Below are 228,934 nucleotides of genomic sequence, written 5' to 3' on the forward strand. Positions count from 1 at the left end.
CGTTCCTGCAACCATCGCTCATTGTGACCGTCCGACGAAGAAAGAGATACTCGTTCAAATATCGTCGGGTTGCCTTCGCTGAATTCTTCTAGGTACACCGTCATGACTATGGTTATAGAGTTTCTGCTATCAAAATTGACGTCTCATGCGTCGCCAACGGCTATGCCAAGGCAGTCGGGTGCATCTGCACTTGATAGCCTGCTTGGATTGCGTTCACCACGGACGGAGGAGTCAGCAACTGCAGTCGAGGCGGCAATTCGCAAAGTTTGATGTCGGGCCCATAACCCGTCGCCGTCCACCTGCGCAGGCTTCGGCCGTTCCAGAGATGAGGTGCACCGTCGAATTCAACAATGACTCCGGGCGGCAGGGAGTCAGCTGCGCGAACCCAGTCACCGCTGCCGCCGCGGCTGTTGCGCTCGGCGTGGAGTGTTTTGTCTACGTCCGCGATTCCGAGGTCACGCTGGTAACCGTTGGCAGCAAGCCAGAGAGACTTGAAGGAAACATACTCGCGTTTGCGGCACATTCCACATGGCCGATGCCCCGCACTGAGTGCCGTCGCTTCGTCGAGGAAAAACAGCTCCGTGTAGCTGCCGGGTTGCATCAACGGCTTACGGCTCCAGCCTTTGAACGATAGCTGGCAGGTCACCCAGGCTTTGATTTTCCATCCCCGGACAATACGTCGTTCTGCGTCGTGAATCTCGCCTCGATTGCCTAGCCATGCCGCAGATGGGCACACTTTCTCTATTGCCCCGGTAGGGTCTACACCGTTTGGAAGAGGCATGTTAGATTTTTGATGAAGATACAGCGTTGGCGGTGTTGAACAGTATCGTAGCACCCAGCGGTACCGCTCCTCCCGGCCAATTTAGAAACGGCCCGCGCTCAACGCGGTGCGTATCTGATGCGGGCGAGCAATTTCTGACTCTCGGTAGCGTGGAGTTTTGGATTCAGCTTTCTACCCAGTGCGCTGACCTCCGCGGCAAGTCTACCAGCGAGCCGCCGCATCGTCACCTTGTGCTCAACGGCGCCGGCGCGATGAACGATGTGCGAGCAGAAGAGCACTTCACGTGTGGACGGTGCCGTGTGGTGTTTGCGAAGATTCTTGCAGGACCGCCGGCGCGGCACGTTTGGATGCTCTGAACGCTGGCAACATTGACGCCATGTTGGTGCGCTCGGACGCGCCGTTCGGCATGGCGTGTTCTATTGATAGATGCGCACCTGAAAACGCCGAAAACCCAGCTTGAATGAATCGTGGATATGACACGCGCGCCCGGTTGCTGCGGGTAATCGGTAAGTGCAGTATCACTTCCTCTACTGGGGCCGACCTCTATGTCATGATGTCAAGAGCGAGAATGCGAAGGCGCATACACCGCCGCAAGTCACAGGAGCTAAATATGACGGACAACAACGAGTTAGCAGGTAGCCCGGAATACGTTCCGGAGTCGCTGCGAACCCTTGCCGTATATCTGGAGAGGTCGCTCGATAATGCCATCAGCATTGTGATGATGCGGCACACCCCCGATGCTTGCACCGTGTATCTGGGCGACCCGGAAGGTTCGCGGGAAGACCTGAAGCAGATTGGCACGATTACAATCCCGGCCGCAAACGGAATCCTTGAATCAACTTCATCAGGAGCGAACACGATGCAGGTTGGCGGACAGGTCTATCGTTTCGTCCGGAGCTTCACGCAGGTTGGCGACATGGCGGCCGTTGTCTTTTCAACAACGTAGGCCACGGTTCATTCCGCAGCCAACGTTTCAGCGACTTTGCCGCGCTTAGAAAAAGACCGCGACCGAATCAAGCATCAGTAGACAGATATAAATGGATATTTTTTACTACTCGCAGAAGCTCGAGCAGAACCTCAGGAACGGCGAACTCGGCCACGTTGGCTCTAACAATGCAAAAATCGTAAAACTTGCGGAGCGGTTGCCAAAGCGTATCTGGGTATTCAAGACCCCCAAGGGCATGAAGGGGTCTATCCAGTTGGTCGGCTCATTGCTCGTCAGCGATGAGCCACGCGTTGCGGTAAATACTGAATACCCATATGTCATTTACTATGACCCGTTCTCCCCCGAATCTGTGATTTACACGGACTCCAATACCCCGGAACGCATCAGGGAAGTCTCCGGCTACTTCCAGTATCGATTCCACACCGCGTTCAGTGCCAACTTCAACGGCGATGCGGGCGTGCAGGTTATGGAATCGAATGTAGTCCGCGGGCTTGAAGCGCTGATTACCGATTGGGGCACGTGCCAGATGCTAGAGCGCGTCAAGGACCGAACGAAGGTCCAACCCATCAATCCGTTTGCGCACCGGTCAACATGACTTCAATGACATGGTCACTGCGCTGCACGCGACAAAGACCACCGCGACCTGCCTATCGGTCGGTCCGCAGGAGGTTGATGGAAAGTCGCTTTCTCTGGCGAAAGCTATGAACCTTGATGCGCGGTTCCTTGCAGTGCATGCTGGGCTCCCAGTGTGCGTGAACACCGTAATGCCAGCCCAAGGGTGTTAGGGGACGTAAACGCTGCGGTGTCGGACATCCCCAAGCTGATGGCCTGCTTTGCGTGCCGCGTTTCAGGTACGGGGTTCCCGCTTTCGGCCTTGGTAAGCGAACGCATCGGCCACGGCCTGGTCTTACCTGTCAACGGTGAAATGTTCCGCCCCAAACCAATCCGAATCAGGACCCGATGCGCTCGACTTTGACTAAATGGCTGTTTATCGTCTACCTCCTCGGTAGCGGGACGCTGTATTCGATGGCCATACTGCTTCTGTTCCCTTTTGTCGGCAGGGCGGGACGATACTGGCTCGCAAAACAATGGTGCCGCGCATTGGTGGTTGTGATGCGCAGCTTGCCGGGAGTTTCAGTTTCGATAGAAGGGCTCGAAAATATTCCCGAAGGACCCGCGATATTGCTGTGCCGTCACGAATCGACGTGGGAGACACTCGCGTTTCTGGCGCTTTTCCCGCGGCGCATCAGTTTTGTTTTCAAGGAAGAGCTTCTTCGTATTCCATTTTTTGGATGGGTGCTGCGTGGCCTCGATATGGTCAGCCTGAATCGCGGCTCTCCTCGACAGGCACATCAGGCCGTGACGCAGGAAAGCGCTGAGAGACTCGCCAAGGGAGATGTCGTTGTCATTTTTCCGGAGGGGACCCGGGTGCCACACGATGCCCCGTTGAGGATGACATCGGGAGGCGTTCGATTGGCTTGCGCGACTGGCGTGCCTGCTGTTCCTGTGGTTCTCAACGCGGGCAAAGTCTGGCCGGCGAAAGGCTGGCCCAGCGGCCGTGGACAAATTCGTGTGGTTGTCGGCCCGGCATTCTCTCCTCGGGACCTGTCACAGCAGGAACTGAGTCGAGCCGTCCACGATTGGATGAAAGATGAACTACTGCGGCTTTGATACGTTTAAAGCGGGACTAAATCCGCGCATTGCTTGGGTGACGGTGCGAACGGTTAATAAAGACATAGCTTCTGTGCTACCTGAGTTTGGTGAGAATTGAGTTCCGGTCTCTTTTGGACGTGCGTTACCCACAGCGGTTATGGCATAGTGCGGACAGTCACGTACTGACAGAACGGGAGAGTCATGGCAACACTAGAACAAATCGAAGCAAAGTTGAAAAAATTGAAAACGCAAGCGGAAGCTCTGGCGGCAAAAAAGACGCAGGCTGTCGTGGACCAAATCCGCGACATCATGTCGAAGCATGGTTTGACGACAGCGGACATTGAAGCCAAGACGTCGGCAAAGCGGGCAACGAAAGGACAGAAGGTCAGCGCCGCCGCTGGCAAAACGAAAATTGTCGATGGCACCAAGGCCAAAGCGGCGCCGAAGTATCAGCATCCCAAAACGGGAGCGACTTGGACCGGTCACGGTCGCGCCCCGGCATGGATTGCTGATGCTAAAGACCGGAATAAATTCTTGATTGCAACCGGCACTGAAGCGACTGTTGCGACGACCGCGGGTGCTGTGAGCAGGGCGAAGGCTGCGGCAAAGGAGGCATCGAAAGCTGTTCGCGCGACCGCCGGTAAGGGTCAACGCAAAGGTCCGCAACCGGCGCTTTACCGTGACCCAAAGAGTGGTGCAACGTGGAGTGGGCGCGGCCGTGCGCCGGCGTGGCTTGCTGGTGCAAAGGACCGAAGCAAGTTTCTGATTGATGGAGCCAGCACGGCGGCCGATGTGAAACCAGCAGTCACGAAGGCCGTTGCGAAGAAGGCCCCCGCGGCGAAGAAAACTGCTGCCAAGAAGGCCGAGAGCGCGAAGGTGCCGACCAAGAAAGCAGCAGCGAAGAACTCCGTACCGGCTGCCGTCAAGAATGCGCCGCACAAGACCGCAGCCGTAACTGCTCCGGTGGCCACAATCGAGTCTGGCGCCGAGTTGACGGCCTAAACGTTGTTGTCAGGTGCTCGGTGGACCAGCGATTTTTCTGGTTCCACCGAGTGCACCAACCCGACGACGTTTTATTGCGCCTGCGCTGCCTGACGTTGCGCGGCTTGCTGTTGAGCGTGCTGCTTCGCAAGGTGCCTGCCGACCATGCAGCCACCGACCGCACCAACGACGGCGTGGTGCCCCGCGTAATGCCCAGCGACCCCGCCAACCACCGCGCCCTTGAGGCAGCCTGCGGCGTTTGCCGTGCCCGCCGTTGCAAAGGCCAGCGTCGTTGCAATCAGGGCGATTCTTATCGGACTACCTTTCATTCGAAGATACTCAGAGGTTGGATTGGTCGGATGTGGCGCCTTCCGGCGTCAATTCAATACCCGCGCCAATCACGATGCTCGCGCCACTCGTGCTCACGCCATTCCTGGCGGCGCCATTCACGTTCACGCCACTCACGACGCTCGCGCCATTCCCGGGCACGCCAGTCGTCACCGCCGTACGCGACGGCCACAGGTGCGGGAGCGTATACGACGGGAGGTGGCGGTGCGTACACCGGCTCAGCCGGCGCATACACTCCGACCGGGATGCCGATACCAATGCCGACGTCGACGTGCGCCGATGCTGCCGTTGATGCCGTTGATGCCGCCAGAACCGCCAGACCAAGTGCTGCGCCAAGTATCTTCTTGTTCATCTTCGCTACTCCTCGCACATTGAGTGCAACGTCTCAGTGACTATGGCTCGGAGTGTAAGGAGCGATGTCGGACACATGTGAAACGGAGGCGCGAGATTGGTAACACTGCATTACTGGCGACTGCGCACTGCCGGGCTGCAGCCGTCGCGCCCTGCAACTGCGCCGTATGGCAGTTGAGGGGTACCGAGTCCATCACTCGCGTAGGAGCGAGCTATCCCGCCCTACTCGATGCAGCACTGACCGCGTCGTCACAGTGGATGCTCGCAAACAATCACACGAGACAAATCCAGTCCCTCGTATCGCACCATGTCGATGGCCTGAACAAGTACCGAGTCCGGCAAAAGGCGACGGTTCGGCCACTTGGCCCGACGCGGCTCGGCGCCGTCGCGACACCGTCTAAGAAAGTGGCCGAAAAAGCGCGTTGCGACGAAAAGGTGGTCGCCACCCAGAGCGCTAGAAGCCCTACGGCGACTGCCAATGAAGCGCCAGCGAAGACAGTTGCAACCGAAAAATCCGTGGCGGGGAAAACAGCGCAGAAGATTGCCGCCAAAATGTTTGCGGTGAAAGATGTGCAACCCCTTTTCCGGCAACCGAGTCAGCCATTGAATTTTGCCTCGGGCGCGCCGTCGCGCAATTACTCGATAGAAACCTCAAGTTCAAGCTGCATCTGCCGTTACCAAGATTGTGAGCTGCGCAAGCAACTTCCATTGGTTTTACGCAAATTGACAACTGGCGAGCATGACGCGAGACGTCCCCATATCAGCATCGGGCGCATGTCCCTGCGGCGCTAAAAATGAAAACAACTGAGAGATAGCGATGAAGAGAACATTCGAGGGGATGTCTCATCCCGTGTTCGCTGCGCGAAAAGGCAAGCGAGTCCTTGCGGTGGCAGTGGTAGCACTGTTCCTAACCAGCGCGCAAGCGGATGAACAGGTGGTCACAGACCCGCACCACGGGCCATACAATCAGCAAATCGCATCCATCGGTACTTGGAAGGTGGATAAGGGATATTTGTCGCTGGACCCCACGGATACGACACGCCTGATGGAAGAGATGCACAACCCGGGAGTGCAGAATACATGGCTGTATGCGCCGGAGGGGTTGAAACGTTGGTTCTCGGTCATCCGCTACGAAGACACAGGTCACGTCAAGGACGACGAGAAGATTGACCCTGCTGCAATTCTGGAACAGCTTAAAAAAGGGGGCGAGCTCTCGAACGAAGAGCGCCGCAAACGTGGTTGGCCCGAGCTTCATCTCATCGGCTGGCAAGTGGAGCCACACTACGAGCCGGACACCAAACGGCTTTCGTGGGCGACCCTCAGTGAGACCAACGGCGAGAAGGTCGTCAACTACACGACAAAGGTCCTCTCGCGGACAGGTGTGGCGACGGTCATTTTGGTAACAGACCCTGCGAGCGTGGACCAGTCAGTTGCCGAGCTGAAAACACAACTAGATAGGTTTGCCTTCAATCCCGACCAAACCTACGCGGAATTCCGAGATGGCGACAAGATTGCCGAGTACGGGCTGACCGGATTGATTGTTGGCGGTGCAGCCGCCGCTGCAGTCAAGACGGGCGCTTGGAAGTGGCTGCTTGGCATCTTGGCCGCTGGCTGGAAGGTAGTCGCCGCCGCTATGATGGCACTGCTCGCGGGTGTTAAATCTCTGTTCAAACGGCGGAGTGCGTGAGCGCGCTCCTCGGCGACTATAACCGCTTGCTTGCAATTGCCATCTGGACATTCTTTGCAAGCGGCCTGTTGATGCTTAAAGCTCCGGGGCATGGGGTGCTCTACCTATGCCCTGGGCAGATGCGGGTGCGTTTCCCGTCATGGCGTGCGGCCTTCGGCCGACACCTTGCGCTATTCGTGTATCCCATTCACTCGTTCTGGCCGATGGCCGACGTTGAGCTGCTGGCAGCAAGCCGGACAGGCGCGATGGACGAACTCGCAGGTTTCGCCCAACAGCTTGCGAGGCCGATGGGATTTGCCCGACCTTTCCTGGTCGCAGTAACCTGCTTGGTTGTTGTCATCATTCCGGTTTGGATATTGACGAGAGGCGCTGACCTCATTTTCTTGGCCATGGCGACTCTGGCTTATGTCCTGTATGCAGTCGGGTTAGCCGTGCTTCTGCGAACGGGAAGGAACCAGGGCCACCACCGACTTCACGGGCACTGGAAGACACTGCTCGAGCCATTGTTCTGTCTGCCGTACGGGGCACATCTTTGCCGCAGGCTCAGTGAGCGCTATCAATTGTCGGTGCCCCTTATCGACGTTCTCCGCTCTGATGCAGAACTGAGCGCCGCTGACCTGCAGGACCTTTCATCACATCTTGGAGAGGTCCGGGACGTGAGCGACGACCCAGCTGACCACGCTTTCCTCGCTGAACTCAAGGCGCTTATTGACGCGCGCCTCGCCGGGCATTCGGAATGAAAATCGCAATTCTAGCAATCGCCGCCCTCGTCGGCTTCTGGCTGGTAGGCGCCATCGTTGAACATTTCCAGAAGAAGGCACCGAAAGCGGCGCCATCGACAGGCGCTGGCCCCAAGTCGGCCTCTGAACCAGAGCCGGAACGTGCCGACCCTATCGAGGAAGCTTGCCGCGTGCTTCAGTTGAGTCGGCCTTTCACGACCGAACAGTTGCGCGCGGCATACCGCCAACGTATGTCGCAATACCATCCGGACAAGGTCACTAGCATCGGTCCCGAATTTCGCGAGCTCGCCGAGAGCAAGTCGAAGGAAATCAATCGCGCGTTTGACCTTCTGGCACGATTTCTCCGTTGACAGCGTCGACAGCGGTTGCCATCTGCTTGAGTTCGGGAAAAAGCAATGAAAATGTGAACGAGGAGGTGCCCGTCTCGTTCAACCATCAGGAGCGCTCTAGTCAATCAATGAATTTAAAGGGAATGGATTTGCACCAACCTGATGGCAGATGTCCCTCGATAAAAGGCTCTGTCACGAAATGCCTGCGGCACGTAGCGTCAAAAGATTTCTTGCCGAGTGGCAAAAGGCCGCGGCGACTCCGGACTTTGAAAACTGAAACAGTTCATTCAAGCCAGATGCGGATGTGAGCGAGAGTTCGTCATAGCGAACAACAGGCAATTCCCGATTGTCCTTGAATCTTCGGTCAGGGCCGCCCGACTTGTTGACGTATTTCCAGGTGCGTCCGACTACGACTGCGTCGTTGGGCACACCTTCGTCTTCGATAAATTGCGTCGAGCCATCGCGCAGATTCAGGTCTCCGTAACGGACAGCCGCGACTCTAGGTCCTGTGACAACGAAAAGGCGGTCAGGGCAGAAGTAGAGAACATTCGCCCCGGCAACGATGTAGGGAATATCCAGATTGCATCTGACCTTGGAAAACGGCCCGATGCCTAGCTGTAACGGCTTACGCTTGACGACGTTGGAGGCACCGGCGTGGTATTTGCTGTCGAGCACTCTGCCAGTGGCATCGATTCTCCATTTACGGGCTGAGGCAGCAAGCTGTGTCAGCCCATTAACCACTGACGAGAATGCCTGCTCCGATGTGACGTCGAGGTCATAGAAAAGCACTGTTGCCCGGCGGGCCGTGTCCCAGTAATAAACCCATAGTGAGGCTGCACACACCGCCATGGCAAGAGCACCGCTCGCGGTTGCAACGAACAGGCCGCCATCCGACGAAAGCACGGCCAAGGCGATGCATACAAGTGCGAGCACCGCGCACCATGGCCAAAGCGGCATCATTCCTGCCTTCCGGTTGATTTCTTCAACCAGTGAATCTAGGGAAGACGAAGTCAGTTGGTCGGCCGTTGCTGATGCGACGCTCATCATCGGACCGACTGTGGCTGTGGCGGGCGAAGTGTAGATGGGGCGTGCCGCGGGCGCCCCGGAAGAGGGTTGTGAAGAAGCGGGCGGCCGTATTCCGGAAGTCGGCAGAGTCGCGCGATAGGTGAACCCACCTTTTGATATCGAGACGTAGTTGCCGCGTGGACCGGTGCCGATGCGAAAGCCGGGTACCCCGACTGAAACGCCAATACCGCTTCCAGACAGGTTAAAGCGGAATGGACCTGCGGAAATTGACTTCCTGTAACTAATCCCCATTTGCTCCCCCGATTTATTTCTAGTGAGCGATGCACCAGTTGCCGACCATCCGATATCCGGAATCACATTCCCAGCCGTTCCACGTGTTGGCTAAGTGCGCATTGGGCGGAACGCTCACAGCAACGCATGTGTTTCCAAGCCGCCTGTACCCCGTATTGCACTCCCAGTTCGTTCCCGTTCCTGTGAGGTGAGCGTTCGAAGGCGTCGACTGGATTGCCACGCAGATTGCGCCAAATCTCATATAGCCGTCGTCACATTGCCACTGCCCGTCATCGGATACTCTGTGAGCATTTGCCGGCATTGCCATCGGAACGCAGCCTGTCGGCCCAGTGGTCATTCCAGCCGGGCAGTCGTTTCGTGGCCGTTGGGCAGTCGAGCTCGGGCATCCCAAGCGGTCAACGCCCGGAGGACAGGACGGCGGTGTGCTTACCGGCGCATTCGCCTGTGCCGCTGTGATTGGCGCCGGAGTTGCGTTGACCATCGCCGTCTGTGGTCCGCCATCGGCGGACGCGCTGGCCGACGGAGGGGCTACGGCACCAACAGGTTTGCCATGGAACGCATTTAGAAACTCACCGACCGGGTTGGGCGCCTCCTGTCCATGCCCCGCGACCGTGATGCAAGTCGCGAACATGGTGATGCACGCCCTCACGACTCTCGCTTTCTGGTACCGGGAGGTTTTCGTCACGGGGACCTCTGCATGACAGCGAGGTCAGCCTGGGCTTGTGTCAGATTGTGATGCGCTGCCTCAAGCGCTCCCTTCGCGGTGTTCTGGCGAGCCAGTACTTCGTTCCTGACGGATTGCAGGTGCGTGGCTCCGTCTCGGAGTTGCTGTTCAAGCTTCGCGCGCATCGACGCAATCTTTGCGTTGACGGAGTTCACGTCCTGTGGAGTCGGCATGACGTTATTAGACGGTACAAATTTCTGTTCGATGGACCGTCGCCATGCCATCAGATTGTTGGTCAAACCAGCGCCGAATCCGGGAATCGCACCGATGGCTGCAGAGGAGATATCTGCGGCGGTTTCAATGCCGAAAGATGCAAGCGTCTGTTTGCGTTGCTCCCCTACACCCGTAATCTTGGCGCCTCGGATAAAGTGCCTGTCGAGAAAGTCGTGTAATTGCCGTGCGACTAGAGTTGCCTGCAACTGTTTCATTTGTCGCGCAAGAATTTGCGGCAGGTCGTCCAGTTGCGCTTTGAGTTGCCCCAGATCGCGGAACGCGTCAGCAAGCCGACGGTCCCCGCGTACCCGGTCATATTCCGCAAGAGCCGCGTCGTATCCACGCTGTGCAACGGCTAACGCGCTTTTGCGAGTGTTCAGTTCGACAGGCGAGTGAGGTTTGACGCCGTGAATGGCGAGTCCACCTGCAGTCAGCCAAAGCCACCAGAGTTTCGGGGCGACGATTGAAAGCACGAAGGCAACCAAGCAGATGCCTGCATACGCCAGGCGGTTCCTGGTCACAGAGGAACCAGCGGATGCCGGAGCGGGACGGCCGGTCAGCGTTAGTGCAGGCGCGGCGAACACAGGCATCACCGGCAACGAACTGAGTCCCTGAATCTGAGACCAGAGCGCAGCCACACTGGCATTTGCAGCCTGAAAGTTGATTGTTGGCCCGGTTGCCGAAGCGGGAGTGAAATATGGCGTTCCCTGCTTGTCTCGCTCGCACCAGATGCAGGTGTTAAGCTGCCCTGGATACTTGTGCCGCGGCTCCGCGCTGCATGACCGTAACGAATGCAGCAGGCTATCAAGCGCTGCCACCCACTCTTTCGCCTTGGGGCGCCCGTGCTTGACTCCAGTCTCGGTAAAAGCACGCCAGAAAAGGTCTCCAAAGCCGGAAGGAAGATAGTCCAGTCCCAAGGCCTTTGGTGGCATGTCGTTCAATCGCGCGAGGCGGTCAGCCCCATACGCGAAACGAAATTCCTTGATAGACCGTTCCAGCGGTAGGTCACCCGGCATCTTTGGTATTCCGGAGAATGGATGCCTGGCCATGAACAGCAACTGAAATATCAGGACCGCAAGCCCGAAGTTGTCGTGATTGGCTGTCCGAGTAACGCCATGGAATGAGCCAAGGCCCTGCAACTCTGGGGGCGTGTAGTGTGGGACCCCGACTGTGCACGGGAAACTCATGGTCGGCGTATTAACGTGGAACGAGTCGCAGTCAAGAAGCTTGACCGTTCCCTGATGACTGACAATGATGTTGTTTTCATTGACGTCACCAATGGCGTGACCATGCGCGTGGATAGCGTCGAACGCCGCGGCTATGTTCCGAGCCGTTCCTACAAGAAACGAGAAATCTGCCTTCGGGAACGTTTGTCGGCGGCTTCCAACGCCATAAAGTTCATGCACGGCATGGTAGCCCGAGAACTTGGGCATCGTGAAACCGGACACGGGCCCTGGTCGCTTGGTAAGCAAGACGTTGATTGGCCAGGCGGCAATCTGCTTGAGATATGTATCGCCGACCTGCGCCATAGCTCGCAGTTTGGCCTGTCGCTCGGGCGGCAAAGCGTGCGAGTATATTTTCGCCGCAACGTTTTCGCCGTTGTGCGTCGTATCAAATACAGCGCCCTCACCACCTTCACCGAGCTTTTTTCCAAGCTGAAGCTGGTTGCCGAGTTCGTCAAACGCTACTGACACTGCCAGCTCCCGGCAGACGCGTCGCAAGAATCAGCGTCTTGTCGTCATCAGTTCGTTCGTTGATTGCGTCGCTGCTCAGAAAGTGCTCGAGTGCTGCGCACAGTGAATCCGTCTGGTCGTCCGGCGAGCCGCGTAAGGCCTTGAACATCGGCTCGAAGAACGGTTCATGGGCGGTTTCAGTCGCAAATACCAGAGCAAGTCGCTGAATTCCATCACTGAAAAGCGATAGTTCGTCTGGTGCGTTGCGCAGTTCAGACCGGAGATGCTCGGACGCGTTTGCGTCCGTGACGAAATAAGTCATATTGGCATACTCACCGGACTCAGGCCAGAATACCGGCGCAAGCGCTCCACCTTCCCGTGACACTATTGCACCATCCCCCACCTGGAAATAGAACGCGCGGGTCGGTCCAACGACTGCTCCGAGCAGCGTGCAGGCGAGGGCGCGAGGCGTCACGCCTCGTGCTTGTGCCGCCTCGTCTATTCGCGTCCTGATGACATCGAGCACTTCTGCCGCGACACTCGATTCCAGCGCGGCTTCCCCGTTCGTTTCAACGATTTCGAGCAGCCTTTTGCCTCCGGCCTCGCAAGAGATTTCGGAGCCAATTTCACCGAATTGTGCACTGCCGGCACCATCAGATACGAGGGCGACGAGAAGCTCTGCTCCCGTCGCATCGGACGCGACGTGATAGAAGCAGCTATCCTGGCAGGGTGCCGAGTTGTGAATGTGGGAACTGCCGACGACGGACGCTCCAATGACCTTCCAGCTCACACCGATGCCCAGCCGGTCGGAGCCACCAGCGGAACTTCAGTGCCTGGCGTGGACCGCGAGACGGCGGCCATCGATGCAGAGAGCCACTGGAACAGTTCACGGAACTTGAGACCCTGTAACGACAGTGGCTGTCGGGTCGAAATCTGCGCCAGCGTATCCATGTTGGCGCCCTGTACGCCGACCGCGAAGAAAGCGAATTTCTTCGAGGCTTCTCCCTCGCGCACGCGAGCGGCGGCTTGCTGCCATGCATCCGTAGGGCCGCCGTCGGTAATGAGAAACACCCAGGGCCGGTAGTAGGAAATACCATTCGCCTTGTATTCGGCCTTGCGGGCCTCAAGCGTGTCGAGCGCCAGGTTGATGGCGGAGCCCATCGGCGTATCACCCTGCGCGGTCAACGTAGGCGGGAAAAAATTTGGAGCAGTATGAAACGGCATTTCAAGTGTCGCCGGACCGAATGAAACAATAGCCGTGTCCACCCGTTTCATTGCAAGTGAGTCTGCGGAAAGCTCGTCCTTGAAAGTGACGAGACCGGCGTTAAGTTGCTCAATGGGTTGGCCGCCCATTGACCCGGAACGGTCAAGAACCAGAATGCATGGGCATCGCTGTTCGGGATTTTCGGCAAAGTTATCCGTGCCGAACGCTACTTGAGTAGCGAAATCGTTGTGTTCACTCATGGTCTTCTCGCTATGCGGTGCTGGCTAAGCTCGGAACCGCGCGTTAGTATTTAATCTTGAGATGATAATAATCCAAGAATCATGTCCGCAAGTAAAGCACCAGCGTATTTCAGTTTGGCGGTAGCTGTTGCTGCTGGCGTGCTCATATCCGGGGCTAACAGGAGTGCGCCATACGCGGCAGCTCCTTCTCTCGATACTGCAAGCGCGCCAGCCGCATCAGCGTCGCAAGATGTCGAGACCAAGCCAAACACACCGGTGATATGGAAATCGCAAACGTTAAACCTTGGTTCGCTTCGCGTTAAAGCGACCCTTCCGTGGTCAGGTGAGAATGCACGATGCATGATGCCTCGGCCAACGGACGACGAAGTTGGTCTCTGTCAGGCAGTCAGCGCAGTCGATGAGACGCCATCGTGGCAAATTCGCATCGTTACGCAGCGAGACCGGTTCGTCCCTGTTTCGTGGTTCGACAATGCCCTTCAATCCCTGCGCACATTGCAGCCTGACGCCGTAACCCGTCAGCTAGGGGAAGAGGCTAACGCGGTTACCAAGGCAGGGTTTACCAACGCTGGCCTTCTTACGCCGATTCAGTTTCCGGGCGGTCTGGCGATTCGAGGCTCGGCCTCAGGGTTGTCGGCATCGGCGTCGAGCGCAATTCAATCGTGCGTGTATGCGTTTTTCCTCACCGCTAACCGTCCAACCACTTTGCTTTATTGCGCTACCACCGACGAGGAGTCGCTCTCGGGCGCGCAGAAAATCGCGTCGTCACTGTCGAAGCTTAATCCGTCCAACGAGTACAAGCGAAGCAGTGCGCAAGCGGCGGAGCACGCGACATATCTCAAGCGTTTGAAAGCAGCAGGAGGGCCTGTAGCTGCCCCTGACCTAACTGCATCAGAACAGGCGTTTGAGCAAGCCGTCGCCGATGCATGTGGAAAGTACCCGATGATTTCTCAAGAACGCTTCCAATGCTTTGAGGGTTACGCTGCGAACCGTTTGTCGTCACTTTGATGGCAATTCAAGACATAAAATATTTGGGCAGACGCCTAAAGTTTTAAGTGTCAGTGTCGTCAAGCTGAGTTTCAACACGACGGAAATCTATGGCATTCGAATACAAGATGGTGCAGGTGCCGCCTAACATTGCAGTACGTGCGCGTGAGCACCGAGGTAATGAGGCCGCAGCCTACCTGGAAGGCGTCGTCAACGAGCATGCCCGTGATGGGTGGGAGTTCTATCGGGTAGACAGTATCGGTGTGAATGTGCAGCCGGGTTGCTTCGACGCCCTGTTCGGCCGTAAAGCTCAATCGGCGACCTACTTTGTTGTCACGTTCCGACGCCCTGATTAGCGCGAGTGAGCAGCTTATCGGGGTTTATAGACGCTATGCACCTGTACGACTTCGCGAAGCATGCGTCTACGAGCCGTCCTGCTCGGAATACGGGTTGCGGGCGATTCGAAAGCACGGAGCCGTGAGAGGTTGGTCCATGGCACTCAGGCGCATTATCCGTTGCAGGCAGCCCAACGGTGGAATCGACGAGCCATGAAGTTGCCAGGCAACGCATGCTTTTTTCCCGGGTCGGAATAGTTCAAAAAAGCAGAACAATCAACTTAATATTTACGGCACGCGAGGATAATTGCCTGCGTGAGCTAAAAATGGCGAATTTCGGGGTTGGTTTAGTCTTGTTGGGAATATTGACCGCGCTGGTCGGAGTTGGTGGCTTCTTCGATACACGCAAGGTCGACCGGCGGTTCAAGACTGGATATAAAAACAACGAACCTGATAACCGTAATTTCGGCCGTTCAGCGAAGCGCGTTCTGTATGGCATCGGGATTTGTATTATCGGCGCGGCGATTACGAGTCTGTCGTCGCCCTCCGGACAGGGCGCACCCTCTGCAAGCGCCGTCGATGTCGCCGCTTCCGCGCCGAAGGTTGTAAGCGAATCAGCTCCTGCTTCCAGCAATGTCGTACAGCTGGACCCAACGCCAGCGGAACAAAAAGCCGATAGTGGTGTGACGCTTGGGTCGAACGAGCGAGTTGTCATTCCGGAGACGGGTGCGGACCCGAACACTCCGAAATCCATTACTTCTGTCGGAAGCAAAGGCATATCGCCGCAGGTCAGCACGGCTAGCGTGAGTTGCATCGAAGATGGAACATTCTTCGGCACTAACGTTTGCAAGAGTGGAACACTTGCAGCAGCGTATGACCGTGAAGTCAAGGAATATGAAGAGGCGCAAGCACGAATCGGGGGTAAAGACGTTGGCGTGCGGATTGAACAGGAAAACTGGCTGGACAAAGTGACGAGGGGCTGTTCGGATATGACATGCCTGACGGATGCATTCGATGCTCGAATCGCTGACCTGCACGGCCGTTACAGAAAAGACAGCTAGAAGCCGAAGTTGGCGTTGCAGTGTGCCGCGTTGCTTCGGTCAATAACTACTCTGAACATCCTCTTCATCGAAATTCTTGGGAAGTAGGATGTGCTAAGACTGCCGCGGTCCGCTGCGTCCCCGATGCCGACACCAGCGAGACGACCTCGAGTGGCATGGCACACCACTGAATGAGTTTCGCCTCGTCGCGACCATGTGTTTAAAAATTCATGTTGGAGGTGCGCGACGCGCCTTCATAGCGAGAAACGTTGCTCTATGGCTTCTCCCTCCCCGAAAAAGATAAATTTTGCAAAGAGCATAGCGAGACGTCGCAATGAACCATTGCCTCCAGAGGTCGAGGTCGACTTGGCCGCATGCGATGCATATATCGACAAGTTTAAGGAGTCGGTGCCGCAGAAAGCAGCACAGCCTCCTGGCGAATCTCAGAAGAAGCTCGCGGCTTGGATTTTCAAAACACTCCCGGATTCCATAAGTGAGCAGGAATTCGAGCGAGCAATGACCGAGTCGAGGCTTTGCCATGCATTCATTGACCGCTACAAGAGTGCATTCGAAGAACACAGAACCAAGGAAGAGCAAGGGAAGCAGCATCACAAATGCCGGATGCTGCTGAACAAGCTGGAATTCATTCCGAAGTCGTTGCGAAGGGCCTTCGAGGACACAGCGTCAATTGAAGACAGGAACGCGTTGCTGGACGCTCACCTTAAAGGTCCAGGCGGCTTCTCTGGACTAAATCCGGCCGAACTGCACTCAGTTCATGAAAGGCTGATTGGGTATTGGCTCGAAGGGATGCAGAGCAGCGCGTTTGAAGGCCTGGCCAAGCTGGAGAACATCCTTGGGAAGGACCGTAAAGCGCAGTTTGACCTGATTGGCCTGCAGCGAGCGCTGGCCGAGGCTGCGACCGAGGGAGTGCAGGACGCCGGAGGCCAAACTCCGGTGAGGCACATTGTCCTGAAGCTCATCGAGGAAGGCGATACCCAGCAGAAGAAGACGACCGTAGTCTCTGTTCTGCCTATCAGCCCAGCAGAGGACGCAGACAACCCGCGTGGTTATCGGTGGGTGCTTGCAGAGGAACGACTACCGAAGTTCAACCGCAACCTGCTTGGTGAATCAGCAAAGCTTCCTGGCCTTGGTTTTGACAATGTCGGGCCGTTCGATGTGTGGGCGCTACAGCAGGTAGAAAACGAGAGCGCGGATGTTGAAGAACCGGTGACCGAGCTGCCCGAAGCATTCGCATTGTGGGACGAGGCGTTTGACGTCCTTTCAACGCTTGGCGCTATTGACGACGAGATGGGGCAAGGTCTGGAAGGCTGGATTGCCCGCTTCATGAATTCTCGCGCAAAGCAGTGGCTGACGAAACGACGCCGTCCGGTATTTACCGTCGTCGACGGTTCTGCTGCCAGCGGTACGACGCGCAACGTCGTGAATGCGTTTCGCCAGGTGCTGGCGGACCCGGGATATCTGGAGGGGCCAAAGCTCGGCCTTTTTCGTCAAATCGCTGGTACGAAAGAGACATCGCGGATTTCGTACGAGCCGACGGAAGAGGCCGCAAATATTGGGCACATTTTGCGCTATGCCGGCCACATGGACACCTTCAAGGACGGAAAACGGAAGGCGTTTCCTCTGGACCCGGCGCAGCGCGACGCACTCATCGCCCTCACGACGACCAAATATGGCGACCTGCTCGCGGTGAACGGACCACCCGGCACCGGGAAGACGAGTCTTCTGCGTGCGGTCATCGCCAGTATGTGGCTTGAGCCGTTGCTCGGTGAGGAAGCCTGGCCCGAATCCCCTTTGATTCTGGCGTGCGCTGCGACCAATCAGGCCGTCACGAACATTATCTCCAGCTTTGACGAAACGCCAGGGCCCAGTCTATTCAACGAGGACGGCACGATGGCCGATGGCGTTGACGTTTGGGAGAATAGTCGCTGGCTTCCCAATCTCACGTCGTACGGCTGGTATGCGCCAGCGAGTCCAGAGACGGACACCGACTACCAAGACTACCAGTTGATTGGGCGCAAGCGGCCAGACCTTCCTTGGAACTTCTACGGTACCAGCAGTGGCCTGAATAACCTCGAACCGCAGCAGGCAGAAGCGGCTTACGTGGAGTGCGCCTCTCGTTACTTCGAGAGACCGATGACGCTCACGAAAGCCCTGGCATGGCTCCGCGAACTGGTCAAGGTTGATGTTGAGCGTCTTGGTGCGACCAAGGATGCCGCTAACGTCTGGATGCAGCGACTTGCTGCGTGGTGCGCTTTGCCAGCGTGGACCAAGGCCCATCAGGCACGACGCGATAGCCTACGGGGCGAGCTCACCGCGCTCGGAGGACAGGGAGGGCGTATCGTTGCCTGCCAACTGCAGACGGACCGGTGGGACAAGGCGTTGACTACGTTACTGTCGCTGCAGACCTATACGGGGCCCGTCGAGCGTCAGGTCGATGCACTGCTCGCTGGGAACGAAGACAGTCATCAAGTGGAGGTCCAGCAGTACCGCCTGCTTAAGCAGCTTGATGAGGACTTAGCTGCACTCGCCGCGGAGGTCGAGAGGCATCGTCACGCCACGTTGCTGCAGCGTATCAAGCGAACGGTGGCCAACCTACTTACGCCTGAAGAGTTGGAACGAACATGGTCAGAACTCCGTGAGGCAATGCGCGCGTGCGGATTAGCGGCAACGGGCGGCGGCCTGCCTGACTTTATCGTCATGGCGCAGACCATCGAGTTTCGCCGCAGGAAGCTTCAATCGGAATTGACTGCGGCTGCTGCTCTGGTACTTCGCATGCGCGCTCAAGAGGTCGTTGAGTTGCCGGCAAACGGGACCTCAGACGCCACACAACCACAGGCCGACGTCGCACGTCGGATTGAGCACGCTCGTGAGCGACTTGCCGGGTTGTCCAACGACATGGTTGTCTTTAAAGAGCGATACGACATCGTTCAAGCCGAGCTGCGCGAACTAGATGCCGCCTACGCGCGGTATTCCGCTGCGCGGACGGCGGTCCATGGGGCACGCGAGGCGCTCATCGCGGCGCTCTGCGGTGAGGGAAAGGGATTACCTGATGAGCATCCGATTCTCACCTCTCTCGATTCGGCAATAGCGGACCGTGACAACATGTCTGCGAGTGCGCTCCCCATACATCAGCGCGAACTCGTGAAGCTTTTGCAAGACTGGCTGGACCAGAACGTAAGACCCCAGCTTTTCCATTTTTGTGCGCGATATTGGGAAGGCCGATTCGCGCAGTCCCGGCTGGAGACCCAGAAGCGGCTTCGCGTTGATACCACTTACAACCCGTCGAGTGAAGTGCGATTGAGAGAACTAGCGATGCTCGCGCCAGTCTTCGTCGTGACTGCATATTCGGCGCCGAAGCTTATGCGACGCCAACTCGACGACCTTGAGGGTGATGTTCCACCTTACCTGTTCGGCGAGGCAGACCTTCTAATTGTGGACGAAGCTGGCCAAGGCACGCCAGAGGTGGGGGCAAGCGCTTTTCTGTTCGCAAAGCGCGCGATTGTTGTTGGTGACATTGAGCAGCTTGAGCCCGTCTGGAACCTCGACGCTGCTACGGACCGATTGCTCGCGCAACGCTTCGGCGTTAGCGCAATTCAGACCGAGACGGAAGGCGACGCATATGAGGCGCTACTTCCAGCAGGCGTCTTGATGGCGCGCGGGAGCGTGATGCGTATGGCGCAGCGCGCGACGAGACGCTCTGTTCCCGACGCCGCAGCTGCAGGACTCACTCTGACCAATCATTACCGGTGTCTCAAGCCAATCATCGAGATATGCAATCAGATGGTGTACGGGGACGCTCTGAAGGTAGCCACTCCGACACCTGAAAAGCTTTGGCGGCCAGAGTTCGAACGCCTCGGTTATCTCGTGGTCGATTCTGCGGTTGATACCAAAAACCCCGGCGGCTCTCGACGCAATCTCGACGAGGCCACGTGCATAGCGCGCTGGGTTAAAGAGAACGAATCGAGCTTGAGACGTCACTTTGACCCGAAGGGAGAGAAGGACCTTACTGACATTGTCGCAATCGTGACTCCCTTCAAGGGACAAAAGGACCATTTGGTTAGTGCCGTCGCGAAAGCATACGGTGTAACTCGACTCGACCACAATGACAAAACGGCCCTTTACAACCGGATGGTGATTGATACTGTGCACTCGCTTCAAGGCGCAGAGCGCCCTGTGGTCATCTTCTCCATGGTCGAATCAACTCAGCCATCCGAAAAGCAGTTCTACGACGATGGCACCAACCTAATTAACGTTGCCGTGTCCCGTGCGAAGGAGATGTTCATCGTCGCCATGACGCAGACGGCGGTGGACTACGCGCGCGGCTTGACCGACAAGAAACTGCGCAAGCCAAGTGACTTCCTGTGGCGCGCTGTGGTCCAGCAAGGTACCAGACTGAACTCACGGCACGTCGTCGTCGTCGAGTCTCCTAACAAACGCGAAACAATTCACGCCGCGCTGGGTGGTTCACTGGAGTGGGAAGTCGTTGATACCGCTGGACACATTACCCAACTCGCCAACCCCGGTCAGTGGGACATCGCGAAGGCTACCGAGCCAGTTTGGGCGCCGCTGCAGCCGAACGGCGAGAAGGCACTCAGTCGTCTGCAGCAGCTTTGGCCCGGCATGGCGACGCTCTATCTCGCCACTGACCCGGACCCGGAAGGTGAAGCTATCGCCTGGCACATTCTGCGTGTTCTCAGTGAACGCCAGACTCGTGGGCAGATTAGCACGGGTGCCGGCGCGGCGCCCGTCGTAAAACGCATGCGATTCCATCGCCTCGAGCGAGACGAAATTCAACGGGCGCAGCGAGAGGCATCGGACGGTTTGGATGCTGGACTAGTCAAGAGCGCACTTGCACGCAGCTTCCTCGACCAACTGATATCGACGCTTTACCCGAAGAGACTGGGGCTATCCGACGGTACGGGCTTCTCCGCCGGCGTTGGTCGCGTCCAGTTGGGTATTCTCGACCTCGTTAACGAGGCCGAGCAGCGTCCGTCGTGCCAACGTATTCGCGTTTCGATTCCCGTCTCCGACGGCAGCGCCCTTACCGCATGGCTTGCCAACCGTGGCTCGATGGGCACGGGAACTGTGACAGAGAGGCCGTTGAGCGAAGACATGTCTCCCACGCTTGAAAAGTTGAAAGTCCTATTACGTCATCCACAGACAACAGTGAGCGCTTCGTGGTCCGGTCGACTTGACCAGCGTCCTCCGTATCCTGCCATCAACACCGCACGCTTCACGGCACTTGCCTATCGTGCGCTGGGCTTGCCGCCAGAGGAAACCGCGAAGGAACTGCAGGCGCTTTACGAGGGCACTGCCCAGCCTGCGATAGTGAAGCGTGTTCGCGGTCTACCTGATGGCGCCCAAGCCGGCATGCGATATGAGGAGATGGTAGATGAGTGATTCACGCTCGCTGGCGCATCCGATGATTGAGCCGCTCGACTATTCTCTGACACCGGAGAAGGCACGCTCAGTTCTCTCGGGAAACGCACTCGCAGTGTACAGCCTTCTCTGGAAGGCCGCGTTGGCGACCATGGCCGAGGGGCCGGCCATCCGTGAACAAAAGCTTGTACTGACAGCGAGCAATCCTGACGCAGATTCCATCACTGCGTTTCTGCAATCCCGCAGTCAGCATCTCGAAGAGCCGGGATGGCTGGAAATCCTGCCCTCAGAAGACAAGCCGGCCGACCCAATTACCGTTCCACTGCCTGAGCTGTTCCAGAAGACGCTCAACGCTGCACCGACGCAATTGGAAAAAGATGGTTCCCGTTCTCGTGGCCCTGACGCCTGCGCGCCCTCTGTCGCGCTTCTTGGCGCGACGAGTACGTGGGCCTGCGAAATCGTTGCGGCTGTACCAGAGTCATTGCGCTACGACTCCATGATTGAGCAGATGGCTGCCAACGGTGTTGGCAGGCCCTCGACGTTTGCCGGGCGGCTGCAGAGCGCCATCAAGAATGACGTCGTTACAGACAGTGAAGGTGGCCTGACAGTCGGGGCGCTTGGACGAACAATTTTGGGAGCGCTGTCGTTGTTGCCAGAGGCGGCTATCGTCAATGCGAAATACTGTTCGGACCTGGAGGCGAAGCTCGAAGAAGTTGAAAGCGACTCGTCCAAGGCGGGCTCCGTGCTGTCAGAGTTTTGTGAGCGAGCTGTTGGCTGCGGCACCGGCCTCGCGGTGTGGCTCGATGAGCTTCTCATCGAAGGTGAAAGTCTGAACGAAGCGATGCGCCGCGCAGCCAACACGCTGCCGCCGGCGGATAGCTGGGGTGATGCGATGCTGCCGTTGGGTATCGACCCGCTGCGCCTCGTTGCCCGTCCAGAACTGGCGGAAGCCGCACGCGCCGAGCTCGATACGATGCTTGCCGCAGCAGACGTCGCGCAGTGGAAAGCACTCTCGCCGCGGGCCCGTTCGATTCACAGGCTGGCGACAATTACATCTGCTTGTCCAGACGCGGACACCGCCGAGTGGGCAGCGCGATGCAGCCGTGACGTCGTCTGGCGCTGGTGGATTGACCTTGGCCCGAACGATTTGCCGTTGAAACTCCACGAACTTCGAGCGGCTGAGGGCGACGTGAGTTTAGTGACAGAGCAACGAGCTGGTGAGTTGGCTGCGCTTTACAAGCGAGTCATTGAGGCGATTGCCTAAGGCTACACAATGCATTTCATTTCCTACCCGCGTACTGCGGCCGAACTTGCTGACTTGCTGAAGCTCGGGATGTCAGAGGTGCTCCGGCTGCTTCGTGAAAACAAGCTGCGCGTCAACCTCAAAGGTTTCCTGAGTTACTTCTTCAAAACGAAGAATGATGACCCAGTGTTTATCTCGAACGCAAATGAAAAGTTGTTGAACTGGTATGCGCAACGTCTGGAGGGTGGTATGCCTCCCGCGGCACTCGTTTACCACCGGACCGGCGTGCGAGCTCTTCATGGATTCAAAATCGAGCGCGTCAGCTACGTGCGCAAGCTGGACAGGCGACAATACGAACACGAGCGCAAGAGAGAATTCGAGACGATTCGGCCAGCGTGGATTCGAGAGATTGGTGCCAAGCATGCATCGGAACTCGAGGGTGCCGGCATCTCTCGAGCGGATATCGCGCGGATGGTCGAGACGGGGAAAGCTCCACTTGGCTATCAAGTGCATCATCGCATGCCGTTGGATGATGGCGGAACCAACGCGTATGACAATCTCATTCTAATGCGCGACGATGTCGAACATCGCGCAGTCCATGGCTATTACAACCCCGGAGAGCAACGCATCGACAGAATGAACTACGGTGAAAGCGGTCACGTGGCTCTGCCAATGCCTCCTGCAGACACGATTGTTTACCCGAACATAGCGATGGGGTACGTGTCCGAGCCTGTGCCGAATGTTGAATTTCTGGAGATTTTCGAATGAGCATCGTCGAACTCGTCGAAAAGATGACGTTGGAGCTCAACGAGACTAACCGACCAGCAGCGCGCAAGGAGGCTGAAATTTTTGCCGCGAGCGATAGGTTCGCTAGCGAGTTCGGGGTCGTTCTGCCTGATGCATACAAGGAGGTGCTTCGCCATGCGGACGGCGTGCTTCACAACGGTTTGGCTATCTGGCCGATAGCGGAACACGCGATTTTCCGCCAGACGATTTTTGAAGCTAATGCGGACCTTCGGGACTCGTTCGACAGCCGCTTCGTTTACTTCGGTCAGCGCGACGAAGAATTGTATGTCTTCGAGCCTGCCAAGCAGCGCTACAGTGCCATCGAGTTTGTGGGCAAGCCTGTCTGGGCGGAATTTCACGACGATGCGGAAATGTTCGAGTTCATGCTCGGAAGAGCGTGGAAGTAGTGCTTTAGACGATTGTGGAAATAGTGGAGCAGGACCAACGTCGCGTGCAGTGGTGTCGGAGGACATCTCGACGACGCGCGGACTAGCAATGAACGAGCGGAAATACACGGCCATCAGCGATTGGGGGTCGATTGTACGCGTAGCGGGACCGGGGATACCCGCTTGTGCGTGTCAGTGTCGTCCTGTGTCCAACTATGCCCTCTTTTGCCTCGTGGTCGGAACTACGACGCCGCCTGAGTATAGATTTCGGGCCAAGACGCTGGCCCGTTTCTCCATTTTCCAGCCTCAGAAAAAAGCCCGAGATGAGCGGCTGCAACTCCCGCCGGGATACCAGCGGGCACGGCATGGGCCACGAGGTTGGTCGCATTCTGGAGCCAGGATTCTCGAAGCTCGTAGTCCCTTCGAGAGCCGGCTGACAGAAAAATACCATTCAAAACTGCGACCACCCTTTCTGGAGTATTCGATTGCGCTGCCGCATCGACCAGGATATCGCGCACAATATCAGCGAGATTATGGTCTTCCGACGTGGTGGCCAGATTTGCCACCTGGTGCAGCATGAGAGCCTTCTCAATCCATTCGGGGTCGTCGGTTTGTAGCCGTGCTTCGCGCAGTGCATCAGCGCCTACCCGATAGCAATCCGCGGAAACACGCACCAGGTGGTTTGTGCTCGCCAATGCCGCCCACGCCTTGGAGAAGGCATTTTCCTCGAAACGCTTTGCGACGAACAACCGGTCTGACTCAGACAGTTCGGCGTCCTCCCGGTCATCGAGGGTGGTGCAGGGCCCTGACGTCAGGAACGTCACGCGTCTGGTTTGATGCAACTCATCGATGAGTGACTGGAGACGTTCGGCTTCCGGCACAACGACGCCTGTCACTGTCACAGCATTGACGACTTCGTGCACGAGGCGAAGGACATTGCATCGACATGCCTCCCCCGTCATCCAGGCACCTGTGACGCTCGGCTCGAGATACATGTCCTGAATTTCGGTTATATCCGAAGTTGCGTTCATCTGCTCGTGAGCCCACGACCGTAAGCTCTGGACGTTGATGCGACTGGTTTTATGGTGCTCGACAACGACCCCACCCTGAATCCAGGCGGCTATACGCTTCCAGTACGGTTGCACCGCAGCGGCGCCTTCCGCCGTTTGCATTTCGGAGAGCGCCAGCCGCGCAAATACTGATATCGGCTCGTACAGTTGTTCCTGCGAGTCGCCATCCACACAAAGCAGGGACAGGGTGGTTCCCGCCAGCTTGAGAAACCGCTCGTCCCCACTTCGGCTCAGAGTTATATCGACAAGCGCAGCCAATGAATACGGGTCAGCGATTTGCCCCATCGAATTCAACGCGTTCCATAGCGTGTCGTTATCAACGCTGGACACAAGAATCGAGGGAGAAAGACGAGAATCAACGTAACCGAACATCGTGATGCGAAGCCCCATCGTCAAGTCACGCTGAACAAGGTGAGTTCTGTACGGACCCGCAACCTCACTCAAATATGTTGAAACAGTCCGTTGCGTCTCGAGCGGACCCATCAGACGAACGTAGTACTTGAGGTCAGATGGTGCGAGGGTGGAGACGTGGGGAGGGGTTGAACCTCTTCTGGCGATTCGCGCCCAACTCGCCATCACTCCGCCAGCGCGCTCCATCATAAGACTTAAAAACTCGCTCTCGGAGAGCGGACGTCGAGTAACCACTGCTTTGATTGACGAGGCTTCCGGAAACGTCGGACCATACGCTCGAAGTACTTCGGCTATGCGTTGTACACGTGCTGAATCCGAGAGTAGCAACCCGTTGAGTTCAATGACATCTGCGTTCTCCCATCCGTTGTCTGTCCGGAATTGAAGCGACATCGAATCAGTGTTCCTCGTGATTCTGAATCCTCCGGCTCCAGCGCTTTCAAAGGACCCGTTCCGGGCGGCGGATTGTGCAGCCTCAAAAAGCGAAGACACCGATATCGGTTCTGCGCTTCCAAACTGGATGGTTTCTGCCAAGCTCAGCTTGGCAAGAGGACCCAGCTTTTCGTGCGTGATAAGGCGTTCATGCATCCAGATAGGCAGTTCCGAGATTGTCATTGCGACGACTCTCTCGCCACCGGCTGGGTGCGTCTTCAAATCGAGAAGAGCAAGCAGATGGTGTGTAATATGGCTCACGATGGAATCGATGAAATCCATATTCGCACGACGAGCGGGGCGCAGTAGGCGTTCTTCAACGAAAGTATGGAAAGTCCTCCGTTTTTCAGCTTCCCAAGCCACTGCCTGAAACAGAAGGGTTCCTGTCGTGAGTGCGACTATCTTGATGCCGACATCGTGATTAGGCTTGCCATCAACGGTGGCAGCGGCGGTCCAGATAGGCCTGGCGAGATTGTCAAGAACCCAACTCGAACCAGCAATTGCCCTTTCAATGGAGCAGTTGTCCGACGTCCAGAGAGCCGAGAGGGCGGTGGTCAGGACTCGATGTGTCGAATCGAGGTACTGCCGGTCAAGAACGTTAGACGCGTCGACGGTACATGACAAAGCTATGCTCTGGCGGATGGTTTTTAGTTCATGGGTTTCGACTATGCTTACATCATTTTCGAGTGAGCAAGCCAGAAGTGAGCCGAGAACTTCGTCGAGCATGACTGCGACGTAAGCCGCACCCATTGAACGGAGGCGATTTCGCTGATACAGTCCGTCCGTAACCGACATCGCATCACAGGCGGATAACGCGTCGATTACGTCCAACGATGAATAACTGGCGATGGGCCGGTTGTCATCACTTACGACGTGGTTCAGGCGCGTGAAGTATCGGTCATCGACCACTAGGCGAGAGATTTCGCTATCCGACTGTAGAAATCCAATCGCGGTGAACGATTCGCCCATGCCCTTTGAGGTCAATTCGCTAAGCTGCTCGCTCGGACGGCGGTCAGGAAGCAGGCGAACACGGTCAGTTTCCATCGCGCGTCGTAGTGCAATCCGGGCGCCATCCAGTATTGCTACCGTTCGCTCGCGCTCCTTGGCTTCAGCAACGGTTTGCTCGAGCTCGTCTTTCAGGTCAGCCGGCGCATATAGTTGAAACCTGACCGGGCGCAGCGCATCAAGAACGCCGGATTGCTGTAGATGTCGAATCGCTACTGTATCGGCGTAAATGAACTTCCCCAGAAAGCTCGACGGCGCCTCAAGTTTTTCGCCCCGGTCGAACTGGGCGAGTTTGGCGTCGGCTTGCTCTGCAAGGACCTTTGGAATTTTTCCTGCTGCCAGAAGACCGTGTACAAATGTGCGGACCGTGATGGCGCGGTCTGCATATTCGCCGAGGTCCGCGCGTTCTTCTGCAAGCGTACCCGCTTTCAGGATGGGATATGACGCAACAATGAGGCCGTTTTCGGCTTGTGCGCGCGCGAGGGCAGTAGCGAGTTCTTCCCCTACTTCTTCGATAAGCCAGTCCGGCGCAGTGCCGGGGATTGAGTTTGACACCAGGACTGCAGAATCCAATGCCTCAAGAATCGTTTCTGCGAGTCGGATTTGCGAAGGTTGGTGAAAGCGAATCCGCCTGCTTTCCTTAAGTAACAACGGCATCGTGTCGGCCGCTATGTAGACATGACTGAAAACGCTCAACGTTTTGTCGAGTAGGTCCAGCCGCGCGAGCGTCAGGACGGCCGTAACATCTAATCCGATGTCGCCAGAAGCAGTCAATGGCGGGTAGTCAATGCGACTGCCAAAAAGAGGAAGAACAAAGCGCTTACGCGGGTCGTGCTGGTTTTCATTGGCGGCAGGGATAGCACAAAAGAGTCGACCAAGGGGCAGGTTGAGGACTGAAGCGAGAAGCTGTATGGGTGCCGCGCTTTTGCCGAATGAATCGACAACGGACTGGCTTCGACGCTGATTTGAAGGAATGACCTCTTCGACAATCTGCCGCAGAGTTATGTGCTGAATAATACCTTCGTTGTCGGTGCTGGCCGCCAGTGCCAGCCATGAGGCGGTGAGCTCGTCTTCCATCCCGAGATTTACCGCAGCGTTATACGCCGACACCAGAACGCGAGCCGAACCATTCCCGCGGTCGACTGCAAGCTTAAGGAGCTCGAAGGCTTTTATACGAGACGCCTGGCTGTCGCCGGCAAGTTGAGCGAGTAGCAGAAGAGTACTCGAATCGTACTTTTCGCGAACGGGCCATTCACGCTCGAAAATGACGTGGAAGTGGTCCCAATCCCCGGATTTGACAGCGATATTGAAGTCAAGGCCGACATGATTTTCGATGTGGGGATATTCTGCCAGTAGAGAGTCGTTCAGAGACTTCGCGCCACGCCAGTCGCCAACCTCCAGGCGAGCCCATGCTAATGCGGACCGCAACGCTTCCGACTCCCGGACAATGTCGCCCTCCGGCGCAAGAAATGCGACGATTTCTGGGGCCCTTCCGCTTAGATGCTGCAAGGCTGAGACAACATTAAGCGCATGAGCCGCAGTACGGTCAAGGCGATATACCTCTTGCGCTACTGGCAGCAGCGCAGCGAAGTCTTTCACACCCGCAAGATATGAGACGAGCGCGCTTGCATTGCTCAACGAGGGCGACTGCTCATATAGCGCCACGAGCTGGAGTCGGATATCTGTACCCTCTGCCGCGGATATCTGCGCCTCAATTAGCTCTGCTTCTCCTTGACTAAATGCCGACCGGTTGACATTTAGTAACGTACGCGCTCGCATCGCCTGTCCACCATCCTGCATCAGGGCGGCAATTCGCGCCGTCGTTAGTATTCTGGCGTCGACGAGACTGGAAAGTTTCGCGTCGTGCTCGTCCAAAAATTTCAGAAGCTGTGTAGGTAAAAGCGTGTCAACGGCAAGGAAGTAGAAGTTAATCCATTCGTCATCGGACAAGCCTCCAAGCCCTAGTCGAGACGACAGATACGTCCAGAGTTTGGGCCCGTCTATTTGGAACGCGGAAAACTGTCGAGCGATATGATAAATGTTGACGGCGCGAGCTTGGTCGCTCAGAGCTTCCTGGGTCTCTTTTGTTGCGAAATCGCGCGTCGCGTCGTCTCTGCTGCGTAACGATAACCACAGCTTGACCTCACGGGCTTGACCTGCACGTAGCGCACTATATGAAACCATCCGCGTCTCTGCTTGAGACAGAAGGTCAATGGCGTTTCTACGATGTTCTTCTGCAACGTCACCTTCCAGCAGTGGCACGACTCCATATACGAGATTGTGGTTCAACACCCGGAGACGGAAGTCTGGGGGGACAACCATGACCGCGCGATACATGCCCTCGATGAAATATAAATCCGGAAAGCTTTCATAAAGGGGCCGCGCAATTTGGAATTTTTCAATGGCGTCTTCCCAACGTCCTGCTTCAGCGAATGCGCCGGCAAGATTGGTCCACCCCGTGGGAGTGAGGAATTTTGCTGAAATACTCGTGCTAGCCTGCTCGTACCACGCGATTACTACCTCCCAACCATCGCGCCGACGAAGTATGTTCAACACGGCGGACCTTGCTTCATCCGTTGAAACATCCCGAATCAAGCGCAATGCTTCGTCTGCATGTCCCGTGCATTCAAGCACCATCGCCTTGGTCACAAGGTACCGCGAACTGGTTTCGTCACCTTCAACCAATGAGAAATATTTCCTGACATCGTCGGTCGACGCCCGGTCGGCGGCTAGCAATCGCGTAGCCCACAGAAAAACTGCCTGCTTTTGCTCACTGGATGCCTCGCGAAGATTCCCTCCGAGCACGGCTTCAGCGAGCGCCCGAATTCGTGTGACGGCCTGTTCGTCAAACGTGCGGGTCTTCAGTATCGCATCGAGCTGGCGTTCCACCTCACGGGTGGCAAGCGGTTCTGCGGTTGTCGTCGGCAACGCCTCGACCGTTTGCGCAATCTCTTGAAGCTGAACTTTAACGCTGGAAAGGTCGCCGCGGACCGCTTTGCTTTCGACCCTCAGTTGCCCCGTTACAGCGCCTATGACCAGGGCGCTCTGGTCCTCCAAACCGGAGTTGTACGATTGCACGAGTGCATCGATGACGCTGTTGATGGCTCCATCGGCAAGGTTTGCAGCTTCGCCTGTCTCTCGGGCGTAGGCGTCGGCCAGGCCGGCACGAATGGATGCGCCGTCCGGGGCTTGAGAATAAATCCGAAACTCAGCTAGTGTGAAAATCGACGCCTTGGTTTCGGAGAGTGCCAGCCATCTCTGGACCGATGGGCTGCGAAGGTGTATGGCCACGACCGCGAGAGACTCAACGCGTGTCAGAAAGCTAGGTGAGTCGTGCTGACTCGTGCTGTCGGTGGCCAGAAGGCGCTCGTATGTCCGGTTGAATGACTCATACATGCCGATGCTGTCGGCAGGCTTCCCACTCCTGTACGCGGTGTGTTCTGCGCGAAGAGCCTTCGCTCTTGCGATGACCTTGGGCTTTAGCCACGAGGCGGCCTGCGTTACTAGCGCTTTTATAGCGGCGGGAACACCTATCATCTTATGCCCAATATGTGGTGGCGTCGCCGCATATTATAGTTTGGGCTTTTGGCGATTCCGCCGCGAGGTAGCCGGCGCGCGCAGAAATCTGAATGCTGCATCGGGTTCGTACGGTTTTGTCAGGCGCGATTGGTAGGCTGATGGACGACGGAAGAAATGCCGACGCAAGGTCGTCGACGTCTTGGAGCAGGTAAAGGCTGAGTTGGCCGCAACGAATGCTCAAGGATTCTTCAAAAGATTTAATGTAGCAAGTCCCGAAACGATTGAATCGTGCGTTCGGGACGTGCAGGGCGCAGTGGTGGAAGGCGGAGCGGTTCTGATAAACGTCATGCAGTCGATAGTGATTGAGCTTGGCGCTTCAGGCCCATTCGACCGGTACAGGCCGCGGCGTGAAGAGCAAATGGCCAACGTAGCCCGAACATTATGGTTTGCCCGGCGTATGCATGGATGACACAGTACTCGCGAACCGGATACGCTGGCGACCACCCAAATCAAATGGTCGAGCTGGAGTTTGAAAGAGGGAGCGAGACTGGCTGGATGCCGTCAGGGAACAACGGGTCCGGAGGAGGATTCAATGTGTGCCATTTTTCATTGAATAGAGCGTCCGCATTCTGAGGCACCATAGTGCTATCAAGCGCCCGTCCAAGGTCCTCGGCGCTAACAACGAGAATTCTCGCCTTGACAGCCTCCTCCATGTTGGTAATCGCGGGTTCGGCAAGCGACGTGACGGTGACCGGAAGACAACGGATGTGGGAATTCCCTGTTTCGGCAAGTTTTTCGCGCAATGCCGCCGTTCTCGCCAATAACTTGGATAGTTTACCTTCGATATCGATGGCAGCTGTGGTGCATTCCACGACGAGGACGTCACCCGATGGCGTGGTTGCGATTAGGTCGGGATTGTTCGACTGCGGTTTTCCAAAAAGTGGGTCGACTGCGAAACCGAGCATGTACAGCAGGTTTGCGACGCCGGCCTCGAGATTGCGAGCATCCTGCTTTTGGGTCTTAGCGTCGAACAAACATTTCTTGGTATTTTCGAGAGCCGGGTCAAACACCTCATGCGTCATCCGACGAACGTTAGGGAGAATCCCAGGTTGCACCACGAAGCCCTGCTGCAACAGCAAGCCGTCGTATGAGGCAAAACATTGCACAATCGCACCGTCCGGGACGCAAACATCGATTTCGCCGACCTGAATTCGTTCGCCTGCGCCTGCGCTCCATGCAAGCTCTGTTGCAGCGAGGGTGCGGCGTTGGACCACGCTGCCGGTCGCAACGACGCGATAACCGAACCGTGCAGGCGTCACGTCGATGCCACGAAGTGCAAGCAGCGCCAGTCTCACCTTGCCGCCAATGATTTCTCTGGTTAGGTCAATGGCTACCGGGCTGTGCGCGGAAATATCCAGAGTGCAGGTATCCCACCGAAGGGGTTTAAGCCAGAGTTCATTGGCGAGTTCAACAATCGAATCGTACGGCTGCTGGGCAGTGCGCAGGTCGTTTCGGAACTCTGCCTGCCGACTCCCGAACGGCATTCGTCCGCATGAGAGCGTCAGACTCAAAGCATGCTCCCGGGACGAGTTGAAATCGTCAGGGTATCTGGGAAAGTAGACAGATATGTCCTGAGGTCCGACGCCTTCCTGCTCTATGAGAGACAGCGTGCCGATAGGTGTTTCTAACTCGTCACGTAGCAGCGCGTGAATGAGTGCCTCGCAATCGAGCCCCAACGTTGACAAACTGACGGCACAGGCGCAAACCGATGGCGTTTGAAGTTGAAGTGCTTGAGGTACCGCATTCGATGGGAGAATCACATGCCCTTGTACGAGCCGCAATCGGCCGCCATCCTTGACCGCGATGAAGCTAAAGGTGGCGTCAGTATAGGCGCCTTGCCATGGCTTTGTCAGTGACAGGAATTCCGCGAACTTTGGGCTTTCATGCTCGGCCAGTGTGTACATAGTCATATTCTTTGAAATTGTCCGGTTTTCTTCGCATCCCCGTAGCCCCGCGGAAGAATCCGGAAGTATCACATTTTCCTCTCGTTCAGGCAGCGACATGCCGCGCGAGCAACTCTTCGAGGAATGACCCGAGGGCGGTGTTTCTCAGTCCCGCGCGGGGGAGCGACTCGACAGCATGCCGGGCTGCTTCCTCGTCGCCTACAAGAATTACCTGACGTTGAGCGCGTGTCAACGCTGTGTAAATGAGAGTCCGGTCGAGAAGCCTGTGTCGCGTTATCGGGATGATGACACGCTCCCACTGCGAACCTTGCGCCTTGTGAATCGTCAGCGCATACGCAAGGTCGAGATGGTCGAGCAACGATTCGAAAACAGGGCGGCACTCGCCGTCGTCCCAATCAATCCAGGCGATGGCGTTACCAAGCATGTCGCCCCTGTCGGCAATCACAGGTTTGGGCTCCGGCTCAATTTTGCACAGCGTTCCCAGTGAGCCGTTTTGCAGACCGGCAGAGTAGAGGTTTCGCGTGCAAACCACAGGGTCGCCAAGCCGGAAGCCGGTGTTGCACAATGCGTCCAGTTCGCTATTCCATATGGTCAAGCACGGGGCGCTCCCCGTCAGCACGTTCTGACAGGCCTCATTCAGAGCAAGCACACCCTCTTTGCCTCTCTTGCGCGCACAAAGTATCTGACTCGCTTTCGGCTCGAGCTGAAACAGGCTTAGCACGGTCTGCGCAATTGACCACGCCGAATCCACCCGTCCGGTAGCAAGGGCAGGCTTGCGCCTCAGGAACACTACCGGTGCGTCCAAATCTGATGGAATCTCAGGCCATGTGCCGGTTCGCACGGAAGTGGCAGCCCGCGCAATCTCGCCGGCGAATCGCTGTGGAACCTCCAGATGCACTTGCGGGATTCGTGAGTTGCTGGTCAATGCATGTAGCACCAGCCCCGGACCGACGGGCATCAACTGCAATGCATCGCCGACCAGCAGCAGGCGGACGTGGGGCGGCAGGAGCGAGCAGAGTCTGTACATGGTGATGATATCCACCATGCTCGCTTCATCAACGACTATCACGCAGTGTTCCGACAGTTGCTCGGGCGTGACCTTTCGCTGTAGCGCCGCGAGGGTGCGGGCAGGCAGCCCGGTGACTGACTCCATCCGCTTTGCCGCCCGACCAGCGAGTGCAGCCTGGATGACAAGAATAGAAGCCTCACGATAAACCCGATAGATGCACCTCAGAATCGTTGTCTTGCCCACTCCGGCGCCCCCGGATATGACACAGAGCCTGTTCTCCGCGGCCAGATGAACGGCAATACGCTGTTCGGCGCTAAACGAAATCTGTTCATCGCTCTCGAATTCCGCGATGAGTTCTTCGACCCTAACGCGGCTCAACAAGCGGGAATTGGCGGGTGCGATGGTCCGAAGACGAATCGCCAACGCTGACGCGACGGTTGTTTCCATCACGTATGCGCCAAGAGGATGGAGCATGCCGTCGTCCGCGACAACGAAGCATCCATGTTGCCGTCCTGTTTCCAATGCTGACCGCACAAGACTTCGCGGCGCGCGTGTGGCATCATCACCAAGCACAGATGCCAATCGCGTCATCACCATCGCATCGGTCGCGGCTGTATGGCCGTCCCCGAAGAGGCGATAAAGGGTCTCTTCGATGGCGCCGCGCAGGCGGCGGGGGTCATCTTGACCAACCCCGAAGTGTTCTCGCGCGAGCCGGTCCGTGACATGCCAGCTCGCGCAAAAGCTTAGCAAGCGATATGGGTCTTCTGATATGGCTTCCGGTGCCTCCGCGCCGAAGTAGTCGACGACTTTTTTCCCTAGTTCGACCTCAAAACCGTGCTGGGACAACCAGGATATAGTGCGAGCGTTGCCAAAGAACTTCCAACCATCCACTAACACTTGAGCGGTCTCCGGGGAAACGCTCGTGGATAACGTCGACTCGTCGCCCTCATCCAGGATGCTATAAAGCCGGTCGCCAAAGGTCTCCCAAAGCTTTCGAGCTTTGACCATGCCTACGCCGGGGAATGCATCGCTCTCTGCGATAAATGTTACGAGGTGCTCTCCAGAGGGAAGCGCAAGCTCAGCGCTCTCGGCATGCACCTGCTGCTCGACGATGAGAAAACCGTTAATGGTGCGTTCGCGACGAGTCGCCTTGCCGGTCACACGCCACCATTGGCCTACCTGAAGACCGACGATACCAAGGTCGCGCGACAAGAAGACGACCACATGCTCCTTGGCATCCAGCACAGTGCCGCACGAATCGATTGTCGGACCATAAAAGATGTACCCGCCGAAACCTTTCGGATTGTCACTGCGTATAGTTGACACCCTGACAAGGCGGACTTCGCTCATCGCGGCACCCGCCCGGTCAGCGCAAGCGCAGTATGCAGGCTCTCGTATTTTGAGAGACGTTGCTTGAGTTCATCGAGCTCGGCCTTCAGAGATGCATTTTCGACTTCGAGCTGACGCTCGCGGTCGGATTTGTCAACGGCCTTCCGCGACGGACGATGAGTCAGCGCTGGCTCGGCTTCAGTTCGCTGGGGGGCCGGTATGGCTAGAGGCGGTAGAACTCCGCGGCTCCGCAGGCCATCTTCGAGCCTTCTCAGGGCGGCCTTTACCCTTGGATTTTGGTCAAGAACCGACTTGGCAAACTGGCACTCGCGAGCAATTTCCGTCCGCGATAGAACGCCACGTCCGGCAAGCTGGCGAAAGTCCGCGTCTGTCTTTGAGGCCGACCAGTTTGAGAAAATCGAGAAATTACGGTCAGAGGGGCTCTCAGTGTTCGGCATGCTCGTCGCTCAGCTAGGTTTCACGTGACGAAAGTTCAAGAGCTCGTCTCACTTTTTTCTACTTCATCGAGGAACTCTCGGATGGCTTCAACTTGGGCTTTCTCTAACAACACACTCTTACTGGTAATGGCGCGCACCCGGTCACGATAGAGTTGTAGCCCGCAACTCGCCAGATGTGCCTCATCTAATAGGTTCGACAGGGCGAACCTTAAATCGTTACTCGGATGACGAGGGGTCTTGACTTGCTTGTTCGGCGTAGCGGTGAAGCCAATACGGATAATCTCGTCGAGGCTGACCCCAGGAATTGTTCGCAGCGCGGCTTCGATGCGTTGACGTGCTGCGACAGCCACGTCGCGTTCCTGCTCGATGAGCGCTACATACGCTCGCAGTGTTTCATCGGCGATGGCAGGCTTGTATTCCTTACAAGGAGATGCGCGTTCTACGGTTTGGCTTGCCTGCCGCCGTAGGAGGTATCTATACAGGACATCCCGTGAGTTGCGGATGGATTGGCCCTTTGGACCTCCCCATTGATGGTCGAGACAATATCGTTCAACTGTCGTCGGCGAAATCTTCAGGCCGTTCTGTTCAAGATAGTCACACGCTCGCTTTAAGCGAGTGAGTGATTCTCTTTCGCGAGAGTTCTCAGACGCCTCATAGAGGCGGTCGAACTCATCATCGGTCAATGGCAGGACTGTACTCATGCGAAAGTCTCTACGTCTTCAGGCGAAGCGCCATTCGGCGATTGGATTTGATTCAGTAGCTTCGAAAGTTTGGGGGACAAGAGTGGTGCGTTAACGGAGCCGGATTCCACATGATTTGCCATGATGTTGATGGCTCTGGAAAGTGCCGGGTAGTCAGAGAGGGGGCGATGTCCTGTCATAACTTCATCGAGGTCTTGCCCTTCAACTTGGTGCAAAATCATAGAGGACAGAAGATTTCCTGCTTCGCGAGCTTGCTGTTCTGTTAGTTCAAGCAAGAATGGGCGGACCCCGTTCTCCATCATCAGTGTACTGAGCACCGACCTTTTTTCCAGTTCAGCTTCATTGTTGCGAAAGCCTGTGGTGAAGTCAGTCATCTGCGTAATGTGGTCGAGAAGAGCAAACTCGTGGGCTGACTCAAGTGTGACTTTGAGTTCCGTAGGCGTGGCCGATGTTAGGGCGATTAACTTCCTTCCCTTGCCAGTAATTCTCCTCTTGCTAGCGAGATAGTCGTTCATGAGCTCCATCGACCTTTCGGCATACCTATATCGGGAAAACCATTCGTTGACGTCGATGGCGAGTTCGCGGCTTAGCAATTCGACCTTGTCATTCAAGGAACGAGCTTCGCGCTGATTCCCGCGGTCTTCGGCATCAAGGCGCTTATCGTTCAACTCTGCAATCTCCAAACCTTTCTTGCGGATTTTGTAGGCGAGGTTATTTACGGCGGCAACTTGGCCGTGGAGATGGGCGGGGCCTGTAATCCAGAAGCGGCAAAGACCGCAACGTTGACCACCGGGGACTGGCCCGTGGCTGTCCTGCGACTTCGCAATCAGAGGACCTCCGTTGTCGCACGACGTTCCGGGACAGATGCCTTCTGCATTGATTGTGAGGAGCCCGCTGGCGCACTGGAGCGCGATGAACCCAGCGCCCACGCCTGCACCTTCCTGCCCCAGCAGATACGGTGCGAAGTCATCCAGGTTATGCTGGAAGTCTGGGGAATTAACAAAGTCCACGTCGGCTTCCAACTGCTCGTATGCTGCTTTGAGGCGGGCGCGAAGCTTGGACGGTGCGTACTTGAGATAGTGAAGCGTCATCACCAATGTACGATGGCCTGCTACGAATCGCGAGACAATTTCGAGCGGTACGCCCGCCTCTATCAAGGCGGTAATGCCACTGACGCGGAGTGTGTGTAAGTCGACAGACCATTCCACCGCTTTACCGTTCATGCGAACCAGCTGCACCTTTCGCCCGTACTTTTCTTCAATTCTCTTTTGTGTCTCAACAAGCAGTTGCCTGTAGAAAGCCTTAAGTTTGTCGTACGAAATAGGTTTTTCTTGGGACGGGCTCCTCGCGTCGCGAAAGAGGGGACTTATATCGGGAAGGTAGGCCGCAGTGCGAGGCCGTTCCCTTACGTCACGTTGATAGTCGGCATACGGAATTGGTCGTAGTATTGGAGGCAAGTAGCGGCGTTGCCAACTTCTCTGCGTAACAAGGAGCTCTTGGAGCTTCGAGGACATGTACGGAATGGGGTAACCAATATCTTTACTATTGTATTGAGCGGACTTGTTCGTATTCACCCACAGGGACATCCACGTTTCGCTATTTACAGAGTCGGATGTGAGTTGTAAAGCGCTCTCCTTGCGCCCCTTAATGGCAAGCTTGGATGGGTTGGGAATCAAGGTGTTGGTGGCTTCATCATAGACCTTCTGGTCAAGCTCTCCAGAGTCAAGCCATCGGGCCTGATGACTCCGAATGGGCGTCTCAAGAAGCACGTACAGGCACACGGTCATGCTCGGGTCCCAAACGTTTGCCGTTGTGTTTGTTAAACTATCTAAAACTTGCGCATATTGGTGAGGCAAACCCTTAGCGAAGCGAAAGTCATCTTCGGTGAGGATTTCCTTCATTGTGCTTAGGATGTAGTTATCGAGGCGAGGCCTGTGCGTTGAACTTGGGGTGCCGCGCGTTCCGAAATTGTCGTTAGCATGTATGGGATTGGCAAAGTGCTCAGCTGCTTTGTGTCCTTGAGCGATAAGTTGGTCTTTAAGCCAATCGAAGAACTGGCGCGCCTTGCTTATGATGTCATTTTTGCGCTTTGGGTTTTCGTTCGGGAACCTTTCGCCTAAGTATTTGAGAAAGGTCAAGCGGTCAGGGTCTGTTGGGCAAAGTACATGCTCTCGCATCAGTTCCCATGGAGAAAGAGGGGCGTCTTCGAGCAGACAGAGAAAGTCGCCAAGAACATTGAGCTTTCCGGTTGGTGAATATAACCGCATGTCGGTAGACTGCGCGATGTACAGTCGAAAGTTATTAGCCCACGCCGCCAAATCAGGCCTGACCTCGCGGAGCCATGCAAAGGTTCCGTCAAGTCGCTGTTCGGACGTGCTATCCGTATACTGAGGTCGAGATATAACAATTGGGTGTTGCGGATTTCCTTTGTTATAGGCTTGCTTAAGCCATATGATGCCCTTTCGTGCGGATGCGCGGGATGACCGCCACTTTTCGACATCCCGCTCCTTCGGAAATCTTTCTTCAGTCTGGCGCACAAAAGTTGACTCATAAGCACTTATCAGCTCAGGTGAAAGGTCTTGAGAAGTCGCGACGTTCGACGATGCCAGAGCATTGCAAACAGTGATGTAGTTTGGGGCAGAACGGCGAGCCATCTTTTTCGTTACAAGAGTTAGCAGCAGAGTTGCTTTTGACGAGTAGATGGGGTTGAAGAGCGTCTGATACTTGACAGACTTCCAGCACCTCATGCCAGTCGGGTAAAGCATAAGGCTCTTTGAGAGAAGCATCGTAAGGAATTCCCCGTAGCGCAATGGATGATAAAGGGGTTCGCCACCATCGCGCAGATGCGAACAAAGCTTCTTGACGAACGCGACCGAGGACCCAGCGTCCGAGAGCATGCTATGGAAATCCGGAGCCACGGCATAATAGGGGGTGTTCGAAATTTGCTTTAGCTCATCGACTCTGCTCGGCTTGATAGATTCCAGCAATGCTTTTTGCTTGTACAGTGGAAGACTCCGCAGGCGGCCCCAGAGTGTTTTTCCTTGTAGACTACTTGCTGCGAGACGCTGCATCGTGGCACTCTTGAAATACAGAAGGGTTGGCCCATTGGAGTCGAACCCACCAAGCCACTTCCCTTGCTTCGAGCGCGCGAGAATTACAGTGTCCCAGAACTCGTTAAGGCGGAGCCGCTCGTACTCGAAAATCAAACTGTGCATGTCCCGCATCGACAGCCTTTGCAGAAGCGCTGGCTCGGTACTGCTGGTATTAAAAGTGATTGTGCGTCCCGATGTGGTTGCGATGAAAAGTCGGGAGATTCATACCATCTCCGGATGGAATAGTGAATCGAGACGCAAGGAGGAGGGGAAGTCATTTGAAATTCTTTCCCAGCCCTTCTTAAGCTCGTCGCGCGCGGTCGATTTGGTAACGTTGTAGTAGACCTTGGTCGACTCAATCGAGACGTGATGCATATATAGTTGGAGGAGTTCAAGCTGTGTCTTGAAGATGTTCGCGTGGAAGAATCCGTAGTAGTGCCGTCCGCCATGTGGATTCACGCCCTCATCAGATGAACTTAGTCCAACCCTGGCGGCAGCTCGGTAGAATGCTTTGCTCATGTTCGAAAGCGTTACCGGGTAGCCAAAGTCAGAACTTAGTCGAGTGTTCACAAAGTAGAAGGGATGGTTGTCCGGAACGCGAGAACGAATCGTCTTCATGTACTGGACATGTAGTTTGGCGAACAGGCGGCCAGCGTCCGGCCTCAACCAAAAAACTTCAGATTCCCACTTACCATCGTCATAGCGCATGCCCTTCCATCCAGCATGAAGCGGATGCTTTTCTCCAAGGCGATTGCGAGGGCCGATTCCATAGCGCTCTGCAAGAAAAGTGGCACGGTTGCCGAAGTGTGCCTTTCCATGTGCATCGAACCATCGGTAGGGCCCAAGCTCGGGATGACTCAGGACAACCTTGGCTATGCCATCGGGCTGGATTGTTACGTCATAGACGTATAGATGAAGTGGCTCTGAAGCGCGTAGTCCGCCGAAGAAGAGCAATAGAAAATATAGCGCGTCTCGTATGCTCAAGCTTTTGATGAATACACCAACACGGTCGGGCGGGAAGTATTTCTTGATGTAGCTCAATGCCCCTGTGTTATTTTCTTTGGGGTTGAACTCCCGCTCGTCGTTGTAGCCTTTGCCCGATAGAGTCGAAGGTTCGAGGTGGCTCAGTTTGTCATAGGTGCGCTTGTGTTGTTGCTTCCGCCGAAAAGTCTGCTGGGCGCGAAAATTTAAGCTTGTGACCAGTTTTCGTTCAACGGCGTTAAGTGTGGGGAGCCCCAGATTAGCGGCACACCACTCGCTAAACTGTGTGACAGCCTCTTCGTCAGCCTTCGCGGTCTTGGGGGCGACAGGTTTCCAGTTCAAAGTGGTCGACCCGAATCGCCGCGCTTGGTAGAACTCTTCCAAGATAATCAGCATGGCGTTATTGGGTATCCTCTTCCCACCTTTTACAAGAATGAGGAAATCATAGAAACGGCCAACTCCACATACCTTCGTCCAAAGATTTTTCGCGCTGGTTAGCTCATGGAGCATCAAATGTTGCGCCCACAATAACACTAGGAAACTGATGCTCCCATCTTGAAGAATCAGCAGCGGAATGCTGTTGCCGATTGCGCCTTCCGAGATGTTCAGTTCAATTATTGAGTGAGCGGTCACTTGCATCTTGGCAATCTCTCAGCGAGCGGGCGCGGTACGCGTAGAACCTCCTACGCGTAGAGCTTTAAATAGGAATCTTAATTAAATCGACCGAACTACGTTGAGGCGGTTTTGTCCACTGATTGAGCCGAACGGCGCCCGAATGGGTTCCGAAAGGTTAAATAGTTAGGGGTGTCTACAAACTAGCCGAGACGGATGCGGAATTCAAGGACAGAATTTCCTGCGCTAAGAGCAGTAATTCGTCTGATAAATGAATTAAATGCAAAAAAAGAAGGTTGAATCGCTCCAATAGTTGGTCGAGTATAGGGGGGATTTCGACCGCGAACATGAAGCCGCGCGCCGCGTTGACCCAGTCGGCACCGATCGCGAGCGTCTTCGCGATATCGAACGCGGTGATCATCTTGCCGCTCGCGCCGATGCGGATGCGCTGCCGCAGACCGATGCCGACCAGCGTGTTGTGCACGAGCAGCAGCCCTTCCTGCAACGGCACGCCGACGTGATCGGTGAATTCGAGCGGCGCCGCGCCGGTGCCGCCTTCGGCGCCGTCCACGACGATGAAGTCCGGCAGGATGCCCGTTTCCAGCATCGCCTTCGCGATCCCGAAGAATTCCCACGGATGCCCGATGCAAAGCTTGAAGCCGGTCGGCTTGCCGCCCGACAGCGTGCGCAGCCGCTCGACGAATTCGAGCAGTTCGCGCGGCGTCGAGAACTCCGAGTGCGTCGCCGGCGAGATGCAGTCGCGGCCCATCGGCACGCCGCGCGTCTCGGCGATTTCGGGCGTGATCTTGGCGGCCGGGAGCACGCCGCCGTGACCCGGCTTCGCGCCTTGCGACAGCTTCACCTCGATCATCTTCACCTGCGGTTCGGCGGCCTGCTTCGCGAACTTTTCGGCGTTGAAGGTGCCGTCGTCGTTACGACATCCAAAATAGCCGGAAGCGATTTCCCAGATGATGTCCCCGCCATGTTCACGGTGATATTTCGACATCGAGCCTTCGCCGGTGTCGTGCGCGAAGTTGCCTTTCTTCGCGCCGAGGTTCAGCGCCATGATCGCGTTGGCCGACAACGAGCCGAAGCTCATCGCCGACACGTTGAAGATCGACATCGAATACGGCTGCGCGCGATCGGGGCCGACGACGATGCGAAAGTCGTGACCGTCGAGCGTGGTCGGCGCGAGCGAGTGGCTGATCCATTCGTGCGCGATCGCCTTCACGTCGAGCTCGGTGCCGTACGGGCGGCTATCCACATCGTTCTTCGCGCGCTGGTAGACGATGCTGCGTTGCGCGCGCGAGAACGGCTTTTCGTCGGTATCGTCTTCGACGAAATACTGACGGATCTCCGGCCGGATGAATTCGAAAATGAAGCGCAGGTGGCCCCACAGCGGGTAGTTGCGCAGGATCGCGTGGCGCTGTTGGGTCAGGTCGAACACGCCGAGCGCGACGAGCGCGACCGGCACGAGGATCCAGAACCACGACAGGCGATGCGTCGCGGCCAGCGCGGCACATACGGCGGCGAGCGCGATTGCGCACCACATGGCCAGATAGCGTCGAGAAAACATGGGGACTCCAGTGCAGTGAAGATCATTGCGGCGGGATCGTCCGCGCGAGGGGCACGGGCGGTATCCGTCGCGAAGGAAACTGGCGGCTGCGGGTCACGGCGCGGCGTCGACGGGGAAAACCCGAAGATGATGCCTGGGAATGGAAGCCAAGCGTCGCACGCGAAGGTGAAGCGTGTGTGACTGCGCCAGGCGGGGAAACAAGGTGAGCGGGGCGCGCGGGTCGCATCGGTGTGACCCGCCGCGCGCGCCGTTATGCATCGCTCAACGCGCGCCGAGCAGCGCCGCTTTTTGCCGCGGGGTTTGCGGCTCGTCCTGCGATGCGCGCTGCGGCTGCTTCGGCTTATGCGCCTGCTTGCGACGCTGCGCGCGAGTTTGCTTCGGCGCCTGATCCGGCGGCAGCTCGGCCGGTTGGCCGGTCATCGCGCGTTCGATGATGCCGCCGCCGAGACACACATCGCCGTCGTACAGCACCGCCGATTGTCCCGGCGTGACGGCCCATTGCGCGGCGTCGAAGGTCAGCTCGAACAGGCCATCGCCCGAACCGCCTGCCGCCGCGGCGTTGAACGTGCACGCCGCGTCGGCCTGCCGGTAGCGCGTCTTCGCGCCGCACGCGAAGCCGTCGGCCGGCGGCTCGCCCGCGACCCAGCTCGTATTGCCCGCCGACAGCGTATGGCACAGCAGCCACGGATGATCGTGCCCCTGCGCGACGTACAGCGTATTGGTCGGAATATCCTTGCCCGCGGCGAACCACGGCTCGCCGCTACCGTCCTTGCTGCCGCCGAGACCGATGCCCTTGCGCTGGCCGAACGTGTAGAACGCGAGGCCGATGTGCTCGCCGACGATCTTGCCGTCGGTAGTCTTCATCGGCCCCGGCCTGGTCGGCAGATAGCGGTTCAGGAAGTCGCGGAACGGCCGCTCGCCGATGAAGCAGATGCCGGTCGAATCCTTCTTCTTCGCGTTCGGCAGGCCGATCTGCGCGGCGATCTCGCGCACTTTGGTCTTGGGAATTTCGCCGAGCGGGAACAGCGTCTTCGACAACTGCGCCTGGTTCAGCCGATGCAGGAAGTACGACTGGTCCTTCGTATGATCGAGCGCCTTCAGCAGTTCGAAGCGGCCGTCGCGCTCGTGGTTCTGGCGCACGCGCGCATAGTGGCCGGTCGCGATCGTTTCCGCGCCGAGCGACATCGCGTGATCGAGAAAGGCCTTGAACTTGATTTCGGCGTTGCACAGCACGTCCGGGTTCGGCGTGCGGCCGGCCGAATATTCGCGCAGAAACTCGGCGAATACGCGGTCTTTATATTCGGCCGCGAAGTTGACCGCCTCGACGTCGATGCCTATCAGGTCCGCGACCGACACCACGTCGATCCAGTCCTGGCGCGTCGAGCAGTATTCGCTGTCGTCGTCGTCTTCCCAGTTCTTCATGAACAGGCCGACCACGTCGTAGCCCTGTTCCTTCAGCAGCCACGCGGTAACCGACGAATCGACGCCGCCCGACATGCCTACTACGACTTTACGCTTGCTCATAAGGTACTCACTGGGTGCTGCATGACTGCATGGATCTTGTAGGGGCCGCTCGTGACGGCTTTATCGCTTCGGCCCGACCGAATGGGTATGGACGAAGTCGAGCGGGAAACGCCGGCCGGCGAGGTAATCGTCGATGCACTGCATCACGAGCGGCGTGCGATGCCGCTCGGGGCACCCGCGCAACTCATCGGCGCTCATCCACAGCGTGCGGACGATGTCGGGATCGAGCGAACTCGCCGGGTCCGGCTCGCCGCCCGCACCGCAATAGGTGAAGCGCAGGTACGTGGTGCCCGCGCGGTCCGGCCGCTCGAAGTGGGTCATGTACATGCCGACCAGCGCCTCGGGCGCGAACGGATGGGCGGTTTCCTCGAGCGTTTCGCGGACCACCGCTTCCAGCAGCGTTTCGCCCGCCTCGAGATGGCCGGCGGGCTGGTTCAGGCGCAGGCCGGCGGCGGTATGTTCCTCGACCAGCAGGAAGCGCCCGTCACGCTCGACGATCGCCGCGACGGTCACGTGCGGCAGCCAGGTTTCCGGTTTCATGGGTGCGCATTTTACCGGTTATGCGCGCCGGCTGCCGGGCGCCGCACCGACCCGGTGCCGGGGCAATGGCGGGGGAGCTGGCGGCCGGTTCGCGGCGGGTTGGCAGCACGTTCGCGGCCGATTCGCAATAGTTTGGCGGTCTGCCGCGCATTCGCAGCGACCCCGATTTTGGCCGCGTGACGGTTTCGGTTAAAGTGGGGCCTGCGTTAGCCGTTGCATGTGCAAGCCGGCGAGCCTCGTCGGCAGATCTGTCGTCAAACAGGAAGTCGAGGAGGAACAACGATGCACATCGGAGTGCCAGCCGAAACGCGCGCGCATGAAACCCGCGTTGCCGCGACGCCCGAAACGGTCAAGAAATACGTGGCGCAAGGCCACCGGGTCACGCTCCAGAGCGGCGCCGGCGCCGGCGCGAGCTTTCCCGATGATGCCTATACGGCCGTGGGCGCCGAAATCGTCGATGCCGCCACCGCGTTCGGCGCAGATCTCGTCCTCAAAGTCCAATCCCCCACAGATTCCGAACTGCCGCTCCTGAAGCGCGGCGCGACGCTCGTCGGCATGCTCGACCCGTTCAACGCCGAGAATGCGGGCAAACTCGCCGCGGCCGGCGTCACCGCGTTCGCGCTCGAAGCGGCGCCGCGCACCACGCGCGCGCAGAGCCTCGACGTGCTGTCGTCGCAGGCGAACATTGCCGGCTACAAGGCGGTGCTGCTCGCGGCGACGCTCTATCCGCGCTTCATGCCGATGCTGATGACCGCGGCCGGCACCGTGAAGGCCGCGCGCGTGCTGATTCTCGGCGCGGGCGTGGCTGGCCTGCAGGCGATCGCCACCGCGAAGCGCCTCGGCGCGGTGCTGGAGGCGTCCGACGTGCGCCCGGCCGTCAAGGAGCAGATCGAATCGCTCGGCGCGAAATTTCTCGACGTGCCCTACGAAACCGACGAGGAGCGCGACGCCGCGCAGGGCGTCGGCGGCTATGCTCGGCCGATGCCGCCGTCGTGGCTCGCGCGCCAGTCGGCGCTCGTGCACGAGCGCGCGAAGCAGGCCGACGTGGTGATCTCGACCGCGCTGATTCCGGGCCGCCCGGCGCCGACGCTGCTGTCGGTCGAAACCGTGCAGGCGATGAAACCGGGCTCGGTGCTCGTCGACCTCGCGGCTGGCCGCGGCCCCGAAGTCGACGGCCGACGCGGCGGCAATTGTCCGCTGACCGAGACGGACCAGGTGGTGGTGCGCTATGGCGTGCAGATCGTCGGCTATACGAATCTCGCCGCGATGGTGCCCGCCGACGCGTCGTCGCTATACGCGCGCAACCTGCTCGACTTCCTGAAGCTGATCGTCACGAAGGAAGGCACGCTGAATATCGATCTCGCGGACGACATCGTCGCGGCCACGCTGCTGGCTCGCGACGGCCAGGTCACGCGCAACGCATAAGGGGGCGAAGATGGACGTCATCAATCACACGGTCATCAACCTGATTATCTTCGTGCTGGCGATCTACGTCGGCTATCACGTGGTCTGGAACGTCACACCCGCGTTGCATACGCCGCTGATGGCGGTGACCAATGCGATCTCGGCGATCGTGATCGTCGGCGCGATGCTGGCGGCGGGGCTGACGGTGGGCAGTGCGGGCAAGTTCTTCGGCACGATCGCGGTGGCGCTCGCGGCCGTCAACGTGTTCGGCGGATTCCTCGTCACCCGGCGAATGCTGGAGATGTTCAAGAAGAAAGAGCCCAAGAAACTCCCGGCTGGCGGCAAGGAGGGTGCGTAAATGAGCCTGAACGTCGTTACGCTGCTGTATCTGGTCGCGTCGGTCTGCTTCATCCAGGCGCTCAAAGGGCTGTCGAATCCGAAGACCGCCCGCGTTGGCAACACCTTCGGCATGGTCGGCATGGCGATCGCGATTCTGACCACCATCGCGCTGATCTCGCGGCAGGCCGAGGTACTCGGCTCCAACCTCGGTCTCGGGCTCGGCCTGCTGCTGTTCGGGCTCGTGATCGGCGGCGCGATCGGCGCGTTCGTCGCCGCGCGCGTCGAGATGACCAAGATGCCCGAACTGGTCGCGGCGATGCACTCGCTGATCGGTCTCGCGGCCGTGTGCATCGCGTACGGGGTCGTGTCGGAGCCGGCCGCGTTCGGGCTCGTCGATCCCGAGGTGCCGATCGAGGGCTTCCTGCCGTACGGCAACCGCATCGAGCTGTTCATCGGTACCTTCGTCGGCGCGATCACTTTTAGCGGCTCGGTGATCGCGTTCGGCAAGCTGTCTGGCAAGTACAAGTTCCGGTTGTTTCAGGGCGCGCCGGTCGTCTACGGCGGCCAGCATCTGATCAATCTGATGCTCGCAATCGCGATGCTCGGCTTCGGCGTGCTGTTCTTCCTCACGCAGTCGTGGCTGCCGTTCATCATCATGACGATCATCGCGTTCGTGCTCGGCGTGCTGATCATCATTCCGATCGGCGGCGCGGACATGCCGGTGGTCGTGTCGATGCTGAACTCGTACTCGGGCTGGGCGGCGGCGGGCATCGGCTTTTCGCTGAACAATCCGATGCTGATCATCGCCGGGTCGCTGGTCGGGTCGTCGGGTGCGATCCTGTCGTACATCATGTGCCGCGCGATGAACCGCTCGTTCTTCAACGTGATCCTCGGCGGCTTCGGCAACGAGCCGGGCGCGGCCGCGGGTGGAGCGGCGGAGCAGCGTCCGGTGAAATCGGGCTCGGCCGATGACGCGTCATTCATGATGGGCAACGCCGAGACCGTCGTGATCGTGCCGGGCTACGGGCTCGCCGTGGCGCGCGCGCAGCACGCGCTGAAGGAATTGACCGACAAGCTGGTCGAGAAAGGCATCGAGGTGAAGTACGCGATTCACCCGGTGGCCGGCCGCATGCCGGGTCACATGAACGTGCTGCTCGCCGAAGCCGAAGTGCCGTACGACATGGTCTACGAGATGGAGGACATCAACGGCGAGTTCGGCCAGGTCGACGTGGTGCTCGTGCTCGGCGCGAATGACGTGGTGAATCCGGCCGCGAAGAACGATCCGAAGTCGCCGATCGCGGGCATGCCGATCATCGAGGCGTACAAGGCGCGCACTGTGATCGTCAACAAGCGCTCGATGGCGGCGGGCTACGCCGGGCTCGACAACGATCTGTTCTACATGGACAAGACGATGATGGTGTTCGGCGACGCGAAGAAGGTGATCGAGGATATGGTGAAGGCGGTCGATTAGATCGTTAGCGGTAAGCTGGCCTTGCGGGATCGCGGTGTGTCACCGCGATCCCTTTCATTTTTTCGGCCTCGCGTTCAGATGCCGCAGCAGATCCGCGAGCCGCCTGCCTGCCTGATCCGGATACGTCTCGAGCACGGTGAGATCGCGCATCTTCTCCAGCCCGAAGTTGCGGAAATCACCGCGCAGCTCGCACCATGCGCCGAGCGTCCAGCGCGCGCCCCAGTACGCGAGCGCGAGCGGCCAGACGCGGCGCTCGGTGTCGGCGCCGTTCGCGTCCGTGTACGCGAAGCGCACCACCTGGCGCATATCGATCGCGCGATGCAGCGTGTCGAGTTGCGTCGAAAACTCCGCCTTGATGTGAAACGACGGCGCGAAGATCGCGAGCCGTTCGAGCGCCGCGCGCTTGTCCGCGGGCATCGCCGATGCGATTTTGGCCAGCGCGCCGCGCGCGCCGCTCGCGAAGCCCGCGCCGCCCCACGATTCGAGCATCCGCGCGCCGGCGGCGAGCGCGGCGAGTTCGTCGGCGGTGAAGGTGAGCGGCGGCAGACTCGCGGAGCGCGACAGCCGATAACCGATGCCCGCTTCGCCTTCGATCGGCACCCCCGACAACTGCAGATCGCGCACGTCGCGATAGACGGTGCGCAGCGAGATGTTCAGCCAGTCGGCCAGTTGCTGCGCGGTGGTCAGGCGCCGGCCGCGCAGCAGCTCGGCGATCTGGAACAGGCGGTCGGCGCGGCGCGTCATCGTTTGCGTCGGGTAGAGGAGGAGGGGGACGGTCCCGCGATGATAGCGCCGCATGGCGGCCTTCGGTTGGAGCGCGGTGGCTGCGGACCCGCTTAGCCGTTGGTGCGCGAATGCAGCCCGAGGCGGTTGCCTTCGGTATCGGTGAAGAACGCGATATAGCCGATGTCCTGCGGCAGCTTGATCACCGGACCGTCGGTCTTGCCGCCCGCCCGTTCGATGCGCTCAAGCGCGGCGTCCACGGTGGGCTGCGCGTTCAGGTAGACGGTGACGCCGTCGGCGGCGGGCGTGATCGACGGACTATGGACGATCGCGCCGCCGGTCGCGGGCTCCTCGTAGCTGAACACGGCGATCGGCTGGCCGCCGATCTCCTGGCGATTCAGCGGGGCGTCGAGCGCAGCTTCGTAAAAGCGCACCGCGCGATCGAAATCGACGGACGGGATTTCGAACCAGGCAACGACTTTGGGCAATGCGGACATGACACTCTCCTTCGGTTGGCAGTAGGCCGTTCAAGCGCCGGATGGCGTGAGAAGGAGTGTGCGGGGGTGCTGCTGACAGCGTGGTGGCAGTAGGGTGTGAAAAGGCTACCGCCTCACTCCGCCGGCAACTGAAACACGCCGACCACATCGCTCATGCGCGTGGCCTGCTCTTCGAGCGACGCCGCCGCGGCCGCGGCCTGCTCGACGAGCGCCGCGTTGCGCTGCGTGACCTCGTCCATCTGCGAGACGGTGCGGTTGACCTGCTCGATGCCGTCGCTCTGTTCTTCGGATGCTGCGGCGATCTCGGCCATGATTTCGGTCACGCGGCGCACCGCGTCGTTGATCTCCGTCATGGTTTTGCCGGCCCGGCCGACCAGTTCGGTGCCGTTGCCGACACGCTCCACCGATTCGCTGATCAGCGTCTTGATTTCCTTTGCCGCCGACGCGCTGCGTTGCGCCAGCGTTCGCACTTCGCCCGCCACGACCGCGAAGCCGCGACCCTGTTCGCCGGCGCGCGCTGCTTCGACGGCGGCGTTCAGCGCGAGGATGTTGGTCTGGAACGCGATGCCCTCGATCACGCCGATGATCTCGGCGATCTGCTTCGAGCTTGCGTCGATCTCGCCCATCGTCATCACGACTCGCGAGACGACGTCGCTGCCTTCGGTGGTCACGCTGACCGCGGCCCGCGCTAGCTCGCTCGCCTGACGCGCGTTGTCGGCGTTCTGGCGCACCGTCGAGGTCAGTTCGGCCATGCTCGATGCGGTTTCCTCGAGCGACGCGGCCTGCTCTTCGGTGCGTTGCGACAGATCGATGTTGCCGGCAGAAATCTGCGCGGTCGCGGTGGAAATGGACTGCGTGCCGTCGCGCACCGACAGCAGCGCCTGCCTGAGGCGCGTCTGCATCATGCGCAGGTCGTCCATCATGCGGCCCATCTCGTCGCGCGAACGCACGTCGATACGCCGGCTCAGATCGCCATTGGCAATCGCGCGGAAGTGGCCGGTGGCTTCTTCGAGCGGACCCGCGATCGACTTGCGCAGCGCATGCCATGCGAACGCGGCCATCGACAGTCCAATCAGAAGGCCGACGCCGGCGATCGCGAGAATCGCGTGGAAGCGCTCCTGCGCCGCTTCGTAGCGGCTGCGCGCGTCGTCACCCTGCATCTTCTCGAGCTTCGCGGAGAGGTCCGTGATTTCGTTGAACGGGTCCGTCATCTTGTTCGAGATCAGGTCGGCGAGCTGCGTGGTGTCGCGCCGCTCGATCGCGGCGAACACCTGCGCGACCGGGCCGTTGATCGCCTGCGCGCGTTTGGCCTCGAGCGCATCGGCGAGTTGCCGCTCCTGCGCATCGGAGGGCAGCGCGCGATAAGCCTGCCACGCCTTGTCGCCGATCGCGAACTGCTCGCGCGCATGCTGTTGGAGACTCGCAATGTCCGCGCGATCAGGCTGCGCCGCGATGCGATCGAGCCCGAGCCGGCCGCGCGCATAGAAGAAGTTGAACTTGCCGAGCGCGCTCGCCGCCGCGAGTTCGTTGGTGTACAGCGCCTTCTGGTCGGCGTTGCTCAACGCGATGCCGGTGACGCCGAGCGCCGCGCCGATCGCCATCAGCAAGCCGAGAAAGCCCATCGCAAGAGCCAGACGGGTGCGAATCGTGAGGTTCGAAAACATGGATGCCTCGAAACAACGGAACGGGAATGCGGCGCACCGGGAAAGCACGCGGGGTCGTTAGGGTTTACGGCAAACGTTTGCAAAGATGAAGGGGCGGGATCGAATGCGGGCGCTTTCGAAGGAAGGGAAACAGTGTGACGTGGCGCAATAAAAAACCGCGGCACGAGGTCCGCGGTTTTCATTTCAACTTGCCCGACCGACGCAGCTTCAACCCGCCTGCGTATCGCCCTGCGGACGCTGCCGCACGCTGCCCGCGATCAGGTCGAAGCGGAACAGCCGGCATTCGAGCGCGCCGTTGAAGAGCGGCGTCTTCGTCGATTCGCGCAGCCGCAGTTGCCCCGGCAGCTTGCGATCCGACGTCAGGATGAACGCGTGCCATCCGGCAAAGCGCTGCTTCAGCGCATTACCGAGCAACTGGAAAAACTCGCTGTCCGGCGCCTCTTCCTGAATGCGGCGGAAGCCGTCATCGTCGCGATTGCCGCGGCCTTCGCGAAGCTCGCCGCGCGCATTGCGGCCGCGCACTTCGATCCGCTCGCCATACGGCGGATTCGCGACGAGGATGCCCGGCGACGACGCAGGCGGCGTCATGTCGCGCGCGTCGAGCTGCTTGAGCGCAATGGCCGGCAGACCGGCGCGCTCGAAGTTCGCGCGTGCCTTTTCGAGCATGTCGCCGGAGATGTCGCTGCCGAATATCTGCAGATCCGCGCCGCGCGAGCCGCGCGCCGCGTTCTTCGCTTCGAGCGCGGCGCCCCGCAGCGTTTGCCAGGTCCGCGTATCGAACTGGATGAGCTTTTCGAAGCCGAAGCGCCGCTGCACGCCCGGCGCGATGTCCAGCGCGACCTGCGCCGCTTCAGCGAGGAACGTGCCGCTGCCGCACATCGGATCGTAGAGCGGCGTGCCCGCTTGCCAGCCGGTCAGACGCAGAATGCCTGCCGCAAGGTTCTCGCGCAGCGGCGCCGCGCCCTTGTCGAGACGCCAGCCGCGCTTGAACAGCGGATCGCCGGACGTGTCGAGGTACAGCGTGCAGTCGGTCGCGGTCAGGAACGCGAACACGCGCACGTCGGGCATCGCGGTATCGATGCTTGGCCGCGCGCCGCTTTTTTCGCGCAGACGATCGCAGATCGCGTCCTTCACGCGCAGCGTCGTGAACTCGAGACTGCGCAGCGGCGACTTGATCGCGGTGACGTCGACGCGCAGCGTCTCGTGCGCGGAGAACCACTGCTCCCAGCGCTGTTCGAGCGTGAGCGCGTAAATGTCCTGCTCGCTGCGATAGGGCCGCTGCGCGATTTTCAGCAGCACGCGGCTCGCCAGACGCGAGTGCAGATTGGCGGCCATGCCGGCGGCCCAGCCGCCGCGGAAATGCACGCCGCCCGGCACTTGGGCGCCGGCCGTGAAGGCGGCGCCGTTCAGATGTTTGGCGGCAATTTCGGCGAGTTCGGCCGCGAGCGGAGCTTCGAGGCCGCGCGGGCAAGGGAGGAAGAAATCGAAGGACATTGAGGTTGCCGCAAGGCGTTGGATAAGGCGCTATTGTACGCGGTCGGGGTCGGCGGGCCGGCGCGATTGGCGCGCCGGGCCGTCGTTTGAGTCGTTTGTCGTTGCGTGATCTCGCCTCGCGTGCCGCCTGGGGCCGGCGACGCCCGCAGGTGTGCGGACGCCGTCTCGTCGCGCCGCCGGGCCCGTCAGGCGCCGGCCTCCGCGGCCGTTCCCGCCGAAGGGCAGGGCGGCACGACCGGCGCCGCGGCCGGCCTCGACGAAGACGAAGTCCGGCCGGTCCCGTTCGTGGTAGCGGCGGCCGCTGCCGCCATCGCGCGCACGCCCGTCGCGATCTGCGTCGACACTTCCGCGAGCGCGCGCCGATGTCCGTCGACGAGCGCGTCGTACCCGCCGCCGACCGTTTCGCTGACCACGCTGCGACACGTCATCACCGCATTGCTGCGCACGGCGCGCACGCTCCACACCGCATCGATCAACGCATGCGAGCCGGGCCACGACTCGAAGCGCTGCACGTTCATCGCGATCCGGTAGACGGCCGCGTCGTCGGGATGCGCGGTGCCGAACGTATCGATGGTGCCGAGCTGCTGCGTCAGATTCGTCGACAGCGCGCGGCGGATTTCATCGCCGGGCAGCGAGGCCCAGCGCTCCTGTTCGAGCAGCTGCACCTGAGTCGGCCCGGTCTGCACGACCAGCTGGTTTCGCGCCACCTGCGGCGGCACGTTGACCGGCGCGATTTCGATCAGCCACGCGGGCGCGGCGCCCGTGCGCGCGGCGGCGGCTGCGCTGTCCGCGCCACCCAGCGTATAGAAACGGCTCGACGGCGACGAGCACGCCGCGATCGCGAGCGCCGCAGCCAGTGCGGTGCCATACACGACGCCGCGTGCGGCGCCGCGCACGAGCGCGCGCGGCGGACGGGGGAGCCGGGCAAACATCATGGTTTATCTCCTGATTTACCGCGCAACAACGATTCGGGATGACGCTCGAGGTAATCCGACAGCGCATTCAGCGACTGCAACGTGCGCGTCAGTTCCTGCAACGCCTGATGAACGTCGGACTGCATCGGCGAATCCTGCTGCAAGGTTGCCTGGGCCGAATTGAAGGTCTGCTTCGCGGCGCTCAGCGTGTCGCGCGCCTGCGGCACGACTTCCTTGTCGAGACGCGAGAACAGCTGATCGGCGTTTTTCAGCGCAGTGTTCAGGTTCGCGCCGATCTGGTCGAACGGCACCTTGTCGAGCTTTTTGGCGATGTCGGCGACCTGCAGCTGCAATTCGTCGAGTGTGTTCGGAATGGTCGGCAGCTCGAGCGGGTCCTTCGTGACGTCGACCTTGGCCGGCGCCGCTTTCGGGAAGATATCGAGCGCCACGTACAGCTGGCTCGTGATCAGGTTGCCAGTGCGCAACTGGCCGCGCAGGCCGTGCTTGACGAGCTCCTGCAGCAGGTTCTCGCCGGCGAGCGAGCCCGGCTGCGGCGCGCTCTCGCGGAAGCGCTTGCCGAGGCGATCGGGGTACACGTTCATCGTGACCGGCATCGTGAAGCTCCGCGTCGTCGGATCGTAGTCGATACCGATATCGGTCACCTGGCCGAGCACGATGCCGCGGAAGTCGACCGGAGCGCCGATCGACAGCCCGCGCAGCGACTGGTTGAAGTTCATCACGACACGCAACGGCACGCCGTCCGGTTCGCGCATGGCGTCGGCCTGGTCCGAGCCGAGACGGAACGTCTGGTTGTTCGGCGCCTGCGGGCCCATGTTCTGGCCGGGCGGCGACTGGAACGACAGACCGCCGACGATCACCGTCGCGAGCGACTGCGTGTTCAGCTTGAAGCCGCTCGAATCGAGCCGCAGATCGACGCCGCTCGCATGCCACCAGCGCGTGTTGGTGCCGACGTACTGGTCGAACGGCGCCGACACGAACACCTGCATCGTCACGCCGGTGCCGCTCTTGTCGAGCGAGAAGCCGACCACCTGGCCGACCTGCACGCGCCGGTAGAAGATCGGCGAGCCGATGTCGATCGAGCCGAGCGACTCGCCGTGCAGCGTGTACTGGCGGCCTTTCTGGTCGCCGGTGATGGGCGGCGGCGTTTCGAGGCCGACGAAGTTGCTTTCGCTGTCGCTCGAGCGGCCCGCGTCTGCGCCGATATATGCGCCCGACAGCAGCGTGGTCAGGCCCGACACGCCGCTCGCGCCGACGCGCGGACGCACCACCCAGAAGCGCGAGTCCTTGACCGCGAACTTGCCGCCTTCCTTGGTCAGCTGCACCTGCACGAGCACGTGCGACAGATCCGGCGCCAGCGTGATCGTCTTCACTGAACCGATGGCGACGTCCTTGTACTTGACCTGGGTCTTGCCCGGCTCGAGCCCTTCCGCGCTGATGAAGCTGATCGTGATCACGGGCCCGCGCTCGGTCACCGACCTGACCACGAGCGCGATGCCGATCAGCGCGGCGATCAGCGGAATCACCCAGACCAGCGACGGCAGCCAGCGGCTGCGGGGTTCGATGTCGGGGTCGGGCAGTTGGGGCGGCAGTCTGGGTCCGTTCGAATCGTTGCGCGGCGCGTCACCTGAAGCGGGCGTCGGTCCTTGCGGGCTAGTCATGGGCGAGATCCTGAGGTTTTGGGGTACTGCTTTCCACGGGGTCCCAGATAAGGCGTGGATCGAATTGCATGGAGGCCAGCATCGTCAGGATCACGACCGAGCCGAACGCGATCGCGCCGGGCCCGGCCGTGATCACGGCCAGCGATTTGAAACGCACGAGCGCCACGGTCAGTGTGACGACGAACACGTCGAGCATCGACCAGCGGCCGATGCGCTCGACCATCCGGTACAGCGTCGTGCGCTGTTGCGGACGCCAGCGCGAGCGGCGCTGTGCGGTGATGGTCAGCAACACGAGCACCGAGAGCTTCAGCATCGGCACCATGATGCTGGCGATGAACACGATCACCGCGAGCGGCCAGTCGCCCGAGGTCCAGAAATAGACGACGCCGCTCATGATGGTGTCGTCCTCGGTGCCGAGCAGCGATGACGTGTGCATCACCGGCAGCAGGTTCGCCGGAATATACAGCAGCGCCGCGGCGATCAGCAGTGCCCACGTGCGCATCAGACTGTCGGGGTTGCGCGAGTGCAGATGCGCGCCGCAGCGGCTGCAGTGCTGCGGGGTGACCGAGCGGATGCGTGGCTCGACGCGCCCGCACGAGTGACAGGACACGAGGCCCGCGCGTTTCGCGGTGACGTATTTCATCGCGGACTCATCCTTCGCGCGGCGCGGGCGGCAAGCCGGGCGGAGCGCCGCCAGCGGCACCGTCAGCGCTGCCAGCCGTCGAGCCAGCGACGCGCGTGGACGGCGCCGGCGGACCGGCGAGCGAACCAAGCGCGAGCGCCGCGCTGTCGGCCGACGTGCGCGGCAACGGCCGATCGCCGCTCGCGTCGATCTCGTCGGCGACATCCCACAGCACACGCGGATCGAACGTGACGACGACCGCGAACATCAGCGTCAGCGCGCCGAACGCGAACAGCGCCGCCTCGGGGATCACGCGGGCGAGACTCACCATCTTCACGATCGTGATCAGCACGCCGAGCATGAACACTTCGATCATGCCCCACGGCCGCACGAACTGGATCGCGCGCAGCACGCGATGGAAATGCGGAGGCACATAGCCGGAGCGCAGCGGCACCAGCACGTAGAGCAGGGCGACGAGTTCGGTGAGCGGAAAGAGGATCGTCGAGCAGAACACCATCACGGCGACGATCTGCATGTCCTCGCTCCACAGCGCGACGAGCGCGCCGAACAGCGTAGTCTGCGAGGTGATGCCGTTGGTTTCGAGTTCGACGATCGGAAAGCCCTGCGCGATCACGAAGGTGATCAGCGCGGCGAGCGTCAGTGCGCAAATCGCGTCGAGCTTGCGCGATACGCCGCGATAGAGCGTCGCGCGGCAGCGCGGACAACGCGCGGCGACGCGCCCGACAAGCCGTGGCTTGCGGAACAGCGTATCGCATTCATGGCACGCGATCAGGTTGTCATGTTCCATGCGGCAGATGGGCTAACGACGTAGAGGCGGCGTGCAAGGCCTGTTCTTTACGAGGGATGGGGCGGCAGTGAGCAGCAATAGTACCAAACGCGGCCGCGCGACCGACGCGAAGCGCGCGCGGCGCTCAGCGGGCTGCTGCGCTGCAAAATTCGGGCCCGTTCCGCCGACGCGCTACAGCCAGCTTTGCCCGCTTGGGGTAGCATGGCGCCCGTGGCATCCCCAGCGGCCCTCTTCTGGCGATGATGCCGGCCGCATCGGCCGCCCGCCGTGCCGGTGCGCGGCAGTGATCGCGGAATAGCCGGCCGCGGCGCGCCGTTAACTTCTAACAGCCTGCGTTGATCTGTCATGACACTCAATCCATCGTTCGGTACCCGGGAGTCGTACACGCGGACCGCCATCGCGTTTCACTGGCTGATCGCATTGCTGATCGTCTGCGGCTTTGCGCTCGGCTGGGTGATGACGGATATCCCCGGCTTCACGCCCACCAAGCTGCGCTATTTCTCGTGGCACAAATGGATCGGCGTGACCGTGTTCGCGCTCGCGATCGTGCGCATCCTGTGGCGCGCGACCCATGCCGGACCGCCGATGCCGCGCCGCATGCCGACCTGGCAGCGCGCCGCCGCGCATCTAACGCATCTGCTGCTGTACGCGCTGATGATCGTGATTCCCGTGTCCGGCTATCTGTATAGCTCGGCCGCGAACGTGCCGGTCGTCTACCTCGGGCTGATTCCGCTGCCGCGAATCATCGCGCCCGATCCGCACCTGAAGGAAGTGCTGAAGGACCTGCACATCGCATTGAATTACACGTTGCTCGTGCTGGTCGCGCTGCACGTCGCGGCGGCGCTCAAGCATCAATGGCTCGACCGCGACGGTCTGCTGTCGCGCATGATCCCCTTCCTCAAATAAGGACAACCATGAAGGTTTCGTTTTATCGCTACATGCTGGCCGCATTCGCAGCGGCATCGCTGAGCGCCGCGGGCGCCGCGCTCGCGCAGGTCGACGTCGCGAAGAGTTCGGTGACGGCTACCTCGAAGCAGATGAACGTGCCGGTCGAAGGCAAGTTCAACAAGTTCAGCGCGCAGGTCAGCTTCGATCCCACCAAGCCGACGGCCGGCAGCGCGCAGATCGACATCGACGTCGCCAGCTACGATCTCGGCGACGAGAGCTACGACGAGCAGGTGCGCGGCAAGGAATGGTTCGACGCGAAGGCTTTTCCGCGCGCGACGTTCGTGTCGAGCGAGATCGCGCCGGCCGGTGCCAATCAGTTCAAGGTGACCGGCAAGCTGACCATCAAGGGCAAGTCGCAGACGGTCGTGGTGCCGGTCACGGTGAGCCAGCAGGGCGCGACGCAGACCTTCGACGGCGCGTTGCCGATCAAGCGCTCGCAGTTCGACGTCGGCACTGGCGAATGGAAGGACACGTCGGTCGTCGCCGACGAGGTCGTGATCAAGTTTCATATCGTCGCCGCGCACAAGTAACCCGCGCGGCGTTTGCGATGACAGCCGCGCCACGTGGGGCGCGGCCGTTTTCCCACCGCAGGTTGCACCGCGATTTTCAACGCAAAACAGGAGCACGAATTGAAAACGTCCATGTTGATCGCTGTTGGCGCGCTGGCTTCGTCGCTATCGCTCGGCGCCTTCGCCGATACCTATACGCTTGATCCTATGCATACGTTTCCGAGCTTCGAGGCCGACCACTTTGGCGGTCTGTCGATCTGGCGCGGCAAATTCACGAAGACCACGGGCACGGTGACGCTCGATCGCGCGGGCAAAACCGGCACCCTCGACGTGACCGTCGACCCCGCTTCGGTGCAGACCGGCAACCCGAAGCTCGACGATCATCTGAAATCAGGCGAGTTCTTCGACGTCGCGAAGTATCCGACCGTGACCTACAAGGGCACCGAGATCAGGTTCGACGGCGACAAGCCGGTCGAGGTGATCGGCAATCTGACGATTCGCGGCATTACGAAGCCGGTGAATCTGAAGGTCGATTCGTTCAAGTGCATGCAGCATCCGGTGCTCAAGCGCGAAGTGTGCGGCGTCGAGGCGAGCACCGAATTCAATCGTGCCGACTACGGCATGGACTTCGGCGCGAAGTACGGCTTCAGCATGCAGACGCGCCTGCATATCCAGTCGGAAGGCATCAAGCAGCAGTAAGCGCGACGGTATCTTCGCAGCCGGCGGCGCGCGCGAGCCGCTGTCACGATTCGATTCACGCTGCGCCGCAACACGAAAACCGCTTTGGCCGTTCACCGACGAAGCGGTTTTTTATCGCCCGTAGCGAACGACGCGGCCATCCGTGGCGCATATCGACCCGCATCGGCCCGCATCGGGCATTTGTCGCTCGCTTCACTTTTATTTTTTCAGTTAAATAGAGCGCACGCAGCCATGCCGGTGGTGCGCGTTGCCGGGATGGCCAGCGCGGACGTCACGCGTTGTTTCGAATAAATATTTCGCGCAGCACAGGAGATCTGGATGAATGCAACGACAGCAGCAAGCATCGCGGGAAGCCGGCAGAATTCGTGGCGCGCGGTGGTCGCCGCCTCGATCGGCAACGCGCTCGAATGGTTCGACCTCGTGGTCTACGGCTTTTTCGCCGTGACCATCTCCAAACTGTTTTTTCCGGCCGGCAACGACACCGTGTCGCTGCTGCTGACGCTCGGCACCTTCGGCGTGTCGTTTTTCATGCGGCCGCTCGGCGCAATCGTGATCGGCGCGTACTCGGACCGCGCCGGGCGCAAGGCGGCGCTCACGCTTTCCATCATGCTGATGATGGGCGGCACGCTGATCATCGCGATTCTGCCGACCTATCAGAGCATCGGTCTCGCCGCGCCGCTGATCCTCGTGCTCGCGCGGCTGATGCAAGGCTTCTCGGCCGGCGGCGAGTTCGGCAGCGCGACCGCGTTTCTCGCCGAGCACGAGCCGGGGCGGCGCGGCTTCTACGCGAGCTGGCAGATGGCGAGCCAAGGGTTGACGACGCTGCTTGCGGCCGGCTTCGGCGCGTTGCTGACCGGCGGGTTGTCACCGGAGCAGATGACGTCGTGGGGCTGGCGCGTGCCGTTCTTCTTCGGTTTGCTGATCGGGCCGGTCGCGTTCTACATCCGCACGAAGCTCGACGAGACGCCCGAATTCCTTGCCGCCGAAACAACACAGACGCCGCTGCGCGACACGTTCGCAACGCAGAAGCTGCGGCTCGTGATCGCGATGGGCGTGGTGATCCTCGGCACCGTGTCCTCGTATCTGATGCTGTTCATGCCGACCTATGGCGTGCGGCAACTGGGGCTCGCGCCGTCGGTCGCGTTCTCGGCGATCGCGGTCACGGGACTGATCCAGATGGTGTTCTCGCCGGTGGCCGGGCATTGGTCGGATCTGCATGGACGCACGCGCATCATGCTGGGAGCGGCCGTGCTGCTGTTCGTGCTCGTCTATCCGGCATTCGCGTTCCTGATCGCGCATCCGAGCTTCGGCACGCTGATCGTGTGGCAGATCGTGTTCGGCTTTCTCGTCAGCGGCTACTTCGGCGCGACGCCGGGCCTGCTGTCGGAGATCTTCCCGGTGCAGACGCGTACTACCGGCATGTCGCTCGCGTATAACATCGCGGTGACGATTTTCGGCGGCTTCGGGCCGTTCATCATCGCGTGGCTGATCAGTGTGACCGGATCGAAGGCAGCGCCGAGCTACTACGTGATGTTCGCCGCGCTGCTGAGCATCGCGGCGCTGATTGGCGCGCGGCGCAAGCTGGGGTTCCGCTAAGTTCGAGGCGGTGGCGACCGCGCACGGCGTAAACGCAAAAGGCCGGTTCGATCGAACCGGCCTTTTTTATTCCGCGCAATCCTCAGCGGTTACGCGCGCATCAAACCTGCGCGCCCGCGTTCGGATCGTCCGGATTGTGGCTTTCTTTCTTTTCCTTGATCAGGTCTTCGCGCTTGACGCCGAACCACATCGCGAGCGCCGCGGCGACGAACACCGACGAGTAGATACCGAACAGAATACCGACCGTCAGCGCGAGCGCGAAGTAGTGCAGCGTCGGCCCGCCGAACAGGAACATCGACAGCACCATCATCTGCGTACAGCCGTGCGTGATGATGGTACGCGACATCGTGCTGGTGATTGCGTGGTTGATCACCTCGATCACGCTCATCTTGCGTTCGCGGCGGAAGGTTTCGCGAATCCGGTCGAAGATAACCACCGATTCGTTGACCGAATAGCCGAGCACCGCGAGCACCGCGGCGAGCACCGACAGCGAGAATTCCCACTGGAAGAATGCGAAGAAGCCGAGAATGATCACGACGTCGTGCAAGTTCGCGATCACGCCGGCGACCGCGTACTTCCATTCGAAGCGGAACGACAGGTAGATGACGATACCGATCACCACGCACGCGAGCGCGAGCAGACCATCGGTGGCGAGTTCCTTGCCGACCTGCGGACCGACGAACTCGACGCGCTGCAACTGCACCTCGGGCGTATCGGCCTTCAGCGCGCTCATCACCTGCTCGCTCTGTTGCGCGGACGTGAAGCCCGACTTCAGCGGCAGACGGATCAGGACGTCGCGCGCGGTGCCGAAGTTCTGCACCTGCGCGTCGGCATAGCCGAGCTTGCCGAGCGTGGCACGCACCGGGTCGAGCGGCGCCGCGCTCGGATACTGAACCTCGATTACGGTACCGCCGGTGAATTCCACCGACAGATGCAGCCCGCGATGCACGAGGAAGAACACGGCGGCGAGGAAGGTGATCAGCGAGATCGCGTTGAAGATCAACGCGCGCTGCATGAACGGAATGTCTTTGCGGAAACGGAAAAATTCCATGGTCTTGTTCTCCGGGACTCAGCGGGATGAACCCGGTTTCTGCGGCGTCGAGCCATTCGACGTCGGCGTGCCCGGCGCATTGCGGCGGCGCACGGTCGGCTTCGCGCGACCCTGCGCGCCGGCTGCGGCCGGTGCCTTCGAGCTTGCCTTCGCGCTCGCCTTCGCCGTGGCGATGGCCTGCGCGGTATCGGTCGCGGCGTCGCTGCTGCCGAGGCCGCCGGCGTAAGCAGCCGAGCCGGCGGCCGCTTGCGGACGCCACACCTGGCCGATCGACAGCGACTTCAGCTTCTTCTTGCCGCCGTACCAAAAGTTGACGAGGCCGCGCGAGAAGAACACCGCCGAGAACATCGACGTCAGAATGCCGATACAGTGGACGATCGCGAAACCGCGTACCGGACCCGAGCCGAATGCGAGCAGCGCGAGGCCGGCGATCAGCGTGGTCACGTTCGAGTCGAGAATCGTCGCCCACGCGTGCGCGTAGCCGTTCTGGATGGCCAGTTGCGGCGGCGCGCCGTGGCGCAACTCTTCACGCACGCGCTCGTTGATCAGCACGTTCGCGTCGATCGCCATACCGAGCGCGAGCGCAATAGCGGCGATACCCGGCAGCGTGAGCGTGGCCTGCAGCATCGACAGCACCGCGACCAGCAGCAGCAGGTTCACGGACAGGCCGATCATCGAGATCACGCCGAACAGCATGTAATACGCGATCATGAACACGGCGATCGCCGCAAAGCCCCACACGACCGAGTGGAAGCCCTTCTTGATGTTGTCGGCACCGAGGCTCGGACCGATCGTGCGTTCCTCGATGATTTCCATCGGCGCGGCGAGCGAACCGGCGCGCAGCAGCAGCGCGAGATCGGCGGCCGCTTGCGGGGTCGGCTGACCGGTGATCTGGAAGCGGTCGCCCAGTTCCGACTGAATGGTCGCGACCGTCAGCACTTCACCCTTGCCGCGTTCGAACAGCACCATCGCCATCGGCTTGCCGATGTTGTCGCGCGACACCGCCCGCACCGCGCGGCCGCCGGCCGAGTCGAGACGGATGTTGACCGACGGACGCTGATGCTCGTCGAAGCCCGCCGATGCGTCGATGATGCGGTCGCCGGTGAAGATCACCTGCTTGCGCAGCAGCACCGGCGCCTGATTGCCTTGCGTGAAGAGTTCGTCGCCCGGCGGCACCGGGTCGTTCGGGTTCGGATGCGTGTTGACCGGGTCGGCGAGGCGCGCTTCGAGCGTCGCCGTGCGGCCGATGATGTCCTTCGCCTTCGCGGTGTCCTGCACGCCCGGCAGTTCGACCACGATGCGGTCGGCGCCCTGTTGCTGGATCACCGGCTCGGCCACGCCGAGTTCGTTCACGCGGTTATGCAGCGTCGTGATGTTCTGCTTCAGCGCGGCGTCCTGCACCGCGCGCTGCACGGCCGGCGTGAAAGTGCCGACCAGCTGCACACCGCCGTCCGCGCCGGGGCTCGGCTGCGAGGTCCACTGGAGTTCGCTGACGCCGCGGCCGAGCAGCTTGAGTGCCGCGTCCGCCGTGGCCTGATCGGCCAGATTCACCACCACCGACTGGTTCACGCGATTCACGCCGCCGTCGCGCACGTTGTTGTCGCGCAGCAGCGTGCGCACGTCCGAGGCGTCCGAATCGAGCTTCTTGTTCAGTGCGCCGGCCATGTCGACCTGCAGCAGGAAGTGCACGCCGCCGCGCAGGTCGAGACCGAGGTACATCGGCAGTGCGCGCAGCGCGGTCATCCAGGTCGGCGACGCGCTTTGCAGGTTCAGTGCGACGATGTATTGCGGATCGTTCGGGTCGCTATTGAGCGACTTCTGCAGCAGGTCTTTGACGCGCAGTTGCGTGTCCGTGTCCGTCAGGCGCACGCGGATGTTCGCGTTGTTCTGCGAATTATCGAACGTGACCGCGGTCGGCTTGATCTGATTGCCTGCGAGCGCGGCTTCGACCGACGCCAGCGTGGTGGCGTCGAGCCTGACCGTGGCCTTGCCGCTCGACACCTGCACCGCCGGCGCTTCGCCGTACAGATTGGGCAGCGTGTACACGAGGCCGATGACCAGGGCCACCAGCATCACGGCGTATTTCCAGAGGGGGTAGCGATTCATGAGTGGTCCAACGGGAAGGTTGGCTTGGATGCGATGCGTCCGGCGATGAGCGCGGGCCGTTCAGCGAAGTGCCTGAACCGCCGGCGAGGCCGCGCCGGACGCGAGGAGTGCAGGCCTTACAGCGACTTGATCGTGCCCTTCGGGAGAATTGTCGTGACCGACGCCTTCTGCACGGTGATTTCCGTGCCTTCCGAGATTTCGATGCCGACGTAGGCTTCGCCCACCTTCGTCACCTTGCCGACGATACCGCCGTTCGTCACGACTTCATCGCCCTTGGCCATCGCTGCGAGCATGTTGCGATGTTCCTTCTGACGCTTCATTTGCGGGCGAATCATGATGAAGTACAGCACGCCGAACATCAGGATCAGCGGCAGGAAGCTCATCAGGTTCGATTCGATACCGCCTGCTGCAGCGCCTTGCGCGAAGGCATTGGAAATGAACGACACGTTGGTCTCTCCGTTATTGGTCAAACAAACGAACAAAAAATCAGCCGATTATTCTACCACCGGCCACACGAGCGCCGGCACGGCGAATCGGCTTTGCGATCAACCGTTTAAAGGTCAGATTGGGGCAAATTCAGCGGCCGGCGAAAGCAAATTGTAAGTTGTCCGCGTGCCGCATGGGGCAATCCTCAGCGGCATTCACGTACCGTGCCGTCAGGACGACGGTTCGACGCCGCGCGCGCGGTCTTCGTGGAAGCGCTTGCGGAACGCGTCGAACAGCTTCGCCTCGATCGCATCGCGCATTTCCTGCATCAGTTCGAGGTAGTAGTGCAGGTTGTGGATCGTGTTCAGCTGCGCGCCGAGGATTTCGCCGACGCGATGCAGGTGGTGTAGATAGCCGCGTGTGAAGTTGCGGCAGGTGTAGCAGCCGCATTGCTCGTCGAGCGGGCGCAGCGAGTTCTTGTGCGTCGCGTTGCGGATCTTGATGTCGCCGAAGCGCGTGAACAGCCAGCCGTTGCGCGCGTTGCGCGTCGGCATCACGCAGTCGAACATGTCGACGCCGGCGGCGACGCCGGCCACCAGGTCTTCCGGCGTGCCGACGCCCATCAGGTAGTGCGGCTTGTTGGCCGGCAGCTTCGGGCCGATGTGGTTCAGGATCCGCATCATGTCTTCCTTCGGCTCGCCGACCGACAGACCGCCGATCGCGAGGCCGTGGAAGTTCTTCTCGGCGAGACCGGCGAGCGACTCGTCGCGCAGATCCTCGAACATGCCGCCCTGCACGATGCCGAAGAGGGCATTCGGATTGCCGAGGCTCTGGAATTCGTCGATCGAGCGTTGCGCCCAGCGCATCGACATGCGCATCGATTCGGCCGCTTCCTTGTGCGAGGTCGGGACGTTGTTGGTCGCATACGGCGTGCATTCGTCGAACTGCATCACGATGTCGGAGTTCAGCACCTTCTGGATCTGCATCGACACTTCCGGCGACAGGAACAGCCGGTCGCCATTGATCGGCGACGCGAACGTGACGCCGTCCTCGGTGATCTTGCGCAGATCGCCGAGCGAGAACACCTGGAAGCCGCCCGAGTCGGTCAGGATCGGCTTCTTCCAGCCCATGAAGCCGTGCAGGCCGCCGTGCGCCTCGATGGTTTCGAGGCCGGGGCGCAGCCACAGGTGAAACGTATTGCCGAGGATGATCTGCGCGTGCATTTCGTCCAGCTCGCGCGGCTGGACCGCCTTTACGGTGCCGTAGGTGCCGACCGGCATGAAGATCGGCGTCTCCACCACGCCGTGGTTCAACGTGACGCGGCCGCGGCGCGCGAGGCCGTCGGTGCCGAGCAGTTCGAATTTGAGGCCATTCTCCGGGCGCTCGTGGGCAGGATGCTGCGAGGGATGACCAAAGGTCATGGGGATCACTCCTGTGCTACCGGAAAACAGTCCGGCGCAATCAATGAAAACCGCCACGACGGATCGCGGCGGTTGGGAAAACAGCCAATACGCTGAAGCAGTGCTCGAACCGGCTTAGGCATCGCGCCGCGTCAGCAGCATCGCGTCACCGTAGCTGAAAAAGCGATAGCGCTCGTCGATCGCATGTCGGTACGCGGCGCGAATCGTCTCGACACCGGCGAACGCCGACACCAGCATCAGCAGCGTCGATTTCGGCAAGTGGAAGTTCGTGACCAGCCGGTCGACCACGCGGAAGCGGTATCCCGGCGTGATGAAGATGTCGGTTTCCGCGCTCGCCGCGGCGAGCGGATGGCCGGCGGCTTCGGCGTCGCGCGCGGCGGCTTCGAGCGCGCGCATCGAGGTCGTGCCGACCGCGATCACGCGGTTGCCGCGCGCTTTGGTCGCAGCGATCTTGTCGGCCAGCGCTTGCGGCAGGTGATACCACTCGCTGTGCATCTTGTGCTCGGCGATGTTCTCGACCCGCACCGGCTGGAACGTGCCCGCGCCGACGTGCAGCGTCAGCGTCGCGCGTTCGATGCCGAGCGCGTCGAGCCTCGCGAGCAGCGCGTCGTCGAAGTGCAGGCCGGCGGTCGGCGCGGCGACCGCGCCCGGGTTCTGCGCGTACACCGTTTGATAGCGGGTTTCGTCGGTCGCGTCGGGATCGTGCTCGATGTACGGCGGCAGCGGCAGACGGCCGTATTGCTCGATCAGCGTCAGGCAGTCGTCGGGGAAGTGCAGCGTGTAGAACTGATCGACGCGCTCGCCGACGGTGACGTCGAACGCATCCGCGAGCCGGATCGTCGTGCCCGCCTGCGGGCTCTTGCTCGCGCGGATCTGCGCGAGCGCGCTGCGCTCGCCGGTCAGGCGCTCGACCAGCACTTCGATCTTGCCGCCGCTCGCCTTCTGGCCGAAGAAACGCGCCTTCAGCACTTTGGTATCGTTGAAGACCAGCAGGTCGCCCGGCGCGAGGCGCTCGGGCAATTCGGTAAAGCGGCGGTCGATCAGGCGCGCGGCGCCGTCGGCGGTGCCCGCGGCGTCCACGTCGAGCAAACGGCTGGCGCTGCGCTCCGGCAGCGCGACTTGCGCGATCAGCTCGGGCGGCAGATCGAAATCGAAATCGGAAAGCGTAAACATGCGAACGACTGGAAGCGGATTGGTACTGATTTGGGACTGAATTGAGCCGAAGCCGGAGCCGGGCGGCTATGATGGCGGGACGCCGAAGCGGCCCGCGTGCGCGTTCGAGCCGCATCTTGCCCGCGCTGGATGCGCGCAGGGCGGCACGATTTTATTTCGACAGCAGCCGATATTGTACTTGCGAAGCAGCCCATGCCTTTGTCCGACCGCCGATCGTCCGTTGCCACCGTCGAAGCGGGTGCCGAGCCGCGGCGCCGCAGTGCGCGAGCGGAGGCGGGGGAACCGGAGGCGGCAGATGACGGCGCGCAAGGCGGCATGATCGCCGCAGGCCATGATGCCGGGCGCGACGGCGACCCCGCGAGCGGCGACAAACCCGCCGCCAAAACCAAAGCCACGGCGAAGCCCGCCGCCAAACCCGCAGCCAAAACCGCCGACAAGCTCGCCAAACTCGGCCTCACACGCGACATCGACCTCGTGCTGCATCTGCCGATGCGCTACGAAGACGAAACCTCGCTGACGCCGATCGGTCACCTGCTGCCCGGCGGCGTCGCGCAAACCGAAGGCGTCGTGTTCGACAACGAGATCGCCTATCGCCCGCGCCGGCAATTGCTCGTGAAGCTGCGCGACGCCGAGGGCGACGAGCTGGTGCTCCGTTTTCTGAATTTTTACGGCTCGCAGGTCAAGCAGATGGCGCCCGGTGCGCGCCTGCGCGTGCGTGGCGACGTGCGCGGCGGCTTCTTCGGCATGGAGATGGTGCATCCGACCGTGCGCGTCGTCGATGAAGACACCCCGCTGCCGCAGGCGCTGACACCGGTCTATCCGAGCACCGCGGGCGTGTCGCAGGCGTATCTGCGCAAGGCGATCGACAACGCGCTGGCGCGCACGTCGCTGCCGGAGCTGCTGCCTGCGCCGGTCGCGCGCGCGTTTCTCGAACCGCTCGGCGTGCCGGCGCTGATGGACGCGGTGCGCACGCTGCATCATCCGGGCGCGCAGTCGGACGAAACGGCGTTGATCGACGGCACGCATCCGGCCTGGGTGCGCATCAAGTTCGAAGAACTGCTCGCGCAGCAGATGTCGCTGAAGCGTGCGCACGACGAGCGGCGCAACCGCGCCGCACCGGCGATGCCGCGCCGCAAGCTCGGCGACGAGTCGGCGCTGGTCGCGCGTCTGTTGAAGGCGCTGCCGTTTTCGCTGACGGCCGCGCAGCAGCGCGTCGGCGGCGAGATCGCGCTCGATCTGACGCAGCCGCATCCGATGCAGCGGCTGTTGCAGGGGGACGTCGGCAGCGGCAAGACGATCGTCGCGGCGCTTGCCGCCGCGCAGGCGATCGACGCCGGCTACCAGGCCGCGCTGATGGCGCCGACCGAAATCCTCGCCGAGCAGCACGCGCGCAAGTTGCGCGGCTGGCTCGAGCCGCTCGGCGTGAACGTCGCGTGGCTCGCGGGCAGTCTGAAGACGAAGGAGAAGCGCGCCGCGATCGAAGCGGCCGCGCTCGGCACCGCGCAGCTGGTGATCGGCACCCACGCGATCATCCAGGACGCGGTCGAGTTCGCGCGCCTCGGGCTCGTGATCGTCGATGAACAGCATCGCTTCGGCGTCGCGCAACGGCTCGCGCTGCGCGCGAAGGCGCAGGGCGCCGCCGACGGCGCGTCCGACTTCCAGCCGCATCAGCTGATGATGTCCGCGACGCCGATTCCGCGCACGCTCGCGATGACCTACTACGCGGACCTCGACGTTTCCACGATCGACGAACTGCCGCCGGGCCGCACCCCGATCCTCACGAAGCTCGTGTCCGACGCGCGCCGCGAAGAGGTGATCGGCCGGGTGCGCGAGGCGGCGCTGACGGGGCGCCAGGTGTACTGGGTGTGTCCGCTGATCGAGGAAAGCGAGACGCTGCAGCTGCAAACCGCGGTCGAGACCTACGAGACGCTCGTGGCCGCGCTGCCGGAGCTGAAGGTCGGCCTCGTGCACGGGCGCCTCGCACCCGCCGAAAAGGCCACGGTGATGGACGCGTTCTCGCGCAACGAGATCCAGCTGCTGGTCGCGACCACGGTGATCGAAGTGGGCGTCGACGTGCCGAACGCGTCGTTGATGGTGATCGAGCACGCCGAGCGCTTCGGTCTCGCGCAGTTGCATCAGCTGCGCGGTCGGGTGGGACGCGGCAGCGCCGCGTCGGTCTGCGTGCTGCTGTACACCGGACCGCTGTCGATGACCGCCCGCGCACGCCTGCAAACGATGCGCGAAACCACCGACGGCTTCGAGATCGCCCGCCGCGACCTCGAAATCCGCGGGCCCGGCGAGTTCCTCGGCGCGCGGCAGTCGGGCGCGGCGATGCTGCGTTTCGCCGACCTGCAGAACGATCAGCACCTGATCGAGCCCGCGCGCGAAGCCGCCGCGACGCTGCTCGACCAGTATCCGGACGTGGTCCTCCAGCATCTGGCGCGCTGGCTCGGCGCACGCGAGCAATATCTGAAAGCCTGAGCGCGAGACCTCCGCCACGAACGGAACGGCTAAAAGGTTGGCGAACCGACCCTATAGGTGTATAACTAGAACCTATCGAATCTATCGTACTGATTGATCCCCGAATGACGCTCACCGAATTGAAATACATCGTGGCGGTGGCCCGCGAGCGGCACTTCGGCCGGGCCGCCGAAGCGTGTTTCGTCAGCCAGCCCACGCTGTCCGTCGCCATCAAGAAGCTCGAAGACGAGCTGAACGTGCAGATTTTCGAGCGCGGCACCAGCGAGGTCAGCGTCACGCCGATCGGCGAACAGATCGTCACGCAGGCGCAACGCGTGCTCGAGCAGACGCTCGCGATCAAGGAAATCGCCAAGCAGGGCAAGGACCCGCTGGTCGGTCCGCTGCGCCTCGGCGTGATCTACACGATCGGGCCGTACCTGCTGCCCACCCTCGTCAAGCAGATGATCCAGCGTGTGCCGCAGATGCCGCTGATGCTGCAGGAAAACTACACGCTGAAGCTGATCGAACTGCTCAAGCAGGGCGAAATCGACGTCGCGATCATGGCGCTGCCATTTCCGGAAACCGGTTTGATGCTGCGCCCGCTGTACGACGAGCCGTTCGTCGTCGCGCTGCCGTCCGGTCACGCGTGGGAAGGCCGCTCGAAGATCGACCCTGACGATCTGAAGCAGGAAACCATGCTGCTGCTCGGCAGCGGCCACTGCTTCCGCGATCACGTGCTCGGCGTATGTCCCGAGTTGATGCGCTTTTCGCAGAACGCGGACGGCATTCAGAAGACTTTCGAGGGTTCGTCGCTCGAAACGATTCGTCATATGGTCGCGAGCGGCGTCGGCATTACCGTGCTGCCGCGCATGTCGGTGCACGAGGTCAAGCCGCATGCGGGTGGTATCGACGCCGGCCTGCTCAGCTATGTCGCGTTCGACGAACCGGTGCCCGATCGCCGCGTCGTGCTGGCATGGCGCAAGAGCTTCACGCGCATGCCCGCGATCGATGCGATCTGCGAAGCAATCGCCGCCTGCGAGCTGCCGGGCGTCAAAAAACTCGATCTGCCCGCTGCCGTCAACTGACGCGCCGCCATCCCGCAGCCACGCCGGATATCGGCGCGGTCTGCCGCGAAAAAGGGCGCGAGCTCTATCGAATAGATTAAATTAATCAAATACGAATATTCGATAGCTATTGTTATAGTTTCCTCCATGGATCGCCCGATCCCCTGATTCGATAAGGCTCAGCCTCCGACTCCCCAGTCGGGGCGTCACACAAGCCAGGAGGAAAACATCATGCAAGCAGTTTCACAGCGCATCCACGCTTTTCCCACCCAACCGACCATGACGGCCGCCGCGCCGAGTATCCGCGCGGTCGCGATGTCGTTGCTGGTCGACCGGGTGCTGGCCGCCTGACGCGCCTACCCATGACGGCGTCCGTAGCGCACGGATACCGCGCGATTTCCTCTGATCCAATAAAACCACGCAGGAGTGCTCATGTCCGAACGTAAGCTCACCAATGCCGCCGGCGCGCCCATCGCCGATAACCAGAACTCGATGACCGCCGGCCCGCGCGGCCCGGTCGTGCTGCAAGACGTCTGGCTGCTCGAAAAGCTCGCGCACTTCGATCGCGAAGTGATTCCCGAGCGTCGCGTTCACGCGAAGGGTTCGGGTGCGTTCGGCACGCTGACGGTCACGCACGACATCTCGCGCTACACGAAGGCGAAGGTATTCGCGCAGGTCGGTAAGGAAACGCCGCTTTTCATGCGCTTTTCGACCGTGGCCGGCGAGCGTGGCGCGGCCGATGCCGAGCGCGACGTGCGCGGCTTCTCGATCAAGTTCTACACCGAAGAAGGCAACTGGGACGTGGTCGGCAACAACACGCCGGTGTTCTTCATCCGCGATCCGCTGAAGTTTCCGGACTTCATTCATACGCAGAAGCGTGACCCGTACACGAACCTGCGCAACAACGTCGCGGCGTGGGATTTCTGGGCGCGTCATCCGGAGTCGCTGCATCAGGTGACGATTCTGATGAGCGATCGCGGCATCCCGAAGAACTACCGGCAGATGCACGGCTTCGGCTCGCACACGTACTCGTTCACCAACGCGAACAACGAGCGCTTCTGGGTCAAGTTTCACTTCAAGTCGCAGCAGGGTATCGAGAACTTCACCGACGCCGAAGCCGCGCAGGTAGTCGCCCATGATCGTGAAAGCGCGCAGCGCGATCTGGTGACCAGCATCGACGCGGGCAACTTCCCGAAGTGGCGCTTCGCGATTCAGGTGATGCCCGAAGCGGATGCGGCGAACTACCGCTTCAACCCGTTCGACATCACGAAGGTGTGGTCGCAGAAGGACTATCCGTTGATCGACGTCGGCACGATCGAGTTGAACCGCAACGCGGCGAACTATTTCGCGGACGTCGAGCAGGCGGCGTTCACGCCGGCGAACGTGGTGCCGGGCATCGGCTTTTCGCCGGACCGTCTGTTGCAGGGGCGTCTGTTCTCGTACGGCGATACGCAGCGTTACCGGCTCGGCATCAATCATCACCAGATTCCGGTGAATGCGCCGCGCGTGCCGAACCCGCATTCGTTCCATCGCGACGGCGCGATGCGTACCGACGGCAATCTCGGCGGCAATGTGAATTACGAGCCGAATCGCTTCGGCGACTTCGCGCAGGACGCGAACGCATCGGAGCCGCCTCTTGCGGCGGGCGCGGTCGCGCGTTACGAGCATCGCGAGGACGACGACTACTACACGCAGCCGCGCATGTTGTTCGCGCTGTTCGACGACGCGCAGCGTCAGCGTCTGTTCGGCAATATCGCGCGACATATCGACGGCGTGCCGCAGGACATCGTCGCGCGTCAGATCGAGCATTTCCGCCGCGCCGATCCGGCTTACGCGGAAGGTGTGATCGCGGCGCTCGCCGCATTGCAGGAAGGCAGAAACCGTTAGGCGTCCCGTACGCGGCGCATGGCAAGGCAGTAGCAGAGTATTCGACGGCGCAGCGCGTTGCTGCGGCCGTCACGAGACGAACCGGGAGTACGATCATGATTCAGATGATGACGGCAAGCATCGGCGGTCCGGCCGCCACGCCGAGCATGCAGGCGCAACGGCAGGCGTTGATGTTGCGCAAGGCGATGGGCGTTGCGATCGTCGCGAGCGGCTTTGCGGTAATCGCCGCGCAGGCGTTGCAGCACGCGCTGGGCGGCTGAGCGCAGTACCGCCAGGATGGCGGCTCAGCAAGGCCCCCGAGCACGTCTTGAGCGAAGCTTGCGGCAATTCACGCTACACTGTCGAACAGTTTTATTCGTGTTTCCGCAGACCGTCATCTGCCGACCGGTTCGTATCACTCTTCGAAGGAGTCGTCATGGCCAAGAAAGAAGCCGCAGCAGCCGTACAGCACGTCAACATCGGGATCAGCGACAAGGATCGCAAGAAGATCGCCGAAGGATTGTCGCGTTTGCTCGCCGATACCTACACGCTGTACCTGAAGACCCACAACTTCCACTGGAACGTCACGGGTCCGATGTTCAACACGCTGCATCTGATGTTCGAAACGCAGTACAGTGAACTCGCGCTCGCAGTCGACTCGATCGCCGAACGTATCCGCGCATTGGGCGTGCATGCGCCGGGCTCCTACAAGGATTTCGCGAAGCTGTCGTCGATTCCCGAAGCGGATGGGGTGCCGACCGCGGAAGACATGATCCGCCAGCTGGTCGAAGGTCAGGAAGCCGTGGTGCGCACCGCGCGCGCGATCTTCCCGGCGACGGAAGCCGCCAACGACGAGCCGACCGCCGACCTGCTCACGCAACGCATGCAGACGCACGAAAAAACCGCATGGATGCTGCGCTCGCTGCTCGCGTGATTTGGCGCGGTTGAGCCGGCCGACTCACGTTCGAATGCAGGTGCGGGCAGCACCCGCGCCGTGCCAGAAACGCACAAGCCTCCCTGTACGGGAGGCTTTGTTTTTTCGCCGCCGCCGCGTGATGCACGGGTGCGAGCGCGCGGCACCTCGATACGCGGGCAGGCGAATTCAGAGGCGCCGTGCGCTTCCCGTAAAATAGGCGCACCGTGTTCGCACTTCACCGAATTCGTCCCATGTTCGCCCGACTTCCCCTGTATCTGCGCCTCGTGCGCATGGACAAACCGATCGGCAGCCTGCTGCTGCTGTGGCCGACGCTCAACGCACTGTGGATCGCTTCCGGCGGTCATCCGTCGTGGCAATTGCTGGTGATCTTCACGCTCGGCACGGTGCTGATGCGCTCGGCCGGCTGCGCGATCAACGACTATGCGGACCGCGATTTCGACCGTCACGTGAAGCGCACCGAGAACCGGCCGATCACGTCGGGCAAGATCAATGCGTGGGAAGCGGTCGTGCTGGCTACCGTGCTGTCGCTGATCGCGTTTCTGCTGATTCAGCCGCTCAATGCGTTGACCAAGGAGTTGTCGGTGGTCGCGCTGTTCGTCGCTGGCACGTATCCGTTCATGAAGCGCTTCTTCGCGATTCCGCAGGCGTATCTGGGCATCGCGTTCGGCTTCGGCATTCCGATGGCGTTCGCAGCGGTGCAGGATCACGTGCCGCTGCTCGCATGGGTGATGCTGGTCGCGAACATCTTCTGGGCCGTTGCGTACGACACCGAGTATGCGATGGTCGATCGCGACGACGACATCAAGATCGGCATCCGCACATCGGCGCTGACCTTCGGCCGCTTCGACGTGGCCGCGGTCATGCTGTGTTATGCGGTGACGCTGGGGATTTACGTCGGCATCGGCCTGACGCTCGGGTTTGGCCCGTTGTACTGGCTCGGCTGGGCGGCCGCGGTGGGTTGCGCGATTTATCACTACACGCTGATCCGCAATCGCGAGCGGATGCCGTGCTTTGCCGCGTTCCGTCACAACAACTGGCTCGGCGGCGCGTTGTTCGCGGGGATCGCCGCGCATTACGCGGTGACTTCGTTTTAATTCGCGTTAGCGATTTTTTGCCTTCACAACGCTGCTGGATCTGTACGCCGTAGGCACCTGCCCTGATTGGAAAAAGGCAGGCGCGCTACGGTGTTTTTGTTTCCGGTATTTCCTGGCGACGCCGGTTCGCGTTAGTGCTTGCCGAACTCGTCGCCCATCTCGCGCGCCCGCGCATCGGCGGCCAGTGCGCCGCGCACGATCGCGTCCTTGATGCCGCTCGCGTCGAACGAGGCGAGCGCTGCCGCGGTCGTGCCGCCTTTCGAGGTCACGCGTTCGCGCAGCACGCTCGGCGGCTCCTCGGAATTGGCCGCGAGTTGCGCGGCGCCCGTGAAGGTTGCGACCGCGAGCGCGCGGCCCTGCGCTTCGTCCATACCGAGCTGGCGCGCGGCTTCCTGCAGCGCTTCGATGAAATAGAACACGTAGGCCGGTCCGCTGCCCGAGATCGCGGTGACCGCGTCGATCTTCGCTTCGGCGTCGAACCAGACGGTTTCGCCGACCGCGCCGAGCACTTGCGACGCGAGCGCGCGGCCCGCTTCGTCGACGCTGCCGCTGGCGACGAGACCCGTCACGCCCATACCGATCAGCGCCGGCGTATTCGGCATCACGCGCACGATGCGGCCGTGGCCATTCAGCCAGCGCGACATGTCGCCGATGCGAATGCCCGCGACGATGCTGACGATCAGTTGCGACGCGCGCAGATGCGGTGCCAGCGTCTCGGCGACGCTCTTCAGGATCTGCGGCTTCACCGCAAGCACGACCGCGTCGTAGTCGGCGAGCGTGCCGTCGGCGGCCGCGCCGGTGCGGATGCCGAATTGCTGCTCGTTGCGCTTGCGCGCGTCTTCGTTCGGATCGATCGCGTACAGGTCCGCGGGCGCGACGCCCCGCTTGATGAGGCCGCCGATCAACGCCGCGGCCATGTTGCCGCCGCCGATAAACGCAATTTTCATGATGGTCCGGATAGGTTCAGATGAGATGCGGTGAGGGCTTCGCGCAGCCAGGTTCGCGCAAGGCCCGTGGAAAAGCTCAGCGCGAGTAGTCGCGCGCGCCGAAGATCGCGGTGCCGACGCGTACGATCGTCGCGCCTTCGAGCACGGCTGCTTCGAGATCGGCCGACATGCCCATCGACAGCGTATCGAGCGCGAGCCCGTCGTTACGCAAGCGCTCGAACAGCTCGCGCAATTGGCGATGCGGCGCGCGTTGGGCGTCCAGATCGCCGGCCGGTTCCGGAATCGACATCAGCCCGCGCAGTTTCAGCTTCGGCAGTGCGGTGATCTGGTGCGCGATGGCGGCCGCCTCGTCGGGCGCAACGCCGCTCTTCGACGCCTCGCCGCTGACGTTGACCTGCAGGCAAACGTTGAGCGGCGGCAGATTATCGGGGCGCTGCTCCGACAGCCGCTGCGCGATCTTCAGCCGATCGACCGAATGCACCCAGTCGAAATGCTCGGCAACGGGGCGTGTCTTGTTCGATTGCAGGGGCCCGATGAAATGCCATTCGAGCGATGCGCGCAGATCGGCGAGCGTCTGAATCTTGTCGAGCGCTTCCTGCACGTAGTTCTCGCCGAATGCGCGCTGACCGGCCGCATGAGCGTCGCGCACGGCATCGGCAGGAAAGGTCTTGGAGACCGCGAGCAGCATCACGGACTGCGCATCGCGGCCGGCCGCTTGCGCGGCCTTGGCGATGCGCTCGTGCACGTCGGCGAGATTGTGAGCGAAGTGATCGGCGAAACGGCGAGGCAGGTCGGACATGGAACGAACCGGTGTTCAGCGAAGACGATGCCCCGATTATACGGACAGCATGTGCTCGACCAATTCGATCCAGTGAGCGACCGGCGTCGACGTGCCGCTTTGCAGATGCGCGATGCAACCGACGTTCGCCGACACGATCACCTGCGGTTCCTGCGCCTGCAAACGCTCGAGCTTCTGATCGCGCAGCGCGTACGACAGGCGCGGCTGCAGCAGCGAGTAGGTGCCGGCCGAGCCGCAGCACAGATGGCTGTCTGCGGGCAGGCGCACTTCGAGGCCGAGCGCGCCGAGCAGTTGCTCGACCTTGCCGCGGATCTGCTGGCCATGCTGCAGCGTGCAGGGCGGATGGAACGCGACCGTGTGCACCGAACGGCGGCGCGTGATCGCGACGAGCTGCTCTTCGAACTCAGGCAGGATTTCGGAGACGTCGCGCGTCAACTCGACGATGCGGCGCGCCTTCTCCGCATACTCGGGATCGAGACGCAGCAGGTGCGCGTATTCCTTGACCGTCGCGCCGCAGCCCGACGCGTTCATCACGATCGCTTCAACGCCCTGTTCGACGTAGGGCCACCATGCGTCGATGTTCGCGCGCACGTCGTCGAGCGCTTCTTCGTTGTAGCCGAGGTGCAGGCGGATCGCGCCGCAGCAGCCGGCTTCGGGCGCGATCAGCGTTTCGATGCCGAGCGCGTCGAACACGCGCGCGGTCGCGATGTTGACGTTCGGCATCATCGACGGTTGCACGCAGCCGGCGAGCATTAGCACCTTGCGGTCGTGTTTCGCGCTCGGCCATTCGAGCGGGCGTTGACGCGCGGGCACCTTGTCGCGCAGCTTCTTCGGCAGCAGGCCGCGCACGTGCTGGCCCAGCCGCATTGCGGGGGTGAAGATCGCGCTGTTCGGCAGCACGCTCGCGAGCAGCCGCCGCATCAGCCGCTGATTGAGCGGACGCGTGACCTTCTCTTCGGTGAGCTTGCGACCGATTTCGACGAGCCGGCCGTACTGCACGCCGGACGGGCAGGTCGTTTCGCAGTTGCGGCAGGTGAGGCAGCGGTCTAGGTGTACCTGGGTGCTGCGCGTGACCGGCGCGCCTTCGACCATCTGCTTGATCAGGTAGATCCGGCCGCGCGGGCCGTCGAGCTCGTCGCCGAGCAGTTGATAGGTCGGGCAGGTAGCCGTGCAGAAACCGCAATGCACGCATTTGCGCAGGATGGCGTCCGCTTCGTTGCCATCGGGCGTATTGCGAATGAAGTCCGCGAGGTTGGTTTGCATCGCGTCGCTCAGAAGTCGGGGTAGAGACGGCCGCGGTTGAAGATGCGGGCCGGGTCGAATGCTTGTTTGAGGCCGCGATGGATTTTCATCAGCGGCGCGGGTAGCGGTGTGAATACACCGGCGCTGCGGTCGTAGCCGTGGCCGCTGCGGAAAATGGTTGCATGGCCGCCGGCCTGCTTCGCGCTGATGCGCACGGTTTGCGCGTCGGTGTCGGTGATCCACCAGCGCTGGCCGCCGCCCCATTCCATCAGTTGCGCGCCGGGCAGCTGCAGCGGCTCGGTGATCGACGGCAACGCGAGACGCCACAGCGCGGCCTTCGGCGGAATGCTCGCAAAGAACGAGTCGGTCTGTTCGCGCAGGCCGCCCCAGAAGCGTTCGGCTTCGACCGCATCGACGACTTCGCCGCCGAGCCCTGTGCGCGCGGCCTTGACCGCGGCCTCCGCGCCGCCCAGGCGCACCGCGAGCGTGCCGTTGCGCCATGCGCTCGCGGTGATCGGCAGCGGCCGGCCGCCCCATTCGTTGAGCTTGCGTACCGCGTCGGTGCCATTCATGTCGAACTTCAGCGTGGCTTCGGCCTGCGGGCGCGGCAGCACTTTGACCGACAGCTCGAGGATCAGCCCGAGGGTGCCGAGCGAGCCCGCGAGCAGCCGCGACACGTCATAACCCGCGACGTTCTTGACGACCTGGCCGCCGAAATGCAGCACCTGGCCCTGGCCGTTCATCACGACGGCGCCGAGCACGAAGTCGCGCGCGGCGCCCACGGCCGGCCGGCGCGGCCCCGAAATGCCCGCGGCGATGCAGCCGCCGAAGGTGGCCTGCGGACCGAAGTGCGGCGGCTCGAAGGGCAGCATCTGGTCGTGCTCGGCGAGCGCGGCTTCGATTTCCAGCAGCGGCGTTCCCGCGCGCGCGGTGATCACGAGCTCGGCCGGATCGTACGCGATGATGCCGCGATAAGCGCGCGTGTCGAGGATCTCACCTTCCAGCGTCTGGCCATACCAGTCCTTGGTGCCCCCGCCACGGATGCGCACCGCGCGCCCCTCGGCGCTGGCCGAGCGAACGCGTTCGGACCATACGGCGACGATGTCGTCCTCTTCCATGGTGTCCTGCTCGTTGTGTTTCGTTTGATTGTACCGGGCGGCGGCTCGCTGGCAAGCCGGAGCACACCCGCATGTGACGGGGCGTGGCATCGGTCTGAAGGGGGCGGCGCAAAACGCCGCGCACGCCGCGCCCGCACCGGCGCGGGCGCGGCGAACGGTGGATGCGCAATGCAAACGCGAGCCGTTAGAAGCGCGGCAGCTCGGGATGGGGCAGCAGACCTCCGCGCACGTGCATCTTGCCGTATTCGGCACAGCGCGCCCGCGTCGGAATGCCCTTGTCGGGGTTCAACAAACCGGGCGCGTCGAATGCTCGCTTGACCGCGTGGAACGTGTCGCGCTCCTCCGGCGAGAACTGCACGCACATCGAATTGATCTTCTCGATGCCGACGCCATGCTCGCCCGTCACCGTGCCGCCCAGTTCGACGCAAGCTTCGAGGATGTCGCTACCGAACAACTCTGCGCGATGCCACTCGTCCTGGTCGTTGCCATTGAACAGGATCAGCGGATGCATATTGCCGTCGCCGGCATGAAACACGTTGATGCAACGCAGCTGGTAGGTCTTCTCCATCTCCTCGATTCGCGCGAGCAGCGGCCCGATACTGCGGCGCGGCACGGTGCCGTCCATGCAGTAGTAGTCCGGCGAGATGCGGCCGGCCGCCGGAAACGCGTTCTTGCGCCCGGACCAGAAGCGCAGGCGCTCGGCTTCCGTGCGCGAAATCTGGATACGGGTCGCGCCGTGCTCGCGCAGCACCGCGGTCATGCGCACGATCTCGGCCGCGACTTCCTCGGGCGTGCCGTCCGATTCGCACAGCAGGATCGCCGCCGCGTCGAGGTCGTAGCCCGCGTTGACGAACTCCTCGACCGCGCGCGTGGCGGGCTTGTCCATCATCTCGAGGCCGGCCGGGATGATGCCCGCCGCGATGATGCCGGCAACGGCGTCGCCGCCTTTGACGACGTCGTCGAAGCTGGCCATGATGACCTGCGCCGTTTGCGGCTTCGGGATCAGCTTGACGGTGACCTCGGTGACGATCGCGAACATGCCCTCGCTGCCGATCAGCACCGCGAGCAAATCGAGCCCCGGCGCGTCAGGCGCGAGCGAGCCGAATTCGACGATCTCGCCGTCCATCGTCACTGCGCGCACCCGCAGCACGTTGTGCACGGTGAGGCCGTACTTCAGGCAATGCACGCCGCCCGAATTCTCGGACACGTTGCCGCCGATCGTGCAGGCAATCTGCGACGACGGGTCCGGCGCGTAATAGAGGCCATACGGTGCGGCGGCCTCGGAGATCGCGAGGTTGCGCACGCCCGGCTGCACGGTCGCGATGCGCGCATACGGGTCGACCTCGACGATCTTGCGAAAGCGCGCGAGCGACACCACGACGCCGTGCCGAATCGGCATTGCGCCGCCGGACAGCCCGGTGCCCGCGCCGCGCGGCACAATGGGCACTTCGAGGCGATGGCAGATCTGCACGATACGCTGCACCTGCGATTCGGTTTCCGGCAACGCGACCGCGAGCGGCAGACGACGGTACGCGGCGAGGCCGTCGCATTCGTACGCGACGGTATCTTCCTCGCGATACAGCAGACAGTGGGTCGGCAACACAGCCATCAGCGCCTGAACGACTTCGCGCTGACGCTGCGCGAGGACTTCGGCCGACAGTTCAGCGGGTGCGTTCATGTAAGTTGTCTCCTCGTGGCTTGCGCCGGTCCGGCTTCCAGGTTCGAGCCGGCTGTTTCGTGCGGCCTGCTTCGCGTCACTTGCGTGTTCAGGCCGGCGGCTTGCCGCGGCCGGCCTTCGCAATGTCGATCAGGCCGCCGTCCAGGCGAAGATCTTGCCCGGGTTCATCAGATTGCGCGGATCGAGCGCGTGCTTGATGGAGCGCATCGTGTCGACCGCGACGTCGCCGTGCTCCTCGAGCAGAAAGCCCATCTTGTGCAGGCCGACGCCATGCTCGCCGGTGCAGGTGCCGTCCATGCGCAGCGCGCGCTGCACGATGCGATGGTTCAGGCGCTCGGCTTCTTCGAGCTCTTCGGGCTTGTCCGGATCGATCAGGATTGCGACGTGGAAGTTGCCGTCGCCGACATGACCGACGATCGGGCAGGGCAGCGGCGACGCCAACAGATCCTGCTCCGTTTCGACCACGCACTCCGCCAGACGCGAGATCGGCACGCAGACGTCGGTGGTCACCGCGCGCGAGCCGGGCTTCAGCTGCAGCATCGCGAAATAGGCGCTGTGACGCGCGTTCCACAGGCGGCTGCGGTCTTCGGGGCGCGTCGCCCATTCGAAGCCTTCGCCGGCATTCTGCGCGGCGATTTCCTGCACGAGTTCGGCCTGTTCCTTGACGCCGGCCTCGGTGCCGTGAAATTCGAAGAACAGCGTGGGGGCCTCGCGCAGCGTCAGATTCGAATGGCGATTGATCGAGCGGATCGCCAGCGAATCGACGAACTCGACACGCGCGATCGGCACGCCGATCTGGATCGTCTCGATGACCGCGCGCACCGCATCGCCCATCGACGGGAACGTGCACACCGCGGCCGACACCGCCTCCGGCTGCGGATAGAGGCGCAGCGTGATTTCGGTGATCACGCCGAGCGTGCCTTCAGAGCCGACGAACAGGCGCGTGAGGTCGTACCCCGCCGACGATTTGCGCGCGCGCGAGCCGGTCTTGATCACACGGCCATCGGCGAGCACGACCGTCAGGCCGAGCACGTTCTCGCGCATCGTGCCGTAGCGCACGGCGTTGGTACCCGACGCGCGGGTCGCCGACATGCCGCCGATGCTCGCGTCCGCGCCCGGGTCGATCGGGAAGAACAGGCCGGTGTCGCGCAGCGCTTCGTTCAGTTGCTTGCGCGAGATGCCGGGCTCGACGGTGACGGTCAGGTCTTCGGCGTTGATCGACAACACCCGGTTCATCTCCGACAGATCGATCGACACGCCGCCTTGCACGGCGAGCAGATGTCCTTCGAGCGACGAACCATTGCCGTACGGAATGATCGGCACGTCGTACCGGCCGCACAGCCTGACGGCGGTTTGCACGTCTTCGGCCGTGCGTGCGAAGACGACGGCGTCAGGCAGTTGCGGATCGAACGGCGATTCGTCGCGGCCGTGGTGCGCACGCACGGCTTCGGCAACGGAGACCCGATCGCCGAAAGCGGCTTTGAGCTGGTTCAGCAATTCGGCGGGAAACGGCCGGCGTAGCGGCGCCGGCGGTACGGGATGGTTCACGCATGTCTCCTGTCGAGCGGAGTTGGCGCTTCAACGCCTCTCCGGTTCCATGAAAGTTTCTTTAGGTAACAGCCTGTTTGCAGCAGCTGTTTCATTTTACGCCGTTCGCCCGCCCGCCTGGCGGCGCTGGGCGGGCTTCCGCTCATATAATGGCGGCGATTTCGCGATGCGCGCAATATGGACAAACGTGGCCGCCGCATCGCCACTGAATGCAAGGGAGACATCATGGGCAATCGCCTCAGCAAGATCGCCACTCGCACCGGCGACGACGGCACCACCGGTCTCGGCGACGGCCGCCGCGTGCGCAAGGACAGCGTGCGTATCGCCGCGATCGGCGACGTCGACGAACTCAATTCGAATCTCGGCGTGCTGTTGTGCGAAAACCTGCCCGAAAACGTACGCGCAGCGTTGGTCGCAATCCAGCACGACCTGTTCGATCTGGGAGGCGAACTGTGCATTCCCGGTCACACGATGATCACCGAGCGGCATCTCGCTCAGCTCGACGGCTGGCTCGCCGACTACAACGCCACGCTGCCGCCGCTGAAGGAATTCATTCTGCCGGGCGGTTCGCGCGCGGCGGCGCTCGCGCATGTATGCCGTACCGTTTGCCGCCGCGCGGAGCGCGCGATCGTCGCGCTTGGCGAACACGAGGCGCTGAACGCGGCGCCGCGTCAGTACGTGAACCGGCTGTCCGATCTGCTGTTCGTGCTGGCGCGCGTGCTCAATCGCGCGGACGGTGGCACCGACGTGCTGTGGCAGCACGATCGCGGCGCGCCTTGAGTGGCGACGCGCATGCGCGTATAGACAGTCACTGAGCTTCGCACGAGCCGACGCTCAACCCACGGCGAGCGTGACCGGCTTGCCGATGCGGCTCAGCATTTCAACGAGCGTGTCGATCGTGAACTTGGTGGTTTTCTTGTTGACGACGTCGGACACGCGGGGGCGCGACACCATCAGAATTTCGGCCGCCTCGGCCTGCTTCAGATGATGCTGTTCGATCCACGTGGACAGCTCCGTCATCAATTGTTCCTTGAGCAGCCGCGTGTCGTTGATCTGCTTTTGCGACGCCGCGTGAAGGCGCTTCGCTTCCTCGGCGGAAAAACCGAGTTCGAGGAACACGTTCGCGCCGGCTCGCGTTACGTGACGAATGTTGGTGTCGATCGTCATGGCTGGGTGGTCCTGTAATGGGTGATGGCGCGATAGCGCGTTTCGGCAATTTTTCTGTCGCGCGGCCCGAGCTTCTGCGTTTTCTTCTGAAAGCAATGCAGCACGTACAGCGCTTCGGCGTATTTGGTTACGTACATCACGCGAAAAATGCCGTCCTCGTCTCTGATGCGAATTTCGCGCGTTCCCGCGCCGATAGACTCGAACGGTTTCCAGTCGTCAGGGTCGAGTCCTGACTGAATCTTGTGAAGCTGAAACCCGGCGAGACGACGCGCTTCATTGGGAAAAGCAAGCAAATCACGGTAGCTGGAGCCTAACCAGCGAATTTCTTTTCCCTGCTCCATCGCCACCTCATGTATAAAATCTTATACGCACTCTCCAGCCCGGTCAAGTCATGCAAGCGACCTGGCAACGAGCTATGACGATAGCGAGGCGTCCGGCTTCGCACCATTCGTCCGAATGGCCAATAAAAAACCCGGTTCGAAATCGAACCGGGTTTTCTACGGACTACCGACAAGCCCCCGCTGCGGCGGCGGGGCAGGCGTTCAGTTGCCGCTGCCGCGCGCAACGCGGCGTTGCTTGACCGCTTCGGCAAGGCCTTCGAGCACGGCGACGCTTTCATCCCAGCCGATGCATGCATCGGTAATGCTCTGGCCGTACGTGAGCTGGCAGCCTTCCTGTAGGTCCTGGCGACCCGCGACGAGGTGCGACTCCACCATCACACCAACGATCCGCTCATCGCCCGCGGCGATCTGGCGGCCGATGTCCGCGCATACCGGAATCTGGTTTTCGTGCTTCTTCGAGCTGTTCGCATGGCTCGCGTCGATCATCAGACGCGCGGCGAGACCCGCCTTGCCGATGTCCGCGCAGGCTGCATTGACGCTGTCGGCGTCGTAGTTCGGCGTTTTGCCGCCGCGCAGGATCACGTGGCAGTCCTCATTCCCCGCGGTCGATACGATCGCCGAGTGCCCGCCCTTGGTGACCGACAGGAAGTGATGCGGCTGCGAGGCGGCCTTGATCGCGTCGACGGCGATCTTCACGTTGCCGTCCGTGCCGTTCTTGAAGCCGACCGGGCACGACAGTCCCGACGCCAGCTCGCGGTGCACCTGCGATTCGGTCGTGCGCGCGCCGATCGCCCCCCACGAGATCAGATCCGCGATGTACTGCGGGCTGATCATGTCGAGGTACTCGGTGCCGGCCGGCAGACCCAGTTCGTTGATGCGCAGCAGCAGCTCGCGCGCGGTGCGCAGGCCTTCGTTGATCTTGAAGCTGTTGTCCATATGCGGGTCGTTGATGAGACCCTTCCAGCCCACCGTCGTGCGCGGCTTTTCGAAGTACACGCGCATCACGACTTCGAGCTCCCCGGCGAAGCGCTTGCGCTGCTCGATCAGACGCCCCGCATATTCGATCGCGGCCTTTGGATCGTGAATCGAACACGGGCCGATCACGACGATCAGACGGTCGTCCATGCCGTGCAGAATGCGATGCATCGCGGTGCGCGATTCGTAGATCACGTTGGACACCGTCTCGTCGCAGGGAAATTCGCGGATCAGGTGAGCGGGCGGCGTGAGTTCCTTCAATTCGCGGATGCGGACATCATCGGTATTGTGCGGGGGCATGCGGTTCTCCTGAATCGGTTTGTAGCGTGTTCGCGTGGGTCAGATAGGTATGGAAAAGCTTGAGGCGAAAAAAAACCGCCAGGCTAGCTGGCGGTTTTTCGGGAATTCTCGGTGTCCTGCGTGCACTAACACCCCTCTCGATCCGCCAGCGGTCTGAGATACCAAAAAAAGTAAAAATAAAACTTGGCGGACATGGCGAAGTGAATGCGTCGCTGGTCAAAAAAGGGTGAGTGACTTTATAACCCGGTACAGGCTCGGCTGACAAGCCGGGACGTCGAAAAATGCGGAAAATCCGCACGCTTCGCACTTTCGGTGCGCAAAGCGTGCATTCTTCATGAGATCAGGCCGTGCCGCCGACTGTCATCTTCTCGATGCGCAGCGTCGGCTGACCGACACCCACCGGCACGCTCTGGCCTTCCTTGCCGCACACGCCGACGCCCGAATCGAGCTTCATGTCGTTGCCGATCATCGTGATGTACTTCAGCGATTCCGGGCCGCTGCCGATCAGCGTCGCACCCTTGACCGGATACGTGATCTTGCCGTTCTCGATCATGTACGCCTCCGAGGCCGAGAACACGAACTTGCCGTTTGTGATGTCGACCTGACCGCCGCCGAAGTTCACCGCATACAGGCCGTTCTTCACGGACGCGAGGATTTCCTGCGGGTCCTTGTCGCCGTTCAGCATGTATGTGTTGGTCATGCGCGGCATCGGCAGCGCCGCGTACGATTCGCGCCGCGCGTTGCCGGTGACCGGCATCTTCATCAGGCGCGCGTTCAGCGTGTCCTGGATGTAGCCCTTCAGGATGCCGTCCTCGATCAGCGTCGTGCACTGGGTCGGATTGCCTTCGTCGTCGATATTGAGCGAGCCGCGGCGGTTCGGCAGCGTGCCGTCGTCGACCACGGTGACGCCCTTCGCGGCGACCTGCTCGCCGATGCGTCCCGCGAATGCCGACGAGCCCTTGCGGTTGAAGTCGCCCTCGAGCCCGTGACCGATCGCCTCGTGCAGCAGCACGCCCGGCCAGCCCGGTCCGAGCACGACGGTCATCGCGCCGGCCGGCGCCGGACGCGCTTCGAGATTGACGAGGGCCGCGTGCACCGCGTCGTCGACGTAGCGCGACAGCACTTCATCGGTGAAATAGCCGTAGTCGAAACGCCCGCCGCCACCGCCGCTGCCGATTTCGCGGCGGCCGTTCTGCTCGGCGATCACGGTGACCGACACGCGCACGAGCGGCCGGATGTCGGCCGCGAAGCCGCCGTCGCTGCGCGCGACCAGCACCACGTCGTATTCGCCGGCCAAGCCCGCCATCACCTGCTGGATGCGCGGGTCGCGGCCGCGCGCCATCTGTTCGATGCGCTCGAGCAGCTTGACCTTCGCGGTGGCGTCGAGCGAATGCAGCGGGTCGGACGGCAGGTACAGATCGCGCCCGGCGATGCCGGTCAGCGACGACGCCACCTTGATCTTCTGCTTGCCGCCGCCCGCCTTGGCGATGGCGCGCGTGGCGATGGCCGCCTGGCGGATCGCTTCGGGCGACAGGTCGTCCGAGTAGGCGAACGCGGTACGGTCACCCGACACGGCGCGCACGCCGACGCCCTGGTCGATGCTGAAGCTGCCCGATTTCACGATGCCTTCTTCGAGACTCCACGCCTCGCTGCGGGTGGTCTGGAAGTACAGGTCCGCGTAGTCGACGCGGTGCGTGAAGATTTCGGCGAGCGTGCGCGTGAGCAGCGACTCGTCGAGACCATAGGGCGTGAGGAGGATGTCCTTGGCGGCGGCGAGATTTCGGATACCGGGTTCGATGATGTTCATGCGAAGTATGTTCTGCTCGATACGAAGGGGTCGGGGAGCGCCTGCATCTCTATATGCGTGGCAGGCGCCGCAGTTTCAATGTCGGTTTCAGGTCAGCACGCGATGACGCCATGCCGGCAGGCTCTGCCGCACTTCGTCGATGCGCGCGCGTTCGAGGTTGCCCGCGACCACGCCGGCGCCCTCGTCGCGCACCGCGACGATCTCGCCCCACGGGTCGATCAGCATGCTGTGGCCCCAGGTGCGGCGGCCGTTTTCATGTTTGCCGCCTTGCGCCGCGGCGAGCACGTAGCACTGGTTTTCGATCGCGCGGGTGCGCAGCAGCAGCTCCCAATGCGCGCGGCCGGTCGTGTAGGTAAACGCGGACGGCACCACGATCAGCGCGCAGTCGCCCAGGCGCCGGTACAGCTCGGGAAAGCGCAGATCGTAGCAGACCGACAGGCCGACCCGGCCGAATGGCGCCTCGAAGCTTTGTACCGAGGTGCCGGGCCGAATCGTGCGCGCTTCGTCGAACGATTCTTCGCCTTTTTCGAAGTTGAACAGGTGGATCTTGTCGTAGCGCGCGGCTTCGTTGCCGAGCGGGTCGAACACCAGCGTCGTGTTTAGCACGCGCGACGCCTCCGGCGCGTTCAGCGGCAGCGTGCCGCCGATCACCCAGAGCTGGTGGCGGCGCGCGGCGTCGGCGAGAAAGCGCTGGATCGGGCCATCCTGATGCGGCTCGCGCACGGCGAGCTTGTCGGTGTCCTTGAAGCCCATGAAACAGAAATACTCGGGGAGCAGCACGAGCTGCGCGCCGTCGGCCGCGGCTTCGGCGATCAGGCGCTCTGCGTCGGCGAGATTGCGATCCCGATCCGGCGTGCTGACCATCTGCAGCGCGGCGACCCGGAAGGCGCTGGCGACAGGACCGCTGGACGTTGCGGCGGATGCGGATGAAGTGACGTGTGTTTCGCTCATGAGCGTGTCGAAAGACTCCCGGCGGGCGGCGGTATGAAGCGCGGGCGCCGCATGGTTCTGGGCTGGCTCGGTCCCGTTCGCGCATCAGTCGGCAGACCGGCACGAGCGGCCGCGTGGAACGGGACAGCGGCGCCGGGAAAACCGAAGCTCAGTGCGCTTCCACGGTCGAAGCCGGAGCGTCAATCTTACCCCGTTCGCCCGTCAGCCGCTGAACCTGCGGTTTCGACCACGAACCGGTAATCGCGTAGTCGCGCGCGAACACATGCTGTATCCCCTGCGAGAACGCGACATCGGCGATTAGCGCGCCGAGGCCGATCAGCGGATTGATGATCGTCGCGGCGATCACCGCGGAGCCGGCGCTGACGGTCGGTATCACGTGCAGGTGCAGGTCCTGGGTTCTCTGCGCGATGTCGACCGAGCCCACCATCTCGGCGCGGGCCGGCGCGGTCACCATCCTGAAGTTTTCGGTGCGGGCGATGCCGTCATGAATCTGCGCGGTGCCGGTCACGCTCGAAAACGGCAGGCCCTCGCCGATCACGTCGCGGAAATTGAGCGTGGCGATGCGCGCGAGGCTTTGCAGGCTCAGCACGCCGAGCAGCGTCGCGACGCCCGGATCGACCTTCAGGATCTGGCCGTGGCGCAGATCGAGCGCGAGATTGCCGTTCAGCGTCGAATAGTCGATCGTGGTCGGGCCGCCCTGCCACACGGCCTTGCCCTGGATCGAACCGATGCCGCCCTTGAGCGTCCTCGGCAGACCGAAGCGCTCGAGCATCGCGCCGGCGTCCTTGATGTCGAGCTTGAAATCGAACACGGTGCGACGCGGCGTGGCTTCGTCGGCCGAGATGGGCAGCTCGGTCGAGGTGCGCCAGTTCGCGGTCGCGGTCAGCGTCGCGGTGGGGTTCGTCACGTCGAGCTTGTCGAGCTGCCAGACCGGCACGCCGTTCTCGTCGTAGTTGTGCGCGTCGACCTCGAGCCGGCCGACGTTGCGATCGTGCACGATCAGCTCGTTCACGACCAGATCGATCGACGGCATGTTCAGCGCAGGCGCCGACATCGCCGGGCCGAGCAGGTCCTTGTCCTCGACCGACGGAATCACGACGCGCGCGAAGCGCGCCTGCAGTTCGCCCGGTGATTCGCGGGTCGCGCCCGGCAGCCACGACACATGGCCGGACACCTGGTTCGACGCGATGTTCGCCTGCCACGTGCGGTCCATATGGGACGCGCCGACGATCACGTTGTCCCAGTGGCGCTTGAGCAGCGTCAGCGTGTCGATGTGCAGCGCGAAGCGGTTCGGCAGGAACTGCGTGAGCATCGGATTCGGCGCGGCGGCGGGGGTGACTGCTCTATTCGCGTTGGTGGCGCTGCTGGCGCTATTGCCGCCGTTCGCACCGTCGTTCACGCCATTCGCCCCGGCCGCGCCCGCGCGCAGCTGCGCGGCGAGCGCGCGCCAGGCATCCGCATTGAACTCCTTGATGTCGACGGCGGCGACCACGCCCTCGGACGGCAGCTCGACCGGACGGTTCACGCCGATCGCGCCACGCACGACGGTCGGCGGCGTACGCGGCTGCGCATTCGGCCGATACCGCAGCAGATACGCGGCGGCGACCGGCCCCAACGTCAGGTCGGCGCGTTCGAGGCCGGCTTCGCCCTGCACCGTCGACGGATTGACCGAGAAGTGCAGCGGCATCGGAGTGCCGGCCTGCTTCTTGAACGGCGCTGGGAAATCGAGCGCGAGGCCGCTCAGATCCGAGTTGGCGCTGACCTGCGGCAGGCGGCCCTTTGCGCCGGCGACGCGCAACGCATAAGGCGCGCTGCCGCTCATATGCGTGAGCACCTGCGCGGCCGCGCCAGGCGGATGCAGCTCGCGCGCGGCATCGACGGCGATGTGGCCGTTGAGCGCGAGCGCGTACGTGCCGTCTTGCCGCAAGCCGCCGTTCGCGTGCACGTCGCCGCCGAGGAACTGTCCGGAGAGCCGCTCGACCTCGGCCGTGCGTTCGGTGAAGCGCACCCGGCCGTTCAGCCGCGACAGCGGCGGCGCATTGCTCACGCTCAGGCGATTGTTCAGGAAGCCGAGCGCGCCTTCGACGCCGACATGCGGCTTCGGTGTCCGCGGAATCGTCAGCTTCAGCGCCAGCGACGCGGGCCCGTCCGCGCGAATCTTTTCGGTCTGATGCCGCGCCATGATGCCGAGCGAACTGCGGTTTACGTAGTCGAGCATGTCGGCGAGCGGACCGCGGCCGTTGCCCTGGATGGTGAGGTTCGAGCCTTTGGTGCCGAGGTCGTCGATGCGGCCGTTGACGCCGGTCAGCGCGACGCGCTTGTAACGGCCGCGGTCGATGTCGAAGCGCAGCACGTTCTGCTTGAGTTCGAACACGCCGTCGATGCCGTCGAGCGGCGGCCAAACGTTCGGCGTGCCATTGCGCATGTTGCGCGGCGGGAATGGCGTCGGATCGAACTTGCCGCCGGTGAACGGCGCGACGATGTGGAAGATGCCGGCGTCGGGGTCGCGCGCGTAGGGGAACTTGGTCAGGTCGCCGTGCACTTCGATCGTGCCGCCACGCGACGCCCCGGCCTGCAAGCCGTGGCCCAGGTAAATGCGCAGCTTTTCGCTGACCGCGGTCGGCAGATAGCGGGCGATGCGCGTCACCTGCGCGCGCTGGAAGTCGGCTTTCAGGTCGAGCGAGCCGCGGCCGTGGCCGGGATTGCTGTAGCTCGCGGTCGCGCTCGCGTCGACGTCGGGGTTCGATACGCTGAAATCGTTGAGCTTGACCGCGAACGCGGGACGCGTGTCGCCCGGTGCCTTCGCGCCCATCGTCCACTCGGCGCGGCCGCGCAGACGCGCGAGCGTCAATCGCGGATCGTCGAACACGCCCGGCAGCGTGAGCGCCACGTTGGACGTATCGAGGTTCGCGTGGCCGCCTTTTTCGTTGGCGTCGACGGTGCCCCACAGGTTCTCGATGCCGGGAACGCCGGCGCGCGGATGGCCGCGCGGCGTCAGGCCAGGTCCCGGCTCCTGGGCGGCGAAGCTGATGCCCTGCAGATCGCCCTTGAAGCGATAACGCTCGATCGGCTCGGCGCCCGTCGGCCGATGGTCGCTGCCCACTTCTCCGGATTCCGGCTTGCCGCGCTCGACCTCGATCACGTAGTTCGCGACCAGCCCGCGCGGATTGATGCGCACGAGCTCATTGAGAAATTGTCGCGGCAACGGCAGCGCGCGGCTGAATTCGGCGAGGATGCCGAGGTCGACGCGATCGCCGCTGATGCTCAGAAGCTGCCCGTGCTGCTGAGACGCGGTGCGATAGCGGCTGTCGAGGGTCCGGAAGCGCAGGATGCGCGTGAGCGGCGTGCCGTCTTCGAGCGGCGGCTGGCCGAGCTCGGCGCGCAGGTCCGACAACTGCAGCCGGTACTCGCCTGCGTCTGACTCGACGCGCCACAGAAAGTGCGCGATCGGCACCAGCAGCTTTGGCTGGGTCGGACGCACCCGCATCGCGACGTCGTTGCCGCTCAACTGGCCGGTCGCCTGATTCATGCGGCCTTCGCTGAAGTCGATCCAGATTGCATTGTCGATGCGGCCGGCGAACGTCTCGATCGGGAATTCGACGTAGCGCGCGAGCGTCGGCAGATCGACCGGCCCGGTCGACATATACACCTGGCCGGTCCAGTTGATCGGCTTGCCGATCGCGGAGAGCGGCGCGTGGCGAAAGTGCGTGCGGAAGTCGAGCGGGCCCTTCAGCACCTGGCCGTCGGGCGGCGCCTGCAGCGCCATGCGGTGGTCGTGGCCGTCGTTGAGGATCGCGATGCGGATGTCGCGCAGCGCCAGTTCGGGTTCGTGGCGCGTCGCGTCGCGCCAGCGCAGCACGCCGCCGCGCACGACGATCGCCTGCTGACGCAACAACCAGGTGGACAGCGCGTCGTTGCCGCTGTGCCGCGTCGGCACCGGCACGCCCGCGACCGATAGCACGCCGTCGTCGCTGCGCGACACCAGCACGTCCGGCTGATCGACGATCAGGCTCGACAGCGCCGGATGAAACTCCCACAGCGAGCGCCAGGATACCGTCGCGGTGGCGTGCGGAATCGTCAGCGCGGGTTGGCCGTCGTGATCGCGAATGACGAGGTTGGTGACGTCGAGCCCTGGCTGGAAGCCGCTCCAGTGCGGCGCGAGCCGGCCGATCGTGAATTGGGTGCGCAGCTTGTCGGAGACCGCGGCTTCGATGCGCGGCCGGAACGTGTCGATGCGCGGCAGCACGACGTAGCGCAAGCCCAGAAACACTCCGCCCGCGATGAAATAGAGGACGAGTGCGAGCGTGGCGAGCACGCGCAACGTCCGACGCAGCACGATGTGGTCGCTTCCGCTCCCATGCCGGACCTGCGATGGGGCTTGCGGGTCGGCGGATTCGTTTCGCTCGGACATGCTGCGGCGGCTGGGCGTATGGTAGTTTTGCGTGTTAACGACGAAATGTAACACACGGGAAAGCGTCGGGCGGACTTCCTGCAACCCCTGTCCGAAAGCCCGTGACGGGCATTCGCGAGGCCGTCTGGCACGGGGTTCGGCATGCTTGCCGCCGCGTGCCGATCGCACAATAGAACGACACGACAGCGACCCCGGAACGACACCCGGACACCGTCAGAATACCGCCGGACAAATTCGATCAAGCAACGAGCGAGCCAGATTTTTGATGACTGACGCCACCCTCCTGAGTTCCAGCTATTCGCACTATGCCGCGCGCGCCGCCGCGGCCCGCCCGCAACTGGTCGCGCATGTCGGCGCGCTGGCCGATGAACCGCTGACGCGCGAGCGCATCGACGCGCGCCTCGACGCACTGTGCGCCGAGGCGGCGGGCCCGGCCGGTGCGCCGGTCAACGAAGATGCGCTGAAGCGCGCGCTGCGCCAGTTGCGCACCGAAGTATTCTGCGCGGTGATGGAGCGCGACCTGGCCGGCGAGGCCGATATCGCCGAAGTCACCGGCGCGATGACCGATCTCGCGGAAGCGACGATCCAGCGAGCGCTAACGGTGCTGAGCGCCGAGCTCGAAGCGCTGTATGGCGAACCGCGCGACCAGCAGGGCGAGCGGCTCACGCTGGGCGTGGTCGGCATGGGCAAGCTCGGCGGGCGTGAGCTGAACGTGTCGTCGGATATCGACTTGATCTTCGTCTACGAGGACGACGGCGAGACCACCGGCGGCCAGCGCTCGCCGCTCGCGACCCAGGAATTCTTCACGCGGCTCGGCAAGCGGCTGATCGGCGCGCTCGCCGAAGTCACCGCCGACGGCTACGTGTTTCGCGTCGATATGCGTCTGCGGCCGAACGGCGATTCGGGCCCGCTGGTGTGCAGCCTCGGCATGCTCGAAGAGTATTTCTACGTGCAGGGCCGCGAGTGGGAGCGTTACGCGTGGATCAAGGGCCGGCTCGTATCCGAAGGAGCGAGCGCCTCGGCGCAGCGGCTGCAGAAGCAGCTCGACGCGATCGTCACGCCGTTCGTCTATCGACGCTATCTGGATTTCGGCGTGATCAGCGCGATCCGCGCGTTGCATCTGCAGATCCGCCAGGAGGCGCAGCGCCGTGCGTCGATGCGCCCCGACAAGGCCGACGACATCAAGCTCGGCCGCGGCGGCATCCGTGAAATCGAATTCAGCGCGCAGGTGTTCCAGCTGATCCGCGGCGGCCAGGACGCCGGCTTTCGCGTGCGGCCGACGCTCGCGGTGCTACGCCACGCGGCCACGCATGGGTTGATGGACACGTCGGTGTGCCTGAAGCTGTCGCAGGCGTATCGCTTTCTGCGCGAGCTCGAGCATCGTTTGCAATATCGCAACGACGCGCAGACTCACGCGATGCCCGTCGATGCCGAAGACCGCGCGGCGCTCGCGCGCGCGATGGGCTGCGACGACTATCCGGAATTGATGACGAAGCTCGACGCGCATCGCGAGTTCGTCGAACAGCAGTTCGACCAGATTTTCGCCGACAAGGTGGGCGGCCGCGACGGCTGCGGCGCGCCCGAGGACGGCGCGGCCGCGTGGGTGTGGAGCAGCGCGCTCGCCGACGATAGCGCCGACGACGCGCTGCGCGCGCGCCTCGTCGAACTCGGTGTGGCGGAACCCGGCGAGTTGCTCGCGCGACTGCAGGCGGTGTGGCGCTCGTCGCGCTACGCGGGGCTGAACGAGCGCAGCCGGCAGCGTTTCGACATCGTCGCGCAGCGCGCGCTCGAAGCCGCGCGCACGCTGGAGCCGGCCGGGCGGCGCGGCGACACGGTCGCGCGCCTGTTCGATCTGCTGGAAGCGGTGAGCCGGCGCGGCGCGTATCTGGCGCTCTTGACCGAGTATCCGCAGGCGCTGCACCAGGTGCTGTCGGTGCTGGGCGGCTCGCGCTGGGCGGCCGGCTATCTGATCCGCCATCCGCAGCTGCTCGACGAACTGCTCGACGGCGAGGCGATCAACAGTCCGTTCGACTGGCCCGAATTCAAGCGTACGTTGCGTTTGCGGCTCGCCGCCGCCGACGGCGTGGAGCAGCAGATGGATCTGCTGCGCCACGCGCATCAGGCCGAGGTGTTCCGCATTCTGCTGATCGATCTTGCCGGCAAGCTGTCCGTCGAGCACGTCAGCGACCGGCTGTCCGAGCTCGCCGACGCGGTGCTCGACGTGACGATCGAAGCCGTGTGGAATCAGTTGGCCAAACGTCACCGCGACGTGCCGCGTTTCGCGGTGATCGCCTACGGCAAGCTCGGCGGCAAGGAGCTCGGCTATGCGTCGGACCTCGACCTGATCTTCCTGTACGACGACCCCGACGATGCCGCGGCCGACGTCTATGCCACCTTCACGCGGCGCCTGATCACATGGCTGACCAGCGCGACCGGCGCCGGCACCTTGTTCGACATCGATCTGCGGCTGCGGCCCAACGGCGAGTCGGGTCTGCTCGTCACCGATCTCGACGCGTTCCGCCGCTACCAGCTGCGCGAGGGCGACGCGGCGAACACCGCATGGGTGTGGGAGCATCAGGCGCTGACACGAGCGCGCTACTGCGCGGGCGATCCGGAGATCGGCGCGAAATTCGAGGCGATCCGCGAACAGGTGCTGACGACGCCGCGCGAAGCGCCGCCGCTCGCGAAGGAAATCGTCGAGATGCGCGCGCGCGTCGAGGCGGGTCACCCGAACCAGACGCCGGCGCTGTTCGACCTGAAGCACGACCGCGGCGGCATGGTCGATATCGAGTTCACCGTGCAGTACTGGGTGCTGCTGCATGCGGCGCGCGATCCCGAGCTGATCCGCAATACCGGCAATATCGCGCTGCTGCGTGAAGTGTCGCGTTTCGGGCTGATGAGCGAGGCGGAAGCGGAGACGGTCGGTGCCGCCTATCGGCGCTATCGCAAGCTGCAGCACACGCTGCGGCTCGATGGGATGGAGAAGGCGCGGGTCGATCCGGCGCTGGTCGCGGCCGAGCGCGAGGCGGTGCTGGCGTTGTGGAAGAGGGTGTTTGGGTGAGGGCGCTTGCGCACTTCGCGTAGCGCTAGCGCGTCATGCGCGGCCGGGATCGGTGTGACGTCCCGGCCAATCCGACTCAGGCCGTGTGCGGTGACCTGCGCACGGCGCAAGCTCAGGCGGCCAGCATTTCCTTCGCGTGCTTGCGCGTGGTCGCGGTGATTTCGAGGCCGCCGAGCATGCGCGCGACTTCCTCGATGCGGCTCGCCTTGTCGAGCGAGGTCACGCTGCTGAGCGTGCCGCCGCTGCCGTTGCTCATCTTTGCGACCTGGAAATGATGATCGCCGCGCGCGGCAACCTGCGGCAGATGGGTCACGCACAGCACCTGACGCGCCTCGCCGAGCTGATGCAATAGCCGCCCGACCACTTCGGCCACGCCGCCGCCGATGCCGGTATCCACTTCGTCGAAGATCAGCGTCGGTGTCGGGCTGGCTGCGCTCGCGATCACTGCGAGCGCCAGACTGATTCGCGCGAGTTCGCCGCCCGACGCGACCTTCGCGAGCGGCCGCAACGGCACGCCGGCATGACCGGCGACGCGAAACTCGATCTGCTCGAGCCCATGCGCGCCGCCTTCGGGCAACGGCACCAGCGCGACTTCGAAGCTGCCGCCTTTCATGGATAGTTCCTGCATGCCGGTCGTGACTGCCTCGCCGAGCGCCTTGCCTGCTTTCGCGCGTGCCTTCGACAGCTTCTTCGCCTCGCCGATGAACACTTCCTTCGCTTGTGCCTCGGCGGCGCGCAGGCCGTCGAGGTCCGCGGCGGCGTCGAGCGCGGCCAATTGCTTGCGGCGCGCTTCGTGTTCTTCCGGCAGCGTCTCGGGCTGCAGGCGGAATTTGCGCGCGGCCGAGTGCAGCGCGTCGAGGCGCTTTTCGACCTGAGCGAGCCGCTCCGGATCGAGCTCGAGCTTCTGCGCATAGTGGCTCAGCGAATACGCGGCTTCCTGCAACTGGATTTCGGCGGGTTCGAGCGCGGCGAGCACGTCGTTCAGCGCCGGGTCGATCTCAGCGAGGTCGCGCACCTTCGACACGATCGAGCCGAGATGCGTGATCATCGCGTCGTCCGATTCGGACAGTGCACCGAGCGCACCCTGCACGCCGTCGATCAGATTCGCGGAATGCGATAGCCGCCGATGCTCGGTGTTGACCTCTTCCCATTCGCCCGGCTGCGGCGCGAGCTTGTCGAGCTCGGTGAGTTGCCACGCGAGTCGCTCGCGTTCGAGTTGCAGCTCGCGATCGCGCGTTTGCGCATGCTCGACCGCCTGGGCCTTGTCGCGCCACGTGCGCCACGCGCGCGTGACCGCGGCGGCCAGGTCGGACAGGCCCGCGTGCGTGTCGAACAGCTCGCGCTGCGCGTCCGGGCGCATCAGCAGCTGGTGCGCGTGCTGGCCGTGAATATCGACGAGCATTTCGCCGACCTCGCGCAGCTGCGCGAGCGTGGCCGCCGTGCCGTTGATGAACGCGCGCGAGCGGCCGTTCGCGTCGACCACGCGCCGCAGCATTACGGTGCCGCCGTGCTGGCCGTCGTCGGCCGCGCCGAGCGCCTGCTCGTCGAGCCATTGATCGACCTGCGCGTGGGTTTCGAACTCCGCGGTGATGTCGGCGCGGCTCTCGCCGGTGCGCACGACGCTCGCCTCGGCGCGCGCACCTAGTGCCAGCGCGAGCGCGTCGATCAGGATCGATTTGCCGGCGCCGGTTTCGCCCGAGAAAACGGTAAAGCCGCTGTCGAATTCGAGGTCGAGCGCGGCGACGATGACGAAGTCGCGTATCGAGAGGTGGCGAAGCATGGAGGTCGTCGGGTAGCGTGGGATTCGGGTGGCGGCCGCGGCGGCGTGTGCGCTTCAAGGCGCCGCTTGCGGCCTCTGGTCTTCTTCGTGCGACGGATACTCGTGCCAGTGCAGCTTCTTGCGCAGCGTCGCGTAATAGCTGTAGCCGACCGGATGCAGCATTGGCACCGTGTGGCGCGAACGGCGCACCTCGATCGTGTCGCCGAGCTCCAGCGACGTGAACGACTGCATGTCGAAATTGACGTTCACTTCGCGCCCGGAAACGATCTGAATGCTGACCTTCGAGTCGTCCGGCAGCACGATCGGCCGGTTCGACAGCGCGTGCGGCGCGATCGGCACGAGCACGAAGCCCTGCAATTGCGGATGCAGGATCGGCCCCTGCGACGACAGCGCGTACGCGGTCGAGCCGGTCGGCGTCGCGACGATCAGGCCGTCCGAGCGCTGGTTGTACATGAAGCGGCCGTCGACCGACACGCGCAGCTCCGCCATGCCCGAAAAGCCGCTACGGTTGACCACCACGTCGTTGAACGCGAGCGCATGGTAGATCGGCGTGCCGTCGCGCACGATGCGCGCTTCGAGCAGCACGCGCTCCTCGCGCTCGAAGGTGCCGGACAGCATTTGCGGCACGGTTTCGAGCATGTCGGAGATCGGGATGTCGGTGATGAAGCCGAGCCGCCCGTGGTTGATGCCGATCAAGGGGGTGCGGTATGGCGCGAGCTGGCGACCGATGCCGAGCATCGTGCCGTCGCCGCCGAGCACCACGGCAACGTCGGCGCGCGCGCCGATCTCAGCGGGACGCAGCGCCGGGTAGTCGGTTACGCCGATTTCGGCGGCGGTGTCGGCTTCGAACACGACTTCGAGGCCGAGCTTGGCGAGGCACGCGGCGAGCGCGGTCAGCGGCTCGCCGATGCCTGGCGTATTGCTGCGCCCGACGAGCGCGACGGTCTTGAACTGGCTGGTCACTTGCATGCCGGCATTACACCATAGGTAGGGCCTGAAAAGAACCGCAGGCCAAGCCGGTAGCGGGCCGGCGCACGCGGGGCGTCTGCGTATGTCGCGATTATCGTTAGAATGGTGAAGACCCGATGACATGCGAGCCCGCTGACGGTGGCGCATTCGCTGGGAGCGGGCGCCGCGGGCGCTCGCGGCTGCGATGCCATTGAGCTAAAATTTTTCGTCATGCTAGATCCTCGCGCACAAACCCTCCTCAAAACGCTGATTGAGCGCTACATCGCCGAAGGTCAGCCGGTCGGCTCGCGCACGCTGTCACGTTACTCGGGCCTCGAGCTGAGTCCGGCCACGATCCGCAACGTGATGTCGGACCTCGAGGATCTGGGGCTCGTGATCAGTCCGCATACGTCGGCAGGGCGCATTCCGACGCCACGCGGCTACCGTCTGTTCGTCGACACGATGTTGACGGTCGAGTCCGCCGCCGACGAAGAAGCGGTGATGCGCGCCGTCAAGACCACGCTGCAGGTGGGCGAGCCGCAGAAAATCGTCGCCGCGGCGGCGAGCGTGCTGTCCAACCTGTCGCAGTTCGCCGGTGTGGTGCTCACACCGCGCCGCAGCCACGTATTCAAGCAGATCGAATTCATGCGCCTGTCCGACAAGCGCATTCTGCTGATCATCGTGACGCCGGAAGGCGACGTGCAGAACCGCATTCTCGCCACCCAGCGCGACTTTTCGCCTTCGCAGCTGGTGGAAGCCTCCAATTACATCAACGCGCATTTCGCGGGCCTCTCGTTCGACGAAGTGCGCCGCCGCCTGCGCGAGGAAATCGACGAGCTGCGTGGCGACATGACCTCGCTGATGCACGCGGCCGTCACCGCGAGCACCGACGAATCCGACACCGGCGAGACCGTGCTGATCTCGGGCGAGCGCAATCTGCTCGAAGTCGCCGATCTTTCGTCGGACATGGCGCGGCTGCGCAAGCTTTTCGATGTGTTCGACCAGAAGACCAGCCTCCTTCAGTTGCTCGACGTGTCGAGTCACGCGGCGGGCGTGCAAATTTTCATCGGCGGCGAATCGACTCTGGTGCCAATCGAGGAAATGAGCGTCGTCACCGCGCCGTACGAGGTCAACGGCAAGATCGTCGGCACGCTCGGTGTGATCGGACCGACCCGCATGGCCTACAACCGCGTGATTCCGATCGTGGACATCACCGCGCGGCTGTTGTCCATGACACTCAGCCAGCAGTAGTCCCTCGCGTTGCGCGGCGCTGCCGTCATCGCAGCCGTGCCGGCCATGATGCGCGAACGGGTGGCGTCTGCCAATCGTCCGAATGGCCAGGGTCCGGCGGCGCCGGGCCGAACCCGCGCCGCTATAATGAATCTCCATTGAATCGACTCGCCGCTTGAAGCGGTGATCTCTGCTGCCTATGCGCTTCGACCTCGAGCGGCCATCACAGAACGCCACGTCGCATCGCGTCGCCGTGTTGCTGATCAATCTCGGCACGCCCGACGCGCCGACGCCGCGCGCGGTGCGCCGCTACTTAGCGCAGTTCCTGTCCGATCCTCGCGTCGTCGAGATTCCGACGCTGCTGTGGCAGCTGATTCTGCGTCTGCTGATTCTGCCGTTTCGCGGCCGCAGCTCCGCAAAGAAGTACGCGGCGGTGTGGATGCCCGAGGGCTCGCCGCTGCGCGTCCATACCGAAAAGCAGGTCGAGGGCTTGCGCCATCTGCTGCAAGTCAACGACTACACGGTGCTGGTCGACTACGCGATGCGCTACGGCACGCCCGGGATTCCGGCGATGCTGAACCAGCTGAAGCTCGCGGGCGCCGAGCGCGTGCTGCTGATGCCGATGTATCCGCAGTATTCGGCGTCGACCACCGCGACCGCGTTCGACGAAGCGTTTTCTGCGCTCAAGCGCATGCGCAACCAGCCGGAAATCCGCACGGTGCGCCAGTACGCCGATCACCCGGCGTATATCGCGGCGCTCGCCGCTCAGGTGCGTCACCACTGGCATCTGCACGGCCGCCCCGATTTCGCGGCGGGCGACAAGCTCGTGCTGAGTTTCCACGGCGTGCCCAAGCGCACGCTTGACCTCGGCGACCCGTATCACGAGCAATGCCAGCAGACCGGCGCGCTGCTGATGCAGGCGCTCGAATTGACGCCGGTCGAGTGCCGCATCACGTTCCAGTCGCGCTTTGGCAAGGCCGAATGGCTGCAGCCCTACACGGCGCCGACGTTGAAGGAACTCGGCGCGGCAGGCGTGCGGCGTGCTGACGTGTTTTGTCCGGGTTTCACCGCCGACTGCCTTGAAACGATCGAGGAAATCGGCATGGAAGTGCGCGACGAATTTCTGCAGGCGGGTGGCAAGGAGTTTCACCGGATCGCCTGTCTGAACGCGTCGCAGCCGTGGGTTGCAGCGCTCGGCGAAATCGTCGCGCAGCATCTGCAGGGCTGGCCGGTGCAGGCGGTGCCGGTGCCGCACACGACAGGAGCTTGAATACGCAGATGAACTACCGTATTTCAACCGAACCGGGCGCGAAACTGCGCATCGACAAATGGCTGTGGGCCGCGCGCTTCTTCAAGACGCGTTCGCTGGCCGCGGATGCGGTCGACAAGGGGCGGGTGCGGATCGGCGGCGCGGTAGTGAAGCCTGCCAAGGACGTGCGTGTCGGCGATCTGGTCGAAATCGAGATCGAGCGTTACGTGTGGCAGGTGGAAGTGCTGGGCGTGTGCGACGTGCGCGGCCCGGCGAGCGTGGCGCAGACGCTTTACGTGGAAACCGCGCAGAGCAAGGAGAAGCGGCAGGTCGAGCAGGAACGGCGCAAGGTGTATCACGAGCCGGCCGCCGCGCTGCACGGGCGACCGACCAAACGCGACCGGCGCACTATCGACAGATTTTCGGGTGGGAACTAAAAAACTGCTCGACCGTGGCATGTGCGCCACCGTACTCGGTGGTGTGGTCGTTGACCGCGCCGGACATGCAGATTGTCGTGGTGCCCGCGATCAGTACCAGTGCGACCACCCCGATTGCAACGGTCAGTTTCACGGTACTCCCCTCGATGGGCTGAAACGGGCTATCGGAACGACTGTCAGGTGTCGGTAAGGCTTACGTCAAATTAGGGTTAACGTGCGTTGCCGCTCCATGACTGGAGAATAGGTCAGTTGCGGGCTGCACTCAATCCCTATCTGATTGCGCCACCTGAATGCTTGTTACGGCGCATTTCGCCTGCACGACGCTGGTGCGAAAAAACCTCGGAGCCGCTTGAAACGGCTATTTCAGACCCCATCTGGGGTCCGGTCTGGCGGATCGGCGCGAAGACACGTGTCGCGATTTTGCAAAGCACGAATCGTACGGTGTCGGAACGGCTTTTCCGTCTTTGCTTTTACTATTTAACGACTTTCAGCGAAATGGAAAACACGCAAGAGAACCCGACGAGCCAGAATCCCACGCCCGCCGACGAAGCCGCGCGCCAGGCCGCCGAGGCGGCTGAGGCCGCCACTCAACAGCAGGGCACCGGCGCCACCACTGAATCCGCCCAGGCAGCCGCCGAGCAGGCGCTCGCCGACGCTCAGGCGAAGATCGCCGAGTTGCAGGAAGACTTCCTGCGCGCGAAGGCCGAAACCGAAAACGTGCGCCGTCGCGCTCAGGAAGACGTCGCCAAGGCGCACAAGTTTGCGATCGAGAACTTCGCCGAGCATCTGCTGCCGGTGGTCGACAGTCTCGAGGCGGCCGTCGCACATTCGTCGGACGACCTGCAGAAGGTCCGCGAAGGCGTCGAACTCACGCTGCGCCAGTTGAGCGGCGCGCTCGAGAAGGGCCGCGTCGTGGCCATTAATCCGGTCGGCGAGAAGTTCGACCCGCATCGCCATCAGGCCATTTCGATGGTGCCGGCCGACCAGGAGCCGAACACCGTCGTCGCGGTGCTGCAAAAGGGCTTCGTGATCGCGGATCGCGTACTGCGTCCGGCGCTCGTGACCGTCGCGGCGCCGAAGTAAGCACGTCGACGCGCACCGCGAACGTTTGCGCCGGAGGCGTATGGCTCGTCGCTTCGCCGCGCCCCGCGGCGCAAAACATTCAGTCGATTCAGGCACTTCCGGCGAACCACGCCGGGGGGGCGTGCAAGTTGACGGAGCGGGCTCCAAGCAAGGATTCGCGAGCCCGCCCCGTGATTGAAAAAAATTAAAGACCGCATCGCAATAGAGGTCTTGAAAACGATGTGGCCGCACTTATTTTGAGTGCAGGTAGGAATTGAGAGCGGATCGTCCCGCCGCCAGATGGGCCAACCGGGCGCTTTCCGCAGCGATCAAAGTCAGGAGATTCGTAAAAATGGGCAAAATCATCGGCATCGACCTCGGCACGACCAACTCGTGCGTGGCGATCATGGAAGGCAACTCGGTCAAGGTCATCGAGAACTCGGAAGGCGCGCGCACCACGCCGTCGATCATCGCTTACATGGAAGACAGCGAGATCCTGGTCGGCGCGCCGGCCAAGCGTCAGTCGGTCACGAACCCGAAGAACACGCTGTTCGCGGTCAAGCGCCTGATCGGCCGCCGCTTCGAAGAGAAGGAAGTGCAGAAGGACATCGGCCTGATGCCCTACAAGATCATCAAGGCCGACAACGGCGACGCATGGATCGAAGTGCGCGACCAGAAGCTCGCGCCGCCGCAAATTTCCGCCGAAGTGCTGCGCAAGATGAAGAAGACCGCTGAGGACTACCTCGGCGAGACCGTCACGGAAGCCGTGATCACGGTGCCGGCGTACTTCAACGACAGCCAGCGTCAGGCCACCAAAGATGCAGGCCGCATCGCCGGTCTGGAAGTGAAGCGGATCATCAACGAACCGACCGCAGCCGCATTGGCATTCGGCCTGGACAAGGCTGAAAAGGGCGACCGCAAGATCGCCGTGTTCGACCTCGGCGGCGGCACGTTCGACATCTCGATCATCGAAATCGCGGACGTCGACGGTGAAATGCAGTTCGAAGTGCTGTCCACGAACGGCGATACGTTCCTCGGCGGTGAAGACTTCGACCAGCGCATCATCGACTACATCATCGGCGAGTTCAAGAAGGAACAGGGCGTCGATCTGTCGAAAGACGTGCTCGCGCTGCAACGCCTGAAGGAATCGGCTGAAAAGGCCAAGATCGAGCTGTCGTCGAGCCAGCAGACCGAAATCAACCTGCCGTACATCACGGCCGACGCGTCGGGTCCGAAGCACTTGAACCTGAAGATTACGCGTGCGAAGTTGGAAGCGCTGGTTGAAGAACTGATCGAACGCACCATCGAGCCGTGCCGCGTGGCCATCAAGGACGCAGGCGTGAAGGTCGGCGAGATCGACGACGTGATCCTGGTCGGCGGTATGACCCGTATGCCGAAGGTGCAGGAAAAGGTGAAGGAGTTCTTCGGCAAGGACCCGCGCCGTGACGTGAACCCGGACGAAGCCGTGGCCGTTGGTGCCGCGATCCAGGGCCAGGTTCTGTCGGGCGACCGCAAGGACGTGCTGCTGCTCGACGTGACCCCGCTGTCGCTCGGCATCGAAACGCTCGGCGGCGTGATGACGAAGATGATCAACAAGAACACCACGATCCCGACCAAGCACGCACAGGTCTACTCGACGGCTGACGACAACCAGAGCGCCGTGACGATCAAGGTGTTCCAGGGCGAACGCGAAATGGCAGCGGGCAACAAGCTGCTCGGCGAGTTCAACCTCGAAGGCATTCCGCCGGCACCGCGCGGCGTGCCGCAGATCGAAGTGAGCTTCGACATCGACGCGAACGGCATTCTGCACGTCGGCGCGAAGGACAAGGCGACCGGCAAGGAAAACCGCATCACGATCAAGGCGAACTCGGGTCTGTCCGAAGCCGAAATCGAGAAGATGGTGAAGGACGCCGAAGCGAACGCGGAAGAAGATCACAAGCTGCGTGAGCTGGCCGACGCCCGCAACCAGGGTGACGCACTGGTCCACAGCACGAAGAAGGCGCTCACCGAGTACGGCGACAAGCTCGAAGCGGGCGAGAAGGACAAGATCGAAGCCGCGTTGAAGGAACTCGAGGACACGCTGAAGAGCGGCTCGAGCGACAAGGCTGCGATCGAAGCGAAGATCGAAGCAGTGGCCACGGCCTCGCAGAAGATGGGCGAGAAGATGTACGCGGACATGCAGGCTGCGCAAGGTGCCGAAGCGGCAGCGGGCGCGGCGGGCGGTGCCGGTGCATCGGCGGGCGCGAGCCAGCAGGCCGACGACGTCGTCGACGCTGAGTTCAAAGAAGTGAAGAAGGACTAAAGCCAGGTCGGCATCCGACCGTAAAGCCGTGCACAGCGATGTGCGCGGCCCGGCTGCACGAGATCGGCGTCCTTGGGGCGCCTTGAGTGCAAGAGCGGTTTTTCGCGCCTGGCGAGCCTTTTGGGCTCTCCGGGCACGTTCGTTTTATGGAGGGCGTTGTTTTGAACCGTGCCCTGGCGCGGCGCAGACAGCGGCCGGACGAGTCGTAAGACTCCACAGCATTCACAAGGAGCTACCGCGTCGCTTTGCGCGGCGGCGTTGAACCGATATGGCGAAACGGGATTACTACGAGGTTCTGGGCGTCGCAAAGAACGCGAGCGACGACGAAATCAAGAAGGCTTATCGCAAGCTCGCGATGAAGCACCACCCCGACCGCAATCCGGGCAACAAGGATGCGGAAGAGCATTTCAAGGAGGTGAAGGAAGCCTATGAAATGCTGTCGGATTCGCAAAAGCGCGCCGCGTACGATCAGTACGGTCACGCGGGCGTCGATCCGAACATGGGTGGGGCCGGTGCGCAAGGTTTCGGCGGCTTTGCCGACGCATTCGGCGACATCTTCGGCGACATCTTCGGCCAGGCGGCCGGCGCCGGCGCACGCGGAGGCGGCCGCGCGGGCCCTCAGGTGTATCGCGGCGCCGATCTGCGCTACAGCATGGAAATCACGCTCGAGCAGGCCGCGCACGGCTATGACACGCAGATCCGCGTGCCGAGCTGGGTTTCGTGCGAAGTCTGTCATGGCTCGGGCGCGAAGCCGGGCACCAAGCCGGAAACCTGCCCGACCTGTAGCGGCTCGGGGGCGGTGCGCATGTCGCAGGGCTTCTTCAGCATCCAGCAGACTTGCCCGAAGTGCCACGGCAGCGGCACCTACATCCCCGATCCGTGCAATCACTGCCACGGCGCGGGCAAGGTGAAGGAAACCAAGACGCTCGAAGTGAAGATCCCGGCCGGTATCGACGACGGCATGCGTATCCGCTCGGCCGGCAACGGCGAGCCGGGCATCAACGGCGGTCCGTCGGGCGATCTGTACGTCGAGATTCATATCAAGCAGCACTCGGTGTTCGAGCGTGACGGCGACGATCTGCATTGCCAGATGCCGATCCCGTTCACCACGGCGGCGCTTGGCGGCGATATCGAAGTGCCGACGCTCGCCGGTCGCGCGACCTTCACGGTGCCGGAAGGCACACAGTCGGGCAAGACGTTCCGCTTGCGCGGCAAGGGCATCAAGGGACTGCGTTCGAGCATCGCCGGTGATCTGTACGTGCATGTGCAGGTCGAAACGCCGGTCAAGCTCACCGAAGCGCAGCGCGATCTGCTCAAGCAGTTCGAAAAGGCGCTCGTGGAAGGCGGTGCGCGGCATAGTCCGCAAAGCAAGAGCTGGTTCGATCGGGTGAAGAGCTTTTTCGATTGATCTGATTTGGCGGTCAGCATGACGGTGGACAGGCGCGGCGCGGTGTTCGCGCTGCTTGACGATTGCGGTGCAACGGCGGCGCGTCCGTCGAGCCGCTTGTACACGGGTTTCGTGCTCGAGCGGGTCTGCACCGAGGCGGCGCAGCTCGAAGCCGTGTGCGACAGCGTCGCAGCCGATACCCGCAACGGTCTGCACGCCGTCGTGCTGGCCGACTATGAATTTGGCCGTGCGCTCGTCGGTAACGACAAGCTCCGGTCCACTGAAACGCAGCGTGGCAATGCCATGCTGCGTTTTTTGTTGTTCGAGCGCTGTGCGAAGCTTTCGCGCGACGAGGTCGACGCGTGGCTGATGACGCGGGACAACGGCGCCTTGGAGCCGTCGGTCGCGGGCACGGCGAACGTGCGCGAGAGCGTCGATCGCGCCGAGTTCGACGCGGCAATCGACGCGATTCACGCTGCGCTGCGCGCGGGCGATTCCTACCAGGTCAACTACACGTACCGCCTCGGCTTCGACGTGTTCGGCTCGCCGCTCGCGTTCTATCGGCGTTTGCGCGCGCGCCAGCCGGTGTCGTTCGGCGCGCTGATCGCGTTGCCCGACGATGCGTGGGTGCTGTCGTGTTCGCCCGAACTGTTCGTCGAGAAGCACGGCCCGACGTTGCGCGCGCGGCCGATGAAGGGCACGGCGCCGCGCTCGCAAGATCCCTCCATCGACCGGGGCAACGCCGAGTTCCTCGCCACCGATCTGAAGAACCGCGCCGAGAACGTGATGATCGTCGATCTGTTGCGCAACGATCTGTCGCGGGTCGCGCGGATCGGCTCGGTCAACGTGCCGGCGCTTTTTACGGTCGAACCGTATGCGTCGGTGTGGCAGATGACGTCGACAGTGGAGGCGACGTTGCTGGACCGCACCTCGTTCGCGGCGATCCTGCGAGCGCTGTTTCCCTGCGGATCGATTACCGGTGCGCCGAAGCATCGCACGATGCAGTTGATCGACGAACTGGAAAGTACGCCGCGCGGGCTTTATACCGGCGCGATCGGCTGGCTCGATGCGCCGGACGGTGATCACGATTGCGGCGACTTCTGCATGTCGGTCGCGATCCGCACGCTGACATTGACTTCGTCGACGGCGAAAGTGGGCGGCACGGACGGTCTGCGCGGCAGCATGGGCATCGGCGCTGGCATCGTGCTCGACAGTGTGGCCGCCGATGAGCACGAGGAGTGTCGATTGAAAGCACGCTTTCTGACCGGCGCCGAGCCGGGCTTCGAACTGTTTGAAACGATGTACGCGACGCGGGAAGACGGCGTGCGGCATGTCGAGCGGCATTTGCGGCGCTTGTCGTCGAGCGCCGCGACGCTTGGCTTCGAGTTCGATGAAGCGCGCGTTCGCGCGGAGATCTCAGCGCGGTGCGCCACGCTGCCGGCACAGACGCCGCATCGTATGCGGCTTGCTTTGAGCAAAAGCGGTGTGACCCAGATCACCGCTGCGATGCTTACGCCTTTGGCGGATGCGATCGTTGGGGTTCTGCTCGGCCCCGAAGCGCAGTTCGCGCCGACCCGAGCCGCCGATCCGCTGCTGCGCCACAAGACCACGCGCCGCGCCGACTACGACCGCGGCTGGCGCGAAGCCGAGGCGAACGGCGCCTTCGATACGCTGTTCTTCAACGAACGGGGCGAACTGACCGAAGGCGGCAGATCGAACGTGTTCGTGAAGCTCGCGGGGCGATGGTGGACCCCGCCGCTCGCGTCGGGCGTGCTGCCTGGCGTGATGCGAAGCGTGTTGCTCGAAGGGGCGTCGGGTCTGCAGGCAGGTGAGAAAGTGCTGACGCAGGAGGATGTGCTGAACGCCGAAGCGCTGCTCGTGTGCAACGCATTGCGCGGCGCGATACCCGCACGGGTTGTTGCTTAGAGCGCTGACAGAAACCGGAATGCCGCGCGCCCGCGCGGCAAACATACATCAGAACGTGTGCTCGGCGCCCGGAAACGTGCCGTCTTTCACCGCCCGCACATAGGCCTCGACGGCCGCCTGAATGTTCGGCTGTCCCTGCATGAAATCTTTCACGAAGCGCGGCCGCTTGCCGGGGAAAATACCGAGCATGTCGTGCAGCACGAGCACCTGACCCGAGCAGTCGAGGCCCGCGCCGATGCCGATCGTCGGAATGCGTAGTTGCCCTGTGACCTCGCCTGCGAGTTGAGCCGGGATCGCTTCCATCAACAGCGCTTGGGCGCCGGCGGACTGCATCGCAAGCGAATCGCGCAGCAGCTGGCTCGCGCCCGCTTCGGTCTTGCCCTGCACCTTGAAGCCGCCGAATGCATGTACCGACTGCGGCGTCAGACCCACGTGCGCGCACACTGGAATCGAGCGTTCGACCAGAAACCGCACCGTGTCCGCGAGCCATTCGCCGCCTTCGAGCTTGACCATCTGCGCGCCCGCGCGCATCAGTTCGACCGAACTCCTGAACGCATCTTCCCGCGTGCCGTAGGTGCCGAACGGCAGGTCCGCCATGATCAGCGCCGACGGCCGAGCACGCGCGACGCTCGCCGTGTGATATGCGATGTCCGCAAGCGTCACCGGCAGCGTGGTCGCCTGGCCTTGCAGCACGTTGCCGAGCGAGTCGCCGATCAGCAGCACGTCGACGCCCGCGCGATCGAGCAGCGCGGCGAAGCTCGCGTCGTAGCAGGTGAGCATCGCGATCTTTTCGCCGGCGTCGCGCATTGCCTGCAGTTTCGGCACGGTGATCGCGCTCCGGCTCGCTTCCTGCAAATAAGTCATGGTCAATCCAGTGAGAAAAATGAACTAGCCGCGTCGCTTACAGCGACGTGGCTTTGACAAAGAATTCCTTGCGTCCGCGCATCGTCTCGATGCGTTCGGCGAGCAGCGCAAGGTCCGCGTCGGAGTCGAGCGGATTCAGGTGTTCGGCGTTGACCGTCAGCACGGGCGTGCGGTCGTAGTGGTAGAAGAAGTCGTTGTACGCGTCGCACAGCGCGCGCAGATACGCATCGGAAATCTGCAGCTCCATCGGCACCGCGCGCTTCTGGATGCGCGCGAACAGCACCTCGGGGCTCGCCTGCAGATAGACGACGAAGTCCGGCTCCGGCGCACTGACGTCGAGCCGCGCGGCAAGCGCGCGGTACAGCAGCCACTCGTCTTCCTGCAAGGTCAGACGCGCGAAGATGTCGTTTCGCTGCGTGATGAAGTCGGCAATCAGCGGCGTGCCGCTCGCCTGCGCGGCGCTCACTTCCTGCGCCTGCTGCGCGCGTTGCAGCGCGAAGTGCAGCTGCACCGGCAGCGCATAGCGCGCGGTGTCGCGATAGAAGCGTTCAAGAAACGGATTGTCTTGCCAGCGCTCGAACAGTTCGTGCATCGACCAGCGTTGCGCGAGGCGCCGCGCAAGTGACGTTTTGCCGACGCCGATCGGCCCCTCGATCGCGATATAGCCGAAGGGCGGGCGCAGCTGCGGCGCGGTGACCGTGAGCGGCGGCGAACTCATTCGCAACGGCCTTTCTCGGCGGAATTACCGGCGAGTGCATTGAGCATCGGACACTGGCAGGGCCCCTTCACCTTCTCGATGCGCTGATCGCTGACGCTGTCGAGCAGAGCCGCGGCCCGGCCATGTTGCGGAATCACGATCGCCGCGTCGATCTCGACCAGCGGCACCAGCGCAAACGCGCGCTCGACGAGGCGTGGATGCGGCACGATCAGATCGGCTTCGTCGATCGATTGATCGCCGTACAGCAGGATGTCGAGATCGAGCGTGCGCGGCGCATTTCGGAACGGCCGTTCACGGCCGAACTGATGCTCGATCTTGTGACATAGCGCGAGCAGATGCCGCACGGGGAGCGTCGTTTCCAGCTTCACGACGCAATTGAAATAGTCGTCGCCGCCCGCGTCGATCGGGGCAGTGCGATATAGGCTCGATTTGGCGAGCACGGTGATGGTGTGCTGTTGTGCGAGGCACACCACCGCGTCTTTCAGGGTCTGGCGCGCGTCCCCGAGATTCGCGCCGAGGCCAAGATAAGCAACCGTCATGGCACAACTTCCTGCAACTATCGTTTCGACGGCTCTTCCGCGAACGCCGCGTCAGTCTTCGTGCGAGCCTTCGCGGCCTGCGTCGTTGTCCGTGCGTTCGGCGGACGAGCCGCCCTCCACCCCGTCACCCGATTTGCGGTTTCTGGCGCCACCGCGCCGCCGTCGTTTTCTGGGGCTCCGGTCCTTCCCGCCTTGCGTGAGCAATGCCTCGCGCGCGGCGGCGTCTCCTTCGATGAACTCCGTCCACCACGCACCGACCGACTCGTCGAGTTCGCCCGATGCGCAGCGCAACAGGAGGAAATCATACCCCGCTCTAAATCTTTGGTGTTCCAGCAGCTTCAGCGCGCTGCGGCCCGAGCGCTTTTCGAGGCGCAACTGCAAACCCCAGATCTCGCGCATGTCGGCCGAGAAGCGCTTGTGGATCGCGAGCTTTTCGGTCTGCATGTCGAGCACTTCGTCCATCGCGCGATGCAGCGCGGGCACCGGATACTCGCCTTCGGCCTCGAACTTCTGCCAGCGCTGCTGCACGTCGTGCCACAACAGTGTCGCGAACAGGAAGCCCGGCGACACCGGCTTGCCGGCCAGCACGCGTGCATCTGTATTAGAGAGTGCCAGAGAAATGAATTTTTCGCCGGTCGGCTGTTCGAGCACCACGTCGAGCAGCGGCAGCAGCCCGTGATGCAGGCCTTCCTGGCGCAGCCGCTTCAGGCACGCGAGCGCGTGACCCGACAGCATCAGCTTCAGCATTTCGTCGAACAGACGCGCGGCGGGCACGTTGTTGATCAGATCGGCCATCTTCTCGATCGGCGCGCGCGTGGCGTCGTCGATGTCGAAGTCGAGCTTGGCGGCGAAGCGGACGACGCGCAGCATGCGCACCGGGTCCTCGCGATAGCGCGTGGCCGGGTCGCCGATCATGCGCAACAGGCGCGTGCGCATGTCGGCCATGCCGTTGTGGTAATCCAGCACGGTTTGCGTGGCCGGATCGTAGTACATCGCGTTGATCGTGAAGTCGCGGCGGGTGGCGTCCTCGTGCTGTTCGCCCCACACGTTGTCGCGCAGCACGCGGCCGCTCGCGTCGACCGCGTGGGTGCGGCGGTCGAGCTCGTCGCGCTTCAAACGCTTCGGCGGCGCCGCGTCGGCCGCGGGCGGATCGACCAGCGCGCGGAACGTCGAGGTTTCGATGATTTCCTGGCCGAACTGGACGTGCACGATCTGGAAGCGCCGGCCGATGATGCGCGCGCGGCGGAACAGCTTCTGCACCTGTTCGGGCGTCGCGTCGGTCGCGACGTCGAAGTCTTTCGGCTTCACGCCGAGCAGCAGGTCGCGCACCGCTCCGCCAACGATGAACGCGCGAAAGCCCGCCTGTTGCAAGCCCTCGGTCACGCGGATCGCATTGCGCGAGATCAGCGTGGGGTCGATGCCATGCACGTCGTGCGGAATGATGACGGGTACGTCCGGTTCGCGCGGCGCTTGTGCGGCGGCAGCGGCGGTGGATTTGCGACGCGGCCGCGCGGCCGTGCCGGAAGCGGTCGTGCCGCGCGCCGGCGGCTTGTCATTGGCGTTGCCGCCGACGCTGGCAGCGGAGAGTGTGTCGTCAGCGCTCGCCGTGTCCTGGCCGAAGAGCTTGCGGATGAGTTTCTTGATCACGAGGGTTGGAAGAGTTCGAGGATGCGCCAGCCTTTGGCCTGCGCATGGGCGCGCAACGTGTCGTCCGGATTGGTCGCGATGGGATCGGTGACTTTTTCGAGCAGCGGGATGTCGTTGTGCGAGTCGCTATAGAAATAGCTGTGCTCGAAGTCGCTCCACGTCTTGCCGAGCGACGCGAGCCACATTTCGGTGCGCACGATCTTGCCTTCCTTGTAGCTCGGCGTGCCGGTCGGGCGGCCGGTGTACGCGCCGTGCGGATCGCCGCCGACGGTCTCCGCCTCGCACGCGATCAGCGTATCGACGCCGAACGCCTGGGCGATGGGACGCGTGATGAATTCGTTGGTTGCCGTGACGACGCAGCACAGGTCGCCCGCTTCGCGATGCTGCTTCACGAGCTCGATCGCCACCGGCTGAATGGCCGGCGTGATGACTTCGTGCATGTACTGCGCGTGAAAGTCGGCGAGCTGCGCGCGCGTGTACTTCGCGAGCGGCGTCAGCATGGCGATCAGATAAGCGTGAATGTCGAGCTTGCCGGCCTTGTAGTCGGCGTAGAAGCGGTCGTTTTCACGGGCGAAGTTTTCGGCGTCGACCATACCTTTTTTCACCATGAAGCGGCCCCATTCGTGGTCACTGTCGGTGGGAATGAGCGTGTGGTCGAGATCGAAGAGTGCAAGATTAGCCATGGGGGCCTATTTTACTTGAAGCCGGAAAAGCGGCGAGTGAACCCGGCGTGGTGGCGGGGTCGGGCGACGCGAGCATCGTGCGCAACAGCGGCAGCGTGACCGCGCGTTTCTGTTCGAGCGAGAAGCGGTCGAGCGCGTCGAGCAGCGCCATCAGGCTCGGCATGTCGCGGCGAAAGTGCGTGAGCAGGTAGGCCGGCACGTCGTCGGCGAGCATGATGCCGCGCTCGCGCGCCGCGCGTTTCAGTACCGCGGCCTTCGCGTCGTCGGGCAACGGCGCGAGGTGAAACACGAGACCCCAGCCGAGGCGCGTGCGCAAATCCTCGCGCACCGTCATGCCGATCGGTGCCGCGTTGCCCGCGGCGACGAGCGCGCTGGTCGGATGCGCGCGCACTTCGTTGAACAGGTTGAACACGGCGATCTGCTGCGCGGCCGACAGCGCGTCGCAGTCGTCGATCGCGTAGAGCGCGACGCGCGGATCGAAGCTGAAGGCGGCGAGGCTGCTTTGTGGACCGGCGAAACGCGCATGTCCCGGCGGCGCTTCGTGCACGAGCGCTTGCAGCAGGTGCGTGCGGCCGCTGCCGGCTTCCCCCCAGATGTAGAAGGTGCGATCGGCGACCGGTCCGGAGGCGAGCGCGTCGTCGAGCTCACGCAGACGCGTGACCAGCTCGGCGTTCGCGCCGGCGAAGAAATTGTCGAATGTCGATGGCGGCGGGGTGCCGAGATCGAGCGTCAGTTGACGAAGCACAGTAGGTTAATGCCGAAAATGAGGCTCGAGCCGCGAGTGGCCCGGACCTCGGGGCCTGGAACGTTGCCAGGCGCTTAGTTGTCGTGAAGCGTGCTCGCCGGGTCGTGAGGCCGAGCGTCGCGAAGCGCGGCGGACTGAATTGCGCGGGGCGGCGGCGCTGGAATCGGGTTGCCGTGTGGCAAAGTCGTTTCCAGGATTTCGTCGGAACGCGCGAATTCCAGCCAGGCGGCCAGCATCGGGTAAAATCGCATTTTACCGACCTTCGAGCTTTTCCCCATGAATCAACCGAAATCCGCCCAGCCTTCAACCGATTCGGCCCAAGGTTTGTCGTATCGCGACGCCGGCGTGGACATCGATGCGGGCGACGCCCTCGTCGACGCCATCAAGCCCTTTGCCAAGAAGACCCTGCGCGACGGCGTGCTGGGCGGCATCGGTGGATTCGGCGCGCTGTTCGAAGTGCCGAAGAAGTACAAGGAACCGGTGCTCGTGTCCGGCACCGACGGCGTCGGCACCAAGCTGCGTCTCGCGTTCCAGCTGAACAAGCACGACACGGTAGGCCAGGATCTGGTCGCGATGAGCGTCAACGACATCCTCGTGCAAGGCGCCGAGCCGCTGTTCTTCCTCGACTATTTCGCGTGCGGCAAGCTCGATGTCGGCACGGCGGCGACCGTCGTGAAGGGCATCGCGCAGGGCTGCGAGCTGTCGGGCTGCGCGCTGATCGGCGGCGAAACCGCGGAAATGCCGGGCATGTATCCGGACGGCGAATACGATCTGGCTGGTTTCGCGGTCGGCGCGGTGGAAAAGAGCAAGATCATCGACGGCAGCAAGATCGCCCCGGGCGACGTGGTGCTCGGGCTCGCGTCGAGCGGCATCCATTCGAACGGCTTTTCGCTGGTGCGCAAGATCATCGAGCGCGCCAACCCCGATCTGAACGCGGACTTCGACGGCCGCTCGCTCGCCGACGCGCTGATGGCACCGACGCGCATCTACGTGAAGCCGCTGCTTGCGCTGATGCAGCAGCTCGAGGTGAAGGGCATGGCGCACATCACGGGCGGCGGCTTGGTCGAGAACATTCCGCGCGTGCTGCGCGAGGGTCTGACGGCCGAGCTCGATCATCGCGCGTGGCCGCTGCCGCCGCTGTTCTCGTGGCTGCAGAAGCACGGCGGTGTCGCCGATGCGGAAATGCACCGCGTGTTCAACTGCGGTATCGGGATGGCGGTGATCGTGCCGGCGGCGGATGCCCAAGCGGCGATCGGTCTGCTGTCCGCGGCGGGCGAGCAGGTCTGGAAGATCGGCACGGTCCGTGAAAGCGCGGCAGGTGAAGCGCAGACGGTCGTGGTCTAACGATTGACGCGGATTCGCGTGGCGTGCCGCAACGGCGCGCCGCGCGGGCTTCGAATCCTTTGCTTCACAACTTCCACTTCAAATCCCCGCTTTACATCCCTCCGCTTCCCTCACGCTGATCGTCGCCTCAAACGAGCGTCTCGATCAACTCCACCACCCGCGCCGTCGCGTGCGGATCGCAGCAATCCACCACCTGTCTCTCCGGCATGCTGCGCAGCCACGTGAGTTGCCGCTTGCAGAGTTGCCGCGTTGCGAAGATGCCCTTGTCGCGCATGGTCCGATAATCGACCGCGCCATCGAGGTATTCCCACACCTGCCGATAGCCGACGCAGCGCATCGACGACATCTCGGGCAGCAGGTCGCCGCGCGCGCGCAGCTTCACCACTTCATCGATGAACCCGTGCGCGAGCATCGCATCGAAGCGCTGCTCGATGCGCGCGTGCAGCACGCCACGCTCGGACGGCTCCAGCGCGACCGGCACGAAGCGCCATGCCGACGCGGCGTCGTCGGTGCGCGCAGGCGCGGCGAGCAGCGCCGACATTGGCTGGCCGGTCAGCATGAACACCTCCAGCGCGCGTTGGATGCGCTGCGAATCGTTCGGCGCGAGGCGCGCGGCCGTGACCGGATCGAGCGCGGCGAGCCGCGCGTGAAGCGCGGGCCAGCCGTCACGGGCGGCGTCGGCGTCGAGCGTCGCGCGTACTTCGGCATCGGCTCCGGGCAGATCGTTGAGCCCCTGCGTGAGCGCCTTGTAGTACAGCATCGTGCCGCCGACCAGCAGCGGCAGCCGCCCGCGCGCGTGAATTTCACCGACGAGCCGCAGCGTATCGGCGCGAAACTGCGCGGCCGAGTACGAGTCGGCCGGATCGATGATATCGATAAGATGATGCGGCGCGACCGCGAGTTCTTCCGCGGTCGGTTTCGCGGTGCCGATGTCCATCTCGCGATAGACGAGCGCCGAATCCACGCTGATGATTTCGACCGGCCGCCGCGCGGCGAGGGCGAGCGCCGCGGCGGTCTTGCCGGACGCGGTCGGGCCGAGCAGGCACGGGATAAGGGTAGGGCGTGACGTCATGGGCAAGCGGGCGCGCGGCGCAACGGTGTGATCGAACGCGGCGCGTTACTGGCCGCGCATGAACAGCCGATCGAGATCGGCCAGCGTCAGCTGATACCAGGTCGGACGCCCGTGGTTGCACTGGTCGGCGCGCTCGGTCGCTTCCATCTGGCGCAACAGCGCGTTCATTTCGTCGAGCGTCAGACGCCGGTTCGCGCGCACCGCGTGATGGCACGCGAGCGTGCCGAGTAGTTCGTGCTGACGCTCGGTCAGCACCCGCGAGCCGCCGAACGCGTGCAGGTCGGACAGCACCGCGCGCGCGAGCGCTTGCAGGTCGGCGTCCTTCAGCAACGCGGGGACCGCGCGGATCGCGAGCGTGGTCGGCGACAGCACCGCGAGGTCGAAGCCGAGCGCACCGAGCGTGTCGCGCTCTTCCTCGACCGTGCCGATTTCGACCGGATCGGCCTGCATCGTCTGCGGAATCAGCAGCGGCTGCACGGCGATCGCGTGGTCGGCGAGCGCGTTCTTGAACTGCTCGTACAGGATGCGCTCGTGCGCGGCATGCATGTCGACGATCACGAGCCCGTGGCGGTTCTGCGCCAGCACGTAGATGCCGTGGATCTGGCCGAGCGCGAAGCCGAGCGGCTGGTCGTCGGTGGCGTCGAATGCGGGGGAAGCCGGACGCGATGCGAACGATGCCGCGTCGTACGGCGACGTCGTTTCGCTCGCCGAGTCGCGCGCTTCGAGCAGCGACGCGCCTTCGACCCGGCCCGCGAGCGGATCCTTGCGACCGAACAGCGCGTCGTAACCGGCGAGCGGTTGCGCGACCGGCAGCGTACCTTGCGTCATGCGCGCCTGGCGCATCCACGTGTTGCCGGGCTGCGAGGCGCCGAAGCTGCTGAAGCCGCTGCCGCCGCCAAAGTTGCCACGGCTTCCGGCGCCGAAGCCCGCGCCACTGGAAACACCGGCGCCCGCGCCAATGCCGTCGCCTACGCCGCTTGTGCGACCCAGCGGCGTCGAACCAAATGAAGCCGGTCCACCGGCCGACGGCTCCAGATGCGCCGCATGCCCGCCCGCCGTCGTTTCCGGCGACGCGCCCGCGTGCCGCGCGAGCGCGCGCTGCACCGCATGGAACACGAACTGATGGATCGAGCGCGAATCACGGAAACGCACCTCGATTTTCGACGGATGCACGTTCACGTCGACGCCCTCGGGCGGCAGATCGAGGAACAGCACGTACGACGGATAACGCTCACCGTGCAGCACGTCTTCATACGCGGCGCGTACCGCGTGCGTGAGCAGCTTGTCCCGCACGAAGCGGCCGTTGACGAAGAAATACTGTTGATCGGCGCGGCCGCGGCTCGCGGTCGGCAGACCGGCGCAGCCGTAGATCGCGAGCGGACCAGCGGATTCGTCGAGCGGCAGATGGGCGGTCGCGAACGTGTCGCCGAGAATCTTCGCGACGCGTGCGGGCGGCTCGCTCGCGTTCCAGTGTTCGACGGCCTTGCCGTTGTGCAGCACCGAGATCGCGACGTCCGGCCGCGCGAGAGCGGCGCGGCGGATCTGTTCGAGACAGTGGCCGAGTTCGGTCTGTTCGCTTTTCAGGAATTTGCGGCGCGCGGGCGTGTTGAAGTACAGCTCGCGGACTTCGATCGTCGTGCCTTGTGTGCCGGCGGCGGGACTCAGCACGCCGGTTTCCGCATCGATGCGCACCGCGTGCGGCACGTCAGCGGTGCGGCTCGTGATGCTCATCTGCGCGACCGACGCAATCGACGCCAGCGCCTCACCTCGGAATCCGAGCGTCGCGACCGCTTCGAGCTCGGCAAGCGAGCGGATCTTGCTGGTCGCGTGGCGCGTCAGTGCGAGCACGAGTTCGTTCTCGGGGATGCCGCAGCCGTCGTCGGTGATCGAGATGCGTTTGACTCCGCCTTCGTCGAGCAGGATGCGCAGCGTTTGCGCGCCCGCGTCGAGCGCATTCTCGAGCAGCTCCTTGACCACCGACGCCGGCCGCTCGACCACTTCGCCGGCGGCGATCTGGCTGATCAGTTGATCGGGGAGCGGCTGGATCGCGCGCAACGGACGCGGCGCGGGCGCCGCGCGGGAGCCGTCGGAGGGTGCGGCCGCGGCCGCGGTGCCCGCAGGCGTTTCGGAGAATTCGGACATGGCGAAATTATAGCGACTCGGCGCATGCCGCCCGCGCCTGTGCCCAATCCGCAGTTTTTTAATCGACCCGAGGCACTTTCTGTATCATGTCGCGGTCAATTCGCAGCGGTCGGCCCGCCGCTTGCTGACCTGTTATTGGGTCGCGCGATGGCTGTTTCCCTCTACGCAAACACTGGCTTATAAGGACACTCCTTGGATACGTTGCTACATTTCGCCAACCTTGTCCTACACATCGACAAGTTCCTCGGGGACTTCATCCAGGTGTATGGCACCTGGGTGTACGCGGTGCTATTCGCAATCGTGTTCGCAGAAACCGGGCTCGTGGTTCTGCCGTTTCTGCCGGGCGACTCGCTGCTGTTCATCGGCGGCGCGTTCTGCGCGGCCGGGCAGATGCATCTCGGGCTGCTGATCCTGTTGCTGCTGGTGGCCGCGATCGGCGGCAATACGGTCAACTATCTGATCGGCCGTGCGATCGGACCGCGCGTGTTCAATTCCCACATTCCGGTGCTCGAGCGCTTTCTCGATCGTGCCGCGCTGCAGAAGACTCACGATTTCTATGAGAAACACGGCGGCAAGACGATCGTGCTCGCGCGTTTCATCCCGGTCGTGCGGACCTTTGCGCCGTTCGTCGCCGGTGCGTCGTCGATGACCTGGAGCCGCTTCCAGATGTTCAACGTCGTCGGCGCGCTGTCATGGGTGCTGCTGCTCGTGCTGCTCGGCTATTTCTTCGGCAACATCCCGTTCATCCGTCAGTATCTGAATGTGATCGTGCTGGTCGGTATCGGCGCGGCAATCGTGCCGGTCGTGCTCGCCGCGTTGTGGAAGATGCTGCGCAAGAATGACGCGAACGCGAGTACGCGTTGACGAACTGTTGCCGGCTGTAGTTCGGGCCTTGAAAACCAGAAGGCGTCGCGAATCTCGCGACGCCTTTTTTCATCCGCGGTGCCGACGACGCGTGCGGGCTTCGCGCGCACGTTAGATCACATCAATCGCGCATGATCGCGCGGGGCGCGAGCGGCGTCTCCGGCGTCGGATAGCCGGCTTCCTTGAAGGTCTGCACGATCGCGCGATTGGTGTCGAAGTAGACCTGCCAGTAGTTCTGGTTGGACGAGTAAGGGCGCACGCACAGCAACGGTCCTTCCGGCGTGAAGCTCAAGACCTCTATGTCCGGCGCGGGGTTTTCGAACACGTTCGGAATCTTCGCGACGGCGGCTTTCAGACGCGCGATCGCATCGGTCGGATCGACGCCGTTGGCGATCTTCGCGGTCAGCTCGACGCGCCGGAACGGCAGCACACTGTAGTTCGAGATCGTGTCGGAAAAAATCTTGTTGTTGCCGACGATGGTCATCACGTTGTCCGGCGTGACGATCGTCGTGCCGAACAGGCCCAACTCGGTGACGGTGCCTGTGACCCCCCCGGCCGTGACGAAATCGCCGACCTTGAACGGTCGCAGCACCTGCATGAACACGCCGGCCGCGAAGTGCGCGAGCAAGCCGCCCCACGCAGTACCGATCGCGAGGCCGAGACCGGCGAGCAACGCGGCGAACGACGTTGTCTGCACACCGAAGATTTGCAGGATCGCAAGGACCAGCAGCAGGTTCAGCAACGCGCCGAGAATCGACGCGAGGTAGTGCGCGAGCGTCGGATCGACCTTGCCGTTGCGTGCGAGCACCTTGCGCAACAGGTTGGAGATCAGCCCGATGACCCAGCGGCCGACGACCCACAGCACGATTGCGCCGATCACCTTGGTGCCGATGTCGATGCCCCGGGTCATGATGAATGCACGTGCGGTTTCGATATCCAAGATGTTTCCTCGTTATAAGTTGTCATCAACGGATTGAACGGCGGTGGTGCCATGACCCACAACGCGCGGTCTTCGGGAGTTATAGCCGACGGCGCCCGCAGGCGCAAGGACCGTTCCTGCACTGTTCGCGGGCAGCAATTGAGAGACGAAAAATGGGCGGTCGTATGGGAAAAGGCGGGGGAGTGGACCGGGACTACATGCGCAGCCGCGATTCGGAATACGGTGACGTTCGGATGACAACCGCATCGTCCAGGTTGCTTTTTACGGCTCGCCTGCGCTTTGACATGCGATGCCACGAGAACGCGATCACGATTGCGAGCGCATATGCACCAGCACGCCGAAGAAATAACGTCGGCCGGACGAATTGTCCATAGCGACTCTGCGCGTCGGCGAATACGACAAACGTCAACAAGCCGTCGAGCACGCACGCGACCAGCGCGAGCACGATGAAAATAACCGGACCGCTCATCGTGGCGCCCGACCCGAACCGGTTATACAGTCGACAGGTCATCGATACGATGGCGAGCAAGGCGAGGTTCGATAGCAGATCGAACAGAAAGTCGGTCATTATCGGTTCAATGAAAAGCGATGCGCCGTGGGTTGCCGGAACGTATGCTCACGCAGGGTTCACACATGCTCCGCTGATTCGGCGGCGATCATTGCATATCTTTTCATCTCGATAAATAACCAGAAAGAGCGATAGTCATGTCGCTCTTTCTTCCAAGCGCTTTTATTGGCAATTGGAATGTGAAAAGTTCTTTGACTCCGAGCGCCGCGCGTCAGAAGCGATAAGAAATGCCGATCTGCAACGTCGGATACCATCGATAAGGCGAGACCTTATCGCGTAGTTGCTGCAATCCAGTATTGATGATCCGCTGACTCATCTCCGGTCCGGCCACCTGCGATAGTGCCGGCGACAGCGTGTACGAGGTCTTCGGAATGCCATAGGCGACACCGAGATCGACCACGAGCCCCCAGCCTTTTCCTCGGGTGTAAGCCGTAGCCAATGCCGAGATAGGGCATCGTAGTCGGGTATCGGGCGGTCGCCGTCGCGTATTCGCCGGGAAAGGCCGGCGAGGCTTTGCCCTCGAATACGTACATGCCGTTGGTCGGAACCGAGTTGCCGCTGACTTCGTTGTCGGTCAGACGCAGGCCCGCGGTCACGCGAAAGCCGGTGCCGGCCCACGGAAAGAAATCGCCGTAGAGACCGCCCTGTCGTAGCCGTATGTCATCTTCGTAGCGATTGCCGCCGACCTCGAAGTTGTGCGACAGATTGATCGCGTTGAAGTCCGCACGCACGCCGAACCACGACGTGACGCTCCACGCCGCACCGACCCCGATGCCCAGCGTGCCGCCTTGCAGATAGACCTCCTGCGCATCCGACGTTTCGCTCAGACACGGCAAAGCCACTACCCAGATCACCTTTCCAGCTTTCATGGGTACCCCCTGAGCGGCGGGGCAGCCCGATCGTTGCAGGACACGCGCGCCGTTTCGTCGTCTCTTCTTTGTTGCTATCTTCGTTGTCGAACGCTCGAAGGCGTCGTGAAGCGATCATGCGAGCGGAAGGCGTAGACGGTCTGTGAGGTGCCGAACCATGCGATCCAATGAATAGGGTCGGAGGGGTGATGAAGCCGAAGAAGTCTTTAAGCTCGGGGAGCGTAACGATTCGCTCCAGATCGGTGCATCTGCAATCAATGATGCGTTGCAACTCGGGACCGGCACTGTGGCGAAAACGCCAAATCAACGCTGTTTAAATTTTGACAAGTCGCGCCGCGCGTTTTTCCGTGCGAGGATCAAATGTCAATGTTCCTGACGTGAAGATCCAGTTACGGGGGCTCCATGAGCAGCATTCCGCTTATCTGGGCAGCGGTGCCGCATAACAGCGACGGTGTTGTCTTTCAGATCCAACTTGGCCGCGGACTTCAGCGTTTTCACGTGTCGCGGCGCGTGCTCGAGGATGTGTTCGAACTCGAGCGAAAAGCGTCCGACGCACGCCAACTCGAATTCTTCTACGTGCACGAGCAGCGCATTCTCGCGCGCGCCAGCGCAAAGCGTGCGACAGCTAGCTCGACAACCGTTTCATTACGGCCCGCCGATTTCGGCGTGTCGAACGACAGCGAGCGTTGGGCGAGGCCGAGCGGCATCGCGCATGGGCTCGTCTAGGCGAGGATTTGCGGCGGTGACTGCTTCGTCCGTGCCGAACTTCGATGACATCAGATAGATCCGATGCTGCTGCGCGCCGAGCACCATCGCTTTCGTCGATGGCTCGCACGGGCAGAAAAAGAAAAGGGCCGACATGCATTCGCATGTCAGCCCTCGAATCTTTTGGTAGGCCGTACGGGATTCGAACCTGTGACCAACGGATTAAAAGTCCGCTGCTCTACCAGCTGAGCTAACGACCCAAAAGAGAAGCGAAATTATATCGGCGAGCCGATGGCCTGTCAACACTGCAATGCCATCGGACCAAGATGAAAAGCCCGGGCATCACTACCCGGGCTTTCCAGCGAGAGGCGCGCGTGGCTATGCCTTCGGACACTGCGCGTTACTGCCGACAACTCCATCAAAACGTGATCAATCCGTCACCACGAACTACTTGATCTGCGACAGCTTGCTCTGTGCCGACTGCGCGACGTCCGAGCCGGCGTATTGCGCGACGATCTGCTCGAGCGTCTTTTTCGCCGCGGCCTTCTGGCCTTGTTCGAGCTGATTGTTCGCGATTGCGAGCAGCGCTTCGGGCGCGCGCGGATGCTGCGGGTACTTGGCCACGATACCTTGCCAGACCGCCGTCGAACCCTTGTAGTCGCGCAGTGCATACAGCGCGTTGCCGAGCCAGTATTGCGCGGTCGGCTGATAGGGGCTGCTCGGATATTTCGAGATGAAGCTGCGGAACGATGCCGCCGCGCTCTTGAAATCTCCGCTGCGGAACTGCTGTGAAGCCGCGTTGAACGCCTCGGTTTCACCCGGCTGCACCTCGCCCTGGACGCCATCCACCGTCTGCTGCTGCGGCTCGAATTTCTTCAGGCGCGTGTCGAGATCGGTGTAGTAGTCCTTCTGCTGCTTTTGCAGCGTCGTGAGCTGGTTCGCCATGTCCTCGTTCTGTCCGCGCAGCGTCGCGACCTGCTGGTTCAGCTGGTCGAGACGGTTGGACTGATCGAGGATCGTGCGTTGCGCCGCCGACAGCTGGCTCGACAGACTATCGGTCTTCGAGCGAAGGTCGAGAATGGCCTGGCGGGCCTGATCGTCGTCGAACATGCCCGCATGGGCGGGCACGGCCGCGAGGGCCGTGCCTGCGACGCAGGCCGCTGCGGCAACCCGCAGCCAGGAGAAACGATGCGTCATTCGGCTTATCACCCGTTGACTTACTGTTGATACGCGAGGTCGGCGCGGCGGTTCTGTGCCCACGACGCTTCGTCATGACCCGTTGCCAGCGGCTTTTCCTTGCCGAGGCTCACGGCTTCCATTTGCGAATCCGACACGCCCATCAGCGACAGCGAACGACGCACCGCTTCAGCACGCTTCTGGCCGAGTGCGAGGTTGTATTCGCTGGTGCCGCGCTCGTCGGTGTTGCCCTGGATCAGCACGTGACGCTGCGGGTGACCCTTCAGATATTGCGCGTGTTGTTGCAGCAGCGGTTGATAGTCGTCCTTCACCGAATAGCTGTCGAAGTCGAAGTAGATGCTGCGCTTTGCGAGCGGGCTGTTCGGATCGTTCAGCGGGTCGACGTTGACCGTCGCGACGTCGTTCGGATTCGGTTGACCCGAGCCTGCGCCCTTGCCGGCGTTTTCGTCGAGCTTGACGCCAGAGTGACATGCGGCCAATGCACCGACCATCACGACGGCGAATGCGAAACGAAGTTTGGACATCATTTGATTACTCTCCTTGTGTTATTGCATCAACGTTATTGCATAAACGGGCCCCAGGATGGCTCGCGTACGCTGCCCCCCTGAACGGACAGGACCTGCCGAGTGCGACCATCGGTCGATACTGCGGCCAACACGCCACGGCCGTTCACCTGAGTGGCGTAAAGAATGTACTGACCGTTCGCCGCGAAGCTCGGCGATTCGTCATGTGAGGTGTCCGTCAGGCCCGTGGCGGTTCCGCCTTGCAGGTCCTGGATGTACAGCTTGAATCCACCACCGACGCGCGAGATGTAGGCAAGCTCCTTGCCGTCAGGACTCACACGCGGGCTGGTGTTGTAGCTGCCCGTAAACGTGACGCGTTGCGCGTTGCCCGCGCTTTCACCTTGCGCCGGCATCTTGTAGATCTGCGGAGCGCCGCCGCGGTCGCTCGTGAAATAGATCCACTGACCGTCAGGAGAGTAGGTCGGCTCGGTGTCGATCGAGCTGCCCTGCGTCAGACGACGCAGACCGCTGCCGTCCGCATTGACCGCGAAAATCTGCGTATTGCCGGTACGCGACAGCGCGACGGCGAGCGTGCGGCCATCCGGCGACCACGCCGGCGCGCTGTTGTTGCCCTTCTGGTCCGATACGACGATGCGCCGGCCCGTGGGCAGATCGTGAATATAGACGATCGGCTTCTTCTTCTCGAACGACACGTACGCGACCTTGGTGCCGTCCGGCGACCAGGCCGGCGAGATGATCGGCTCGGGGCTCGACAGCGCGATATGCGCGTCCTGGCCGTCCGAATCCGAGATCTGCAGCTGGTAGCGGTTGCCCGACTTGATCACGTACGACAGGCGCGTCGCGAACACGCCGCGGTTGCCCATCAGCTTGGCGTAAATGTAGTCCGCGACCTTGTGCGCGCTCATGCGCAGACCGCTTTCCGGGCTCACCAGCACGAGGCCCCCGAGGCTTTCGCCCTTGACCGTGTCGTACAGCTTGAAACGCACTTCGTACTGGCCGTTCGGCAGGCGGTTCACGCTGCCCGCGACGAACGCGTTGGCGCCCTTCGCCTTCCATGCGCCGAGGTCGACGGAATCGGTCTCGGACACTGGCGTCGAGCCTGCGTCGACATTCGTGAATTTGCCGCTGCGTTGCAGATCCTGACGCACGATCGTGCTGACCTGCTGCGGGGAGTTCGCTTCATTGGCGAAATTCGCCGTTGCGATCGGAAACTGGGTGGATCCGACGCCCGTCACGAGGACGTTGAGTTGTGCGTTGGCGGCGCCGCCGACGGCGATCAGGCACGTTGCCACGAGTGTTCGCAGGCCTAGCTTGGTCATCAAACTCATGCTGTATGGGTTCCTCAAAACGGTTTTACTTAATACTCGAAGACAGCAGACAGACCGGTAAACGGCTATTTCGTTCCCGCGCAACGCCGGCCTGGTGGGGCGCGGCGTTGGATGTCAGTCGGCTGTCAGCCTGCACATCAAGCCGCCGGCCGCAGCGTGATAGTGAAGTAGTCCGGCGTCTTGCCATTCACGTCTCGCGGCATCGGATCCGAGGCTTTCACCGCCCGCAACGCGGCGGCGTCCCACGCGGCGTTGCCGCTGCTGCGGGTAATGTTTGCGCTCAGCTGATTGCCGTCCGGCGAACAGCGCACGGCGATCACGGTTTCGAGACCTTCCGTTTCGCCGCCCCAGTTCACATGCTGAAGCACCAGCCGTCGCACCTTGTCCGCGTAGCCCGGCGACGCGGCCGTGCCTCCGGAGCCGCTACCCGTTCCGCTCTTGCCCAGTCCGTTGCTGCTCGAACTGCTGCCGCCCACGCCGCCAGCAAGACCCTGCATCTGCGCGAGCCGCGCGCGACGTTCGTTGTCGAGCTGCTTCTTCGCCTGCGCGGCCGCTTCGGCTTGCGCCTTCGCCTTCGCCGCTTTCTCGGCATCAGCCTTCTTTTGCGCTTCCGCCTGTGCCTGTTTTTGCTGCTGCTCCTGCTGTTCTTTCAGTTGCTGCTGCTTCTGCTGCTCGGCGAGTTGCTGTTGCTTGAGCTTCTCGGCCTGCTGCTGTTGCTGTTGTTGCTGCTGCGCCTGTTGCTGCTTGAGCTTCGCGGCCTTCTGCGCCGCGAGCTGGGCCGCCTGCTCGGCCGCCAGTTGCTGCTGACGTTTTGCTTCCGCTTCCTGCTGCTCTTTTAGCTTCTGCTGGCGCTGTTGCTCGGCCAGTTGCGCGGCGCGAGCCGCTTCCTGCTGCTGACGCTTCTTTTCCTGCAGCGCGATGTCGGCCTGCTCGTCGCGCACGGGAGGAGCAGGGGCAACCGGCGCGGGCGGCGGCGTGACGACGGGGTGCGGGATCGCCGAATCCGGCACCTCGGTCCATAGTTCCGCCTGCTCGCCCTCGGGCGTGCTGTTTTGCCACTGGATGCCGTGATAAAGAAAGAATCCGAGCAGCGCATGCATCACCAGCGCGAACAGAAAAGCTCGCCCGGTGCCGCGTTCTCGCGGTGGCTGAAGCGGATATTCGGTGTTCTTGCGGATCATTGCGATTTGACAAGCAATCCAACGCGCTTGACGCCCTGAGCCTTCAACTCGGACATCACATTCATCACGACTTCGTACTTCACGGTTTTGTCGGCGGCGATCACGACGGGCTGATCCGGGTGCGATTGTGCCCGATCGGCGATGAAACCTTTGAGGCCGGCTTTCGTCATGTCTTCCTGCTGCTGCGTGCCGGAGTCGTCCTTGTACTTGACGCTCATGTTGCCGTCAGCGCGGATATTGACGATCACGGGCGGCGTCTGCTGCTGCGGGGCGGCGCCGCCGACGGTCGGCAGATTGACGATCGACGGTGCGACGAGCGGCGCCGTGACCATGAAGATCACGAGCAGCACGAGCATCACGTCGATGTACGGCACGACGTTGATGTCGGCCATCGCGCGACGCGAGCGCGAGCCGCGCATGCTGGAGGAGCGGGAGCCTGCCATCGGGGCCTCCTTAGTGTGCCTGGCGCTGCAGGATGTTCGAGAACTCTTCGATGAAGGTTTCGAAGCGGATCGCCAGACGGTCGATGTCGTGCGCGTAGCGGTTGTAGGCGACCACGGCCGGAATCGCGGCGAACAGGCCGATCGCGGTGGCGGTCAGCGCCTCCGCGATGCCCGGCGCGACGTTCGCGAGCGTGGCCTGCTGCACGTTGGCGAGGCCACGGAACGCATTCATGATCCCCCACACCGTGCCGAACAGACCGATATACGGGCTGACCGAGCCGACCGACGCGAGAAACGCGAGGTTCGCTTCGAGCACGTCCATTTCACGCTGGAATGCCGCGCGCATCGCGCGCCGGGCGCCGTCGAGAATCGCGCCGGGATCGTTCAGGCGTTTCTCTTTGCCTTTCAGGAATTCACGCATGCCGGACTCGAAAATCCGCTCGAGCGCGCCGATCGTGTGGCGGTTGTTCGCGGCGCTCTGATACAGCGCCTGCAGGTCGCCGCCCGACCAGAAATCGCGCTCGAAGCGTTCAGTTTGCGCGCGCGCCCGGCGAATCGCAAACCACTTGCGGAAGATGAAAGTCCAGGAGAGTAGCGACAGCAACAGCAGCAGAGCCATGACGGCCTGGGCCAGCAGGCTCGCGTTGAGTACGAGTGAAACGATCGACAGATCTTGTGTAGTGTTCATAAAGGTTCGTTTTAACGTCCCGGGAAGGGGGCGTCCGGCTGCAAAGCCGCTTCAAGCTTGCCGTGGACGAAACGGAAGCATCGGCGATATCGAAGCCGAACCATGCTTTGTGCTACCTGACCGGTATGAGTTCACTGGCCTCGTAACAACGAGGCTCAGGTATCGTCCGTTGACATGCCGCCGTTGTTCAGTCCGCGCTGTCGCCGACGCCGGGCCCCTGCCGCAGCGCGGCGAGAACCGAAGGCGGGATCGCGGCTGGCCGCAGCGTCGCGCGGTCCACACAGCCAACCCGGACCGACCCGCTAGCAAGCAACGTGCCTTCGCGCCAGGCTTCCTGCACGAAGTCTACCGAAGCTCGGCCAACACGCTCGATCCGGCTGATAATTTTCACGAGATCGTCGAGCCGGGCCGGAGCCCGGTAATCGACCGCGGTACTGCGCACGATGAAAATCGCGTCGTTTTCTTCCGCAAGCCGATGCTGGTCGACGCCGCACGCGCGTAGCCATTCGGTGCGAGCCCGTTCGAAAAACTTCAGGTAATTGGCGTAAAACACGATGCCGCCGGCATCGGTATCTTCGTAATACACGCGGATGGACCACGTATAGCCGATTTCCGTGCCTGGCTGGCTGGTCGACATATTCATGCGGCGCATTCTACCGGAACGCAAACTTCGGGGTCTGTTTCGAAGTGTGAGTGGCGTGGGGCGGGTGTCGGCGGCGATGAAGGCCGGCTTTGTCGGCCGCGCCGGGACCGGGGAAGCGGGTTATCGGCGCGCCGCGAGAAAAAGCCGGCATGATGGTGGGCGGCGGCGCGACCAATGGTAGCAGTGGCCGTCGCCGGCCGCCTTCAAATTCAGCCGCGATGCACGGACAGACCGGCGAACGACTGCGCGACCGGCATCAGCTCGATCGTGTTGATGTTGACATGGGCCGGGCGCGTGGCGATCCAATAGATGGAATCGGCAATGTCTTCGGCCGTCAGCGGCTGCACGTTTTCGTAGACCTTGGCGGCCTTGTCGTCGTCGCCGCGATAGCGCACGTTCGAGAACTCGGTGCCGCCGCACAGACCCGGCTCGATGTCGGTCACGCGCAGCGCGGTACCTGCGAGGTCTGCGCGCAGGTTCAGGCTGAACTGGCGCACGAACGCCTTGGTCGCGCCGTACACGTTACCGCCCGCGTACGGCCAGCGGCCGGCCACCGAACCCAGATTGAAGATATGTCCGCGATTGCGCTCGACCATGCCGGGCAGCAGCGCATGCGTGACCTGCACGAGACCCGTGCAATTGGTCTCGATCATGGTGTTCCATTCGTCGAGGCTTGCCTTGTGCGCCGGCTCGGTGCCGAGCGCGAGGCCGGCGTTGTTGACGAGCACGTCGATCGCGGCGAAGTCGGCCGGCAACGAGGCCGGCACTGCATCGACGGCGGCGCGGTCGCGCACGTCGAGTTCGTACGGCAGCAGCGCGTCGCCGAGTTCGTCGGCGAGTGCCTGAAGGCGGTCCTTGCGGCGAGCAGTGGCGACGACACGATGGCCGCCCCTGACGAACGAGCGGGCGATGGCAGCGCCGAAGCCGGCCGACGCTCCTGTGACAAACACGATCATTGCAGTTCCCTGGTCGGTAAGAGACAAAGGCCCCAAGCCTACTTCCAATGCCGCGCTGCGGCAAGGATGCACGAGCCGGATCGGGGTCTGCCGCAGCGGCGCGCAACGGGTGCGCGGCGCAGCCGGCGCGCTTTCGTAGGATGGTTGCGCGGCGGGGTCGCCGGACCGCCCGCAGGGCCCGCCAGCGGGCGTCGGAGCGCCCGGAAGTCGGTTGCCTATTCGGGCCTCTTCCAATACACTAACGCGCTCGACCCTGCGTGACTGGCGATAGAACCGAGTCGTCCGACTCAGCCGATTCAACCAATCGGGTTCAAGGTGGAACAACCCACCGTGAAGCGCAGGGTGCCGTTTTGCCGTTCGCCTGGGCAGCCGTGAACCGCGCGCATTAATCTGCGCTGACGGTGGCTGGCGTGCCTCGCGTGTGCGGCGACTCTCCACTCGCCACGTCAGGGCAAGCCTCGCCGCCCACAGCGCTGCGTACCCCGCTGTGTACCCTCTACGCAGGATTCGGCGCACGATCCGGTCAACCTGAAAACACTCAACGGAACCCGTATGTTTGACAGAGCCCAAAGCACCATCGCCAACGTCGATCCTGAACTCTGGAAGGTTATCGAGCAGGAAAACCGGCGTCAGGAAGAGCACATCGAACTGATCGCGTCGGAAAACTACACGAGCCCGGCCGTGATGGCCGCGCAAGGCTCTCAACTCACGAACAAGTACGCCGAAGGCTATCCGGGCAAGCGCTATTACGGCGGCTGCGAATACGTCGACGTCGCCGAGCAGCTGGCGATCGACCGCGTGAAGCAGCTGTTCGGCGCCGAAGCCGCGAACGTGCAGCCGAACTCGGGCTCGCAGGCGAACCAGGGCGTGTTCTTCGCGATGCTCAAGCCGGGCGACACGATCATGGGCATGAGCCTCGCGCACGGCGGCCACCTCACGCACGGCTCGCCGGTCAACATGTCGGGCAAGTGGTTCAACGTGGTCAGCTACGGTCTGAACGAAGCCGAAGACATCGACTACGACGCGGCTGAAAAGCTCGCGCAAGAACACAAGCCGAAGCTGATCGTGGCGGGCGCATCCGCGTTTGCGCTGCGCATCGACTTCGAACGCCTGTCGAAGATCGCGAAGTCGGTTGGCGCCTACTTCATGGTCGACATGGCGCACTACGCGGGCCTCGTCGCCGCGGGCGTTTATCCGAACCCGGTGCCGCACGCCGATTTCGTCACCACCACCACGCACAAGAGCCTGCGCGGCCCGCGCGGCGGCGTGATCCTGATGAAGGCCGAGTACGAGAAGCCGATCAACTCGGCGATTTTCCCGGGCATCCAGGGCGGTCCGCTGATGCACGTGATTGCCGCGAAGGCCGTCGCGTTCAAGGAAGCGTTGTCGCCGGAATTCAAGGCGTATCAGCAGCAGGTCGTCGAGAACGCGCGCGTGCTCGCTGAAACGCTGGTCAAGCGCGGTCTGCGCATCGTGTCGGGCCGCACGGAAAGCCACGTGATGCTGGTCGACCTGCGTGCGAAGAAGATCACCGGCAAGGCTGCGGAAGCGGCGCTCGGCGCGGCGCACATCACGGTCAACAAGAACGCGATCCCGAACGATCCGGAAAAGCCGTTCGTGACCTCGGGCATCCGTCTGGGTTCGCCGGCGATGACCACGCGCGGCTTCGGCGTGAAGGAAGCCGAGCAAGTCGGCAACCTGATCGCCGACGTGCTGGACAACCCGGAAGACGCCGCGACGATCGAGCGCGTGCGCGCGCAAGTCGCCGAGCTGACCCAGCGCTTCCCGGTTTACGGCTAAGCCGTCATGCATTGCCCCTTCTGCCGCCACGCCGATACGCAGGTCGTCGACTCGCGCGTATCCGAAGACGGCGCGACGATTCGACGGCGCCGCCGCTGCCCGGCCTGCGACAAGCGTTTCACGACGTATGAGCGGGTCGAGCTGGCGTTGCCGTCGGTCGTCAAGAAGGACGGCACGCGCACGGAATTCGATCGCCGCAAGATCGTCGCGAGCATGCAACTGGCGCTGCGCAAGCGCCCGGTTGCGGTGGACGCGATCGAAGCGGCGGTCGCCCGCATCGAGTATCAGCTGCTCGGCAGCGGCGAGCGCGAGGTGCGTAGCGAGCGCCTCGGCGAACTCGTGATGAACGAGTTGCGTGCGCTCGACACGATCGCCTACGTCCGCTTCGCTTCCGTGTACCGGCGCTTCGAAGACGTCTCCGAATTCGAGGACGTGATCGAGGAATTCCGCCGCGCCTCTTCCCCGCCCAAGCCTTCCCGTAAGCGCTGAGCGCACGCACGCCGCACCTGTGCTGCGGTCATTCGCATTCATCGCCTCGCGCATTTCGCGCTTTTCTTCACGCATCGCTTCTCCCGCCTCCTTGATGGATCGTCACGTGCATTGTTGCGCGCGCTAACGTCTGAATGCCACCTGGCCATTCGGACGATGGTCGGCGCGCTCGCGAATCGCTAGATTGGCTGCATCCGTTCGATTCGCTCAGGGATGCAGATGGAAATCAAGGGAACTCGCCGGCCATCGCGCGCCGGTTTCACGCTCGTCGAAACGCTGGCGGTGATAGCGCTCGTGATGCTGATGGCCGTGATGGCGATGCCGTCGTTCACGGCATGGCATATGCGCGATCAGATCGACGCGCGCTCGAAGGCGCTGCTGTCCACGTTCGCCTACGCGCGCAGCGAGGCGCTGCGGCGCGGCGCGCGCATCACGGTGTGTCGCGTCGACGCCGCGCGCGTCTGTCTCGCGTCGGGCCAAGCTTGCGCCGACGGCATCGCCGACTGGGCCTGCGGCTGGGCCGTATTCGCCGAACGCGGCGGCAAGCCGTCGTTGTTGCGCGCGCAGCCGGCGCTAGCGGCGGTGAGCATCACCGGCGTGCAGACGGATATGACGTTCACGCCGCCCGCAGGGCAACTAATCGGCGCGTTTCGAAGTTTCGATATCGCCCCGCGGAGCCCATCGAAGTCGGTGCAGGGGAACCCGTGGCGGCGCTGCATCAGTGTTGCGGCAGGAGGCCGCGCGCGGATCTCGGAGGGTGCGTGTGGAGCGACGTCATGAGACGGCCCACATTCCACACCGGTTTGCGTGCGCGCGCGTCGGCGTGTGGCGGCAGTTCGTTGATCGAGGTGATGCTGGCGGTCGCGTTGGTCGCGGTGAGCGCGCTGGGGTTGATCGCGGCTCAGGTGTGGGCCGCACGCGAAGCGCGCGCGATGTCGCTGCGCGAGAGCGCCGCGTGGATAGCCGACTCGATCGCCGAAGCGACGCGCACGCCTTCCGCGGGCGATGCCGCAGTCAATCAATGGAACGCATGGGCGAGCGTTCTGCTGCCGCACGGCGACGCATCGATCGGCGGGAGCGGCGCGGTCGCGGCGGCGCGCGTGACGTGGGCGTCCGTGCGGGACAGGCCCGCTGCGGGCGATGGGGTCGGCCCGCCGGCGGAGCTTTGCGGCGACGTCGATGCACCGGTCGGATCGTCGTGTGTCGCGTTGGCGTTCGCGAAATGAAGCGGCCAGATTGCCCACGCGGTCACACCCTGGTCGAATTCCTGATCGCGATGGCGCTCGGGCTGATCGTGACCGCGGGCGCCGTGTCCCTTTACACGGCACAGCGCAACGCGTTCGTGCAGGCGAGCAACGCGAACCGGATTCGCGAAGCCGGCTTGACCGCGATGATGCTGATCGGCCAGCAATTGCAGATGGCCGGCTTCGTCCCTGCCGACGTCGTAGGCTATAACGCGGCGCCTGCGCTGTTCGGCTGCTCGGGCGGTCGCCCGACCGGTGCCGACGACAGCCTGGCTTGCACCACGTTGAGCACCGGCTCCGACGGCGTCGCGATCCGTTACGTCGCAGACCTCGTATCGACATGGCCATCGTCGAGTGGGCAGGTCACCGATTGTGTCGGCCAGGCAGTCAAGAGCAGCGACGCAGTCCTTGGCGATCAGGGCGCGCCGGTGGTCAATCGGTACTTCGCCAACGTCAGCGGCTCGACCGGCGAGCCGGAACTCTACTGCGTCGGCAGCGGCAATGCGGGGTCCGCGCAGCCGCTGGTCGAGGGCGTCGAGCGTGTGCGGTTGCGCTACTGGCTGGACGGTGCGGCCGATGCGGTGAATGCGTCGGCCGTCGCGGCGGATCAATGGATGAACGTCGTCGCCGTAGATGTCTGCGTGCTGGTGCGCGGCGCGCCGCAAGGACGGCGTTCGAAGTACATCGATTGCGATGGCGTGAGTACGCTCGGCACCGACTTGCGACCTCGACAGGTATTTTCGCGCAGGGTTGCGCTGCGCAATCGCGCGGGGGCGTCGTCGTGATGGACCGCGACGCAGCAACGCAACGCTGCCGCGCGTACGACATGTGCGGCGGAGTAGGCGCAAAAGCGAAACACCTGGTTAGGCGAAGTTGTCCGGTCGGTGCCCGACGCGCACATCAACGCGGTGTCGTGCTAGCCATCGTGCTTTTGATCGCGGCCATGATGCTCACCACTTCCGCGATATGGTTCGAAACATCGCTCGCGGCCGCTCGCGCGGCGACCAATGCGCGCGACTATCTGCAGGCTTTCCACGCGGCGGATTCGGCGCTCAGCTTGTGCGAGCGCAACGTGCTATCGGCAACTGGCGACGCGCCAAATCCGCCGCTCACATCCGGCGAGCCGGCTCAATGGAGGCTGGAAACTGCGTTCGACGCAGGGGCCCTCACACCTGTGCCGCAATGGCCGGGATCATCGCGTGCGCCGCAATGCCTGATCGAGCGCTGGCGTCTCGCGAGTCGGCCCAACGCCAGCGCTTATCTGCTGAGCGCGCGCGGCTTCGGGCAGAGCAGCGAGTCACAGGTCTGGTTGCAGCTGGAGCTGGTGACCGAGGATGGCGCGATCGAGCGTCATTGGCGGCGCGTTGTCGCGAGATCATTCTGAGGAACGCACCGACTGGACACGTATGAAAAGGCCGAACACAACCGCATTCACGCTGCTCGAACTCGTGATCGCGCTCGCGATTGCCGCCACGCTCGCCGCGTTTGCGATCCCTTCGTATCGAAGCCACATCGCGCGCACTCATCGCATCGACGCGGCGTCGGCGTTATATCGGGCTGCGCAATTCGTCGAGGCCGCGGCGAGCGATGGCGTGCCGGCCTTGCCAGCGGGCATCGATCAGGCGCCGCAGTTCGGCGCCCCGGTGTATCGCGTGCGGGCGCTGCCTGCGGACGACACGAACGGCGGCTATTCGATCGAAGCGGCGCCTGTGGAAGCGGGGCCGATGCGCGATGACCCGTGCGGCACGTTCACGCTAGATGCGACAGGCCAGCGGGGCAATAGAAACGACGCGAGCGGCGCGACGCCCATGAGCAGCGAATGCTGGAATACGGGCTAGCGGGAGCGGGTCAATCAAAATCGACGCGCGCGGCCATGTGATTGCGACATCCGATAGCTCGCGGATCGCAGCCCCTCGCAGCGGCCACGACTTCAATAGCCGCTTCGCGTCGAGTCAGCCTGCTCAGCTGCCGACTGCGCAGTAGCGGAAGCCGCCGCCGCTCGCGCCGCCGCCGACTCGTTCTTCATCTGTTGCCAGATCCGGAACGCTTCCCACGCGCCGAGCGCAAGGCTGCCCCACTTGAGCGCGGGCCTCGCGCTCCTGACGACCGTCGCGCGCAACGGTTTGGCGAGCAACAGCGAAACGACCGAGCTGATGAACGGGTACTGCTTGAGCAATGCGCCGATCGTGCCCGCGTTGAGCACGCTCGCCTTCGACCCTTTGCCGACGCGCACGCCGCCGAAGCCGGGAATCACGAACTTGAGCCAGCTGAAATGCGTGACGGCCTGGCGCAGTTCGAAGGCGGCCTGCGCGAGCTCCACGCGTTCGACGTCCGCGCGCACGAGCAGCAATTCCTTGCGCAGCGCCCGCAGATGCGGCGCACTCAGATCCTTCGACGGATGGCGCTTGTTACGAAAGGCTGTATCGGGACGGGATGGGCTCATGGCGTGTCGGCGGGAATGGAGGTGAGGCAATGGGTCGGATGCAGACAAACTTGCCCATCAGTCGCGGCTGCGAAACGCTTCGCGATCCTTTTCGAATTCGGCGATGGTCGCTTCGAATACCAGCGGCGCGTTGCGCAAACCGCTGCGCGCCTTCAGCGCGCAGGCGAGCCCGGCAATCGCGTAGACCGCGGTGATGCCGGCAAGCGCCTGCCATCGATAAGTGTCCCAGAAGGCAATGGCGACGAGTGCGGTCAACGCGATCAAGGCCATCGTGGCGAGCATCATCGCGGCAAGACCGAGAAACAGCACGCCGAGCAGGCGGTCTTTTTCCTCGGCGAGTTCGATGCCCACCAATTCGAGCCGCGTCTGCAGAATCGCAAACACGGAACTGAGAATACGGCGCAACGGGCTGTGTCCTGCGCGCTGCGAGTGTGTTTCGGTCGTCATGGCTGTGGGCGTTGCGCGTGAGGGCCTGGCCGGCGCGCACGCGCGCCAGCAGAAGGGGACCGGCGAGGCTCGCGCCGGTCCGCCCGTATCGCCGGTGCGCCGGACATGCCTGCTCCGGCGGACTCACCGGCCTTTACTTGCGATTGATCAGCAGACCGACCATCACGCCGATGCCGGCGGCGATGCCGATGGACGCCCACGGATGTTCGTGCACGTAGTCGTCGGTAGCACGGGCGGCCTTCTTGCCTTTTTCGACGACCACGACCTGAACGTCGGCTGCTTTTTCTTTCGCCTGCTTCAGGCGCGTCAGCGCGGTCTCGCGCAGTTCGGACGCGCGTTCGCCGGTAGCGCTCGCGGCCTGTTTCAGCAGGTCTTCAGCGTCCGCGAGGACGGTTTTGATATCCGACATCAATCTCTCCTTGTTGACTTCCGACATTGACAGCTCCCTTTGTCTCACGCTACGCGTGAATCGTAACCAAAGAAACGGTCGCTGGCGAGCCTAGTGCCGGTTGCAGGCCGCCGACGCACGATCCGTTCCCGGCACCGCGTAGCGACAGCCGTTCGAGGGCACTTTGCTTCAGACCGGTATCGGATTGAGTTGATCTGTCCCGCAAAGTTTCCATCAAACGGGAGAAAATTACAAAAACGCATAAAGTACTGACGCGATGTTGGTTCGCGATGTACCACGACGGCCTTATGCTTTATCGTCACGGGCCGTCGCGGGCACACGCCCGCGACCTTATCTGGATACATTCCGAATACCTACTGGAGATGCACTATGAGTCTACGTCTTGGCGACATTGCGCCGGATTTCGAACAGGAGTCGAGCATTGGCCGTATCAGTTTTCACGACTGGCTCGGCAATAGCTGGGGCGTGCTGTTCTCGCATCCCGCCGACTTCACGCCGGTCTGCACGACTGAGCTTGGCTTGACCGCGAAGCTTGCAAGCGAGTTCGAAAAGCGCAACGTGAAGACGATCGCGTTGTCGGTCGACAGCGCGGAGTCGCACAAGGAGTGGATCAAGGACATCAATGAGACGCAGGCCGCCAGCGTCGGTTTTCCGATTCTCGCGGACGGCGATCGCAAGGTCTCCCAGCTTTACGACATGATTCATCCGAACGCGAACGAAACGTTCACCGTGCGTTCGCTGTTCATCATCGATCCCAACAAGAAGGTGCGTCTGATCATCACGTATCCGGCGAGCACCGGCCGTAACTTCGACGAAGTGCTGCGGGTGATCGATTCGCTGCAACTGACCGACAGCCACTCAGTCGCGACGCCGGGCAACTGGAAGCAGGGCGATGACGTCGTGATCGTGCCGTCGCTGAAGGACGAGGAAGTGATCAAGCAGAAATTCCCGAAGGGCTACAAGGCGCTGCGTCCGTACCTGCGCATGACGCCGCAGCCGAACCGGTAAGCTGCGCGGCATCAAACAGAAAAGCCGGTTCGAATGAACCGGCTTTTTTTGCACTAGCAGAACACCAGCATCAGCATCAGAAGAACGCCTGAATACCCGTTTGCGCGCGGCCGAGGATCAGCGCGTGAACATCGTGGGTGCCCTCGTAGGTGTTGACGACCTCGAGGTTCACCAGATGGCGGGCCACGCCGAACTCGTCCGAAATGCCGTTGCCGCCGAGCATGTCGCGCGCGAGGCGGGCGATGTCGAGCGCTTTGCCGCACGAATTGCGCTTCATGATCGACGTGATTTCGGTGGCGGCCGTGCCTTCGTCCTTCATGCGGCCGAGGCGCAGTACGCCTTGCAGGCCGAGCGTGATTTCGGTCTGCATGTCGGCGAGCTTCTTCTGGATCAGCTGGTTCGCAGCGAGCGGCCGGCCGAACTGCTTGCGGTCGAGCACGTACTGACGCGCGATGTGCCAGCATGCTTCCGCCGCGCCGAGCGCGCCCCAGGCGATGCCGTAGCGCGCCGAGTTCAGACACGTGAACGGACCGCGCAGGCCGCTGACGCCCGGCATGATGTTCTCTTCCGGCACGAACACATCGTCGAGCACGATTTCACCGGTGATCGACGCCCGCAGACCCACCTTGCCATGGATCGCCGGCGCCGACAGACCCTTCCAGCCCTTCTCCAGAATGAAGCCGCGGATGTTGTCTTTGCCGTTTTCCTCGAGCTTCGCCCACACGACGAACACGTCGGCGATCGGCGAATTGGTGATCCACATCTTCGAGCCCGACAGCGAATAGCCGCCATCGACCTTCTTCGCGCGCGTCACCATGCTGCCCGGATCTGAGCCGTGGTTCGGCTCGGTCAGGCCAAAGCAGCCGATCCACTCGCCGCGCGCGAGCTTCGGCAGATATTTTTCCTTCTGCGCGTCCGAGCCGAATTCGTAGATCGGCACCATCACCAATGACGACTGTACCGACATCATCGAGCGATAGCCGGAGTCGACGCGTTCGACTTCACGCGCGATCAGCCCGTACGCGACATAGTTCAGACCGGGGCCGCCGTACTGTTCGGGAATCGTCGGGCCGAGCAGGCCGAGCTCGCCCATTTCGCGAAAGATGCCGAGATCGGTCTTTTCATGGCGGAACGCCTCCAGCACGCGCGGCAGCAGCTTGTCCTGCGAGTAGGCCGCGGCGGCGTCGCGCACCATGCGTTCGTCTTCGGTCAACTGCTGATCCAGCAGCAACGGGTCTTCCCAGTGAAACTGCGCGGCTACGGCCATGACGTATCTCCCTGATTTCACGCTCAGAACAAGCTTGACTTGAGTTCCGCCTTGCGAAACAATGTTTTGCAAACGACGCCCGAGTTTAGCACCCTATGTCGCTGCCATCCACTTTCTCCGCTCCGCTCGACGAACGCAAATTCGTCGTCGCCCTTGCCCGCGGGCTGGACCTGTTGCGCGCTTTCCAGCCGGGCGACACGATGCTCGGCAATCGCGATTTCGTCGAACGCACGGGTTTGCCGAAGGCAACCGTGAACCGGCTCGCCTACACGCTGACGGTGCTCGGCTATCTGCGGCTCGACGAAAGACACGGCAAATATGCGCTCGACGCGGGCGTGCTGTCGCTCGGCTTCGCGCTGCTGTCGGGCAGCGACATGCTCGAACTTGCGCGCCCGCACCTGCGCAGCCTTGCGCGCGAGGTCGGCGCGGCGGTCTCGCTCGGGTGCCGGGACGGGCTCGACATGGTGTATCTGGAGACGATCCGCAGCGAAACAGCGCTGACGCTCGGCCTCGCATCCGGCTCGAAACTGTCGATGCTGACGAGTTCGATGGGCCGCGCCTATCTCGCCGTGCAGCCGCCTGACGCGCGTGCCGCGTTACTCGCGGAACTGAAAAAAGCGGCCGGCAGGGCGGGGGCGATGCTGGTCGCCGAAGCCGAACAGGAGATCGCCGCGTTCGCGACCGAGCGATGCTGCTACTCGTTTCGTGCGTGGCATGACGACGTGAACGCGGTCGCGGTGCCGTTTCGCGAGCCGCGCGAAAACCGCTGGCTCGTGCTCAGCTGCAGCGGGCCGGCGTCGTCGATGGGGGAGGAGGTGTTTCGCGAGAACGTCGCGCCGCGTCTGAAGGCGCTCGCGGCGCGGCTGGGGGAGCCGGGCTGAAGGTCGTGCCGGGGCGCCCCGGCCAACCGGGCCCACACCGTGTCACGCCGCCCGGTCGTGATAATGCGCGTTGAACAATGGTCCTTGCACGAACCGCACGTCGTACTGCTGTAGTGCGGAGAACTGCGTCTCGTCCATCACGCGATTGAAAATCAGCGGCACCTTTAGCCGGCCCGCGTAGCCGACGAGCGGCTTCACGGTCGCGTCGCGCAATGCGACCGACGCATCCATCTTGATGAAGTCGAGCCGCGCGGTTTCGGATACCGACAGGATCTGCCCCGCGTTCGACAGATTGCCCGCCACCTTGAAGCCGTAGTGCTGATAGCTGCGCGTCAGATAGCCCAGAAACGTCTTGTGCGCGACTGCCGCCGCCGGCAGCTCGATGACGATGCGCGCCGGACTCAGATTGAACGACGTCAGCACGTTCGAAAAATGTAGGCCGTGGTCGTACTTCACACTCTTCAACAACCTCTCGTGCACGCGCAGAAACAGCAGCCCATGCCGCTGCGGGCCGAAGAAGTTGATTGCATGCAGCGCGCGCGACATGCGATCCAGTGCGACCAGCTGCTGATCGTCGGCGATGTTGTCGAACGGATCGAACACGTCGAACGGCGGTGCGCCGAGCCGGTGCGTGACCGCCTGAAAGCCGAGCTCGTCACCGAAGCGGTCCACCCCTTCGGCGCCGCATGACAGCGACTGCGCGAGCCCATGCACGCTGATGTCGAAGATCGGCTCGTAGGCGCTGGTGAGCTCGATGCCGTCGAAATGCGCGAGCGCGATGCCGGCGTGCGCGCCTTGTCCCATTGCCAGATGCTCGCCGAGAAACGGGTGATGAGCGGCGCGGGCGATCAGATCGGGGATGGTCGGCGAAATCATGAAGGCGAATGAAAGGCGACGATGAACGCGCACCGGGCGCGTGGCAGCGCGACGCGATGGCCGCATTCATTGATGGTAGCAGTACGCGCCCTGCGCAGATTAACAAAATGCTCATAACGTTATGGGCCTCACGCTTATTGGCCGGGGCTCAGCGCGGAATGGCGAGCTTGACGCGCGCGTTTCCAAGGGTATACGTTAGTTTCACTATTCGTAATTCGTTTTACTATGCGTAAAACATGATTTCACCCAGTTCGAGGGACGCCCAATGCGTGACCAACCCGCCGCCAATGTGATCGAAGTCGAGCGCGTGCTCGCCGAAACGCATCGCCCGACTTTTCACGCGATGCTGCTCGCGCTGTGCGGACTGTGTCTGCTGATCGACGGCTTCGACGCGCAGGCCATGGGCTATGTCGCGCCCAGCGTGATCGCCGAATGGCACGTCGCGAAAACCGCGCTCGGCCCCGTCTTCAGCGCAAGCCTGTTCGGCATGCTGCTGGGCGCGCTCGGGCTGTCGGTGCTGGCCGACCGCATCGGCCGCCGGCCGGTGCTGATCGGCGCGACGTTCTTCTTCTCGCTGTCGATGCTCGCCACGCCGTTCGTCGCGACGATTCCCGCGCTGATCGCGCTGCGCTTCATCACGGGTCTCGGGCTCGGCTGCATCATGCCGAACGCGATGGCGCTGGTCGGCGAATTCTCGACGCCCGCGCATCGCGTCAAGCGCATGATGGTGGTGTCGTGCGGCTTCACGCTCGGCGCGGCGGTCGGCGGCTTCGTCAGCGCCGCGCTGATTCCGGCCTACGGCTGGCGCGCGGTGTTCTGGGTCGGTGGCGCGGTGCCGTTGCTGCTCGCGTTTGCGATGCTGGCGACGCTGCCGGAGTCGCTGCAATTTCTGGTGCTGAAAGGGCGCAGCGAGCGCGCGATGAGTTGGCTGGCGAAGTTCGACCCGGCTCTGCGGATCGACGCGAACACGCGCCTCGTCGTCAGCGAAAAACGCAGCAACGGCGCGCCGGTCGCCGAGTTGTTCCGCGCGGGACGCACTCCGGTCACGCTGATCCTGTGGGCGATCAGCTTCATGAATCTGATCGTGCTGTACTTTCTGTCGAACTGGCTGCCCACCGTGATGCGCGACGCCGGCTACACGCCGGGAACCGCCGTGATCGTCGGCACGGTGCTGCAGACGGGGGGCGTGATCGGCACGCTGCTGCTCGGCTGGTTCATCGAGCGCATGGGCTTCGTGCGCGTGCTGTTCGCGTGCTTTGCGGTAGCCACGGTCGCGGTCGCCACGATTGGCGCGGTCGCGCATGTCCTACCGTGGCTGCTCGTCGTCGTGTTCGCGGGCGGCTTCTGCGTGGTGGGCGGACAGCCGGCGGTCAATGCGCTCGCCGGGCATTTCTATCCGACCGCGCTGCGCTCGACCGGCATCGGCTGGAGTCTCGGCATCGGCCGGATCGGTTCGGTGATCGGACCGCTCGTCGGCGGACAGCTGATCGCGCTGAACTGGTCGAATGCCGCGCTGTTTCATGCGGCGGCGGTGCCGGTGCTGTGCTCGGCGCTGCTGGTGGCCGTGCTCGCGGGCGCAACGCGGCAACCCAACCGCGCGTCCGAAGCGGAGCCGGCCTGAGCCTGACGGCAAAGATCACGTATCACCCGGGAAAGAATCGAGCAACTCGCGGAGAACCTTGTATGGATACCTCAACACGTACGCCGGCCGACCAACGTCTGCGGCCTGAAATCGAGCCCGGCTATCAGTCGGGTTTCGCGAACGAATTCGCGACCGAGGCGTTGCCGGGCGCGCTGCCGACCGGTCGCAACTCGCCGCAGCGCGCGGCCTATGGTTTGTATGCCGAGCAGATTTCGGGCACGGCGTTTACGGCGCCACGCGGTCACAACCGTCGCTCGTGGCTGTACCGGATTCGCCCGGCGGCCATGCACAAGCCGTTCACGTTGATGCCGTCGGAGCGGCTCGTCGCGAACTTCGCCGAGGTGCCGCCGACGCCGCCGAACCAGCTGCGCTGGGACCCGCTGCCGATGCCGTCCGAACCGACCGATTTCATCGACGGCTGGGTCACGATGGCGGGCAACGGCTCGGCCGAAGCAATGAGCGGTTGCGCGATCCATCTCTATGCGGCGAACCGTTCGATGCACGAGCGCTTCTTCTACAGCGCCGACGGTGAACTACTGATCGTGCCGCAACAAGGCCGCCTGCATATCGCGACCGAAATGGGCCGCATCGATATCGAGCCGTTCGAGATCGCGGTGATTCCGCGCGGCGTGCGCTTCGCGGTCAGCCTGCCGGACGGCAGCGCGCGCGGCTATATCTGCGAGAACTTCGGCGCGCTGCTGCGTCTGCCGGAGCTGGGGCCGATCGGCTCCAACGGTCTCGCGAATCCGCGCGATTTCCTGACGCCGCACGCCGCGTACGAAGACCGTGAAGGTGCATTCGAACTCGTCGCAAAGATGAACGGTAAGCTGTGGCGCGCCGACATCGGCCATTCGCCGCTCGACGTGGTCGCATGGCACGGCAACTACGCGCCGTACAAGTACGACCTGCGCCGCTTCAACACGATCGGCTCGATCAGCTTCGACCATCCGGACCCGTCGATCTTCCTCGTGCTGCAATCGCAAAGCGACACGCCGGGCGTCGATACGCTCGACTTCGTGATCTTCCCGCCCCGTTGGCTCGCCGCCGAAGATACATTCCGGCCGCCCTGGTTCCATCGCAACGTCGCGAGCGAGTTCATGGGGCTCGTGCATGGCGTCTACGACGCGAAGGCCGAGGGCTTCGTGCCAGGCGGCGCGAGCCTGCACAACTGCATGACCGGTCACGGCCCGGACGCGGACACGTTCGAGAAAGCGTCGCATATCGATACCTCGGTGCCGAAGAAGGTCGACGACACGATGGCCTTCATGTTCGAGACGCGCACGCTGATCAAGCCGACGCGCTTCGCGCTCGAATCCGCGCAACTGCAGGCGCATTACTACGAGTGCTGGCAAGGCCTCGAGAAACATTTCAATCCGGAGCAACGATGAACGCGGTGAACGATCTCCAGGCGACGCTCGATGCGTCGCGCAAGAGCTGGATCGAGTCGGCCAACGAGCCGGCCTGCGACTTCCCGATCCAGAATCTGCCGTTCGGCATTTTCAGCGACCGTGGCAACGACGCGCGGCGCGTGGGCGTCGCGATCGGCGATCAGATCGTCGATCTCGCCGCGTTGCAGGAAGCAAATCTGCTGAACGCGCCGGCGCAGAACGTGTTCGCGCGCGATGCGCTGAACGATTTCATCGCGCTCGGCCGCGACGCATGGCGCGGCGTTCGAATCCAGTTGAGCCAACTGCTCGCGCGCGACACCGCGACGCTGCGCGACGATGCCGCGTTGCGCGCGAAGGTGCTCGTGCGCGCGGCCGACGCGCGTTTGCATCTGCCGGTGCAGATTCCGGGCTACACGGATTTCTATTCATCGAAGGAACACGCGACCAATGTCGGCGCGATGTTCCGCGATCCGAAGAATGCGCTGCTGCCGAACTGGTCGGAGATGCCGATCGGCTACAACGGACGGGCGTCGTCGGTGGTCGTGAGCGGTACGCCGGTGCGTCGCCCCAATGGTCAACTCAAGCTGCCCGATCAGGAGCGCCCGGTGTTCGGCGCGTGCCGCAAGCTCGATATCGAACTGGAGACGGGTTTCATTATCGGCGGCGGCAATGCGCTGGGCGAGCCGATCGCCTGCGAGGACGCGGAGGCGCACATCTTCGGCATGGTGCTGCTGAACGACTGGAGCGCGCGCGACATCCAGCAATGGGAATACGTGCCGCTCGGCCCGTTCAACGCGAAGACCTTCGCGACGACAATCTCGCCGTGGGTCGTCACGCTCGATGCGCTCGAACCATTCCGCGTCGCGCAGCCGGTGCAGGAGCCGGAGCCGCTCGCGTATCTGCGGCATCAAGGGAAGCATGCGTTCGACATTCATCTCGAAGTGAGCTTGCGCGCGCCACACGCGCGGCAAGCGAGCACGATCGCGCGGACCAACTTCAAATACATGTACTGGACGATGGCGCAGCAGCTCGCGCATCACACGGTGGCGGGCTGCAATACGCGGGTGGGCGACCTGATGGGCTCGGGGACCATCAGCGGTCCGACCGAGGATTCGTACGGCAGCCTGCTCGAACTGACGTGGAACGGCAAGAAGCCGCTGGAGTTGCAGGAGGGCGGTACGCGCACGTTCATCGAGGACGGCGATGAGTTGACGCTGGTCGGCTGGTGCCAGGGCGACGGGTATCGCGTGGGATTTGGCACGTGTGCCGGAGAGATTCTGCCGGCGCGAGAGTGAGCGCGCGGCAGTCACGATCAGCGAGGGCCGGCAACGAATGCCGGCGCTCGTCGTTGGTGCGAGACCACGGGCGTGTCGCGTCGCAATGACTCGGCGCGTCGTCCGCGTCAGCCACCCAGCAGCCCGAACACGGCCACGCCATTCGTCGTGCCGACATACACCTTGCCGTTCGCGATCATCGGTGTGATGAACTTGTTGCCGGTGCCGAACTGATCGCGCGTACCCATCTGGTTGCTGTTGTACAGCTCGTTGAGCGTGACCGGGTCGAACGCATGCAGTGCCGCGACGTTGCCGTTTTCGGCGGCCCATACGATGCCATTCGTCGTGCCATTCGCCGAGATGCTCGGCGTCGTGCCGGGATAGGCGAACGTCATCGCGCTTTGCGCGGTCGGTGTGATCGACAGCTTCGCGTTGGTCACGGTGAACGCCTTCAGATGATCGCCGACCGAGCCGAAATACACGCGCCCGTTGAAATAGGCGGGCATGCCGAACTCGCCGCCGGCCAGCTGCGCGGGAATCTCCTGATAGATGTTGTTGATCGTCGGGTTGAACTTGCCCATCGAATCGCGATTCAGCACGTAGATGGTGCTGTCCTTGCCCGCGCCGAGCGTCAGATGCTGCACGACGCCGTTCGCGTCGGTCAGGTCCGGCAGCACCAGTGCGCCGCCGGAGCCGAGGTCGATGTCGTCGTTGGCCTCCTGCACGACGTTCGTCATCGCGAAGTAGTCCGCGACCGACAGGCCGCCCGACGTGCCGAGCTTCAGGAACGTATTGCCGAAATCGTTGTTGGACGGAAAGCCATTCGAGGTCATCGTCGTTTCGAAGGTGCCGTTGGCATCGAGCAGATAGATCGACGAGCCGTCCGACGCCGGTCCCGCGCCGCTCATCCAGATCGCGCCGCCGATGCCGTTAGGTGTCACGTTGAGCACGGTGGTCTGCTGCAACGTGTCGGCGCCGTAGCCCATGATCCAGCCCGTGTAGCCGCCGTGGTCGCAGTGCGAGGTCCATGACGTGTAAAGCGTGCTGCCGAGCAATAGCAGCCCCGCGCGCTCCGCGTACAACGGCGTGGTGAACGGCAGGACGCCGTTCGTATTGCCCGCGCCGGTGCCCGGGTAAGAGGTGACGGCGACTTCGGTGGGACCGTTCAGCAGTTCGGCGCCGGTCGCGAGGTCGAGCGCGTGAATCCGATGATGGTAGCCGCCGGCCGCGTCCTTCGACATCGCGACGACATAGATCGTGCCGTGCGTGCCGCGCGAACGGTCGATTACCGGTGTCGAGGTGATGCCGATCGTGTTCACGATCTGGGAGCAGCCGAGGTCGTCGCTCGGGGTTTCGCCGCTGCCGAGTGTGCGCACCTGCCACAGGGTCGCGCCGGTGTCGGCATCGAATGCGTACACGCTATCGTTCTCGGTCGCGACGTACAGTACGTTATGCGTGCCGCCCGCGATCGCCAGCGAAGCGACGAATAGCGGTTGCGCGTCGACCTTGCCGTCGACACTGAAGAAGCCGACCTTGCCGAACGTCGCGGCCGTCACGTTGGCGGGCGTCAGTGTGGTTTCGCCGAGGTTCTGGCCGGTGCGCGCGATGTCGTTGTGATAGGTGAGCACTTCCTGCACGGCTGCCGCCGAGGTGCCGCCCATCGACGTGCCCGAGCCGCTGCCCGAGGTGCCGGTGCTACCGGTGCTGGTGCCGCCGCTCGTGGTGCCACCAGTGGTGGTGCTGCCGCCGCTTGCCGCGGCTGGCGTCGATGCGCCCGACGCGGCGCTGCCGCCGGCGCTCGTGCCCGTCGGGGCACTGCTGTTTCCGCCTCCGCCGCCTCCACAGTTTGCGGCGACGATCGCGGCTACCGCGATCGCCGTGCCCAACAGGGTGGCACGGAGCAACAGGCGCATCGAGACCATGGCGGACTCCCCGTTGCTTGCGGTGGCACCACAAAATATGGGCCGTGTCGAGTGCCCGCGCAACGTGGGTTGAAGATTATCACCCGGCGTATAGATCGTAAAAGCCAGCAACTAGCGTCTAATCGTCAACTCGCCGCCCGCAGCGTGATCCGCCGACGCTCCCACCGCACCGCCGCCAGAAACGCGAGCGCCGCGCACAACAGCACGCCGACCACCGCATCGTGACCGACCGTTTTCATCAACGCGCCGGCGACGAGCGGGCCGCCGAAGCTCGCCGCGCTCCACGACGCGCCGACCAGCGAACTCGCCGACACCAGCGCGACCCCGCGAAAGCGCTCACCGCAGGCCACCAGCGACAGCGTGTAGATCGCGCCCGCGGCCGCGCCGAGCACGTACAGCAGCGGCCAGCGCAGCCACGGCGAGCCGACTGCCCACGGCAGCAGCGGCAACAACGCGACGACCACGATGCCGCAGCCGATATGCACGCGTTCGCGGCCGAGCCGGTCGGCGAGCCAGCCGATCGGAAACTGCATCGTCGTATCGCCGAGCAGCAGCGCCGATGCGAACAGCACGGCCTCTTCGCTCGAAATGCCATGGGACATCGCGAACAGCGGTAGCAGCGATAGCGCGATCGTGTCGAACAGCGCGAAGAAGCCGGTGCCGATCACGAGCGCGGGCATGCGCGGCAGTACCCGGCGCCAGCCGCCATGCTCGGCATGTTCTTCGCTCGACGCATGCGGCGTGCCGCGGATTGCCGCGAGCAGCGGCAGCGCGAGCAGGAAGATCGCGCCGCACAGCAGAAAGCGCCCCTGCGTGAAGCCCGCGATCTGGCTCACCAGCACCGGCCCCGACATCTGGAACAGCGTGAAGTTGGTCGCGTAGATCGCGATCACGCGGCCGCGCGACGCATCGTCGGCGAGCTGATTGACCCACGCTTCGCCGATCGTGAACAGCAGCATCAGCGCCGCGCCGCACAGCACGCGCAGCAGGGCCCATAGCCACAGGTTCGCGGTGAGCTGCATCAACGCGGTCGCGCAGGCCACTACCAGCACCGCGCCGACGATCACCTGACGGCCGCCGAAGCGCGCCGCGATCCCGCCGGCGAGCGGCACCACGGCGAGACCGCCGCCGGCCTGCGCAGCGGTCAACAGGCCGACCACGTCGGTGCCGTAACCGGCTTGAGCGAGCGCGAGGGCGGTGAGGGGAAGCGTGGCGCCGCTGCCGAGTCCGACCACGGCGACGCTCAGGATCAGCGCGAGGAAATCGCGGGTGAAGATGACTTTCATCGGCGGGGATGCTACTACGCGTGCGAGGCGCGCGCACCTTTGCCGTGAGATCTGCTCGATGCCGAATACGGTTCGATTATTCCACCGGCAATTCGATGCAGCAAAAGGGCTCGCTTCGGCGATCTTTAGCCAACATCCGCGGATTTGCTGCTGCGCGGCGGTAACGTCAGTCCGCGCAGACGGATCTCCGTGAGGCGGTTGTCGTCAGCGACGCCGATCGCGAGCGCTGGTGCAATACCGTACCAACGAGCGACGGGGCCCCATGACAGGTAAAGGGTGTGGTGACGAGGTTCGTAAAAGACCACCGGCGGTCCCATGTCCTCCGCATGTCCGTGCTGGTCGAATTCTGTCTCGATGTGCGGGGTTGCGTCGGTCGGGTCTGCGAGCTCAGACGTGGTGACGGTCCATCGCTGGGGATTCGTGTAAAAGTCCAGCCCGGTCAATCGGTGTTGTTGATCGAGAAGCATCGACAACGTGCCCGCCGTCACGACAAAAGAAGGCGTGCCGATGCCGAAGCGCGTATCCAGCAAGGTGCTCAGACTATTTTGCGATTCAGGCGGCGAAGGCAGGATTGGATATCTGACCTCGCAGGACACCGTAAAGCTTCCTTCATCCCAAAGTAGCGTCGCGCAAACGCCGGTGATAGGGGCAGTCGTGTGGACGGTGGGATGTTTCATCGAAGAGATTTGTAGGCAAAGTGCAGAACGGTGTAATCGCTTTCTCGAACCACGACTTCGAGCGTATAGGCGGTGCCGTTACGCGTGATTGGATATTGGAACACCCCTGTGTGCCCTGCCGGGTCGGCGACACGTTTGCCGTATTTCAGCGTAAGGCGAAGGATGTGAACGGGTACATAGCGTCCGGGATTTCCCATGTGCGCGAGCGGCTTGGCGGCAAATCGCAAAGGCCGCTGCATGAGCGCATGGTATCGCGTTCGCAAACCAAACAGCGTAGTCCGGTCGATCGCTGAGCCGATTCCTCTTATCCCCGCTCGAGTTATGCCTCGAGCGCCGGCCGTCCAGACGCCGCCGACCACGAACAGCAGGTCGACCGGATCGATCAGCGGGGCTTCCAGCGGTTTTTCGCTCCAGGATACCGCGCCGTCCAACGTATAGATACGGAATACGCCCGCTGCTTCCTGCTTGTATCCAACGATGCAGCCGAGATTTTCGTCGTAGATGGGTTTCGCGTTACGTGGAACGGTGGGAGGGCGGGCGTCGAAGAGTGCCGTGCCTCCCGGGTTTCTCCCATTCCAGGTGAGGGACGGTTCGGAAGCGGTGTAAGACAACGTGGTGGCCATGTGCGGATAGACCGTCTGGCCCGACAGGGATGACAAGCAGTGACGAATTTGCCGTTACCGCCGGACGCTGTCGCCCGTCGCCGTCGAGCCTGTGAGTCCTGAGAGTTGGGGGACCGACAACCTGGCATTCCGGTCCGCACGCAGGGCGTACCACTGCTCGTCGCAATAGCTACGTTTGCTGGAAAGCGTGAGTGGACGCGGGCTTTGGCCTTGGCACGCGGTTCGAGATTTGTTGCAGACCGTTTCCACTGGTTGGGTGAACTTCTGTCGAACGAAGCCTTACCCTCAGTGGTGCTCTTCGTTGCAACAGAACATCGCGCAATGCTGCACTGGTGCCCGAAAGCAGCTGTCGCAGGCCGTCGAACCGCGCATCGCCACAATGGCTGCCAGGCTCACCCCGCCACCGCCACCCGCCGCTCGATCGACACCGACCACAACGTCAACAACAGCGCGCCGAGCGCGGTCGCGACGCCGACCCACGGCAGCGTCGTCAGCGGCGCGCCGGCGCCGATTGCCATGCCGCCGAGCCACGCACCGGTCGCATTGCCGAGGTTGAACGCGCCCTGATTCAGCGTCGACGCAAGATTCGGCGCGTGGCTAGCACGATCGACGATCAGCATCTGCAACGGCGGCACGATCGCGAATGCGAGCACACCCCACACGAACACGGTCAGCATCGCCGGAATGCGCGCGTGCATCGTGCCTGCGAATACGCAGAGGATCACGACGATCGCCATCAGGAACGCGACCAGCGACGGCATCAGCCGCCAGTCCGCGAGCTTGCCGCCGAGCGTGCTGCCGACCGTCAGGCCGAGGCCGAACAGCAGCAGCACCAGCGTGACTGTGTGCGGCGTGAAACCGGTCACGTCTTCGAGAATCGGCGTGATGTAGGTGAAGGTCGAAAACAGGCTCGCCGACGCGAGCACGCTGATGCCGAGCACCATCAGCACCTGCGGGTTCTTCAGCACGCTGAATTCGCGCACGATGCTCGCCTTGTGCATCTCGATCTTCGCGGGCAGGCACACCGCGAGCGCGGCCGCCGCCAGCACGCCGATGCCGGTCACGGCCCAGAATGTGGCGCGCCAGCCGACCGCCTGGCCGAGCGCGGTGCCGAGCGGCACGCCCAGCACATTGGCGAGCGTGAGGCCGGTGAACATCAGCGCGATCGCCTGCGCGCGGCGATTCGGCGCGACGAGCCCGGCCGCGACCACCGAGCCGATGCCGAAAAACGCGCCGTGGCAGAACGCGGTGACGATGCGCGCGGCCATCAGCACCGCGTAACCCGGCGCGATCGCACACAGCAGATTGCCGACGATGAACACGCCGATCAGGCTCATCAACGCTTTCTTGCGCGGCATGTTGGCGACCGCGATCGCGACGATCGGCGCGCCGATCGTGACGCCGAGCGCATACGCGGACACCAGCATGCCGGCCGCCGGAATCGACACCGACAGATCGCGGGCGACATCGGGCAACAGTCCCATGATGACGAACTCGGTGGTACCGATTCCAAACGCGGCAACGGCAAGGGCAAGCAGGGGCAAAGGCATGGCGAAGATGGGGTGTGATACGTGAAGCGGCGCGAAAATCGGGCGCCGGGCGGGCGTTTCCGAAGGCGGAAACGCTGTCGCCGGATAGGGGAAAACAGTAGGGGATTCTACCTAAGTCAAATCTGCGTTGCAGGCCGTCGGGAAAGCTGTTGTTTTTGTGGAAGGCGGCGCTCAGTGTCGCGCGAGGTTGCGCTGCAGCGCCGCGCAGCCCGCATCCACCAGCATTTCGACCACGTTGGCGCGCTCGTCGGGCTTGAAGTCGCTGATCCAGATCACGCGGCAGCGCGCGGGCGTGTCGGCGACGACCTGCAACGTCGAGTGATGATGCTCGAAGCGTCCGCCGCCTACCGAGTAGGCGAGCCGCAGGTGCGCATCGTCGACGGCGATCACGCGTTCCTCGACCACGGTGCCGTCGGCGAACGTGACCCAGCGCAGTTCGCCGTCCATGCGCGCCTCGGTCAGCACGCCCGCGAACGCGCGGGCGACGTCGGCGGGATCGCGCAGCGCCGCCCATGCATCGGCCGCGGCGGTTTCCACGGCGATTTCCCGGTAGATCGTAGCCATCGCAGTTCCCCTCATACGTTTCAGGTACGCGCGTCTCAACTGCTGGGTGGCGCCGGCTGGTCCGCGTCCAACCTGTCGCCATGGCGGCCCGCGCCCGACGCAAAGCGCGCCGCGCCCGCCACGCCCTCGGCGAACACCGCCGCGTAGCCGCCCGCGCCTTCGCGCCGCAACGCCTCGGCGAGATCGTCCAGCATGCTGTTCTCGAGTACGGAACGGCGATCGGCGAGCAGCGCTGCCTGCGGAAACGCGGCGAGTTCCGCGGCCAGTTGCTCGGCGCCCGCGCGCGCTTCGCCCTTCGGCACCACGCGGTTGGCGAGCCCGAACGCGAGCGCCTCGCGCGCATCGACCGCGCGGCCGGTCAGGATCAGATCGAGCGCGCGCGACAAACCGATCAGTCGCGGCAGCCGGATCGTGCCGCCGTCGATCAGCGGAATGCCGACGCGCCGGCAGAACACGCCGAGCACTGCGTCTTCCTCGACGATGCGCAGATCGCACATCGCGGCAAGCTCGAGTCCACCCGCGACCGCATAGCCGGCGATCGCGGCGATCACCGGCTTGCTGAAGCGTGTGCGTGTCGGTCCCATCGGACCCGGGCCGCTGCCGTCGGCGTGCAGCTCGTTGCGGCGGGTGTCGTCGGCGAGCGCGCTCAGGTCGGCGCCCGCGCAAAACGTGCCGCCGGCGCCGAACAGCACGGCCGCACGCCATGCGGGCTCGGCCTCGAAGCGGCTGAACGCGGCGCTCAACGCGTCGGCCGCCTGCCGATCGACCGCGTTGCGCCGCGCGGGCCGGTCCAGCACGATCGTCGCGACGCCGGCGACGTCATCCGACTCGATTCGAACATGGTTATTGAAATATTCGGTGGCTATCATCGTTATGTGTACCTGAAGGGTATCTGAAGCGCCGTGCTCGCCTGTTGATCAGGCAATGTTGCCAACCGCTCATGCAGCGTAATTAATCCGGTAGGCCGTCATGTTTCCGTCACATCCGGCTCGTAGCGTTAGCGCTCTATTAATGCGCTGGCGTCCTGCCGCCAGCTTGCCGAGTGTGCCTTTGTCCCTGCCTTTGCCCAATACATCGCCGGCCGCCGCGCCGACCAGCGCCGAAACAGTCTGGATCGTGCCGTTGCGCGAGCACTCGTGGTACGACCACGTGCGTCTGAAACGCGTATTCGTCACCGACGGCACACGTCACCAGGTCGTGCTCGTCGATTTGCGCAAACTGCTCGTGTGCGCGAATCGCGACAACACCGATTACGTGCTGAAGCCGGTCGCCGAATGGCACGCGGGAAAAATCCGCGGCATTCGCGAGTTTCTCGATCCCGACAGCGCGCGCATTCCGCAAATGCCCTACGTAACGATCTCCACGCGTCGCGCGCCGGGACTGCTCGGCTGGATAGGCATCGAGCGCGAGGGAGTGGTGGCGTTTCGCAACGGCCAGCATCGCGCGCGCTACCTGGCCGAGGCGGGCGCGCGCTGGTGTCCGGTCGAAGTGCACGAGCGCGAGGCGGCATTGCTGCGTGAGCTGTGCGGTGCGGCCGATGATGCCCGCACCGAGATTCGCGCGACCCACCTGGGCGGCGACAGCGGCGTCTGACTTTCGCGGTCCGCGGCAATTCGCATACGCCCCGGTTATCACCGCTACCCCGCCTGCACGACGTTGCGCGGCGTGCCCGCCTGCCACGCCGCGATGTTCGCGAGCGTGGTCTGCGCGATCTCGGTCATCGCCTCGCGCGTGAAGAACGCCTGGTGCGCGGTGACGATCACGTTCGGGAACATCAACAGACGCGCGAGCACGTCATCCTGCAGCGGCAGATTCGAATGATCCTCGAAGAAGATGCCGCCTTCTTCCTCGTACACATCGAGCCCGAGATGGCCGAGCTGGCCGTCCTTCAGCGCGCCGATCAGGGCGTTCGCCTCGACGAGCCCGCCGCGCCCGGTGTTGATCAGCATCGCGCCACGCTTCATCTTCGCGAGCGCGGCGCGGTTGATCAGATGATAGGTGTCGGGCAGCAGCGGGCAATGCAGACTGACGACGTCCGATTCGGCGAGCAAGGTATCGAGCGGCACGTAGCGCGCGCCGAGCGCGATCAGTTCGTCGGCGTGCGGCCCCGGGTCGTAGGCGAGTACCTGCATGCCGAAGCCCGCCATGATGCGCCCGAATACCCGGCCGATGATGCCGGTGCCGATCACGCCGACCGTCTTGCCGTGCAGGTCGAAGCCGAGCAGCCCATGCAGCGAGAAGTCGCCTTCGCGCGTGCGCGCGACCGCGCGCGGCAGGCGCCGGTTCAGCGCGAGAATCAGCCCGACCGCATGTTCGGCGACCGCATACGGCGAGTAGGCCGGCACACGTGCGACCGGCATGCCGAGCCGCTCTGCCGCCGCGAGGTCGACGTGATTGAAGCCCGCCGAGCGCAGCGCGATCATCCGCGTGCCGCCCGCATGGAGCCGCTCGAGCGTGGCGGCGTCGACGTTGTCGTTGACGAACGGGCATACCACGTCGTAGCCATGGGCGAGGATCGCGGTCTCTGTGTCGAGAGGCGATTCCTGGAAATGCAGCTCATAGCCATGCGCGGCGTTGGCCTCGGTGAATGTATCGACGTCGTATTGACGACTGCTGAACAGGATCGTGCGCATATGAGGCTCCGAAGAAGCGTGCTTTAGACGTGATTTGCGAAGTCGGTCTTTCGTAAATGAATAACAGTGAAAGGGGTGCCGAACTGCAATTTCGAATGCATAAACATGCGGCGAGAAACGGGTCAAACAGCAGATTATCTTTCTCACGATGTTAGGCGACTTCGCGATGAAAGAGTAACTGTCGGGGCATTCGGGGACCGGAATGGCGGGACGCGTAGTGACTGGCGAGGGTGTATCGGATGCGCGCTCAGCGCGCCCGCTACCCCGGCCAAAAAACTTGCGCAATCGCGCGGTTCGGTGAATGATCGGACGAACGGCCTCGAGCGGCGTATCTGCGGCGAGGCCGTTCGTTCCTTTGCGCTTCACATTCACACACCGATCATGCCGACTTCAACCCCTACTACCGTTGCTTCGTCCGTCCCCTGTCCGGTTGTCGAATCGCTCGACGCCATCCTTCCCGAAGAACCGCTGCTGATGATGGGCGCCGGCCCCGTGCCGATTCCCGCCGCGGTCGCGAAGGCCAATGCCATCGTGATCAACCATCTGGGCGGGACGATGGCGAAGGTGGTGAACCAGGTGAAGACGATGGCGCGCTATGTGTTCCAGACGCAGTCGAAGTGGGTGCTGGGGGTCGCGGGACCGGGATCGGGCGCAATGGAGATGGCGGTCTCCAATCTCGCGTGGGAAGGCACGCGCATGCTGTGCATCAAGAACGGCTTTTTCAGCGACCGCATGGGCGAAATGGGCCGCCGCGTCGGCGCGCGCGTGAGCGTGCTCGAAGTCGCGGATCGCACGGTCGCGAGTGTCGATCAGATCGCCGACGCGCTGCGTCGCGAGCGTCCGGAAGTCGTCACGGTCGTGCAGGGCGAGACCTCGAACACCGTGTGGAACCATCATCTGAAAGACATCGTCGCGCTCGCGAAGGAAGCCGGTGCGCTCGTGATCGTCGACGCCGTCTGCACGCTCAGCACGATGCCGCTCGAAATGGACAACTGGGGCATCGACGCAGTGATTACCGGCGGCCAGAAGGGCTTGTCGTCGATTCCGGGCGTGTCGCTGATCGCGTTCTCAGACGCGGCGTGGGCGCGCGTCAAGGGCCGCACGGTGCCCAACACGCACTGGTGCCTCGATGCGTCGCTGGCGGAAAACTTCTGGCACAACGCCGGCTATCACTATACGGCGCCGGTGTCGGGCGTACTCGCGCTGCACGAGGCGCTGCGGCTCGTCTGCGCGGAAACGCTGGAGAAGCGCTTCGCACGCCATCTGAAATGCTCGCTCGCGTTGCAGCAGGGCGTCACCGCGATGGGCCTGCAGCTGTATGCGCCGGAAAATTGCCGGCTCAATTCGGTGATCGGCATCGAGGTGCCGGACGGCCTGAGTCCCGCCGACGTCTGCGCGCATATCTCGCGGCAGCATCAGGTGGAGATCGCCGGCTCGTTCGGTTTGCCGATCGTACGGATCGGCCAGATGGGCGAGCAGTGCCGCGAGCACAACCTGTTTCGCACCGTGCATGCGCTCGGCCGCACGATGGTCGATCTCGGCGTCAAAGTCGATTTGCCGGCGGGTGTCGCGGCGCTCGAGCGCGGATTGAGCGAAGGTAAATAAGGCATTTGACGATGCGCTACGAATAGCATTCGTAGCGCATATTTTTTGTGCGATCCAGCACTTTATAGTCCCATTAGAAAGTTTTTTTCCGCCATTATCGCGTTGCAATAAATTAATGCTTCGCAAGGTTTTTACATAACAATTGCGGCATCGCTGAAACCCTTCCGGAATAAGGCTCTCCGCCTTTCTAAAGGGTTTTTTTCTCTTCTTACTTTCTATTGTCCTCTGTGCGCCGGCGCACGTATCGAGATCAGGCGGAAACGTAAAGTAGGTCACGGCGAGCGCAGCGCAATGCTCTCGCTGCGGTAAATCGCTAGACCATGATTCGACACACGGCGCGTGCCAGGACGCGCCTGCCGCGCTCATGCATGCTTTCCGCCGAAACGTAGCTTTAACGCCGAAGCGCCCCCGCGAGGCGATAAAAAAGGATGTCTATCCGATTCGACAGTTCGATCGCGTGGAGTCTCGAAGCATGTCTTCGAGGGCCCATGCACGTACGAAGCAAGGAAATCGACACTATGGCGAGCGCATACGACTCAGGTCAATCGGCAGGGGTTATTGTTGGAGCAGAGTTGAACGGACTGGGGGTGGCGCGATCGCTCGCGCAGGCCCGCGTTCCGGTTGTCGCAGTCGATACGAGGAGCCGCGCGGCGACGTGGTGCCGACACGTTCATGCGCATCAGGTAAAAAGTTTCGTTGGAAAAATATTCGTTGACGACATGATCGAACTTGGCAAACGGTTCGATCGGCTGCCGGTTCTGATTCTGACCGACGAAGACGCGGTGCATGCGGTATCGGAAAATCGGGTGGCTTTGTCGCACTGGTATCGATTCCGTTTGCCGGTCGACGACACCGTCAAGATGTTGTCGAGCAAGGCGCGCTTTCACGAATTCGCGCAGAGTCATGGCTTTCCGGTGCCACGCTCGGTCGTGCTCGACAAGCTTGCCGACGTCGAACGGCTGGCCGAATTGCGCTACCCGTGCGTGCTGAAACCAGACGACAAGCGCAACGTGCTGCGTGGCGAGAAAGAACGCGCGGTGCGCGTCGACACGCTGCAGCAGGCACGCGATCGCGCGATCGCGATGCTCGCGACGCCGGGCGGCATCATCGCGCAGGAGTGGATCGAGGGGCCCGACAGCAACATTCACTTCACGCTGTTCTATCGCGGCGCCGACGGCAACATGGTCAGCATGTTCACCGGCCGCAAGGTGTTGAGCTCGCCGCCGGGCGTCGGCAACACCGCGATCTGCGTGGCCGCGCCCGAGGCGCGCGGCACGCTCGAACCGCTGACGCGGCGCTTCGCCGACGTGGCTGGTTTCGACGGTATGGGCAGCATCGAGTACAAGTGGGACGACAACTACAACGAGTTCGTGATGGTCGAGCCGACGGTCGGCCGCACGGATTGGCAGGAGGAGATCGCGACGCTGTGCGGCGTCAACATTCCGCTTGCCGCGTACCGCCATGAACTCGGCCTGCCGTTGCCCGTCGAGCGCCTGAGCCGGCTACCGGTTGCGTGGCGCGCGACGTTTTCCGACCGCCCGCCGCCCGAACTGCTGAGCGAGCGCACCAAAATTTTCGATGGCTATTTTCGCTGGAACGATCCGTTCCCAGCGTTGCAGCACTACGTGGTGATGAATCCGCTCCGACGCATGAAGCGCAGCTGGAAAAAAGCGATCAGGGCGCCCGAGTCGCGTCAGGCCAAAGCCTGACGCTGGCGACGACAGCCCCTCCCCCAGGAGACCAGCAATGTCTTTGACCGATACCATCATCATTGGCGCGGGGCCCTACGGGTCGTCTCTTGCCGCGCATCTGAAGGCTGCCGGCGTGGATCACCAGATCCTCGGGGAACCGATGGGAGCGTGGCGCAACTACATGCCGCCCGGCATGCTGCTGCGCTCCGAGGCTTTCGCGTCGAGCATGCATGCGCCGCGCAGCGGCTTTACCGTCGAAGACTACTGCCGCCTGAAAGGGCTGCCATACCGGCCGCTCGGCATGGCGCTGCCGCTCGAAACCTTCGTCGAGTACGGGCTGTGGTTCCAGTCGAATCTGGTCGGAGAAATTCAGCCGGTCGACGTGCTCGCATTGCGCCGCGTCGGCGATCAGTTTCAGCTGTCGCTGAGCGACGGCCGCTCGCTCGCCGCGCGCCGGGTCGTGATCGCGCTCGGCCTGAAAGGCTTCGCGCAAACTCCGCCGGCGCTCCAGGACTTGCCGCCGCAGTATGCGTCGCATTCGGAGCTGTACGGGAACCTCGAGTGGGCGCGCGGCAAGGACATTGCGATCGTCGGCGGCGGGCAGTCGGCGCTCGGACTGTCCGCGCTACTCAACGAACTCGGCGCCCGCGCGCACGTGCTGATGCGCGAGAGCAGCGTGGTGTGGCACGAGCGGCCGCACGGCGGGCGCAACATCCTGTCGCGCATCAAGGGGCCCGACGCGGGGCTCGGGCGCGGCTGGCGCTCGCTATTCCTGTCCGAGTTTCCCGGCGTGTTCCACATGCTCGACCCGCGACGCCGCAAGCTGATCATGGAGCACACCTATGGCGCGTCCGGCGCGTGGTGGCTGCACGATCGCGTGGTGGGCAAGGTACAGATTTCGCATCGCACCGTGGTGCGTTCCGCGGCGATCGAAAACGAGCGCGTCGTCCTCAACGTGCTGACCGACGGCAAGGAAGCGCGCGTGAGCGCCGATCACGTGATCGCCGCGACCGGTTTCAAGACCGACATGCGGCAGCACGCGTTCCTGTCGAAAGATCTGGCCGACGCGATTTCGAATCAAGGCGGCATGCCCGACCTGAGCTCGCACTACGAAACGCGCGTGCGCGGCCTCTATGTGATCGGACCCGCGTCCGCGCATAGCTTCGGGCCGGTGATGCGCTTCGTCTATGGAACCAAGCACGCGTCGCCGACCGTGGCGCGGCATCTTATCGGCTCGTTGAAAGCGGGTTCGCGGCAACGCGCGTGGCCGCTCACCCATGCACCCATGCCGGAGCGCTCAGGTGAATAAGACCCAAACAACGGGCGCGTCGATGCGCTCGCGCCTGTCAGACAGCTACCGCGGGCCCCGCATGAAGCGCTACAAGGCGCTCGTGAAGGAGATGCTCGCGGGCTTCGTTTTGATATCAGGGCTCGCGTGGTGCACGCGCAAGCTGCTGTGGCGCGATCGCGTAGCCGTGCTGCTTTATCACGATCCCGATCCGGACACGCTCGACCGTCATCTGACTTATCTGAGCAAGCTGTGCGAGTTCGTGCCATTGACCGACGTCAGCGCCCCCGGCCGCGGCCGGCCACGCGTGGCGATCACGCTCGACGACGGCCACGCGGGCAACGCGAAGCTATTGCCGGTGTTCATCAAGCACAAGGTGCGCCCGACGATCTTCCTGTGCAGCCGCATCGTCGGACGGCCGCGCAGTCACTGGTGGCTGCATCCGGGTTCGCTGCGGGTCGGCCATGAACGTCTGAAGCGCATGACGAACGACGAACGCCTCGCCGCACTGGCGGCCCAAGGCTACCAGCAGGACGGCGACGACCGGCCGACCGGCCTGTCGATCGAACAGATGCAGGCGATGCGCGAGCACATCGACTTCCAGGCGCATACGCGCTTCCATCCGATCCTCACGCATTGCAGCGACGCTGAAAGCAAGGCCGAAATCAGCGACAGCCGCCATGAGATCGCGGCGCTGCTGCAACAGCCGTGCGAGCACTTCGCGTATCCGAACGGTAATTACGGCGAGCGCGAAGTGGAGTTCGTGCGCGCGGCGGGCTTCAAAACCGCGCGTACCTGCGACATCGGCTGGAACGATCAGCACACCGATCCGTACCGGCTGCGCACGATCATCATCGACGATGCGGCGTCGACGCTGCGCTTCGCGGCGCAATTGAGCGGCATTGCGCTGTTTCTGCGCTATCTGCGCGAGGGGGGCGGCTGGCGCGGCAAGTTTCCGCAGTTTTGAACAGGGGGAGCGCCCGGACCAGGCGATTGGTCGGGGCAAGCCGTCCGGGTTCTTCGCGAGACGGCACGACAGGCAGACAACAGGAGGGGAACATGCAGCGCTGCAGGGTACTGGTGATCAACGATTACGCGCACATGGGCGGCGCGGAAGTGGTCTATCAACAATCCGCCGAGCTATTGGGCACGCTGCGCGGCGTCGAGGTCGAGCGTTTCGACGATAGCCAGTTTTCCGGCCGCTCGACGATGCTGACGCGCTCGTGGAACACGACCGCCGCGCGCGCGCTCGAAAAGACGCTGCACCGTTTCCGGCCGCATCGGCTGATGGTGCACAACTACCACAACGTGCTGTCGCCTTCGATTCTCAGCGTGATCGCGCGCAACCAGCGTCAGTTCGGTTACCGCGCATATCACACCTGCCACGACTATCACCTCGTCTACTACAACCCGTCGCTGCAGTACTTCGACAAGGACAAGCGGCCGATCATTCTGCCGCTCGACGTGCTGCGCACCCGCGCGGTCCTCACGTTGCGGCCGACGCCGAAGGGCCTCGTGCACGATCTGATGACGAAGGCGTGGTGGCACGCGGTCCGCGCGGCCTATCAACCCGCGCGCGTGTTCGACAGGATCTTGTGCCCGAGCCTGTTCATGCAGCAGGCACTGCATCGCGTGGGCATCGAGAACACGGTCATCGTGCACAACCCGTCGGCGGTGCCGAACGCGATGCCGATCGTCACGGTGCGTAACAAGGAGCGCTTCAACATCGCGTTCGTCGGAAGGATCTCGCCGGAGAAAGGCTTGCTGCAATTTCTGACGCTCTGCGAGGCGGCGGGCTTCGAGCGCATCAATAGCATCGGCGTGTACGGCGACGGCCCGGACCGCGCGGCGATCGAACAGCGCTACGCGTCGCTGATCGCCCAGCGCAAGCTGATCCTGTTCGGCACGATGCCGCAGCAGCAGCTGTTTCCCGCGATGCGCGAGTTCGCCGATGCGGTGGTCGTGCCGTCGGTGGGCGCGGAGAACGCACCCCTCGTGGTGGTCGAGGCGGCGATGCTCGGCCTGCCGGTGCTGATTCGCGATGGCGGCAGCATGGCGGTGACCGCGGAATCGGTCGGCAACAAGATCAAGTTCAAATTCGATCCCGGCAGTCTGAAACAGGCGCTCGCCGAGTTGGCCGTTCATCTGGCCGATGAGCACAGAAAGTACGACGTCGGAGAATATCTGCCCGAGCATTATGCGCAGCGTCTGGCCGAAATCATGCATATCGGCGAAAGTTCGGCGCCCATCGCGGCTTCGCGCCGGCGCGCGCGCTATGCAGATAATCCGCGTCCGGCACCCTGAAAATAGTCGGCGCTGATTGTGGCAAACGGCGTGTATATCCGCGCGGTTATCGTCGTTTTAAACCCTCGGTTTTTATTGCGCGATTTGTCTGAAACAACCCTGTAGCAATCGGCTTTTGTGTGCGCTGCCGAACGTTGTAAGGACGGGCTCTCTGAATATTATGATTGCCAAGGAAAGGCTTTTATCGAGCGTTGAAGCGCGCGGCTCGACAGGGTAAACGAGGGCGCGGAACTGGCAGTGATCGGCTCAATGGCCGACGAAACGCCAGACTCATCAGAACAAGAGCACGTGCATGTCGTGAGCGTTTGCGTGGAAAAACGGCGGACGAGACGCGGCTAATCGGGGAAATATCGCTACCGGGCCCGGCAGTCAGCTCAACCCAAACACGAATGTGGCCGCAAGCGACCACATCAGCGATACGGGGGATCCAGACGGTGATGCGCTACAGCTCAGCGCACGCTGTACGGATCGGAGGTCTCGGGAGACGCGTAGGTCTGGTCTGAATTCCACAAATCGCTGCCGTAGGGGTCCGCTGAGTTCTTGCCGCGGACAGGCTGTGCAACGCTTGTACGTTTCTGTTTCGGAAGGCTGTTTTTCGTTTGGGTGTACACGTTGGGCGCGACGTAGCGGTTCTTTTTAGCGTACGCGAAATCCGACGGGGAGCCGTAGAGCGTCGTTGAACTGGCCGCATGAGGCGTCATTGCTTCGAGTTGCGAGTGCTTGGCGACATAACGCGGCGCATAAGCGGAAGAGGAGGCGGACACGATGCTCTGCGCGTATCCCGCCTGGGCAGTCAGTAATACCGGTAATACGGCGGCAAGAAGTTTTTTCATTTCGGTCACCGTAAGAAAAGGGGTGGTGCGATGTTAGGGAAAAGAGCCGAGCTCGCATAGGTGCTGTTACACACAAAGGTAGCGGATGTGGCGTAAATCAGCTACCCCCGTCCGATTCGAGGCGCTCAGCTCGACGGACACAGGCGTGACTGGATGCGGCGACGTGCCGGTCCGGGCGCCGGGAAGAAGTGGCAAACCGTCGAGACTTTGGGAGAACTCGCATGAACCAAAGCAGTGCACCATTCGATAGCCGGAACAACAACAGCGAACATCCGCCGGCGGGCTTCGCGAATTATCTGGATGCGCTGTATGACAACCGCAAGCTGATTGCCCTCACGACGGCCATCGCGGTCGCGCTCGGCATCGGTTATTCGGTGTTCTCCCAACCCGTCTATCGCGCGGACATTCTGGTGCAGGTCGAGGAGAACGCAGGTACCTCGTCCAAGAGCGTGATCGGCGACGTGTCCGCGATGTTCGACGTGAAGACCGCGACCTCCGGCGAGGCGCAGGTGATCGGCTCGCGCATGGTGGTGGGCCGCGCGGTGGACAAACTCAATCTCGACATCGAAGCGGCGCCGCGCTACTTCCCGCTGTTCGGCCGCTGGCTCGGCCGTCATTCCGATCACCTGTCGACGCCGGGACCGCACGGCTACGTGTACGGCAACGAGCGCATCACGGTGTCGAAATTCGACGTGCCGGAAGAGCTGTTCGACCGTCCGTTCGTGCTGAGAATGGGCGAGGGATCGAGCTACGAGCTGCAATACGGCAAGCTGAAGCTCGACGGCACGGTAGGCCAACCGCTGAACGCGACGACCAACTACGGGCCGCTCACGCTGGTCGTCGACCGGATCGACGCGAAGCCCGGCGCGACCTTCGAAGTGCGGCGCCAGTCCGCGCTGACGACGACCGAAAAGCTGCGCAAGGAGTTGTCGATCTCCGAGAAGGGCAAGGAATCGGACATCCTCGGCGTGTCGCTGGAAGGCAGCGATCCGAAGAAGATCAGCGCGATTCTGGCGACCATTGCGGGCGAATACGTGAGCCAGAACCTGAAGCGCAAGTCCGAGGAAGCGGAGCGTTCGATCCGTTTCCTCGAAATGCAGCTTCCGGAAATGCGCCAGCAGCTTTCCGATTCGGAAACGCGCTTCAACGACTTCCGCGCGAAGCATGGCACCGTCGATCTCGGCGAGGAAGCGACCAACCTGCTGCAGCTGTCGGTTCAGGCGCAGACGCGGCTCGCGGAACTGCAACAGAAGCGCAATGAACTGCTGTCGCGCTTCACCGACCAGCATCCGGCCGTGCAGTCGATCAATGCGCAGTTGCGTGCGGCGCAACAGGAAGCGAAGGATCTCGCGAGCCGGACGCAATCGCTGCCGCCGCTCGAACAGAACGTGCTGCGCCTGCAGCGCGACGTGCAGGTCGGCACCGAGCTCGACACGTCGCTGCGCAATACACTCGAACAGCTGAAGCTGATCAAGGCGGGCAAGGCCGGCAACGTGCGCATCGTCGACGGCGCCGTCGCGCCCGATACGCCGGTGCGGCCCAAGCCGCTCCTGATCATCATCGGCGCGCTGATGCTCGGCGTGTTCGTCGGCTCGGTGATCGCGCTCGTGCGTCAGCGCTTGTTCGACGCGATCGACGATCCGTACGAAGTCGAGCTGCGCACCGGTCTGCCGGTCTACGCGAGCGTGCCGTTCAGCCGTCAGGAAGAGCGGTTCGCGCACAGCCGTCGCCGGCCGGAATCGAAGGCGCTCGTGCTCGCGGGCGAAGCGGTGATCGATCCGGCGATCGAAAGTCTGCGTGGCTTTCGCACCGCGCTCGAATTCACGATGACCAAGGCGCGCAACCACATCGTGCTGATCACGGGCCCGACGCCGGGCATCGGCAAGTCGTTCGTGTCGCTGAATCTGGCCGCGGTCATCGGTGCGACCGGCAAGCGCGTGCTGCTGGTCGACGGCGACCTGCGCCGCGGCTTCCTGCATCGGCATCTCGGCGGCGATCGCGGTCCCGGCCTGTCCGATCTGATCCAGGGCGCGTACCGCCCCGAAGAGCTGATTCGTGCGACCCGCTTCCAGGGTGTCGATTTCATCGCGAGCGGCCGCCAGGTTGCGAGCCCGAGCGACGTGCTGTCGAACGTCCGGCTCGAGTCGGTGCTGCGCCAGGTCGCGACCGGCTACGACGTCGTGCTGCTCGACGGACCGCCGGTGCTGCTCGCCGCGGATGCGGTGCGGCTCGCCTGCGTGGCAGGTACGACGTTCTTCGTCGCACGTCAGGGTGTCACGGGCATCGGCGAGCTGCGTGAGTCGGTTCGCCAGATGCAGAAGGTCGGCCTGCCGGTGCGCGGCGTGATCATGAACGGACTGCGGATGCGGCCGGGGCGCTACAGCTACGGCTACGGACGCTATCGCTACGCGGCCTACATCTACAAACCGTACGACCGATAAGCCCGGGCGCGTGATTCGCGACGCTCCCGCGGTGCGGGGCGTAGCGCCCGAATGGACCGATCAGAAAACCAACATAGCAATGCGAAGGGATCTTACGGCCGCGCTTGCCGAGCGCACACCGTACAGGCAAGGGACTACTCGGATGAAACAGCTATTTGTCACGCCTTTTCTGCCTCAGAAAAACGCGCCGCAAGCTGGCCACCGGTTGGCCTACGACTACCTGATCAAACTGAGCGCGGAATCGGAACTCGACGTGCTGATCGTGTCGCGCGTGCCGGTCGACGAAAAAGACATCGAGTTCCGCGCAAACGTGCGCAACGTCTACATCCAGTACGTGAGCCGGTTCGACCTGATTCCGTCGTTCCTCGCGAATCCGCTGACGTTTTCACCGCGCCTGTTCTCCCGCTATAAACCCGCGATCGGCAAGTTCCTCTGCGAGCTCGTCGACAGGCACCGTTACGACACGGTGCGGCTCGAGTTCTCGCAATGCTTCACGTATGCACAGAATCTGCGCGAGCGCTTCCGCGACGGCGTGAAGATCGTGATGTGCGCGCATGACGTGCAGATCCAGGTCATGCTGCGCATCAAGTCCATCGAAGGATGGCTGTTTATGCGGCAGACCTTCATGCTCGAGCAGCGTCTGCTGAAGTTGGCCGACAAGGTGCTCGTGCTGTCGAGCAAGGACGCGCAGCTGATCAACGGCCTGTACCCCGGGGTCGGCACGTTGCAGGTCGTGCCGATCTCACTGCCGGCATTCCTGAAGGAAGTACGGCGCACGAAAGACACGATCGAGAAAGGCAACATTCTGTTCTGGGGGGCGATGCAGCGCCGCGAAAACGAAGAGGCGCTACTGAATTTCATCGACACGATTTTTCTGCCGCTGCGCCGGCGCGGTCTGCCACTGAAGCTGTTCGTGGTCGGCTCCGATCCGAGCGATCGCGTGAAGCGCCTGAATAGCGACGATATCTGCGTGACCGGCTTCGTCGAAAATCCGGGCAAGTACTTCGAGTCCGCCGATATCGGCGTCGTGCCGCTGCTGTCGGGTGCCGGCGTCAAGCTGAAGACGCTCGAAATGCTCGCGGCGAAACTGCCGGTCGTGTCGACGCCGCTCGGCGCGGAAGGCGTCGAGCACGACGGCACCTTGCTCAACGTCTGCGAAATCGATGAGTTCGAGCACGTGATCGAGCGCATCTACCGCGGGGAACCGGTCAACCTCAACGCCTCCGTGGCGTATCAGGCCTGACGCCATGATCGCCACCATCGCCTATCTGCTCGCCGTCGTGCTGTGCGCGTCGCGCGGCGTGCTGGAGTACCTGATCGGCAAGGACGCCGCCTATCTGATCCAGGTCGGCGGCATCGTTGGGCTGCTCGTGTGGTACATCTCGCCGACCGCGATCGCCGCTTACTTCCGCGACGAAGGACGCCTGTCGTTCGGCTTCCTCGTGGGCATGCTGTTCTCGATCGGGCTGTCGCTCGTCGCGACGCTCGCGGTCACCGATCAGCTCGGGCTGTCCTATCTGTTCGTCTTCATCTTCACGCTGTTCATCTATTTCTTCGCGATCTCGAACTATCAGAAGCGCTTCGTGCGGCCGCGCGTCGCCTATGTGGGACTGGTGCTGATCGCGCTGATCGAGGCGGGCGTCGCGCTCGCGCAGCAGCAGAACGTGTTCCCGATCGATCTGCCCGGCGCGACTTACGGCTTCGACAATCTGCGCGCGCCGTCGCTGACCGGCAGCTATCTGCACTACCCGCTGTTCGTCGCGATTGGCGCGTCGCTGTGCGGCCTCGATTATCTGGTGCGCAAGAACGTGTTGTCGGGCCTCGCGTGCGCGGTACTCAGCTTCGCGATTTTCTCCGCGCTGTCGCGCAGCGGCATGCTGATCATTCTCGGCACGTTCGGGCTCGCGTTCGTGCAGGCGCCGATCCAGTTCGTCACGAGAAACGCGAAACTGATCGTTGCCACCGTGTTTGCGACGATGGCGATCATGATCTTTGGCGTCGCGGTGAGCAGTCAGAACGATAGTGTCGTCAACGTCGGCACCGAACGGATGATGGGTGCGACCGATCTGCAGTCCGAGGGCAATGATGGCCGCACCGAAGCATGGGACAAGGCCCAGTCGCTCGCATTGCCTGTCAACGTGATCGCCGGCACCTACTTCGGGCTCGTCACGAACTCCGCCCCCGAGCCGGTGAAACAGGAGTTCGGCGTCGTCGAATCGAGCGTGCTGCAGCAGATTCTGAATATCGGCCTGTTGGGCGCGATCTTCTATTACGGCGTGCTGATATCGGTGACGAAACTCGTGAGCAGCGCAAGCCGGATTTCGCTGTGTATATGGGCCGCTTTATTTCAAACGCTTTTCTATCAATCGATCGAAGTGATTCCGTTTGTCTTCATCCTGATGACATTGCCGGTGTTCGATTACGTGGACGGACCGCGTCGAAACAGCGCGTAGCGAACCGGAAGGCAGTGCATGCCAGATCGTCCGCATCGCGCGGACGAGTAGTGGGTAGTTGATAGTGCGCGCGACGAGCGCGAAGCATGGTGGAGGAGCTGGAAAGCCGTGTTTGGGGGTAATTCCACGAACACCTGATGCAAAGCAGGAGGTGGGGATGAACCTGAAGGGAATGTTTAGCGTGGTGATCGTCAATTACAACACGCCGAAACTGGTCGGAAATTGCGTGCGCTCCGTGCTGGAACTTTCGATTGCGGATAAGGAGGACATCGTCGTAGTGGACAACGCTTCACCTGACAATTCGTTTTCCTATCTGAGGGAGACGCTTCCGACAGGAGTGAGACTCGTCAAAACGTCGATCAATCGCGGCTTCGGAGCCGGCGTCAATTTCGGCATGGTCGGTTGTCTGCGCGAACTCGTGCTCGTGCTGAACCCGGACACCTATTTCGTCGATACATCGCTCGAAAACGCGGTGCAGTTGTTCAAGACGGAGAAGGATGTCGGCCTCGTCGGTCTCGATCTGGTCTATCCGGATGGCGAGCGGCAGTTTTCCGCGCGGCGCTTTTATTCGGTGCTCGACATACTCGGCCGGCGTTCGCCGCTCGGGCGGCTCGGCGTGTTCAAGCGCCGCATCGACACCCACATGATGCGTGAAGCGTGGGCCGCGGGCACGCCGTTCGAAGCCGACTGGGTGCTGGGCACGGGCTTTATCGTGCGGCGTTCGTTGTTCGGCGAACTCGGCGGCATGGACGAGCACTTCTTCCTCTATATGGAGGACGTCGATTTTTGCGCGCGCATCTGGCAGGCGGGCTACCGCGTGCTGTGCGTGCCGGGCGCGCGACTCACGCACGAGCATCAGCGTGCGTCGGCAGCGGGCTTCCTCAGCAAGGCGGGACGCCGGCATATGAACAGCTTGTGGCGCTTCAGCCGCAAGTACCGTGTGCCGCTGTTCAGACCGCCAGGCGTGCAGGGGCTGATGCGCGGCGCGAAGGCGCGTGCGCTGCCGGTCCCGGTGCCCGCCGTGAGCGCGCGTCCGGCGGCCGCGGAGCAGGCGCAAAGCATCACGGTCGAGTGACGCCTCGCGCCGTATCGACGTGAAAAAAGAAGGAGTAACGCAATGGGGGAGGGGTAGATGAAAACCCGGCGACAGGCGCTCAAGACGTTCCTGCTCGGTGGCCTGGCCGGGGCCAGTGCAAGCGCAGCCGATCTGGGCATCGCGCGCGCGACGGGACACGCGCCGCGCGCGCCCGACGCCTTCGCGACTCTGGGTAACGGCGCGGACGACGGCGCGGGCGGCATCCTGCGCGTCGCCGCGTCCGTGCCCGAGCGTGCCGCATCGGAACCGGTGGCGCCGAGCTACTTGAAGACGCTCAGCGACATCGTCGCGGGACTAGAGGTGAGCGTCGCGCGCTTCGTCGATCCGCGCAGGCTGGCGGCGATCCAGCGCGGCGCGTCCGGCTACGATGTCGGCGCCGAACTCCGGGAAGCATTCGCGAGCGGCGCGCGCGGGTTGTATCTGCCGCGCGGCATCTGGCGTTACACCGGCGACTTGACCACCGCGAACGGTTCGAGACTGCGCGGCGACGGCGGCGGCGAATACGTGGTGATCACCGACATCGCGATGGGGGCGACCGTGCTGGAGAGACAGGATGCTGGCGGCCCGACGTCGGCGGCGCTGAAGCTCGGCGATTCGGCGTTCGTCGAGCATGTGCAGGTGCGGCCCGCGCATTACGACAAGGTCATCTACTACCTCGCCAACTATCCGGCGCACACCGGCAACACGGCGATCGGCATCCACTTCGGCACGTCGGCCGGAGCGAGTCGTTGCACGGCGATCGGTTTTTCGCGCGCGGGCTACGAGCTCGGCGTCACGTCCACGCTCGAGCGCTGCTATGCGTACATGTGCGAGCGCGGCTTCTACGCGACCGAGCACACCGACGGCTCGCTGATCAACTGCATCGGCATGTTCTGCCATACGGCCGGCGCGGATATCGTCGACAACTTCTGGCAGGTGATCGGCGGACGCTGGGAATGGAACGCGCGTCACGGCGTGATTCTCGGCGCAGAGTCTCTGATCGTCGGCGCGGTGTTCGATCGCAATGGCTATGCCGGCGTCTATATGAAGAGCGGCAACTGGGGCAAGGTGGTGAACGGCAATTACTTCTCGCGCAACGGTTGCGGCGGCGACGGCAAGATCGGCCGCTGGAAGTTCTCGACGCGCGGCCATCCGTCGTACCTCGATGTGCCGCCCGGTCAGAGCTGCCACATCCAGATCGACTACCAGCAGGGCGCGACGATCGTCGGCAATCGCTACCGTCCCGGCCAGGACGACGAGAACGCCGGCTGTGACGGCCCGCAGTTCGTGTACGGCAGTTCGACCGCGCCCGGCAGCACACCGCTAGACGGCATCACGATTCAGGGCAATTTCGGCGATCGCGCCGGCGATTCGATCGTCGGTTACGCGAAGGCGTATCCGGGCGGCGGCGCGATCGCGGGCGGCAAGGACGCGAGCCTCGTGCATGCGCTGAATCTCGGCGTCGGCTACGAACGCGGCGGCGTCGCGGCGGCACTGCATTGCGGAAACCAGACGGTATCGCAGGAGACGACGCGCATCTCGATCAACGTGCTGCGCTCGACCTCGGGCCGCGTGGTGTTGCGCGCGGCCACACGCGGCCATGCTCTACTCGCCGAAATCCTGTTCGCAACCGACGCAAGCGATGCCAACTACAAGACCGTGGTAAGCAATCTGATCGGCAATGCGGTGAAGAGCGCGGTGTTGAACGCAAATAGTGAAGACGATCGCTACAACAAGATCGATATCGCACTAAGTGAACCTGCTTTCGTGTCGTATTCTGTTTTTTCGACTTGAGTTTCAACTGCAAACAGGACGATTGTGTCGACGAGAAACGTCATCATCGCGCTGTATTCGGTGTACGCGCTGAACTACGTGCTGCCGCTCGTTACGTTGCCGTATCTGTCGCACGTACTTGGGCCGGCCGGGTTGGGTGTGATCGGTTACGCGCAATCGATTTCGCAGATTCTTCTCGTCATCGTCGACTTCGGCTTCGGCCTGTCGAGCGCGCGCAAGGTGGCGGTGCACATCGATAACCCGCAGGTCGTGAACCGCATCTACTGGTCGACCACGATCGGCCGCGCGATTCTCGCATTGCTGTGCTCGCTGGTGCTGGTCGTCTGGGCGTTCGCCGCGCACATGTCGCCGCAGGAGCGCGGTGCGACGCTGCTCGGCTCGCTCGTGATCTGGGGCGGCGTGCTGACGCCCGGCTGCTTCTACGAAGGCACGCAGCGCCTGCCGGTGCTCGCGGGCACGCTGCTCGCCACGCGCGTGGGTCTGCTGATTCCACTGTTCCTGTTCGTGAATACTCGCGACGACGTGATGCTCGCGGCCGCGCTGCAATATGCGCCGACCTTCGTGTGCGGTTTGATCCTGATGGGTGCGCTGATCTGGAAGCGCGAGATTCTGCTGACCGTGCGGGTCAGTTGGGCCGACGTGATGGCCGAGGCGAAAGAGGCGTATCACATCTTTCTCGGCTCGGCGCTGACGTCCGTGTACATGTACGCGAACGTGATCATGCTGCGCATGATCAGCGGGCCGGGCGCGGTCGGCTATTACGTGGCGGCCGAGCGGCTCACCAACGCGCTACGCGCGTGCACGGCGCCGGCCATTCAGGCGTTCTTTCCGAAGATCTGCGTCGCGTACGAGCGCAACGACTTCGGTTATATCCACAAGGTCAACCGCGGCTTCATGCTCGCGTTCGCGGCGTCGGCGGTGCTGATTCTGGTCGGCTTCACGGTGCTCGGCGAATGGTTCGTCGGACGTTTTCTCGGGGAGGCGTTCGGCGAGACGTTCCGCATATTGCGCATCCTCGTGTTCGTGCCGGCGATCGTCGGCATGACGACGACCCAGGTGATGCTGACGGTGATCGCGTCGGGCAATCAGTCGTTGCTCAAGCGGATCTATATCTACGGCGCGCTGTTCCATCTGGTGCAGGCACCGATCAGCATCTACTTCTGGGGCGGTGTCGGCACCGCGTGCTCGGTGGCCGCGACCGAACTGTTCATGCTGATCGGCGTGTACAACGTGGCGAGCCGGATCAATCACGGCCAGATCGCGGTGCGCTCGCAAACGACGATCAAGCAGGAGATGGCGGCGGAGCGGGATTAGCCGCCCGGGCGGGCGGTGCTTACTGCGCGGTGGACAGATTGGTCACTTTGGCGTTGCGCAGATACAGCACCGTCGACAGCACGACTGCCGCGGCAGCCGCGAGCGCGGCAAACAGGAACACCGAACCGTAACCGAACTCGCCGGCGATATACCCCGCCAGCGGCCCGGTAATACCCAGCGACAGATCGAGAAAGACCGAGTACGCGGACAGTGCCGCGCCGCGGCTCGCCGGCGGCACCAGCCCGACCGCCTCGACGCCGAGCGCCGGAAATACCAGCGCGAAGCCGAAGCCGGTCAGCGCGGCGCCTGCGAGCGCGATATGCGGCACGGGCGCGAGCCACAGCATCAACAGACCCGCGCATTCGAACGAGAACGACGCGATCGCAACGCGAAAGCCGCCGTAAGTCTTGATCGTGTTCGCGAACAGCAGGCGCGCGCCGATGAACAGCGTGCCGAACAGCGTCAGCGACAGCGCCGCGTTCGGCCAGTGCTTCGCCGCATAGAACAGCGTGATGAAGGTCGCGATCGAGCCGAAGCCGGCCGAGCCGAGCGCGAGACCCATGCCGTGCGGCAGCACGCGCGTCAACACGCTGCGATACGACATCCGCTCGCCGTGCACGACCGGCACCGGCGCGATCAGACGCGCGAGGTAATAGCCGAGCCCCGCGAGCGCGATCACCAGGATGCCGAGCGCGGTGAAGCCGATCGAGCGCGAGATCATCACGCCGAGCGGCGCGCCGATCGCGAGCGCGCCGTAGGTTGCGATGCCGTTCCACGAAATGACCCTTGCGTTGTTCGACGTGCCGACCCGGCCGATCCCCCACAGGATCGCGCCGGTGCCGCACAGACTCTCGCCGAAACCGAGCACGAGGCGGCTGCACACCAGCAGCGCGAGGCTCAGCACCGGCCAGGGACCGGCCAGCGCGGCGAGCAGCAGCAGCACGCCACTCGCGCCGCAGCCGAGCAGACCGATCGATACCGTGCGCTTCGGCCCGAGCGTGTCGGCGGAGCGGCCCGCGAGCGGCCGAGACGCGAGCGTCGCGAGGTACTGCACGCTGATCGCCGCGCCGGCCAGCACCGCGCTGTAGCCGAGGTCGCCGTGCACGTAGCCGGGCAGCACCGCGAGCGGAATTCCGATCGCGAGGTAGCAAAGAAAGGTGAAAAAGACGACTGGAATGATTTGCAGGGTCGTCGCAAATTCGCTGCGGGCGGGCGCGGAGTCGGTGGACATCGGGAAAACGAGACTTGAAATCGGCGAGGAGGCGTGATTGTCCCATGGAACCGATTCCTTTGCAGGGCTTGCCTAAAAAATGGGACGAACTGATGGCGGGTCGAGACTCGATAAAGGTCCGTTTTCGCGCGTTGGCCGCGTGATTTTCTGGCGAGACGGCTGGCTTGCCGCGCTAGAGCATGTCATTTAATCCGCAAAAAATATAAAAATACTGAAAAATAACAAGAGCAACATAAGCGTTGCGGCGCGCAAATCCAGTTCTATATCGCGCCACGAATATGTCCCCCATGCGATTCAGGCTATGGGTTGCGTTTATTGACGGTGATAGCTTTCAAACCATCGACGCGGCGGGTCCGCGCGAACACCGAACAGACGAGAGCACCGAGACATGACCGAGCCGATTCGCTTCTATCACCGCAACGCGATCCGCGAAATCCAGGACGCGCCCGTCACCCGCACGGTGCTGCAGTATCTGCGCGAAGACGCGCATTGCACCGGCACCAAGGAAGGCTGCGCCGAAGGCGACTGTGGCGCCTGCACCGTCGTGATCGGCGAGCGCAACGCGGCGGGCGGCGTCGAGTTCAAGGCGGTCAACGCCTGCATCCAGTTCGTGCCGACCCTCGACGGCCGCGCGCTCTTCACGGTCGAAGACCTGCGCCAGCCGGACGGATCGCTCCATCCGGTGCAGCAGGCGATGGTCGATTGCCACGGCTCGCAATGCGGCTTCTGCACGCCGGGCTTCATCATGTCGATGTGGGCGCTCTACGAGAAGCACGGCCACGAGCACGGCTGCGCGAACCGCACGGTGCCGTCGCGCGAGGCGATCGGCAATGCGCTGACCGGCAACCTGTGCCGCTGCACCGGCTACCGGCCAATCGTCGATGCGGCCGAGCGCATGTTCGACGCGCCCGCGCCGCAAGCGCCGCTCGACGTGAAGGCGCTCGCCGACACGCTCGCGACGCTCGAGCGCGACGACACGTTCCAGTACGAGCACGCGGGCCAGCGCTTCGCCGCGCCGCGCACGGTCGCGGCGCTCGCGCAGATCAAGGAGCGGGAACCGGCCGCGCGCATCCTCGCGGGCAGCACCGATATCGGGCTGTGGGTCACCAAGCAGATGCGCGAACTCGGCAACCTCGTCTACGTCGGGCAGATCGCCGAACTGCAAAAGCTCGAAACCAATGACGAGTGGATCGAGATCGGCGCCGGCGTCAGCGTCGAAAGAGCGTATGCGGAGGTCGCGAAGCAGTATCCGGAGCTGACCGAAATGTGGCAGCGCTTCGCGTCGCTGCCGATCCGCAACGCCGGCACGCTCGGCGGCAACATCGCGAACGGCTCGCCGATCGGCGATTCGATGCCGGGGCTGATCGCGCTCGGCGCGCGCGTGATCGTGCGCGGCGGCGACATCGAGCGCGAGCTGCCGCTCGAAGACCTGTACCTTGCGTATCAGAAGAAGGACATGGCCGAGCACGAGTTCGTCGTCGGCCTGAAGGTGCCCGCGCGCGGCGGCGCGCGCAAGAATCTGCGCTTTCGCACCTACAAGCTGTCGAAGCGCTTCGATTCGGATATCTCGGCCGTGTGCGCGGCGTTTTCGTTCATCGCCGACGGCGACGTGATCCGCGAGCCGCGCATCGCGTTCGGCGGCATGGCCGCGACGCCGAAGCGCGCGCTCCATGCCGAAGCCGTGCTGCGCGACGCCGATTGGCACGAGGCGACCGCGCAGGCCGCGATGCACGCGCTCGGCAACGACTACGCGCCGCTCACCGACATGCGCGCGACCAGCGATTACCGCCTCGAAGCGGCGAAGAACACGCTGTACCGCTTCTGGCTCGAAACGCGCGCGCGGGAGCCGCTGCCGAAGAGCGCGCTCGACGTGCGCGCGGTCGCCCCGGCCGGCGCGAGAGTTTGAGCGCCGCGCGTCCACGGATACGGAGAACCCAACAATGAACCAGCAAGCCGAACCGTTCCTAAAAGAGCTTCAGGATCTCGACGAGTTCACCCAGGTGCACGTGTCGCGTCCGCACGAGTCCGCGCATCTGCACGTGAGCGGCCGCGCGACCTACACCGACGACATCCCCGAAGTGGCCGGCACGCTGCACGCGGCGCTGGGGCTGTCGTCGAAGGCGCACGCGAAGATCGTGTCGATCGCATTCGACCGGGTGCGCGCAACGCCCGGCGTCGTCGCGGTTTTCACGGCCGACGACATCCCCGGAGTCAACGACGTCGCCCCGATCGTTCATGGCGATGATCCGATCCTCGCCGACGGCGTCGTGCAATACGTCGGCCAGCCGATGTTCATCGTGGTCGCCAGCTCGCACGAAGCGGCGCGGCTCGGCGCGCGGCGCGCCGAGGTGGTCTACGAGGAACTGCCGGCGGTATTGACCGCGCAGCAGGCGCGCGCCGCGAACCAGTACGTGCTGCCGCCGATGAAGCTCGCGTGCGGCGACGCCGGCACGAAGATCGCGCGCGCCGCGCATCGCGAGGCCGGCGAAATGCTGCTCGGCGGCCAGGAGCAGTTCTATCTGGAAGGGCAGATCTCGTACGCGGTGCCGAAGGATGACGACGGCATGCACGTCTACTGCTCGACCCAGCATCCGACCGAAATGCAGCATCTCGTCGCGCACACGCTCGGCGTTGCGTCGCATAACGTGTTGATCGAATGTCGTCGCATGGGCGGTGGGTTCGGCGGCAAGGAATCGCAGTCGGCGCTGTTCGCCTGCTGCGCCGCGCTCGCGGCATGGAAGCTGCTGTGCCCGGTGAAGCTGCGCCCGGATCGCGACGACGACATGATGGTGACGGGCAAGCGTCACGATTTTCACTACACGTATGAAGTCGGCTACGACGAAGAAGGCGTGATCGAAGGCGTCGCCGTCGACATGACCTCGCGCTGCGGCTTTTCCGCGGACCTGTCGGGCCCGGTGATGACGCGCGCGCTGTGCCACTTCGACAACGCGTACTGGCTGTCGGACGTATCGATCGACGGCTTCTGCGGCAAGACCAACACGCAGTCGAACACGGCGTTTCGCGGCTTCGGCGGCCCGCAGGGCGCGTTCGCGATCGAGTACATCCTCGACAACGTCGCGCGCTCGCGCGGCCTCGATGCGCTCGACGTGCGCCGCCGCAATCTGTACGGCAAGACCGAGCGCAACCAGACACCATACGGCCAGGTGGTCGAAGACAACGTGATTCACGAGCTGATCGACGAGCTCGAAGCGACCAGCGACTATCGCGCGCGCCGCAAAGAAATCGACGCATTCAACGCGAACAACGAGATCCTGAAGAAGGGCCTCGCGCTGACGCCGGTCAAGTTCGGCATCGCGTTCAACGTCACGCACTTCAACCAGGCCGGCGCGCTCGTGCATATCTACACCGACGGTTCGGTGCTCGTGAATCATGGCGGCACCGAAATGGGCCAGGGGCTGAACACGAAGGTCGCGCAGGTCGTCGCGCATGAACTCGGCGTCGGCTTCAAGCGCATTCGCGTGACCGCGACCGATACCAGCAAGGTCGCCAATACGTCGGCGACGGCCGCCTCGACCGGCTCCGATCTGAACGGCAAAGCCGCCCAGGACGCCGCGCGCCAGTTGCGCGAGCGGCTCGCCGCTTTCGCGGCCGAGCGCTACGGCGCGGGCAGTGTGACCGCGCGGGACGTACGCTTCGCGCATGATCGCGTGGTGGTCGGCGACGTCGCAGTGCCGTTCGAGGAAGTGATCGCGAAGGCTTATCTCGCGCGCATCCAGCTGTGGTCCGACGGTTTCTACGCGACGCCGAAGCTCTACTGGGATCAGTCGAAGCTGCAAGGCCGGCCGTTCTACTACTACTCGTATGGCGCGGCGGTATCGGAAGTCGTGATCGACACGCTGACCGGCGAAATGCGCGTGCTGCGCGCCGATGCGCTGCACGACGTGGGCGCATCGCTGAATCCGGCGCTCGACGTCGGCCAGGTGGAGGGCGCGTTCATTCAGGGCATGGGCTGGCTCACCACCGAGGAGCTGTGGTGGAACGCGGGCGGCAAGCTGATGACGCACGCGCCGTCGACATACAAGATTCCGACCGTCAACGACGTGCCGCCGGTGTTCAACGTGAAGCTGTTCAAGAACCGGAATGTCGAGGACAGCATTCACCGTTCGAAGGCGACCGGCGAGCCGCCGCTGCTGCTGCCGTTCTCGGTGTTCTTCGCGGTGCGCGACGCGGTGTCGGCGGTGGGCGGCCACCAGGTCAATCCGCCGCTCAATGCGCCCGCGACCAGCGAGGAAATCCTGAAGGCGGTCGGCGCGGTGCGGGCCGCGACAGCGGCCGCGCGGCAGGCTTGATGCGAATGGCGGACGAGCGGGAGCGCGAGATGGAAGCACGCCTGAACAATTATCTGAACGGCACCGGCGCCATCGACGATGCTGCACCGGTGCGGATCGGCCGGCGTAGCGTCGCGTCCGAACTGGCACCGCGGCCCGCGCCGATGCATATCGTGCTGTTCGGCGCGGGGCATGTCGGCCATGCGCTCGTGCATCTGCTGGGCGGCCTGCCGTGCGTGGTCCAGTGGGTCGATGAACGCGACGAACTGTTTCCCGACGAAACGCCGCCCAACGTGCAGGTCGAAGCGACCGACACACCGGACGCGATCGTCGACGCGGCGCCGCCCGGCGCGTGGTTTCTGGTCATGACGCACAACCATGCGCTCGATTTTTCGCTAGCCGCGCGCATCATGCGACGTCGTGATTTCAGCTACTTCGGCATGATCGGCTCGAAGACGAAGCGCGTGAAGTTCGAACGGCGTCTGCTCGAACGAGGCGTGGAACTGGAGCGGCTCGCCGAGATGACCTGCCCGATCGGCGTCGAAGGCATCGTCGACAAGGCGCCCGCCGCGATCGCGATTGCAGTGTGCGCGCAACTGCTGCGATTGAGGACACGGCAGGCCGCGAGCCAGATCCGCGCAACGGAGCAAATCATGGTTTAGGCCACCCGGCGCAACGGGCTTGCGTGAGTGTTCGAGGGGGACGGGCTCACGCGCCGTCCCCCTTCTTTATTTGCCGCTGGTCGCTCGTCGTGGTTCCCGCTGCGGCGTCTTAACGCGCGCCGTCTTGCGCGCCACCAACTCATCCGACACCTCCGACATCAACGTCCTCAGCCAACCGATATCGCTCGGCCGATCCGGCTGCGGATGCCACAACTGATAGCAGCGGATGCGCGGAAACGCGATCGGCACGTCGACGACCGCGAGCGGCAACATGCTCGCGTAGTGCATCGCGAAGCGCCGCGTGGTCGTGAAGATCAGATCGGATTGCAAAAGCGTCTGCGCGACGAGCCCGAAGTAGGGCAGCGTCGCGACGATGCGCCGGCTTGCCTTCGCGCGCGCGAAGCCGGTGTCGATGGCGCCGCCGCGCGTGCCGCTGTACGGTGTCGGCGCCAGATGCGGCGCGGCCAGATAGGCGTCGCGCGTCAGCGGTTCGCGCGTCAGAGGATGGTCCGCGCGCATCATGCAGACGACCGTATCGGCGAACAGGTCGCTGCGCTCGAAGCGCGGATCGGGCTTCGGCCAGTTGCCGATCACAAGATCGAGTTCGCCGGCGTCGAGCGCGGCCGAATGATCGAGCAGCGGCCCCAGCGATTCGATTTCGAGCCGCGCATGCGGCGCCGCTTCGCGAAATCGCGCGATCACGGTCGGCATGAAGAAGTCGTTCAGATAGTCGGGCGCGGCGACGCGAAACGTGCGGCGCGAGCGGCCCGGGTCGAAATCGCCGTGCGGCGTCGCGACGAAATCGACATCGCGCAGCACGCGCTGCGCGGCCGCGAGCAGCGACTCGCCGTATTCGGTCGGCACCATGCCCGACTTGCCCCGCACCAGAATCGGATCGCCGAGCGTTTCGCGCAGCTTGCGCAGCGCGGTGCTGATCGCCGGCTGGGTCTGGTTCAGCCGCATCGCGGTCTGCGTGACGCTGCGCTCGACGAGCAGCGTGCGCAGCACGCGCACGAGCCAGATATCGAGTGAGGCGGCGGTGTCGTCCATGGTCGAGGCGTGGTGACGCGGGTGCAGCCGATCGGCTCGCCGCGCGGTGCGCGCATGGGGTGCGAAAGCTTATAACCTTAGGCCCGTTTGCGCTTCGGCGGCATAGCGGGCGCGGTATGGCCGGCATCAGCGTGGCGCGTGCCGGCGTCGCTTCGTTCGGGCCGACGCCGCCTCCCGGGCGCGGCGCGCTGCCGCCGCCGTGTTATGGCGCCGATGCCGGCTTGTCCGCCAGACCCCATGGCAGCGAACTGATCCGCTTCACTTCGCGCGATTCGAGCCAGTTCGGCGTGCGCGCGCAGTACAGCACCATCGGTAGCGCGTCCTCGCCCCAGAACAGCTGATCGTTCAGACGAAACGTCGGCACGCCATAGACGCCGAGGTCGATAGCATCGGCGGTATTGCGCTGCAGTTGCGCCTTCACCGCTTCGTCCTGGATCAGCTCCGGACCGTCCGGCCTGCCGACGCGCTCGCACAGCTCGGCGAACGCTTCGTCGCTCGATGGGTCGCGCCCATCGCGCCAGATGAAGCGGAAAATCTCGCGCACGAATTGCACGTCGCCGTTCGCGGCGGTCGCGAGCAGTAGCGGTTTCATCGAATCGAACGGATGAGCGGGCGGCATCTTGTACGGAATGCCGAGCTGCTCCGCGCGAAACAGCGCGTGCCGGTACATGAAGGTGCGCTTGGCGGGCACGCTGTACGCGGAGCGCTGGCCCCAGTGGCGATACAGATCGTTCAGCACGACCGGCGTGAATGCGAAGTCCATGCCGGGCCATTTGTCGTGTTGCTCGAGCAACAGGTAGGTGAACGGCGAGACGAAATCGTAAAACCACAGCGGCTGTTGGGCGTCGATGCCAACGGTCATAAATGTCTCCCGGATTGCCTGCGTCGGACGGAGCGGAGGGCGCGTCCGTTAACTCATCAAAATTGTAACGATCTTACGCGGTGCGGTCCCGGCTTGCACCGGTCGATATCCCCTGGTGGCGGGCGGCTGGTGCGGGTTCCGGCGGCGTCTTCGGGGCGTTCAGCCTTTGACCTTATCGGCCGCCTGCTCGTCGGCCTCGTCCTGCCTGCCCGGCGTGTCGCGGCTTTCCGTGAGCCGCCGCCGCACGAAGCCGATGTGCTCGCGCAGCACGTAGAACTGGTCCGCGTACGCGAGCGGCATCTTCATGCCGTTGACCGAGTCTTCGATCGTGTCGAGCCGCTCGATCAGCGACGCGCGTTCGGCCGACGAGTGTTCGCTGAGCGCGCTGCGCTCGATCGCGATCAGCGCGCCGTACCAGCGATAGATGCGCGACTTGACGCGCCACGCATACAAGCCCGGCACGACGCGCAGCGCCGGCACCAGCAGCACGATCAGCGGCACGACGATCACCAGCAGGCGGTCTGCGAGACTCGCGATCCAGAACGGCAGCGTCCGGTACAGGAAGCTTTTGCCCGACTTGTAGTAGCGCGCGGCGTCGTCGGACAGCGGGAAGTCGTGTGCGAGCGGCGCGGGGAATTCGCCGGCGCGCTGCATCGTCGTCGCGCCGCCGTGCACCTCGCGCGCGGCTTCGATCAGCAGATCCGAAAGCGCCGGGTGCAGCGAATCGCGCGCGATCAGCTCGGCGGTGGGCGCGACGATGCTGATCGAGTTCGCCGGCAGGTTCTTGCCGAGGTCGAAGGCGCCCATCGGCACCTTCAGCTGCGTCAGGTACGGAAAGCGGCGCGTGTACGCGTCGGCCTGCGAAAAATCGTAGAAGCGCACGTTCCCCGTGCGGTAGAGCTTGCCCATCACGGCCGGTTGCGCCGAGTCGCCGGCGAGGAAGGTCGCGTCGATCGTGCCGTCGATCAGCGCGTCGGCGGCTGCGTCGCCCGTCAGCGGCAGCAGCTGGGTCGGGCCGCCCGGCACGATGCCGTTGGCCTTCAGCAGCGCCAGCGCGAGCTCGCGCGTGCCGCTGCCCTCGGGGCCGATCGCGAGGCGCTCGCCCTTGAAGCCGGACAGCCAGTCCACCGGCGCGCCGCGATAGAAGATCGCGAGCGGCACGTAAGCGACGCTGCCGAGCGACATCAGGCTTTTGTCCTTGTCGACTGCGGCGGGCGCGATGCCGCTCTGCACGAAGCCGACATCGACGTTGGCCTGCGGGTCCAGCAGCCGCTTCAGATTTTCCTGCGAGCCCTGCGAGGCCAGCACGTTGAGCGTGATGCGGTTGCGCGCGAGGATCGCCTTGTACTTCTGCGCGGCGATCCAGAACGTGCTGCCGATCGGGCCGGCGCTAATCGTCAGCGTATTCGGCGGGGCGGGCTGGATCAGCCGCACGGCGGCCCAGATCGCGACGATCACCAGCAGCACGAGCGGGCCGAACGAGACCGCCAGGTCGCGCCACGAGATCGCGACAAAACGGGCGACGAGATGGGTCGGGCGGCTGCGGCCGGTGTCGGGCTTCATCGGATCTTCTGAAAACGGCGGTCGGTCGGGCTCGGATGCGCGAAGGCGGCTTGGGCGGCGCGCCAGCGCGCGTCGCGCCGATGGTACCTGAGATTGGCATGGCCGCGAAACGCGTAGCCGCCCGTCACGCCGACAAACGCGTAACAAATGGTGAGCGTCGCGGGCGGGCGCCGGCATGATGCCCATGCAAATTTTGCGCGACCACGGAGTGTGGCCGTCTTTATCGGCACGCATCACGCACCCGCTGTCGGTGCGCCACGCCGCGCGCTAAACCCTTTGCGCTTCTGTGCCGGCTAGATTAAATTGTGCATCGCTACCGCGATCCAACGTTTGCGGCGATATCCCGGCAAGACGGACAAGAACCGGGCACGTCGGCGGATTTCGCGCTTTGCCGATTACCGATTACCGGTAATCAGCCTCTCTCGCCTCTTGCACATCGTGTCAAACGTTGATGGCCGTCCCGCACGCACGCGTTCGCGCGATGACGGCCGCCCGTAGTCGTAACGAAGCCGCTTGTTCATGCGGTCCAATGTGAAATCAAGGAGAAGAGAGCTATGAAGACGGTCGGTTTTCTGAAAACACTGGGTTCGGTCGTGGCGATGGTGGTGGCGTGCAGCGTCTACGCGCAGAACGCTCCGGATACGGCGTCGGCGGCAGCCGCCGTCAAGTCCGGCAAGGCAGCGAATCACGAACTTGGCCGTAAGGTGCGCCACGCGCTGACCAAGACCCAGGGTCTCGACGTGTCGCACATCGCCGTGCGCGCGCGTGGCGGCGCAGTGACGCTGACCGGCACGGTGCCGGACCAGGGCCAGGCCGAGAAGGCCGGCGAAGCCGCCAAAGGTGTCGAGGGCGTGACGTCGGTGACGAACAAGCTGACGACGAAGGAGCAGTAAGCGGTGCGCGCGAGCGCGGCGCCGCAGGGCCCGCGTCGCGCGGTTGTGCGCATCGGCGTGGTGCAAGGGCGCTGTCATCGGCGTCGTGCAGACGGTTTGACGCCGCGCTTGCATCGCGTCGCGAGGTCTGTCAATCAACCCGGAGGCTCCGGCATTTTCGCCGGAGCTTTTTTTTCGCCGCCAGTTTTGGGGCGTGGCACCTGCGAGGTTTGCGGGACCGCAGCAATGCGGCTTGCCGCACGCGCAGGTGCTGATGGAGGCGCGGCTGTCCCGGCTTCGTGCGCTGCGACACATTGCCGACGCATCGCGAGGCGTAGTGTGACGAGGAGGGAACGGGGAGCCAAGGTCATGCAAACCACGCTGTTTCGCTACATCGATCTGCCGATCGGCGATCGCGCGGCATTCGAACTGGTGTGCGCAAGACACGGTTTCGCGCCCGCGCATTTCGACATCAGCGCGAGCGCGGCGCCCGGTGAGCCGGCGCACGAACGCGTCGTCACCGTGCGGCGTGTCGACTGGTCACGGTCGTATCGCGACGGCCACGGTCAGTGGGTCCGGCAGTTCGAGGCGGATCTGACCAGCCGGTTTTTCAAATAGACACCGGTCGCCGCGTGCGCGCTTGTCGCGCCTTCAGCGTGCGGCTCACGACAACACCAGCCGCACGCCGACCAGTGTCAGCGTCGCCGCAAGCAGATTGCGGAGCAGCACTTCCGGCGCGCGCGACGCCAGATAGCTGCCAATCGCGATGCCGGGCAGCGATCCAACCAGCAGCGACAGCAGCATCGACCAGTCGATCGAGCCGAGCAGCCAATGTCCGGCGCCCGCGAGCAAGGTCAGCGGCACCGCATGCGCGATGTCGGAGCCGACGATGCGTGTCGTCGGCAGCATCGGATATAGCAGCAGCAACACCGTCACACCGATCGCGCCCGCGCCCACCGACGTCAACGACACCAGCGCGCCGAGGATCGCGCCGGTCAGCATCGTCAGCGCGAGCGTGCGTCCCTGGCTCGGCGCGCGTAGCTTGCGCGCGCCGAGCGCCGCCAGTTGCGGACGGAACACCAGCGCGATCGCGGTAACCAGCAGCGCCGCGCCGAGCACGACCTGGATCAGCCGGCCCGCGCCCGGCGTGTCCATTCCGTAGCGATGCAGCAGGATCAGCGTGATGGTAGCCGCGGGCACGCTGCCGGCCGCGAGGCGCAGCGTGACCTGCCAGTCGACCGAGCCCTTCAGGCCGTGCACCAGGGTGCCGGTCGCCTTGGTGGCGGCCGCGTACAACAGGTCAGTGCCGACCGCGGTGGCAGGGTGCACGTTGAATAGCAGGACGAGGATCGGCGTCATCAGCGAGCCGCCGCCGACGCCCGTCAGCCCGACCAGAAAACCGACGAACAGGCCGGAGACGGAGTACAGCAGATCGATGTGGGGTAGTGCCATTGAACGGACAGCTGACGCAGCGCAGGTGAAGGGTTGGGCGGCGGGGCCGGCGGACGCGCCGGGGCGGCTGGCGGCGGCGGTGTGCGGTGCGCTGCACGGCCGCGTCGGCCGGCGCCTGAGCGGCGAAAGGCGCTATTGTCGCAAAACTGCCGCGCCTGCGTTCGGCACTTACTCAGGAGGAGCGCTTCGGCGGCCTCGCTGTGCCGCACCGCGTGCGAGGTACCGCTCAGAGCGCGCGGCGGATTTCGACGACGCCGAACGCCGCGAGCATGAGGCCGACCACGCGATCGATCGCATGGCGCAGCCTGCTGCCGATCGCATGACGCGCGAGCGACACCATCGTCACCAGACAGCACCACCACGCGATCGAACCGGCGAACACGCCGCCGACCGTCGTCAGCGCGATGGCCGGCGAGAACGCGCCACGCGGCGCGAGGGTCGTGAACAACGCCGCGAACATGATGATGGTCTGCGGATTGGTCAGCGTCAGCAGCAGCGCGCTCGCGTACGCACGCAGCGCACCGGCGCGGCCGATCTGTGCGAGCTTGCCGTTGCCGTTGCCATTGCCATCGGCGCTTTCAGCGGGCGGCTTCTGCAGCAGCGCGCGCACGCCGAGATACAGCAGGAACAGGCCCGCGAGCAGATGCAGCGGGCGGTCGTACGCGAGCATGAACTGCGAAATGCCGACGAGGCCGAGCGCCGCGATCAGCCCGTAGGCCGCGTCGCCGCTCGCAATGCCGAGGCCGATCGCGAGTCCCGCGCGCGGGCCGCCCGTCAGCGTGCGGCGGATGCACAGCATGCCCATCGGGCCGACTGGCGCGGCGATCGCCAGGCCGACGCCGGCGGCGGTGAAAAACAGACTGGTGGTGGACATGAGCAGGTTCTCGAGCGGTTGTTCTGGTTAGAGTGGGCGCGGCAGACGCGGCCCGGTCGTGCGCGGGTAGCCGACGCACCCGCCAGCATAGCCAGACCGAAAAACGCGGGCAAGCTCGGCCAAGGGCGAGACGCCCGGCTGGCTGATCGCTCTTCAGCGCCCGCCGTCGTCAGGGCATAATTTTTCCCACTCCCAACTCCCGAATCCACTCCGCCGATGTGGCAAATCGATCAGGTCACGCTGCGCCTGTTCATCGCCGTTTGCGAGGAAGGCACGATCGCGCGCGCGGCCGAGCGCGAGTTCATCGCACCATCGGCGGTCAGCAAGCGGCTCGCCGATCTCGAAGCGCTCGTCGATGTTGCACTGCTGTCGCGCAGCCAGCGCGGCGTGCGGGCGACCGCCGCCGGCGAAGCGCTGTTGCGCCACGCGCGGCTCATCATGCGCGGCCACGAGCGCTTGCAGGCCGAGCTCAGTGAATACGCAGCCGGCGCGCGCGGCCATGTGCGCGTGCTGGCGAACGTGTCATCGATGGTGGAGTTCTTGCCCGAGGCGTTGTCCGCGTTTTTGCAGGCGAATCCGGCGATTCGGGTCGATGTCGAGGAGCGCGTCAGCGCGGACATCGTGCGCGGGCTGGAAGAGGGCGTCGCCGATCTGGGCATCTGTCGCGACACGGTGCCACTCGGCAGTCTCGACACGCTGCCGTATCGCGCCGACCATCTGGCGCTGATCGTGCCCCGCGCGCATCCGCTCGCGGGCGAGACGCAGGTCGGCTTCGAGCAGACGCTCGGCTTCGATCACCTGGGGCTCGCATCGAATGCGTCGGTCAATGCGCTGATGCAGCGCATCGCGCTGGAGAAGGGCAGCGAGTTGAACTACCGCACCTATGTATCGACGTTCGATGCCGCCTACCGCTTCATCCAGGCCGGACTCGCGGTCGCGATCCTGCCGCGCGAGGCGCTGCCGCGCCATGCCGCCGACGAGTACGGCATCGTCGCCGTGCCGTTGCGCGAGGCGTGGGCCGAGCGGCGCTTCGTGATCTGCATGCGCGATCGCGCGGCGTTGACGCTCGCGGCCGCGCGTTTGCTCGAGCATCTGCTGGGCGCCAGGTAAGGCGGACAACGCGCCCGGTCACTCGCACCGTCAGTCCCTGCCACCCACCCTCGGCGACGCCCTTCGCCACCTCCCCGGACAAACCCCTAAGCGTTTCACCCAGGCGAGCGCCAAAGCCCGCCCCATCGGCCTGAGCGGCCATCGCGAGCGGCGAGGGCGGGCGTCGTGAACGCAGACTTTGCCGCGCGTCGGCACGCGGGCACGCTGTGATCCAGTTAGCGCATCACTTCTACCCAACGGGCCTCCGAAGCCCGCGTCCACGTCCAGGATTCAAACCGATGAATGAGACCCGCGAGCGCGTCGTCGTGACCGAAGTCGGTCTGCGCGATGGTCTGCAAAGCATTGCCCGCATCATGTCCACCGACGACAAACGCCGCTGGATCGACGCCGCGTATGCGGCCGGCGTGCGCCATATGGAAGTCGCGTCGTTCGTGCCGGCGAAGCTGCTACCGCAAATGGCCGACGCCGCCGACGTAGTCGCCCACGCCCGTAGCTACGACGATTTGAGCATCACTGCGCTCGTGCCGAACCTGAAGGGCGCGCAGCACGCGCTCGAGGCCGGCGTAAAGCGCATCGTCGCGCCGATTTCGGTGAGCGTCGCGCATAGCGTCGCGAACGTGCGCAAGACGCCCGCCGAGATGATCGATACGTTCGCCGCGATGCGTGAGTTGATCGATCGCGCGTCTTTGGCTGGTGGCCGCCGCGTCGAATTGATCGCCGGTTTGTCGACGGTGTTCGGCTGCACGCTACAGGGCGCCGTGCCATACGCGGATATCGCCGCGATCGCGCGCGCCGCGGTGCAGGCCGGCGCCGACGTGATCGCGCTTGGTGACACGACCGGCGAGGCGACGCCGCGTCAGGTCGGCGAGGTGATCGAGCTGGTGCGCGACGTCGTGGGCGACAAACTGCGTTCGCTGCATTTCCACGACACGCGCGGGCTCGGTCTCGCCAACACGCTGGTCGCGCTGCAGCACGGGATTCGCGAATTCGATGCGTCGCTGGCCGGTCTCGGCGGCTGTCCGCATGCGCCCGGCGCGAGCGGCAACGTCAATACTGAAGACCTCGTGTTCATGCTGGACAGCATGGGCTACGACACCGGCATCGACATCACGCGGCTGCTCGCCTCGCGCGCGGTACTCGCGCAGGCGCTGCCCGGCGAGCCGCTATATGGCTATCTCGCGCGAGCGGGGGTGCCCAGGCAGTTCGCGCACGCCCAACCGGCCGCGCGCGAATCCGCGGGGTCGTCCGAATCTTTGTGTGATTCCCATTCTTCCGTTCCGCAGGTGCCGCAATGACTTCGCTTTCCTCCGCTACCTCAGCTTGGTGTTCGTCTTCGACGACTTCGCCGCAGCCGGGCACGTTGCCGCTCGCGGGCATCCGCGTGATCGAGTTGTCGCATATGGTGATGGGCCCGACCTGCGGCATGATTCTCGGCGACCTCGGCGCCGAAGTGATCAAGGTCGAGCCGCCGCGCGGCGACAGCACCCGCCGGCTGCTCGGCACCGGCGCGGGTTTCTTCCGCACCTTCAATCGCAACAAGAAGAGCGTCGCGCTCGATCTCGACAGCGAAGCCGGTCTCGCCGCGCTGAAGCAACTGGTCGATAGCGCCGACGTATTCGTCGAAAACTTCAAACCCGGCCGCATGGCGAGTCTCGGCCTCGATTACGCGACGCTGCGTGAGCGCAATCCGAAGCTGATCTACGTGTCGCACAAGGGCTTTCTCAGTGGTCCCTACGAACATCGTCTGGCGCTCGACGAAGTCGTACAGATGATGGCGGGCCTCGCGTACATGACCGGGCCGGTGGGCCGACCTCTGCGCGCGGGCAGTTCGGTCAACGACATCATGGGCGGCATGTTCGGCGCGATCGGCGTGCTGGCTGCATTGCACGAGCGGCACGCGAGCGGCCGCGGCAAGGAGGTGCAGAGCGCGCTGTTCGAGAACTGTGTGCTGCTCTCGGCGCAGCACATGCAGCAGTTCGCGGCGACCGGCGTGGCCCCGGCGCCGATGCCCGAGCGCATCAGCGCCTGGGCCGTCTACGACGTGTTCACGCTCGCGCACGGCGAGCAGATGTTCATCGCCGCGACCGGCGACGCGCAGTGGCGCGCGCTGTGCGCGATTCTCGAGCGCGCCGATCTGCTCGCCGATGCGCGTCTCGCGACCAACAACGACCGCGTGCTCGCGCGCGGCTGGCTGCTGCAAACGCTCGGCGAAAGCCTGAGCCGTTTCGACGGCGCGACGCTGGTGCCGCTGTTCGAGCGCAATCACATTCCGTTCGCGTCGATTACGAAGCCCGAGGAACTGTTCGACGATCCGCACCTGAACGCGAGCGGCGGCCTCGTGCCGCTGACGCTCGACGACGGCAGCGAAACCGCGATGCCATTGCTGCCGATTTCGCTCGACGGCGCGCGTCTCGTGCCGCGCCAGCCGATCGCGAAGATCGGCGAGCACACCGTCGACGTGCTGCGCGAACTCGGCTTCGACGACGCGCGGATCGCGGAGCTGAACGGTGCCGTGCAGTCGCGCGCGCCGGGCGCGGCTGCATGAGCGTCGTGCCGCGCCGCACCCGTTGCAACGGGCAATAGACCAAAAATTCTGGAGACAGACGATGAAATCGTCGAATCAGGCGATGTACGCCACTGCGCTCGGCGAGGCGGCCGGCGCGCTCGATGCCTCACCCACGGACGCAGGCGCCGATGCGGCAGCGACGGACCGCGCCGGCGCGATCGCGCTCGATGGCGCGCGCATTTCCGCGCGGCTCGACCGGCTGCCCGCCACCCGCACGATCTGGCAGCTGGTGATGCTGCTGAGCTTCGGCATGTTCTTCGAACTCTACGACCTGATGTACTCCGGCTATATCGCGCCGGGCCTCGTGCATAGCGGCCTGCTCACCGCCACGACGCGCGGTCTGTTCGGCACGAGCGGCGTCGCGAGTTTCATCGCCGCGCTGTTCGCGGGTCTATTCATCGGCACGGCGGCGTGCGGCTTTCTCGCCGACCGCTTCGGCCGCCGCGCGATCTTCACGTGGTCGCTGCTGTGGTACACCGCGGCCAACGTCGTAATGGCGTTCCAGCACACGGCGCTCGGCTTGAACTGCTGGCGCTTTATCGCGGGGATCGGCATCGGCGTCGAGATCGTCACGATCGGCACGTATATCTCCGAGCTCGTGCCGAAGCACATTCGCGGGCGCGCTTCAGCGTGCTCGCAGGCGGTCGGCTTCTGCGCGGTGCCGATCGTCGCGTTCCTGTCTTATCTGCTGGTGCCGCAACGCGTGTTCGGCCTCGACGGCTGGCGTGTGGTCGTGCTGATCGGCGCGATTGGCGCGATCGTCGTGTGGTGGATTCGCCGCGGCTTGCCGGAGAGCCCGCGCTGGCTCGCGCAAAAGGGCCGGCTCGACGAAGCCGACGCGGTGATGACGCGTCTCGAAGCACGCGTCGCGCGCGAGTACCAGCGTCAATGCGGCCGGCCGCTGCCCGAGCCCGCGCTGCCCGAGCCGGTGCGCGCGCGGGCGGCGTTTCGCGATCTGCTGGTGCCGCCGTATCGCAAGCGCACGCTGATGCTGATCATCTTTCACGTGTTCCAGACGATGGGCTACTACGGCTTCGCGAACTGGATTCCGACGCTGCTGATCAAGCAAGGCATCACGGTGACGACGAGCCTGATGTACGCGAGCATTATCGCGATTGCGGCGCCGCTCGGGCCGTTGCTGGGATTGCTGATCGCCGATCGCTTCGAGCGCAAGAGCGTCATCATCTGCATGGCCGCGGTCAACGTCGTGTGCGGACTCGCGTTCAGCCAGGCGCGCGAGACGGTGCTGCTCGTGAGTCTAGGCGTGTGCCTCGTGCTCGCGGGCAACATCATTTCGTACAGCTATCACGCGTACCAGGCCGAGCTGTTTCCGACCGGCATCCGGGCGCGCGCGGTCGGCTTCGTTTATTCGTGGAGCCGGATTTCGGCGATGTTCTCGGCGTTCGTGATCGCCGCCTGCCTCGGCCGCTTCGGCGTGAACGGCGTGTTCGTGTTCATCTCGGGGGCGATGGCGATCGTCATGGTCGCGATCGGTACGCTGGGTCCGAAGACGCGCGATGTCGCGCTCGAGGACCTTTCGAAGTAGCGAGGGCGCTATCAGGCGCTAGGAGTCCTGGCGAGTCTCGTCGTTGCTCGACAGCCGGTCCGACACGTTGCCGAGCAGCAGCGCGAGCAGCACCACGCCGATCATGGCGAACATCAGCCCGCCGATCATCGTGGCAAGTATCAGCGTGATCCATGAAATGCCGTTCATGTGTGCGGTTCCAGCGCGTTTGTCGGGGGGCATCGTAACCCGTTCAACATCACTTCTATGTGCGCTTGCCCGCCGTAAGCCTGTCAGGCGACGCCGAACCATCGTCGCAACGTGCCATTACGCGGCGCGTTCTCGATGGGTGTCACCTTCGTTGCGTAAAGGGAAAGCGGACTTCGTTCGCTGTCCGCGTCGATGCTCGCGAAGAACCTCATAGTGCATTTCCGTAAGCGGTTGGCGGAAATGCACCCGGTCGCACCCGATGTATTCCGCCATTGGCCCGCCTATTGCGTTGACACTAAAGTTGTCCGATATCCATGTTTCAGGTCTGAAACGTTAATCGCCGTGTTTATATTCACGTCGTCAATAAAAATAATTTAAATAATCTTTTCTGGCGCGTTGAGTGCCTGTATTGGACGGCGCGAGGGTCGGTTGCGCGGCGGTTGCGCCGACGATCTGGTGAGCCTGTCGATGAAACCGGGCTCGCCTGGTGGGGCGGGGTGCGTTTCACTCGCGGCTGGCAAATTTCGGCAAAAAATCTCTTTTAAAATACGCCTCGCCGGGTGGAGAAGGCGGATGTGCGCCGATTTTCGAGTGGCCCCACAGTGTGCGCTGGCGTACGCATTCATTTTTTAAATTGCATTAAGATTCGCGAGTGCATATTCAACCATATGCGGATAGACGATTAATCCATTGAAAAGACGGTCGTTTCGGTATTGAGCCGAATTGCACTGGCCGATCATGTAGTCATAGTGCCAATATGTCTGCACTTTCGGACATGACGGCAGAGCGCCGGAGGTCGTCGCTATGATGCACTGCGCGGAGTTCGCATTGTGCGTGATCGTAAAAGGTGTAGTTGATCGTTTTCTGTCGAGAGGATGACTATGACCTGCGCGAGTCTCGAGTCTGCAATGCTGCGCTGGGTGCATGCGCCGAACAGGGGCGTGCGTCGTGTCGCGATTCTGCTGTTCAACGATTGCTCGCTGCAAGGGGCGGGAGTGATCGCCGAGGTGTTCCAGGCTGCCAACGAGCTCTCCACTTCCGGTTCGGGCGCGTGGCTGTACGACGTATCGTTTTTATCCGCCGACGGCGGCATGGTGAGTTCGTCGTCGGGGTTGCGCGTGTGGACCGACGGACTCGACGCGCGCCATTACGTCGGCTTCGATGCGCTGTATGTGGCGGGAGGCAAGGGCGCGGCGTCGGCGGCGCGCGATGAGCGGCTGCTCGGATGGTTGCGGCGGGTGCGCCGCAACACCGCGATGATTCGCTCGATTGCCGAAGGGCGCGCGGTGCTCGACGCGGCGGCGCTGCCCGAGGACAAGGATGCGAGCGACCTGCGCCAGCCAACTGTGGCCAGGAATGGTGCGGGCGTGGCAGAGCAGGGCGCCGTCGAACTGAGCGACCGGCTGGAATCGATGCGCAGCGCGCTCGCGATGATCAAGCGCGATCTGGGCAACGCGACCGCGCGCTCGGCTGCCGAACGGCTGCTGTCGGATTCGTGCACGAACCTCGCGCCGCTGCTCGGCGAGGACGGCGGCATGAGTCCCGGCGACAAGGTTCGCGCGGCGGCGCGCTGGCTGCAGGAAAACTGCCAGCAGGCGATTTCGATTGCGGATGCCGCGCAGTTCGCGGCGATGAGCGAGCGCAACTTTCTGCGCCGCTTCAAGATGGAAATGGGTATCACGCCGTCGAGTTTCCTGTTGCACGAGCGCCTTGCGGTGACGTGCAGCCTGTTGACCGAATCGGAATTGCCGGTCGACAAGATCGCCCGTCGCACTGGGATGGGCAATGGCGACCGGCTCGCGAAAGTGTTTCGCAAGCGGATGAGGATTTCGCCGACTGAGTTCAGGATTCAAAGCCGCCGCATGGCAGGCGAGTAGCACCGACGGAGCCAGCCCGGTAACCGCGCAGTGCAGGCGGGGACCGGTCCGTCGTTCGTCGTACCTCGCAGACCGATAAGGATCCCCGATATGTTGACGCAGGCAGGTGTGAGCGCCCGATCCGTCGAGCCGAACGGCGCAAGCGCCGGGGTTGCTGGCGCGCGCTGCGCGCACATCGTCCCGGTCATTCTCGCGGGCGGCTCGGGCACGCGGCTTTGGCCGGTGTCGCGCGAAAATTTTCCGAAGCAGCTGATCGACGTGGTCGGCTCCGACTCGCTGCTGCAGGCGACCGCGCGGCGGCTCGAGGGCTTCCCGGCGGGCTGGAGCGTCGACGCATCGCCGATCGTCGTGTGCGGCGAGGAGCATCGCTTCGTGATCGCCGAACAGCTGCATGAGAACGGCGTCGACGCGCGTTTGATCGTCGAGCCCGCGCGCCGCGACACGGCGCCAGCGCTGACGCTCGCGGCATCGCTCGCGTGCGCCGCCGGCGACGACGCGATCCTGATCGTGATGCCGGCCGATCACGCGATCGCGGACGTGCCCGCGCTGCAGCGCGCGCTGGCGTGCGCGGCGCACCACGCGAGCGAGGGCGCGATCGCGACGCTCGGCGTGCCGCCGACGCGTCCCGACACCGGCTTCGGCTATATCCGCATCGGCGCGGCATTGGCCGCTGGCGGCCACGCGATCGACGGTTTCGTCGAGAAGCCCGCCGAGGAAATCGCGCGGCAATACCTGAGCGCGGGCACCTATTGGTGGAATAGCGGCATCTTCATCGTGCGTGCGCGCGTGTGGCTCGACACGCTCGCGTCGCTGCGGCCGGACATGCATGCGCCGTGCACGAGCGCGTTCGCGAGCGGCAAGCACGACGGCGACGTATTCCGGCCGTCGCACGACGCGTTCCTCGACGTGCCCGCCGATTCGATCGACTACGCGGTGATGGAGCGTCTGACCGAACCGCCGCCGGCAGAAGGCGGCAGCGCGAGCAACGTCGAAACGCAAGGCGCGGCGCAGAGCGAGACGCCAGCTCAAAACCCGGCCGCGAACTTGCCCCCCGGCGTCGTGATCCCGCTCGAAGCCGGCTGGTCCGACCTCGGCTCGTGGGACGCGGTATGGGCCGCGATGGAGAAGGACCCGAACGGCAACGCCGGGCGCGGCCGCGTGACGTTCGAAGGCGCGGTGTCCTGCTATGCGCATTCGGAAGGGCGGCTCGTCGCGTGTGTCGGCACCGCCAACGTCGTCGTGGTCGAGACCGCCGACGCGGTGCTCGTGGTGGATCGCTCGCACGTGCAGGACGTCAAGGGCCTCGTGTCGCGCATCAAGGCGCAGCACGCGCCGGAGGCCGACGCGCATCGCAAGGTGCGGCGCCCGTGGGGCTTCTACGACTCGATCGATCGCGGCGAGCGCTTCCAGGTCAAGCGCATCGTCGTGACGCCCGGCGCGAAGCTGTCGCTGCAACTGCATCATCACCGCGCCGAGCATTGGGTGGTCGTGCGCGGCACCGCGCTCGTCACGCGCGGCGAAGAGCAGTTCCTGCTCAGCGAAAACGAATCGACTTACATTCCGCTCGGCACGCGTCACCGGCTCGAAAACCCGGGCAGGGTGCCGCTCGAAATCATCGAAATTCAGTCGGGTACGTATCTCGGCGAAGACGACATCGTGAGGTTTGACGACAACTACGGCCGCTGCCCGTAGGCAGCCCATGCACACCCCTTTTTGCGTACAGGAACGGCAGAACGAGGTAAGTAAAATGCGCAAGTTTCAGGATCTGCTCGCGCGGATTTTCGATGTCGCTTTGGTATTGGCGGGTGCGGCCGTGGCGTCGCAAATCCGCTTCGACTATCTCGGCCAGTCGGGTTTCTACTGGGCGCTGGTGATGTTTTCGGCTGCGTTCGCGCTTGCGATCTTCCCCGCGTTCGGGGTCTACGAATCGTGGCGCGGCCGCTCGAAGCTCGGGCTCGCCGGCCAGGTGTCGCTCGCGTGGCTGATCGTGCAGGCCTGCGCGCTCGTGCTGATGTACTCGCTGCATCGCATCGACATCGTGTCGCGGCTGTGGTTCTCGTACTGGACCGCGACGACGGGCGGTCTGCTGATCGCGAATCGGGTGATCATGCACGCGGTGCTCGCGCGGGCACGTGGCGCAGGCATGAATCTGCATCAGGTCGCGATCGTCGGCAGCGGCTCGCAGTGCGATGCGATCCTGCGCCGCATCGAGTCGGCGCCGACCGCGGGCTTTCGCGCGACCGCCGTCTACAACACGCGCCCGGACGAGTCCGGCGTGACGAATCCGCGCGTGCCGGTGTTCGATCGCGTCGACCTATTGGCCGACTACATCCGCACCAACGACGTGCACGAGCTATGGCTGATGCTGTCGCTGTCCGAAGAGCCGCTGATCTGCGCGCTGATCGACGAGTTCCGCGACGACCTCGTGAATATCCGCTTCATGCCGGACGTGCGCAGCCATGCGCTGTTCGAAGGCAGCGGCGTGGTCGATCTGCTGGGCATGCCGGCGATCAATCTGGTCGCCTCGCCGCTGTCGGCCAACGCGATGCTGAAGAAGGAAATTTTCGACCGGCTGTTCGCGGCGACCGCGATCGTGGCCCTCGCGCCGCTGCTGCTTGGCATCGCGATCGCGGTCAAGCTTTCGTCGCGCGGACCGGTGTTGTTCAAACAGAAGCGTAAGGGCGCGGACGGCCGCGTGTTTACGATCTACAAGTTCCGCTCGATGCGCGTGCATACCGAAGCGAAAGGCGTCGTGAGCCAGGCGACGCGCAACGACAAGCGCGTGACGAAAGTGGGCGCGTTTCTGCGCCGCACGAGCCTCGACGAGCTGCCGCAATTTTTCAACGTGTTGCGTGGCGACATGTCGGTCGTAGGACCGCGTCCCCATGCGCTCGAGCACGACGACCTCTATCAGAAGGTGGTCGCGGGCTATATCAATCGCTACCGGATCAAACCGGGAATCACGGGCTGGGCGCAGATCAACGGCTTCCGTGGCGAAACCGACCGCATCGAGAAGATGGAGCGTCGCGTCGAACATGACCTGTACTACCTGGGTCACTGGTCGTTCGCGCTCGATATGCGGATCATCGGCGCGACGATTGTCGCCGGACTGGTGCATCGAAACGCTTATTAGAAAGTCGATAACAACGCCTCGGGGCGAAGGAGTAAAGATCATGAGCTCACTTGGTTTTCGCACAGGAAGTCTTGTGGTTTTCGCTAGTGCGGCACTGCTTTCCGGATGCTCGATCGTGCCGGGACAACGGATGATCACGCCGGCCGCGATTCAGGACACGGGTGGCGAATTCAGTACCGAAGCTTCGCAGCAAAAGCAGATTCCGATCACCGATATCAATCTGGAACTGCTGAAGAAGTTGGGTACCGATCAGAAGGCTTCCCAGCTGCCGCCGGAGACGGCGGGGCTGTTCGGCAAGCCGGCGCCGTACAAGCTGGGCCCTGGCGATGTGCTGCAGATCGTCGTGTGGGATCACCCGGAACTCGCGGCCGCTCTTGGGCAGCCGCCGACCAATTCGCGCCCTAGCGATGCGATGCCGGGCTTCCTGATCGATGAAACCGGCGACATCCAGTTTCCGTATGCGGGCACGATGCACGTTGTGGGCAAGACCGTCTCGCAGATCCAGCGCGAATTGAATCAGCGTTTGAGCAAGGTGTACCAGAAGCCTGAGGTGACGGTGCGCGTCGCGTCGTTCCGTAACGCGACGGTGTATGTCGATGGCGAAGTGCGCACGCCGGGCACGCAATCGCTCAACGATGTGCCGATGTCGCTGACGAACGCAATCGGCCTGGGCGGCGGCTTCACCACGACCGCGGACCGCAGCCGCGTCGATCTGATCCGCAACGGCACGACCTATAGGCTGAATATCGACGACCTCGTCAAACGCGGCCGCAATCCGGGGGATATCTATCTGCAGCCGGGCGATACCGTGCGCGTGAACGCGCGCGAAGACAGTGGCGTCTACGTGATGGGCGAAGTCAACAAGCCGGCCACGGTGCTGCCGTTGCGCAACGGCTCGCTGACGCTGTCGCAGGCGATCTCCGACGGCGGCAGTTTCGACTCGAACACGGCCTCGGGGCAGCAACTGTTCGTGATCCGCAATTCGACCAGCGAGTCGCCGCAGATTTATCACCTCGATGCGACCTCGCCGGTGGCGATGCTGCTCGCGAACCAGTTCGAGTTGCAACCGAAGGACATCGTGTACGTCGGCCAGGGCGGTCTCGTTCGCTTCAACCGCGTGCTGAACCTGCTGTTGCCGGCGATCAACGCGGCGGTGACGGGAGTCGTCGTGTCGAAGTGACGCAGGCGTGACGCGATATCTGAACCGGCAGGCCTTGTTGGGTGAAAACATGGCAATCAATTACGAAAATCGCTACGCCGGCGTGTATGAACCGGGGCAGTTTCATCTGTCGGACTACGTGCGCACGATCGTGCGCGGTTGGCGCACGATCCTCATCGTGACGCTGATCGCGCTCGCGCTCGGTAGCGCGTACGCGTTCCTCGCGCCGCCGGTCTATCGTTCGGACGTGCTGTTTCACGTTCAGGACAGGACGGCGAACGCGGCGAACGTCAATGCGAACGGCCGGGATGCGGCATCGCCGCTTCCCGGCGCGTACGATTCGAAGCCGTCGACCGCGGCGCAGATCGAGCTCTTGAAGTCGCGTCTGGTCACCGAGGAAGCGGTCCGCGCGCTGCACCTCGACATCACGGCGAAGCCGCGTTATCTGCCGGTGATCGGCAGCAAGATCGCGGGACTCGTGAACGGGCACTGGTGGTTCCGGCTGCCGTCGTTCATCAACCTGCGCGGGTTCGCGTGGGGCAACGAAAGCATCGCGGTGTCGCGCTTCGACGTGTCGAAGGACCTGTACGGCGAGACCTTCACGCTGGTTGCGGGCGCCGGCAACACTTTCATGCTGCGCGATCCTCATGGCAGCGCGATTCTGTCGGGGCGCGTCGGCGAGACCGTGCAGACCGATACCGCGGTCGGCCCGATCACACTGCACGTCGACACATTGGTCGGCGCGCCGGGCTCGCGTTTCGAACTGACGCGCGCGTCGACGCTCGGCACGGTGGAGCGTCTGGCGAAGACGATGGTCGTGCAGGAGACGGCCGAGGACTCCGGCGTAATCCGCGTGAGCCTCGAAGGCGCGGACCCGGCGCTGACCGCGGCGATCGTCAACAACGTGGCGCGCCAGTTCGTGCGCCAGGATCTGGCGAGCCGTTCGAGCGAGTCCGATCACACGCTCGCGTATCTGGAGCAGCAACTGCCCGCCGCGCGCAAGGCGCTCGACGATGCGGAAGAGCGCTACGGCAAGTTCCGCAATACCCATGGCACCGTCGATCTCGGCGAGGAAAGCAAGCTGCTGCTGCAGCAGATCGTCGACAACAAGACGAAGCTGCTCGATCTGCAGCAGCAGCGCGCGGAGCTATTGCAGAAGTTCACGCCGAACCATCCGACGGTCGCCGCGCTCGATGCGCAGATCGCCGCGTTGCAGGGCGCGCAGAGCACGATGAACCGCAGCGTCTCGACGATGCCCGACACCGAGCAGACCGCGCTACGTCTGCAGCGCGACGTGCACGTGAACACCGATCTGTACACGAACCTGCTCAACAGCGTGCAGCGACTGCGGGTGGCCCAGGCAGGGCAGGTGGGCGGCGTGCGCGTGGTGGACTTCGCCGAAATGCCCGACGATCCGGTGCGGCCGAAGCGCATGTTGGTGATTTTGATGTCGCTCGGCGGCGGCCTCGCGCTCGGCTTGCTGCTGGTGTTCCTGAAGCGCGCGATCCGCGGCGGCGTGGAGCGCCCGGACGAACTCGAAGGGATGCTCGGCGTGCCGGTATTCGCGGTGGTGCCGCGCAGCCAGACGCAATTGCGCCTGCAGGAAAAGGTGTCGCTGCGCCAGCGTGGGCAGCATGTGCTCGCGCAGCAGGCGCCCGAGGATCTCGCGGTGGAAGGCGTGCGCAATCTGCGCACGTCGCTGCAGTTGTCGCTCGATCATGCGGCCAATAACGTCGTGATGATCACCGGCTCGCGGCCCGATGCGGGCAAGTCGTTCCTGTCGGTGAATCTGGCGACGCTGGTCGCGTCGGCGAACAAGCGCGTGCTGATCATCGACGCCGACATGCGGCGCGGCGACGTGCATTCACATTTCGGCGTCAGCCATCGGCCGGGACTTTCCGACGTGCTATGTGGCGGCGATCTCAACGCGATGATCCAGCGCGACGTGCTGCCCGGCCTCGACGTGCTCGCGAAAGGCACGCTGCCGTCGCACCCGGCCGAGCTGCTGATGAGCCGACGCTTCGAGGCGATGCTCGAGGTGCTGAAGCCGCAATACGACGTCGTGATCATCGATACGCCGCCGGTGCTCGCCGTAACCGATTCGACGCTGATCGGCAAATACGCGGCGACGACGCTGCTCGTCGTGCGGCATGGACGTCAGCCGCTGCACGAGATCATCGAAACCGCCAAACGCCTGCGTAACGGTGGCGTCGGCCTGCGCGGCGTGCTGCTCACCGACGTGCCGCAGGAAGCCGCGTTCCTCGGCTCGGGGTATCAGGGCGGCTATTACGGCTACGACAGCATCGCCGGCTGACACGGCTGCCCGCGCGGCGCGTCTTTGAGGGCGCCGCACGGACGGGCTTGATTGGGCGGCACGCTCGTGCCGCTCTCTCGCGAGACTCCTCGCAATCCTCAGTGGTGACGCAGCAGATCGCGCAATGCGCGCGACTCTTCCGCCGGCGGCTGCACGGTCTGCCACGCCGACGGCGGGATGGTCTGCCACGCCGATTCGTGCGACGCGAGCGAGACGAGGCGCTGCGCGTCCTTGCTGCTCGAATCGATCCGCAACGCTTCGTTGGCGTTGTGCGACGCGCACTCCCAACGTCCGACGTTGCTACAGCCGCGCGCGAGACTCAGCAACGCGTCCCGTTGCTGCTCTAGCGTGCCGACCTGGGCGCGCATGCGGCGCGCGTCGCGGTTGTCGGGCTGTGCGGTGATGGCCGCGGCGAGGCGCGCTTTGGTCGCCGCCAGATTGCCCCGTTGCAGATAGCCGTGCGCGGCTTTCAGATTGCGCTCGGCGTCGGCGCGCTGCTTGTCGGCTAGCGTGAGCGGGGTGGCCATCGTGTCGGCGTTGGTGCCGGGGTTGGGGTTGGTCGACGCGACCGCCGTGCCGCGCGGCGTGGGCGCGGAGATGGCCGCGCTCGATTTCGTTGTTGGCGCTGCGGTGGGTGCGGTTGTGACGACGAGAGGGGACGATGGCACGACGGCCGGCGTAGCTGCAACGACTGGCGGTGAGGGTCGCGCTGGGACGGCTGCGGACGCGACGACGGGTGGTGACGAGCGCGCTACGGTTGGCTTGGACGCGACGACTGGCGGTGGGGACGGCGCTACGGTAGGCGCGGTCGCCACGACAGGCGGAGACGAACGCGTCAGGGTAGGCGCGGACGAGGTCGCCACGACGGGCGGTGCCGTGCGCGCCACGGTTGGCGCGGTCGCCATGACGGGCGGTGAGGGTTGTGCAACGGCCGGCGCGGTCGCCACGACGGGCGGTGCCGTGCGCGCTACGGTTGGCGCGGTCGCCATGACGGGCGGTGAGGAGGGTGCGACGGTCGGCGTGGTCGCCACGACTGGCGTTGACGATCGCGCTGCGGTGGGTGCTGTCGCAACGACGGGCGGTGAGGATGGAGCCAGGGTCGGCGTCGTCGCAACGACGGGCGGCGAGGATGGAGCCAGGGTCGGCGTCCTCGCCACGATGGGCGTTGACGATCGCGCTACGGTGGGCCCGTTCGCAACGACCGGCGATGCCGGCGCCACGGCAGGCGCACTCGCCACGACCTGCGGCGCCGATGACGCTACGGGCGCCCCGCGCGCGTTCGCCGGTTGCTGCCGCGCGACGACAACGGCACGCGGCGATTTCGCGACCATCGACGCGGGCTGCGGCGCCACGGGCGTCGGCGCGACGGCGACCGACGGTGCCGCACTGTGCGCAACGTTCTGCGCAGGGGCTTGCCCGGGCTTGTCCGGGTGCACCGTGCCGAACACCGTGACCGGCGTGTCGACGCTCGCATCGTCGTCGAGAAGAAGGAAGCCGATATACACGGCGCCGAGCGTCGCGAGCGCGGCCGCGGTAAGTGCGAGCGGGTGCCGCCTGCGACGCCTGCCTGGCGTGAACGTCGCTTCGTCAAGCAGTTCGTAGGGGCTCATCTTCAGTTGCGCGGAGCGTCGCGACGCACGGTCCGCGGCCAGGCTCGCGGCCGCTGGCAGCGGGTCGAGTTGCGCGCGCGATGTGCTCAGCGCCCGGGACTGCACGGTGCGCTCGCCGGGCTTGTCGTCCGTATCGAACGAATCGATCGGCAGCGCATGGCACGCGGGACACGGCGAAAAGCGCCCCGGCAGCGGCACGCCGCAGTATGCGCAGTGATGGAAAAATGGCTGGTCGGAGGTCGAGTCGCGCGGCATGGCCGTGTCGCTCCACTGGCGCCGAAGGCCGGCGCCATCAAAAAGAATGAATGCGACGACGCTCGCAAGCGGCGTCGGCCGAACTACTGGACGACGTAACCGCGCGCCTGCATGCACGCGCCATAGGCGGCCCAATAGCGGGTCATCGGTGGCTCGGGCGCGGGCAGCGGCGGCAGCTTCACGTTCGACGCCGCGTTGGCCTGCGTCGAAGCGGCCGCCCCATCCGATGCGTCGGCTGCCGCGCTCGCGCCCGGTGCCGCCTCCGACGCGTTTGGCGGTGCATTCGCCGCCGCGGTGGCCGGCGCGCCTAGCGCGTTGGCTCCGGCCGCGGCTTCGTTCACGGGTTTCGCCGACGATGCGCCGCCAGGCGCTTGTGCGCCGGCGAGCGGCGCGCTCGCGGCTTCTGGCGCGCTCGCGTTCCACGGCAGCGGCGTGGCTGAGAAGGAACTGGGGGGAAGCGGCGGTTTCGACGGTACGCCGGTCGACGCACCTTTGGCCGCGGGCGGCCGACGCGGCGGAATCTGCGATTCGTGCGCCATGTTGACCCCGGTCACGCGGTTCGCCTCGGCGTAGCACATCGCGTTGTCGATGCTGCGCTCGTAAGGGCTCTGACTTCGGATCGGATAGGTGACCGGCCGCCACGCGAACGCGGCAGTGCTCGTCACCAACAGCGTCAGTACGGTATATGTTCTAAATGCCATCGCAGTCACTCCCGCAGCGATGTCTCGCCTTTTTGTGTTTGATTTCGTGTCGTGTTCGAGCTTGTTGTCGATGCCTGGCGCTCGTGCTTCTGTCGCGGCCTGCCGATAGGCCGTGGCGTTGCGGTGCCCGTGCCACGGCTCCCCGGACGGGCACGTCGCGGATGCCGCTTTAACGAGCGTAGCACCGCGGCTTGGCCGCGCGATGCATCGAATAGCGCGCGAAAACGCCATCGTGCAGTGCAATCAGGACACAATCGGCGAGGCGGCGTTGAAGATCGGGACAATCCCTGGTCGCCACGATGGATCGTCAGGAGTCGAAGATGAACAACCTATCGTATCGCTATCGACCGCTTTGTGCTGCGCTGTGTTGGTCGATGCTGTCGCTCGCCACGCCGCTCGCGAGCGGCGCGAGCGACGCCAACACGAGCGCGGAGACGGCGGGCGAGCGGGCGAGTTTCGCGCAGGCGTTTTGCGGCGCGTCGCCCGAGCGCATCGGCGCCTATAAGGAGCGGCTCCGAAAGGTGCTGACCGGAGCGACCAATTTCGACCAGCATTGGGACGCGGGCTGGCGTCGGGCCGACGACACCAATAGCCAGATGAACGCACTGCGCGAGCGAGATCCGAAGGAATTCGCCGCGCGTATCAAGGTCAATTGCGAACGGCTCAAGTGGATGGCGGGCAATGCGTTGCACCCGCCTGCGCAAAAGTGAGTCGAACGAGACGAGCCGGTCGGTGTCGCGAGCCGTTCGGGCCTGGCGACCTTATGTTCAGTGGGACGGGGTTTTCCCTGGAAACAGGAGATCCGACGGCATCGATTACGGTGCGCGGCTGCTGTTTGTCTGCGATATAGCCTCTTCGTCGTGCGGCGACAAGCCGAAAATCTCGCTGCAAGTGTTTGTTTTTCCTCGGGTTCGCCGCTCACGCTGATGACTGCGCCGCCGCTCCCGCGCCGCGCCGGTCGGGCAAAAACCCGTTCGCGGTGTCGCTGCTCCCCACTTCTTGAATTTGTCACTACCCGTCCATATAATTAGCACTCGCTGCACGAGAGTGCTAACAACATCTCCGGTTGGCTCTGCCACCCGGGTTTTCTCAGCGTTCTTCAGTCTCAATCAGAGAGGAGTATGTATGAACCTTCGTCCTTTGCATGATCGCGTGATCGTCAAGCGTCTGGATCAGGAAACCAAGACCGCGTCGGGCATCGTGATCCCCGAAGCCGCAGCGGAAAAGCCGGATCAAGGCGAAATCCTCGCAGTCGGCCCGGGCAAGCGCGACGACAAGGGCGCAGCCATCGCGCTCGACGTGAAGGTCGGCGACCGCGTCCTGTTCGGCAAGTACGCAGGCCAGACCGTCAAGGTCGACGGCAACGAACTGCTCGTGATGCGCGAAGAAGACATCATGGCCGTGGTGCAGAAGTAAGCGCAAGGTCGCTACTTCCCCGGTTATATCCAAAGTATTCAAGGAGTTAGAAGATGGCAGCTAAAGACGTCGTATTCGGTGATTCCGCCCGTGCCAAGATGGTCGAAGGCGTGAACATTCTCGCCAACGCCGTGAAGGTCACGCTGGGTCCGAAGGGCCGCAACGTGGTCCTCGAGCGCAGCTTCGGCGGCCCGACGGTCACCAAGGACGGTGTGTCGGTCGCAAAAGAGATCGAACTGAAAGACAAGCTCCAGAACATGGGCGCGCAAATGGTCAAGGAAGTCGCTTCCAAGACCAGCGACAACGCAGGCGACGGCACGACGACCGCTACGGTTCTCGCGCAATCGATCGTCCGCGAAGGCATGAAGTACGTCGCATCGGGCATGAACCCGATGGACCTGAAGCGCGGTATCGACAAGGCTGTTGCAGCCGCAATCGAAGAACTGCGCAAGATCAGCAAGCCGTGCACGACCAACAAGGAAATCGCCCAGGTTGGCGCGATCTCGGCGAACAGCGATTCGTCGATCGGCGAGCGCATCGCTGAAGCAATGGACAAGGTCGGCAAGGAAGGCGTGATCACCGTCGAAGACGGCAAGTCGCTGCAAGACGAGCTGGACGTCGTCGAAGGTATGCAATTCGACCGCGGCTACCTGTCGCCGTACTTCATCAACAACCCGGACAAGCAAGTTGCCGTGCTCGACAACCCGTTCGTGCTGCTGCACGACAAGAAGGTGTCGAACATCCGTGATCTGCTGCCGGTGCTCGAACAGGTTGCGAAGGCTGGCCGCCCGCTGCTGATCATCGCGGAAGACGTCGAAGGCGAAGCGCTCGCAACGCTGGTCGTCAACAACATCCGCGGCATCCTGAAGACCGTTGCTGTCAAGGCTCCGGGCTTCGGCGATCGTCGTAAGGCGATGCTGGAAGACATCGCGATCCTGACCGGCGGTCAGGTCATCGCTGAAGAAACCGGCCTGACGCTCGAGAAGGCAACGCTGGCTGAACTGGGCCAGGCGAAGCGTATCGAAGTCGGCAAGGAAAACACCACGATCATCGACGGCGCTGGCGAAGCAGCGAACATCGAAGCTCGCGTCAAGCAAGTGCGCAAGCAGATCGAAGAAGCGACCTCGGACTACGACCGTGAAAAGCTGCAAGAGCGCGTTGCCAAGCTGGCAGGCGGCGTTGCAGTGATCAAGGTCGGTGCTGCGACCGAAGTCGAAATGAAGGAAAAGAAGGCACGTGTCGAAGACGCACTGCACGCAACGCGCGCAGCGGTGGAAGAAGGCATCGTGGCTGGTGGCGGCGTCGCGCTGATCCGTGCACGTACGGCGATCGCCGGCCTGAAGGGCGCTAACGCCGATCAGGACGCAGGTATCAAGATCGTTCTGCGCGCAATGGAAGAGCCGCTGCGCCAGATCGTCACCAACGGTGGCGAAGAAGCGAGCGTCGTCGTGGCAGCGGTTGCTGCTGGCAAGGGCAACTACGGCTACAACGCAGCGACCGGCGAGTACGTCGACCTGGTCGACGCAGGTGTCGTGGACCCGACGAAGGTGACGCGCACGGCGCTGCAAAACGCAGCTTCGGTTGCTGGCCTGCTGCTGACGACCGACGCAGCTGTCTGCGAACTGCCGAAGGAAGATGCTCCGATGCCTGGCGGCATGCCCGGCGGCATGGGCGGCATGGGCATGGACATGTAATTCCGCTCGGGCCTCGTGGTCCGGCCGCGTGGTTGAATTGCCGCGCGTCTGGATCACGGACGAGGCCCGGCTGGAAGTCCATGTGGGGAAGTGCGCCGCGAGGCGTTTCTCCAAACGGAAAAACCCGCTTAGGCGGGTTTTTTCGTTTGTGGCCGACGTTGATGTGGCGGCCGGCGAGCCCTTCCGAACGCCCTTTGTCCGGTTCAGGCGCCCGCGACGTGAGCGGTACGATGAGCAGATCTTCCGAGACACTTTTCGCGCAGGTACTGGAAGATCTGCGCGACGCTTTGCGCGGGGCTCAGCGTTCCGGTGTCGACGTGCAGGTCAGGATCGATCGGTGCTTCATAGGGCGCTGATACGCCGGTGAACGAGCTGATCTCGCCAGACCTCGCTTTTGCATAAAGACCTTTGGGATCGCGGCTCGCGCAGGTGGCGAGCGAGGCGGACACATAGGTCTCGACGAACTTGTCGGCTCCGATGATCTCGCGCGCCATCGCCCGGTCTTCGCGTAGCGGCGAAATCAGCGCGGTAATCACGATCAGACCCGCATCGTTCATCAACTGGGCGACGTGCGCGACGCGGCGGATGTTTTCGCGCCGGTCGTCGCGCTCGAAGCCAAGGTCGCTCGCCAGACCGTGGCGGACGTTGTCGCCGTCGAGCACATAGCAGGCATGACCGAGCGCGATCAGCCGCTCCTCGAGCGCGAACGCCAGGGTCGATTTACCGGCGCCGGACAGGCCGGTCAGCCAGATCGTGGCGGGCGTCTGATCGAATATGCGTATGCGGTCCTGCACCGCGATCTTGCCGGGGAAGCGTTGCACGAAGCTGGGCGGCTCTTTCATGTATAAGTTCTCCTGACTCCGCTGGCTCACTCGCAGTGCCAGCCTTGTCGCCACGTGCCAGCGTTGTGCAGGCGTTCCGTGGAATCCGCGATCGTAACGCAAAAGCCTTCCGGAATGCCGTCCGGCAGCGTAATCGAAAATCCACTGTTCGAACTCGGATAGCCGGCGCTCGCCACATCGGGCCGCGGCTCGCCGCTGAGGCCGGTTGCGACGATCTGCGCGCCGATCCGCACCTCGAGCGGCACTTGCCGCTCGGGCTGGCTCAGGTTGATGGCCCAGCCGCGCACCACGCCGTCGCCCACCGTGTCGACGAAGCCGTCGAACAGGTCGACCTCCGGACGCCGCTGGCTTTGCGCGAATTCCAGGTAGGCGTTGATCGGCGCGAGGTCGAAGCGGCGGATCACTTCGTGCACGCGCGACAGGAATGAGCCGTCGAAGCCGAAAACCCAAGAACTGTAGACGTGCGGATTCTCGAGCTGATTTATTTCCGACTGAATCACGCGGACCAATTCGAGGGCATTCGAAAAGATGCTGCCCGTGTCTTTCGCATAAGCTTCGACGATCCGCGTGGCGTCGCGGAACAGTTCGTAATCAAGGCTATTGTCATCAATAAACTTTTGTCTGGCTGCATCGCTTAAGTGAGCCTTGCCTTTTGACGCGCCGCTGGTGCGATTCGCTTCGAAATAGAACGGCAATTTCATGCCGGTCGAACCGCAAAGCCGCAGTAAGAATTCGCTCATGTCCTCGCAGACGCCGACGGTGCTGATCTGTTCGCGCAAATGAATTCGCGCGACGGCAAGGCTCGCTTCGTTGACCGCCGGCTCGCCGCTCAGCATCTGCACGAACAGGTTCTTGCCGCCGAGCGATTCGCTGACCCACTCGTCGAGCGACAGCACGCCTTGCTGCGCCAGTGCCTCTTTGGTCGACACGCAGACACCGCGTGTGACCTCGCCGTTCTTGCCGTTCACCGCATACCGGTAGTGCGAGATCTGGCGCGCAAGCGGATCGCGCAGGATCGTGCAGTAGTCGACCGGATGTTTGATCAGCCGGTGAATGCCATACGGTTGATGGCCGCCGCCGATCCCGGTCTCCAGCAGCTTGGCGCGACAGGTTCCCCATCCATCCTCGTCCCAGGCAAAGTTAATGAATTGATCATTACCTTTATTCAAATCAAAACACGAAATAACGGTCGAACCGCCGCATTTCGGTGGATGGATAAAGAAGGTGGGAAAAGACATGTGGAGACATATGGGCGTTAGTGATGCGTAAAGTCTAGACAAAAGGTGTCATTGACGTTGTAACGTTTAATTACGCAGTAAAACGTATGGTTACCTCGGAGCGAGCAAGATTCATGCGCTTATGCGAAATAAATCGAATAAAACCGTCACGCGATGAACGGAGCGCGGCAGTATCGATAGCGATATGCAAATTGTGTTATCTGTTTTTAGATAGATCGAATCAAAGATCGCGCAAATCGCGAAAGATGCATTAAACAAAAAACCCGCTGAATAGCGGGTTTTTTAGTCGATTGCCGATGAATGACTAGGTCAGTGCCGCGCTTCTCCAGGCGCCGCGCCTTTGCCTTGCGCGGGCCGTGTTTCTTCTTCTTCGTCGCTGCTGCGTGCCCAGAAGAAGCGATCGGGCATGTACGCCCCCATGCCGGGCCGGAACGCGTTGCGCACCGCCTGATACAGATACTCCTGGCTTTCGCGCACCGCTTCCGCGGGCTCCTGACCGTTCGCGAGCAGCGCGGCGATCGCCGCGCCGAGCGTATCGGTCAGTCCCGTCAGCCGATGGGGCGCGCGGTCCCACATGTCCTGACGCAACTGGCCGTCCTCGCTGAACAGCGTATTGACGAGCCGGTGCGTGCCCGTTTCGGTCGACAGAATGTATTCGCAGCCCTGCGAAAGCAGGTGCGAGATCGCGGCGTCGAGGCTCGGTGCCTCCGCGTCGCCATCGGGCTGCGCGAGCGCGAGCAGCGTAGACGAGTCGGCGACCAGCAGCGTGGTTTGCGGCGCGAGCAGATCGGCGATCGCTTCGCGCAGTTCGTCGGCGGCGAGCACGTGTTCGTCGTCGAGCGTGAAGTCCGGGGCGAGGATCAGCGGGACATCGTCGTAGTCGGCGACCACTTCCGCGATCGCGCTGACCACTTCGGCGCGCGTGCACGCGCCGACCTTGAAGGCGGCGATCGGCATGTCCTCGAGCAGCATGCGCGCCTGCGTCGCGACGATGTCCGGGTCGAGGCCGGTCACTTCATCGCAGCTCGCGGAGTCGCGCACGGTATAGCCCGTGAGCACGGAAACGCCGTGGCAGCCCATGCTGGCAAGTGTCATCAGGTCCGCCTGCAGGCCGGAGCCGCCAGTGGGATCGGAGAGGCCGAAGGTGAGGACGATCGGAGGCGTGTCGCTGGGCATGAAAATGGATAAGAGCAGCAGGATTTCGGCGCACAGTGCGCAATTGGCTCAATTATGCGGCCTAAACCGTGGACAGGGCGTTTTTTCGCGCGGCTTGCCCGAGGGGGCGCTCTACCGTCCTGCTGGCCGCCCACGCGCGGCATGACGCCGCAAGGCGTGCCGGCACGGCAAGCGGGCGCCCCGCCGAAGGCCGGTCCACGCTACGATTGCGCGTTTTCGATTGCTAGGCATGGGGGCGGCAACACGGTACCATCATGGCTCCCGTTTCCACGGACTCAACGACGCGACAAAAGAATGGAATATCAAAGCTGGATGTGCCTGATTTGCGGCTGGATTTACGACGAAGAGGCCGGCTTGCCCGACGAAGGCATTGCGCCGGGCACGCGCTGGGAAGACGTGCCCATCAACTGGACGTGTCCCGAGTGCGGAGCGCGCAAGGAAGACTTCGAAATGGTCCAGATCTGAAGTACGGCGAGCTGCCGGAAGCTTCGGCCCCAAAACGGGGTCCCGAGGTTCGGTCCCGAACCTGAACCCTGAACTGAACCCTGAGCTTCAATTCCGAAAGTGAGCGGTGTCTTCACCGCACAATTGCTGCAATCGCTTGATGCGTCCGGCGCGCCCGGCGCCTGTCTGAGCGCGCTGGCGCGGAACATCGCCGCACGCGTCGTGTCGCAACGGTAGTCTGTCATTGTCCTGTCGCCGGTTCGCGCGGTGGCCGCTCCTCAGCACGCGGCGCGAAGCGACGGCCCCGTCAGCTTCGTGTCGCCTCCTCATGACTCTTCGATCCGCCGCACCCGTTTCCATCGATGCACTGCCGAACCCGCGCGGCGGCGCTGTCCGCCCCGCGGAACTGGCGCTCGCCGAGGCGTCGCTCGCGTTCGAGCAACGCCACGAGAGCGGTGCCGCGCTGCTGCGCGCGTCGCATGCATTGCGCACGGCGGGCTGGCTCAGCGCGCAGCGTTTCGCCGACGCGCTGGTGCGGCTCTCGCCGCTCGCGAGCGACGAGTCGGCGGAAGCGCAAAGCGCCCGGCCAGTGTTCGGCGCGGCGCTGCGCGACTTCCGCGCGGCGCTCGAACGTCACAATCTGCGCGAGCTCAGCTGCTCACCGACGCTGTTCCACCACTACCGCGAGCTGTGTTCGCAACTCGTCGAACCCGCGCCGGGCTCCATCGTCGCGTTCGAAGACCTCGCGCTGTGCGCGCGGCCGGTGCCGCCGGCGTCGCTGCACGCGCAATCGGCCGACCAGTTGGCACATCTGCGGGCACGCTACGAGCGCGCGTTGCTGCCGGTGCTGCGCTCGCAGGCCGACACCGGCAGCGCGGTGGCGCTTGCGGTCACGAACGCCGCGCTGGACGAGCTCGACGCCGTGTTAACCGAACTCGCCGGCCCCGATCCCTACGACTTCTGGCGGCTCGCGCGCGCCTGCGCAAAGGCGCTGCGCGCGCGCGGCCACGCAATTCGCGATATCGAAGCACGGCGCTTCTACGCGCGCTGCAATCTCGCGCTCGCCGATCACGCGCGCGGCATCGAGCGCGCGCCGCGTTCGCTGGTGCGCGCGACGCTCGCGCTGCTGTGGCGCGACTACGCGCTGTTCGGCGCGGCCGCGCAAGACGCCGACCAGGTCGAGGTGCTGCACGATTACGGCTTGACCGTCGACTGGCACGTCGCCGGCACGCAGTCGTCGGAAGCGCTGTGGGAGGCGCGCGCGCTCGAGGCGCAGTCGCTGCCGCACACGCGCGATCTCGGCGTGCTGAGCGTCAACGCGAACGCGTACGAAGATTTCCTGCAGACCGCCGAAGCGTCGATTGAGGCGCTCGCCGCCCATGCCCGCGCGGCCGATCAGCCGGAGAAAGCCGACCCGAGCGAAGCGCTGCAGGCGGGTGAAGCCGCCTACCGGCTCGGTTCGGCCGCCTGCGCGCTCGGCCTCGGTCACGTGGCGCTGCTCGCCGATGCGCTCGGTCTCGCATGGCGGCGTCGTGCGCATGCGGCCGTCGCGACGCCGGCGGTGCGCGCGCACGTGATCGTCGGCGCGCCGGCGGCCGACACGCTCGAGCAGGCCGCCGAGGCGTTGCGCGCGTCGCTGCACAAGGTCGCAGCAGGCGTTGGGCCGGCCGGCGGCAGTTTTACGCAGGCCGCGCACGCCGCGCTGACGCGCGCGATCGAGCAGGGAGGCGCGTAAAGCGCAGCAAAGCCAGACCAAACGCGCGACGTGGCGCGCTAATTGCGTCCGCAACGCGTCGACCCGCGCGCGCGGAATCCGCTGAAACCCACTGTGACAACTCACAATCCCGCTACTTCGCGACACGCGCCGAACCTGCCGTTCTACGCGGTGTTTCGGCGCCTGATCGCGGCATGGCGCGAGTCGCGCGCGTGATAGAGTGCAACATGATCCGGCGTCGTTGACGCCGCACGTAGCGTGCAACCAAGGCGTTGCAATGCTCAAAGCAGCCCGCCATCGCGCATCGTCTTTGCTAAAATCCGAACTATGTCCAAGAGTACCGATCGCATCAATCTGACCAACCAGTTCCTGATCGCCATGCCGAACATGGCCGATCCGACGTTTTCAGGAACGGTGGTCTACCTTTGCGATCACAGTGAGCGCGGCGCGCTCGGCCTCGTGATCAACCGGCCGACCGATATCGACCTGGAAGCGCTCTTCAATCGCATCGATCTGAAGCTCGAGATCGAACCTCTTCTCCATGTTCCCGTGTATTTCGGCGGCCCGGTGCAAACCGAGCGCGGCTTCGTGCTGCACGATCCGAAAGGCGGCAGCGCGTATACATCGTCGATGTCGGTGCCGGGCGGGCTCGAGATGACCACGTCGAAAGACGTGCTCGAGGCTGTCGCAAGCGGCAACGGTCCGGAGCGTTTCCTGCTGACACTCGGCCACGCCGGCTGGGGCGCGGGTCAGCTCGAAGACGAAATCTCGAAGAACGGCTGGCTGACGGTCGAGGCCGATCCGAAGATCGTCTTCGACGTGCCGGCCGAAGATCGTCTGGAAGCGGCGCTCGCGCTGCTTGGCGTGTCGCTGTCGATGCTGTCGGGCGAGGCTGGGCACGCATGAGGGGCCGCGCATGAATCTGCCGGCCGGACGTGAGGCGACGCTGCTTGCGTTCGACTACGGCGTGAAACGCATCGGCGTGGCGGTCGGCAATTCGCTGACGCGCCGCGCGCGGCCGCTCGTCGTCGTGCAGAACCGCAGCAAGGAGTACCGTTTCGAAGCGCTCGGCAAGCTGATCGCCGAATGGAAGCCCGATGCGCTGGTGGTCGGCCTGCCGATGCACCCCGACGGCACACCGCACGAGCGCACTCAGCTTGCGAAGCGCTTCGGCAATCAGCTTAACGGCCGCTTCAATCTGCCGGTCACGTGGGTCGACGAGCGCTACTCGTCGGTCGAGGCCGAGGCGGAAATCCGCGCCGGCAACGCCCGCGCCGACATGCTCGATGCCGAAGCCGCGAGCATCATCCTCCAGCAATATCTTGACGAACTTTCCGACGATCATGAGTTCCATTGACGCCGAAGCGCTGTATCGCGCGTTGCTCGATCAGATTCGCGCGGCCTATGGCGACCAGCTCGCCGCGGCGCAGCACGGCGCCCCCGCGGCGGTGCTGGCGGGTATCCACAGCGGCGGCGCATGGCTCGCCGAGCGGCTCGCGCGCGACCTGAACCTGCCGAACTTTGGGGTGGTGAATGTTGCGCTGCATCGCGACGACTACGCAAAGAAAGGGCTGCACGCGCAGGCGAGCCCGACCTCGCTGCCGTTCGCGGTCGATGGCAGCCGCATCGTGCTGGTCGACGACGTGCTGTACACCGGCCGCACGATTCGCGCGGCGGTAAACGAGCTGTATGACTATGGCCGGCCGGCATCGGTCGAACTCGCGGTGCTCGCCGATCGCGGCGGACGCGAGTTGCCGGTGGCGGCGCGCTTCGTCGGCGGCGTGGTCGACGTGCCGGCCGACGCGACGCTCGTGCTGGCCCATGAAGACGACGGCGCGGGCGGCCAGCGGTTCTCTTTTCACACTGAAGCACGCGTCGATTGAAACTCGCGCGACCGACGCGCCGACCTCGATCACGTTGAAGCCCGTATTTGAAGCAGGTACATCATGAACACCGCCACCCAGGCTCCGCAAGATTCCTCCGCTAGCGCATCAGAGCGCTTCCGCTACGGCTTCCTGAAGGGCAACCCGCAGCTCACGAAGAACGGCGAGCTCAAACATCTGCTGTCGATCGAGGGCTTGCCGAAGTCCATCGTCAATCACATTCTCGAAACCGCCGACCAGTTCGTCAGCGTGACCGATCGCGAAGTGAAGAAGGTGCCGCTGTTGCGCGGCAAGTCGGTGTTCAACCTGTTCTTCGAAAACTCGACGCGCACCCGTACCACGTTCGAAATCGCCGCCACGCGGCTGTCGGCCGACGTGCTGAATCTGAACATCAACGCGTCGTCGACGAGCAAGGGCGAATCGCTGCTCGACACGATCAACAACCTGTCGGCGATGCACGCGGATCTGTTCGTCGTGCGTCATGCGTCGAGCGGCGCGCCGTTCCTGATTGCGCAGCATTGCGCGCCGCACGTGCATGTGATCAACGCCGGCGACGGCCGTCACGCGCACCCGACGCAGGGTCTGCTCGACATGTACACGATTCGCCACTACAAGAAGGACTTCACGAAGCTGCGCGTGGCGATCGTCGGCGACATCCTGCATTCGCGCGTCGCGCGTTCGGACATTCATGCACTGACCACGCTCGGCGTGCCCGAAGTGCGCGCGATCGGTCCGCGCACGCTGCTGCCGGGCGGACTCGAACAGATGGGCGTGCGCGTGTTCCACAACCTCGACGAAGGCCTGAAGGACGTCGACGTGATCATCATGCTGCGCCTGCAGAACGAACGCATGAGCGGGGCGTTGCTGCCGTCGTCGCAGGAGTACTTCAAGAGCTGGGGGCTGACGCCCGAGCGTCTCGCGCTCGCCGCCCCGGATGCAATCGTGATGCACCCCGGCCCGATGAATCGCGGCGTCGAGATCGACTCGCAAGTCGCGGACGGCCCGCAATCGGTAATCCTGAATCAGGTGACGTTCGGTATCGCGGTGCGCATGGCGGTGATGGGGATCGTCGCGGGCAATAACGACTGAGCGACGACTGATCAGAAAGCCGAAGCACAGGCTGAACCACAGGTTTAACAAAGGCAGCGCATGAAGATTCATATTCAAGGCGGCACGCTGATCGATCCGGCAGCGGGCACCGAACAGCAGCAGGACATTTTTATCGAGGCGGGCAAGATCGCCGCCCTCGGCCAGGCGCCGGCCGGCTTTCGGGCGGAGCGCACGCTTGACGCCCACGGTCTGTCGATCGCGCCGGGTCTCGTCGACTTGTGCGCGCGTTTGCGCGAGCCTGGCTACGAGCACAAGGCGACGCTCGGCTCGGAAATGGCCGCGGCGCTCGCGGGCGGCGTGACGAGCCTCGTATGTCCGCCGGACACCGATCCGACGCTCGACGAACCGGGCCTCGTTGAAATGCTGAAGTTCCGCGCGCGCAATCTGAACAAGGCGCACGTGTATCCGCTCGGCGCGCTGACGGTCGGTCTGAAGGGGCAGGTCATCACCGAGATGGTCCAGCTGACCGAGGCGGGCTGCGTCGGCTTCTCGCAGGCCGATACGCCGATCGTCGATACCCAGGTGCTGATGCGCGCGCTGCAATACGCGAAGACCTATGGCTTCACCGTGTGGCTGCGTCCCGTCGATGCGTATCTCGGCAAGGGCGGCGTCGCCGCGAGCGGCGCGCTGGCGTCGCGGCTCGGTTTGTCGGGCGTGCCAGTGTCGGCTGAAACGATCGCGCTGCATACGATCTTCGAACTCGTGCGTGTGACCGGCGCGCGCGTGCATGTGTCGCATGTGTCGTCGGCGGCGGGCGTCGCGCTCGTGCGCGCGGCGAAGGCCGAGGGCCTGCCAGTGTCGTGCGACGTCACCGTGAACCATGTGCATCTGATCGACCTCGACATCGGCTATTTCGACGCGCAGTTCCGGCTCGATCCGCCGCTGCGCCAGCAGCGCGATCGCGAAGCGATCCGCGCGGGTCTCGTCGACGGCACGATCGACGCGATCTGCTCCGCGCACACGCCGGTCGACGACGACGAAAAGCTGCTGCCGTTCGCCGAAGCGACGCCCGGCGCGACCGGCCTCGAGCTGTTCCTGTCGCTGACGGTCAAGTGGGCCGACGAAGCGGGCGTGCCGCTCGCGAGCGCGCTCAATCGCATCACCGCGGCGCCGGCGCAGGTGCTCGGCCTCGAAGCGGCTGGCCGCATCGCGGTCGGCGCGGTGGCCGACCTCTGTGTGTTCGACCGTCATGCTCACTGGCGCGTCGAGCCACGCGCGCTGAAGAGCCAGGGGCACAACACGCCGTTCCTCGGCTACGAACTGCCGGCACAGGTGCGCGCGACCGTCGTGTCCGGTCAGCTCGCGTACGAACAGCGCTGAGCGGTATCGTTTCGGTCCAGTCAAGGAAAGCCCCGTCCATGAAGCTCGCGTTACGCAAGATCCGTCTCATCACGCATCTGCTGCACGGCATGTGGACCGTCGCGACGCGCTTTCCGAACGCGAGCGCCGAGCGGCGTCATGCGCTCAATCGCGCGTGGTCGCTGAAGATGCTGCGGCTGTGCGGCATGCGCCTCGTCGTGCATAACGATGCGGTGCGGCTCGATCGTGGCGCGCTCGTCGTCGCCAATCACATCTCGTGGATCGACATCTACGTGATCAACGCGTGGCGGCCGACGCCGTTCGTGTCGAAGGCGGAGATCCGGCAATGGCCGGTGGTCGGCTGGCTCGCGCAGCAGCTCGATACGGTGTTCATCCAGCGCGAGAAGCGCAGCGACGCGAAGCGGATCATGCACGAACTCGCCGATCGCCTCAGTGTGGGTGAACTGATGTGCGTGTTCCCCGAAGGCACGACGTCGGACGGGCTCGAGTTGCTGCCGTTTCACGCGAACATGTTTCAGGCGGCGGTGTCGGCCGGTGTGCCGGTGCAGCCGCTGTGCATCATGTACGAGGACGCGCAAGGCCGGCAGTCGACGGCACCCGCGTATATCGACGATGTGTCGTTGTCCGACTCGCTCGACATGCTGTTGCGTGGCGGTCCGCTGACCGCTCACGTCTATGTCGGCGCACCGCTCGCGCCGAACGCCGACCGGCGGGTGCTCGCGGCGCAGGCTCAGCAAGTGGTGGCGAACGCGTTGCGGGACATGCAGGCCGGCAACGCAGTGGTGGGAACGGTCGCGCAAGTGGGCGACGTTGTAGACGCTGCCGCGTCGAGCGATGCTGCCGAAACGCCGGAAACGCTGATCGAGCCCGTCGATCAGCCGCGCCGCTCGGCCTGAGCGGCAGCGCTGCGGCGTAGCGTTGCCCTCGTCTGTTTAATTGCCCCCGCGCGGCACGCCGCACGAATCGCAATCGACTTGCGTCAACGTGCGCTCCGCCGGATTTGGCGCGAGCCGTACCGCCGACAGCTTCTGCCCCCACACGCAACCCGAGTCGAGGCCGATCAGGTTGTCGCGCAACATCAGGCCGAGCGCGGCCCAATGACCGAACACCACGGTCACGTCGGCGGTCTGGCGCGACGGCACGTCGAACCACGGCATGCAGCCGCTCGGCGTGGATGCGAGCGTGCCGCTGCTGCTGAAATCCATCACCCCGTCGGCGCTGCAAAAGCGCATGCGCGTCAACGCGCTGCACGTGACACGCAGACGCTCGATTCCCTTCAGGCCCGGCTTCCAGCGGTTCGGCTCGTTGCCGTACAGGCCGGCAAGCGTTTCTTTCCAGTCCGGCGCACGCAGCGCGCGTTGCAATTCGTCGGCGAGTTCCAGCGTCAGCGTCGTATCCCATTGCGGCAACACGCCCGCATGCACCATCAACATGCCGTTGTCGAAATGCGCGAGCGGCCGGTGGCGTATCCATTCGAGCAGATCGGCGGCATCGGGCGCAGCGAGGATGTCTTCGATCGTGTCGCCTTTCTTCGACTTGCGAATCCCCGCCGACACCGACAGCAGATGCAGATCGTGATTGCCGAGCACCGGCACCGCGCGCTCGCCGAACGCGATCACGTCGCGCAAGGTGTCGAGCGAGTCGGGGCCGCGGTTGATCAGATCGCCGGCGAACCACAGCGGTGTGCCGTCCGGCGGCGCGGCTTTGGCGAGCAGTTGCTGAAACGGCGCACGGCAGCCTTGCAGATCGCCGAAAGCAAGCGGAACGAGAGGAGCGGACGTACTGGAAGCGTTGTGGGGTGTCATCGAGGAAATCAAAACGATTCGATACGCGCGGTGTGTTGCACGACGGTGCCACGCTGGCCAGAGCAGCAAGCTAGCGTGACATAATAGCCCGTTTGGGGTTCGGATATCGCGCGATCACATTGCGGGACGCGGGTGGAGCACCACCGTCACACGGCAAAGCGACGGCAAAGCGGCAACCACGCATGAACCGCGCGCTATTCCAATACAACAACAGGATGACTCTCTCGTGAACGAAGCCAGCATGTCGTCTCCCGCCGCGAAGCAATCATTTCGCACGCTCGTCACCGGTGCGAACGGGTTTACCGGCCGCTATCTGGTCGAGAAGCTGATCGGGCGTGGCCACACCGTGATCGAAGCGGTGTCCGGCCGTGACGAACCCGACACGCCGACACGCGTCAAGCTCGATATCACGTCGCCTGAAGACTGCCGGCGCGCGCTCGACGCCGTGCGGCCCGATTACATCGTGCATCTGGCCGCGATCAGCTTTGTTGGGCACAATGACCCGCTCGACTTCTATCGCGTCAACGTGATCGGCACGCAGAACCTGCTCGAAGCCTGCGCCGCGATCGGTCATGTGCCGCGCAAGCTGCTGATCGCAAGCAGCGCGAACGTGTACGGCAACGTCAGCAGCGCCGCGATCGACGAGAGCTTTGCGCTGACGCCGGTCAATCATTACGCGGCTAGCAAGGCGGCAATGGAAGCGCTGGTGCGCACCTGGTTCGACCGTCTGCCGATCCTGATCGTGCGGCCGTTCAACTACACCGGCCGTGGCCAGGCGGTGAACTTCCTCGTGCCGAAGATCGTCAGCCACTTCGCGCGGCGAGCGGCATCGATCGAACTCGGCAATATCGACATCGCGCGCGATTTCTCCGACGTGCGTTATGTGGCGAGCGCCTACGAGGCGCTGCTCGACTCCGACGTCGCAGCGGAAATTGTCAACGTCTGCACCGGCACGCCGTACTCGTTGCGTGAGATCCTGGCGACCGCAAGCGAACTCACCGGTCACGACATCGAAGTCCAGGTCAATCCCGCCTTTGTCCGGCAGACGGACGTCAAGATGCTTGCCGGTTCGCCCGCCAAAATGCAGTCGCTGGTGCCGGCGGTCGAGTCGATTCCATTCATCGATACGCTGCGCTGGATGCTCGCGGCCTGAGCGCGCTCGCGCGAGCAATCGGCTGATGGGGTGGATCGAAGGGCCGCGTTTGCGGCCTTTCGTGGCGCTTTCGCGGTCCTTCCTCTTCGTTTCGCAACCTTTTCGCGCGGCGCCGCAAAGTATGTCGTGCAGATCATTACAAGCGGCAAAATGCGCGTAACCGCACCGAAAATCCCCATTTTGCAGGCCAGCGGCAACGAATTCTGTCAAGCTGTTTCAAGTTGTTAGGGTTCTAGTTTTTGCATTGGGCAGCTTTATAATTGGGGCTTCATAAAATTGGCGTCTGAGTGTCCGCTCTCGGCGGGACGCGTCGGACGACCAAAGAAACGGACACCACGCGGGGTGAACAGGTCGCAAGTTCTTCGCTGCCTGTCACTAACATCGACAAGGGAATTACATGATCCTGGTAACGGGCGGTGCCGGCTTTATCGGCGCTAATTTCGTGCTCGACTGGCTGAATGCGTCGGACGAAGCGGTGCTCAACGTAGACAAACTGACCTACGCCGGCAACCTGGGCACGCTGAAGTCGCTACAGGGCAATTCCAAACACATTTTCGCGCGCGTCGACATCTGCGATCGCGCCGCGCTCGACGCGCTATTGGCCGAACACAAGCCGCGCGCCGTGCTGCATTTCGCGGCCGAGAGCCATGTGGATCGCTCGATTCACGGTCCGGCAGATTTCGTGCAAACCAATGTGGTCGGCACCTTCACGCTGCTCGAAGCGACGCGCAGCTACTGGAACACGCTGGGCGAAGCGGAGCGCGCCGCGTTCCGCTTCCTGCACGTGTCAACCGACGAAGTGTTCGGTTCGCTGTCCGCAACCGATCCGCAGTTCTCCGAAACGACGCCTTATGCGCCGAATAGCCCCTATTCGGCGACCAAGGCCGGCTCGGATCACCTCGTGCGCGCCTACCATCACACGTACGGCCTGCCGGTGCTGACCACCAACTGCTCGAACAACTACGGCCCGTACCAGTTTCCCGAAAAACTGATTCCGCTGATGATCGCCAACGCGCTCGGTGGCAAGCCGCTGCCGGTGTATGGCGACGGGCAGAACGTGCGCGACTGGCTGTACGTCGGCGACCACTGCAGCGCGATCCGCGAAGTGCTCGCGCGCGGCACGCCGGGCGAAACATACAACGTCGGCGGCTGGAACGAGAAGAAGAATCTCGAGGTCGTGCACACGCTGTGCGACCTGCTCGACCAGCAGCGTCCGAAGGCGGCGGGCTCCTATCGCGACCAGATCACCTATGTGACGGATCGTCCGGGTCACGACCGCCGTTACGCGATCGATGCCCGCAAGCTCGAGCGCGAACTCGGCTGGAAGCCGGCGGAAACGTTCGAGACGGGGCTCGCCAAAACGGTCCAGTGGTATCTCGACAACCAGCAATGGGTCGACGAAGTCGCTTCGGGCGAATACCGGAAGTGGGTCGAGACCAACTACGCGCAGCGCGCGTAAAGGCACGGCAATGGCGCGCAAAGGCATTATTCTCGCGGGCGGTTCGGGCACCCGCCTGTATCCGATCACGCACGTCGTCTCCAAGCAGCTGCTACCGGTGTACGACAAGCCGATGATCTACTACCCGCTGTCCACGCTGATGGTGGCGGGCATTCGCGACGTGCTGATCATCTCCACGCCACAGGACACGCCCCGCTTCGAGGCGATGCTCGGCGACGGCAGCCAGTGGGGCATGAACATCCAGTACGCGGTGCAGCCGTCGCCGGATGGGCTCGCGCAGGCGTTCATCATCGGCCGCGAGTTCGTGAACAACGATCCGTCGGCGCTGATTCTCGGCGACAACATCTTCTACGGCCACGATCTCGCGAAGCAGCTCGAACGCGCCGACGATCAGACCGAAGGCGCCACCGTGTTCGCATATCACGTGCAGGACCCGGAGCGCTACGGCGTGGTCGAATTCGACAAGCAGTTCCGCGCGTTGTCGATCGAGGAAAAGCCGGCCAAGCCGCGTTCTAACTACGCGGTCACGGGTCTGTACTTCTACGACAAGCAGGTCTGCGACATCGCCGCAGACATCAAGCCGTCCGCGCGCGGCGAGCTCGAAATCACCGACGTGAACTCGCGCTACCTCGCGAACGCGGCGCTCAACGTCGAGATCATGGGCCGCGGTTATGCGTGGCTCGACACCGGCACGCACGACTCGCTGATCGAAGCGGCGACCTTCATCGCGACGCTGCAGAAGCGCCAGGGTCTGGTGGTCGCGTGTCCGGAAGAGATCGCGTACCGGCGTCAGTGGATCGACGGCGAGCAGCTGCTCGCGCTCGCCAAACCGCTCGCGAAGAATGCCTACGGGCAATATCTGCAAAACATTCTCACGGATCACGTCGCATGGCCATCCAGGTAACCGCAACCTCACTGCCCGAAGTCAAGATCATCGAGCCGAAGGTGTTCGGCGATGCGCGCGGCTTCTTCTTCGAAAGCTTCAATGCGCTCGAATTCGCCGAGAAGGTCGAGGCCGGTGTCGAGTTCGTGCAGGACAATCACTCGCGCTCGGCTCGCGGCGTGCTGCGCGGTCTGCACTATCAGATCCAGCATGCGCAGGGCAAGCTCGTGCGCGTGGTCGAGGGCGAGGTGTTCGACGTCGCCGTCGACATCCGCAAGAGCTCGCCGAACTTCGGCAAATGGGTAGGCGTGACGCTGTCGGTCGAAAACCACCGGCAACTGTGGGTGCCGCCCGGTTTCGCGCACGGCTTCGTCGTGCTGTCGGAGTCCGCGCAGTTCCTCTACAAGACCACGGATTATTGGTTCCCGGAGCACGAGCGCAGCATCGTGTGGAACGATCCGGCGATCGGCATCGAATGGCCGATCGACTTCGAGCCGCTGCTCGCGGCCAAGGACGCGGCGGGCAAGCGTCTCGCCGACGCCGAAGTCTACGCATAAGGGGATCGCATGAGCGCACACCACGCGACACGGACGATTCTCGTCACCGGCGTAAACGGCCAGGTCGGCTATGAACTCGCGCGCACGCTGCAAGGGCTCGGCAACGTGATCGCGGTCGACCGCTCGCGGGTCGATCTGTCGAACCTCGATCAGATTCGCGAGGTGGTGCGCGACGTGCATCCCGCGCTGATCGTCAATCCGGCCGCTTACACGGCGGTGGACAAGGCCGAAGAAGAGCGTGACCTCGCGATGCGCATCAACGGCGAAGCACCGGGCGTGCTCGCCGAGGAAGCGAAAAAGCTCGGCGCCGCGCTGATCCACTATTCGACCGACTACGTGTTCAACGGCACGAAAGAAGGTGCGTACGTTGAAGACGATCCGACCGATCCGCAGAACGTCTACGGCGCCAGCAAGCTCGCGGGCGAGCAGGCGATCGCGGCGAGCGGCGCGAATCACCTCGTATTGCGCACGAGCTGGGTATACGGCACGCGCGGCAAGAACTTTCTGCTGACGATGCTGCGGCTCGGCGCCGATCGTCCCGAGCTGAAGGTGGTCGCCGACCAGATCGGCGCGCCCACCTGGTGCAACACGATCGCGACGCTGACCGCGCATCTGTGCGCGCAGTCCTTCGCCGCCGACGACAGCGCGAAGTGGTGGAACGAGCGTTCGGGCATCTATCACCTGTGCGCGGGCGACTCCACGTCGTGGCACGGCTTCGCGTCCGCGATCTTCGAACTCGCGGATTTGCCGAACAAGCCGAACACACTGCCGATTCCCGCCGCGGATTACCCGACGCCGGCCAAGCGCCCAGCCAATTCCAGAATGTCGAACGACAAGCTGGCGCGCGTGTTCGGGCTGGCCGCGCCGCATTGGCGCGACGCGCTGAAGCTGTGCTTGACGGACGGTTTTCCGAAGTCACCGGCGGCGCGCGCCTGAGCCGCGGATTCGACGCGGCGGCTTGCAAGCGCCGATGCGGCGAAGCATGCCGCGCAGGCCGCTCGCGATGACGCCGCCGTGGCCCTGAAGCGCTCGAAGCGATGGTTCCCTGACAATGATGAAAGGGTGCGGCGGTAGAATGTCGCTCGACGTGAGGGCATTCCCGGCGCGGATTTGGCGTTCCATGCGCAGTAGATTGCAAACGTGCGCGTCAACCGTGCGCAAGCCAGTATGGCAGCGTAAAAAATACGGTATTGAGAGGGATCTGTGAGTTTGTTACCGATCATTCTGTGCGGTGGAGCGGGATCGCGGCTCTGGCCAGTCTCGCGCGAATCGCATCCGAAGCCGTTCATCCGACTCGCGGACGGCGAAAGCCTGCTGCAGAAAGCCTTCCTGCGCGCGGTCGCGTTGCCCGGCGTGAAGGAAGTGCTCACGGTAACCAACCGTGAGCTGTTCTTCAAGACCGAAGATGATTTCCGCGAGGTGAACCGCAAGAACATCGCGACCTCGTTCATTCTCGAACCGTTCGGCCGCAACACCGCCGCGGCGGTTGCCACGGCGGCTTTGCACACCGCGAAGGCGCATGGCGAAGACACGGTGATGCTGGTGCTCGCCGCCGATCACCTGATCGCGGATCAAACCGCGTTCGCCGCAGCGGTCGCGCGTGCGCAGACGCTCGCGCAGGCCGGCAACGTGGTGACCTTCGGCATGCGTCCGGATACGCCCGAAACCGGCTACGGCTATATCGAAGCCGATGGCGAGCGGGTCGTGCGCTTCGTCGAGAAGCCGTCGCTGGAGAAGGCCCGCGAGTATCTGGCGTCGGGCAAGTTCGTGTGGAACTCGGGCATGTTCTGCTTCACCGCGGGCACGATCCTGAAGGAAATGCGCGAGCATTGTCCGGACATTCTCGATGCCGCGGCCGAATGCGTGGACAAGTCACCGTCCGCCGAAGGCAAGAGCGGCGGGCAGGTGCGTCTCGAGCCGGGCTGCTTCGGCGCGGTGCCGGAGCTGTCGTTCGATTACGCGGTGATGGAGAAGTGCGAGCACGCGGCGGTCGTGTGCTGCGATCTCGGCTGGACCGACGTCGGCTCATGGACCGCGCTGTCCGACCTGTCGCCGGCCGATGCGAGCGGCAACCGCGTCGAAGGCGAGGCGCTGCTCGTCGACGTGAAGAACTCGTATCTGCGCAGCGCCGGGCGTCTGATCGGCGCGGTCGGCGTCGACAACCTGATCGTGATCGACACGCCGGATGCATTGCTCGTCGCGCACCGGGACCGCGCGCAGGACGTGAAGCAGATTTTCGCGGAGCTGAAGTCGCGCGGCCACGAGACGTACAAGGTGCATCGCACCGTGCATCGGCCGTGGGGCACGTACTCGGTGCTCGAAGAGGGGCCGCGCTTCAAGATCAAGCGCATCGAGGTGAAGCCGGGCGCGAGCCTGAGCCTGCAGATGCATCATCACCGCAACGAGCATTGGGTCGTGGTGAGCGGCATGGCGAAGGTCGTCAACGGCGAGAAGGAATTCTTCGTGTCGACCAACGAGTCGACCTATATCCCGGCGGGTCACAAACATCGCCTCGAAAATCCGGGCGTCGTCGAGCTGGTGATGATCGAAGTGCAAAGCGGCGAATACCTGGGCGAAGACGATATCGTTCGCTTCGAAGACATTTACGGACGTACTTGAGATGGATATCAGTTTTACCAACGACTCGGAAGACCTGACACGTCACAACGAGCGCGACGACCTGCTGGTCGGCATGAAAGCGGTGCGGGTCTGGGGCACGCTCGGCTGGCACGACATCCGGCAGCGTTATCGCCGCTCGGTGCTCGGGCCGTTCTGGTTCACGCTCAGCACGATCATCATGGTGGTCGTGCTCGGCGCGTTGTATTCGACGCTGCTGAACCAGGAAATCTCGGACTACCTGCCGTATCTGGCGGTGGGTCTCGTCGTGTGGGCGTATCTGGCGTCGGTCGCCAACGAGGGCTGCATGGCTTTCATCGGCTCGGCCTATCTGATCAAGCAGATCAGGCTGCCGTTGACGGTCCACGTATGCCGCATCGCGTGGCGCAACTTCGTGATCCTGCTGCATAGCCTGCCGGTCGTCGTCGTGCTGCTGTTCGCGTTCGGTCACTGGCAGGGCTGGGAAATCTTGCTGGTGCCGTTCTCGCTGGTGATCCTGCTGCTGCACGGCGTGTGGCTCGGCGTCACGCTCGGCGTGCTGTGCGCACGCTTTCGCGATATTCCGCCGATCGTCACGAACCTGATCCAGGTCGTGTTCTTCTTCACGCCGGTCATGTGGTCGCCGGAAATCCTGAAGGACCGCGCGTGGGTCGCCGAATACAACCCGCTGTACCACCTGATCGAAACGGTGCGCGCGCCGCTCACCGGCCGCCCGACCCACTGGGAGTCGTGGGCTTGGTCGATTGGTCTGTTGATCGTCGGATTTGCGTTCGCGCAGATCCTGATGAAGCGTTTCCGTAATCGCGTTCCTTACTGGCTTTGATATTGTGAGTTCTTCATCGATTGTCGCTCGTAACATCTCCGTCGAATTTCCGATTTACGAGAACTCGCATCGCTCGCTGAAAAAGGCGGTGCTCAATCTGACGACAGGTGGCCGGATCGGCCAGGACGCGGGTCGCCATGCGATCGTCCGCGCGATCGACGACCTGAGCTTCACGTTCAGCGAAGGCGAGCGCATCGGTCTGATCGGCCACAACGGCTCGGGCAAGACGACGCTGTTGCGCACGCTGTCGGGCGTCTATGCGCCGGTGCGCGGCGAGCTGAAGGTGCAGGGCAAGATCGCGTCGCTGCTCGACGTGTCGATGGGCCTCGACCCCGACGCGACCGGCTTCGAAAACATCTATCTGCGCGGCATTCTCGACGGGCTGAAGCCCGCGCGCATCCGCAGCAAGATCGACGAGATCGCCGACTTCAGCGAACTCGGCGACTATTTGAATCTGCCGGTGCGCACCTATTCGAGCGGGATGATGCTGCGCCTCGCGTTCGCGATCTCGACGAGCGTCGAAGCCGACATCCTGATCATGGACGAATGGCTGAGCGTCGGCGACGCCGAGTTCAGCGTGAAGGCGGCCGAGCGTCTGGAGGGCCTCGTCGGCAAGGCGGCGCTGCTGGTGGTGGCGTCGCACGATCCGTCGCTGGTCGCGCGCGTGTGCAACCGCAAGATCTCGATGGAGCACGGCAAGATGGTCGCAGACGAACCCGTGCTGCCGCCGCCGGAACCGACCGACGAGCCGCTCATCAGCCACACCGCGCAGTTGCCGCACTGAGCACACGGGCGCGCGGCCGGCGCGGCGCGTTGCGCGCCTGCCGCATGCGCGCCGAAGCGCGAAGTGCGCGCTGCGAGTGCGCCGGCGGCAGGCAAATCCGACGGCTTGGCGGCTTACCGGCTCTTCGGCGCCAACCGGTCCCGCAATTCAGCAACACCCTCGTGGCAGACCCCGAGGCGTAACAAGGTTCGAATTCGATGCGAGCTAATCACCCCTTTCTGCGTTACTCCGAATCCCTGCTGGTGCGTCAGCCGTTTCGCGCGCTGAAGGGTTTCGCAGGCGGCTATATCGCGTATCCGATTGCGGAGAACGCCGAAAAGCGCAACGTGCGCCCGAAAATCCGCGAGCTGCGCGAGCACTATTCGCTGCCGATGCCGCAACGCCGCCGCATCGCGCTCGAACGGCTCGTCGCCACGCTCGAATTCGCCGGCGCGAAGGTGCCTTACTATCGCGACCTGTTCCAGGCAAGGCAGTTCGATCCCGCCAAGGTCGAGGACGACCCGCGCTACCTGGAAGAACTGCCGTATCTGACCAAGGACATCATCCGCGAGCAGGGGCCGCGTCTGCTGTCGGGGCCGCTCGTCGCGGGCCAGCACCACGCGTGCAAGACCGGCGGCTCGACCGGCCTGTCCACGACGATCTACTACGACCAGGAAGGCGCCGATTATTCGTCGGCGGTCACCAACTATTGCCGCGAGCGGATCGGCAAGCTGCGCCATCGCGCGGAGCTGCACTTCGCATGCCGTTTCCCGGATCAGGTGGTCCCTGAGTGGCCGTCGCGCGAAGACTTCAAGTGCTTCGCGATGAATCGCAGCAACATCTTCTTCGACCGCATCGACGATCAGGGCCTCGAGGAAATGTGGCGCACGCTGAAGCGCCGCCGCCCGTATCTCGCGCACTCGCATCCATCGACGATGTACGCGCTCGCCTGCTACGTGCAACGCAAGTACGGCGGCGGCAAGGCGTTCCAGGTGTTCGAGTCGAGCGGCGAGCTGCTCGAGCCGCATGCGCGCGAGATGATCGCGAAGGCGTTGCGCTGCCGCGTTATCGACCGTTACGGCCTCGCCGAACTCGGCGTGATGGCCTACGAGCTCGACGGTCATGAGGGCGGCTTCCAGATCCTCGAATCGGAAGGCTGGCCGGAAAGCCGCGTCGCGCCCGACAACCCCGATGGCGCGCACGAACTCGTGTTCACCGGTTTCCGCAACCGGCTGATGCCGCTGATCCGCTACACGACCGGCGACCTCGCGCGCGTGCAGGAGACGGAGAAAGGTTTCTTCCTGACCGACGTGGTCGGCCGGATTCACGACGTCGTGCCGATCAACGGCGTCGCGCATCCGACGCACCACATCCAGGACATGCTCGATCACCGCGTCGGCGGCATTCAGGAATTCCAGATCGATCTGCGCACGACGCCGCCCACGCTGCGCATCGTGCTCGAACCGCACGCGAACGCGGAAGAGACGACCGCGAAGCTGCGCCACTTCTGGCAGGACGCGTTCACGATCGCGTACGTCGGGCACGACGACTTCGTGCGCGTGGGCAGCCGCGCCAAATTCCGCCACGTGGTGAGCGCATGATCGGCGTCGCGTTTCCCGATGCGCGCGCCGACGCTGGCCAATATGTGCTGGCGGCGCTGCGGCGCTCGGTCAGCGCGACCCAGGCGCAGGCGATCACGCGCAACATGCTGCACGAGATCGCGCCCGACGTCGTGGTCGCGGTCGACGCGCCCGACGCGTGGAGCGCCGACCTGATTGCTTACGTGAATGCACGGCCGCGCAAGCTGATCGTGTTCGGCCATATGCCGATCGCGCTCGCGGACTATCTGCGTTATCGGCCGGCGGCTTTGTCCTCCGAGCTGGCACTAGCGAGCCGCAGTGCATCGGCGCCTTCGGGCGAGTCGCGCGAGAGCGCGGCGGCGGTGCGCTACGGCGCGCTCGCGCGGACACTCGGCGGCGCGGCCTGGCATCGCCCGCTCGAGCGCTTCGATTTCACCGACGAATGGAACAACCTCGGCTACGGCGCGATTCGCGCCGACGGCTCGATCTGGGCGCTCGCGGAGGCGCCCGAAGTCCCGGCCGAGGCAGAACTGGCCGCGGTCGTCGTGAACGGCGAGCGACAGTTCGCGTACGCGGCGCTGTGGGATGCGGGCGCCTCGGGCGTGCTGTGGTTCAACCGGCCGGTCGGCCCGTGCGATTCGTTCGAATGGCGCCTCGTCGAGCAGTTTCTGTCCGGCTACCGGTCCGATGCGCTGCCGTGTCAGCCGGTGCTGAGCGAACTGCCGTGGGGCTATGACGCGGCGATCACGTCGCGGCTCGATTGCGACGAGGACGTCGAATCGGCGCGCCCGCTGTGGCAGGCGTACCAGCGTCTCGGCGTGCCGTTCACGCTCGCCGTGCATACGCAGAACCTGCAACGCGGCGGCCAGCACGACATCCTGCGCGAACTGCTCGCCGACCGGCAGCAGGGCGCGGTGCTGTCGCATACGGCGACGCATTCGCCGAACTGGGGCGGCAGCTACGACACCGCGATCGCCGAGGGCGCGCAGTCGGCCGAACTGCTCGAACGCGCGACCGGCGTGCCGGTGCGCTACGCGGTGTCGCCGTTTCACCAGTCGCCGCCGTACGCGATGCGCGGCCTGATCGACGCGGGCTACGCGGGCTGCATCGGCGGCATCATCCGCAACGATCCCGAGTTCCTGACCGCGCGTGGCGGCGCCCTGGCGGGCTTGCCGGCGGGCTTCGTCGGTCATAGCCAGCAGTGCATGCTGCACGGCGACTGCATGCGGAAAGAGGGCGATCCGCTCGCGATCTTCAAGCAGGCCTTCGACACCGCGTACGCGACCAACACGCTGTTCGGCTATCTCGACCATCCGTTTTCCGAGCGCTACGCATACGGCTGGCCCGACGAGGCGGCGCGCATCGACGCGCACGAGCAGTTCATTGCCTACATGCGCGGCAAGGCGCAACGGCCGCTGTTCCTGCACGAGGAAGCCGCGCTCGATTTCCTGCGGTTCCGCTCGCTCGCGCAGATCATCGAACAAGACGGCGTATTCAGCGTCGTGACGCGATGCGCCGACACGACGCCGCTCGCGCTCGGCGTCGAGTTCCGGGGCGCTCATACCAAGGTCGAGGCGGGGAAAGCACTGCAATGAAAGTCATGGTGGTGATGGGCACGCGGCCCGAGGTCATCAAGCTTGCACCGCTCGTGCGAGCGCTGCGCAGCGAGTTCGACACGATCGTCTGCGCGAGCGGGCAGCACAGAGACATGGCCGCGCAGGCGCTCGAATTCTTCGGCATCGAACCCGACATCTCGCTCGAAACGATGCACCCCGGTCAATCGCTGAACGCGCTCGCGTCGCGCCTGATCGCCGCGCTCGATCGCGCGCTCGACGAAGTGCGCCCCGATTGGGTGATCGTGCAGGGCGACACGACGACCGCGTTCTGCGCGGGCTTCGCGGCGTTCCAGCGCGGCATCCGCGTCGGCCACGTCGAGGCGGGGCTACGCACCGGCGATCTCTCGAGTCCGTTTCCCGAGGAAGCGAATCGCAGCCTGCTCGGCCGCATCGCGACGCTGCACTTCGCGCCGACCTCGCGCGCGCGCGACAGCCTGCTTGCTGAAGGTGTCGCGGCTGAAAAGATCGTCGTGACCGGCAACACGGTCGTCGATGCGATCGGCGAAGTGCGCGCGAGCTGGAGCATCACGCCGCCGACGAGTCCGCTGCCCGCATGGCACGGCGAGCAGCAGCACGTGCTCGTCACGTGCCATCGGCGCGAGAACTTCGGCGACGTGCTGCAGGACATCTGCCGCGTGCTGCGCGACTTGTGTCAGCGCTATAGCGATTACCGCTGGGTGTTTCCCGTGCATCTGAACCCGGCCGTGCGCGAGCCCGTGCATCGTGAGCTCGATGGCATTCCGAACCTCGCGCTGATCGAGCCCGTCGACTATCCGACGAGCCTTTATCTGATCAGCGGCAGCGCCGTCGTGGTCAGCGATTCGGGCGGCATCCAGGAAGAAGCGCCGACCTTCGGCGTGCCGGTCGTCGTGATGCGCAATCACACCGAGCGCCGCGAAGGCGTCGACGCCGGCTTCGCGACGCTCGCGGGGCAGAGCGCGGCGAGCATCGAGAGCGCGGTGATCGGCTGGCTCGACGATCCGGCGCGGCGCGCGGCGCTGCGCGATCGCGCGAATCCGTACGGCGACGGACTGGCGTCGCGGCGCATCGTCGACAGCCTGCGCGGCCGACCGGTCGAGGTGTTCGTTGGCTGACGGCAAGAACTTCGTGCTTCCCCCGCAAGACTGCGTGCTGTTTTCGACCGCCGACTGGGACGAGCCGTACTGGACCAACAAGCAGCACACGGCGAGTATCCTAGCCGCGCGCGGCTGGCGGATTCTGTATGTGGAAAGCGTCGGCTTTCGCTCGCCGAAAGTGGGCAGCGGCCGCGACTGGTCGCGGCTGTGGCGGCGCCTGTGGCGCGGCGTGCAGTCGCTGGTGCTCGGTCCGCCGCGCCGCGCCGACAACGTCTGGGTGCTGTCGCCGCTGATGGTGCCGGCCGGGCACCATCTGCCGTTCGTGCGCTCGCTGAATCAGGCGATGCTGCGCTTTTCGGTGAACCGCTTCGCGAGGTCGCACCGCTACGACAAGCCGGTCGTGTGGACCTACCACCCGTACATGCTCGATGCGATCGCGACGCTGCCGCGCGGGCCCTTGGTCTACCACTGCGTCGACGATATCGCGGCGATTCCGGGCGTCGACGTCGACGCGTTCCGCAATGCCCAGCAGGATCTGCTCGGCCGCTGCGAGGCGGTGTTTACGACCGCGCAGTCGCTGAAGGACGTGTGCCTGCCGTTCAACCCGAATACGTATTTCTTCGGCAACGTCGTCGATGAAGCGCACTTCGGCGTCGCGCGTGAAGACGGCCCGCTGCCCGCCGAGCTCGCCGCGATCGACGAGCCGCGGCTCGTGTATCACGGCGTGCTGTCGGACTTCAAGGTCGACCTGCCGCTGCTGCTGAAAACCGCGCAGGCGCGGCCGCAGTGGCAATGGGTGATCATCGGCGAGGAGCGCGAAGGGCAGCGCAGCGACCTGCTCGCGCAGCTCAAGCGCCTGCCGAACGTGCATCTGCTCGGTTACCGGCCGTATCGCGTGCTGCCGCAGTATCTGCGCGGCATGCGGGTCGGCGTGCTGCCGACGCTGATCAACGAATACACGCACTCGATGTTTCCGATGAAGTTCTACGAATATCTGGCGGCCGGTTTGCCGGTCGTGTCGACGCCGCTCGATTTCGCGAGAGAGCCGCGCGCGGGGCTCGAAGTGGGCGGCGATGCCGACGCGTTCATCGCGGCGATCGACAAACAACTCGCACGCGGCAAGCTGAGCGCGAACGAGGCGCGCGCGGCGGTTGGCGAGAATACATGGGAAGCGCGGCTGGACAAGATGCTGGTGATTACTTTCCACTACCCGCAAGCGGGCGGCGGCAGCGCGCAGCCACACGGCGCGGAGGTGCGCACGTGAGGGTCGTTCATGTGTACCGCACCTACTTCCCGGACCCGCCCGGCGGCCTGCAGGAAGCGATCCGCCAGATTGCGCTATCGACGCGTGAACGCGGCATCGAAACGCGCATCCTGACCCTGTCGCCGAGCCCGACGCCGAGCGTCGTCGAACGTCCGGAAGGGCAGGTGATCCGCGAGAAATCGTGGGCCGCGCCGGCATCGTGCGATCTCGGCGGACCGTGCTCGGTGATCAGGTATCGCGAGATGGCCGACTGGGCCGACGTCGTGCATTTCCACTTCCCGTGGCCGTTCGCCGACGTCTTGCATCTGCTGGGACGCACGAAGAAGCCGACGGTGATGACGTACCACTCCGACATCGTGCGACAGAAGCTGTTGGGCACAGTCTATGGGCCGCTGATGCGGCGCACGCTGCGCAGTATGTCCGCGGTGGTCGCGACTTCGCCGGCCTATGCGCGGACCAGCGAGACGCTCGCCGCGTGCGTGTCGAAGGAGCGCTTGAAGACGATTCCGCTCGGCATCAGCGACTATCGGGACGAGCCGCAGCCGCGCGACGCGCAGCGCCAGCTCGAGAGCCGGCTCGGTCTGGTGCCGGGCGAGCCGTATTTTCTGGCGCTCGGCGTGTTGCGCTACTACAAGGGACTGCATACGCTCGTCGAGGCCGCCCGGCATGTGCAGGCGAAAATCGTCATCGCAGGCTCGGGGCCGGAGCGCGAGCGGCTCGCTGCGTTGGCACTGCAGCATGGCGCGAGCAACGTCGTGTTTGCCGGCCAGGTCACGCATCAGGAAAAGGTCGCGCTGCTCAAGGGCTGTCGGGCGATGGTGCTACCCTCCCATTTGCGCTCGGAAGCGTTCGGAATGGTGCTGGTCGAAGCTGCGATGTTCGGCAAACCGATGGTGTGCTGTGAGGTCGGGTCCGGGACGTCGTTCGTCAACGAGGATGGGGTGACGGGGTTTGTCGTGCCGCCCGAGGCGCCGGAACCGTTGATCGCCGCGATCAACCGGCTGGCGCTGGATGAAGCACTGGCGCGCGGCATGGGGGCGGGGGCGCGGCAGCGATATGAGCGGCTGTTTTCCGGGGCAGCGTTGGGAAACGCGTATAAATCGCTGTACGAACAAGTATTGTCTCCTTGAGTCGTTATTTTCTTTCTCTGTATTGCGCCGAAAAGCTTGCGAAAGTGTTAGTTCACGTTTGTTTGTGCAAATTCGGCCTACGGGCGAGATGTTGGTATTATCTGCGCGGGTGAGCCGGGTGCGCTGATTATTCTGCTTCGTTACAAATTTGGCGGGCTCATCGTTGTTAATTCAGTCGGCAATAAGTAACAGGTAAATTGGCGGCGGGTTGTAGGGGAGGGCGCGAGATGGTAGCGTGATGCCGCTTTACGCGGTCAGGATATCGATCCTCGCGGTTCGACTTGACCGGCTACCGCGCCAGAACGAATTTCTACGACATCGCGTCGCCTTCCACACTCTTTTCTGCTTTGCGACGGTTTACTGAATGAGTAGCAAACCCCTCGTTGTCGATCTTGATGGAACTCTCATTCGCTCGGACGTCCTGATTGAATGCGGTTTTGCTTTTACCCGATCCGCTCCGCATCGGTTCTACGAGCCGCTTCTGTGGCTCCTGCGCGAGGGTAAAGCCGGGCTCAAAGCGCGCCTCGCCGAAGCGACCGATATCGACGTCACCGTCCTGCCCTACGACGCCACGGTCATCGAGTGGCTGAAGGAGGAACGGGCCGCCGGGCGTTCGCTCGTGCTGGCTACCGCTAGCCATGAACGCTACGCGAATGCGATCGCCGATCATCTTGGGCTATTCGACAAAACCTTCGCTACGCATAGCGACGTCAATCTGTCCGCGCATCGCAAGCGCGACAGGCTCGTGGCGGAGTTCGGCGAGAAAGGCTTCGACTACGCCGGCAATTCGCACGACGATGTCGCAGTCTGGGCCGCCGCTGAGCGTGCCTATGTGATCAATCCGTCGAGTGGCGTAGAGCGCGCGGCCCGCAAGCAGGGCAACGTCGAGCGCGTGATCGACCGACGCTCCGCATGGCCGAGAACGTGGGCGAAGTCGCTGCGACTGCATCAGTGGCTGAAGAATCTGCTGATTTTCGTTCCGCTGCTCGCGGCGCATCAACTGTCGGACGCCGCGCTGGTCCTTTCCGCGCTGCTCGCTTTTTTTGCCTTCGGTGTCTGTGCATCGAGCGTCTACCTGTTGAACGATCTGCTAGATCTCGAGGACGACCGGCATCATCCGACCAAGCGCAAACGCCCGCTTGCCTCGGGCGCGTTGCCGCTGGTTTGGGGCGCGGCGCTCTTTCCCGTTCTGCTGGTGGTGGGCGGCGCGATCGCATGGTTCTGCCTGCCTCATAAGTTCGCGCTGGTTTTGCTGGGATATTACGTACTCACGCTGGCCTATTCGTTCTATCTGAAGCGGCGAGTGATGATGGACGTGGTCGTGCTGGCCTTGCTCTATACGACGCGGATCATCGCCGGAAGCGCCGCGATCGATGCGCGGCTCACGTTCTGGCTGCTCGCGTTTTCGATGTTCATTTTTCTCAGCCTCGCGCTCGTCAAGCGTTATGCGGAACTGCACGCATTGAAGGAGCGCGGCCTCGTGAAGTCGCGCGGCCGCGGCTATGTCGCGAGCGATCTGCCGTTGATTTCGTCATTGGGCGCGGCCTCGGGCTATCTGTCCGTGCTGGTTCTCGCGCTTTATATTCAGGACGGCAATACGGCGAGCCTCTATCGGCACCCGCAGTACATCTGGGTGGCCTGTCCTCTGCTGCTTTACTGGGTAAGCCGCACTTGGATCATCGCGCATCGCGGCTCCATGCATGACGACCCGATCGTATTCGCGGCAAAAGACCGGAGCAGCTGGCTGATCATGGCGCTATGCGGCGCCGTGTTCTGGATGGCGATCTAGCCATGACCAAGGTTCAGTCCTGGGGGCGCTATCCGTACGCGCCGCAAGATGCTCATCCGATCGCCTGGCGCGATACGGCCGCGGCGGTATGGCGAAATGTCGGCAGCGCGCAGCGCACGACCCTCGCCTTTGGCAATGGGCGCAGCTACGGCGACAGTTGCCTCGCGTCGTCAGGGCACGTGGTGCAGACGCTGCCGCTGGACCGGCTGATCCTGGCTGACTGGCAAAACGGCGTGTTGCGCGCTGAACCAGGCATGACGCTCGAGCAGATTCTCGACGTGGCGATTCCGCGTGGATGGATGTTGCCGGTGACGCCGGGTACGAAGTACGCGACATTGGGCGGCGCGATCGCCAACGACGTGCACGGCAAGAATCACCATGTACGCGGCACGTTTGGCCGGCATGTGCGGCGTTTCTCCTTGCTGCGAAGCGACGGCACGCAGTTCGAATGTACACCGGAGCTGCACCCCGAGTACTTCGCCGCAACGATTGGCGGCCTAGGCATGACGGGGTTGATCACGTGGGCGGAGATCCAGCTGATGCCGATTAACTCGAGCATGCTCGACGTGACCAGTATCCGCTTTGCCAACCTCGATGAGTTCTTCGCGCTGTCAGAGCGCCTCGACGAACTGCATGAGTACAGCGTGGCGTGGGTGGACTGTCAGAGCCGCGATGCCGCGTTGGGCAGGGGTATTTTCATGGTCGGCGATCACGCTTCCGACGGCGGACTCGAGGTCGAACGCCGCAAGACGCGGACGGTGCCGTTCACGTCGCCGATCCCGGTTTTCAACCGCTTGACGCTGCGTGCCTTCAACGAGTTGTACTATCGGCGGCAACGCGCGGACGCGGTTCGCTCGACGGTCAGTTACGACTCGTACTTTTATCCGCTCGACAGCCTGCTTGAATGGAATCGCATCTATGGCCGCTCGGGCTTCCAGCAGTATCAATGCGTGATGCCTGCGCCCGTCGCGCGCGACGCGACGCGGGGCATTCTCGACGCGATTGCCCGCAGCGGCACGGGATCGATACTTGCCGTGTTGAAGCGCTGCGGCGCAATCAAATCGCCGGGCCTGCTGTCTTTTCCGCTCGAAGGCACATCGCTCGCGCTAGATTTTCCGCAGCGTGAGGAATCGAATCGCAAGCTCTTCGACCGGCTGGACGCGATCGTGCGCGAGA

The 228,934-nt window shown here is 63.4% G+C and carries 198 protein-coding genes, 1 tRNA gene, 2 pseudogenes and 1 riboswitch (2 of these 202 running past the window's edge); of the genes and pseudogenes, 106 read left to right on the top strand and 95 right to left on the bottom strand.

Translation table 11 applies throughout. From position 1 onward, the window contains the following. Positions 1–104: the 5' end (the start) of a PDDEXK family nuclease gene (locus tag BC1002_RS02115; protein ID WP_013088423.1), read on the bottom strand. The gene continues 1,111 nt to the left of window position 1, outside the view; only the first 104 of its 1,215 coding nucleotides appear in the window; it begins with the start codon at positions 102–104; its stop codon lies off the left edge, out of view. A gap of 56 nt (positions 105–160) precedes the next feature. Further along, positions 161–604 (bottom strand): hypothetical protein, encoded by a 444-nt coding sequence (locus tag BC1002_RS02120; protein WP_238537908.1) that lies wholly within the window; start codon positions 602–604, stop codon positions 161–163. Between the two features lie 787 nt (positions 605–1,391). Here BC1002_RS02120 and BC1002_RS02125 point away from each other — a divergent pair. The 4 genes from BC1002_RS02125 (at position 1,392) to BC1002_RS02140 (ending at position 4,382) form a co-directional block, all read left to right on the top strand. Continuing rightward, positions 1,392–1,727 (top strand): hypothetical protein, encoded by a 336-nt coding sequence (locus tag BC1002_RS02125; RefSeq protein WP_013088426.1) that lies wholly within the window; start codon positions 1,392–1,394, stop codon positions 1,725–1,727. Positions 1,728–1,818: 91 nt separating this feature from the next. After that, positions 1,819–2,322 carry a hypothetical protein gene (locus BC1002_RS02130; protein ID WP_013088427.1) on the top strand — a complete coding sequence of 168 codons (504 nt, stop codon included), beginning with the start codon at positions 1,819–1,821 and terminating at the stop codon, positions 2,320–2,322. 365 nt (positions 2,323–2,687) lie between these two features. Then, a complete protein-coding gene (locus BC1002_RS35990) occupies positions 2,688–3,398 on the top strand; it encodes a lysophospholipid acyltransferase family protein (RefSeq protein WP_013088428.1) in 711 nt (236 codons plus the stop codon). Positions 3,399–3,581: 183 nt separating this feature from the next. Further along, positions 3,582–4,382, top strand: coding sequence for an H-NS family nucleoid-associated regulatory protein (locus tag BC1002_RS02140; RefSeq protein WP_013088429.1), 801 nt, complete (start codon positions 3,582–3,584; stop codon positions 4,380–4,382). A gap of 71 nt (positions 4,383–4,453) precedes the next feature. Here BC1002_RS02140 and BC1002_RS38725 read toward each other — a convergent pair whose 3' ends face one another. Further along, complete coding sequence (locus BC1002_RS38725) at positions 4,454–4,690, bottom strand: hypothetical protein (protein ID WP_013088430.1); 237 nt, start codon at positions 4,688–4,690, stop codon at positions 4,454–4,456. Between the two features lie 53 nt (positions 4,691–4,743). Then, positions 4,744–5,061: a hypothetical protein gene (locus BC1002_RS35995; protein ID WP_013088431.1), complete on the bottom strand. Its 318-nt coding sequence runs from the start codon at positions 5,059–5,061 to the stop codon at positions 4,744–4,746. 257 nt (positions 5,062–5,318) lie between these two features. Here BC1002_RS35995 and BC1002_RS37585 point away from each other — a divergent pair, with 257 nt between their 5' ends. From BC1002_RS37585 to BC1002_RS35580, 4 genes are read left to right on the top strand one after another with little or no spacing between them, the layout of a single operon-like run. Continuing rightward, positions 5,319–5,852 (top strand): hypothetical protein, encoded by a 534-nt coding sequence (locus BC1002_RS37585; protein ID WP_157874634.1) that lies wholly within the window; start codon positions 5,319–5,321, stop codon positions 5,850–5,852. Between the two features lie 25 nt (positions 5,853–5,877). After that, positions 5,878–6,747, top strand: a complete 870-nt coding sequence (locus BC1002_RS02155; protein ID WP_013088432.1) for a DUF2167 domain-containing protein — start codon at positions 5,878–5,880, stop codon at positions 6,745–6,747. Next, positions 6,744–7,487, top strand: a complete 744-nt coding sequence (locus BC1002_RS02160; RefSeq protein WP_041734279.1) for a hypothetical protein — start codon at positions 6,744–6,746, stop codon at positions 7,485–7,487. Before BC1002_RS02155 ends, BC1002_RS02160 begins: the two co-directional genes overlap by 4 nt. Beyond that, complete coding sequence (locus tag BC1002_RS35580) at positions 7,484–7,837, top strand: J domain-containing protein (protein WP_013088434.1); 354 nt, start codon at positions 7,484–7,486, stop codon at positions 7,835–7,837. Before BC1002_RS02160 ends, BC1002_RS35580 begins: the two co-directional genes overlap by 4 nt. 171 nt (positions 7,838–8,008) lie before the next feature. Here the strand turns inward: BC1002_RS35580 and BC1002_RS02170 are convergent, their stop codons facing one another. The 5 genes and pseudogenes from BC1002_RS02170 to BC1002_RS02185 all read right to left on the bottom strand — a co-directional run bounded on the left by BC1002_RS02170 (position 8,009) and on the right by BC1002_RS02185 (position 13,207). Next, positions 8,009–8,863, bottom strand: coding sequence for a hypothetical protein (locus BC1002_RS02170; RefSeq protein WP_238537909.1), 855 nt, complete (start codon positions 8,861–8,863; stop codon positions 8,009–8,011). A 123-nt stretch (positions 8,864–8,986) separates the two neighbouring features. Next, positions 8,987–9,133 (bottom strand): annotated as a pseudogene (locus BC1002_RS39690) (DUF4236 domain-containing protein); the annotation flags it as partial. 681 nt (positions 9,134–9,814) lie between these two features. After that, positions 9,815–11,764 (bottom strand): helix-hairpin-helix domain-containing protein, encoded by a 1,950-nt coding sequence (locus BC1002_RS02175; protein ID WP_013088437.1) that lies wholly within the window; start codon positions 11,762–11,764, stop codon positions 9,815–9,817. Beyond that, a complete protein-coding gene (locus BC1002_RS02180) occupies positions 11,748–12,533 on the bottom strand; it encodes a PP2C family serine/threonine-protein phosphatase (protein WP_013088438.1) in 786 nt (261 codons plus the stop codon). The genes BC1002_RS02175 and BC1002_RS02180 overlap by 17 nt, the downstream gene beginning before the upstream one ends. After that, complete coding sequence (locus BC1002_RS02185; protein WP_013088439.1) at positions 12,530–13,207, bottom strand: vWA domain-containing protein; 678 nt, start codon at positions 13,205–13,207, stop codon at positions 12,530–12,532. The genes BC1002_RS02180 and BC1002_RS02185 overlap by 4 nt, the downstream gene beginning before the upstream one ends. Positions 13,208–13,288: 81 nt before the next feature. Between BC1002_RS02185 and BC1002_RS02190 the strand changes: the two genes are divergently transcribed. From BC1002_RS02190 to BC1002_RS02220, 8 genes are all read left to right on the top strand, one after another. Continuing rightward, positions 13,289–14,212, top strand: a complete 924-nt coding sequence (locus BC1002_RS02190) for a hypothetical protein (protein WP_013088440.1) — start codon at positions 13,289–13,291, stop codon at positions 14,210–14,212. An 89-nt stretch (positions 14,213–14,301) separates the two neighbouring features. After that, the gene (locus BC1002_RS02195; protein WP_013088441.1) at positions 14,302–14,547 is read left to right on the top strand and encodes a DUF4177 domain-containing protein; all 246 of its coding nucleotides are present in this window, start codon (positions 14,302–14,304) and stop codon (positions 14,545–14,547) included. Further along, positions 14,459–14,743 carry a membrane protein insertion efficiency factor YidD gene (yidD, locus tag BC1002_RS39695; protein WP_193373027.1) on the top strand — a complete coding sequence of 95 codons (285 nt, stop codon included), beginning with the start codon at positions 14,459–14,461 and terminating at the stop codon, positions 14,741–14,743. The genes BC1002_RS02195 and yidD overlap by 89 nt, the downstream gene beginning before the upstream one ends. Further along, positions 14,724–15,587, top strand: a complete 864-nt coding sequence (locus tag BC1002_RS02200) for a lysozyme inhibitor LprI family protein (RefSeq protein ID WP_157874635.1) — start codon at positions 14,724–14,726, stop codon at positions 15,585–15,587. The genes yidD and BC1002_RS02200 overlap by 20 nt, the downstream gene beginning before the upstream one ends. A gap of 255 nt (positions 15,588–15,842) precedes the next feature. Then, positions 15,843–20,987: an AAA domain-containing protein gene (locus tag BC1002_RS02205; protein ID WP_083788667.1), complete on the top strand. Its 5,145-nt coding sequence runs from the start codon at positions 15,843–15,845 to the stop codon at positions 20,985–20,987. Continuing rightward, positions 20,980–22,230, top strand: a complete 1,251-nt coding sequence (locus BC1002_RS02210; protein WP_083788668.1) for a DNA topoisomerase — start codon at positions 20,980–20,982, stop codon at positions 22,228–22,230. Before BC1002_RS02205 ends, BC1002_RS02210 begins: the two co-directional genes overlap by 8 nt. Positions 22,231–22,239: 9 nt before the next feature. Beyond that, entirely contained in the window at positions 22,240–22,977 is a 738-nt protein-coding gene (locus tag BC1002_RS02215) for an HNH endonuclease signature motif containing protein (protein WP_013088445.1), read from the top strand. Further along, on the top strand, positions 22,974–23,402 hold the full coding sequence (locus BC1002_RS02220) for an SMI1/KNR4 family protein (protein WP_013088446.1): 429 nt from the start codon (positions 22,974–22,976) through the stop codon (positions 23,400–23,402). The genes BC1002_RS02215 and BC1002_RS02220 overlap by 4 nt, the downstream gene beginning before the upstream one ends. Positions 23,403–23,623: 221 nt before the next feature. Here BC1002_RS02220 and BC1002_RS02225 read toward each other — a convergent pair whose 3' ends face one another. The 10 genes and pseudogenes from BC1002_RS02225 to BC1002_RS02265 form a co-directional block, all read right to left on the bottom strand. Then, positions 23,624–29,692, bottom strand: a complete 6,069-nt coding sequence (locus tag BC1002_RS02225; RefSeq protein ID WP_157874636.1) for an HTH domain-containing protein — start codon at positions 29,690–29,692, stop codon at positions 23,624–23,626. Positions 29,693–30,324: 632 nt separating this feature from the next. After that, positions 30,325–31,878, bottom strand: a complete 1,554-nt coding sequence (locus BC1002_RS02230) for a hypothetical protein (RefSeq protein ID WP_238537910.1) — start codon at positions 31,876–31,878, stop codon at positions 30,325–30,327. After that, positions 31,865–34,138 carry an AAA family ATPase gene (locus tag BC1002_RS02235; RefSeq protein ID WP_013088449.1) on the bottom strand — a complete coding sequence of 758 codons (2,274 nt, stop codon included), beginning with the start codon at positions 34,136–34,138 and terminating at the stop codon, positions 31,865–31,867. The genes BC1002_RS02230 and BC1002_RS02235 overlap by 14 nt, the downstream gene beginning before the upstream one ends. Continuing rightward, positions 34,135–34,575 (bottom strand): VPA1267 family protein, encoded by a 441-nt coding sequence (locus BC1002_RS36005; protein WP_013088450.1) that lies wholly within the window; start codon positions 34,573–34,575, stop codon positions 34,135–34,137. Before BC1002_RS36005 ends, BC1002_RS02235 begins: the two co-directional genes overlap by 4 nt. Before the next feature lie 35 nt (positions 34,576–34,610). Then, positions 34,611–35,276: a hypothetical protein gene (locus BC1002_RS02240; RefSeq protein WP_013088451.1), complete on the bottom strand. Its 666-nt coding sequence runs from the start codon at positions 35,274–35,276 to the stop codon at positions 34,611–34,613. Continuing rightward, a complete protein-coding gene (locus BC1002_RS02245; RefSeq protein WP_157874637.1) occupies positions 35,273–38,491 on the bottom strand; it encodes a VPA1269 family protein in 3,219 nt (1,072 codons plus the stop codon). Before BC1002_RS02245 ends, BC1002_RS02240 begins: the two co-directional genes overlap by 4 nt. 99 nt (positions 38,492–38,590) lie before the next feature. Continuing rightward, entirely contained in the window at positions 38,591–39,988 is a 1,398-nt protein-coding gene (locus BC1002_RS35585) for a site-specific integrase (RefSeq protein ID WP_013088453.1), read from the bottom strand. Positions 39,989–40,298: 310 nt separating this feature from the next. Then, positions 40,299–41,537, bottom strand: a pseudogene (locus BC1002_RS02255) (FMN-binding glutamate synthase family protein); the annotation flags it as partial. Between the two features lie 261 nt (positions 41,538–41,798). Beyond that, positions 41,799–43,061: a tRNA 2-thiouridine(34) synthase MnmA gene (mnmA, locus tag BC1002_RS02260; protein WP_013088455.1), complete on the bottom strand. Its 1,263-nt coding sequence runs from the start codon at positions 43,059–43,061 to the stop codon at positions 41,799–41,801. Positions 43,062–43,121: 60 nt separating this feature from the next. Continuing rightward, positions 43,122–43,601 (bottom strand): NUDIX hydrolase, encoded by a 480-nt coding sequence (locus BC1002_RS02265; RefSeq protein ID WP_013088456.1) that lies wholly within the window; start codon positions 43,599–43,601, stop codon positions 43,122–43,124. 282 nt (positions 43,602–43,883) lie between these two features. Between BC1002_RS02265 and BC1002_RS02270 the strand changes: the two genes are divergently transcribed. From BC1002_RS02270 to BC1002_RS02280, 3 genes are read left to right on the top strand one after another with little or no spacing between them, the layout of a single operon-like run. Then, positions 43,884–45,026, top strand: a complete 1,143-nt coding sequence (locus BC1002_RS02270; RefSeq protein WP_013088457.1) for a Re/Si-specific NAD(P)(+) transhydrogenase subunit alpha — start codon at positions 43,884–43,886, stop codon at positions 45,024–45,026. A gap of 10 nt (positions 45,027–45,036) precedes the next feature. Next, positions 45,037–45,363: an NAD(P) transhydrogenase subunit alpha part 2 gene (locus BC1002_RS02275; protein ID WP_013088458.1), complete on the top strand. Its 327-nt coding sequence runs from the start codon at positions 45,037–45,039 to the stop codon at positions 45,361–45,363. Continuing rightward, the gene (locus BC1002_RS02280; protein ID WP_013088459.1) at positions 45,364–46,815 is read left to right on the top strand and encodes an NAD(P)(+) transhydrogenase (Re/Si-specific) subunit beta; all 1,452 of its coding nucleotides are present in this window, start codon (positions 45,364–45,366) and stop codon (positions 46,813–46,815) included. A 54-nt stretch (positions 46,816–46,869) separates the two neighbouring features. Here the strand turns inward: BC1002_RS02280 and BC1002_RS02285 are convergent, their stop codons facing one another. The 8 genes from BC1002_RS02285 to BC1002_RS02320 all read right to left on the bottom strand — a co-directional run bounded on the left by BC1002_RS02285 (position 46,870) and on the right by BC1002_RS02320 (position 55,216). Beyond that, positions 46,870–47,613 (bottom strand): helix-turn-helix transcriptional regulator, encoded by a 744-nt coding sequence (locus BC1002_RS02285; protein ID WP_013088460.1) that lies wholly within the window; start codon positions 47,611–47,613, stop codon positions 46,870–46,872. 38 nt (positions 47,614–47,651) lie between these two features. After that, the gene (locus BC1002_RS02290; protein ID WP_013088461.1) at positions 47,652–48,035 is read right to left on the bottom strand and encodes a VOC family protein; all 384 of its coding nucleotides are present in this window, start codon (positions 48,033–48,035) and stop codon (positions 47,652–47,654) included. 113 nt (positions 48,036–48,148) lie between these two features. Next, positions 48,149–49,699 carry a methyl-accepting chemotaxis protein gene (locus BC1002_RS02295; protein WP_013088462.1) on the bottom strand — a complete coding sequence of 517 codons (1,551 nt, stop codon included), beginning with the start codon at positions 49,697–49,699 and terminating at the stop codon, positions 48,149–48,151. Positions 49,700–49,906: 207 nt separating this feature from the next. Continuing rightward, the gene (locus BC1002_RS02300) at positions 49,907–51,193 is read right to left on the bottom strand and encodes a THUMP domain-containing class I SAM-dependent RNA methyltransferase (protein WP_013088463.1); all 1,287 of its coding nucleotides are present in this window, start codon (positions 51,191–51,193) and stop codon (positions 49,907–49,909) included. Between the two features lie 185 nt (positions 51,194–51,378). Further along, on the bottom strand, positions 51,379–52,128 hold the full coding sequence (locus BC1002_RS02305) for a PqiC family protein (RefSeq protein ID WP_013088464.1): 750 nt from the start codon (positions 52,126–52,128) through the stop codon (positions 51,379–51,381). Continuing rightward, positions 52,125–53,786, bottom strand: a complete 1,662-nt coding sequence (locus BC1002_RS02310) for a PqiB family protein (RefSeq protein ID WP_013088465.1) — start codon at positions 53,784–53,786, stop codon at positions 52,125–52,127. The genes BC1002_RS02305 and BC1002_RS02310 overlap by 4 nt, the downstream gene beginning before the upstream one ends. After that, entirely contained in the window at positions 53,779–54,429 is a 651-nt protein-coding gene (locus BC1002_RS02315) for a paraquat-inducible protein A (protein ID WP_013088466.1), read from the bottom strand. Before BC1002_RS02315 ends, BC1002_RS02310 begins: the two co-directional genes overlap by 8 nt. A 7-nt stretch (positions 54,430–54,436) precedes the next feature. Then, positions 54,437–55,216: a paraquat-inducible protein A gene (locus BC1002_RS02320; protein WP_013088467.1), complete on the bottom strand. Its 780-nt coding sequence runs from the start codon at positions 55,214–55,216 to the stop codon at positions 54,437–54,439. A gap of 345 nt (positions 55,217–55,561) precedes the next feature. On the opposite strand from BC1002_RS02320, the gene BC1002_RS02325 reads away from it, so the two are divergent. The 4 genes from BC1002_RS02325 (at position 55,562) to BC1002_RS02340 (ending at position 58,968) form a co-directional block, all read left to right on the top strand. Beyond that, positions 55,562–56,122 (top strand): cytochrome b, encoded by a 561-nt coding sequence (locus tag BC1002_RS02325; RefSeq protein WP_013088468.1) that lies wholly within the window; start codon positions 55,562–55,564, stop codon positions 56,120–56,122. Between the two features lie 8 nt (positions 56,123–56,130). After that, a complete protein-coding gene (locus BC1002_RS02330; RefSeq protein ID WP_013088469.1) occupies positions 56,131–56,694 on the top strand; it encodes a YceI family protein in 564 nt (187 codons plus the stop codon). Between the two features lie 111 nt (positions 56,695–56,805). Further along, positions 56,806–57,372 carry a YceI family protein gene (locus BC1002_RS02335; RefSeq protein ID WP_041734550.1) on the top strand — a complete coding sequence of 189 codons (567 nt, stop codon included), beginning with the start codon at positions 56,806–56,808 and terminating at the stop codon, positions 57,370–57,372. Between the two features lie 318 nt (positions 57,373–57,690). Continuing rightward, the gene (locus BC1002_RS02340) at positions 57,691–58,968 is read left to right on the top strand and encodes an MFS transporter (RefSeq protein WP_013088471.1); all 1,278 of its coding nucleotides are present in this window, start codon (positions 57,691–57,693) and stop codon (positions 58,966–58,968) included. Between the two features lie 100 nt (positions 58,969–59,068). Here the strand turns inward: BC1002_RS02340 and secF are convergent, their stop codons facing one another. The 5 genes from secF to queA form a co-directional block, all read right to left on the bottom strand. Further along, complete coding sequence (gene secF / locus BC1002_RS02345) at positions 59,069–60,019, bottom strand: protein translocase subunit SecF (protein WP_013088472.1); 951 nt, start codon at positions 60,017–60,019, stop codon at positions 59,069–59,071. Positions 60,020–60,037: 18 nt separating this feature from the next. Then, complete coding sequence (gene secD / locus BC1002_RS02350; RefSeq protein ID WP_013088473.1) at positions 60,038–62,125, bottom strand: protein translocase subunit SecD; 2,088 nt, start codon at positions 62,123–62,125, stop codon at positions 60,038–60,040. Positions 62,126–62,241: 116 nt separating this feature from the next. Next, positions 62,242–62,571, bottom strand: a complete 330-nt coding sequence (gene yajC, locus BC1002_RS02355; RefSeq protein WP_008922485.1) for a preprotein translocase subunit YajC — start codon at positions 62,569–62,571, stop codon at positions 62,242–62,244. Between the two features lie 210 nt (positions 62,572–62,781). Next, the gene (gene tgt, locus BC1002_RS02360) at positions 62,782–63,972 is read right to left on the bottom strand and encodes a tRNA guanosine(34) transglycosylase Tgt (RefSeq protein ID WP_013088474.1); all 1,191 of its coding nucleotides are present in this window, start codon (positions 63,970–63,972) and stop codon (positions 62,782–62,784) included. A gap of 114 nt (positions 63,973–64,086) precedes the next feature. Beyond that, the gene (queA, locus tag BC1002_RS02365; RefSeq protein ID WP_013088475.1) at positions 64,087–65,145 is read right to left on the bottom strand and encodes a tRNA preQ1(34) S-adenosylmethionine ribosyltransferase-isomerase QueA; all 1,059 of its coding nucleotides are present in this window, start codon (positions 65,143–65,145) and stop codon (positions 64,087–64,089) included. Between the two features lie 192 nt (positions 65,146–65,337). Here queA and recG point away from each other — a divergent pair, with 192 nt between their 5' ends. From recG to ubiA, 6 genes are all read left to right on the top strand, one after another. Beyond that, positions 65,338–67,626, top strand: a complete 2,289-nt coding sequence (gene recG, locus BC1002_RS02370) for an ATP-dependent DNA helicase RecG (RefSeq protein WP_013088476.1) — start codon at positions 65,338–65,340, stop codon at positions 67,624–67,626. A 104-nt stretch (positions 67,627–67,730) separates the two neighbouring features. Continuing rightward, positions 67,731–68,690: a LysR substrate-binding domain-containing protein gene (locus BC1002_RS02375; protein ID WP_013088477.1), complete on the top strand. Its 960-nt coding sequence runs from the start codon at positions 67,731–67,733 to the stop codon at positions 68,688–68,690. A gap of 411 nt (positions 68,691–69,101) precedes the next feature. After that, positions 69,102–70,556, top strand: coding sequence for a catalase (locus BC1002_RS02380; RefSeq protein ID WP_013088479.1), 1,455 nt, complete (start codon positions 69,102–69,104; stop codon positions 70,554–70,556). A gap of 95 nt (positions 70,557–70,651) precedes the next feature. Further along, on the top strand, positions 70,652–70,816 hold the full coding sequence (locus BC1002_RS38360; protein WP_013088480.1) for a hypothetical protein: 165 nt from the start codon (positions 70,652–70,654) through the stop codon (positions 70,814–70,816). Positions 70,817–70,971: 155 nt separating this feature from the next. Then, positions 70,972–71,469: a Dps family protein gene (locus BC1002_RS02385; protein WP_013088481.1), complete on the top strand. Its 498-nt coding sequence runs from the start codon at positions 70,972–70,974 to the stop codon at positions 71,467–71,469. 233 nt (positions 71,470–71,702) lie between these two features. Further along, a complete protein-coding gene (gene ubiA / locus BC1002_RS02390; protein ID WP_013088482.1) occupies positions 71,703–72,566 on the top strand; it encodes a 4-hydroxybenzoate octaprenyltransferase in 864 nt (287 codons plus the stop codon). 131 nt (positions 72,567–72,697) lie between these two features. Here ubiA and proC read toward each other — a convergent pair whose 3' ends face one another. From proC to BC1002_RS02420, 6 genes are all read right to left on the bottom strand, one after another. Continuing rightward, positions 72,698–73,513, bottom strand: coding sequence for a pyrroline-5-carboxylate reductase (gene proC, locus BC1002_RS02395; protein WP_013088483.1), 816 nt, complete (start codon positions 73,511–73,513; stop codon positions 72,698–72,700). 76 nt (positions 73,514–73,589) lie between these two features. Continuing rightward, positions 73,590–74,312 (bottom strand): YggS family pyridoxal phosphate-dependent enzyme, encoded by a 723-nt coding sequence (locus BC1002_RS02400; protein WP_013088484.1) that lies wholly within the window; start codon positions 74,310–74,312, stop codon positions 73,590–73,592. A 36-nt stretch (positions 74,313–74,348) separates the two neighbouring features. Further along, complete coding sequence (glcF, locus tag BC1002_RS02405) at positions 74,349–75,575, bottom strand: glycolate oxidase subunit GlcF (protein ID WP_013088485.1); 1,227 nt, start codon at positions 75,573–75,575, stop codon at positions 74,349–74,351. An 8-nt stretch (positions 75,576–75,583) separates the two neighbouring features. Beyond that, the gene (gene glcE, locus BC1002_RS02410) at positions 75,584–76,672 is read right to left on the bottom strand and encodes a glycolate oxidase subunit GlcE (RefSeq protein WP_013088486.1); all 1,089 of its coding nucleotides are present in this window, start codon (positions 76,670–76,672) and stop codon (positions 75,584–75,586) included. A 184-nt stretch (positions 76,673–76,856) separates the two neighbouring features. Then, complete coding sequence (locus tag BC1002_RS02415; protein WP_013088487.1) at positions 76,857–78,350, bottom strand: FAD-linked oxidase C-terminal domain-containing protein; 1,494 nt, start codon at positions 78,348–78,350, stop codon at positions 76,857–76,859. Between the two features lie 129 nt (positions 78,351–78,479). Further along, positions 78,480–79,898 (bottom strand): FAD-linked oxidase C-terminal domain-containing protein, encoded by a 1,419-nt coding sequence (locus BC1002_RS02420; protein WP_013088488.1) that lies wholly within the window; start codon positions 79,896–79,898, stop codon positions 78,480–78,482. A gap of 225 nt (positions 79,899–80,123) precedes the next feature. On the opposite strand from BC1002_RS02420, the gene BC1002_RS02425 reads away from it, so the two are divergent. Continuing rightward, positions 80,124–80,678, top strand: a complete 555-nt coding sequence (locus BC1002_RS02425; protein ID WP_013088489.1) for a cob(I)yrinic acid a,c-diamide adenosyltransferase — start codon at positions 80,124–80,126, stop codon at positions 80,676–80,678. A gap of 54 nt (positions 80,679–80,732) precedes the next feature. On the opposite strand, the gene BC1002_RS02430 is transcribed toward BC1002_RS02425, so the two are convergent. From BC1002_RS02430 to BC1002_RS02455, 6 genes are all read right to left on the bottom strand, one after another. Beyond that, complete coding sequence (locus tag BC1002_RS02430; protein WP_008923434.1) at positions 80,733–81,065, bottom strand: helix-turn-helix domain-containing protein; 333 nt, start codon at positions 81,063–81,065, stop codon at positions 80,733–80,735. Next, positions 81,062–81,406 carry a type II toxin-antitoxin system RelE/ParE family toxin gene (locus BC1002_RS02435; protein WP_013088490.1) on the bottom strand — a complete coding sequence of 115 codons (345 nt, stop codon included), beginning with the start codon at positions 81,404–81,406 and terminating at the stop codon, positions 81,062–81,064. Before BC1002_RS02435 ends, BC1002_RS02430 begins: the two co-directional genes overlap by 4 nt. 201 nt (positions 81,407–81,607) lie before the next feature. Further along, complete coding sequence (gene aroG, locus BC1002_RS02440; RefSeq protein ID WP_013088491.1) at positions 81,608–82,681, bottom strand: 3-deoxy-7-phosphoheptulonate synthase AroG; 1,074 nt, start codon at positions 82,679–82,681, stop codon at positions 81,608–81,610. Positions 82,682–83,021: 340 nt separating this feature from the next. Beyond that, positions 83,022–84,488, bottom strand: a complete 1,467-nt coding sequence (tldD, locus tag BC1002_RS02445; RefSeq protein ID WP_013088492.1) for a metalloprotease TldD — start codon at positions 84,486–84,488, stop codon at positions 83,022–83,024. Positions 84,489–84,575: 87 nt separating this feature from the next. Next, positions 84,576–85,439 (bottom strand): carbon-nitrogen hydrolase family protein, encoded by an 864-nt coding sequence (locus BC1002_RS02450; protein ID WP_013088493.1) that lies wholly within the window; start codon positions 85,437–85,439, stop codon positions 84,576–84,578. A 148-nt stretch (positions 85,440–85,587) separates the two neighbouring features. Then, a complete protein-coding gene (locus BC1002_RS02455; protein WP_013088494.1) occupies positions 85,588–89,850 on the bottom strand; it encodes a YhdP family phospholipid transporter in 4,263 nt (1,420 codons plus the stop codon). Positions 89,851–90,115: 265 nt separating this feature from the next. Between BC1002_RS02455 and glnE the strand changes: the two genes are divergently transcribed. Then, positions 90,116–92,911, top strand: coding sequence for a bifunctional [glutamate--ammonia ligase]-adenylyl-L-tyrosine phosphorylase/[glutamate--ammonia-ligase] adenylyltransferase (glnE, locus tag BC1002_RS02460; protein ID WP_013088495.1), 2,796 nt, complete (start codon positions 90,116–90,118; stop codon positions 92,909–92,911). Between the two features lie 112 nt (positions 92,912–93,023). Here glnE and recN read toward each other — a convergent pair whose 3' ends face one another. Both recN and BC1002_RS02470 read right to left on the bottom strand, forming a co-directional pair. Then, positions 93,024–94,691, bottom strand: a complete 1,668-nt coding sequence (recN, locus tag BC1002_RS02465; protein ID WP_013088496.1) for a DNA repair protein RecN — start codon at positions 94,689–94,691, stop codon at positions 93,024–93,026. Positions 94,692–94,745: 54 nt separating this feature from the next. Next, the gene (locus tag BC1002_RS02470) at positions 94,746–95,660 is read right to left on the bottom strand and encodes an NAD kinase (protein ID WP_013088497.1); all 915 of its coding nucleotides are present in this window, start codon (positions 95,658–95,660) and stop codon (positions 94,746–94,748) included. 210 nt (positions 95,661–95,870) lie between these two features. Here BC1002_RS02470 and hrcA point away from each other — a divergent pair, with 210 nt between their 5' ends. From hrcA to BC1002_RS02485, 3 genes are all read left to right on the top strand, one after another. Further along, positions 95,871–96,890: a heat-inducible transcriptional repressor HrcA gene (gene hrcA, locus BC1002_RS02475; protein ID WP_026227992.1), complete on the top strand. Its 1,020-nt coding sequence runs from the start codon at positions 95,871–95,873 to the stop codon at positions 96,888–96,890. 178 nt (positions 96,891–97,068) lie between these two features. Next, complete coding sequence (gene hemH / locus BC1002_RS02480) at positions 97,069–98,139, top strand: ferrochelatase (RefSeq protein ID WP_013088499.1); 1,071 nt, start codon at positions 97,069–97,071, stop codon at positions 98,137–98,139. Positions 98,140–98,147: 8 nt separating this feature from the next. Next, the gene (locus BC1002_RS02485) at positions 98,148–98,555 is read left to right on the top strand and encodes an RNA-binding S4 domain-containing protein (protein WP_013088500.1); all 408 of its coding nucleotides are present in this window, start codon (positions 98,148–98,150) and stop codon (positions 98,553–98,555) included. Here BC1002_RS02485 and BC1002_RS38365 read toward each other — a convergent pair. Beyond that, a complete protein-coding gene (locus tag BC1002_RS38365; protein WP_176109498.1) occupies positions 98,527–98,688 on the bottom strand; it encodes a hypothetical protein in 162 nt (53 codons plus the stop codon). The two genes, BC1002_RS02485 and BC1002_RS38365, sit on opposite strands and share 29 nt — an antisense overlap. Positions 98,689–99,050: 362 nt before the next feature. On the opposite strand from BC1002_RS38365, the gene grpE reads away from it, so the two are divergent. The 4 genes from grpE to pabB all read left to right on the top strand — a co-directional run bounded on the left by grpE (position 99,051) and on the right by pabB (position 105,232). Then, positions 99,051–99,638, top strand: a complete 588-nt coding sequence (grpE, locus tag BC1002_RS02490) for a nucleotide exchange factor GrpE (RefSeq protein WP_013088501.1) — start codon at positions 99,051–99,053, stop codon at positions 99,636–99,638. A 331-nt stretch (positions 99,639–99,969) separates the two neighbouring features. Continuing rightward, a complete protein-coding gene (gene dnaK, locus BC1002_RS02495) occupies positions 99,970–101,919 on the top strand; it encodes a molecular chaperone DnaK (RefSeq protein ID WP_013088502.1) in 1,950 nt (649 codons plus the stop codon). A 268-nt stretch (positions 101,920–102,187) separates the two neighbouring features. Then, positions 102,188–103,327, top strand: coding sequence for a molecular chaperone DnaJ (gene dnaJ / locus BC1002_RS02500; RefSeq protein ID WP_013088503.1), 1,140 nt, complete (start codon positions 102,188–102,190; stop codon positions 103,325–103,327). 18 nt (positions 103,328–103,345) lie between these two features. Beyond that, the gene (pabB, locus tag BC1002_RS02505; protein ID WP_013088504.1) at positions 103,346–105,232 is read left to right on the top strand and encodes an aminodeoxychorismate synthase component I; all 1,887 of its coding nucleotides are present in this window, start codon (positions 103,346–103,348) and stop codon (positions 105,230–105,232) included. Positions 105,233–105,280: 48 nt separating this feature from the next. On the opposite strand, the gene panB is transcribed toward pabB, so the two are convergent. The 6 genes from panB to hda are packed head-to-tail and all read right to left on the bottom strand — an operon-like array spanning position 105,281 to position 110,428. Next, complete coding sequence (gene panB, locus BC1002_RS02510; protein WP_013088505.1) at positions 105,281–106,096, bottom strand: 3-methyl-2-oxobutanoate hydroxymethyltransferase; 816 nt, start codon at positions 106,094–106,096, stop codon at positions 105,281–105,283. Positions 106,097–106,133: 37 nt separating this feature from the next. After that, complete coding sequence (locus BC1002_RS02515) at positions 106,134–106,814, bottom strand: deoxynucleoside kinase (protein WP_013088506.1); 681 nt, start codon at positions 106,812–106,814, stop codon at positions 106,134–106,136. Then, entirely contained in the window at positions 106,811–107,353 is a 543-nt protein-coding gene (gene folK / locus BC1002_RS02520; RefSeq protein ID WP_013088507.1) for a 2-amino-4-hydroxy-6-hydroxymethyldihydropteridine diphosphokinase, read from the bottom strand. Before folK ends, BC1002_RS02515 begins: the two co-directional genes overlap by 4 nt. A gap of 51 nt (positions 107,354–107,404) precedes the next feature. Beyond that, positions 107,405–109,000, bottom strand: coding sequence for a polynucleotide adenylyltransferase PcnB (gene pcnB, locus BC1002_RS02525; protein WP_013088508.1), 1,596 nt, complete (start codon positions 108,998–109,000; stop codon positions 107,405–107,407). Further along, positions 108,997–109,683, bottom strand: coding sequence for a histidinol-phosphatase (locus BC1002_RS02530; protein WP_013088509.1), 687 nt, complete (start codon positions 109,681–109,683; stop codon positions 108,997–108,999). The genes pcnB and BC1002_RS02530 overlap by 4 nt, the downstream gene beginning before the upstream one ends. Next, positions 109,676–110,428 (bottom strand): DnaA regulatory inactivator Hda, encoded by a 753-nt coding sequence (gene hda / locus BC1002_RS02535; RefSeq protein WP_013088510.1) that lies wholly within the window; start codon positions 110,426–110,428, stop codon positions 109,676–109,678. Before hda ends, BC1002_RS02530 begins: the two co-directional genes overlap by 8 nt. Before the next feature lie 276 nt (positions 110,429–110,704). Between hda and purM the strand changes: the two genes are divergently transcribed. Then, entirely contained in the window at positions 110,705–111,772 is a 1,068-nt protein-coding gene (purM, locus tag BC1002_RS02545; protein WP_013088511.1) for a phosphoribosylformylglycinamidine cyclo-ligase, read from the top strand. Positions 111,773–111,899: 127 nt separating this feature from the next. On the opposite strand, the gene miaA is transcribed toward purM, so the two are convergent. Together miaA and mutL are read right to left on the bottom strand one after the other, a co-directional pair. Continuing rightward, complete coding sequence (gene miaA, locus BC1002_RS02550; protein WP_013088512.1) at positions 111,900–112,844, bottom strand: tRNA (adenosine(37)-N6)-dimethylallyltransferase MiaA; 945 nt, start codon at positions 112,842–112,844, stop codon at positions 111,900–111,902. A 45-nt stretch (positions 112,845–112,889) separates the two neighbouring features. After that, positions 112,890–114,986: a DNA mismatch repair endonuclease MutL gene (gene mutL, locus BC1002_RS02555; protein ID WP_013088513.1), complete on the bottom strand. Its 2,097-nt coding sequence runs from the start codon at positions 114,984–114,986 to the stop codon at positions 112,890–112,892. Between the two features lie 192 nt (positions 114,987–115,178). Between mutL and BC1002_RS02560 the strand changes: the two genes are divergently transcribed. Next, positions 115,179–115,850, top strand: coding sequence for a VTT domain-containing protein (locus tag BC1002_RS02560; protein ID WP_013088514.1), 672 nt, complete (start codon positions 115,179–115,181; stop codon positions 115,848–115,850). Between the two features lie 121 nt (positions 115,851–115,971). Here BC1002_RS02560 and BC1002_RS02565 read toward each other — a convergent pair whose 3' ends face one another. The 3 genes from BC1002_RS02565 to BC1002_RS02575 all read right to left on the bottom strand — a co-directional run bounded on the left by BC1002_RS02565 (position 115,972) and on the right by BC1002_RS02575 (position 118,227). After that, a complete protein-coding gene (locus tag BC1002_RS02565; protein WP_013088515.1) occupies positions 115,972–116,790 on the bottom strand; it encodes a mechanosensitive ion channel family protein in 819 nt (272 codons plus the stop codon). Positions 116,791–116,983: 193 nt separating this feature from the next. Further along, complete coding sequence (locus tag BC1002_RS02570; protein ID WP_013088516.1) at positions 116,984–117,358, bottom strand: hypothetical protein; 375 nt, start codon at positions 117,356–117,358, stop codon at positions 116,984–116,986. Positions 117,359–117,627: 269 nt separating this feature from the next. Next, entirely contained in the window at positions 117,628–118,227 is a 600-nt protein-coding gene (locus BC1002_RS02575; protein WP_013088517.1) for a TonB-dependent receptor, read from the bottom strand. Between the two features lie 402 nt (positions 118,228–118,629). Here BC1002_RS02575 and BC1002_RS02580 point away from each other — a divergent pair, with 402 nt between their 5' ends. Beyond that, positions 118,630–118,953 carry a hypothetical protein gene (locus tag BC1002_RS02580; RefSeq protein WP_013088518.1) on the top strand — a complete coding sequence of 108 codons (324 nt, stop codon included), beginning with the start codon at positions 118,630–118,632 and terminating at the stop codon, positions 118,951–118,953. Positions 118,954–119,116: 163 nt separating this feature from the next. Here the strand turns inward: BC1002_RS02580 and BC1002_RS02585 are convergent. The 9 genes from BC1002_RS02585 to ydfG all read right to left on the bottom strand — a co-directional run bounded on the left by BC1002_RS02585 (position 119,117) and on the right by ydfG (position 125,892). Continuing rightward, positions 119,117–119,192, bottom strand: a tRNA-Lys gene (locus BC1002_RS02585). A 187-nt stretch (positions 119,193–119,379) separates the two neighbouring features. Next, on the bottom strand, positions 119,380–120,129 hold the full coding sequence (gene ybgF, locus BC1002_RS02590; RefSeq protein ID WP_013088519.1) for a tol-pal system protein YbgF: 750 nt from the start codon (positions 120,127–120,129) through the stop codon (positions 119,380–119,382). Between the two features lie 20 nt (positions 120,130–120,149). Next, positions 120,150–120,656, bottom strand: a complete 507-nt coding sequence (gene pal, locus BC1002_RS02595; RefSeq protein ID WP_013088520.1) for a peptidoglycan-associated lipoprotein Pal — start codon at positions 120,654–120,656, stop codon at positions 120,150–120,152. A gap of 32 nt (positions 120,657–120,688) precedes the next feature. Beyond that, positions 120,689–121,981 carry a Tol-Pal system beta propeller repeat protein TolB gene (gene tolB, locus BC1002_RS02600; RefSeq protein ID WP_013088521.1) on the bottom strand — a complete coding sequence of 431 codons (1,293 nt, stop codon included), beginning with the start codon at positions 121,979–121,981 and terminating at the stop codon, positions 120,689–120,691. 137 nt (positions 121,982–122,118) lie between these two features. Continuing rightward, a complete protein-coding gene (gene tolA / locus BC1002_RS02605) occupies positions 122,119–123,162 on the bottom strand; it encodes a cell envelope integrity protein TolA (RefSeq protein WP_013088522.1) in 1,044 nt (347 codons plus the stop codon). After that, entirely contained in the window at positions 123,159–123,605 is a 447-nt protein-coding gene (gene tolR, locus BC1002_RS02610) for a protein TolR (protein ID WP_013088523.1), read from the bottom strand. The genes tolA and tolR overlap by 4 nt, the downstream gene beginning before the upstream one ends. Positions 123,606–123,615: 10 nt before the next feature. Beyond that, on the bottom strand, positions 123,616–124,293 hold the full coding sequence (gene tolQ / locus BC1002_RS02615) for a protein TolQ (RefSeq protein WP_006047860.1): 678 nt from the start codon (positions 124,291–124,293) through the stop codon (positions 123,616–123,618). Positions 124,294–124,480: 187 nt separating this feature from the next. Next, a complete protein-coding gene (gene ybgC, locus BC1002_RS02620) occupies positions 124,481–124,945 on the bottom strand; it encodes a tol-pal system-associated acyl-CoA thioesterase (RefSeq protein WP_013088524.1) in 465 nt (154 codons plus the stop codon). Positions 124,946–125,145: 200 nt separating this feature from the next. After that, a complete protein-coding gene (gene ydfG, locus BC1002_RS02625; RefSeq protein WP_013088525.1) occupies positions 125,146–125,892 on the bottom strand; it encodes a bifunctional NADP-dependent 3-hydroxy acid dehydrogenase/3-hydroxypropionate dehydrogenase YdfG in 747 nt (248 codons plus the stop codon). A gap of 247 nt (positions 125,893–126,139) precedes the next feature. Further along, positions 126,140–126,266: riboswitch (ZMP/ZTP riboswitch) on the top strand. A 178-nt stretch (positions 126,267–126,444) separates the two neighbouring features. Between ydfG and glyA the strand changes: the two genes are divergently transcribed. The 7 genes from glyA to BC1002_RS02660 all read left to right on the top strand — a co-directional run bounded on the left by glyA (position 126,445) and on the right by BC1002_RS02660 (position 131,263). Then, a complete protein-coding gene (gene glyA, locus BC1002_RS02630; protein ID WP_013088526.1) occupies positions 126,445–127,692 on the top strand; it encodes a serine hydroxymethyltransferase in 1,248 nt (415 codons plus the stop codon). 6 nt (positions 127,693–127,698) lie between these two features. After that, positions 127,699–128,181: a transcriptional regulator NrdR gene (nrdR, locus tag BC1002_RS02635; RefSeq protein WP_008919734.1), complete on the top strand. Its 483-nt coding sequence runs from the start codon at positions 127,699–127,701 to the stop codon at positions 128,179–128,181. 213 nt (positions 128,182–128,394) lie between these two features. After that, complete coding sequence (locus BC1002_RS02640; protein WP_018431857.1) at positions 128,395–128,961, top strand: GspH/FimT family pseudopilin; 567 nt, start codon at positions 128,395–128,397, stop codon at positions 128,959–128,961. Beyond that, entirely contained in the window at positions 128,958–129,407 is a 450-nt protein-coding gene (locus BC1002_RS02645) for a type IV pilus modification PilV family protein (protein WP_013088528.1), read from the top strand. The genes BC1002_RS02640 and BC1002_RS02645 overlap by 4 nt, the downstream gene beginning before the upstream one ends. Further along, complete coding sequence (locus BC1002_RS02650; RefSeq protein ID WP_013088529.1) at positions 129,404–130,210, top strand: type IV pillus assembly protein; 807 nt, start codon at positions 129,404–129,406, stop codon at positions 130,208–130,210. Before BC1002_RS02645 ends, BC1002_RS02650 begins: the two co-directional genes overlap by 4 nt. Before the next feature lie 158 nt (positions 130,211–130,368). Further along, positions 130,369–130,809 carry a pilus assembly PilX family protein gene (locus BC1002_RS02655; RefSeq protein ID WP_238537911.1) on the top strand — a complete coding sequence of 147 codons (441 nt, stop codon included), beginning with the start codon at positions 130,369–130,371 and terminating at the stop codon, positions 130,807–130,809. Between the two features lie 22 nt (positions 130,810–130,831). After that, positions 130,832–131,263 (top strand): type IV pilin protein, encoded by a 432-nt coding sequence (locus BC1002_RS02660; RefSeq protein ID WP_013088531.1) that lies wholly within the window; start codon positions 130,832–130,834, stop codon positions 131,261–131,263. Between the two features lie 92 nt (positions 131,264–131,355). Here the strand turns inward: BC1002_RS02660 and BC1002_RS02665 are convergent, their stop codons facing one another. The 3 genes from BC1002_RS02665 to BC1002_RS02675 form a co-directional block, all read right to left on the bottom strand. Continuing rightward, the gene (locus BC1002_RS02665; RefSeq protein WP_013088532.1) at positions 131,356–131,868 is read right to left on the bottom strand and encodes a DUF3318 domain-containing protein; all 513 of its coding nucleotides are present in this window, start codon (positions 131,866–131,868) and stop codon (positions 131,356–131,358) included. A 57-nt stretch (positions 131,869–131,925) separates the two neighbouring features. Beyond that, positions 131,926–132,315 (bottom strand): phage holin family protein, encoded by a 390-nt coding sequence (locus tag BC1002_RS02670; RefSeq protein ID WP_013088533.1) that lies wholly within the window; start codon positions 132,313–132,315, stop codon positions 131,926–131,928. A 133-nt stretch (positions 132,316–132,448) separates the two neighbouring features. Then, entirely contained in the window at positions 132,449–132,751 is a 303-nt protein-coding gene (locus BC1002_RS02675) for an ElaB/YgaM/YqjD family protein (RefSeq protein ID WP_013088534.1), read from the bottom strand. 342 nt (positions 132,752–133,093) lie between these two features. Here BC1002_RS02675 and BC1002_RS02680 point away from each other — a divergent pair, with 342 nt between their 5' ends. Further along, positions 133,094–133,732 carry a peroxiredoxin gene (locus BC1002_RS02680; protein ID WP_013088535.1) on the top strand — a complete coding sequence of 213 codons (639 nt, stop codon included), beginning with the start codon at positions 133,094–133,096 and terminating at the stop codon, positions 133,730–133,732. 76 nt (positions 133,733–133,808) lie between these two features. Here BC1002_RS02680 and BC1002_RS02685 read toward each other — a convergent pair whose 3' ends face one another. Then, positions 133,809–134,999, bottom strand: a complete 1,191-nt coding sequence (locus BC1002_RS02685) for an acyl-CoA dehydrogenase (RefSeq protein WP_013088536.1) — start codon at positions 134,997–134,999, stop codon at positions 133,809–133,811. 95 nt (positions 135,000–135,094) lie between these two features. On the opposite strand from BC1002_RS02685, the gene BC1002_RS02690 reads away from it, so the two are divergent. Then, a complete protein-coding gene (locus BC1002_RS02690) occupies positions 135,095–135,880 on the top strand; it encodes an IclR family transcriptional regulator (RefSeq protein WP_013088537.1) in 786 nt (261 codons plus the stop codon). Between the two features lie 42 nt (positions 135,881–135,922). On the opposite strand, the gene BC1002_RS02695 is transcribed toward BC1002_RS02690, so the two are convergent. Further along, the gene (locus BC1002_RS02695; protein ID WP_013088538.1) at positions 135,923–136,756 is read right to left on the bottom strand and encodes an EAL domain-containing protein; all 834 of its coding nucleotides are present in this window, start codon (positions 136,754–136,756) and stop codon (positions 135,923–135,925) included. Positions 136,757–137,021: 265 nt separating this feature from the next. Here BC1002_RS02695 and BC1002_RS02700 point away from each other — a divergent pair, with 265 nt between their 5' ends. The 3 genes from BC1002_RS02700 to fahA all read left to right on the top strand — a co-directional run bounded on the left by BC1002_RS02700 (position 137,022) and on the right by fahA (position 141,081). After that, positions 137,022–138,377 carry an MFS transporter gene (locus tag BC1002_RS02700; protein ID WP_013088539.1) on the top strand — a complete coding sequence of 452 codons (1,356 nt, stop codon included), beginning with the start codon at positions 137,022–137,024 and terminating at the stop codon, positions 138,375–138,377. A gap of 62 nt (positions 138,378–138,439) precedes the next feature. Next, the gene (hmgA, locus tag BC1002_RS02705; RefSeq protein WP_013088540.1) at positions 138,440–139,786 is read left to right on the top strand and encodes a homogentisate 1,2-dioxygenase; all 1,347 of its coding nucleotides are present in this window, start codon (positions 138,440–138,442) and stop codon (positions 139,784–139,786) included. Next, complete coding sequence (fahA, locus tag BC1002_RS02710; protein WP_013088541.1) at positions 139,783–141,081, top strand: fumarylacetoacetase; 1,299 nt, start codon at positions 139,783–139,785, stop codon at positions 141,079–141,081. Before hmgA ends, fahA begins: the two co-directional genes overlap by 4 nt. Positions 141,082–141,188: 107 nt before the next feature. Here fahA and BC1002_RS02715 read toward each other — a convergent pair whose 3' ends face one another. From BC1002_RS02715 to BC1002_RS02745, 7 genes are all read right to left on the bottom strand, one after another. Next, positions 141,189–142,982: an outer membrane protein assembly factor BamB family protein gene (locus BC1002_RS02715; protein ID WP_013088542.1), complete on the bottom strand. Its 1,794-nt coding sequence runs from the start codon at positions 142,980–142,982 to the stop codon at positions 141,189–141,191. 125 nt (positions 142,983–143,107) lie between these two features. Next, positions 143,108–144,268 (bottom strand): MFS transporter, encoded by a 1,161-nt coding sequence (locus BC1002_RS02720; RefSeq protein ID WP_013088543.1) that lies wholly within the window; start codon positions 144,266–144,268, stop codon positions 143,108–143,110. A 125-nt stretch (positions 144,269–144,393) separates the two neighbouring features. Next, complete coding sequence (locus tag BC1002_RS02725; protein WP_013088544.1) at positions 144,394–144,945, bottom strand: hypothetical protein; 552 nt, start codon at positions 144,943–144,945, stop codon at positions 144,394–144,396. Next, on the bottom strand, positions 144,942–145,568 hold the full coding sequence (locus BC1002_RS02730; RefSeq protein WP_013088545.1) for a hypothetical protein: 627 nt from the start codon (positions 145,566–145,568) through the stop codon (positions 144,942–144,944). Before BC1002_RS02730 ends, BC1002_RS02725 begins: the two co-directional genes overlap by 4 nt. Positions 145,569–145,960: 392 nt before the next feature. Beyond that, positions 145,961–147,118 (bottom strand): MFS transporter, encoded by a 1,158-nt coding sequence (locus BC1002_RS02735; protein ID WP_013088546.1) that lies wholly within the window; start codon positions 147,116–147,118, stop codon positions 145,961–145,963. A 171-nt stretch (positions 147,119–147,289) separates the two neighbouring features. Next, on the bottom strand, positions 147,290–147,682 hold the full coding sequence (locus BC1002_RS02740) for an SRPBCC family protein (RefSeq protein WP_013088547.1): 393 nt from the start codon (positions 147,680–147,682) through the stop codon (positions 147,290–147,292). A gap of 35 nt (positions 147,683–147,717) precedes the next feature. Then, complete coding sequence (locus BC1002_RS02745) at positions 147,718–148,551, bottom strand: crotonase/enoyl-CoA hydratase family protein (RefSeq protein ID WP_013088548.1); 834 nt, start codon at positions 148,549–148,551, stop codon at positions 147,718–147,720. A 142-nt stretch (positions 148,552–148,693) separates the two neighbouring features. Here BC1002_RS02745 and BC1002_RS02750 point away from each other — a divergent pair, with 142 nt between their 5' ends. Beyond that, positions 148,694–149,275, top strand: coding sequence for a plasmid fertility inhibition factor family protein (locus BC1002_RS02750; protein ID WP_157874638.1), 582 nt, complete (start codon positions 148,694–148,696; stop codon positions 149,273–149,275). A gap of 44 nt (positions 149,276–149,319) precedes the next feature. Here the strand turns inward: BC1002_RS02750 and BC1002_RS02755 are convergent, their stop codons facing one another. Further along, the gene (locus BC1002_RS02755) at positions 149,320–150,315 is read right to left on the bottom strand and encodes a 2-hydroxyacid dehydrogenase (RefSeq protein WP_013088550.1); all 996 of its coding nucleotides are present in this window, start codon (positions 150,313–150,315) and stop codon (positions 149,320–149,322) included. Between the two features lie 381 nt (positions 150,316–150,696). Between BC1002_RS02755 and BC1002_RS02760 the strand changes: the two genes are divergently transcribed. Beyond that, positions 150,697–151,920 (top strand): pyridoxal-phosphate-dependent aminotransferase family protein, encoded by a 1,224-nt coding sequence (locus BC1002_RS02760; protein WP_013088551.1) that lies wholly within the window; start codon positions 150,697–150,699, stop codon positions 151,918–151,920. Between the two features lie 536 nt (positions 151,921–152,456). Here BC1002_RS02760 and BC1002_RS38265 read toward each other — a convergent pair. Further along, the gene (locus BC1002_RS38265; protein WP_162094062.1) at positions 152,457–152,708 is read right to left on the bottom strand and encodes a hypothetical protein; all 252 of its coding nucleotides are present in this window, start codon (positions 152,706–152,708) and stop codon (positions 152,457–152,459) included. Between BC1002_RS38265 and BC1002_RS02765 the strand changes: the two genes are divergently transcribed. The 4 genes from BC1002_RS02765 to BC1002_RS02780 all read left to right on the top strand — a co-directional run bounded on the left by BC1002_RS02765 (position 152,640) and on the right by BC1002_RS02780 (position 157,203). Further along, on the top strand, positions 152,640–153,629 hold the full coding sequence (locus BC1002_RS02765; protein WP_041734289.1) for a carboxylate--amine ligase: 990 nt from the start codon (positions 152,640–152,642) through the stop codon (positions 153,627–153,629). The two genes, BC1002_RS38265 and BC1002_RS02765, sit on opposite strands and share 69 nt — an antisense overlap. A 37-nt stretch (positions 153,630–153,666) precedes the next feature. Beyond that, on the top strand, positions 153,667–154,920 hold the full coding sequence (locus BC1002_RS02770) for an FAD-dependent oxidoreductase (protein ID WP_013088553.1): 1,254 nt from the start codon (positions 153,667–153,669) through the stop codon (positions 154,918–154,920). A gap of 61 nt (positions 154,921–154,981) precedes the next feature. Continuing rightward, complete coding sequence (locus BC1002_RS02775) at positions 154,982–155,866, top strand: polysaccharide deacetylase family protein (protein ID WP_041734291.1); 885 nt, start codon at positions 154,982–154,984, stop codon at positions 155,864–155,866. A 92-nt stretch (positions 155,867–155,958) separates the two neighbouring features. After that, positions 155,959–157,203: a glycosyltransferase gene (locus BC1002_RS02780; RefSeq protein ID WP_013088555.1), complete on the top strand. Its 1,245-nt coding sequence runs from the start codon at positions 155,959–155,961 to the stop codon at positions 157,201–157,203. A gap of 449 nt (positions 157,204–157,652) precedes the next feature. Here BC1002_RS02780 and BC1002_RS02785 read toward each other — a convergent pair whose 3' ends face one another. Next, complete coding sequence (locus BC1002_RS02785) at positions 157,653–158,036, bottom strand: hypothetical protein (RefSeq protein WP_013088556.1); 384 nt, start codon at positions 158,034–158,036, stop codon at positions 157,653–157,655. 221 nt (positions 158,037–158,257) lie between these two features. Here BC1002_RS02785 and BC1002_RS02790 point away from each other — a divergent pair, with 221 nt between their 5' ends. The 6 genes from BC1002_RS02790 to BC1002_RS02815 all read left to right on the top strand — a co-directional run bounded on the left by BC1002_RS02790 (position 158,258) and on the right by BC1002_RS02815 (position 167,113). Further along, positions 158,258–160,477, top strand: a complete 2,220-nt coding sequence (locus BC1002_RS02790; protein WP_013088557.1) for a GNVR domain-containing protein — start codon at positions 158,258–158,260, stop codon at positions 160,475–160,477. Positions 160,478–160,619: 142 nt separating this feature from the next. Next, entirely contained in the window at positions 160,620–161,720 is a 1,101-nt protein-coding gene (locus BC1002_RS02795; RefSeq protein ID WP_013088558.1) for a glycosyltransferase, read from the top strand. Between the two features lie 4 nt (positions 161,721–161,724). Beyond that, a complete protein-coding gene (locus BC1002_RS02800; protein WP_013088559.1) occupies positions 161,725–162,930 on the top strand; it encodes a hypothetical protein in 1,206 nt (401 codons plus the stop codon). A gap of 157 nt (positions 162,931–163,087) precedes the next feature. Continuing rightward, positions 163,088–164,005 (top strand): glycosyltransferase family 2 protein, encoded by a 918-nt coding sequence (locus BC1002_RS02805; protein WP_013088560.1) that lies wholly within the window; start codon positions 163,088–163,090, stop codon positions 164,003–164,005. A gap of 57 nt (positions 164,006–164,062) precedes the next feature. Beyond that, a complete protein-coding gene (locus BC1002_RS02810; protein ID WP_013088561.1) occupies positions 164,063–165,799 on the top strand; it encodes a hypothetical protein in 1,737 nt (578 codons plus the stop codon). A 24-nt stretch (positions 165,800–165,823) separates the two neighbouring features. After that, positions 165,824–167,113, top strand: coding sequence for an oligosaccharide flippase family protein (locus tag BC1002_RS02815; RefSeq protein WP_013088562.1), 1,290 nt, complete (start codon positions 165,824–165,826; stop codon positions 167,111–167,113). 19 nt (positions 167,114–167,132) lie between these two features. Here the strand turns inward: BC1002_RS02815 and BC1002_RS02820 are convergent, their stop codons facing one another. Beyond that, positions 167,133–168,344, bottom strand: coding sequence for an MFS transporter (locus tag BC1002_RS02820; RefSeq protein WP_013088563.1), 1,212 nt, complete (start codon positions 168,342–168,344; stop codon positions 167,133–167,135). Positions 168,345–168,732: 388 nt separating this feature from the next. Between BC1002_RS02820 and xdhA the strand changes: the two genes are divergently transcribed. From xdhA to xdhC, 3 genes are read left to right on the top strand one after another with little or no spacing between them, the layout of a single operon-like run. After that, positions 168,733–170,250, top strand: coding sequence for a xanthine dehydrogenase small subunit (xdhA, locus tag BC1002_RS02825; protein WP_013088565.1), 1,518 nt, complete (start codon positions 168,733–168,735; stop codon positions 170,248–170,250). Between the two features lie 34 nt (positions 170,251–170,284). Beyond that, positions 170,285–172,654: a xanthine dehydrogenase molybdopterin binding subunit gene (gene xdhB / locus BC1002_RS02830; protein WP_013088566.1), complete on the top strand. Its 2,370-nt coding sequence runs from the start codon at positions 170,285–170,287 to the stop codon at positions 172,652–172,654. A 29-nt stretch (positions 172,655–172,683) separates the two neighbouring features. After that, positions 172,684–173,295, top strand: a complete 612-nt coding sequence (gene xdhC, locus BC1002_RS02835; protein ID WP_013088567.1) for a xanthine dehydrogenase accessory protein XdhC — start codon at positions 172,684–172,686, stop codon at positions 173,293–173,295. Positions 173,296–173,361: 66 nt separating this feature from the next. Here the strand turns inward: xdhC and BC1002_RS02840 are convergent, their stop codons facing one another. The 3 genes from BC1002_RS02840 to BC1002_RS02850 all read right to left on the bottom strand — a co-directional run bounded on the left by BC1002_RS02840 (position 173,362) and on the right by BC1002_RS02850 (position 176,770). Beyond that, the gene (locus BC1002_RS02840; protein WP_013088568.1) at positions 173,362–174,345 is read right to left on the bottom strand and encodes a LysR substrate-binding domain-containing protein; all 984 of its coding nucleotides are present in this window, start codon (positions 174,343–174,345) and stop codon (positions 173,362–173,364) included. 202 nt (positions 174,346–174,547) lie between these two features. After that, positions 174,548–175,207, bottom strand: coding sequence for a 2-hydroxychromene-2-carboxylate isomerase (locus BC1002_RS02845; protein ID WP_013088569.1), 660 nt, complete (start codon positions 175,205–175,207; stop codon positions 174,548–174,550). 159 nt (positions 175,208–175,366) lie between these two features. Further along, on the bottom strand, positions 175,367–176,770 hold the full coding sequence (locus BC1002_RS02850; RefSeq protein ID WP_013088570.1) for a TAXI family TRAP transporter solute-binding subunit: 1,404 nt from the start codon (positions 176,768–176,770) through the stop codon (positions 175,367–175,369). Positions 176,771–177,324: 554 nt separating this feature from the next. Here BC1002_RS02850 and BC1002_RS02855 point away from each other — a divergent pair. Both BC1002_RS02855 and BC1002_RS02860 read left to right on the top strand, forming a co-directional pair. Continuing rightward, entirely contained in the window at positions 177,325–177,663 is a 339-nt protein-coding gene (locus BC1002_RS02855; RefSeq protein ID WP_013088571.1) for a BON domain-containing protein, read from the top strand. 348 nt (positions 177,664–178,011) lie between these two features. Next, positions 178,012–178,260 carry a hypothetical protein gene (locus BC1002_RS02860; RefSeq protein WP_013088572.1) on the top strand — a complete coding sequence of 83 codons (249 nt, stop codon included), beginning with the start codon at positions 178,012–178,014 and terminating at the stop codon, positions 178,258–178,260. A gap of 45 nt (positions 178,261–178,305) precedes the next feature. Here BC1002_RS02860 and BC1002_RS02865 read toward each other — a convergent pair whose 3' ends face one another. Both BC1002_RS02865 and BC1002_RS02870 read right to left on the bottom strand, forming a co-directional pair. Beyond that, positions 178,306–179,094 carry a sulfite exporter TauE/SafE family protein gene (locus BC1002_RS02865; protein ID WP_013088573.1) on the bottom strand — a complete coding sequence of 263 codons (789 nt, stop codon included), beginning with the start codon at positions 179,092–179,094 and terminating at the stop codon, positions 178,306–178,308. 226 nt (positions 179,095–179,320) lie between these two features. Continuing rightward, positions 179,321–179,968 (bottom strand): LysE family translocator, encoded by a 648-nt coding sequence (locus BC1002_RS02870; RefSeq protein ID WP_013088574.1) that lies wholly within the window; start codon positions 179,966–179,968, stop codon positions 179,321–179,323. Between the two features lie 216 nt (positions 179,969–180,184). Between BC1002_RS02870 and BC1002_RS02875 the strand changes: the two genes are divergently transcribed. The 4 genes from BC1002_RS02875 (at position 180,185) to BC1002_RS02890 (ending at position 185,190) form a co-directional block, all read left to right on the top strand. Next, positions 180,185–181,078, top strand: a complete 894-nt coding sequence (locus BC1002_RS02875) for a LysR family transcriptional regulator (RefSeq protein WP_013088575.1) — start codon at positions 180,185–180,187, stop codon at positions 181,076–181,078. A 278-nt stretch (positions 181,079–181,356) separates the two neighbouring features. Continuing rightward, positions 181,357–182,373 (top strand): hydroxymethylglutaryl-CoA lyase, encoded by a 1,017-nt coding sequence (locus BC1002_RS02880; RefSeq protein WP_013088576.1) that lies wholly within the window; start codon positions 181,357–181,359, stop codon positions 182,371–182,373. Further along, positions 182,370–183,623, top strand: coding sequence for a CaiB/BaiF CoA transferase family protein (locus BC1002_RS02885; protein WP_013088577.1), 1,254 nt, complete (start codon positions 182,370–182,372; stop codon positions 183,621–183,623). The genes BC1002_RS02880 and BC1002_RS02885 overlap by 4 nt, the downstream gene beginning before the upstream one ends. 61 nt (positions 183,624–183,684) lie before the next feature. Beyond that, positions 183,685–185,190: an MFS transporter gene (locus BC1002_RS02890; protein ID WP_013088578.1), complete on the top strand. Its 1,506-nt coding sequence runs from the start codon at positions 183,685–183,687 to the stop codon at positions 185,188–185,190. Between the two features lie 18 nt (positions 185,191–185,208). Here BC1002_RS02890 and BC1002_RS38370 read toward each other — a convergent pair whose 3' ends face one another. Beyond that, the gene (locus tag BC1002_RS38370; RefSeq protein WP_013088579.1) at positions 185,209–185,358 is read right to left on the bottom strand and encodes a hypothetical protein; all 150 of its coding nucleotides are present in this window, start codon (positions 185,356–185,358) and stop codon (positions 185,209–185,211) included. 881 nt (positions 185,359–186,239) lie between these two features. On the opposite strand from BC1002_RS38370, the gene BC1002_RS02895 reads away from it, so the two are divergent. The 5 genes from BC1002_RS02895 to BC1002_RS02915 all read left to right on the top strand — a co-directional run bounded on the left by BC1002_RS02895 (position 186,240) and on the right by BC1002_RS02915 (position 193,841). Continuing rightward, positions 186,240–187,235 carry a GlxA family transcriptional regulator gene (locus BC1002_RS02895; RefSeq protein ID WP_013088580.1) on the top strand — a complete coding sequence of 332 codons (996 nt, stop codon included), beginning with the start codon at positions 186,240–186,242 and terminating at the stop codon, positions 187,233–187,235. Positions 187,236–187,325: 90 nt separating this feature from the next. Next, on the top strand, positions 187,326–188,927 hold the full coding sequence (locus BC1002_RS02900) for a sugar phosphate nucleotidyltransferase (protein ID WP_013088581.1): 1,602 nt from the start codon (positions 187,326–187,328) through the stop codon (positions 188,925–188,927). A 55-nt stretch (positions 188,928–188,982) separates the two neighbouring features. Then, positions 188,983–190,368 (top strand): undecaprenyl-phosphate glucose phosphotransferase, encoded by a 1,386-nt coding sequence (locus BC1002_RS02905; protein ID WP_013088582.1) that lies wholly within the window; start codon positions 188,983–188,985, stop codon positions 190,366–190,368. A gap of 40 nt (positions 190,369–190,408) precedes the next feature. Next, on the top strand, positions 190,409–191,548 hold the full coding sequence (locus tag BC1002_RS02910) for a polysaccharide biosynthesis/export family protein (RefSeq protein WP_013088583.1): 1,140 nt from the start codon (positions 190,409–190,411) through the stop codon (positions 191,546–191,548). Between the two features lie 49 nt (positions 191,549–191,597). Next, a complete protein-coding gene (locus BC1002_RS02915) occupies positions 191,598–193,841 on the top strand; it encodes a polysaccharide biosynthesis tyrosine autokinase (protein ID WP_013088584.1) in 2,244 nt (747 codons plus the stop codon). Positions 193,842–193,939: 98 nt separating this feature from the next. On the opposite strand, the gene BC1002_RS35590 is transcribed toward BC1002_RS02915, so the two are convergent. Beyond that, positions 193,940–194,509, bottom strand: a complete 570-nt coding sequence (locus tag BC1002_RS35590; protein ID WP_157874639.1) for a hypothetical protein — start codon at positions 194,507–194,509, stop codon at positions 193,940–193,942. A gap of 94 nt (positions 194,510–194,603) precedes the next feature. Between BC1002_RS35590 and BC1002_RS35595 the strand changes: the two genes are divergently transcribed. Continuing rightward, positions 194,604–195,443, top strand: coding sequence for a hypothetical protein (locus BC1002_RS35595; RefSeq protein WP_157874640.1), 840 nt, complete (start codon positions 194,604–194,606; stop codon positions 195,441–195,443). Between the two features lie 346 nt (positions 195,444–195,789). On the opposite strand, the gene BC1002_RS02925 is transcribed toward BC1002_RS35595, so the two are convergent. Then, positions 195,790–196,407: a hypothetical protein gene (locus BC1002_RS02925; protein ID WP_013088586.1), complete on the bottom strand. Its 618-nt coding sequence runs from the start codon at positions 196,405–196,407 to the stop codon at positions 195,790–195,792. Positions 196,408–196,727: 320 nt separating this feature from the next. On the opposite strand from BC1002_RS02925, the gene BC1002_RS02930 reads away from it, so the two are divergent. The 3 genes from BC1002_RS02930 to groL all read left to right on the top strand — a co-directional run bounded on the left by BC1002_RS02930 (position 196,728) and on the right by groL (position 199,517). Further along, entirely contained in the window at positions 196,728–197,117 is a 390-nt protein-coding gene (locus BC1002_RS02930) for a hypothetical protein (protein ID WP_013088587.1), read from the top strand. A 415-nt stretch (positions 197,118–197,532) separates the two neighbouring features. After that, complete coding sequence (groES, locus tag BC1002_RS02935; RefSeq protein WP_008923887.1) at positions 197,533–197,823, top strand: co-chaperone GroES; 291 nt, start codon at positions 197,533–197,535, stop codon at positions 197,821–197,823. A 53-nt stretch (positions 197,824–197,876) separates the two neighbouring features. Next, positions 197,877–199,517 carry a chaperonin GroEL gene (gene groL, locus BC1002_RS02940; protein ID WP_013088588.1) on the top strand — a complete coding sequence of 547 codons (1,641 nt, stop codon included), beginning with the start codon at positions 197,877–197,879 and terminating at the stop codon, positions 199,515–199,517. A gap of 203 nt (positions 199,518–199,720) precedes the next feature. Here the strand turns inward: groL and cysC are convergent, their stop codons facing one another. From cysC to BC1002_RS02955, 3 genes are all read right to left on the bottom strand, one after another. Next, on the bottom strand, positions 199,721–200,359 hold the full coding sequence (cysC, locus tag BC1002_RS02945; protein WP_013088589.1) for an adenylyl-sulfate kinase: 639 nt from the start codon (positions 200,357–200,359) through the stop codon (positions 199,721–199,723). A 26-nt stretch (positions 200,360–200,385) separates the two neighbouring features. Next, entirely contained in the window at positions 200,386–201,597 is a 1,212-nt protein-coding gene (locus BC1002_RS02950; RefSeq protein WP_013088590.1) for a sulfotransferase family 2 domain-containing protein, read from the bottom strand. 309 nt (positions 201,598–201,906) lie between these two features. Next, positions 201,907–202,773: a hydroxymethylpyrimidine/phosphomethylpyrimidine kinase gene (locus BC1002_RS02955; protein ID WP_013088591.1), complete on the bottom strand. Its 867-nt coding sequence runs from the start codon at positions 202,771–202,773 to the stop codon at positions 201,907–201,909. A 294-nt stretch (positions 202,774–203,067) separates the two neighbouring features. On the opposite strand from BC1002_RS02955, the gene BC1002_RS02960 reads away from it, so the two are divergent. The 8 genes from BC1002_RS02960 to BC1002_RS02995 all read left to right on the top strand — a co-directional run bounded on the left by BC1002_RS02960 (position 203,068) and on the right by BC1002_RS02995 (position 210,140). Continuing rightward, positions 203,068–203,238: a rubredoxin gene (locus tag BC1002_RS02960; RefSeq protein ID WP_006047743.1), complete on the top strand. Its 171-nt coding sequence runs from the start codon at positions 203,068–203,070 to the stop codon at positions 203,236–203,238. Positions 203,239–203,545: 307 nt separating this feature from the next. Then, positions 203,546–204,952 carry a FimL-related protein gene (locus tag BC1002_RS02965; protein WP_013088592.1) on the top strand — a complete coding sequence of 469 codons (1,407 nt, stop codon included), beginning with the start codon at positions 203,546–203,548 and terminating at the stop codon, positions 204,950–204,952. 306 nt (positions 204,953–205,258) lie between these two features. After that, positions 205,259–205,837 carry a YqgE/AlgH family protein gene (locus BC1002_RS02970; RefSeq protein WP_013088593.1) on the top strand — a complete coding sequence of 193 codons (579 nt, stop codon included), beginning with the start codon at positions 205,259–205,261 and terminating at the stop codon, positions 205,835–205,837. A gap of 10 nt (positions 205,838–205,847) precedes the next feature. After that, on the top strand, positions 205,848–206,288 hold the full coding sequence (gene ruvX, locus BC1002_RS02975; protein WP_013088594.1) for a Holliday junction resolvase RuvX: 441 nt from the start codon (positions 205,848–205,850) through the stop codon (positions 206,286–206,288). After that, on the top strand, positions 206,275–206,814 hold the full coding sequence (pyrR, locus tag BC1002_RS02980) for a bifunctional pyr operon transcriptional regulator/uracil phosphoribosyltransferase PyrR (protein ID WP_013088595.1): 540 nt from the start codon (positions 206,275–206,277) through the stop codon (positions 206,812–206,814). The genes ruvX and pyrR overlap by 14 nt, the downstream gene beginning before the upstream one ends. A gap of 63 nt (positions 206,815–206,877) precedes the next feature. Next, a complete protein-coding gene (locus BC1002_RS02985; protein WP_013088596.1) occupies positions 206,878–207,903 on the top strand; it encodes an aspartate carbamoyltransferase catalytic subunit in 1,026 nt (341 codons plus the stop codon). A 60-nt stretch (positions 207,904–207,963) separates the two neighbouring features. After that, a complete protein-coding gene (locus BC1002_RS02990; RefSeq protein ID WP_013088597.1) occupies positions 207,964–209,244 on the top strand; it encodes a dihydroorotase in 1,281 nt (426 codons plus the stop codon). A 38-nt stretch (positions 209,245–209,282) separates the two neighbouring features. Then, on the top strand, positions 209,283–210,140 hold the full coding sequence (locus BC1002_RS02995; RefSeq protein ID WP_013088598.1) for a lysophospholipid acyltransferase family protein: 858 nt from the start codon (positions 209,283–209,285) through the stop codon (positions 210,138–210,140). Between the two features lie 36 nt (positions 210,141–210,176). On the opposite strand, the gene BC1002_RS03000 is transcribed toward BC1002_RS02995, so the two are convergent. Further along, complete coding sequence (locus BC1002_RS03000; RefSeq protein ID WP_013088599.1) at positions 210,177–211,049, bottom strand: symmetrical bis(5'-nucleosyl)-tetraphosphatase; 873 nt, start codon at positions 211,047–211,049, stop codon at positions 210,177–210,179. A 241-nt stretch (positions 211,050–211,290) separates the two neighbouring features. Between BC1002_RS03000 and BC1002_RS03005 the strand changes: the two genes are divergently transcribed. From BC1002_RS03005 to BC1002_RS03080, 15 genes are all read left to right on the top strand, one after another. Then, entirely contained in the window at positions 211,291–212,202 is a 912-nt protein-coding gene (locus tag BC1002_RS03005; RefSeq protein ID WP_041734556.1) for a GDP-mannose 4,6-dehydratase, read from the top strand. Positions 212,203–212,599: 397 nt separating this feature from the next. Continuing rightward, a complete protein-coding gene (gene rfbB / locus BC1002_RS03010) occupies positions 212,600–213,661 on the top strand; it encodes a dTDP-glucose 4,6-dehydratase (protein WP_013088601.1) in 1,062 nt (353 codons plus the stop codon). A gap of 10 nt (positions 213,662–213,671) precedes the next feature. Next, positions 213,672–214,565, top strand: coding sequence for a glucose-1-phosphate thymidylyltransferase RfbA (rfbA, locus tag BC1002_RS03015; protein WP_013088602.1), 894 nt, complete (start codon positions 213,672–213,674; stop codon positions 214,563–214,565). Then, a complete protein-coding gene (gene rfbC, locus BC1002_RS03020; protein WP_013088603.1) occupies positions 214,550–215,101 on the top strand; it encodes a dTDP-4-dehydrorhamnose 3,5-epimerase in 552 nt (183 codons plus the stop codon). Before rfbA ends, rfbC begins: the two co-directional genes overlap by 16 nt. A gap of 9 nt (positions 215,102–215,110) precedes the next feature. Continuing rightward, positions 215,111–216,037: a dTDP-4-dehydrorhamnose reductase gene (gene rfbD / locus BC1002_RS03025; RefSeq protein ID WP_013088604.1), complete on the top strand. Its 927-nt coding sequence runs from the start codon at positions 215,111–215,113 to the stop codon at positions 216,035–216,037. A 267-nt stretch (positions 216,038–216,304) separates the two neighbouring features. Beyond that, positions 216,305–217,720 carry a mannose-1-phosphate guanylyltransferase/mannose-6-phosphate isomerase gene (locus BC1002_RS03035; RefSeq protein WP_013088605.1) on the top strand — a complete coding sequence of 472 codons (1,416 nt, stop codon included), beginning with the start codon at positions 216,305–216,307 and terminating at the stop codon, positions 217,718–217,720. Between the two features lies 1 nt (position 217,721). Further along, positions 217,722–218,540, top strand: a complete 819-nt coding sequence (locus BC1002_RS03040; RefSeq protein WP_013088606.1) for an ABC transporter permease — start codon at positions 217,722–217,724, stop codon at positions 218,538–218,540. Between the two features lie 4 nt (positions 218,541–218,544). After that, complete coding sequence (locus tag BC1002_RS03045; protein ID WP_013088607.1) at positions 218,545–219,324, top strand: ABC transporter ATP-binding protein; 780 nt, start codon at positions 218,545–218,547, stop codon at positions 219,322–219,324. Between the two features lie 197 nt (positions 219,325–219,521). Then, positions 219,522–220,904, top strand: coding sequence for a phenylacetate--CoA ligase family protein (locus tag BC1002_RS03050; RefSeq protein ID WP_013088608.1), 1,383 nt, complete (start codon positions 219,522–219,524; stop codon positions 220,902–220,904). After that, positions 220,901–222,478 carry a polysaccharide deacetylase family protein gene (locus BC1002_RS03055; protein WP_013088609.1) on the top strand — a complete coding sequence of 526 codons (1,578 nt, stop codon included), beginning with the start codon at positions 220,901–220,903 and terminating at the stop codon, positions 222,476–222,478. The genes BC1002_RS03050 and BC1002_RS03055 overlap by 4 nt, the downstream gene beginning before the upstream one ends. Next, a complete protein-coding gene (gene wecB, locus BC1002_RS03060; protein WP_013088610.1) occupies positions 222,475–223,593 on the top strand; it encodes a non-hydrolyzing UDP-N-acetylglucosamine 2-epimerase in 1,119 nt (372 codons plus the stop codon). Before BC1002_RS03055 ends, wecB begins: the two co-directional genes overlap by 4 nt. Further along, positions 223,586–224,839: a glycosyltransferase gene (locus tag BC1002_RS03065; RefSeq protein WP_013088611.1), complete on the top strand. Its 1,254-nt coding sequence runs from the start codon at positions 223,586–223,588 to the stop codon at positions 224,837–224,839. Before wecB ends, BC1002_RS03065 begins: the two co-directional genes overlap by 8 nt. Further along, entirely contained in the window at positions 224,836–225,969 is a 1,134-nt protein-coding gene (locus BC1002_RS03070) for a glycosyltransferase (protein ID WP_013088612.1), read from the top strand. Before BC1002_RS03065 ends, BC1002_RS03070 begins: the two co-directional genes overlap by 4 nt. Before the next feature lie 364 nt (positions 225,970–226,333). Then, a complete protein-coding gene (locus tag BC1002_RS03075; protein WP_013088613.1) occupies positions 226,334–227,758 on the top strand; it encodes a UbiA family prenyltransferase in 1,425 nt (474 codons plus the stop codon). Between the two features lie 2 nt (positions 227,759–227,760). Beyond that, positions 227,761–228,934, top strand: the 5' portion of a protein-coding gene (locus BC1002_RS03080) for an FAD-binding oxidoreductase (RefSeq protein WP_013088614.1). It continues 143 nt past the right edge of the window; only the first 1,174 of its 1,317 coding nucleotides appear in the window; its start codon is at positions 227,761–227,763; its stop codon lies off the right edge, out of view.

Origin of the sequence: Paraburkholderia atlantica (genome assembly GCF_000092885.1) — a bacterium.
Classification (GTDB): Bacteria; Pseudomonadota; Gammaproteobacteria; order Burkholderiales; family Burkholderiaceae; genus Paraburkholderia; species Paraburkholderia atlantica.

Coding starts and splice junctions, on each gene's coding strand:
- BC1002_RS02880 (WP_013088576.1), top strand. CDS start 181,357: ATGAATGAGACCCGCGAGCGCGTCGTCGTGACCGAAGTCGGTCTGCGC.
- BC1002_RS02385 (WP_013088481.1), top strand. CDS start 70,972: ATGGCCAAGAAAGAAGCCGCAGCAGCCGTACAGCACGTCAACATCGGG.
- dnaK (WP_013088502.1), top strand. CDS start 99,970: ATGGGCAAAATCATCGGCATCGACCTCGGCACGACCAACTCGTGCGTG.
- BC1002_RS02785 (WP_013088556.1), bottom strand. CDS start 158,036: ATGAAAAAACTTCTTGCCGCCGTATTACCGGTATTACTGACTGCCCAG.
- BC1002_RS02300 (WP_013088463.1), bottom strand. CDS start 51,193: ATGTCCTTCGATTTCTTCCTCCCTTGCCCGCGCGGCCTCGAAGCTCCG.
- secF (WP_013088472.1), bottom strand. CDS start 60,019: ATGGAATTTTTCCGTTTCCGCAAAGACATTCCGTTCATGCAGCGCGCG.
- BC1002_RS02515 (WP_013088506.1), bottom strand. CDS start 106,814: ATGAGTTCGCCGCCGCTCACGGTCACCGCGCCGCAGCTGCGCCCGCCC.
- BC1002_RS35585 (WP_013088453.1), bottom strand. CDS start 39,988: ATGCAAGTGACCGCTCACTCAATAATTGAACTGAACATCTCGGAAGGC.
- BC1002_RS02280 (WP_013088459.1), top strand. CDS start 45,364: ATGAGCCTGAACGTCGTTACGCTGCTGTATCTGGTCGCGTCGGTCTGC.
- BC1002_RS02580 (WP_013088518.1), top strand. CDS start 118,630: ATGAGCAGCATTCCGCTTATCTGGGCAGCGGTGCCGCATAACAGCGAC.
- BC1002_RS02435 (WP_013088490.1), bottom strand. CDS start 81,406: ATGGAGCAGGGAAAAGAAATTCGCTGGTTAGGCTCCAGCTACCGTGAT.
- BC1002_RS02970 (WP_013088593.1), top strand. CDS start 205,259: ATGTCCAAGAGTACCGATCGCATCAATCTGACCAACCAGTTCCTGATC.
- BC1002_RS02380 (WP_013088479.1), top strand. CDS start 69,102: ATGTCCGAACGTAAGCTCACCAATGCCGCCGGCGCGCCCATCGCCGAT.
- BC1002_RS02700 (WP_013088539.1), top strand. CDS start 137,022: ATGCGTGACCAACCCGCCGCCAATGTGATCGAAGTCGAGCGCGTGCTC.
- BC1002_RS02285 (WP_013088460.1), bottom strand. CDS start 47,613: ATGCGGCGCTATCATCGCGGGACCGTCCCCCTCCTCCTCTACCCGACG.
- wecB (WP_013088610.1), top strand. CDS start 222,475: ATGAAAGTCATGGTGGTGATGGGCACGCGGCCCGAGGTCATCAAGCTT.
- aroG (WP_013088491.1), bottom strand. CDS start 82,681: ATGCCCCCGCACAATACCGATGATGTCCGCATCCGCGAATTGAAGGAA.
- groES (WP_008923887.1), top strand. CDS start 197,533: ATGAACCTTCGTCCTTTGCATGATCGCGTGATCGTCAAGCGTCTGGAT.
- BC1002_RS35580 (WP_013088434.1), top strand. CDS start 7,484: ATGAAAATCGCAATTCTAGCAATCGCCGCCCTCGTCGGCTTCTGGCTG.
- BC1002_RS02400 (WP_013088484.1), bottom strand. CDS start 74,312: ATGTCCGACCTGCCTCGCCGTTTCGCCGATCACTTCGCTCACAATCTC.
- BC1002_RS03040 (WP_013088606.1), top strand. CDS start 217,722: ATGGATATCAGTTTTACCAACGACTCGGAAGACCTGACACGTCACAAC.
- nrdR (WP_008919734.1), top strand. CDS start 127,699: ATGCATTGCCCCTTCTGCCGCCACGCCGATACGCAGGTCGTCGACTCG.
- BC1002_RS02230 (WP_238537910.1), bottom strand. CDS start 31,878: ATGTCGCTGCCTGAACGAGAGGAAAATGTGATACTTCCGGATTCTTCC.
- glyA (WP_013088526.1), top strand. CDS start 126,445: ATGTTTGACAGAGCCCAAAGCACCATCGCCAACGTCGATCCTGAACTC.
- ydfG (WP_013088525.1), bottom strand. CDS start 125,892: ATGATCGTGTTTGTCACAGGAGCGTCGGCCGGCTTCGGCGCTGCCATC.
- BC1002_RS03055 (WP_013088609.1), top strand. CDS start 220,901: ATGATCGGCGTCGCGTTTCCCGATGCGCGCGCCGACGCTGGCCAATAT.
- BC1002_RS02845 (WP_013088569.1), bottom strand. CDS start 175,207: ATGACCGTTGGCATCGACGCCCAACAGCCGCTGTGGTTTTACGATTTC.
- hmgA (WP_013088540.1), top strand. CDS start 138,440: ATGGATACCTCAACACGTACGCCGGCCGACCAACGTCTGCGGCCTGAA.
- BC1002_RS02725 (WP_013088544.1), bottom strand. CDS start 144,945: ATGAAACATCCCACCGTCCACACGACTGCCCCTATCACCGGCGTTTGC.
- tgt (WP_013088474.1), bottom strand. CDS start 63,972: ATGACCTTTGGTCATCCCTCGCAGCATCCTGCCCACGAGCGCCCGGAG.
- fahA (WP_013088541.1), top strand. CDS start 139,783: ATGAACGCGGTGAACGATCTCCAGGCGACGCTCGATGCGTCGCGCAAG.
- BC1002_RS02895 (WP_013088580.1), top strand. CDS start 186,240: ATGACCTGCGCGAGTCTCGAGTCTGCAATGCTGCGCTGGGTGCATGCG.
- mutL (WP_013088513.1), bottom strand. CDS start 114,986: ATGTCCGAATTCTCCGAAACGCCTGCGGGCACCGCGGCCGCGGCCGCA.
- BC1002_RS02925 (WP_013088586.1), bottom strand. CDS start 196,407: ATGGCATTTAGAACATATACCGTACTGACGCTGTTGGTGACGAGCACT.
- BC1002_RS02640 (WP_018431857.1), top strand. CDS start 128,395: ATGCAGATGGAAATCAAGGGAACTCGCCGGCCATCGCGCGCCGGTTTC.
- BC1002_RS02140 (WP_013088429.1), top strand. CDS start 3,582: ATGGCAACACTAGAACAAATCGAAGCAAAGTTGAAAAAATTGAAAACG.
- BC1002_RS02210 (WP_083788668.1), top strand. CDS start 20,980: ATGAGTGATTCACGCTCGCTGGCGCATCCGATGATTGAGCCGCTCGAC.
- groL (WP_013088588.1), top strand. CDS start 197,877: ATGGCAGCTAAAGACGTCGTATTCGGTGATTCCGCCCGTGCCAAGATG.
- BC1002_RS02990 (WP_013088597.1), top strand. CDS start 207,964: ATGAAGATTCATATTCAAGGCGGCACGCTGATCGATCCGGCAGCGGGC.
- BC1002_RS02650 (WP_013088529.1), top strand. CDS start 129,404: ATGAAGCGGCCAGATTGCCCACGCGGTCACACCCTGGTCGAATTCCTG.
- BC1002_RS02235 (WP_013088449.1), bottom strand. CDS start 34,138: ATGAGCGAAGTCCGCCTTGTCAGGGTGTCAACTATACGCAGTGACAAT.
- BC1002_RS02155 (WP_013088432.1), top strand. CDS start 5,878: ATGAAGAGAACATTCGAGGGGATGTCTCATCCCGTGTTCGCTGCGCGA.
- BC1002_RS02240 (WP_013088451.1), bottom strand. CDS start 35,276: ATGAGTACAGTCCTGCCATTGACCGATGATGAGTTCGACCGCCTCTAT.
- BC1002_RS02890 (WP_013088578.1), top strand. CDS start 183,685: ATGAAATCGTCGAATCAGGCGATGTACGCCACTGCGCTCGGCGAGGCG.
- rfbB (WP_013088601.1), top strand. CDS start 212,600: ATGATCCTGGTAACGGGCGGTGCCGGCTTTATCGGCGCTAATTTCGTG.
- BC1002_RS02715 (WP_013088542.1), bottom strand. CDS start 142,982: ATGGTCTCGATGCGCCTGTTGCTCCGTGCCACCCTGTTGGGCACGGCG.
- ybgF (WP_013088519.1), bottom strand. CDS start 120,129: ATGACGCATCGTTTCTCCTGGCTGCGGGTTGCCGCAGCGGCCTGCGTC.
- BC1002_RS02430 (WP_008923434.1), bottom strand. CDS start 81,065: ATGACGATCGACACCAACATTCGTCACGTAACGCGAGCCGGCGCGAAC.
- BC1002_RS02415 (WP_013088487.1), bottom strand. CDS start 78,350: ATGAACGCACCCGCTGAACTGTCGGCCGAAGTCCTCGCGCAGCGTCAG.
- tolQ (WP_006047860.1), bottom strand. CDS start 124,293: ATGAACACTACACAAGATCTGTCGATCGTTTCACTCGTACTCAACGCG.
- BC1002_RS02130 (WP_013088427.1), top strand. CDS start 1,819: ATGGATATTTTTTACTACTCGCAGAAGCTCGAGCAGAACCTCAGGAAC.
- BC1002_RS02675 (WP_013088534.1), bottom strand. CDS start 132,751: ATGTCGGAAGTCAACAAGGAGAGATTGATGTCGGATATCAAAACCGTC.
- hrcA (WP_026227992.1), top strand. CDS start 95,871: ATGCTAGATCCTCGCGCACAAACCCTCCTCAAAACGCTGATTGAGCGC.
- BC1002_RS02950 (WP_013088590.1), bottom strand. CDS start 201,597: ATGTCTTTTCCCACCTTCTTTATCCATCCACCGAAATGCGGCGGTTCG.
- BC1002_RS02805 (WP_013088560.1), top strand. CDS start 163,088: ATGAACCTGAAGGGAATGTTTAGCGTGGTGATCGTCAATTACAACACG.
- xdhC (WP_013088567.1), top strand. CDS start 172,684: ATGGAAGCACGCCTGAACAATTATCTGAACGGCACCGGCGCCATCGAC.
- BC1002_RS03005 (WP_041734556.1), top strand. CDS start 211,291: ATGTCGTCTCCCGCCGCGAAGCAATCATTTCGCACGCTCGTCACCGGT.
- glcE (WP_013088486.1), bottom strand. CDS start 76,672: ATGGAAGAGGACGACATCGTCGCCGTATGGTCCGAACGCGTTCGCTCG.
- BC1002_RS02220 (WP_013088446.1), top strand. CDS start 22,974: ATGAGCATCGTCGAACTCGTCGAAAAGATGACGTTGGAGCTCAACGAG.
- rfbA (WP_013088602.1), top strand. CDS start 213,672: ATGGCGCGCAAAGGCATTATTCTCGCGGGCGGTTCGGGCACCCGCCTG.
- rfbD (WP_013088604.1), top strand. CDS start 215,111: ATGAGCGCACACCACGCGACACGGACGATTCTCGTCACCGGCGTAAAC.
- tolR (WP_013088523.1), bottom strand. CDS start 123,605: ATGGCAGGCTCCCGCTCCTCCAGCATGCGCGGCTCGCGCTCGCGTCGC.
- BC1002_RS02745 (WP_013088548.1), bottom strand. CDS start 148,551: ATGATAGCCACCGAATATTTCAATAACCATGTTCGAATCGAGTCGGAT.
- BC1002_RS02245 (WP_157874637.1), bottom strand. CDS start 38,491: ATGCACAGTTTGATTTTCGAGTACGAGCGGCTCCGCCTTAACGAGTTC.
- BC1002_RS02755 (WP_013088550.1), bottom strand. CDS start 150,315: ATGCGCACGATCCTGTTCAGCAGTCGTCAATACGACGTCGATACATTC.
- secD (WP_013088473.1), bottom strand. CDS start 62,125: ATGAATCGCTACCCCCTCTGGAAATACGCCGTGATGCTGGTGGCCCTG.
- recN (WP_013088496.1), bottom strand. CDS start 94,691: ATGCTTCGCCACCTCTCGATACGCGACTTCGTCATCGTCGCCGCGCTC.
- BC1002_RS02670 (WP_013088533.1), bottom strand. CDS start 132,315: ATGACGACCGAAACACACTCGCAGCGCGCAGGACACAGCCCGTTGCGC.
- BC1002_RS02455 (WP_013088494.1), bottom strand. CDS start 89,850: ATGTCCGAGCGAAACGAATCCGCCGACCCGCAAGCCCCATCGCAGGTC.
- BC1002_RS02855 (WP_013088571.1), top strand. CDS start 177,325: ATGAAGACGGTCGGTTTTCTGAAAACACTGGGTTCGGTCGTGGCGATG.
- BC1002_RS02270 (WP_013088457.1), top strand. CDS start 43,884: ATGCACATCGGAGTGCCAGCCGAAACGCGCGCGCATGAAACCCGCGTT.
- BC1002_RS02850 (WP_013088570.1), bottom strand. CDS start 176,770: ATGAAGCCCGACACCGGCCGCAGCCGCCCGACCCATCTCGTCGCCCGT.
- xdhB (WP_013088566.1), top strand. CDS start 170,285: ATGAACCAGCAAGCCGAACCGTTCCTAAAAGAGCTTCAGGATCTCGAC.
- BC1002_RS35990 (WP_013088428.1), top strand. CDS start 2,688: ATGCGCTCGACTTTGACTAAATGGCTGTTTATCGTCTACCTCCTCGGT.
- BC1002_RS02930 (WP_013088587.1), top strand. CDS start 196,728: ATGAACAACCTATCGTATCGCTATCGACCGCTTTGTGCTGCGCTGTGT.
- BC1002_RS38360 (WP_013088480.1), top strand. CDS start 70,652: ATGATTCAGATGATGACGGCAAGCATCGGCGGTCCGGCCGCCACGCCG.
- BC1002_RS02720 (WP_013088543.1), bottom strand. CDS start 144,268: ATGAAAGTCATCTTCACCCGCGATTTCCTCGCGCTGATCCTGAGCGTC.
- BC1002_RS02800 (WP_013088559.1), top strand. CDS start 161,725: ATGATCGCCACCATCGCCTATCTGCTCGCCGTCGTGCTGTGCGCGTCG.
- yidD (WP_193373027.1), top strand. CDS start 14,459: ATGTGCAGCCGGGTTGCTTCGACGCCCTGTTCGGCCGTAAAGCTCAAT.
- BC1002_RS02770 (WP_013088553.1), top strand. CDS start 153,667: ATGTCTTTGACCGATACCATCATCATTGGCGCGGGGCCCTACGGGTCG.
- BC1002_RS02215 (WP_013088445.1), top strand. CDS start 22,240: ATGCATTTCATTTCCTACCCGCGTACTGCGGCCGAACTTGCTGACTTG.
- BC1002_RS02965 (WP_013088592.1), top strand. CDS start 203,546: ATGACTCTTCGATCCGCCGCACCCGTTTCCATCGATGCACTGCCGAAC.
- BC1002_RS02865 (WP_013088573.1), bottom strand. CDS start 179,094: ATGGCACTACCCCACATCGATCTGCTGTACTCCGTCTCCGGCCTGTTC.
- BC1002_RS36005 (WP_013088450.1), bottom strand. CDS start 34,575: ATGCCGAACACTGAGAGCCCCTCTGACCGTAATTTCTCGATTTTCTCA.
- BC1002_RS02860 (WP_013088572.1), top strand. CDS start 178,012: ATGCAAACCACGCTGTTTCGCTACATCGATCTGCCGATCGGCGATCGC.
- BC1002_RS02125 (WP_013088426.1), top strand. CDS start 1,392: ATGACGGACAACAACGAGTTAGCAGGTAGCCCGGAATACGTTCCGGAG.
- BC1002_RS38725 (WP_013088430.1), bottom strand. CDS start 4,690: ATGAAAGGTAGTCCGATAAGAATCGCCCTGATTGCAACGACGCTGGCC.
- BC1002_RS02795 (WP_013088558.1), top strand. CDS start 160,620: ATGAAACAGCTATTTGTCACGCCTTTTCTGCCTCAGAAAAACGCGCCG.
- BC1002_RS35995 (WP_013088431.1), bottom strand. CDS start 5,061: ATGAACAAGAAGATACTTGGCGCAGCACTTGGTCTGGCGGTTCTGGCG.
- ruvX (WP_013088594.1), top strand. CDS start 205,848: ATGAATCTGCCGGCCGGACGTGAGGCGACGCTGCTTGCGTTCGACTAC.
- BC1002_RS02425 (WP_013088489.1), top strand. CDS start 80,124: ATGGGCAATCGCCTCAGCAAGATCGCCACTCGCACCGGCGACGACGGC.
- queA (WP_013088475.1), bottom strand. CDS start 65,145: ATGTTTACGCTTTCCGATTTCGATTTCGATCTGCCGCCCGAGCTGATC.
- BC1002_RS02750 (WP_157874638.1), top strand. CDS start 148,694: ATGCGCTGGCGTCCTGCCGCCAGCTTGCCGAGTGTGCCTTTGTCCCTG.
- xdhA (WP_013088565.1), top strand. CDS start 168,733: ATGACCGAGCCGATTCGCTTCTATCACCGCAACGCGATCCGCGAAATC.
- miaA (WP_013088512.1), bottom strand. CDS start 112,844: ATGACGTCACGCCCTACCCTTATCCCGTGCCTGCTCGGCCCGACCGCG.
- BC1002_RS02530 (WP_013088509.1), bottom strand. CDS start 109,683: ATGGCTAATCTTGCACTCTTCGATCTCGACCACACGCTCATTCCCACC.
- BC1002_RS02775 (WP_041734291.1), top strand. CDS start 154,982: ATGAAGCGCTACAAGGCGCTCGTGAAGGAGATGCTCGCGGGCTTCGTT.
- BC1002_RS02870 (WP_013088574.1), bottom strand. CDS start 179,968: ATGTCCACCACCAGTCTGTTTTTCACCGCCGCCGGCGTCGGCCTGGCG.
- cysC (WP_013088589.1), bottom strand. CDS start 200,359: ATGAAAGAGCCGCCCAGCTTCGTGCAACGCTTCCCCGGCAAGATCGCG.
- BC1002_RS02575 (WP_013088517.1), bottom strand. CDS start 118,227: ATGAAAGCTGGAAAGGTGATCTGGGTAGTGGCTTTGCCGTGTCTGAGC.
- BC1002_RS02170 (WP_238537909.1), bottom strand. CDS start 8,863: ATGATGAGCGTCGCATCAGCAACGGCCGACCAACTGACTTCGTCTTCC.
- BC1002_RS02225 (WP_157874636.1), bottom strand. CDS start 29,692: ATGTATGAGTCATTCAACCGGACATACGAGCGCCTTCTGGCCACCGAC.
- BC1002_RS02840 (WP_013088568.1), bottom strand. CDS start 174,345: ATGGACGACACCGCCGCCTCACTCGATATCTGGCTCGTGCGCGTGCTG.
- BC1002_RS02205 (WP_083788667.1), top strand. CDS start 15,843: ATGGCTTCTCCCTCCCCGAAAAAGATAAATTTTGCAAAGAGCATAGCG.
- glcF (WP_013088485.1), bottom strand. CDS start 75,575: ATGCAAACCAACCTCGCGGACTTCATTCGCAATACGCCCGATGGCAAC.
- BC1002_RS02910 (WP_013088583.1), top strand. CDS start 190,409: ATGAGCTCACTTGGTTTTCGCACAGGAAGTCTTGTGGTTTTCGCTAGT.
- BC1002_RS03075 (WP_013088613.1), top strand. CDS start 226,334: ATGAGTAGCAAACCCCTCGTTGTCGATCTTGATGGAACTCTCATTCGC.
- BC1002_RS02330 (WP_013088469.1), top strand. CDS start 56,131: ATGAAGGTTTCGTTTTATCGCTACATGCTGGCCGCATTCGCAGCGGCA.
- BC1002_RS02900 (WP_013088581.1), top strand. CDS start 187,326: ATGTTGACGCAGGCAGGTGTGAGCGCCCGATCCGTCGAGCCGAACGGC.
- BC1002_RS02820 (WP_013088563.1), bottom strand. CDS start 168,344: ATGTCCACCGACTCCGCGCCCGCCCGCAGCGAATTTGCGACGACCCTG.
- rfbC (WP_013088603.1), top strand. CDS start 214,550: ATGGCCATCCAGGTAACCGCAACCTCACTGCCCGAAGTCAAGATCATC.
- hemH (WP_013088499.1), top strand. CDS start 97,069: ATGCGCTTCGACCTCGAGCGGCCATCACAGAACGCCACGTCGCATCGC.
- tolA (WP_013088522.1), bottom strand. CDS start 123,162: ATGATCCGCAAGAACACCGAATATCCGCTTCAGCCACCGCGAGAACGC.
- BC1002_RS02690 (WP_013088537.1), top strand. CDS start 135,095: ATGTCGCTGCCATCCACTTTCTCCGCTCCGCTCGACGAACGCAAATTC.
- BC1002_RS02275 (WP_013088458.1), top strand. CDS start 45,037: ATGGACGTCATCAATCACACGGTCATCAACCTGATTATCTTCGTGCTG.
- BC1002_RS38370 (WP_013088579.1), bottom strand. CDS start 185,358: ATGAACGGCATTTCATGGATCACGCTGATACTTGCCACGATGATCGGC.
- ubiA (WP_013088482.1), top strand. CDS start 71,703: ATGTTCGCCCGACTTCCCCTGTATCTGCGCCTCGTGCGCATGGACAAA.
- BC1002_RS02185 (WP_013088439.1), bottom strand. CDS start 13,207: ATGAGTGAACACAACGATTTCGCTACTCAAGTAGCGTTCGGCACGGAT.
- pal (WP_013088520.1), bottom strand. CDS start 120,656: ATGATGTCCAAACTTCGTTTCGCATTCGCCGTCGTGATGGTCGGTGCA.
- recG (WP_013088476.1), top strand. CDS start 65,338: ATGCCTTTGTCCGACCGCCGATCGTCCGTTGCCACCGTCGAAGCGGGT.
- BC1002_RS02195 (WP_013088441.1), top strand. CDS start 14,302: ATGGCATTCGAATACAAGATGGTGCAGGTGCCGCCTAACATTGCAGTA.
- BC1002_RS02375 (WP_013088477.1), top strand. CDS start 67,731: ATGACGCTCACCGAATTGAAATACATCGTGGCGGTGGCCCGCGAGCGG.
- BC1002_RS02760 (WP_013088551.1), top strand. CDS start 150,697: ATGCCGACTTCAACCCCTACTACCGTTGCTTCGTCCGTCCCCTGTCCG.
- BC1002_RS02810 (WP_013088561.1), top strand. CDS start 164,063: ATGAAAACCCGGCGACAGGCGCTCAAGACGTTCCTGCTCGGTGGCCTG.
- grpE (WP_013088501.1), top strand. CDS start 99,051: ATGGAAAACACGCAAGAGAACCCGACGAGCCAGAATCCCACGCCCGCC.
- BC1002_RS02680 (WP_013088535.1), top strand. CDS start 133,094: ATGAGTCTACGTCTTGGCGACATTGCGCCGGATTTCGAACAGGAGTCG.
- BC1002_RS02765 (WP_041734289.1), top strand. CDS start 152,640: ATGATCGAACTTGGCAAACGGTTCGATCGGCTGCCGGTTCTGATTCTG.
- BC1002_RS02570 (WP_013088516.1), bottom strand. CDS start 117,358: ATGACCGACTTTCTGTTCGATCTGCTATCGAACCTCGCCTTGCTCGCC.
- BC1002_RS02290 (WP_013088461.1), bottom strand. CDS start 48,035: ATGTCCGCATTGCCCAAAGTCGTTGCCTGGTTCGAAATCCCGTCCGTC.
- BC1002_RS02645 (WP_013088528.1), top strand. CDS start 128,958: ATGAGACGGCCCACATTCCACACCGGTTTGCGTGCGCGCGCGTCGGCG.
- ybgC (WP_013088524.1), bottom strand. CDS start 124,945: ATGCGCCGCATGAATATGTCGACCAGCCAGCCAGGCACGGAAATCGGC.
- BC1002_RS03000 (WP_013088599.1), bottom strand. CDS start 211,049: ATGACACCCCACAACGCTTCCAGTACGTCCGCTCCTCTCGTTCCGCTT.
- glnE (WP_013088495.1), top strand. CDS start 90,116: ATGACTGACGCCACCCTCCTGAGTTCCAGCTATTCGCACTATGCCGCG.
- BC1002_RS02985 (WP_013088596.1), top strand. CDS start 206,878: ATGAACACCGCCACCCAGGCTCCGCAAGATTCCTCCGCTAGCGCATCA.
- BC1002_RS02190 (WP_013088440.1), top strand. CDS start 13,289: ATGTCCGCAAGTAAAGCACCAGCGTATTTCAGTTTGGCGGTAGCTGTT.
- BC1002_RS02470 (WP_013088497.1), bottom strand. CDS start 95,660: ATGCAAGTGACCAGCCAGTTCAAGACCGTCGCGCTCGTCGGGCGCAGC.
- BC1002_RS02915 (WP_013088584.1), top strand. CDS start 191,598: ATGGCAATCAATTACGAAAATCGCTACGCCGGCGTGTATGAACCGGGG.
- BC1002_RS02295 (WP_013088462.1), bottom strand. CDS start 49,699: ATGTTTTCGAACCTCACGATTCGCACCCGTCTGGCTCTTGCGATGGGC.
- BC1002_RS37585 (WP_157874634.1), top strand. CDS start 5,319: ATGCTCGCAAACAATCACACGAGACAAATCCAGTCCCTCGTATCGCAC.
- BC1002_RS02335 (WP_041734550.1), top strand. CDS start 56,806: ATGTTGATCGCTGTTGGCGCGCTGGCTTCGTCGCTATCGCTCGGCGCC.
- BC1002_RS02695 (WP_013088538.1), bottom strand. CDS start 136,756: ATGATTTCGCCGACCATCCCCGATCTGATCGCCCGCGCCGCTCATCAC.
- tolB (WP_013088521.1), bottom strand. CDS start 121,981: ATGAGTTTGATGACCAAGCTAGGCCTGCGAACACTCGTGGCAACGTGC.
- tldD (WP_013088492.1), bottom strand. CDS start 84,488: ATGAACATCATCGAACCCGGTATCCGAAATCTCGCCGCCGCCAAGGAC.
- BC1002_RS02655 (WP_238537911.1), top strand. CDS start 130,369: ATGATGCTCACCACTTCCGCGATATGGTTCGAAACATCGCTCGCGGCC.
- pabB (WP_013088504.1), top strand. CDS start 103,346: ATGACGGTGGACAGGCGCGGCGCGGTGTTCGCGCTGCTTGACGATTGC.
- BC1002_RS02740 (WP_013088547.1), bottom strand. CDS start 147,682: ATGGCTACGATCTACCGGGAAATCGCCGTGGAAACCGCCGCGGCCGAT.
- BC1002_RS02995 (WP_013088598.1), top strand. CDS start 209,283: ATGAAGCTCGCGTTACGCAAGATCCGTCTCATCACGCATCTGCTGCAC.
- BC1002_RS02265 (WP_013088456.1), bottom strand. CDS start 43,601: ATGAAACCGGAAACCTGGCTGCCGCACGTGACCGTCGCGGCGATCGTC.
- BC1002_RS02780 (WP_013088555.1), top strand. CDS start 155,959: ATGCAGCGCTGCAGGGTACTGGTGATCAACGATTACGCGCACATGGGC.
- proC (WP_013088483.1), bottom strand. CDS start 73,513: ATGAAAATTGCGTTTATCGGCGGCGGCAACATGGCCGCGGCGTTGATC.
- folK (WP_013088507.1), bottom strand. CDS start 107,353: ATGACGGTTGCTTATCTTGGCCTCGGCGCGAATCTCGGGGACGCGCGC.
- BC1002_RS02685 (WP_013088536.1), bottom strand. CDS start 134,999: ATGGCCGTAGCCGCGCAGTTTCACTGGGAAGACCCGTTGCTGCTGGAT.
- purM (WP_013088511.1), top strand. CDS start 110,705: ATGAATCAACCGAAATCCGCCCAGCCTTCAACCGATTCGGCCCAAGGT.
- pyrR (WP_013088595.1), top strand. CDS start 206,275: ATGAGTTCCATTGACGCCGAAGCGCTGTATCGCGCGTTGCTCGATCAG.
- BC1002_RS03050 (WP_013088608.1), top strand. CDS start 219,522: ATGCGAGCTAATCACCCCTTTCTGCGTTACTCCGAATCCCTGCTGGTG.
- BC1002_RS02875 (WP_013088575.1), top strand. CDS start 180,185: ATGTGGCAAATCGATCAGGTCACGCTGCGCCTGTTCATCGCCGTTTGC.
- BC1002_RS02885 (WP_013088577.1), top strand. CDS start 182,370: ATGACTTCGCTTTCCTCCGCTACCTCAGCTTGGTGTTCGTCTTCGACG.
- panB (WP_013088505.1), bottom strand. CDS start 106,096: ATGACTTATTTGCAGGAAGCGAGCCGGAGCGCGATCACCGTGCCGAAA.
- BC1002_RS02660 (WP_013088531.1), top strand. CDS start 130,832: ATGAAAAGGCCGAACACAACCGCATTCACGCTGCTCGAACTCGTGATC.
- mnmA (WP_013088455.1), bottom strand. CDS start 43,061: ATGAGCAAGCGTAAAGTCGTAGTAGGCATGTCGGGCGGCGTCGATTCG.
- BC1002_RS02485 (WP_013088500.1), top strand. CDS start 98,148: ATGAACTACCGTATTTCAACCGAACCGGGCGCGAAACTGCGCATCGAC.
- BC1002_RS02735 (WP_013088546.1), bottom strand. CDS start 147,118: ATGCCTTTGCCCCTGCTTGCCCTTGCCGTTGCCGCGTTTGGAATCGGT.
- dnaJ (WP_013088503.1), top strand. CDS start 102,188: ATGGCGAAACGGGATTACTACGAGGTTCTGGGCGTCGCAAAGAACGCG.
- BC1002_RS02310 (WP_013088465.1), bottom strand. CDS start 53,786: ATGACTAGCCCGCAAGGACCGACGCCCGCTTCAGGTGACGCGCCGCGC.
- BC1002_RS02450 (WP_013088493.1), bottom strand. CDS start 85,439: ATGAGCGAAACACACGTCACTTCATCCGCATCCGCCGCAACGTCCAGC.
- BC1002_RS02340 (WP_013088471.1), top strand. CDS start 57,691: ATGAATGCAACGACAGCAGCAAGCATCGCGGGAAGCCGGCAGAATTCG.
- BC1002_RS02320 (WP_013088467.1), bottom strand. CDS start 55,216: ATGGAACATGACAACCTGATCGCGTGCCATGAATGCGATACGCTGTTC.
- BC1002_RS02325 (WP_013088468.1), top strand. CDS start 55,562: ATGACACTCAATCCATCGTTCGGTACCCGGGAGTCGTACACGCGGACC.
- BC1002_RS02305 (WP_013088464.1), bottom strand. CDS start 52,128: ATGATGTTTGCCCGGCTCCCCCGTCCGCCGCGCGCGCTCGTGCGCGGC.
- BC1002_RS02665 (WP_013088532.1), bottom strand. CDS start 131,868: ATGAGCCCATCCCGTCCCGATACAGCCTTTCGTAACAAGCGCCATCCG.
- BC1002_RS02960 (WP_006047743.1), top strand. CDS start 203,068: ATGGAATATCAAAGCTGGATGTGCCTGATTTGCGGCTGGATTTACGAC.
- BC1002_RS38265 (WP_162094062.1), bottom strand. CDS start 152,708: ATGCACCGCGTCTTCGTCGGTCAGAATCAGAACCGGCAGCCGATCGAA.
- BC1002_RS02315 (WP_013088466.1), bottom strand. CDS start 54,429: ATGAAATACGTCACCGCGAAACGCGCGGGCCTCGTGTCCTGTCACTCG.
- BC1002_RS02790 (WP_013088557.1), top strand. CDS start 158,258: ATGAACCAAAGCAGTGCACCATTCGATAGCCGGAACAACAACAGCGAA.
- BC1002_RS02730 (WP_013088545.1), bottom strand. CDS start 145,568: ATGGCCACCACGTTGTCTTACACCGCTTCCGAACCGTCCCTCACCTGG.
- BC1002_RS02955 (WP_013088591.1), bottom strand. CDS start 202,773: ATGCCCAGCGACACGCCTCCGATCGTCCTCACCTTCGGCCTCTCCGAT.
- BC1002_RS02905 (WP_013088582.1), top strand. CDS start 188,983: ATGCGCAAGTTTCAGGATCTGCTCGCGCGGATTTTCGATGTCGCTTTG.